We start from the raw sequence: 230686 nt of genomic DNA, 5'->3' as shown, positions 1-230686 counted from the left end.
ACCGACACTGCGGTTCAGGATCTGCCGGAAGTAAATGTGCTGCCGATGCTTGCCACTTATATTCTAAATGGTAACCCGGTTCAGGCTGGTCGAGTGCCGGAAACAGGTACGCTGGTGCGTATTACTGTGGGTGAGCAACGTGAATTTATCGGTGTGGGTGTTATCGATAGTGATGGCATGCTGGCACCAAAACGCGTGATGGCGAATAAGCAAGGTTAAAGTAGCGAAATATCAACTGACGCTGCGCTCCGAGATGCGGGCGCGGCACTTTGGCCGTGCGGTTCTGTAAAAAGAGCGGAGTGCTTAGCTTTAGCATTCCGCTTTTTTATTCCGCTCTGTGACCATAGAACCAGGCCTCTAGACTGTCCTTTCCCCGTGCGTAGAAACTGGTATCTCATCTCTCGATCTTTTTGTTCTTTTTAATCTCGCGACTTCTTGTAATCTTCACTTGTAGTTACAGCGGCCTGACAGTATAATCCGCGGCTCGGGTGTCGGCTGAATCAGAGATTGGCTGGCACAAATTAAAAATATCTTTGTATTAGGAATGAGTTATGTCTCTGAATGCAGAAACTAAAGCAGCAATCGTTGCTGAATACGCGCAAGGCGCAAACGACACTGGTTCTCCTGAAGTTCAGGTTGCACTGCTAACTGCACAAATCAACCACCTTCAAGGTCACTTTGCTAACCACAAACACGACCACCACAGCCGTCGCGGTCTGCTACGTATGGTTTCTCGTCGTCGTAAGCTTCTAGACTACCTAAAAGGTAAGAACCTAGATCGCTACCAAGACCTAATCAAGCGTCTGGGCCTACGTCGCTAAGATTGCTTTCTAGAAAGGAGCCTAACGGCTCCTTTCTTTTTTATCCGGCCCTTTAAATCAGTGAGATCACGAGTCGTTTTCGTCGACCCTCAGGTCGCGACTAATGACAGTTCTTATCCTGCCGAGAATTATCATTAGTCGCGATACGTGAAATCACCGTAAAGTGCCTTTCATCACATGACGCTTTTCTTTGTGTCAGATATACTTAACGACGCAAATAGAAAGCGGAATAAAAATTAAGGAAATTCACGTGAATCCTATCGTAAAGACTTTCCAGTACGGTAACCACACAGTTACCATCGAAACTGGTGTAATGGCACGTCAGGCGACTGCTGCTGTAATGGTAAGCATGGACGACACATCTGTGTTTGTTTCTGTTGTTGGTAAAAAAACAGCGGTAGAAGGCCAGGACTTCTTCCCTCTGACTGTTAACTACCAAGAGCGTACTTACGCGGCAGGTAAAATCCCAGGTGGTTTCTTCAAGCGTGAAGGCCGTCCATCTGAAGGCGAAACACTGACTGCTCGTCTGATTGACCGTCCAATCCGTCCGCTATTCCCAGATGATTTCAAAAACGAAGTTCAGGTTATTGCAACTGTGGTTTCCGTTAACCCAGATGTACAGCCAGATATCGTTACTATGATCGGTACCTCTGCAGCTCTTGCTATTTCTGGTATTCCGTTCAATGGCCCAATCGGTGCAGCTCGTGTAGGTTACATCAACGACCAGTTCGTTCTTAACCCAAGCAATACTGAGCTGGAAGAAAGCCGTCTTGACCTTGTAGTTGCCGGTACTGAAAGCGCAGTACTGATGGTTGAATCTGAAGCTGATCGTCTGTCTGAAGAGCAGATGCTACAAGCTGTTGTATTCGGTCACGACCAGCAGCAAGCTGTTATCAAAGCGATCAACGAATTCGCTGCTGAAGTAGCAACTCCTGCTTGGGATTGGGAAGCTCCTGCTGAAAACACAGAGCTTAAAGCACTGGTTGCAGAGAAAGCTGAAGCTCGCCTTGTTGAAGCTTACCAAATCACTGAAAAAATGGCTCGTTACGACCAAGTTGGCGAGATCAAGAATGACGTGGTAGAAGCACTGCTGGCAGAGAATGAAGAACTGGATGAGCGCGAAATTCGTGACATGCTGGGTTCTCTGGAGAAGAAAGTAGTACGTAGCCGCATCATCGCTGGTAACCCACGTATCGACGGCCGTGAGAAAGACATGGTTCGTGCTCTTGATGTACGTACAGGCGTTCTGCCACGTACTCACGGTTCTTCACTATTCACCCGTGGTGAAACTCAGGCACTGGTAACTGCAACACTGGGTACTCAGCGTGATGCACAGATCATCGATGAGCTAACAGGTGAGCGTAAAGATCACTTCCTGCTGCACTACAACTTCCCTCCATACTGTGTAGGTGAAACTGGTTTTGTTGGTTCTCCTAAGCGTCGTGAAATCGGCCACGGTAAACTGGCGAAGCGTGGTATTGCTGCTGTAATGCCTTCTGTTGATGAATTCCCATACACAGTACGTGTTGTTTCTGAAATCACAGAATCTAACGGTTCATCTTCAATGGCTTCTGTATGTGGTACATCTCTGGCGCTGATGGACGCTGGCGTGCCAATCAAGGCTTCTGTTGCGGGTATCGCAATGGGTCTTGTTAAAGAAGGCGATGACTTTGTTGTTCTTTCTGACATCCTGGGTGACGAAGACCACCTGGGTGATATGGACTTTAAAGTTGCTGGTACTGACGATGGCATCACTGCACTGCAGATGGATATCAAGATCGAAGGTATCACTAAAGAGATCATGCAGATTGCCCTGAACCAGGCGAAAGGTGCGCGTAAGCACATCCTGAGCGTAATGGACGATGCAATCAACGCTCCTCGTGAAGATATCTCTGAATTCGCTCCGCGTATTCACACAATGAAGATCAACCCAGAGAAGATCAAAGATGTGATCGGTAAGGGTGGTGCAGTTATCCGTGCTCTAACGGAAGAGACTGGCACAACGATCGAAATCGAAGACGACGGTACAGTGAAGATCGCTGCAACTGAAGGTACAGCTGCGAAAGAAGCTATCCGCCGTATCGAAGAAATCACTGCTGACGTTGAAGTTGGCCGCATCTACACCGGTAAGGTAATGCGTATTGTTGATTTCGGTGCTTTCGTTTCTGTGATTGGCGCGAAAGAAGGTCTGGTACACATTTCTCAAATCTCTCAGGAGCGCATTGAGAAAGTGGCAGATCACCTGGAAATGGGTCAGGAAGTTAAGGTTAAAGTCCTTGAGATTGACCGTCAGGGCCGTATTCGCCTGAGCATGAAAGAAGCGGTAGCAGAGCAAAATGAAGCTCCGGCAACTGAAGAGAAGCCAGAAGCTTAAGTCTTTTTGCTAAAAGCATGATATAAAAGGGGCTGAAAGGCCCCTTTTTTAGATCCTTTAATAACAAATGCCAAGCCAGAAAGTCTGCAACCCGGCCGTGGAGTCGTGAAAGTCGCAGGATAATTGTTCCGTTTGGTATTAGCCTTAACGATACGCGCCTTCTTGCGCTGATGGTATAAGCTAGTAAGAAGAGCTTGTCCGTTTGGTATGACCTCAGGGAGAATTGCATTGATTGCAAACAGGTTAAAAATCGCATGTATTGCGGTGATGATGTTAGCTGGCTGCAGCTCAGCACCTCAGTCTAAATGGGCTCATCCCCCGATGGCGGTCCCTTTCCAGCCGACAATTCAGCAACAGATCCAGCTGGCTCGCATTGATCAGCTGCTAAAGCGCAGTGATCTGGACAATAACACCCTGGCTCAGGTGTATTATGAGCGCGGTTTGCTTCATGACAGTATTGGCCTTCGGGACCTGGCTCGCCTTGATTTTAACCAGTCGCTGTCACTAAAACCTGACCAGCCGGATGTCTTTAATATCCTTGGTGTCTATTTCACCCAGAGCGCACATTTTGATGCGGCTTATGAAGCCTTCGATTCCACCCTGGAGCTGAACCTTCGTCACCCGTTTGCCCAGCGCAATCGTGGGATCGCCCTGTATTATGGCGGTCGTTACGACCTTGCTCATGAAGATTTGGTGGCTCACTATCAGCAGAATGTAAATGATCCGTACCGGGTGATTTGGCTCTACCTGGTTGATCTGGAACGCACACCGGATACAGCTCAGGACAGATTGAAACAGCGTTATGAAGTGGCTGAAAAGCAAGAATGGGGATGGGAAATTGTCCGTCTTTATTTGAGTGAGCTGAGTGAAAGTGAGTTACTGAACCGGATTGCCAACGAAAGCGAAGATAATGACATCCTGGCAGAACGTCTTACCGAGGCGTATTTCTACCTGGGTAAAATCTATCACCATAACAAGGATTACCAGTCAGCCCTGATGCTGTATAAGCTGGCGTTGTCCGGTAATGTTTATGAGTTTGTCGAGCACCGTTTTTCGCTGTTAGAGCTGAGTCGTCTGATGGCTGAAGCAAAGCGGGAGCAAGAAACAGAGCAAAGCGAAAGCTGATAGTATCGTACGCGATAATCTGAAAAGAATAAAAAAAGCCGCGAATTCGCGGCTTTTTTGTATTTCAGGCTGGCTAATCAGTCCGATCAGACAATTTCGAGACCGGCCAGATTATGCCAGTAGCCGTTACACTGATGGCCGCCTTCGAGCTGGTGACGGGTTGCGCCTTGTTCGTTAGCGCGGAAATCATCAACCAGCGACAGGGTTTCAGTACCTAGTGGGCTAAGGCGAACCACATCCACCAGGCCTTCCATTCCTTTCAGATCATTGATTAGGTTATAGCAGTAACCGGACTGGGTCTGAATACCGTTCAGGGTAAAGACTTTCTGTGATTCCTGGCTGTTTACCGTGATCCCGTTTGGATACTTGATACAGCAGGTTTCGCAGTCATCTTTGGCGCGGTTTTCGGCACGGGCGGTGAAGCAGCGGGCAGAATAGGCCAGCGGCAGGTAACCGTAGCTGAAGACTTCGGTTTCGAATTTGTCACGAATACCCATCGTCTCACACTGCTGAACGACATTTTGCAGCCATTCGCGTGACAGCTCGACTGGCATACACCAGCGTACCATGCCTTTTTTCAGGAAAAGGTTCAGCGTTTGGGCGTTGTAGCAGTTCACCGCTGGGCCGACCGCAAATGGGATACCTTTTTCGTGAGCCATTTGAATCGCAGATACATCGTTGGCTTCGATGATGAAGTCACCGTTGTCGATGTATTTCTTCATCACATTGACTTCACTCGGTGCTTCAAGCAGTGCCATGGTCGACAGTACCACTTGTTTGCCGGTGGAAGCGATGTCTTTGGCAATTTCAAACCAATGCGCCGGTTTCATTTCACGGCGCTTCGAGCATACGGTTTCACCCAGGTAGATGATATCGGTATTGGCTTCTTTCGCCTGCCGGTAAAAAGCTTCAACATCATCTTTTGGCCAGAAATAAAGGAGTGGGCCAAGCGAGTATTTCATAGTGTTCTCCTTTATTGCCATTTACGATGGTACGCGCCAAGGGTGGTCTGGCTGCCTTCTGAGACATTGCCCAGGCAAGCATTCCACGCCGGATCTACGTGGTAGCCTTCAGGGTTTGCCAGGTAGCGGTCGATTGCAGCGCGCCAGGTGCGGGTAACTTGCTCGACATAAGCCGGGCTGCGCTGACGGCCTTCGATTTTCACCGAAGCGATGTTGGCTTTAAACAGCTCAGGCAGAATTTCCAGCGTATTCAGGCTGGTTGGTTCTTCAAGGGCATGGTAGCGCTTGCCGTCAACTTCGAAGCGACCTTTACACAGGGTAGGGTAACCCGCGTTTTCTCCGGCTTCGTAACGGTCAATCAGGACGTTGTTCAGGCGTGACTCCAGACCCTGCGGGGTTTCCTGCCAGCGAACATATTTAGCCGGAGAACAGGCACCGACAGTGTTTGGTGATTCACCGGTCATGTAGGAAGACAGGTAGCAGCGACCTTCGGACATGATACACAGGCTGCCGAACGCAAAAACTTCCAGTTCCATATCTGTATTGCGTGCCAGCTGTTTAACCTGATGGATAGACAGTACGCGAGGCAGTACCACACGCTTAACATTGAAGTTCTGTTTGTAGAAATCAATGGCAGCGGTGTTAGTGGCTGACGCCTGTACCGACAGGTGAAGTTCCAGATCCGGGTATTTGGTTGCCGCATAGTCAAGTACCGCAATGTCAGCCACGATCAGGGCATCGACGCCCATGGCTGCAGCATTGTCGACCGCTTTGGCCCAGCGATCGAAACCGTCAGGGTGAGCGAAGGTGTTCAGGGCAACATGTAACTTCCTGTCATGATCTTTCACGTATTGGACAGCTTTCTCCAGCTTGCGACCAGTAAAGTTTAAACCTGCAAAATGACGGGCATTGGTGTCATCTTTAAAGCCGATGTACACCGCGTCCGCACCGTTATCAATGGCAGTTTTCAGCGCCGGAAGGTTACCGGCGGGGCAGAGTAGCTCCATAATTATTATATCTACCAGTGGTGGAATGAAAGTTATGGAGGAATAGTAGGGGGCTAGGTGCCCCCTTGTCTTGATATCAGGCAGGTTTTATTGATTTAGGACAATTTTTTCGGGTTTGGTGGCCGTTTTGTAATCAATCGGGCAAAAATTTGTGAATTTTTAGTCCTGCCGACGGCTGTGCTTGAGTAGGATCGCCTCGAGCTCATTTTTCGGTAACGGACGGAAGAAATGGAAGCCCTGGATATAGTCGCAGTTAAGGTTTGACAGCAAGGTTGCCTGCTGGCGGGTTTCTACCCCTTCGGCCACAATGCTCATGCTCAGTGATTTACCCAGATTGATGATGTTTTCGATCAGGGTTACCTGCTTGGGCACAGTTTCGATATCTTTGATAAAGGCCCGGTCGATTTTCAGCTCATCAAGCGGGAAGCGGGCAAGGTAAGACAGGGACGAATAACCGGTACCGAAATCATCAATAGACAGGGCAAAGCCCTGCTTTTTGATCGCGTTCAGCATCTGGATGGCATGCTCGCCGTCACTCATTACCGCGCTTTCGGTCAGCTCGAAAGTAATATCATTCGGATTGACGCCAGTGGCTTTCTTTAACTGTTCAACGTAAGAAATCAGATTCGGGTTACCGAACTGCTGTGGCGATAGGTTGATGGCAACCCGTCCGGCCATCAGGCCTTGTTGTTTCCATTTACGGACGGTGGTGAACACTTCCTTCATTACCACTTGGCCAAGCTGTTCAATCATCCCGGAGCGCTCGGCAACCGGAATAAACTGGGCTGGGCTGATGTAGCCTTCTACCGGGTGTTTCCAGCGAACAAGTGCCTCGGCACCGTCAATGACAAAATCACGCGCATGGACCTTAGGCTGATACCAGACTTCCAGCCCGTTGTGTTGCAGGGCTTTTTGCAATTCGATTTCCAGCCACAGCTGCATCCGTGCTTCTTTGTTCATCTCATCGCTGAACTTCACCAGGCGATTTCGGCCACGGTTTTTGGCTTCATACATGGCGGTATCGGCATTTTGTAGCAGGATACGGGCATCGTTGCCATCACCAGGGTAATTGACCATGCCAATTGAACAGGCCAGGTGCTTACTGAAGTGGTGAAGGTCAAACGGCTGGTTAATAAGGGCGATGATTTGCTGCGAGATCAGTTCGCCGGCGCGGTCGTGTTCCGGTTCGGGCAGGATAATGGCAAACTCATCACCGCTCAGGTGGCCGATAATGGCTGATTCTGGCAACAGACGCTGCAGGCGCTGGGAAATTTCCTGAAGTACCCGGTCACCGATATGGTGGCCGAGCGAATCATTGATGTTTTTGAAGTTATCAAGGTCAAGGTAGAGCATCACCAGTGGTGTACTCTGGCTGATCAGCTGGCTTAATCGACGGCTGAAGCCGTGGCGGTTGTACAGGCCGGTCAGGGGATCGGTATGAACCAGTTGCTCGACTTGGCCTTGTTGAACGGCTTGTTCCGAATTGTCTTTTATCAGTACCAGCTTGGCGGGCGAACCGAGCAGGGTGATATCAGAGGCGGTCACCTGCAGCATACGTTCGGTGTTACATCTAGGACTGGTTTGGCACTGTCGTGGAGGTGTCTTGCCTAACTGGCTGACATGGTTGCCGAGGATACGCTGGCTATGGCTGTCGATCAGGAGCCGGCCAAGCTCTTCACCAATTAGTTCTCGTGGAGATTCGAAACCCAGCAAATCGGCGGCGGCCATGTTGGCGGAAATAATAATATCGCCTTCGACAATACAGCTGCCGTCTGTAAGTAGTTCATTGAGCTGGTTGAGTTGGTTTTCCAGTTCCTGAAGCGAGTTGGCCAGTACCTGGCGCTCGGAGGTGTCGGCGGAATGCAGGACAATATAAGGAATATCGCCGGATTTGTCCGGCAACGGTGCCAGGCTGAAGTGCATACTGGTGTCGTGGCGATTATCGTTCAGTACCACTTCACCTTCGACGGATTCACCTTTGAATGCTCGTTCATAGTAAGGACGCAGTGAATCGTAAAATGCCTGGCCGAGAATCGTTTTGTCATTCTGGCCGACCAGCTCTTCACGTTTCAGACCGCTTATTTCGCAGTAGCGGTTATTGACGACCAGATAGTTATGCTCTTTGTCCAAAACAGCAAACAAAAAAGGGCTGTTATCGGTCAGCAGTGGGAACCAGTAATTAAGTTGCTCTGTCGGCATTGATGAATCGTACGTCCGTATGCGTTAGACTTCGGCCTTAGCCGGTCAAATATCAGTGCCGGATACTATAACCTGTGATGAAGGCGCAATTCCAAACTTTGCGAGTATAGAAACGTTTTTTTTGACCCAAGGCATAAAAAGCCCCACCTTCATTACCCTACAATCGATGAATAAATGTGAAACAGGCAGGATAATAAACAGTGATTGCTCAACTACGAAAGCATATGGTACAGCATGGCCCGGCATTGATCCGTGTGCCGGCAAAGTTGACTCCTTTTGCGGTCCAGAAGAAAGTGATGCTGGATGGTCTGGCTATGGTATTCAAAGAAGCGCTGGAAGACGGCGACTTTGAGTTTCTGGAAGATCGCTGGCTGAAAGTGGAAGTCAGGGATCTGGGCCTGCGCTGGTACATCAGTTACCAGGGTGAAAAGCTGGTTGTATCTGAGCACGTTGAGCAGGAAGATGTCAGCTTCAGCGGCGACTGTAATGATCTGGTTTTGATCGCAGCCCGCAAAGAAGACCCGGATACCCTTTTCTTCCAGCGCCGTCTGCGCATTGAAGGTGACACCGAATTAGGTCTGGAAGTGAAGAACCTGATGGACAGTATCGATCTGGATTCACTGCCGGCACCGGTTAAATTTGTACTGGAGCAGTCTGCGGACTTCATCCAGAAAGGCATGCAGGATATTGCTGCAGAACACGAGGTAATTAATGCTCATTAGAACTGAAGCTCCGGCAGATATTCTGCCTATCGACAGGTTACTGAAAGCCGCTTTTGAAACGGAAGCTGAAGCCAACCTGGTAATGAAACTGCGCGAAAACGGCCGCTGCACATTGTCGCTGGTGGCCTGCAGTGATGAAGGTGAGGTTATCGGTCATCTGTTTTTCAGCCCAGTGACTGTCGATGGTCAGGATGATAACTGGCAGGGGCTGGCTCCGTTGGCAGTGAAGCCGGAGTTTCAGCGTCAGGGCATTGGCCTGGCACTGATGGAAGAAGCGAAAGAAACGCTGGCTGAGTTTGGCTACCCGGTTACCGTTGTGCTGGGCCACAGTGATTATTACCCGAAGGTCGGTTTTGTGAAGGCTTCAGATCATGGCCTGAGCTGCAGCTGGCCGGTGCCTGATGAGGCATTCATGGTGCTGGAGTTGATCCCGGGTACTCTGGCTGGCAGAAATGGGTTGGTGGAGTACAGCGCTGAATTTTCAGACGTTTAACTTTGCTTTGCTCATGAACTGCAAAAATGCCACCTTCGGGTGGTATTTTTATGGATAATAATTCAGTTTGGCGGGGCGGTTCTGGTAGGATCGCACGCCGGAGTGATACCACCACACAGAGAATGGTAAGAGGATGAAACAGCGAGATATACAGGTTTTGCAGGAAATGGGCCTGACTTACTGGCAGGTAAGAAAGCCCTCTTTTTTTCCTGAGATGCAGGTGCCTGTGATTGATCTTCCCGAGACATGCAAATTGCTGTTTGTCTGCGAAGATGAACTGGACGAACATGACCGCTGGTTATTTGGCCGGATCTTGCAGAGCATGAAGCTGACGCCGGAGCAGGCGCTGCTGGTGCCGCCGCAGGCGCTGGAGCAGATTCGTGAACATCATCTGACCTGGTGCTGGTTGGCTGGCTGTCAGGGGGGAAATCCTGCGGGTAGCCGACTGTTGACCTCGGTATCACTGAAACAAATGCATACCAATCCAGCAGGCAAAAAAGCCCTATGGCAACAAATTTGTTCATATGACTCATAAAATTGTATCACTTGAGCCACATCACCTGGACGATGTCTGGCGTATTGAGCAGGCTGCTCACGCATTTCCCTGGTCTGAATCGCTGATCCGTAAAGAGCCGGGTAAGTTTGCCGTTAATTTAGTTTTGCAGGCTGGCGACCAGGTTGCCGGTTATTGTTTTGGCCAGAATATCGTTGGCGAGGCAACGTTGCTGAATATTGCCGTTGATCCGGCTTTTCAGGGTAAGGGTTACGGCAAGGTTTTGCTGGAAGGCTTTATTGATTGTCTGGCACAGGGCAATGCTGAGGAAATCTGGCTTGAAGTTCGGGCCAGCAACACCCGTGCATTTCAGTTATATGAAGCCCTTGGTTTTAATGAAATCAACCGCCGTGAGGATTACTATCCGACAGCGACAGGACGGGAAGACGCTCTGATCATGACTTATATGTTCATGTAGCGACTTAACCTTTTATAAGCGGTAAACCGGATAGGTTTACCGCTGTGACTTTCCGCGGAGTTTGCGTATAATTCCGCCATCTTTTGGCTCCAGTGGCTCGCTGGCCGGCACTTGTGCCGGTGAGTAACCGAATAGCGGTGCCGAACCAGGAGCCCGACAGCCTTTCGCTGAAATATCAGCAGGGCTGCGACTCGATTATTGAAATCTCTCACAGGATTATCAGCGCTTATGTCTTTTCTATCTGAAGTGAACAAACGTCGTACGTTTGCGATCATTTCTCACCCGGATGCGGGTAAAACAACGATTACCGAAAAAGTTCTGTTATTCGGAAACGCGATCCAGAAAGCCGGTACGGTAAAAGGCCGTGGCTCCAACCAGCATGCTAAGTCTGACTGGATGGAAATGGAAAAAGAGCGTGGTATCTCGGTAACAACATCGGTAATGCAGTTCCCATACAACGACAGCCTGGTGAACCTGCTGGATACCCCGGGACATGAAGACTTCTCGGAAGATACTTACCGTACCCTGACTGCTGTTGACTCCTGTCTGATGGTTATCGACGCAGCGAAAGGTGTAGAGGATCGAACCCGTAAGCTGATGGAAGTTACCCGTCTGCGTGATACGCCAATTATCACCTTCATGAACAAACTTGACCGTGATATCCGTGATCCGATGGAGCTGCTTGACGAAGTTGAGAGCGAGCTGAACATCGCTTGTGCACCGGTTTCATGGCCTATCGGTTGCGGTAAAGAGTTCAAGGGGGTGTACCACATCCACCGTGACGAGACTATTCTTTACACCACAGGTCAGGGTCACACAATCCAGGACGTTCGCATCATTAAAGGTCTGGACAATCCTGAACTTGATACCGAAATTGGTGAAGAGCTGGCAGAGCAATTGCGTGAAGAGCTTGAGCTGGTACTGGGTGCATCACACGAATTTGACCGTGAGCTGTTCTTGCAAGGTGAACTGACACCGGTATTTTTCGGTACTGCACTGGGTAACTTCGGTGTTGACCACATGCTGGACGGTCTGACTGAGTGGGCGCCTGCGCCACAGACTCGCCAGACAAACGAGCGTGTTGTTGAAGCAACGGAAGAGAAATTCTCCGGTTTCGTGTTCAAGATCCAGGCAAATATGGATCCTAAGCACCGTGACCGTATTGCTTTCATGCGTATTGTATCGGGTACTTACACCCAGGGCATGAAGATGAACCACGTACGTACCGGTAAGAACGTCAGCATTTCTGATGCGGTAACCTTCATGGCCGGTGATCGTGCACGTGCTGAGAACGCATACGCGGGTGATATTATCGGTCTGCACAACCACGGTACTATCCAGATCGGTGATACCTTCACTCAGGGTGAATCACTGAAGTTCTCTGGTATTCCTAACTTTGCACCGGAACTGTTCCGCCGTATCCGCCTGAAAGATCCTCTGAAACAGAAGCAGCTGCTGAAAGGCCTGGTACAGCTGTCTGAAGAAGGTGCGGTACAGGTATTCCGTCCGCTGCAGAACAACGACCTGATCGTAGGTGCGGTTGGTGTGCTTCAGTTTGACGTGGTTGTCGCCCGTCTGAAGGCTGAATACAACGTAGAAGCAATCTACGAGAGCGTTAACGTAGCGACAGCACGTTGGGTTGAATGCGAAGATGCCAAGAAGCTGGAAGAATTCAAACGTAAGAACCAGTCTAACCTGGCACTGGACGGCGGCGATAACCTGAGTTACATCGCTCCGACTATGGTTAACCTGAACCTGGCAAAAGAGCGCTTCCCGGACATTGATTTCCGTGCAACCCGTGAGCACTAAGCAATTTTGTTACAGGCCTTAGCCTACCGATCGACAAAGCCGTCACAATCGTGGCGGCTTTTTTTATGACATTTCTGCGGATCGGCCCTGGCTCTCTTTCCTTCTGACGGTTACAGCTTAATATTCCATTAGTTGCATCAGATAAAGGAGGGCGTAATGGAATTTTTCGCCGAGAACGAAATCAGAGCCTTGCAGGGAGAGCCCTATCCGCTGGGCGCAACAATGAAAGATCAGGGCGTAAACTTCAGCCTTTATTCCAAAGATGCCACCCGGGTGACGTTACTGTTGTTTGATAACCCGGATGCCAGTCAGCCGTTTCGGTCGATTGAATTAAACCCCGTAGACCACAAGCGCGGTCATTATTGGTTTATGTTCGTGACCGGTATCGGTCATGGCCAGGTTTACGGTTTTCAGGTGGCCGGGCCGTGGAAACCCCGTACCGGTCTGCGTTTTGACCGGGATAAAGTGTTGATCGACCCTTACAGCCAGGCGATTTGCTTCGGGCAGAATTACAGTCGCGACAGGGCCATCGGTCCCGGTTCGAACATGGGATCCAGTATGCTCAGTATGGTCGTAGATCAGCACGGGTTTGACTGGCAGGGGGCTACATCACCCAATCATTCGCTTACCGATACCATGATTTATGAGATGCATGTCGGAGGGTTTACCCGGCATCCGTCATCCGGTATCGAAGAGACCCGACAGGGCACATTCGCCGGGATTATCGAGAAAATTCCGTACCTGAAGTCGCTTGGGGTGACGGCGGTAGAGCTGATGCCGATACAGCAGTTTGATGTTCAGGATGCACCGGAAGGACGGCAAAACTATTGGGGATACAGCCCGATAAACTTCTTTGCGATTCATGCCGATTACAGCGTTGAAAAAGAACCACTGGCGGCGATAAATGAATTTAAAACTATGGTCCGGGAGCTTCACAAAGCCGGGATTGAAGTCATTCTGGATGTGGTGTTCAACCATACCGCCGAAGGCGATGAGAGCGGCCCGACATTTTGCTTTAAGGGCTTGCAGAACGGGGCCTACTACTTGCTGGATAAAAGTAATGGCAAATACGCTAACTACAGTGGTTGTGGCAATACCTGCAATGCCAATAACAGTGTGTTGCGGCGGATGATTATTGATGCCTTGCATTATTGGGTAACTGAAATGCATGTCGACGGTTTTCGTTTTGACCTGGCCTCGGTGTTGGCCAGAGACAGTCAAGGGCATCCGATGAAAGAGCCGCCGTTACTGTGGTCGATAGATTCGGATCCAATCCTTAGCAGTACCAAGATCATTGCTGAAGCCTGGGATGCCGCAGGCTTGTACCAGGTCGGTTCGTTTATCGGCGACCGCTGGAATGAATGGAACGGCAAATATCGCGATGATGTCCGGGCATTCTGGCGCGGTGATAACGGTTATGTCGGGCGCTTTGCATCTCGTATTTTAGGCTCTCCGGATATTTACTGTAGCCACCGTCACTCACCGCACAGGTCGGTGAATTTTATCTGTGCCCATGACGGCTTTACCCTCAATGATCTGGTCAGTTACAGCAAAAAACATAACCATGCCAATGGCGAAAACAACTGTGACGGCGATAACCATAATGTGTCGAGTAACTACGGAATCGAAGGCCCGACCGCGATAGCTGAAATTGATAATATTCGGAACCGTCAGTGCAAAAACATGCTGGCAACTCTGTTTCTCTCCTTGGGGACGCCGATGATCTGCATGGGCGATGAAGTACGGCGGACTCAGCAGGGCAATAACAACGCGTATTGCCAGGATAATGAAATCAGCTGGTTCGACTGGCGGTTAGCTGACAAGCATGCTGATATTCATCGTTTTGTCACTCAACTTAGCCAGATCCGCAGTGCTGAGCCGACGATCGACTGGAATATGCATATGTCGCTCAGCTCGGTGCTGGAAAATGTCGGGATTAGTTGGCATGGCACGGAGCCGAACAAGCCGGATTGGTCTGAACATTCCCACTCGCTGGCACTAACGGTTAACCATCCGATCACCAAAGATGAGCTGTATGTAATTTGCAATGCTTACTGGGATCCGCTGGAGTTCACTATCCCGGATCGAAACAGTAGTGATTGGCACATACTGATCAATACTGCCGAGCCAAGTCCCGGAGATATTTATACGATTGAGCAGGCGCCGAAATATCAGGGTAATACCATTCTGGCGACCGGGCGTAGTATGATCGTTATGGTTGCTAAGAAGAGTTAGCGCCAAAGCAACCCGGTGTCCCGGCGAGAGCTGGTGACATCGGGCCGAGTCAATCGCCAGCGTTTTTCTGAGAGCCAGATTATTATTCAGTTTGGTATAACCCAGAGAGTAAGATTTACTATGCTCATCGACAGCCATTGTCACTTCGATTTTGAACCTTTCGACTCCGATCCCAAGCACTATCTGGCTCTGGCCCATAGTGCCGGAGTCGGAAAAATCATTATTCCTTCTGTCGGGCAACGAAATTGGCAGCGAGTGCAGAGTCTCTGCTCGCAATTTGATGAGCTGTTCTATGCCCTTGGCCTGCATCCGTTTTTCAGTGAGGAGCACGGGAGTGGTGCGCTGGAAGGGCTGAAACAGCAGTTGGCAAAAGCTGTCGCAGACACGGGACAAAATGCGTCTAAATGCGTTGCTGTCGGTGAATGTGGACTAGACTTTGCCATTGTCGGCGCTGATCGGGAACAGCAAATTGAGTTGCTCAGGGCGCAACTGAAGCTGGCTAATCAGTATGCATTGCCAGTTATCCTCCATTGCCGAAAAGCCTTTCCGGAGCTGTTAAGACTGTTGAAACAACATCCGCTGTCAGCGGGTGGTGTGTATCACGGTTTCAGCGGAAGTTTGCCGCAGGCACAACAGCTTATTGAGCTGGGGATCAAAATTGGCGTAGGGGGAACGATAACGTATCAGCGGGCGAATAAAACCCGCAATACAATCGCAGCTTTGCCACTGGCAACACTGATGCTGGAAACCGATGCGCCGGATATGCCCGTTGCTGGCTTTCAGGGACAACCGAACCGTCCCGACAGGCTATGCAACATCATTGAGGCGTTAGCCGATATCAGGCCTGAGTCCCAGTCGGAAATCGAGTTGGCCACCAGTTTAACTACGGCTGAATTGTTTCGAATTTCGATGTGATCTCGATCGCTAAAGCAAACGAAAATGCCAAACGGTTGCTTTGGTTAATAAGTAGTTTGTGAGTAGCGTCACAATTGTGGTTTTGCTTTCACTTTCTTTCCTAGGAAAGTGTGATATCCGCATTAGTTTTATCGGTCACGGCATGAGTATAATGCGCCGGACTCTTAATGAGCCGAATTGTCGAGACGCCAAACTTAACTAAAGGGATGCCATAAACTATGAGCCTGTTTATGAGCCTGGTTGGGATGGCAGTACTGCTAGGTCTAGCTGTACTACTATCAGATAACCGCAAAGCTATTAATTTACGTACTGTTGGTGGTGCATTTGCCATCCAATTCTGCTTGGGTGCCTTTGTACTGTATGTGCCTGTAGGTCGTGACGTGCTGTACGGCATGTCTACTGCTGTTGCCAATGTTATCAACTACGGTAACGACGGTATCAACTTCCTATTCGGTGGCCTGACTTCACCTAAGATGTTTGAAGTGTTCGGTGGTGGCGGTTTCGTATTCGCCCTACGTGTACTTCCTGTAATTGTATTCTTCTCAGCACTGATTAGCGTACTTTACTACCTAGGCATCATGCAGGTTGTTATCAACATCCTTGGTGGTGGTCTGCAGAAAGCACTGGGTACTTCTCGTGCCGAATCTATGTCTGCTACAGCTAACATTTTCGTAGGTCAAACCGAAGCACCTCTGGTTATTCGTCCGTTTGTACCTAAGATGACTCAATCTGAGCTGTTTGCGGTTATGTGTGGTGGTCTGGCGTCTGTTGCTGGTGGTGTACTTGCTGGTTACGCTTCAATGGGTGTACCTCTGGAATACCTAATCGCGGCATCTTTCATGGCTGCACCAGGTGGTCTGCTATTTGCTAAGATCATCAAGCCTGAAACTGAAGAGCCAATCGAGCAGATGGCTGGCGATGCAGTATCTGAAGACGAGAAACCAGCGAACGTTATCGACGCAGCAGCAGCTGGTGCATCTTCTGGTATGCAGCTTGCTCTGAACGTTGGTGCGATGCTTCTTGCATTCATCGGTCTGATTGCACTGATCAACGGCCTGTTGGGTGGTATCGGTGGTTGGTTCGGCATGCCTGAGCTGACTCTGGAACTGATCCTTGGTTACGTATTCTCTCCACTGGCATTCCTAATCGGTGTTCCATGGGAAGAAGCAACTATCGCTGGTTCTTTCATCGGTCAGAAACTGGTAGTGAACGAATTCGTTGCTTACCTGAACTTTGCTCCTTACCTAGCTGAAGGTGCAGAAGTTGTTCTTACTGACAAGACTTCAGCAATCATTTCTTTCGCATTGTGTGGTTTTGCTAACCTATCTTCTGTAGCAATCCTACTTGGTGGTCTGGGTGGTCTGGCTCCAAGCCGTCGCCACGACATTGCTCGCTTCGGTATGAAGGCAGTAGCAGCAGGTACTCTATCTAACCTGATGTCTGCAACTATCGCTGGCCTATTTGTAAGCCTGAACGCAATGTAATCACTGATTTAATTCAGTAAGTATATTAAACGCCACAGCCATGCTGTGGCGTTTTTGTATGTGTAACTCCTCGTCCTTTTCCTGCTGCATCTCTTCACTTATGTCTATTCAACAGATTTGGTAAAAACCTTGTAACGTGTGAAACTTTGTTCTGTTTAATCGATTGCGCTCCGATTTTGGTGAACTCCCTTTGTTACTATCAATCTTGTCGTTACAACGGCACCCCCAGTGACCGCGGGCTACACTTTTCTTGTGCTGTATAACACAGAGAGAAAAGTTATGAGCGAAACCATACTGGCGCTGGCGGCAGGTTTTATTGTCGGGGTCTTGTTTTCAGCAATAAAACTGCCCATTCCTGCGCCGCCGGTTCTGCCCGGTGTCATGGGTATTTTCGGGGTGTATGCCGGTGGTATTTTTTACCAGTGGCTTGTGGAGCGTTTCTTTACTTGATGAGTGATTTATCAAGTAATAACAATTGTTTACTCTAATCTATAGTCGTAAACACATTGTGCACGGATGGAAACACGACTTTGATGGTGGGGCGTAAAAGAGCTTGGTATTATTAGCGAGCACCATCAAGAATTGACGATTGCTGTTTCAGCGTTTCCCCGTCGTGATGGGAGTACCGTCACGGTTTGCTGAACGGCACTTATTGCAAGATGCGTTGGTTACCCTGGTGTCTTGCGCGGTGAAATGGATATCAATCAGGTTGGTAATCTCGCATTGCTTTCCTGAGTCTTCAAGGAACCAAGTCCGCTCATCTAACTGTTCGCTGTAGGCGGGCCGTTTGGCGGTATAGGAATAGATTGCCGTCAAGCGTATGGAACAGTTTCTATAAGCTTGGTAGAAAATAACTGGACTGGAGATAGTCATGAGCGATTTAAAAGCTGCTGCACTACGTGCACTTAAACTAATGGATCTTACAACTCTGAACGATGACGACACTGACGCCAAAGTGATCGAGCTATGTAAGAACGCGAAAACCCCTGTAGGCAACACAGCAGCTATCTGTATCTACCCACGTTTTATCCCTGTTGCTAAGAAGCAGCTGCGTGAGCAAGGTACACCTGAAGTCCGTATTGCAACTGTAACTAACTTCCCACACGGTAACGACGACATCGAAATCGCAGTAGCTGAAACGAAAGCTGCTGTTGCATACGGTGCTGACGAAGTTGACGTAGTATTCCCTTACCGCGCTCTGATGGCTGGTAATGAGGAAGTTGGCTTCGAACTGGTTAAGCAGTGTAAAGAAGCATGTGGCGACATCCTTCTGAAAGTAATCATCGAAACTGGTGAGCTGAAGACAGAAGAACTGATCAAGAAAGCATCTGAAATCTCTATCAAAGCAGGCGCTGACTTCATCAAGACTTCAACTGGTAAAGTGCCAGTGAACGCGACACCGGAATCTGCTGAAATCATGCTGAACGTAATCAAAGAGATGGGCGTAGAGAAGACTGTTGGCTTCAAGCCTGCTGGCGGCGTTCGTACTGCTGAAGATGCGAAGACTTACCTGGAAATGGCGGATCGCATCCACGGTGCTGACTGGGCTGACAACATGCACTACCGCTTCGGTGCATCTAGCCTGCTAGCTAACCTGCTACATACGCTAGGCGAAGGCGAAAAAGCGGCTGAAGGCGGCTACTAATCTTATCTCGTAAGGTGGCAATGAATGCCACCTTATTTATTTCCGTGACTGTTTACTGTGTGGTTCTTGCCGGGTTTTAGGCACGAGCAGCATTCTTGCGGCCGAGAATCATGCCGTAAAGCGATTTAGGATGTACAAATCGGCTTTACGAGGTAAATCGTCATATGCCCTACACAAATTATCAGAATTGGGGAATACCATGTATTTACCACAAGAAATCATCAGAAAAAAACGCGACAACATCGAACTAACGGCTGACGAAATCAACTTCTTCATTCAGGGTGTGGCTAAAGACACAGTTTCTGAAGGTCAGATTGCAGCATTCGCAATGGCAATCTACTTCAATGACATGACCATGAATGAACGTGTTGCCCTGACTTGTGCCATGCGTGACTCCGGCATGGTTATTAACTGGGATCACATGAACTTCGGCGGCCCAATCGTCGACAAGCACTCTACCGGTGGTGTAGGTGACGTAACTTCACTGATGCTTGGCCCTATGGTTGCAGCATGTGGCGGTTTCGTACCTATGATTTCTGGCCGTGGTCTGGGCCATACCGGTGGTACGCTGGACAAACTGGAAGCAATTCCAGGCTACAACATTACCCCTTCTAATGAAGTATTCGGTCAGGTGACCAAAGACGCAGGTGTGGCAATTATCGGTCAGACTGGCGATCTGGCACCTGCAGATAAGCGTGTTTACGCTACTCGTGACGTGACAGCAACGGTTGATAACATCTCCCTGATCACGGCTTCTATCCTGTCTAAGAAACTGGCTGCTGGTCTTGGTTCGCTGGTAATGGACGTGAAAGTCGGTTCAGGTGCCTTCATGCCAACTTACGAAGCGTCTGAAGAGCTGGCTAAATCTATTGTTGCGGTAGCAAACGGTGCCGGTACTAAGACAACGGCTCTGCTGACTGACATGAACCAGGTACTGGCTTCAACAGCTGGTAACGCACTGGAAGTTCGCGAAGCGGTGCAATTCCTGACCGGTGAATACCGTAACCCTCGCTTATTCGAAGTAACCATGGCACTGTGTGCCGAAATGCTTGTAAACAGCGGCCTGGCGGCTGATCTGGAAGAAGCTCGTACTAAGCTGCAGGCTGTACTGGACAACGGTAAAGCGGCAGAGTGCTTCGGCAAGATGGTTGCTGGCCTGGGCGGCCCTGCGGACTTCATGCAGAACTACGACAACTACCTGGAAAAAGCAGACATCGTTAAGCCGGTATTTGCTGAAACTACAGGTTACGCATATTCAATGGATACTCGCGGCCTGGGTATGGCAGTTGTTGGCATGGGTGGCGGTCGCCGCGTTGCGACTGACAAGATCGACTATGCAGTAGGTCTGAGTGACATGATCCGTCTGGGCGATGAAGTTAATGCGGAAACTCCGCTGGCTGTCATCCACGCCCGCACAGAAGCTCAATGGGAAGAAGCGGCTAAAGCGGTTCGCGAAAGCATCGTGGTTTCTGATCAGAAACCTGAACCGACCCCAGAGGTATACCGCCGCATTCGTCCTGAAGATGTTTAATGGAGTCAAAATGAAACGTTCAATTATCCTTGTACTAGATTCTTTCGGTATTGGTGCAACAGAAGATGCCGCTGATTTCGGCGATACTGGTGCCAACACACTGGGTCATATTGCAGCAGCATGTGCCCGCGGTGAAGCTGACAACGGCGAGCGCAGCGGCCCGCTACACCTGCCTAATATGACGAAACTGGGTCTGGCCAAGGCATGCGAAGAATCTTCAGGTGAATACCCTGCAGGTCTGGATGCGAATGCTGAAATCACTGGCGCTTTCGCTCACGCAAAAGAAATTTCTTCAGGTAAAGACACTCCGTCTGGCCACTGGGAAATTGCTGGTGTACCTGTACTGTTTGAATGGGGTTACTTCACTGAACACTCCAACAGCTTCCCTAAAGAGCTTTTGGATCGCATCGTTGAACGCGCTCAGCTGCCTGGTTACCTGGGTGACTGCCACGCATCCGGTACTCAAATCCTGGATGACCTGGGCGAAGAGCATATGAAGACTGGCAAGCCAATCTTCTACACTTCTGCTGACTCTGTATTCCAGATTGCCTGCCATGAAGAAACTTACGGCCTGGACAAGCTGATGGAGCTTTGCCAGATCGTTCGTGAAGAGCTTGAAGACTACAACATCGGTCGTGTTATCGCGCGTCCATTCATCGGCGCTGGCAAAGGCCAGTTCGAGCGTACCGGTAACCGTCGTGACCTGTCTATCGAGCCACCTTCAGCCACAGTTCTGCAGAAGCTGGTTGACGAGAAAGGCGGTAACGTTGTTTCTATCGGTAAGATCTCTGATATCTACGCAGGCTGCGGTATCACTAAGAAAGTGAAAGCAACCGGTATTCCTGCGCTGTTCGAAGCTACACTTGAGCAAATCAAGGAAGCGGGTGACAACACTATCGTGTTCACTAACTTTGTAGACTTTGACTCAGCTTACGGCCACCGCCGTGACGTAGCTGGCTATGCTGCGGCACTGGAATACTTCGATAAGCGCCTGCCGGAAATTACTGAACTGCTTCAGGAAGATGACGTGTTAATCCTGACTGCAGACCACGGTTGTGACCCTACGTGGGAAGGTACTGACCATACTCGTGAGCACATCCCTGTACTCGTATCAGGCCCTAAAGTGAAGCCTGGCTCACGCGGTCGCCGTGAAACGTTTGCCGATATTGGCCAGTCACTGGCAGAATACTTCGGTACAACCGATATGGAATACGGTAAGTCATTCCTGTAATCACGGAAACCTATCCCTGTCGCTGTTTCGTTCTATAGTTTTATAGTTCGAAACAGCACTTCAAAAATAGCAAATTGATGTTGGACAGAAGCATCCAACGGAAAACGGATAAATCAAGGAAATAAAAGATGGCTACTCCTCACATTAATGCAGAAATGGGTGATTTTGCAGATGTTGTTCTGATGCCGGGTGACCCGCTACGTGCTAAGTACATTGCAGAAACTTTCCTGGAAGACGTAAAGGAAGTTTGTAATGTTCGTAACATGTTCGGTTACACAGGTACTTACAAAGGCCGTCAGATCTCTGTAATGGGTCACGGTATGGGTATCCCTTCTTGCTCAATCTACGCGACTGAACTGATCAAAGACTTCGGCGTTAAGAAAATCATCCGTGTAGGTAGCTGTGGTGCAGTTCGTGACGATGTAAACCTACGTGACGTAGTTATCGGCATGGGCGCATCTACTGATTCTAAGGTTAACCGTATCCGTTTTGGTGACCATGACTTCGCAGCTCTGGCTGACTACGGTATGGTTCAGAATGCTGTTGAAGCGGCAAAAGCGAAAGGTGTTGACGTTAAAGTAGGTAACATCTTCTCTGCTGACCTGTTCTACAACCCAGATTTCGATTTCTTCCAGACTATGAAGAAGTACGGCATCGTTGGTGTTGAAATGGAAGCTGCGGGTATCTACGGTCTTGCAGCAGAGTTCGGTGCTAAGGCACTGACTATCTGTACTGTTTCTGACCACATCTTGCGTGGTGAAGCGACTACTTCTGAAGAGCGCCAGCTGACTTTCAACGAAATGATTGAAATCGCACTGGAATCTGTTCTTCTGGGTGACGCTGAGTAAGCAGACCTGAAAGAAGTATCTGGACATTAAAAAGGGCTTGCCGATGGCAAGCCCTTTTTCTATGTGCGTTGTGTGTCGGGGGGCTGTTTGCTCAGTTATTAACTGAGCGTATCCAATACAGATCAGTCTTTCGCGTTTGAAGTAAGCAGGAACGGGAAGTGCCAGATATCCTTGCGGCGGCCGAAAGTGAATGCCAGCAAGAAACCGATGATTAGTGCGGCAATAACCATACCGCGGATGGTATTGGTCATGTACTCAACCTGACCGGCTGCATGTTCAAGCAGTCGACCATGCTCCAGGGTGATGCGGACAAAGCCCACCACCTGGCCTTCAGCCATGATCGGTTCAATCAGCTGCAGGCGGCCGAAACTGGCAACCGACAGCGGGGTAGATATCCCGGTAACCTGTTCAAGCGGCATAGATTCTTCGGTTTTGGCGACGGTGACCCCTTCCAGATCGTAAATAGTCGCATCAAGGATCAGCGGTTCCTGTGAGAGCTGCTGTACCAGTGTCTGCAGTTTGTCCTGTTTCTTGTCGATCATATCGTTGGCGGCTGTTTCGGCTGCCTGGCGCACAACCATGCGAGCCAGTGACTGAGTCTGGTCACTGAGGGCCTGGTAGTTACGGATGGTGATATCCGAGCCAAATTCCAGCATCGCAACCAGTCCGCCTAAGCAGATGATCAGCACCAGGATTTGCCATGCGCGATGTAGTCGCTTTGTTCTTAGTTTCATAATCTTAACGTCGCCAACAATATGGTCGAAATGTTCGAATGCCATATTGGGGCTTGCCCAAATAAATTGCAATAGGGTACTTTGGTAGCTGTTGAATATTATGACCAAACCATAAACATGGATGTAGCTAGCGTGCTGAAAATTGAAAAACACACTTCGTTGCAACAGCATTATCCCGCTATCGGTGATGCTTCAAATTTAGACCGAAAACAGGCCGGTGTATTGGTTTTTGGCCGTGGGATCACCCCTGGGTTGTTATCCGAGCTGAGTGAAAAGGCCGGGGAAGCACTGAATATTACTTCGGCATGGGCTGTCGGTAGCTATGATGCCTTGTTGCTTGGCAATGCCTTCTCTGATGCGCTGGAGCAGGCTGTGATTGCGGCTAAGCTTGACTGTACCCGAGTCAGTGATTTACCGGATTTATCGCAGCCGGGACTGGTAGTGATGGATATGGATTCCACTGCCATCGAAATTGAATGCATTGATGAGCTGGCAGTGTTGGCCGGTGTCGGCGAGCAGGTGGCGGAAGTGACCGAGAGGGCCATGCAGGGCGAACTGGATTTTGAACAGAGCCTGCGCCAACGGGTATCGAAGCTGGCCGGAGCCGATGAAGGCATTTTGGAAAGCGTGCGCTCAACTCTGCCGATGATGCCGGAGCTGCGCGAACTGGTGGCGACTCTTCATTACCATGGCTGGAAGGCGGCGATTGCTTCCGGTGGTTTTACCTATTTCTCTGATTACTTGAAGCAGGAGCTGGATCTGGCCCATGCGCAGTCAAATACGCTGGAAATTATCGACGGCAAACTGACGGGACATGTGTTAGGCAAAGTGGTTGATGCCAGGGTGAAGGCTGATATTTTGCTGAACCTGGCTGAGCAGTACGGCATTTCGCAGGCTAATACAGTTGCAGTTGGTGATGGTGCCAATGATCTTCTCATGCTGAAAACGGCAGGGTTGGGGATTGCCTACCATGCTAAACCGAAAGTAGAAGCAGAGGCTCCTGCGGTGATCCGTTATGCAGACCTTGGCGGGGTGATGTGCATTCTGTCTGCTTCGTTGATCATGTCTTGAAAGCAGGCGGTCTGAAATAAAAAGCGAGAGTCGGTGGCTCTCGCTTTTGTGTTTAGTTACTGACTACTTGTTCTTGGCTTTGCTTTAGCTCCCGGTCCCCGGGATTGATTTGTTTGCGTCATCCGACTTCAAGTCGAACCATTACCTCATCGGTGATATCGTACATCTCACCGCATCCCGCCAATGACGTGAACTCCATCTCCAGAGCTCTGGCCCGGTGAAGAATTTTTTTCGCCAGTGCACCCAGTTCCAGTCCCGTCAGGGCGGTCATCGGGTTGAGCACCGGTACTGCGGTGATCCTCAGTGCCATAAAACCGCCTTGTTTTTTCGCCTCTCTGATAAATTTTATCCGTTGCTCGGTGTTATCAAATTCATCACGCAGTTTGCTGTCGATGCGTTGTATCCGTCCGCCATTGATATGTAGTTTCAGGTACATCTCATGGATATAAGGTTGGTGGATTTCAACCGGTCGCATGGTTTCCGCCAGCATTCGTTTCACCCGGTTACGGAAAATCGGTTCCAGCGAATAGCCATTGCCACCAGCGGCTTGGTTGAAAATTTTTGGCAGGGCCGGAAGCGGGAAATTACTGCAGATTGCCCGGATTTTCATCTTATGATCCACTTTCTCTGTGAAGTAAGGGATCATATTCAGGTGTGTCAGCAGCATCCGGTGCATTGCCAGCAGCAGATCACCAGTTGGCAGCGGTTCTTCGGTCTGGGTCAGCTTACTTTCATTATGCTGGATCAGGCGGCGCAGGAACTGCTCTCCCCGCCAGGCACTTTCCCCGCTGCCGGTGGTCAGCTGGATATTCTGGTGATCAGGGCTCACCCTGATCACACGATACGGGATATGGGTCAGCGGTGCTCTTTTATCCTGTTTTTGTAGTTCGGTGAAGCTAATACTCACCTCCTGACCTCGCCTTAGCGGCAATGGTTGATGCAGATTCAGGTTCAGGCCGCTAATAGAAAAGTCGACGGTTGCTCCGGTCACGGTCGGTAAATCCGAGGAACTGAGTTCGATAGGAGTTTCGAACATAAACCGCGACTCACAACGTTGTGGTTTGGGATCAAAGAATATGGCTTTGGCTTCTGACACCGGATTACGCGGGTGGCGGAATGGCTGCAAAGCCTTACCTGACAGCTGGGGCTTCATTGCCAGCCGGTAGTCCTGCTGTGCTTCTTCGTTAGTCAGATCTTGCAGGATGCCGATGTGAGTAAGGACGCTCAGTTTATCAACCATCTCGGGGGCGATTTCCTGCAGTTCGTCCAGGCAATCCTGTTCAATCGGGTAAACCGTCAGGCGGCTTACCCGCCAGCTGTCGCGCACTGCGCCGACATGCCAGAACAGCTGGCGCTCTTCCATGGTCATTTCCGGCAGAGCCGCTGAATAGAAAAAGCTTTTCTGGCTGTGCTCATGGCAGAAACTGTAGATCAGTGTGCTGCACTGCTTCAGTCCTGCTTTACCCAGAGTTGCCATCCGCTCAGTTGAAAGCAGGTGGTTTATTACCGGCTGATTGCGTTCGTCATGCCAGTAATCCCAGATATGGCGGTTGTGCTCGGTCAGCAGGCAGTATTCCAGCTTACCGTCGGCAAAGAACATCGGCATGCTGGAGGTATGTTTAAGGAAGCAGTGCTCATAGCCTTTGGTGCGGGCTTTGATCACTTCATCTTCATGATTCTTTTTGGTGCGATGGTGCGACTGCCTCAGACTTTGTTCGATGGCTTGCTTGATGGCGGTATTGTCGCTGACAATTTTGAGGCGTAACCACTTAAAGCTGTCGTTATCTTTATTGTCGTCAATGCCCAGGATACGGTATTCCACGCCTTTGGCGAGGCGGGGATCACAGAACTTTTCTGCCATTTGGGGAAAAGAGGCCTTTACCGACATGCCCAGGTTGTACTTAAACGCCGAAGGCACCTTAAATTTTGCTCCCGAACAGGACAAATCCGAGGTGACACCATGCACAGTTTGTTTAAGCGGCAGTGCAAGCTCAACCGGGGTGGTGATTTGCAGACGGTTTTCTTCCCGAGTAAGGTAGTGGCCGAAACGGATCAGGCTGGCATCAAACTGGGTATCACGTTGTGGTGTTGCTTCCTTATGGACTTCCTGCTTTTGTTGCTGGTGGAGGATTCGAAAATTATTGCGGGTATTCATCAGCGCTTCGTAAAGGCCGACGCGAAACTTGCCACCGTAATGCTTAATGCGCTTGTGATAGGTATTGATGGCAACGTCATCTAGCCAGTGGCGTAGTCCGTCAAGCTCATAGGGGCGACACTCACCGTTTACCCGACCGCGAAGATCTACCACCAGGCGGCAGGGTGCCATGATGCGGTTAAGTTCCATCTTTATTTGAAGACGAGCAGGGCCGCTGGCTTCACTGGTCATCAGCTGAAACACGTCTTCAAAGTCATCGCTGTCGTAAACAGGTATCAGTTTTTCGATCAGTCCTTTATAGTCGTCCGGCAACATAGATTTTTTGATACATTGATCCAAAGTTTAATATTTGTATTTTGCAGCAAAAGATTTTTTTGTCATTAGGATTCATACGGGAATTACCAGTTTCAGAATCCTGCGATGGAATACTGTGCTGTTGATCAAGTTAATTAAGGTGAAACATGGCCAAGACCAAGCGCGCTTATGTGTGCAGTGAATGTGGTGCAGACTTTCCTCGCTGGCAGGGCCAGTGTAGTGCCTGTGCCGCGTGGAACACAATTACGGAATTTACCATTCCGAAAACCCGCTCGGCGGTCGGGGCCACGGCATCGTCAGCGGCCAGCAGTTATGCCGGTGCTGCAACCAAAGTTCAGAAGCTTTCGGAAGTCGAGAGTAAAGATTTGCCGCGCTATAGCTCGGGTATTTCAGAGCTGGACCGGGTGTTCGGTGGCGGTATTGTACCTGGATCAGTTTTACTGCTGTGTGGTGATCCGGGCGCGGGTAAATCAACCTTGCTGTTGCAGAGTATCGGTTCGGTAGCAGCAGGCAAGCAGGCGCTCTATGTGTCCGGTGAGGAATCGATTCACCAGATCTCGCAGCGAGCCAAGCGACTGGGAACGCCTAATATCGATAAGATCAGCGTTGTAGCGGAAACCTCGGTTGAGCAGATCATCAATCATATTACGGCACAAAAAGCCGAATTCGTGATTATCGACTCGATCCAGACCATGACTGTCGCTCACAATGAGTCTGCTGCCGGTAGCCCGAGCCAGGTGAAAGAGTCGGCAGCGGCGTTGACCCGTTTTGCTAAAACTGAAGGGGTGACCTTCATGATTGTCGGTCACATTAATAAAGATTCCAATGTGGCCGGCCCGATGCAGTTGATCCACATTGTTGATGGCCTGTTCTCGCTGTCATCCACTTCCGATGAGAAGTTCCGGGTACTACGTACCTCCAAAAACCGTTTCGGTGCTGATTCCGAGTCCTGTTTCTTTGCGATGACAGAAACAGGGATGAAGCAGGTGAAGAACCCGTCGGCCATATTCCTCAGTCGCTCGGATAAGAACCACGCCGGTTCGGTATGTACCACGCTTTGGGAAGGTACGCGTCCGCTGCTGGTGGAAGTGCAGGCGTTGTGTAATAACTCGGTCACCGAGAATCCGCGTCGCCTGACTGTTGGTTATGATTCTAACCGTCTGGCTATGTCGATTGCCGTACTGGCTCGCCATGGCGGAGTGATGTTGTCGGACATGGATATCTTCGTCAACTGTGTCGGTGGTATCAAGGTGGAAGAAACTTCAGCTGACCTGGCGGTATTGCTAGCGATTTTTTCCAGCTTTAAGAATGCGCCGATCCCGCAGGATGTGCTGGTGTTCGGGGAAATCGGCCTTAATGCGGATATCCGTCCGGCTGCCAATGGTGTGGAGCGTATTCGTGAAGCTGCTAAACAAGGCTTTACCCGTGCGATTGTGCCGAGAGCCAATGCCAGCCGTCAGGTTAATGGTATTGAGATCATTGCCGTTGAAGATTTGCAGGAAGCGCTGACGGCTTTTGAACGAGTGGCGCTATAGTCCGGTTTATTCGGCTGACAACAAGCAATAAAAAACGAGAGCACGGCTCTCGTTTTTTATATCTGGTCTTTGTGTTCTCAACTCAGAGCTTGCGTTGATCCGGTGCCACTTCCTGGTTGCTGGCTGTTTTGATCGGCGCGATCGATTCCGGTACATGGTGAGTCAGTTGAACCTGCATCGATACAATGTTATTGAACATTTCCAGCAAGTGGGCCCACTGTACAGTTTTTTCCTTTTCAAACAGCGAGTCAAAGTTCTCCGGTGTCCACTCCACAAATGGACGAGGATTTAGTGCACGCCCTAGAAAACGAATTTCGTAGTGCAGGTGTGGGCCGGTTGACAGGCCGGTATTGCCGGTCCAGCCAATCAAATCGCCTTTACGGACAAACTGGCCGCGTTTGACGTGGAATTTCTGCATGTGCGAGTAAGTGGTGGCAAAACCCATTGAATGGCTCAGCTTGAGGAAATTGCCAGAGCCTTTTTTCTTGCTCGGGCGGACTACCTCAACCACCGCATCTGCCGGAGCATAAATGGGTGTGCCGATATTCGCAGCGAAATCCAGACCGCGGTGGTATTTACGGCGTCCGGTGACCGGGTGGATGCGGACTCCGTATTGGGATGACATCCTGATCCCCGGCGTCGGGCTGCCGTTAGGCAGAACGCGGAACAGGGTGCCGCGCACGGCAGAGCTAACTGCCGCACTGTCGATACGCTGCTCAAGAGGTAGAACCTCACCGTCGTTGGACTGAAGGCCTAGGATGGTTTCCACATCATCAATACGCTGGGTCAGCAGGGACAATGCTGCTTTTTTGTCGGCCAGTTCCTGTGACAGGGCCTGATTGGTGGCGTTTTCCTCATACAGCGAAGCGGTCAACAGCTCTGTCTGTTCGTTAAGCTCATTAAGCTGCTGATCTGATTCAATAGTTTGCTGATACAGGCTGTAAATGCTGTAACCGGCGGATGAGATCATAGAAACCAGGATAATGAATCCGAGGAAAAAATAGCGCTTCTTAAAGCGGTTGATCAAATAATGAGAAGTCCCTCGGTGATCAGAAACCGAGATACAAATACTGTCCGACATGTGATAACTACTACTCGTTAAGGTGCTTTTCTAAATCTGCCAGTTGTTCGAGTTCTCGATGTAATAGCTCGTCCGTGCCGACGTTAAGTTCGACCAGGCGTTTCAAGTGGCTGGCACTCTCGATGTCAATATGATGGATCTGCATGCGCAGGTAATCGTCGTCCTGGCTGACCAGTTGGGTCTCCATATTCAGTTCGACGTCACAGTCATGCAAACAGAAGCTGACGGCGTAGTATTTGTCATGGCCGGGATTCCAGCCGGGAGGGCAGGTGAGCAGGATCCCTTGTAGCGAGAGGTCACAAACTTCCGCAGACCACTCCTCCTGAGCCTGCTTTATTTTGGCGGGAGTACGGTAAAGAATACGGATAAAGTGACGTCTTTCTGCCATAGCAATACTTTTATTTTTTGTTTTAATGATTTAAGTGTAATTAGAAATGAGATATTTCTCCAGCAATTCGATCACAAAAATGTGTTAGGTCGCACAGAGACTTGTTGACTGAGGCCGTTTATGGCAGGAGATATGAAAAAGGGCTGCTAGTGCAGCCCTTTGGAACAGCTTTTAATCCGCTGAGTCAGGATCAGCGTTATTAATGCTGATGATATTACTTGGCGATACGCTTGTACTTGATGCGGTGTGGCTCGGCAGCCTGTGCACCCAGCGTCTTCTTCAGCCAGTCTGTGTACTCGGTGTAGTTACCTTCGAAGAAGTTCACCTGACCTTCATCACGGTAATCCAGGATGTGAGTCGCGATACGGTCAAGGAACCAGCGGTCGTGCGAGATAACCATGGCACAGCCAGGGAATTCAAGCAGTGCTTCTTCCAGTGCACGCAGTGTTTCTACGTCCAGGTCGTTGGTCGGTTCATCGAGCAGCAGTACGTTACCGCCAGCTTTAAGCAGCTTCGCAAGGTGAACTCGGTTACGCTCACCACCGGACAGTTCGCCGATACGTTTCTGCTGATCGCTGCCCTTGAAGTTGAAGCGGGAAACGTAAGCACGGGCCTGAAGCTCGAAGTTGTTGATACGGATGATATCCGCACCTTCAGAGATCTCCTGGTAAACCGTGTTGTTGTCGTCCATGCTGTCACGGAACTGCTCAACAGATGCCAGCTTAACCGTATCACCCAGCTCAACAGTACCTGAATCCGGCTGCTCAGAGCCGCTCAACATCTTGAACAGGGTTGATTTACCAGCACCGTTAGGACCGATGATACCCACGATAGCACCCTTAGGAATGCTGAAAGACAGGTCATCGATCAGAACGCGGTCACCGAATGACTTAGTCAGGTTATTTACTTCAACAACCTTGTCACCCAGGCGCTCACCCGGCGGGATGAATAGTTCGTTGGTTTCGTTACGCTTCTGGTGTTCAGAGTTGTTCAGCTCTTCGAAACGGGCCATACGAGCTTTAGACTTCGCCTGACGGCCTTTAGGATTCTGGCGAACCCACTCAAGTTCTTTCTCGATGGTCTTCTGGCGAGCTTTTTCTTGTGATGCTTCCTGTTTCAGACGGGCATCTTTCTGCTCAAGCCATGATGTGTAGTTACCTTCCCATGGAATACCTTCACCACGGTCAAGTTCCAGGATCCAGCCAGCCGCGTTATCAAGGAAGTAACGGTCGTGGGTAATCGCAACAACGGTACCTGTGTAATCAACCAGGAAGTGCTCAAGCCATGCAACAGATTCGGCATCCAGGTGGTTGGTTGGTTCGTCCAGCAGCAGCATGTCCGGTTTTTCAAGCAGAAGGCGGCAGATAGCAACACGGCGGCGTTCACCACCTGATAGGTGCTTGATCTGTGCATCCCACTCAGGAAGGCGCAGGGCATCAGCAGCACGCTCAAGCTGGTTTTCCAGGTTGTGGCCGTCTTTTGCTGCGATCAGACCTTCCAGCTCGCCTTGCTCTTTCGCCAGGGCGTCGAAGTCCGCATCTGGTTCAGCGTAAGCGGCGTAAACAGCGTCAAGACGGGTCAGGGCGTGTTTTACATCGCCAACCGCTTCTTCAACAACTTCACGTACAGTTTTCTCTTCATCAAGAACAGGTTCCTGCGGCAGGTAGCCGATGTTCAGACCTTGCTGCGGGCGAGCTTCGCCTTCGATATCAGTATCGATGCCGGCCATGATGCGTAGCAGGGTAGATTTACCTGCACCGTTCAGACCCAGGACACCGATTTTTGCACCAGGGAAGAAACTCAGGGAAATATCTTTCAGAATTTGGCGCTTAGGCGGGACGATCTTGCCCACGCGCGACATGGTATAGACGTATTCAGCCATATCCGTTTGTAATCTCTAATTAAAGGGAAAGGGGTATTTTACCTGTTCTGGACATAAGTTTAACAGCATTGTTCATAATTAGCGTTTAAGATGAATAAATACCAGTCTGCTTCCGGTTCCAGCTCCGGCAGTGCCGGGAGAGAAGAAACAGCACTAGGAATTAAATGCAGATGGGTGCATATTGTTTCAAGGTGAGAGTTTTGCGGTATTTCTGAAGGATCGGAATTGACTGGAGTAGGATTAAAACAGTGATTTGTGATTATATCCGTAAGGCATTAGGGGTTGCTCTGACAGCACTGTGCCTGCTGGGCGGAGCGCCTGGTATGGCTGTAACGCTTGATGAGCAGCGCCAGTGGTATGAGGATGCCAAGGAAGCGCTGAGTGATAACGACGTAGAAACTTTTCGTCAGCTGCGTGAAAAGCTGGACGATTATCCCTTGGTGCCCTACCTGGACTACCGTGAATTTGCTCGCAATTTGACACAGAAGAAGCCCTCCGAAGTCGAGGCTTTTATTCAGGAATTCGACAGCCTGCCATTTAGCGAAACCATTCGTGAACGTTATCTTCAGCACCTTGCTGATGCTGAGCGTTGGCAGAACTTTGTGTTTGTTCAGCCTATGCCTCCCCGAGACGAAGTGATGCGTTGCCATTATTACTACGCTCAGAGCAAGCTGGGTAACACCGAGCTGGCTTGGCAGGGAGCTGAGTCTTTGTGGATGACAGGAAAATCCATCAGTGACGCCTGTGATCCGCTGTTGGGTAAATGGCAAAAAGCCGGCCAGCGTACCAACAATGTGATCCTCGATCGTATGCTGCTGGTTTATGCGGAGAAAAACCGTAATCGTCTCAAATACCTATACAAGCAGTTGTCGAAAAAAGGCCAGACCCGTGGTAAAGCGGTGCTGGATCTTTATGACAACCCCGAAAATGTCGGTGATTTTGCCAAGCGCAGCAAAGTTACGCCTTTTAACCAGAACCTGACCATTATTGCTTATAAGCGGCTGGTGCGCAGTGATGTGCGCGAAGCGGTTGAACAGTACGATAGGGTTATGGCTGGTCAGCATTTTCCCACGGCTAAGCGCCAGCGTATGGCCGACTATACTGCCAGTGCGCTGTTTGCCACTGATGATGAAGAGCTGATCCGCTGGCGTGACAGCAAGCTCGAAGGCACCCGCAGCAAATCCTTGCTGGAACGTCGATTCCGGTTGGCAATTCGGCAGGCTAAATGGCAGGAAGCCCAAAACTGGATGGATCGCCTGCCAGAAAAAGAGAAGACCTCAATACGCTGGACATTCTGGCGGGCTCATTTGCTTGTCAAAGCAGGTAAAAAAGAACAAGCCGACAAGCTCTATAATTCCATCTTAGGCAAACGTAACTACTACAGTGCGGCAGCCGCGACCATCCTCGGAAAGCCGATTGTTTACCCGGTGAAAACGGCGCAAGCGACGGTTGACCACAGCAATGAGCATGCCGCAGCCCTGCGTCGGATCAAAGAGCTGATCGCATTGGAAAAACTTTTTTCCGCCTACCGTGAATGGGAATACCTGCTGGATCGGCTGGATGATGATGAACTGGTTACCTTGGCCACTTATGCCGCCGCCAATAAATGGCACCACATGGCAGTGCAGGCGACCATATCCGGTGAGTTGTGGGATTATATCGAGCTGCGATTCCCGATCGCCCATAAATGGTGGTTTGATTTCTTCAGTAAAAAACGGGGATTATCGCCGACCACTATGATGGCATTGGCGCGACAGGAAAGTGCGCTGAATGTTGAAGCCTTATCGCCGGTCGGGGCGAGGGGATTGATGCAACTGATGCCGACGACTGCCAAAGAGACAGCAAAAAAACTGGGGCGTAACTATCAGGGTAAACAGAGCCTGTTTGATCCCGGTGTGAATATTCGCCTTGGCAGTGGTTATTTAAAAATGATGCTGGAGCGTTATGACGATAACCGGATCTTCGCCTTTGCCGCCTATAACGCCGGGCCGACAAGAGTAGCCCGCTGGCGGGAGGAAACAGACGGCAAGCTCAATGTTTACGAGTTTATTGAAGCGATTCCTTTTGCGGAAACCCGGCGTTATGTCGAGAATATCCTGATGTTTGAGGTGTACTATGGCGATTTGATCGGCAAGAAAACCCCGCTGCTGAAGCCTAATGAGTTAGAGGCAAAGTATTGATTGTTGGTTGTAAGCCAAGAACAGGATAGAATCCGGTGCGAGAAAGGTACTCATTGATGAGGTTTAAATGACTTCCACCCCAGAAACTCCAGACTTCACTGAATGGCAGCAAGTGATTGATATTTTGCGTCATGCTGCATCAGAGCAAAAAGAAGATGTGTTGCTGAAACTGCTACTAACACCGGATGAGCGATCTGTACTGCTGTCCCGGGTCAATATCTTTAATGAATTGTTGAATGGTGAGCGGAGCCAGCGAAAGATCAGTGAGTTGTTAGGCGTTGGTGTGGCAACTATCACCCGTGGCTCGAATGAGCTTAAGCATCATGATGAGGCCACCAAAAACTGGTTGGCACAGTTGCTGCGAGAAGAAAGCGCTAAATAACCTATGTTATACAGACCCTGCCCCGAAAGCGGCAGGGTTTTTTATTGCCGTTTTTATCCCCGAAAAGTCAGGCCGGGAACAGTTCCTGGTTCATGAACGGGATCAGAGCCAGAATAAGAGCCTGCTGGTAAACCGTGCTGCGGCTTAGCTTATGGTTGGTCAGCATGGCAATCGCTCCGCCTTTTTGCTTAATGTTATTCTGGTTGAACATCTCGTCCATCACATCACCGAGCTCAATTCCCTGATGCACTTTCTCCAGCGCCTTCGGCGGTAGTGGCAGTGAGGCAGAACGGGCTTCACCGCGCTGGTTATGGTTTTCGATAACCATCCAGGCAAAAGTAAATTCGCCGTCGATACCGGCTTCAATGCTCACGTAGTAGTCGGCACCTGGAACTTTTTTGCGGGCGTTGGCGATCCGGTTACGGGCACCGTCCAGGGTTTCGTCGGCGCACATCGGCTGGTCACGGACCTCGCTGGCGACACTGATCCCCTCGAAAGAAAAAGTCTGGTTTGGAAATGCTGTTGCAAAAGCGTCAGCTACTGCAGATATTTTGGCAGGATTAGCTGAGGCGACGATAACTGATGACATACTATTACCTCCACCCCAGCTATTTTACGGTTTGCCGACATGATGTCACGCAAACATTCAAACCGTTGCTTAACGGTCGTAAGCCCAGTCTGACTGGATGATATAACCGTGGATCTGGAACTCACCATTGTTCACGAACAGGTTCGGGAAGTCAGGTTGGGAGGTTGAAAATACCACGCCGTCTGCCAGCTGGGTCATGTGGTAGAAGTCCGGCTCACTACCGCGAACGGAGGCAAACACCGGCTGCTTAGGACGGTAAGCGGCCTTGCGAGTCGCCAGCGCATAGCTGCCAACAGGTGCACATTGCGCGATGTTTTCGTTATCTACCAGCAGGCCCAGGCACTCTTCACGGTCAAGGTGATGCGGGATCGCACGCTTGCTTACTACATTCACACTGCTGCCCTGGCTATAAGCAGTGAAATCCTTGCGATGAATAATCGGGATATAGGTGCTCGTTGTACCTTGTGCTGTTTCATCGCTGATAGCTGTAGTTGCACGGGTACCCGTATCAATCTGCCCGGTCAGCAGGTAGCTGATCGAAGTATTCAGGGTTGCTGCAATCTTTTCAAGCTCGCGAACTTCAATGCCGTATTTACCGGAAAGCTTACGGCTCATTGTGCCTTGCTGTAGGTCCAGTGCTTCGCCCAGTTGCTTCTGGCTGATGCCCTGGATTTTGGCTAAACGCTTAATTCTCTCTAGATATTCCATAGTCTCTGGCTTCCTGCTCACAGTGGGTGAATGCCAAAAACGGGGCATTCGTAAAAGTCATAGCGCATTTTACTGAGATCAATTGCAAAGGAATCCATGAAGCATAAAAAGTGCGATTGATTTCGTTAAAGGAATATCCTTAATTGGCATGATGGGTAAAAAAGGGAACAAAATTTTGACGGTAAAATAAGGATGGCGCTAAAAAACAAATCTGCGAGTTGCGTCAACTTTTGTGGTTTGACCACTAAATTAACATCAGTTAGATAGCAAATATCGGTAATTTTTCTATCAATAGAGCTTCGTTTGTGAATGTCTTTATTTTGCGTTGAAAAATATATTAACGGTGTCGTTCTGTCGATACTTTGACCTTTTAATATAATCAGCTGCGCATAACTGATTGCCAGTATTTATTACCCGGCTCACATTTTACTGAGAGTTCGGCATTTTTTTGACGTTTACTACTGGCTAAAAACCTTTCACATCAATGGCTTGGAATGCTTTGTGGGTATGAAGGCGTAACCAAGTATGAATGTAGTGCAACAAACAGACTGAAATGAGAAGAAAATTTGAGTCACTTTGAGAGACTTTAACCACCTGAGATGCCGCGATTTGCTGGTGGGTATGTGGTGGGGGAATGGGGCTGGTTAGGTCTGCGGTTGGATATATTAATTTAAAGCGCTGGCGTAAGTTGAATTGGAGATTTAATTTATTGTTTTAATAGTATTTTATCGTTTTGAATCTCATTTCTGGAATACCATATGGAATACAAATATTCTTTGATCTTAAAGGCTTTTATTGGACTTAACTGGTCACTCATGAAGAACTATTGAGTAATTAGCTAATTATAAACAGGAATTATAATATCGATTGTATTCAAGTTGAGTGGGTATGTGTGTGGTTGATTAGTGTGCTTGTCTGTACCATAGTGGTCTAACTTATTATGGAAGATAGAAATGAAGCAAAAGAATACCTTACCTTTACAGCCCCTCACCCGTGAATACTTTTCTGTTAAACGCGCAGCGGCGTTACTTGATCTTGAGGTCGAAGACTTTATTCATTGGGCTGCGGTTGGCTCTATTCGTGCCTGTGTAAAGATTTCAGCAGCAAATACTAGTGAGGCAAAGCTTAGTTTTGTTCCTGGGGGCTTCAATAAAGAGTCGTTTTTCAAACGTGTTGAGGAGTTTTCAGCATCATCTAAATTGATCACTTTTGGTGCGGGTATAGCAAGGTTTTTCTCAACACCAGACGGCTACTTGGAAGAGGATAACATGCCTTTCTTCAATGGTGTTCCTCAAGGCATCTGGCAAATAAGTATCGCGAGTGCTGATAATATAGAAAGTGTCGGAAGTGCTGATATTGATTTTTTAAAGCCACTTGGCTTGATAAGGGAAGAAGGTATTGCAGAGCTTGATTCGATTGAGTTTATAGAACCAATTACAGTGACAGTTGATGATTTAGTTGTTATAGCTGAAGATGTTGACAAAATAAGAACAGTAATTAGTCAAAACAAACCGATCCCTAATCTTTATAATTGTGATAAAGATGGATTGTTTATGTATTCAGATGATGATTTTAAAACTGAGTCCGATAAGGAGAGTTTAAAAAAAGATTACATCATTGCAATGCTGCTTAATGAAATTGCTCGTGGTTCAAATAAGTTTGATAAAAATCACAGTGCTAATAAAGGATTAGGCCAGGATGCTATTATTGAGCCAAATGTTGAGCAGATATTTGAACATAAGATCTTGCATCGAAATTTGAAAGGGATACGCGGTTTAGGAAAGACAAATTTTAGCACTATTGCACGAAATGCATTAAATAATTTTAATGGTCATTCCTAAAACACCCCACCGCCTATGGAGGTGGTGATTGCTTCTAGGGGACATTACTTGTAGAAGTGCCCATGTTAGAAGAAAAACTCTTATTCACCACAAGTAAGAGGGGGCAACTAACATGGGCGATTATCGAAGTTCATTACATGTTTATTGGCGTTGTAAATATCATATTACTTGGACACCAAAATACCGATTTAAGAATCTGAAACGGAATTTAGGAAAAGAGCTTTATCGTTCAATCTACATCCTCTGCAACATGAAGGATTGTGCGGTCTTGGAGATTAATATTCAGCTGGACCATGTTCATATTGTTGCGTTAATCCCTCCAAAGGTATTGATTTTAACTCTGATGGGTGTACTGAAAGGGCTAATACCAATATGGCTGTTTTATAAATTTCTGCATATCAGAAAGAAGTTATGGGAAATAATTTTGGGGCGAGAGGGTACTTTGTTGGCACTGTTATGGTTAATAAAGAAATCCTTATAAGGTATGTGAGACAGCAAGACAAAAAAGAGCTTGAGCATGAGCAACCGTTGGTATTGTTGAAATTGAATAGCGTCGTCGCCTCTTTTTAAGCGGCTTTTCATATAGAAGTGTTAGTAAGCTCTTGTTTCAATTGAAACTGAATTTTTTCAATTGAAACGCTGTAATCGCTTTTTATGCCACTATGCCTTCCGTGTTCTACAGAAGCCCCAGGAGGCCTTATTATGACCAAGTTAATCCGCATGAAAGAGCTGCTTACGGTAGTGCCTTTTTCCAAATCCCACATCTACAGCCTGATCTCAAAGGGGGAATTTCCTAAACCTGTATCGATTGGCGAACGTGCAGTCGCTTGGCGAGAAGAAGATGTTCAAGCTTGGCTAGAACGTAAGTTTTAACCTTTTCAATAATTATTAATAAACAATAGAAGCCCTTCTGCATTGATTGGGTTACGGGCTTCTATTGCCAAAAATTGAGTATTAAATATGAATTACTTCTCAAGTTCCAATATGGCGGCGGCATTATTAAATGGTAAGGATGCAATTAAATTTAAGCCATTAAAGCAACGATATGATGCAGAAAAGCCAATTACTACTCTTCGCGTGAAATCCGCTGGTGGAATGATGGCAGAACTGTTGATTAAGGGTAAATGTTTATCTGACTGTCTTGTTCCTTTAGTTGATATTAGTTCAAGTCGATTCTCTGTAGAGGCTATTTGTCGATATAACGTGGAAAAAATGCAGTTGATTGGTAGCTGGATATGTATAAAAGGTAAGTGCTATGGTCTTGGCCTTGATAAGCTTCGAGACACGAATACTATTTATCTATGTGTGTCGTTGGATGAAGCAATAACCTTGTATCGCCAATATAAAGCTCCTGTATTTGTTGCATTGAACACAAATAATCTACGAGCTGTAGGCCATAAAATACGACATTTTTATACCAATAAAAAGTTGGTGGTTTCTTGTTATAAAAAGAACGAAACCTGTGGCGAAATACGAGTGCGTAATACTCGTGATTGGTTGGGTTTTCCTAATAAAGATAAGACTGATACTCAGCGTAAATATTATGAGTATTGCCTACGTGTGGCTGAGTTTCTAAATGTGGATTTTCTTCAATTGGATGAAGTTATCAGTTTGGTGAGCATTTCGAAACCTGAGTGTCAGGACATTCAATCAATGGGAGCGGAGTATTATCTGCGAGGTGATAATGCAAAATGTTTTTAATTACTTTGACTCTTCCCCCTCATTGGTAGGCGGAAAACCACAGCCTTTCAAATGGAAGACTGGTTATGAAGGTTACGATAATGAGCTTAGCTACATCATTGATGGTGTTTTGCCAAGTCAGTCTTTTGGTGTTGTTTACGGGCCTAGTGGTTCATATAAATCATTTTTGACGATTGATTGGGCGTTAAGTGTTGCAACAGGTAAAGGGTGGAATGGACAGCAAGTAGAGCAAACAGGTGTTTTGTATGTAGTCGCTGAAGGTGGTTCTGGTGTCATGCGGAGAATTAAAGGCTGGTGTAACAAGTACAATGGTGGCAATCAACCTGAAGCGTTCTTCACGATAACTCAACCAGTGCATGTTGTGAATGAGAGGGAGTTGTTTAGTTTAATACTGACAATCCGTGAAATTGAAGAAAAGAAAGGTATAAAAGTTGGTTTAGTTGTTTTTGATACCTTGGCTCGTTGTTTTAATGGTGCTGATGAAAACAGCACAAAAGATATGAATGATTTCATTGCAGCTTGTGATCGGATCAAGTTCACTTTTGGTGTGACTGTTATCGTTGTTCATCACAGTGGTAAAAGTGACAATGGGGCAAGGGGGAGCTCGGCTCTCAGAGCCGCGTGTGACTTTGAGTATAAAGTCACGCGGCCAGAGCAAAGTGAAAATGAGCTTGCTCTTAGCTGTGAAAAAATGAAAGACGATGAACCAATGCGTAGCCAGATATTTAAGCTGGAATCTGTTCCTGTCTTTGTTGATCAGTCTGGTAAGCAAAAATCAACCTTAGTTCTTCTACCCGGAAGTGCAGACTTTGTGGATGTGAAGAAGGAAATGAAACAAGCTGGAGCTATTCGTATGGGAGAATATCAAACGGCTATCTGGCAGGCGATTCGTACTCGGCGAGCGAACGGTGAAACCGCGACTTATCTGGTGATTAAAGATGATGTAGTTGCGCAAGGGCATAAAGCTGGGAACTATAGCCGAACGATAACTCAAATGGTTGAAAAAGGATTGATAAAAAAGGATGGCGATGAGCTATTTTGTTTTTCCAATAGCCAATGACTTTTCTCTATGAACGACTGTTCTTTTTGCGCCTCATCATTTACACCGCCTAGGCAACCTAAATGATGAGGCGGAGGTTATGGTGGTTTTTAACCTTATAAAACAATGCACTAACTCTAGAGTTGTTTGTGAGAAGACTTCAGTCAATGTGTTGTTGATGACTATGAATATCAACTACTTTAATCTGAAATGAGGCTATCCATTTTTAACGAGTAGGTAATGTGATTTGAAAAACGGAACGGTAAGTACTTTAATTTTCTAGAATATGGATGTTTTCAAGTCATAAGGTGTTTGATTGTTTTATATTAAATTATTTTTAATGACATGCAGGGATGTAGGATGTTGAAAAAGGTTATTTCGTTTTTCTTACCTTGGTCGCCAAGCCAGCCATCATCTAGAAGAGAAGAAGTTAAAGATGTTCTCAACCTTAAACAACCTGTAGAAGATTACTTAAGTTGTTTGCAGCCGTGTTCTGAGCGTATTGTAATTGCTTCTCCTCATTATCATCAGAATAAAATACTCAGGCAAACATTGTGGAATAACTCGAACGGTTCTTATTTAGAGAATGTTATTAGATGCGAGATTGTTGTTACAAGGAAAAATCTAATTTACTGTTTTGAGCAGATGAAAGAGTGGGCTGTAATTTACCCTAATGATCGCCTTGAAGTAGCTAGCAGGGCTGCTCCAATTTGGTTGAATGAATATTGTGATAATAATGTATCATTCACCTATCTTAATGAAGATTTTAGGAAGTTAAATGTTTTTGATGAAAATATCGTTCTTCAATATGTTGATGTTGAGATTGTGTGTGATGCTTGTGGTGGCTTTTTTTCATATAACCAGATAAAGAAAGAGGAATGCAATAGAGTTGAAATGGGATGTGAAGTGGCATGGAAAAGTAAGTGGTTTTGCCCTTGTGGATACGAAATACGCTCTGTAGAACATGAGATTAGATTCTTTAGGTGAAGAATTGTTTTAAGGGGGGGCTTAGAAAGTTAGTATTCAAATTGTTTATTTGCAATAGATTTCATTTTTTTGTGAACTTAAATCACTATTAATAATAGAAATGAGATGCTATCTAATCGATGATTATATTGTTGAGTGTAAGATTTGGGTGTTTTTATTAGTGTAATATATCGTATTCTGCTTCCGTGTTTTTTTTTCGTTTATATTTTTGCTGATTCACGCGATTTCGTGGGTATTTTTTAAAGTTAGCTTTTACCAACTGCAATGGTGTGCACTCTGTTTTATACTCGGGGTGTGTTTGGTGATGTTGGTTCATTGTCATGAATGCAATAAGTCGTTTTTTTTCATGTAAAAGCATTAGATATATGAAGATGAGCCTTCTCGTGAGTGTATCTATGCTTGGTTGTAGCACGAAAGAGTATTTCACCAGCGAGAGTGTGAAGGTCTTGGATGGCAATCAAGATGTTGGACTTAATTTGAAAGATATGGGACCTGAGTTAAAAGCTAAAGAAAGTTCAACTGCTTCAAAGTCACCTGAACAGCCTAAACCTCAAACAACATCTCCTAGTTTAGTATTGCAAGAAACGAAAAGCATTAAAGAAATTGAGTTTGATGATAAACAGAATGAGCAGTCGGCATCTTTGATACCTAATAAAGGAAAAGCTAGTAATCAAAATAGTACGAAAAAGGATGATGAAGTAACTAATAAAAATCAATCAAAGATGAGTGTTCTTAACGTTCCACTTTTCCCGAGTTACTCATTTGATGTAAGAGCACCAGAGCAGTTCAAACACCCACTACAATTTTCTAATAAACTTAATTTTATGCTAGGAGAAGATGAACAAGGTTTTTACTTATATGGCGAAGGACCAATTACTAAAGACGCTTATAGAAAGTTCTTAGCTTATGTTAAACACTATAAGAATAAAAATATTGATTTAGACCGGTTAATGCTTCATAGCCCTGGAGGTTTTGTTAATGAAGGTCTGAAAATAGGTCAGTACATCCATAATCATAATTGGTCTACTGATGCTGATAAGTATATGAAGTGTTACTCATCGTGTGGTTTTATATATGCAGCAGGAGTAAGTAAAAAAATCCAGAAAGGGGCGGAGGTTGGCTTTCATAGGCCATATATTCCAAATAAACCTGATACTGATGATTTCATTAGGAGAGTGTATTCAGATTACCAACCATATTGGAATTTAGTCGAAGGTGATATGGGGTTATATAACAAGTTTATGAGTGACTATGGTAGGGAAGAAATGTATATATTAAATTCGGAAAACATTAACAAATATATGAAGTCAGAAGTTTACTAATGTTTAAGTCAATACAAAAAAGTATACCTGAATACCTTTTATTGAAAGTGATGTTATTAATAATGGGCTTCATGGTTGTTACATTTAATGTTATGGGATACGACGTTCTGTTCCATGCTGAACCTTGGTTTTCATTTGTTCCTATTTCTCCATTTGGAATATTGCTTGGTTGTTCGGAAATTGCTGTTTTGCTATGGACATCAGCAGTTATAAGTGAGTGGTGCACTACAAGTCGTATTTTGAAAGTTGTTATATGGTTTCTAGTTCCGGCTTTTTCATTTCTTTGTTATTCAGGAATAAATAGCTATTTGAGTACACTGGCAACGACAGAAATTAGAAAGGTTGAGGAAGTTAAAGTCCGCACATCAAACAATACTGATTTTTTAACGACATTAGAAAGTGAGGCCGCTTCATTAGAGCAGCAACTGTTACAATTGAGAAAAGGTCAGATATTTATTAATAGACAAATTAATGAGAAAAACAGTCAGATAAAAGAGTTATCCGAGCAAGCTAGTTCCCGCCGCCTAAAAGCAATAGATTGTGCTTCAGTACCAGATTGTGCTTCCTCCGTGAACGCTTTTGAAGACCAAGCTGCACTTTTAGAATTAGACGTAAAAAGCTTGAATCGAAGTCGAGATAAAAAAGAACTTCGAATTGAAAAGCTTGAGGCTAATTTAGATAAACTTCAGTCTGATATTAGAAGTCAGAAAATATCAGATCGTAATAATAAAAATGAATTTGCAGGGATTGAATCTAGTTTTGAAATGAAAAAAGCAGCTTATGAACGAATTGTGTTAGCTGTGACAGGAATGTTTGGCTTCAAGCCTAAAGACCCCTTTGGGGTTTTTGTTAGTTTTGTGTCTTTTTTGATTTATCCTGTTTATTTTATTTTGAATTTATATTTAGCTCTGAATTCTGAAGGTAATAAAAGTTTACGTGAATCGAGACGGAAAAATATTAGGCAGCGTAAATCAATTAGAAATGCTTTGTTGAAGAAGGTTGCTGGTTACTTAAAGTTGATGGTTCTTCGTAAGAAGCGAGCGATAATTGCTAACCTTTCAGATAGCTTTAAACAAAGAAGAAAGCGTAAGTCTAAAAGAGAGGTTGTTTATAAAAAAATGATTCGATATTTCCGTGTGTGGGCTTATAGGAGAAAGAAGATAAAAGAAATAGAAGTAGAGCGTATCGTCGAACAGGAAGTTTTAGTGGAAAAAGAAGTTGAAAAGGTTGTTGAGGTAGAGGTTGAAGTTGAGAAAGTTGTTGAAAAGATTAAAGAGGTTCCAGTAGAGGTACGTGTTGAAGTACCAGTTGAGGTGGACAAGATTGTTGAAGTACCTACAGAGGTTCCTATTTATATAGAAAAAATAAAAAAGGTACCTGAGCCTGTTTTTGTCAAAGACCCACAGGTGATAATTCACGAGAGAATAATTCCTGTGCCAGAGGATGTCACTGCAGAAGAACTGGAGAGGATACTTGATGCGCAGCCTAGACTTAACACAGATGCACGCAATTCGGAGAGCTCAGTTGTTATCTGAGACGAAGAAAAAAGACGAAGTGAAAAAGAAAGTTAATGCTAAATATGAAAATAATGAGAAGAAGAAAGAGCAGGAGTTAGAGCGGGTTTCTCGTTTGAAGCAAGAAGAGTCTGACTTTCAAATTAGATTAGAGAGACAGAGAAAAGAATTAGATTTTGAAAGAAAGCGCATTGCTGAAGAGATTGAAATAGGTGCTCAGAAGCTGAAGAAACAGGAAATAGAACAGGAGATTGCATTAAATTTAAATGAGGCTTATGTCAAAGATGAAGAAGAAAAAAATAATATAAACATACTAAAGATTGAAGAGGATAAATTGAGAAGGGAGGAAGCTGATTTACGTTCACGATCTCGAAGAAACCGCATTCTGGGTTGGATGAAAGTGACATTAATGTTGTTTTTTGCGCTTGTTATTATTGTTACTTTTGCCATCGGTCTATACCGATTATATCGTTGGGCGACAGAGGAGCCTTTAATTAAAGTTGTCGAGAAGCCGATCGAAGTAGAAAAAGTTGTGGAAAAGGAAGTTGAAGTTGAAAAAATTGTTGAGAAGGAAGTGATACCAGAAGAGTGTACACAGATTCGTCGTAACGGAAAGGTTTATATAAGCTGCGATGGTGTATCAGTAGATGGTGCTCCAACTATTGGTGATAGTGGCGTTAATGAAGTACCCGATCTAGTCACCGAATAATGAAAATTAAGTGCTCAAAGATTAAAGCAGATTAGTCGGGATTTGATACTCGACCAATTTCAACCTGGACGATATTGGTGGAGCAAGACGACTTTTTCACGGTATAAGGAGGTAAGCTTATTTGTTTCCCCTACCTTCATGTCAACAGTAGTGGCTCCGTGCTTCCTCTAAATCCTCTTGAGCTTGACGCATTTCTTCTATTGCTTCTATTAACTCTTCATCGGAGATTGCTCCGTCGCGGTGCAAGTCCGCCATTTGGGCATGATGGTCACAAGCATCATCATAATTCTTTCGGGCTTCTGTTAATTCTTCTTCAAACATACTTACCTTCCTGAAATATTGAGACTTAGCTACTATGAGTTAAGCAGTATGAATGGTACATGAATGAGTTTTAATCAATCGTAGTTGTGTGATGTATCTTCTTACTTAAACGCTTTCTTCTAACCTACATGTTTACCTTTGTTTCAAGCTTTCATTGTATGCTCGTTGCGTCATAAAAATCATTTAAGTAAGGCAGGAATCAATGAAAACACCCTAGTTACTGATAGAATACGGGCAATTTTTCGAATCAAAGAAAACCGAAATGAACCAACAAGAACAACTATTCCTGAAAGAGCTTGAAAGCAAGCTCTGGACTGCGGCAGACAAGCTGCGCTCAACGTTAGATGCAGCACAATACAAACACGCTGTACTTGGCTTAATCTTCGTTAAATACGTTTCTGATGCGTTTAAGCTGCGTCAGGACGAGATTAAAGCAGACCTCGCTAACCCAGAACACGAATACTACCTAGACCCTGCTGACTTCTCCGAAGAAGAATTGGCAGCCGAGATTGCGGTTGAACTTGAACAACGCGACTTCTACACCGAGAAGAACGTATTCTGGCTACCAACCGAATCTCGCTGGCAGTTCCTACAAGACAACGGCCCTCGTGTGATTGGTGGTGCCGATCTTGAGATTGATGGAAAGGTTAAAAAGATCACCTCTGTTGGTCACCTGATTGACAACGCACTGGAGGGTATCGAGCGCGACAACTCGAAACTGAAAGGCGTACTCAACAAGTCTTACTCTGGTCTGAAGATTGACCAAGCGAAATTGAATGAGCTAATCAACTTGATTGCCACCATTCCTTTTGACCATAAGTCGCTAAATAGTAAAGATATCCTCGGTCACGTATACGAATACATGCTTGGTCAGTTTGCGCTTGCTGAGGGTAAAAAAGGTGGTCAGTTTTACACGCCAGCGTCAATCGTATCGCTGATTGTTGAAATGATTGAACCGTTTGAAGGTCGTGTGTATGACCCTGCAATGGGTTCAGGCGGCTTCTTTGTGCAATCAGAGAAGTTCATTGAGCGTAGAGCTAACCAAAAAGAAATCGACCCACTGACGCAAAAGCAGAAGATCTCTATTTATGGTCAAGAATACAACTACACTACATGGCAGCTAGCGGCGATGAACATGGCGATCCGTGGTTTGGATTATGATTTCGGTAAAGAGCCAGCGAGTACCTACACCAACGACCAACATCCTGACCTACGTGCTGATTTCATTATGGCGAACCCACCATTCAACATGAAGGAATGGAATACAGGTGTTGATGATAACGACCCACGCTTTAAATACGGCCAACCACCATCGGGTAACGCAAACTTTGCGTGGATGCAGCATATGCTTCATCACCTTGCACCAGAAGGCTCTCAAGCCCTATTGCTGGCTAACGGCTCGATGAGTTCAACAACCAATAATGAAGGCGAAATTCGCAAAGCGCTTATCGAGAATGATTTAGTGGAGTGTATGGTCGCACTTCCGGGGCAACTCTTTACCAACACTCAGATCCCTGCGTGTATTTGGTTCCTAACTAAGAACAAGGATGCTCGTACCGATAAGGCAGGACGTAAATTGCGTAGCCGTAAAGGTGAAGTGCTGTTTATCGATGCACGTAACCTCGGATACATGAAAGACCGTGTTCTGCGTGACTTTACTCGTGAAGATATCCTGAAAGTTGCTGATCTGTACCACGCTTGGAAAACAGGCGAAGAAATTAATGGTGTTAGCTACGAAGACCAAGCAGGCTTCTGTAAGTTAGCAACGCTGGATGAAATCACTAAGCATGACTTTGTTCTAACTCCGGGGCGTTACGTAGGTGCGGCTGAGGAAGAGGATGATGGTGTTCCTTTTGCTGAGAAGATGGCAACACTAACCGCTAAGTTAAGCGAACAGTTTGTAGAGTCAGCAACGTTAGAAGCGGAGATTAAGAAGAATCTAGCGGGGTTGGGTTATGAGTTCTGAATGGCCTGTTGTCGCTTTAAATGATGTTCTTTCAACCATCATTGATTATCGAGGAAAAACACCACCAAAGTCAGAAACAGGTATAGCTGTTCTTACTGCTGCCAGTGTGAAAGATGGTCGCGTATTGAAGGATAAAGTTTCTTATATTTCACAAGAAACGTATGAAAAAGTCACAACTAGAGGTTTTCCTCAAGAAGGTGATGTACTAATTACGACTGAAGCTCCAGTTGGTGAGGTCGCCCCTTTTCCTACCGATAAGACGTATCATATAACCCGTCGTATCATGGCATTGAGGGGAAATGGCGATATCATTGACTCAGATTTTCTTCTCTATGCTCTTTTAGGCCCGCATAATCAGTCTCAGCTAGAAGCATGTACACGAGGCTCTACTGTCCCAAGAGTGTTAAAGACAGATATTACGGGTTTGGAGTTTTCGCTTCCACCGTTGCCAGTTCAACAACAAATAGGCGGTTTTTTAGCAGCAATTGATGCCAAAATTGGTTTGAATTCCAGAACCAACCAGACCCTAGAAGAAATGGCACAAGCGATCTTCAAGTCGTGGTTTGTTGATTTCGATCCCGTTAAAGCCAAAATGAACGGCGAGCAACCGGAAGGGATGGATGCCGCTACTGCCTCGCTTTTCCCAGAAAAGCTCGTTGAGTCTGAGTTGGGTTTGATTCCAGATGGGTGGTCAGTTAAGGAAGCAAAGAGTCAGCTCGATGTTCTACGTGGCTTCAGCTACAAAGGAAAAGGTTTGGTAGGTTCTCTTGATGAAGGCGTCCCTATGCACAACCTTAACTCTGTTTTGGAAGGCGGTGGCTACAAGTATGCAGGACTTAAGTTCTACAGCGAGGAGTTCAAAGAAAAGTTTGCAATTCAAGAAGGCGATGTTCTTGTGGCAAATACCGAGCAGGGCCATAACCATCTTCTAATCGGTTATGGCGCAATGGTTCCTAAACATTTAGCTCATGGTTTCTTTAGCCATCACACTTACAGAGTAAGACCTAAAAAGAATTCAAATATGACGCCAGAGTTCATAGAGCGTTTATTCGGTAAGGGGCGATTCGTGAGGCAGGTACAAGGCTTTACTAACGGCACTACGGTAAACATGCTTCCTACTGCGGGTATGGAAATGCCTAAGTTTGTTGTTCCACCAAAAGCTTTGGCTCAAAAGTTCAGTGAACTAGTTAAGCCAATGAAGGCGATGATTGAAGAGAATCATAAGTCCAATATTGAGCTAGCAAAGCTACGCGACACACTTCTTCCTAAATTGCTTTCCGGCGAAATCGAGTTAGGTCAAACCGAGCAAATGGTAGAGGCAAGCTAATGGCAACCCGAGTAGAAATGATTATCGAAACACTCAAGGCCAATCCTGAGAGTAAGTTTACTGCTCGGGATTTAGCCAAAGAGTTTATGGTTCGCTATCCAGACGAGATCGCAGAAAAGCAAACCAATCCACGCTATGACACTGAAGAAAAGCTGATTGCCCAGCTTGCTGCTGAGGTGGGTGGTCAGCGCACTAAAGCAGCCCAAAGAGCGTGTGCCAATGTGGCAACCCGCGATAAACCGCGACCAAGGATCTACTATTGGGAAGCGAATCCTGACTTCTCAGCCCTTGATGTTAGTCACGAAGAGCTTGATGAACCTGAAGTGGATACGCCGTTGGTGTCGCAGAGTCTTAGTGAGCATGATCTCTATCCAATGCTGATTGAATATCTAAGCAAAGATTTGGGATTGTCTTGTCTGCGTATTGATGAGCGAAAGTCGAAAAACAGCCATGGTAATGGTGGCAACCACTGGCTTCACCCTGACATTGTGGCATTAGAGCCACTGGATCAGGGGTGGGATGAGATTGTCCGGAGCTGTGTTCGTAGCGGCAACCACAGCTCGGTTCGGCTATGGTCATTTGAGGTCAAAAAGCACCTCACGAAAGGTAATGTCCGCAAGTACTTCTTCCAAGCTGTGTCCAATTCGAGCTGGGCTAACTTCGGCTATCTGGTTGCCACAGGGCTGAATAGTGATGTCGAAGGTGAGCTTCAGATGCTCGCCAGCCTTCATGGTATTGGTGTGCTGCTACTTGACACTGACTCACTGTTCGACAGTCAAATTTTGATCCCTGCAAAGGAGCGCACTAGTGTGGATTGGCAATCGGCTAACCGTATCGTGGCGGAGAACAGTGATTTTCATCATTACATAGAGCAAGTTGGTATCTATAACCAAACCGGACGACTGATTAAAAGTGCATGGAATAAATAAGGATTAGGCACATGATGATCACCGAAGATCAATTAGAACTACAATGCCTAGACTGGTTTAAAACGCTAGGATACCAGTATCAAAATGGCTATGACATCGCCCCAGAGGGTGATTCGCCGGAACGCGATGACTACCATCAAGTTGCTCTTAAGTCACGCCTTATCGCTTCACTAGAGCGATTAAACCCTACCATTCCTCACGATACCTTGGTTGAAGTCGCTAATACCGTTACTACACCAGAAACGCCTGTACTGATCAAAAACAATAAAGCGTTTCACAAACATCTGATTGAAGGTGTTCCTGTTGATTACTCAGTGGTTGAAGACGGACAGCTAGTAGCGAAAAGCACCCATATCCGGTTGATGGATTTTGAGAACACAGACAACAACGAGTTTTTGGTGGTGAATCAGTTCACCATTACCGGAAGCAAAGGTAATCGCCGTCCCGATGTAGTGGTCTTTATTAATGGGTTACCTATTGCCGTTATAGAGCTGAAAAACCCGGCGGATGACCATGCAGATATCTGGAATGCCTATAATCAGCTTCAAACCTACAAAGAAGAAATATCCGACCTGTTTGCCTTTAATGAAGCGTTGGTGATCTCCGATGGTTGGACTGCGAGGGTAGGTTCGCTCACAGCTAACAAAGAGCGCTTTCTTCCGTGGAAAACCATTGAAAGTGAAGACGACAAGCCCCTGTTAGAGTTTCAACTTGAGACGATGGTGCGTGGCTTCTTTAAACCAGAACTGCTACTCGATTATATCCGTTATTTTGTACTGTTCGAGAGCGACGGTGACAAGCTCATTAAGAAAATCGCGGGTTATCATCAATTCCATGCAGTGAGAGCAGCGGTTAAGGCAACGGTAATGGCGGCCACAACGGATAGCCTAGGTGAGTCGAAGGGGAATTACGCCAATACCATTGTTTCCGGCAGTAAAAAAGCGGGTGTAGTCTGGCATACTCAAGGTAGTGGTAAGAGCATCTCAATGGTTTGTTATGCAAGCAAACTCCTGCAACAGCCAGAGATGAACAACCCAACGCTGGTGGTGGTGACAGACAGAAATGATCTGGATGGTCAGCTCTTTAACACGTTTACGATGGCACAGGAAACGCTGAAGCAGATTCCTCAGCAGGCAGATGATCGTGATATGTTGCGCGAGTTGCTATTCAATCGCCAGTCAGGTGGGATCATCTTCACCACCGTTCAAAAATTCTCTCTCCTTGATGGTGAGGATGAGCACCCTAAGCTTTCTGAACGCTCCAATATAGTGGTGGTTTCCGATGAGGCACACCGCAGTCAATATGGGAATAAAGCACGGTTAGTTGATGTCAAAGACGCAGAAGGCAACGTGACCGGACAGCGGTATGTCTACGGCTATTCGAAGTATATGCGAGACGCCCTGCCCAATGCTGCGTTTATCGGCTTTACAGGTACGCCTATCGCTATGGACGATAAGGACACCCGTGGTGTATTTGGTGACTATGTCTCAATCTATGACATTCAGGATGCGGTAGATGATGGTGCGACGGTGCCAATCTATTACGAGTCACGTCTTGCAAAGCTTGATATCAACCAAGAAGAAATAGAGCAGCTTAATGACCAAGTCGAAGACGAGATCGGTGAAGACGAAGAGACAGAAGCGAGAGAAAAGATAAAATCTCAGTGGTCAGCGCTAGAAAAATTGGTGGGTGCAGAGCCAAGAATTGAGCAGGTTGCCAAAGACTTGGTTGAACACTTCGCCACTCGCACAGAAACCTTCCCCGGTAAAGCTATGATAGTGGCGATGAGCCGCGAGATCTGCGTGGATTTGTATAACGCCATTGTTACTATCAAACCGGAATGGCACCATGACGATCCTAATAAAGGGGCTATCAAGATAGTCATGACGGGCAGTGCTTCTGACAAAGAGAAATTGCAACCACACATTTACGACAAGAAAACCAAAAAGCTGTTTGAAAAACGCTATAAAGACACGGCAGATGAACTGCAACTCGTGATTGTACGTGATATGTGGCTTACTGGGTTTGATGCCCCATGTTGTCATACCATGTACGTCGACAAGCCGATGCGTGGACATAACCTGATGCAGGCTATCGCTCGTGTAAACCGGGTGTTTAAAGATAAACCCGGCGGTTTAGTGGTTGACTACATCGGCATTGCTAATGAGTTAAAAAACGCCCTCAAAACCTATACCAACAGTCAAGGCAAGGGGCAGCCAACAGTTGATACCGCAGAGGCTTTCTCCATTTTGATGGAAAAAATGGATGTGGTGCGCGGTATGTTTGCGACTCCTGTTGATGGACAGGTATACGATTACCGACCTGATTTTGAATCTAAGCCTTTGCAGTTACTTCCGGGAGCAGTAAACCATATATCCGGATTGAGTCATAAGAACAGCAAAGGTGAGGAGGTGAGGGATGGGAAACGTCGCTTTCTCGATACCATGGCTGCATTAATGAAGGCATTCTCGCTATGTAACACCTTAGATGAGGTTGATGGTTATAAAAGCGAGATAGCGTTTTACGGCGCGATTAAAACCGCTTTCCTGAAGCATTCGACGGTGGACAAGAAACGCAGTGACGAGCAGAGAAACTCTGCCCTTCGGCAAATCTTAAACAATGCCATTGTTGCGGACGGCGTTGACGATATCTTCAAAACAGTTGGGTTAGACAAGCCAAATATCGGTCTGTTATCTGAAGAGTTTCTCGAAGATGTGAAGCATATGAAGGAGAAGAACCTTGCTGTGGAGTTGCTCGAAAAGCTGCTTCGTGATGAGGTTAAGGCCAGAATGAAAAATGATGTGGTACAGGAGAAGAAATACTCTGATCGCATCATGGCGACTCTTCAGAAGTATCATAACCGCAATATCGAAACAGCACAGGTGATTGAAGAGTTGATTCGTTGGGCCAAAGAAATGCAGGCTGATGCGGAGATGATGGATGAGCTCAATCTTTCTGTTGATGAAATCGCCTTCTATCGAGCTTTGGTGACTAATGAAGCCTCTGTTCGTGAACTTGGAGATAACAATCTACGGATGCTGGCAATCGAGTTGACCAATCAACTACGCAAGTCTGCCACGGTAGACTGGCAGAAACGAGAAAGTGTGCGTGCTCGTATGCGTAATCTCGTACGCCGACTACTGCGTCGCTGGAAGTACCCGCCTGATGCGGCAGAAGAGGCAATTAAGCTTGTATTGGAGCAGGCTGAAGTGTTGGCTGATGGTTGGTATGCGTAATAAGAAATGGCAAGGTGAAAAACCTTGCCATTTTTGTATAGGTATGCGGAAGGAGTGTCTTGCACAGTGTTAAACATATTACCTGTACTTACTTATGCCTAGTGGCTCAATTTGGCGAAAGGGCTAAATGATTTTTGCCCCATTCCTGCTTAAAGTAAATGCTTATTCATAGTTTGTTCATCTGATTTTGCCTTAAATTTTCTTATCGTGCTCAACCGGTCTAAGCTTCACAGCTCATTAACGAGTAACCCGAAAAGGCCTGTGCTTATATACAGTTATAAGTTAAAGCCTCTTATTTCTGCAAATCTTGGGGTATTAACGAGACAAAAATTGCTCTCTTTGCTGAGGACAAAACCAGCTTATGCTGCTGAAAATATGAGTATTATTTTCTATTGGTGAGTACATATGAGGTCTCGTTATACGTGCATGCTTGCTTTTACCGAACGTAAAACCGTACATAAATATCAATTTAGGGCTTAAGTGATTGATAATCATAGCAAAGTGGTTAGAATGCATTCGAGATGGTGTGCGTGTGCGTGTTATTGAGCATGCTGCCTAATATGCTGTTAGGTTTCCTTTTTACGCCGCACAGTTACCTAATTGATTTATGACAATTTATTGTTCTGTTGTATAGTTCATGAATTATGTGTCTAAATTTATTAAAAAAGTTATGTTGCAAAGAGCTATTGCTGTTTTTTTATTGGCGTTAATTGTGGGTTGTAGCCCGTCTAAGACTACAAATGTTAAAGAAGATACAAGACAGGAGAAGCAAGCTGCTGCTTTATTGAAGTATGCAGAAAGGACTTGCTTGTCGGATACTTCTCTATCAGGCAAAGATAAAGCTGGTGTTAGTGGGGCAATTGAAGATAAATCAATTGTAATTGGGGCTGAAGTGAATCAGGACGAAAGCAAAGCTTTTTTCAAATACATGGAAAGTGATGCAGCTAACCTGAAAGAGCGTGAATCAATTCGTGAGTGTATGGCTCCATTTCAGAAGAAAATCATTGAGATTTTTAGTGGAAGTTTGAGCCCTGAAGCTTTATCAAATGATATCAATGAGTTCAATATACGTGTTGCAGATGCCAGGGCCTATCAAAATACTATTTATTTTACAGTCTTGTTTGACAATGAAAAATCTACTAAATCACTAAATATTAGTAAATTTTACGTACTTACAGGCTCAAAAGTAGGCTCTTTAAGTTTTGGTCATTCTATGTATGAAGTGGGCTCCAACTCTTCAGAATTTGAACCAATAACCGTTAGACCTGGCGAAAGCATCGTCAAAAAATACAAAGTTGATTACAAAAACTATTTTGAACAGCCTTATGCTCAATTTACTTACTTAACATTTGATATATATAACGCCGATCGTCTAAGGCTAGATTATGCAGATGTAGATTTTACTCGTAAGGGTATAAAGATAGTTCGCGTCGAAAATGACGTTGCTTATGGTGTGTTAGCTAAGTAAACCTACAAAGCATTTAAGAGTGATTCCCAACGCTTGGCATTTTTGTCTTCGCGTTGGGTTTTGTGTTTATGGTGGTATGGTTTAGGTTTGGTGGTAGCGTTGCTCACACCTTAATGCGGCGTTACCAATACTTTTGCTAATCTATTTTTTCCTATATCGAGCAATGAGTCTAACTCAGAAATGTCCAAAAATGAGTTATAACATCATTGTTTGAACTTTTGTTAAAAGTGCGCATGTGCGCAATTGAGTGAGATTATTGCGCATCATTTATTATTAATTCGTATCACTATGCGCAATTTTATGTCTCATATAGTCCGAATTGCTATTTTTTACACATTTTTCGATACCAAGCAGACTTGCGAAGCCACAACGTAGATGTTAAGTGCATAGCTATTTGATATTGTGGGGATTTACAGTGTTCATACTGCCTAAAAATCTCATTAGGCAATATTTAAGCTGATTGAACTAAATTAAATCACAGCCTTTAAATTTTTGAGCCCTGAAACAGATAGAGAGCCTTGTGATGCTTGTTCAATATGTCCACTCCACCAGACCATCATAGGTATCCGACGCTCCATATAATCGGTGCGGTTGTAGGCACTGCGTACTTGGTTTGCATCGACATGGGCAAGAGCTGCTTCAATCAGGTCGGGTTCAAAGCCTTGCTCATTTAAAGTTGTACTTGCGATAGAACGAAGGCCATGACTCACTAAACGCCCAGCAAATCCCATTCGCTTAAGAGCCATATTCGCTGTCTGGCTATTGCATGGTTTCATTGGATCGCGATCTGAAGGGAAGATGTATTCTCGGTTCTTACTGATAGGCATCATTGCTTCAAGAATGGTCAATGCCTGCTCTGTTAGCGGAATACGATGCTCTCGACGTTTTTTCATACGTTCAGCAGGGATTGTCCAAATCTTATTGTCAAAATCAATTTCTTCCCATTGAGCTCCAGCTGCTTCTGCTGGGCGTGTCATCGTGTGTAGTTGGAATTCAATCAAACAGCGCGTAGTACGTTTAATGCTTGCATTCGCTATGGCTGCCATTAGTTCTGGTAACTCTTCAGGTTTGAGTGTTGCCATATTCTCTTTTTTGGGATTTTTGAATGCTGCTTTAATGCCTGTTAGGGGATTTGCGTGTATGAGGCCACAGTTAACGGCATAGTTCATCACTTCATTTAAGCGTTGTGTAAGGCGTTTAACAGTTTCAAGACTACCTTTCGCTTCTATTGGGCGAAGTACATCAATCACTACCGGAGCGGTAATCTGTGAAATTGGGAGTTGCCCAATTGTTGGAAAAATATCTTTATCCAAAGATCGCCAAATATCCTTGGCATAGTCTTCTGTAATACTGTGTTTTTTAATTTCAAACCAGTCAGCAGTAACCTTCACAAGGATATGCTCTGTTACAGCTTGTTCTTGACGCTTCTGCTGCTCACGATGAACTTTTGGGTCAATGCCGTTAGCAACAAGTTCTCTCGCATCCATAGTGCGCTTGCGAGCATTGGCCAGTGAGAGCTCTGGGTATGGACCTAATCCCATGTTGATACGTTTTTTGGTCACGGGGTGGCGATAGTTGAAATTCCACAGTTTCGAGCCATTAGTACGAATACGTAGTTGAAGTCCATCACCATCAGAGAGAACGTAGTCTTTTACTTTTGGTTTGGCGTGCTCAATTTCTTTCTGTGTTAATCGTGTCGTTGTTCTACCCATGAACAGCCGCCTCCATTGCGATTGGTATTCCATGAGTGTAATCCAGTTGACTTGGAATACCAGCTGGAATACCAAAAATTGTGGACGCTGGTGGACGTCTTAGGGGGTTACAGATACAAAAAAGCCCGCTAGGTTAATACCTTAGCGGGCTTTCTGGACGTTAATGAACGTCAACATACGTATGTTTGGTGGAGCTGGCGGGAGTTGAACCCGCGTCCAAAACCAGTCTAACTAATGGCGCTACATGCTTAGTCTATCTATATTCTCGTAAGAGCACTGCGGGTAGACACGCCATGCTAGTACATACCAGAATTCTATTTCGCGGTTCAGCTCTCCGGTCAAAGCTTCCCTCGCTATCTTGTTTGGGTTTGAACTCCTGTGATTCCCCGTCTTACAAGCGGAAGCTAGGGCAGAAGTGCTCTCAGCAGGTTATTAAGCTGCTAGTGCGTAGTTTTCGTCGTTTGCGACTATTTTTTTGCGGCTTTTTTACGAGGCCAACCGCACCTCGGCATGCTCCATGAGCCTTCGTGATCCTGTCGAATCCTAAATCAGCCCCAGAGAACAACAGATGTTATCAGGTAAATCTGTTGTGTCAATATTATTGTCTGCACACTTGGCCCGGATGCTTATAAAACAATCGCTTGGGCCAAGGCGACTTAGCGCATGCTGTGCTTCATGATGCGCTGCTTGTCGCGCTGCCAGTCGCGATCTTTCTTGTCGGCGCGCTTGTCGTGCAACTTCTTACCTTTCGCTGTACCTATTTTCAGTTTAACCCATGAACCTTTCCAGTACATGTTAAGGGCTACGATGGTTTCACCGTCGCGGTTTACCGCACCGGTCAGCCTGTCGATTTCGCGGCGGTTCAGAAGTAGTTTACGGGTACGTGTTGGATCGGCGACAACGTGGGTAGAAGCGGCATTCAGTGGGGTGATGGTAACACCGGAAATAAAGGCTTCACCGTTACGCAGGAATACGTAGCTTTCAGAGATGTTCACTTTGCCGGAACGGATCGCTTTTACTTCCCAGCCCTGAAGCTCAAGGCCTGCTTCGTATTCATCCTGAATAGAAAATTCATGACGGGCGGTTTTGTTTTTTGCAATGGTATTGCTGCCCGGTTTGCTTGGTTTTTTCTTTGCCATAATACTCGTCTATTTTTAATGCTGTCCCGGGCCAGAGGAGGTCGGCCCGGTCGAAGTGCATAAGCGGCGGGGTTACGTTGCGCCCCGTACTGTGAGCTTTGCACGGATTTTGGCTGATTGCTGAGTAATGGTATCATTGAGCTACCTCTTCTTCCTAGGTTTTGCGGTGTTTTGGCGAAATACTTGTGGGATGAGGCACTTATGATGGGTAAAGGAGAAACTATGCCTCAGATTAGTCGCTCTGCACTGGTTCCTTTTAGTGCGAAGCAAATGTTTGAACTTGTTAATGATGTCGAGTCTTACCCTGCGTTTTTGCCAGGGTGTTCAGGGACGAAAATCTTAGAGAGTTCTGATCAACATATGATGGCATCGGTCGATGTTTCCAAAGCCGGTATAAAAAAGACATTCGTCACCCGTAACCAGCTTGTCCACGGTAATAAGATCGACATGCAGTTGGTTGAAGGCCCGTTCCAGCGCTTGGCTGGTGGCTGGCATTTTATTGAGCTGGATGCCGAGGCCTGTAAAGTGGAACTGAAGCTGGATTTTGAATTTACCAATGGCATTGTTGAAGCGGCGTTCGGTAAGGTGTTCCGCGAGCTGACTAACAATATGGTGAACGCGTTTACCCAACGAGCCCGAGAAGTTTATGAGTTCTGAAGAAAAACTGATTCATGTTGAGGTGGTGTATGCGCTGCCTCACGTCCAGCGGGTGATTAAGCTGGCGATCACGCCGGATACTAAAGTACAGGAAATCATTGAGCAGTCCGGTGTACTGGAGATGTATCCTGAGATCGATCTGAAGAAGAACAAAGTCGGCGTGTATAGCCGTAATGTCAGGTTGGATGCTATGGTTCACGACGGTGACCGGATTGAGATTTACCGCCCGTTAATTGCAGATCCAAGAGAGATCCGCCGTAAGCGTGCTGAGCAGGCAAAGCAAGAGGCGCAAGCTGCCAAAGCAGCAAAATAAGCTCGGATTACTGTCTGGTATCAGATAGCGTGTCTAGTCCTAAAATAAAATAGGTTGACAGCGGCAATAAAAAAGCTCGCCAAGGTGATTGGCGAGCTTTTTTGTGTCTGTTGTATTTGTCAGTTAATCGGGTCCATGAATTTCGGACCGGCTTCAAAATCACCTGACAGAGCAACAAGCTGATTCTGGGCGTTGAACTTCAGTACCAGATTCTTCTGGACTGGCTCGTTGTGGCCCGGCTTGTGGTAGTAGACGTAATACCAGGTGTTCGGGTATTCCGGTTCAACCAGCATCGGTGAACCCAGTACGTAACGTACTTGTTCTTTATTCATTCCGTACCTCAGGGTATCGACATCCTGTTGCTCCAGGAAGTTACCCTGATTGATATCGATTCGGTACACCAGTCGTTCAACGACTGAACAGCCACCTAACAGGCTTGCAGCCAGTGTTAGTGCAGCAAGGCTTTTCCAACTCATAGCATCCCGGCAAATTCGTTTTTACTGCTGCGATGATAAACAAGCTCCATGCAGAAGTAAAAAAGCGGTCTAAGAAAAAAACTGTAATTGAGACTGCTGTACAGCCAATTAGTTGCATCAGCCTTTAAGTTTATTCGATTTACGCTGCAAACAGCAGTTCTTTTGCATTTGCCAGGGTGCGGTCGGTGATTTCGCTACCGCCAAGCAGCCTTGCTAGCTCAGATACTCGCTCGTCGTTGGTCAGCGGGTACATGTTGGTTTCAGTTTGTCCCTTGGTGCTCTTCTTGGCAACGAACATTTGCTGATGACCGCAACCGGCAACCTGAGGCAGGTGGGTTACACACATTACCTGAGTGGACTCGCCCAAGGTACGTAGCATTTTTCCGACAATGGCAGCCGTCGGGCCACTGATACCGACATCGACTTCATCGAAAATCAGGCTTGGAGTTTCAATTTTCTGCGCTGTGATCACCTGGATGGCCAGGGAAATACGCGACAGCTCACCGCCTGAGGCCACTTTGCCCAGCGGTTGCAATGGCTGCCCCGGGTTGGTTGAAACCAGGAAGGTGATGGTGTCAAAACCCAGCGGGCTGAGCATACGTTCGGCATCGCTCTGGATATCGATTTTGAAAATACCGTTTTCCATGCTTAGTTGGTGCATGCTTTCTGAGATTTTCTTGTCCAGTTCTTTGGCATACCGCTGGCGGCTCTTGCTTAGTTTTTCGGCATTGGTCAGGCAGAGCTGGCGTTTGGCTTCAACCTGCTCGGCCATTTCTTCCAGTCGCTCATCGCTGCAGTCTAGATCGTCCAGCTCTTTCAGTAGATCTTGGTGCTTCTGGTACAGCTCGTCCGGCATCACATAGTGCTTGCGTGCCAGTGACATGATTTTCGCCAGGCGTTCTTCCAAGTAGATCAGGCGCTGCGGATCCATATCCAGGTTATCAAGGTAACAGCGCAGTTCCTGGCTGGCTTCCTGAACCTGAATTATGGCGTCTTCCAGCATTTCCGGGATCACTTTCAGGTTGGCATCCATTTCACCTAAGTTGATTACTTGTTGGCTTGCCATCTGTAATAGTTGCAGGGCATTGCCTTCGTCGCTGTCGTACAGCATCGACAGGGCAGTCTGGCTTGAAACCGCTAGCTCACCGCTGTTAGACAGGCGTTTGTGCTCTTCTTCGATTTCGGCATATTCGTGCTCGCCTAGCGCCAGTTCGTCCAGCTCTTTTACCTGGTATTGCAGCAGCTGTTTTTGCGCTTCATTTTCGTCACGGCTCTGGGTCAGGCGTTTGAGTTCATTATGGGCCTGACGCCAGATCTGATACGACTGGCGGGTTTTATCCATTAGCAGGTGGTGGCCGGCATACTGATCCAGCATCTGCTGTTGGTAGTCTGCCCGCATTAACTGCTGGTGGGCGTGCTGGCCGTGGATGTTGATCAGCAACTGGCCCAGGGCTTTTTGTTGTGAAGCCGGTACCGGGCTGCCGTTAATAAAGGCGCGGGAACGGCCTTCTTTGGTGATCACGCGGCGAAGAATACACTCATCACCGTCGCTGAGTTCATTGTCTTCCAGCCAGCGTCGTGCCGACTGGTTATTAAGTAGAGAAAACGCCGCCGAGATTTCGGCTTTGTCTTGGTTTGGCCGCACCATGCTCGCTTCTGCGCGATCGCCTAAGCATAAACCGAGAGCATCAATAGATATGGATTTACCGGCACCGGTTTCACCTGTAATGGTGGTCATGCCCGGCTTCAGTTCGAATTCAAGGCTTTTAACAATAGCAAAGTTAGAGATGGTCATATGGGCAAGCATGTGTTCACCTGTTTAAATCAACACCTGTTTTTTCATACAGTATATACTGTATCTATACACAGTAAAGTGCTGGTCATGAAATTTTGCTGTGTAATTTTGATTTTGGATAACTTTCTGAAAATTAGAATTAATTATGGGCAGGAATAAAAAAGCCAGCATAGGGCTGGCTTAGGAGAATTGGTGATTTTTACCGCTGATCAGAACAGTTTGCTCGACCAGCCAAGTTTGCCGCGAAGCACGCTGTAGTAGCTGTAGTTTTTGGGATGGATCAGTTGGAGGTGATCCGGGCTCCGGTAGATGTAAATTTCATCGCCCGGGCTGACTGGCAGGGAAACCTGGCCGTCGCAGCTGACTTCCAGAGTGCTGCCGTTGGTAGGGGATACCAGCAGTTTGATTTTGCTGTTGCCGTCTACAACCAACGGGCGGCACGATAGGGTGTGCGGGAACATCGGCACCAGGGAAATCGCATTCAAGCTCGGTGACAGGATCGGACCGCCGCCGGAAAGCGAATAAGCCGTAGAGCCGGTCGGAGTCGAGATGATCAGGCCGTCAGAACGTTGCGAGAAGGCGAAGTTATCGTCAATGTAAACTTCGAACTCAATCATATGGGCGATCTTGTCCGGATGCAGCACCGCTTCGTTCAGGGCGGCATTGCGGCTTTTTATCTGGCCGTGGCGATGGACCTCGGCCTCCAGCAGGAAACGCTTTTCGGTGATATATTCGCCTTGTAAGACCTTTTCCAGCTCGGAATCAAACGCATCGGGGTCCAGATCTGTCAGGAAGCCCAGGTTCCCGCGGTTTACTCCGATCACGGCGACATCAAAGCGCGACAGCACACGGGCTGCACCCAGCATATTTCCGTCACCCCCGACAACAATAGCCAGATCGGCTTTGTCACCGATCGTCAGAAGATCGCACAACGCCCGCTGCGGTACATCGAGATCGTTAGCCAACCGGTGGTCGACTAGTACGTCATGCCCTTTGGTGGTAAGCCAGTCATACAGCGCTTTATGAGTTTGCAAAGCGTCGGGATTTCTCGGTTTACCGATGATCGCGATTGTCTGGAAATGTCGCTTCATGTCTTTGATCCGAAAATAATAGTGCAGCCAGTATAGCGTCAGGTTTAGATTCTTGTCGCGCTTTGTGAGTGATCTCGGCTTGAATCATTGAACTTCATCCCCATAATATGCGCATATACGTTTTTTCTTGGTAGGACCATTCTCTTTTTTCCTACCAGCCGACAAACAAAATATCTTGGCGGAGAAGCTAAAGCATGAGCAACGAAGATAAGAAAGTACAGGACGAACAGCTGAAGCAAGACACTGTTGAAGCAGAAGCGGTTGAAGCTGAATCTGCTGAGGAAGTAGTAGAAATGACAGAGCAGGAACTTCAGGCTGCACGTATTGCTGAGCTTGAAGCTGCGCTGCTGACTAGCGAAGCGAAAGTAAAAGAGCAGCAGGAAAGTGTATTGCGTGCTCGTGCCGATGTTGAAAACATGCGTCGTCGTACCGAACAGGAAATCGACAAGGCACGTAAATATGCACTTGAAAAGTTTGCCGGAGAGCTGTTGCCTGTTATCGATAACATGGAGCGTGCTATCGAAATGGCAGATAAGAATGATGATGCAATCAAGTCAATGATTGAAGGTGTTGAACTGACACTGAAAACAATGACTGACACTGTTGCTAAGTTCGGTCTGAACCAGATCAACCCGGAAGGTCAGCCATTCAACCCTGAATTCCACCAAGCGATGTCTATTCAGGAAAGCGCTGAGCATGAGCCAAACACCGTAATGCTGGTAATGCAGAAAGGTTACGAGCTGAACGGCCGAGTTATCCGCCCTGCGATGGTTATGGTATCGAAAGCCGCTTCAGGCAACGTTGATACTCAAGCGTAAGCGGGTAAGAATTGTACGAAACCCGCAGCAATTGCGGGTTTTTTTATTTTTTTTGATTTTTTTTCGGTGTCGGCCTTGAAAACAAATTGGCTGCCCTTATTTAGTAGTCATACGACATCGTAAAACAATTTCCGCGGCTCAGCCGCATTGTCAGTCAAATTACTAAGTGGCTGGCAAATAGAGCTAAACGAATTTCGGAGAAAGCCTGATGGGTAAAATCATTGGTATTGACTTGGGTACAACTAACTCTTGTGTAGCAGTACTTGATGGTGAGAAACCACGTGTAATTGAGAACGCAGAAGGTGAGCGTACAACTGCATCAGTTATCGCTTACACTCAAGATGGTGAAACACTGGTTGGCCAGCCGGCTAAACGTCAGGCGGTAACAAACCCTGAAAACACACTATTTGCGATCAAGCGTCTGATCGGTCGTCGCTTTGAAGATGAAGAAGTTCAGCGCGACATCGAAATCATGCCTTTCAAAATTGTTAAGGCTGACAACGGCGATGCATGGGTAGAAGCGAAAGGCCAGAAGATGGCTGCTCCTCAGGTATCAGCTGAAGTTCTTAAGAAGATGAAGAAAACTGCAGAAGACTTCCTGGGTGAGGAAGTAACTGGCGCAGTTATCACAGTACCAGCGTACTTCAACGACTCTCAGCGTCAGGCAACTAAAGATGCCGGCCGTATCGCAGGTCTTGAAGTTAAGCGTATCATCAACGAACCAACAGCTGCTGCACTGGCTTACGGTCTTGATAAGCAAGGCGGTGACCGTACTATCGCTGTTTACGACCTTGGTGGTGGTACTTTCGATATCTCTATCATCGAAATCGATGAAGTTGAAGGCGAGAAGACTTTCGAAGTTCTTTCAACCAACGGTGACACTCACTTGGGTGGTGAAGACTTCGATAACCGCATGATCAACTACCTGGTTGATGAGTTCAAGAAAGAGCAGTCTATCGACCTGCGTAACGACCCTCTTGCAATGCAGCGTCTGAAAGAAGCTGCAGAAAAAGCGAAGATTGAGCTGTCTTCTGCTCAGCAGACTGATGTAAACCTACCTTACATCACTGCAGATGCAACTGGTCCTAAGCACATGAACATCAAAGTGACTCGTGCGAAGCTTGAGTCTCTGGTTGAAGACCTGGTACAGCGTTCTCTTGAGCCAATGAAAGTTGCTCTGGCTGACGCAGACCTGTCTGTAGGCGACATCACTGACGTTATCCTGGTTGGTGGTCAGACTCGTATGCCAATGGTTCAGGCTAAAGTTGCTGAGTTCTTCGGTAAGGAAGCTCGTAAAGACGTTAACCCGGATGAAGCAGTAGCTGTAGGTGCTGCAGTTCAGGGCGGTGTACTTGCTGGTGACGTTAAAGACGTTCTTCTGCTAGACGTTACTCCATTGTCTCTTGGTATCGAAACCATGGGCGGCGTGATGACTAAGCTTATCGAGAAGAATACAACTATCCCGACTAAAGCGAACCAGGTGTTCTCAACTGCTGAAGACAACCAGAGCGCGGTAACTATCCACGTGCTTCAGGGTGAGCGTAAGCAAGCGAACTACAACAAGTCTCTTGGTCAGTTCAACCTTGAAGGTATCAACCCGGCTCCTCGCGGTATGCCTCAGATCGAAGTTACTTTCGACCTGGATGCGGACGGTATCCTGCATGTTTCTGCGAAAGACAAGGCAACTGGTAAAGAGCAGAACATTACTATCCAGGCTTCTGGTGGTCTGAGCGACGACGAAATCGAGAAGATGGTTCAGGAAGCAGAAGCTAACAAAGAAGCGGACAAGAAGTTCGAAGAGTTAGTAACTGCACGTAACCAGGCTGATCAGTTGGTACACGGTACTCGCAAGCAGATTGAAGAAGCTGGCGAAGCACTTCCTGCAGACGAGAAAGAGAAGATTGAAGCTGCTGTAAGCGAGCTTGAAGAAGCACGTAAAGGCGAAGACAAAGAAGCGATCGACGCTAAAGTTCAGGCGCTAATCGCTGCTTCTCAGAAGCTGATGGAAATTGCTCAGCAGCAGGCTCAAGCTCAACAGGCGCAAGCTGGTGAAGGCGAGCAGCAGGCACAACAGCAAGACGACAATGTTGTAGACGCTGAGTTCGAAGAAGTTAAAGACGACAAGAAATAAGAATAAGTAACTCTTAATCTTATTTGAGCGCGGGCGTTGGAGGAATACTCTTGCGCCCGTAGCTGTATTAAGGCAGGTGACAGATAAGTATGTCAAAACGTGACTTATATGAAGTTCTCGGCGTAGCGCGTGATGCGTCTGAGCGCGAGATCAAAAAGGCTTATAAGCGCCTTGCAATGAAGTTTCACCCTGACCGTAACCAGGGGGACGAGCAGGCTGCTGAAAAATTCAAGGAAGTTAAGAACGCCTACGAGATCCTGACCGATCCGCAGAAGAAAGCGGCATACGATCAGTACGGCCATGCAGCCTTCGAACAAGGTGGTATGGGTGGCGGCGGCTTCGGCGGTGGTGGCTTTGGTGGCGGCGCTGACTTCGGCGACATCTTTGGTGATGTGTTCGGTGATATCTTCGGTGGTGGTGGCCGTCGTGGCGGTCAGCAGCGTGCTCAGCGCGGTGCAGATCTGCGCTACAACATGGAGCTGACACTGGAAGAAGCTGTTCGCGGTTGCAGTAAAGAAATCCGTGTACCGACTATGGTTCACTGTGACTCTTGTGACGGCAGCGGTGCGAAGAAAGGCACATCGGCCACAACCTGTTCGACCTGTCACGGTCAGGGCCAAGTTCAGATGCGTCAGGGCTTCTTTGCTGTTCAGCAGACGTGTCCGCATTGTCATGGTCGCGGCAAGATCATCAAAGACCCTTGTAATGTTTGTCACGGTCAGGGCCGTAAAGAAGAAACTAAGACCCTGTCTGTGAAGATCCCTGCCGGTGTTGATACGGGTGACCGTATTCGCCTGTCCGGTGAAGGTGAAGCTGGGGAATTCGGTGCTCCGGCTGGTGACTTGTACGTACAGGTGCATGTGGCTCAGCACAGCATCTTCGAGCGTGACGGCAACAACCTGTACTGTGAAGTTCCTGTTAGCTTTACCATGGCTGCGTTGGGTGGTGAGGTTGAAGTTCCTACCCTGGATGGTCGTGTAAACCTGAAAGTACCTTCAGAAACACAAACTGGCCGTATGTTCCGTATGCGTGGCAAAGGTGTGAAATCTGTTCGCGGTGGTGCTATGGGCGATCTGATCTGTAAGCTGGTGGTAGAAACACCGGTTAACCTGAGCGCTCGCCAGAAAGAGCTGCTGCAGGAGCTGGAAGAGACTTTGGGCGGTTCTGCTGCAAAGAAGCACAAGCCTAAGTCAGAAGGCTTCTTCGATGGTGTGAAGAAGTTTTTTGACGATTTGACAGGTTAATTGATTGTTCAATCCTCAATCATAGAAAAAGCCGGCATCTGCCGGCTTTTTTATGTCTTTTCATCTACACTTTTGTTGCTACATTTTTTGTGGTGGTTGTATTGGTGTGTAGGCGGTTTCAATGATTCAATTACTAGCGATATTTAACCAAAGTAAGGGAGCTACCAACATTGTCCTGAACCTGATGCAGTTCCTATTCCTCCGGCATTTAGAGTCAGGATTTTGCAGCTGTCCTGAGCCTGCCCGCTACTTGCCTGTGGTGTGGCAATGATTTTATAAGTATCCATCCCCATTCCTGACGAATCAATTTCCAGCTTGTACCTGTTCGTATCCGTTTCGCAGAAACTGCACGTGCCCTCTGTGACTATTGAGTCATCGTAACTTCCTGTTTGAGAGTAACTTTCCTCTAGATTGAGTTGAATCTTGATCATATCTGCCATAACTTGAGAGCGATGTCCTTTTAATACATGTGCTTGGTAAGAAGGGTAGGCTAATGCTGTTAATACTCCGATAACGGCGACAGCTATCAGTAATTCGATCAGTGTCACGCCATTTTGTTTTTCCATTTCTCTGAATCTCTGATTTATTAGAGTTAACTCGACAAGTCTTTTTTATTAAATCTGGCCTATTTTGCTGCGGTGGTAACATGTGAATCAAGTTGACTATTTGTTGTCAGCACGGATTGATTGGGTTCTTGGAAAATAGGTCGCGTTATTGTGCCAGCTATACATTTCATACATTCGGGTAGTCGAGTAAAGCGAGGTTTCACTTTACTAGAGCTGATCACTACGCTTTCGGTAATGATGATTCTTGTCGGTGCTGCAGCACCTTCTTTTTCCAAAATTATCGAAGAAAATAAGATTAAACGGCTGGCAACCGAAATTGAGTGGTTGTTGGTTCAGGCAAAGTCTGAAGCGGTAATGCGAAATGAAAAGCTAAAAGTACATTTCGTTCGGGATGATTCAGCGGAGTTAACTTATCAAGATGATGGTAAGTGGATACTTGCTGTGACACCAAAAGCGGCTTCGGTAACGAATCGAGCATCAGCCAAAAGTGCCGCGATTGTGATGATTGATGGTAAGGAGCACAAAAAAGTTTCGATTAAAGTAACAGAGACTTATCTAAATTATTCTATTGATCCTGTTAGAGCGACCTCTAGTAAGAAAGGTAGTTATTGTTTTTTCCAAGATTCCACTAAAAAGTTAAAGGTAATAATGAGCCAAATATCTGGTCGAATCAGAACATGTGGTATTACTGGGAGCTACTATAGCTATGAAAAATGTAACTAGGAGCTTGATTAAACAAAGTGGTATTTCTTTAATTGAACTTTTGGTTTCTTCAAGTATTGGTTTAATTGCACTTGGTGTAGTCGGTTCCGTTTTTATAAGTGGGAATAAATTAGCTTCTGAGCGAACAAAGGAATTGATGCTTGCTCAGGATATTAATGATGCTATAAACCTGATCAAAACTGATGCACAAAGAGCGGGATACAATTCAGATAATACTGGGTCATTGGTATTGTCTGGTTCAACTTCAACAATCGTTGTCGCACCAGCGAATGATGCATTAAGTTATATTTATGAAGATGAGGATAATAAATGGAGAGTTGTACGTTTTTTCTTAAAAAAAGGTAACCCTGATTCTCTACAAATGTGCTTAGATATTGTATCTAAAGGGACCGTGGTTACGAAAAATGATGCTAGCTGTAGTAAAGGAACAGTAGCAAAACTTTTAGACCCCTCATACATTACAACGACTAATTTTTCAGTAATTCCGACTAAACTAGCTACATCAGCAGCTAACTCAACTTTACTGAATATCAGCATAACAGCAAAATTAAAAAAAAGCAGTTATTCAAAAAAAGTATCAACGACAATAAAAGCAAGGAATTGGAATTGATGAAAAGTCAAAATGGAATGATGACTTTATTTATAACCGTCACTCTGTTGGTTGCCTCTCTAATTTTATCTTTAGCATCGTATAAAAATGTATTTTATCAGATAAAGCGTACACAAAATGAAGTATTAGCTCGGCAGGCTCACTGGCTTGCAGAAGGGGGAGTGGAGTGTGCGTTTGCAGAAATGAAAGGATCAGGCAGGGTTCCTAGTGATCCCACTTATTTAAACACTTGTAGTCATGACCTTGTAGGAACGACCGTTAGTTTTTTATTTCCCTCAAGCAATTGGATTAAAGTTGTGTCAGAAGCCTCTTCAGCTCTCACTGCAGAATCAGTCGTTTCCAAGGTTGTTATGTTTGGTGGAGGAATAAATAGTACGATCAAGATGAATGCTTCGGTACTTGAGCTTACGGGGTCTCAGCATTTTGTCCCAAATCCAACAGAAACTGTTACTAATGAAGGCCACTTCGCTTGTAAGTCAGTTGTGACAAGTGGAATTGTTAATTATATCAGTAGCCCTAGTGGTAATGATGAACATTTTTTAACGACGGATAGCACAGTTAGTCACCATGGTGGAGGTCCGAAAGGTGAAGTCACGTTTACTTGTGATAGCAGGTATCGTTCTAACTTGTTTGATACAACGAACATCCCTGCAGGCTTTGTTATAGGAGATTTAGTTAAGGGGTTGGATATAAACGAAAATATTCAGGTAGATGTATTTAAGGATATATTTGGTGTCGACCATGCTGAATGGCAAACAGTTAGAAGTGATATTGCGGAAGATCCAGAAGGAGACATTATCGGTCCATATGCAATCAATGGAAAGGGCGGTGATAAAGTTACGATACAAGGGTGGGTTTCAGAATGCTCGAAATTAGTGGAGGCTTCTTTTCTTGCTGGAAATAAGAAAATTTGGGTAGATGGCTCATGTGCATTAGGTGCTAATATCTTTGGTGGGGTTGTCTCAGATAAATCAATAATGCTGGTGATCCATGACGGTTTTGTTGAGTTTAATGCTTCAGGGGCATTTAACGGGTTGTTGTATCAGTATGTGTCGGCAGCTTTAGATGCAAAATCAATGTGGGAAGACCGAGTTGATAATATTAGCTTTCCGGTTAAAGCATTCAATGAATCAGATATCGATCCTAATTTTTTAAATGTGAGCTTTTTTGTCAATGGTTCAACCTATATTGATGGCGCAATTGGAATTGATGCACCTGGACGAACTGTTAGGATTAATGGTTCTGTCATCCCTTCATATAATGCTGATAAGACAGGTGAGTATATTAATGGGAAATTGACTTGGGTTGAGGGTTCCTGGCATGACTTCTAATCAGAGTGGCTTCAGTTTAATTGAGGTGCTCATTTCATTGTTAGTCCTTTCTGTTGGAGTGTTGGGTTTAGTGAAGTTGCAAACCTATATGGAAGTAAAGTCTGAGAATGCGCTGCATAGCATTGATGCATTGTATCTGGCGGAAGAAAAACTTGAACAGTTTCGTACGCGGGCACAGAGTGCCGCGACAGGTACGATTTTGTATAATGAAATAAAGGATGAAATGAAGTCAATATCAATGGCAGGGATGTCAGTACATCGAGAAGTCACTGTAATACCTGATGCCCCTGTAACTGGAGCCAAACAGGTTACTGTTACAGTTAGTTGGGAAGATCGGTGGGATAATCCTCAATCAGTGACCTTAGATACTGTTATTTCTAAATACAGCGAGTTTGATTAGGCTTTTGAGAGTTCTTTTCCTTTTTTTTCTACTACTTTTTAAAAGCAATAAATGGTATAGGTGCTTAAAATGTGTGCGTTTAATCTTTTTTTTATAAAAAGTGGTTGCCAACGCTGAATATCTCCCTATAATTCGCTTCCGTTGTCACGAAAAATGTTCATTGCGAACAGGTTGATAACCAAGTTCTTTAACAATTTGACCATGCAATCTGTGTGGGCACTCGTGAAATGATTAGTCAAAAAGATTTATCAATGAACTGAGTGGCCAAAGATACTTTAAGTATCCACAGTCAATTTATCAGTATTCATTGAGCCAAAACTTGAATTGAAGAGTTTGATCATGGCTCAGATTGAACGCTGGCGGCAGGCCTAACACATGCAAGTCGAGCGGCAGCGACATAATAGAAGCTTCGGTGGAAATTATGGGCGGCGAGCGGCGGACGGGTGAGTAATGCCTGGGAATATGCCCTGATGTGGGGGATAACTATTGGAAACGATAGCTAATACCGCATAATCTCTTCGGAGCAAAGAGGGGGACCTTCGGGCCTCTCGCGTCAGGATTAGCCCAGGTGGGATTAGCTAGTTGGTGGGGTAACGGCTCACCAAGGCGACGATCCCTAGCTGGTCTGAGAGGATGATCAGCCACACTGGAACTGAGACACGGTCCAGACTCCTACGGGAGGCAGCAGTGGGGAATATTGCACAATGGGGGAAACCCTGATGCAGCCATGCCGCGTGTATGAAGAAGGCCTTCGGGTTGTAAAGTACTTTCAGCAGTGAGGAAGGGGTGTACGTTAATAGCGTGCATCTTTGACGTTAGCTGCAGAAGAAGCACCGGCTAACTCCGTGCCAGCAGCCGCGGTAATACGGAGGGTGCGAGCGTTAATCGGAATTACTGGGCGTAAAGCGCATGCAGGCGGTCTGTTAAGCAAGATGTGAAAGCCCGGGGCTTAACCTCGGAACAGCATTTTGAACTGGCAGGCTAGAGTCTTGTAGAGGGGGGTAGAATTTCAGGTGTAGCGGTGAAATGCGTAGAGATCTGAAGGAATACCGGTGGCGAAGGCGGCCCCCTGGACAAAGACTGACGCTCAGATGCGAAAGCGTGGGGAGCAAACAGGATTAGATACCCTGGTAGTCCACGCCGTAAACGATGTCTACTTGGAGGTTGGGACCTTGAGTTCTGGCTTTCGGAGCTAACGCGTTAAGTAGACCGCCTGGGGAGTACGGTCGCAAGATTAAAACTCAAATGAATTGACGGGGGCCCGCACAAGCGGTGGAGCATGTGGTTTAATTCGATGCAACGCGAAGAACCTTACCTACTCTTGACATCCACGGAATCCTTTAGAGATAGAGGAGTGCCTTCGGGAACCGTGAGACAGGTGCTGCATGGCTGTCGTCAGCTCGTGTTGTGAAATGTTGGGTTAAGTCCCGCAACGAGCGCAACCCTTATCCTTGTTTGCCAGCACTTCGGGTGGGAACTCCAGGGAGACTGCCGGTGATAAACCGGAGGAAGGTGGGGACGACGTCAAGTCATCATGGCCCTTACGAGTAGGGCTACACACGTGCTACAATGGCATATACAGAGGGCGGCCAACCAGCGATGGTGAGCGAATCCCAGAAAGTATGTCGTAGTCCGGATTGGAGTCTGCAACTCGACTCCATGAAGTCGGAATCGCTAGTAATCGTGGATCAGAATGCCACGGTGAATACGTTCCCGGGCCTTGTACACACCGCCCGTCACACCATGGGAGTGGGCTGCACCAGAAGTAGATAGCTTAACCTTCGGGAGGGCGTTTACCACGGTGTGGTTCATGACTGGGGTGAAGTCGTAACAAGGTAGCCCTAGGGGAACCTGGGGCTGGATCACCTCCTTAACGATAGATTGCATCATTTGATGCAGTGTCCACACAGATTGCCTGGTTAAAATGTAGAGAGCATTCAAGTTGCCCAACAACTTGGATAAGTACTTAGTCCCATTCGTCTAGAGGCCTAGGACACCGCCCTTTCACGGCGGTAACAGGGGTTCGACTCCCCTATGGGACGCCACGGGTCGTTAGCTCAGTTGGTAGAGCAGTTGACTTTTAATCAATTGGTCGCAGGTTCGAATCCTGCACGACCCACCATCTTCTCTTCGGAAGATGTAAAACATCGGAGGGCGATTAGCTCAGTTGGGAGAGCACCTCCCTTACAAGGAGGGGGTCACTGGTTCGAGCCCGGTATCGCCCACCAATTTTCTTTTTGAAAGATACCCATGATGGGGCTATAGCTCAGCTGGGAGAGCGCTTCGCTGGCAGCGAAGAGGTCTGCGGTTCGATCCCGCATAGCTCCACCACTCTCTAATTATTTTCTGCACGGATTCGCAGATTCAATGAAGATTATCTTTATTGAGTCCGCTTTTTGTCGCCTGTACGATTATGTAGAAAGTCATTAGAAAGTGGTTTGAATCTTAAAAGATTACGAAACACATGCTCTTTAACAATCTGGAAAGCTGACTAGTAATTCATAATTGAATTATTGTTTGTCGAAAGACAAACGAGTTCTCAAGCAATACACATTCAAGTGTCTTGTGTAAGAGTCCGGCAAAACTATTCCATCATTTACTCAGATGGAAAACCTTGGTTGTTTGCCATACGAAACCTCTTGGGGTTGTATGGTTAAGTGACTAAGCGTACACGGTGGATGCCTTGGCAGTCAGAGGCGATGAAGGACGTGCTAACCTGCGATAAGCCGAGAGGAGATGGTAAGAATCACTATACTCTCGGATTTCCGAATGGGGAAACCCACTTGCATAAGCAAGTATCACTAGGTGAATACATAGCCTAGTGAGGCGAACCGGGGGAACTGAAACATCTAAGTACCCCGAGGAACAGAAATCAACCGAGATTCCGGCAGTAGCGGCGAGCGAAACCGGATTAGCCCTTAAGCTAGTCTTGCGTTAGGTGAACAAGCTGGAAAGCTTGGCGATACAGGGTGACAGCCCCGTAGCCGACGGCGCATAACGAGTGAAATCGAGTAGGACGGGACACGTGATATCCTGTCTGAACATGGGGGGACCATCCTCCAAGGCTAAATACTCCTGACTGACCGATAGTGAACCAGTACCGTGAGGGAAAGGCGAAAAGAACCCCTGTGAGGGGAGTGAAATAGAACCTGAAACCGTGTACGTACAAGCAGTAGGAGCCCTTCGGGGTGACTGCGTACCTTTTGTATAATGGGTCAGCGACTTAATTTCAGTAGCAAGGTTAACCGAATAGGGGAGCCGTAGGGAAACCGAGTCTTAACTGGGCGTACAGTTGCTGGGATTAGACCCGAAACCAGGTGATCTAGCCATGGGCAGGTTGAAGGTGAGGTAACACTTACTGGAGGACCGAACCGACTAATGTTGAAAAATTAGCGGATGACTTGTGGCTAGGGGTGAAAGGCCAATCAAACCTGGAGATAGCTGGTTCTCCCCGAAAGCTATTTAGGTAGCGCCTCGGACGAATACTACTGGGGGTAGAGCACTGTTAAGGCTAGGGGGTCATCCCGACTTACCAACCCTTTGCAAACTCCGAATACCAGTAAGTACTATCCGGGAGACACACGGCGGGTGCTAACGTCCGTCGTGGAGAGGGAAACAACCCAGACCGCCAGCTAAGGTCCCAAAGTTATAGCTAAGTGGGAAACGATGTGGGAAGGCTCAGACAGCCAGGATGTTGGCTTAGAAGCAGCCATCATTTAAAGAAAGCGTAATAGCTCACTGGTCGAGTCGGCCTGCGCGGAAGATTTAACGGGGCTAAGCTATACACCGAAGCTGCGGCAATGCGCATTAGCGTATTGGGTAGGGGAGCGTTCTGTAAGCGGTTGAAGGTGAGTCGTAAGGCTTGCTGGACGTATCAGAAGTGCGAATGCTGACATGAGTAACGATAAAGGGGGTGAAAAACCTCCTCGCCGGAAGATCAAGGGTTCCTGTCCAACGTTAATCGGGGCAGGGTGAGTCGACCCCTAAGGCGAGGCCGAAAGGCGTAGTCGATGGGAAACGGGTTAATATTCCCGTACTTCTTACTATTGCGATGGGGGGACGGAGAAGGCTAGGTGGGCCAGGCGACGGTTGTCCTGGTTCAAGGGTGTAGGCTGTATTCTTAGGCAAATCCGGGAATACGTTAGGCTGAGACCCGATGTCGAGCTGCTACGGCAGTGAAGTCATTGATGCCATGCTTCCGGGAAAAGCCTCTAAGCTTCAGATAGTAAGGAATCGTACCCCAAACCGACACAGGTGATCAGGTAGAGAATACCAAGGCGCTTGAGAGAACTCGGGTGAAGGAACTAGGCAAAATGGTACCGTAACTTCGGGAGAAGGTACGCTGCTGGCGGTGAAGAGACTCGCTCTTGGAGCTGCCGGCAGTCGCAGATACCAGGTGGCTGCAACTGTTTATTAAAAACACAGCACTGTGCAAAATCGAAAGATGACGTATACGGTGTGACGCCTGCCCGGTGCCGGAAGGTTAATTGATGGGGTTAGACTTAGGTCGAAGCTCTTGATCGAAGCCCCGGTAAACGGCGGCCGTAACTATAACGGTCCTAAGGTAGCGAAATTCCTTGTCGGGTAAGTTCCGACCTGCACGAATGGCGTAATGATGGCCACGCTGTCTCCACCCGAGACTCAGTGAAATTGAAATCGCAGTGAAGATGCTGCGTCCCCGCGGCTAGACGGAAAGACCCCGTGAACCTTTACTACAGCTTGGCACTGAACATTGACCCTACATGTGTAGGATAGGTGGGAGGCTTCGAAGCAGGTACGCCAGTATCTGTGGAGCCGTCCTTGAAATACCACCCTTGTAGTGTTGATGTTCTAACTTGGCCCCGTTATCCGGGGTGAGGACAGTGCCTGGTGGGTAGTTTGACTGGGGCGGTCTCCTCCCAAAGCGTAACGGAGGAGCACGAAGGTGGGCTAATCACGGTCGGACATCGTGAGGTTAGTGCAATGGCATAAGCCCGCTTGACTGCGAGAATGACGGTTCGAGCAGGTGCGAAAGCAGGTCATAGTGATCCGGTGGTTCTGAATGGAAGGGCCATCGCTCAACGGATAAAAGGTACTCCGGGGATAACAGGCTGATACCGCCCAAGAGTTCATATCGACGGCGGTGTTTGGCACCTCGATGTCGGCTCATCACATCCTGGGGCTGAAGTCGGTCCCAAGGGTATGGCTGTTCGCCATTTAAAGTGGTACGCGAGCTGGGTTTAGAACGTCGTGAGACAGTTCGGTCCCTATCTGCCGTGGGCGCTGGATGATTGAGAGGGGCTGCTCCTAGTACGAGAGGACCGGAGTGGACGAACCGCTGGTGTTCGGGTTGTGTCGCCAGACGCATTGCCCGGTAGCTAAGTTCGGAATCGATAACCGCTGAAAGCATCTAAGCGGGAAGCGAGCCTCAAGATGAGTCATCCCTGATACTTCAAGTATCCTGAAGGGCTGTTCAAGACTAGAACGTTGATAGGCAGGGTGTGTAAGCGCTGTGAGGCGTTGAGCTAACCTGTACTAATTGCCCGTGAGGCTTAACCATACAACACCCAAGGGGTTTTATAGGACTCCATGAGCACTTGAATGTAGTGCGAGAACATAGTCAGATTTTCCGAGATTGTAAGAATTTTGCTTGGCGACCATAGCATTATGGACCCACCTGATCCCATGCCGAACTCAGCAGTGAAACGTAATAGCGCCGATGGTAGTGTGGGGTCTCCCCATGTGAGAGTAGGACATCGCCAGGCTTGCTTAAGGTTTTCATCTTTTTGAGAAAAAGATGAAGGCAAAAACAAATAAAGCAGCGAGCAGTAAGACTTTATTTGCTACTCAGAATTGAGTGGAGCGGTAGTTCAGTTGGTTAGAATACCGGCCTGTCACGCCGGGGGTCGCGGGTTCGAGTCCCGTCCGCTCCGCCACTTATACTAAGCCCAAGTCGAAAGACTTGGGCTTTTTTACGTTTGGACTTTTCTATGCTCGTCCTACGGACGAATGAACCCTGCTGGAGTCGCTTCGCCACTTATTAAGAAACCTCAGACTGCGAACGCAGGGCCTGCTACTCTAACCCTTTTTTATTTGTCCCCAGCTTCCCAGAAAGTCCTTTATTTTCTTGTCGTGCCCAAAAGGCCGACTCCGACTGTCGACTTGTCTCTCTTCGCATTTTTTTCTTATTTTTCATGTTCTTAAGTGGATTATTGTTAGCGTGATAAGTAGAAAAATGAAAGCATGTACAGCTCTTTTAGCTTTTAGAATATAGTGGGTAAAAAGCTGTGCAGAAATAAAATCATTAAAAATCAGATACTTATTGTGGTAAAAATAGAGGGAAAAGTAATAAATGAAAAAGCGTTCAGCTTTTAGCTCATCATGGGTAATAAAGTTGTACGTGATTGAGCTGATAATGAGGCTTCAAAGTGGTCGCTAAATCTGAGCTTATGGACTGTGTGTTTCCTGAGGAATGGTTCGAGCAGAATGGCCTAGCCTGGTAAGAGAAAGTGGAGGAAAAGTAACAAGCTGAATTCAAGTATAAAGACTGTTTTTTGCTTGAGTTACAGGCTCGTTTTATATTAATGCATGATAGGTTAATTGCCTGATTTATTTAATAAATAATTCGATTCTTTTATGAGGAAAGTATTGAAAAGAAGGCTGCTTGCACATAAAATATGTCACACAAATTAGACGGAAGAACGGCGTATCCGGTGATGCGTCCGGATTTCAAATCCGGGTAGGGCTGCCAGCAGTCCTGGGTAGGTTCGACTCCTATGTTCTTCCGCCACTTTCTCTTATTCTTTAAATAACCCCTCATCCCTTAGAAGACGATGGTTTTGATAGCGTCTGGTAAAGCCGATTTTGTCGAAGTATTCCAATAGCTGTACAGCAACTTTACGCCCAAGCCCGGTGAGGTTTCGAAAATCTGCGGTTTCTAACTTTTTCTCTTCAGCTATTTTTCGTCTGATGATATCGGCAATAGTGATCAGTGCGCGGTTCGTGCAGTAGCGGTCTTTGACTATGGCGGTGATGAAGCCGAGTTGAGCTAGTTTATAGCTGAACAGGCGCAGGGCTTTTTCTTCTCGGTTACAAGCTTTGGCGATGTCCCGAATCCATAATGGTGCTTTTGCTTTTTCAAATTCAGATTCGATTTGTTGCCATAAAATCTGTTCTTCAGCTGTTAGCTGTAATTGATGCTGCGGCAGATGCAGCCAGCCTCTGGTATTACACAGCTTGTTTTTATTCACCATTACTTGCAGTAGATGATCGACGATTGTTTTTGGATGGCTGAGTGTAGCCATTCGGTGCAGGCGATCCCTGCCTATTCCAAGATGATCACAGCAGTTTTGATGATAGAGGGTCAGGCTCTCTATTATGTGGTTTTCCAAATCTTCCAAGTAAGAGAAATGGCAAAGCCAGCTTTGAATTATTTGCTGCTTATCATTATCAACCTGCTTTGAGAGATCTTCTGGTGATAATTGATGTTGCCAGCAGAAATCGTCGATATGAACCGGCGCGTTTTGTAGTGACAGCTGCAATATATTCTGCGGTTGAGTGAGTGTGGCCCGCTGGTTCAGCCGGGTTAGGCGTTCAGGTTTGCGTTTGCCTCTGGTTGGTGGCGATAGTTCTATGGCTGTTGCTGAACCCAGGCTGATCTTGGCGGCCGGATCACGGATCAACAATTTGTCCTGTTCGGTAATGTGCAGTGGATTATCAAACACCAACTCAGCAAGCCCTGATTGCCCGGCATCAATATGTTGTTGTTCAAGTAGCGCCAAGCGGGCAGTTATGTGGGAAGCAACATGGAATACCTGTACTTGCTGCCAGTGTTTTATGGCCTGATCTGCTTTTAGAGTGACAGTGATCCGAGAACTGGGTGCTTGTGGCTCTATAGCAAACAACCAGTCCCCTCGTGACAGTTTGTCTTTATCAATATCACCGCTCAGATTGAGAGCGACACGTTGATCGGCATGTGCTTGTTCGGCTTTTTTTCCTTGGCAATGCAGGCTTCTTACTCTGATCTTAATAGGCTTTTGTAATTGTCGTGATGCCAGATACAGATGATCGCCTATTTTTACCCGGCCGCTCAGGGCGGTGCCGGTCACAACCAGTCCTGTGCCTTTGACGGTAAAGGCTCGGTCTATGGCAAGTCTGAAGCTATTGATAGTTTTGGGTTGCTGATTGCATTTATCTGTCAGGGCTTTGAGGTGTTGTTTCAATTCGGCGATGCCGTCACCGGTGTATGCAGAGCAAGCAAATAGCTTCCATGATGAAAAACCATATTGTGTGAGAACCCTTTCCAGTTCTGCTTCTCTGTTTTGTTGTTGTTCTTTGCTGACTTTATCTGACTTGGTTAACACGACCGTCAGGCTTTCGATTGCCAGAAGATGCAAAATTTTCAGGTGCTCGTAGCTTTGCGGCATGAGACCTTCATCACTGGCGACCACAAACATGGCATGCCGGGCGGTGCCGACACCAGCCAGCATGTTGCTGAGAAATTTCTCATGGCCGGGAACATCAATGAAGCCGAGGATGTTGTCCGGGGAAGCCTCTGGGTTATCTGATTGCTGATTATCCGATGACTGATGATACGAAGACAGTGGCATGAACGCGTAGCCCAGATCGATCGTAAGACCTCGCTTTTGTTCTTCCGGCAGGCGATCGGTATCAGTTCCGGTCAGTGCTTGTAGCAGGTGGGTTTTGCCGTGGTCGACGTGTCCGGCTGTCACAATAATCATGCGGGTATCTCTTGGTGCTGGTTGGCAATCAGGGTGTTGATTTGTTCAATGAAATCGGCTTCGTGACTGAGGCCGCGCATACATAACCAAAGTTTGTCGTGATGAATCCGGCCAATAATCGGGATGTTTCCGCCTGCCAGTTGCTCAGCCAGATGATGAAGGCTTTGGTTTGAGCCTGATTTAGGGTTGAAGGTGATAGCAATTGACATCAGCTGTTCTGTCGGTAGTGCTCCGCTACCGATTTGTCCCATACTTGGCTCAGCCTGAAGGTGGAAATGCGAGCCTGCCCATTGTCGAAGTACAGGGAGAAGCCGCTGCGCCTGAGTATTCAGCTCGCTTAGTGGACGGGTGAGTTTCGCCAGTGTTGGCAGTTCACAAGGTAGTCGTTCCGGGTGACGGTAGAGGTTAAGAGTCGCTTCAAGAGATGCCAGTGTCATCTTGTCACAACGTAGTGCCCGCTTGAGTGGGTGGTGCTGGATTTGTTCAATCAGTTCTTTGTCACCGGCAATGATCCCAGCCTGTGGGCCGCCAAGTAATTTATCCCCGGAAAAACTGACCAGGTTGATGCCATCAGCAATCATAGATTGTGGCATGGGTTCGGCTGGCAGGCCGTATTCGGCGAGGTTGATGAGTGAACCGCTGCCCAGATCGCTGACAACCGGGAGCTGTTGTTCTTTGCCAAGCTGGCACAGTTTGGATTCACTGACTGCACTGGTAAAGCCTTGAATCATGTAGTTGCTGGTGTGTACTTTCATCAGCAAGGCTGTTTGAGCCGTGATAGCTTGCTGATAGTCACGTAAATGGGTGCGGTTGGTGGCACCCACTTCAACCAGTTTGCAGCCAGCCTGTTTCATGACATCCGGAATTCGAAATGAACCGCCGATCTCCACAAGTTCACCGCGAGAGACAATCACCTCTTTACCGGCAGCCATTGTCGCCAGCATGATAAGCACGGCGGCGGCATTGTTATTGACGATACAGGCATCCTCGCATCCGATCAGTTCTTGCAGTAATTGGCTGATGGCCTGATCTCGATGGCCTCGTTGTGCGTTGGCAAGTGAGTATTCCAGTGTCGCCGGATGGCGCATGACCTGAGTAACTGCAGCAATCGCGGCTTCGGCTTGTTGGGCCCGGCCAAGGTTGGTATGGAGTATAGTGCCGGTCAGGTTGAACACCCGGCGCTGACCCGGCTGGGACTGCTTTTCCAGTCCGTCAGCCAACAGTCGGCAGAGTTGCGGTTCGTCAATGTCCCTGTTACCAATCCATGAGGGAAGTTGCTGTTGCTGGCGAATAACCTGGCGGGCTTCATCGAGAAGCTGGCGGATCCGGACAAGGGTATTGGTTCGGCCATGTCGTTCAGGCAGGTTGTGGTGCTCCGCAAGGTGCAGGAGCCTGTCGACGCTCGGAAGTCGGCCGTATAAGTTATTCGCAGTCATGATTTTTTCTGATCACTGTAAAACGGGAAGCAGGAACGGATTGAAGCCGCTGCGCAGCAGGGCGGTTTCGCTGAGTTTGACATCAAGGACCAGCGAGGCCAGATCGTCGGCAACAGCATCAAGCTGATGGTCTTTTTCAAGGAACATCAGCTTGAGGTAGCTCTGGCATTCATTGCATGTTTCGGCGCGAACCGGAGCGTCGTTTTCTTTCAGGCTGGCCAGTTTGATTTGGCGGCTGTCACCGCACTGGGTGCATTGGGCGCGGATACTGTTCCATTGTGCTTCGCACAGGCTACAGTGGAGATAGCGGTGCCCTGAATCGTTAACCATGCTGGCAACCGGCGCGCTGTGGCAAAGTGGGCAATGGTGCAGGTTTTCATTTCCTTCCTGCTGCCATTCAAAACGGCTGTTGGCTACAAGCAGGCTGAAGAAGGTATTGAGTGCCGCCCAGATGAAGATCGCTTGTTCGGCTGGCACCCGTTCGAAATTGCTCTGACGCAGTGCTTTGCCATAATTCACCAGCACATCGTTTGCTTGCTGATTCAGTTGCTCTAGTGTTGTTTTGATGTCGTCACTGACCAGCGGAGCCAATTGTTCGATCAGATCATTCAGGATATCTAACCAGATGTTTTCCGGCTCAAAGTGTTGAACACTCAGCGGCGTTTGCTTACTGATTTTAGCCTGAAGCTGAACTTTATCCTGGTAGGTTGCGGTGAGGTTTGCCTGTGCCTGGGTGATTTGGCCGACCAGCAGCAGGTAGTCAGCCATAAATGACTCTTTGGCCAGCTGGCGTAGTCGGGCGGCGCGGGATTCAAAAATGGTTTGCGGCTGACCGATGATCAGCGGTTTGAAACCATCGGCAGACTGCCGGGTGATGGTGTCTTTTTCAAGAATGCGAACACTCATGGGTTAACCTTTCTAAGAAAAATAAAGAAGCTGCAGGCATGTGCCTGCAGCTTCTGTTGAAGCCGCGAACGGCTTATTTATGTGTTTCTTTACTTTGGGTCTTTTTATTCGGTGCTTTTTTAGCAAATAACTCGCGATACCAGCGCGGGTGATGCTGTTTCGCCCAAGCTGGTGAGACTTTGCCGTCAAGCATGCCTTCGATAGAACCTTCAACCCAGTACGCCATGTAAGCGTGGATCAGCAGGCTGATGCCAAACAGCGCCGCAATGGCCGAGTGGGTTAGCAGGGCAAGGCGAACATACTCAATATCAAAGTAAGCGGAGAAATAGGCCCGCCACGCGACGATACCGGATACCAACAGCAGAACGGCTGATGCCAGGAACTGACGCAGGATCAGTTTCTGCCCCGGGTTGTACTGACCGACTTCCGGGATCCGCTCTTCGTTTTCCAGCAGCACATCTTTAATACGCAGCATCCATTTCAGATCACCCTGTTCAAAGTGATTGTGGTGCCAGTACCGGAAAGCCAGGAAGAACAGGCCGAGACACATCGCTACCCCAAAGAAAGGGTGAAGGATGCGTGCCAGCTGCGGCGTACCGAAGATAAAGCTCAGCCAGTGCAGCGGCGCAAACATGAATGACAGGCCTGAAAGCAGGCTCATCACCCCGGTGAAAGCCACTGTCCAGTGGGCAAGGCGATCTAACGGCTTATGACGTAAAATGGTTTTTTCCCCATTCATTACTTATCTCCTTCTGCCTTGCTGTCCTGGTGTGATTCGCTTTCTTCTTCGGCTCTGACCCGGTTACGACCGACAGTGATCCTGTGGATGGCCGCCAGCGCCAGGGTGCCGACAAAACCGGCTGCCGACAGCGGTTTGAGCGCGTCTTTCCACAAGGTTACCGAGGTGCCGATCTTCGGCTCTTTCGGCAGATCGTAGTGCTCCGGCTGAGTGATATCATGAAGAACATAAATCACATGGGTGCCGTTAACGCCTTGCGGGTTATAGATCCCGGCTTTGCTGTGCCCCTTGGCTTTCAGTTGAGCAACACGTTGCTCGGCATAGTGCAGGATTTCCTCCCTAGCACCGAAGCGCAGAGCCCCGGTCGGGCAGGTTTTTACGCACGATGGCGCCTGACCAGCTTGCAAGCGGTCGAGGCACAGGGTGCACTTGTACACCCTGTTATCGACCGGATTCAGGCGTGGGATATCAAACGGACAGCCGGCGATACAGTAGCCGCAGCCGACACATTTTTCAGAGTTGAAATCCACCACGCCGTTTTCGTACTGAACGATGGCACCGGGCTGTGGACAGGCTTTCAGGCAGCCCGGATCCGAGCAGTGCATACAGCTATGTTTGCTGAACAGCCACTTGAAGCGGTTGTCTTCTTCCACTTCCTTAAAGTGGATCGTGGTCCAGGCATGGGCGGTCGTATCTTCAGGGTTCTGGTAAGAGCCCTGGAAGCTGCCGACGTCTTCACGCAGATCGTTCCATTCCGAGCAGGCCACCATGCAGCCTTTACAACCGCTGCAGCAGGTTACGTCGATCAGTTTGGTCACTTCTACCTGATGGTGTCGTCCCTGAGCCGGTGGCGTAAGCGACGAAGTTGCAGAGCTGCGAATAATATTCTGAGATTGCATTGTCATGGCTTACTTCACCTTTTCCACATTAACCAGGAATGCCTTGTACTCGGACGTTTGCGAGTTGGCATCACCAACGCTCGGCGTCAGGGTATTAGCCAGGTAGCTTGGCTTGGTATGGCCTTCAAAGCCCCAGTGGATCGGGATCCCCACGGTATGTACGGTCTGGCCGTTAACATGCAGCGGAGCAATCCGTTTGGTCACATAGGCTTTCGCCTCGATAAAGCCACGCTTTGACGATACCCGGATCATGTCGGCATTCTTGATCCCTTTCTCGTTTGCCAGCTCAACACCGATTTCGATGAACTGCTCAGGCTGGACAATCGCATTAAGGCGCGAATGGCTGGTCCAGGTGTGGAAGTGCTCCGTCAGGCGGTATGTGGTACCGATGTACGGGAAAGCTTCCTTGTCACCAAGCTGAGCCAAATCATCTTTGAAGATCCGTGCTGCCGGATTCGAAACCACATTTTTATGCAGCGGGTTAGTGCCCAGCGGCGTTTCGAATGGTTCATAGTGTTCCGGGAACGGGCCTTCGGCCATTTTATCTAGCGCAAACAGACGGCCGACGCCTTCCGGCTGCATGATGAACGGACCGGCATTGCTCGATGGCGAAAGCTTGGCGTTGAAGTCAGGCACATCCGGGCCTGTCCAGCGGTTGTTTTTCCATTCAACCAGAGTACGGCGTTTATCCCACGGTGTACCGTCTGGCTTAGTAGAAGCGCGGTTATACAGTACGCGGCGGTTAGCCGGCCAAGACCATGCCCAGTTCGGTGTCAGACCCAAACCGGATGGATCGCTGTTGTCACGGCGTGCTGTTTGGTTACCCGCTTCAGTCCAGCTTCCGGCATAAAGCCAGCAGGACGAGCTGGTGGAACCGTCCGCTTTCAGTTCAGAGAAGCTCGACAGTTGTTTGCCCTGAGCGTTCTTACCGTTCAACTCTTTTGCCAGCTCAATGGTCTGCGGCTCTTCCGGATTAGCGTAATCCCAGTTAAGCGACAGGATTGGCTCGGCATAAGTACCACCTTCATGCTGATACATCTCGCGCATCTTCAGGAAGATACCGGCAAGGATTTCGGCATCGCCTTTGGCTTCGGCCGGTTTGTCTGCGGCTTTCCAGTGCCACTGCAGCCAGCGTGATGAGTTCACAATCGTACCGTCTTCTTCGGCAAAGCAGGCGGTCGGCAAACGGAATACTTCAGTTTCAATGCTCGTGGTATCTACCTCATTCACATTCGGCTTGTGTTGCCAGAAGGTTGAGGTTTCCGTTACTAGTGGATCGATCACAACCAGGTATTTCAGCTTCGACAGACTGTTGATGACCTTGTTCTTGTTCGACATGGATGCCAGCGGGTTGAAGCCTTGGCAGATATAGCCGTTGACTTCGCCTTTGTTCATCATCTCGAAGTACTTCATCATGTCGTACATCTGATCCCACTTCGGCATCATCTCAAAGCCCCAGTTGTTTTCAGCTGTTGCTTTGTCGCCCCAGAACGATTTCATCAGGGAGACGAAAAATGCCGGGTAGTGCTGCCAGTAGTTGGTTTGATCCGGGCGCAGTGGTACAGGTGTATGATTCTGAACATACGTTTCAAAGTTGACGTCTTTATCAGACGGCAGCTTCAGGTAGCCCGGCAGGCTTTGTGCCAGCAGACCAAGGTCGGTGATCCCCTGAATATTGGAGTGACCACGCAGGGCGTTCACACCGCCGCCAGCCATGCCCATGTTGCCAAGCAGCAACTGTACCATTGCCATCGAACGGATGTTTTCCGCTCCTTTGGAGTGCTGGGTCCAGCCTGTCGCATACAGGATCGTCGCCGTTTTATCATCGGCAGCTGTTGCGGCAAGGGCCTTACAAATTTTCTTGTAGTCGTCGATCGGCGTACCACAAATGTTGGTCACCACTTCCGGGGTATAACGGGCCACATGCTCTTTGAGCAGGTTCCACACACAACGCGGATGCTGTAGGGTTTCATCCGTCAGTGCATGGCCGTTGTCATCCAGTTGATAGAACCAGCTGCTGCGGTCGTATTGACGATTTTCCGCATCGTAGCCGGAGAACAGACCATCGTGGAACGCATAGTCGTCACGAACGATAAAGCTCGCATTGGTATACGCTTTTACGTATTCGTGATTCACCTGGTCGGTTTCTATCAGGTAGCGGATCACGCCTAGCAGGAAGGCGATATCACTACCTGAACGGATCGGCGAATAGTGATCTGCCAGCGCCGCTGTACGGGTAAAGCGGGGATCGACAACAATGAGTTCTGCGTTATTGTGTTTTTGTGCATCCACTACCCAGCGGAAACCGACAGGGTGAGCTTCAGCGGCGTTACCGCCCATAACCAGGATCAGGTTAGCGTTTTTAATATCTACCCAATGATTGGTCATCGCGCCGCGGCCAAATGTTGGAGCAAGACTTGCTACCGTAGGGCCGTGTCAAACGCGAGCTTGGGTGTCAACTGATACCAGTCCGATACCGCGGGCAAACTTCTGGGTTAACCAGCCGTTTTCATTGCTTTCTGCCGACGCACACAGCATGCCGGTTGAAAGCCAGCGGTTCACTGTGGTGCCTTCTTCGTTTGTTTGAATCAGGTTGGCATCGCGGTCTTGTTTCATTAGTTTGGCGATGCGGCTGAAGGCTTCTTCCCAGGAAATACGCTGCCATTTGTCTGAACCAGGTGCGCGGTATTCAGGGTATTTCAGGCGCTGCTCACTGTTGATGAAGTCGACAAGACCTGCGCCTTTAGGACAAAGAGCGCCGCGGCTTACCGGATGATCCGGATCCCCTTCAACATGGAAGGCTTTTTGTTTGATATCACCTGCACCGTCACCCAGGCTGTAAATCAGCAGACCACAACCGACAGAGCAGTATGAACAGGAATTTCGCGTTTCTTTCGCGGCAGTCAGCTTGAATTCCCGCGCCTGAGCCCAGGCTTTTTTCGGGATCGCTGCCAGCGATGCGATTGAAGTGCTCACAACACTTCCGGCGCATAATTTAAATAATTGACGTCTACTTATATTCAAAGTCAACTCGCTCACTTTATTAAATAATAATTGTATTACAAAGGAAGTCGGTTATTCTAACTGCAATTTTAATGTCGTCAATTATTAATATATTAAGTTCTATGCTTTGTAATTTATCGCGTGATGAATCTCATGATTACGTAGAGTATTCAGAGATGGAAATAATTAAATATGAGAATGGAATAAAAACAGAATGTGTCGATTTTATTGCTGAAGAAGTACCGGTAGCTCTTATTTATAATGGTGTTTCCCATGCAGTAATGATGGCGACACCCTCTGAAATAAAGAGCTTTGCGATAGGTTTTTCTTTATCAGAAAGAATCATAAATGATATTAAAGAAATAAAACATATTGAAATAATAAATAATAAAATTGGCGTTGAAGTTCATATTGAACTGCAAATGCGGCGCTTTATGGCGTTAAAGGAAAGGCGCCGTAATATGGTAGGAAGAACGGGATGTGGCTTATGTGGTGTTGAGCATCTTAAGCAGGCAATTAAGCCGGTATCGTCGGTTTTGGATACTGGTAAAATTAACTTGTCAGTGATAAATCAAGCGGTTAAATCGTTGTATGACAGCCAAATACTAGCTAGGACCACAGGATGCACCCATGCAGCTGTCTGGCTGAATACGGTCGGAGAGGTCAAGGCAGTTTATGAAGATGTGGGGCGGCATATTGCCATGGATAAGCTGATTGGTGCCCGGGCACAAAATAATGACTTACAGCAAGGCGCAATTCTTATCACCAGCCGGGCAAGTTACGAAATAGTCCAGAAAGCTACCTCTGTTGGTGTGGAGATATTATTGGCCGTATCAGCACCTACCGCTTTAGCTATAAAGCTGGCTGATGATTCAGGTTTAACATTGGTAGGTTTTTGTCGTGAAGGTCGTGCTGTTATTTATACCCATAAACACCGAATACTGACTTAAAATACAGACGGATTACTTTTAATTACCTGTAATGATGTCGATGCTTTATTTATCTCTGTATGATTGCTTTAATTATGCGGGAGAGGTTTTTTACATTCTATTTTTACTCGGCTTTATTTGTTTGTGTTGGTAATAAAATAAAGACTATAAGGAATGTAAATCCTGATAAATAACAATAAGACGGTAATTATTACCAATAGTTCCCTGGTATCAGTTTGTGGGTAATGACCAGTTTCCTCCGTTTCATGCCTTGGCCAGATCAGGTAACATGGCTCCCATTGTGATGTAAGCCGTACACAAAGATGCTAAGAGGAATAGGAAGGCAAAATGAGCCAGGTGATGAGTGACCCTCAACATGTAGACAGTGATCTGCTGACAGAAATCGCGATTGCGTATTATCAGGACGGGGCGACGCAGGAAGAGATTTCGAAAAAGTTCGGTATGTCACGAGCCAAAGTCGGTCGTATGCTGCGACGGGCCCGTGATGAGGGCGTCGTTGAGATCACCGTCAAGTATCACCCGGTGTTCAGTGAAAAGCTTGAGCAGCAACTGATAGAGCGGTTCAATTTGAAGCGGGCGCTGATTGCATTGGATCAACCGGACGATGAAACTCAGCGCCAGCAAGTGGCAAGTCTGGTTTCAAGCTATCTGGCATCGACGTTGACCGACGACATGGTGGTAACGGTCGGGCAGGGGCGGAATATTGCTTCTATTGCCGGCCATGTTGGCGTTGTACCTCAGCGTAAATGCCGTTTTGTGTGCGGGATTGGCGGTACGCACCGCTCCGGTAATGCGATTAATGCAGACCACATCTGCCGTCAGCTGGCAAAGAAATACGACGGGATCAGTGAGACCTTGTATGCGCCGGCCTATGTTGAAGACATTAAGGTAAAAGAAGCCTTCATGAAGAACGGGACGGTGAAAGAGACGCTGGATCGTGCCCGCCGCGCTGATGTTGCACTGGTTGGTGTCGGGGATATGGATGAAAACAGCCATATGGTGAAACTGGGCTGGTTTACCCCGCAGGAAATTGTTGAGGCCCGTATCCGTAAAGGTGTGGTCGGTGATATTGCCGGTTATGACTTTTTTGACAGTCAGGGCAAGAAAGCCGATACCCGAATGAGTGATCGGGTGATTGGCCTGAGTATGGATGAGCTGCGCCATATCCCGACTGTGGTAGTAATGGCAGCTGAAAACAGTAAGGCATTGGCATTACTGGGTGCACTACGTTCTGGTGTGGTTGATGTACTGGCAACCAGCGTGAGTAATGCGCTGACGATTCTTAATCTGGATCAGCAGATGAAATAAGCGCGATTGCTTTATTGGGTTTGGAAAGGGCTGCCGGTGAGCAGCCCTTTTTTGTGGTTGTGATTTGTCATCGCTTGCTATGCTTTTACGAGGGATATTTTTCAACGGGCAGGGAAGGGACAAAGTGTTAAGACGTTTATTGTTACCGCTGTTTGGATTGATGGTGGCATTGCCTGTTTGGGCAAGCCCCTGGGAGAAGGTGGAATCGCCAACTGAAGAGCAGCCGCAGTCGATTGGGACATACAACAATGGTTGTCTTGCCGGAGGCGAAAACCTGCCTTTGCAGGGCGAAGGTTATCAGGTGATGCGTTCTCACCGCGGGCGTTATTATGGTCATCCGGAAACCATCACATTTTTGCGAGATCTGTCGAAGCAAGTGCACAAGCTGGAGTTGGGGCAGTTGCTGGTGGGTGATATTGCCATGCCGCGTGGCGGGCGCTTTTCATCCGGTCATGCCAGTCATCAAACGGGGCTGGATGCAGATATTTGGCTTAAGCTGACCGATAAGCCGCTTTCAGAAGAAGAGCTGATTGATGTCCAGCCGCTGCCTATGGTTCACCTCAAGGATTACAAAATCAACAAGGATAACTGGGGGCAGGAGCAGGCGCAGTTGATCAGCCTGGCTGCCGTTGATGAGCGGGTTGCGCGGATTTTTGTCCACCCGGTAATCAAAGGACAACTGTGCCAGCAGGAATGGAAAGACAGGAGCTGGCTGCGCAAAGTCCGGCCCTGGTGGGGGCACTACTACCACTTCCATGTCAGACTCCATTGTCCGGATGGCGACAGTAACTGTAAGGCACAGAAAGCTCCGCCAGCCGGGGATGGTTGCGGTGCTGAGCTAGCTTCCTGGAAGCCTAAGTTGACACCGAAGAAAGAAAAGCCGAAGAAAGTGGCCAAGAAAGCGAAGAAGAAAGCCCCTGTGCCACCGGAGCAGTGTCTGGCGTTGTTACGAAACTAATACGGGTCACAGATATAAAAAAAGCGCCATCTGGCGCTTTTTTTAGTGAACCCGATATTATGCAAGACCTTGTAGGGTAACGAACTTCTCAAGTAGTTCGTCATCGGTCTCAACGTGATCCGGGTCGGTAATAATGCAGTTGGTGATCGGACAAACTGACTGACAGGTCGGCTTGTCGTAATGACCTTTACATTCTGTGCATTTATCCGGGTTGATCTCGTAGATCTCATCACCCATGGTGATCGCTTCGTTCGGACACTCAGGATCACACATGTCGCAGTTAATGCACTTTTTGGTAATTAGCAGTGCCATAGCGATTACTTGCTGTCTTTAGGTGCGTGAGGGTTACGAGTGTTCTCACCTGTATTCAGGTTACGCATCAGCAGGCCATATTCCAGATCCATATCCTGAGGAACCGGGATAAATACGAAGTGGCCGTTGCCTTTCGCATCGTCGATTGACTCTGACTTGCGGTTTTCCATCATCTCAAGGGTGAAGATCACGTTGCCTTGCGGCGTCATCATTTCAAGGCTGTCGCCGACAACGAATTTGTTCTTCACTTCAACTTCAGCCAGGTCGCCACGGCGCTTACCTGTGAATTCACCGACAAACTGCTGTGAGTCAGAAATAGAGTAACCGTAATCGTAGTTCTGGTATGAATCGTGAGTGTGACGTCGAAGGAAGCCTTCGGTATAGCCACGGTGTGCCAGGCTTTCCAGCGTACCCATCAGGCTTTCGTCAAACGGCTTGCCCGCTACTGCGTCATCAATTGCTTTACGGTAAACCTGAGCGGTACGTGCACAGTAGTAGAACGACTTAGTACGACCTTCGATCTTCAGCGAGTGAACGCCCATCTTAGTCAGGCGGTCAACGTGCTGGATAGCGCGCAGATCTTTTGAGTTCATGATGTAAGTGCCGTGCTCGTCTTCGAATGCCGCCATTTTCTCTTCAGGACGGTGGCTTTCGCTCAGCAGCATAACTTCATCAGTTGGCTTGCCTAGGCCGATAGTGTTGTCAGGGCGCTCTGCGTCCTGCATTTGTACCGCGTCCTGAACTTCAACGATCTGGCCAGCATCGTTCTGAGTCGCTTTTTCTACTTTGTATTCCCAGCGACAAGCGTTAGTGCAGGTACCCTGGTTCGGGTCACGCTTGTTGATGTAGCCGGAAAGCAGGCAGCGGCCAGAGTAAGCCATGCAAAGCGCACCGTGAACGAAAATTTCCAGTTCGGTGTTCGGACATTTTTCGCGGATTTCTTCGATCTCTTCCAGAGACAGCTCGCGTGACAGAATGACACGCTCAACGCCCTGGCTTTCCCAGAATTTAACGGTTGCCCAGTTAACTGCGTTCGCCTGTACAGACAGGTGAATCGGCATTTCAGGGAAGTTTTCGCGAACCAGCATGATAAGGCCAGGGTCAGACATGATCAGGGCATCAGGGCCCATGTCTACAACTGGCTTAAGGTCGCGGATGAAAGTTTTTAGCTTAGAGTTATGCGGCTGAATGTTACATACCACGTAAAGCTTCTTGCCCTGGGCGTGTGCTTCGTCGATACCGATTTTCAGGTTCTCGTGGTTGAACTCGTTGTTACGAACACGAAGGCTGTAACGTGGTTGGCCAGCGTAGACAGCATCTGCACCGTAGGCGAATGCGTAACGCATGTTTTTCAGACTGCCCGCAGGCGATAACAATTCAGGTTTAAACATAGCTCTTATATTCCAGTGTCTGATTGCAAATCAGGCCGTATCGCAGGGGGATACGGGTGTGAGGCGCGATTTTACTGTGATCCGTACCACAAAGGCAACGAAAACGGGGGAAAGAGGTGAGTTTTAAGTATTGAGAGGCAAGAAAAAGAGAGAAGAGTCAGTAGAGCAGAGGGTGGGAATAATAAAAGCGAAGTACAGAGACTCGAAATTCGCCCCTGATACTTCGCTTCTTAAATTGTTATTCCTTCGCTTCCAGGCCGCCCAGTACTTCGAACAGGTTAGGCAGGAAGGCAGAGAATTCGCCGCACATCAGTGACAGGTCAGCATCGATACGCTGAGCAACATCTTCACGGTCGATGTCGTCATTTTCGTCTTTCAGGTCATCAGAGAACTTCAGGCGCTTAACAGTCAGGTCTTCGCCCAGCACGAAGTCGATACGATCCTGCCAGTTAAGAGCCAGCTTGGTTACCAGCTTGTCAGCTTCGATGTGAGCCATGATTTCATCGCTGCTCAGATCCTGCTGCTTACAACGAACCACACCGCCGTCTTCCAGTACTGCTTTCAACTCAGCTTCTTCACCGACAGTAAAGCCGTTTGGTGAAGTGTTAGAACGTACCCACTCAGTCATGGTCAGCTCAGCTGGTTTCTCCGGCGTTACCGGTACAACCGGCAGGCTGCCGATAGATTTACGCAGCAGCGCCAGCAGATCTTCTGCTTTTTTGAAGCTGCCTGCATCAACTACGATAAAGCCCTGTTTCGGCATGATCAGCGCGTAAGTTTGCTGGTGGCGGCTGAAAGCACGAGGCAGCAGATCCATCACGATTTCATCTTTGATGGTGTCTTTTTCTGTCTTCTTCAGTTTACGGCCCAGGTCTTTTTCCTGCGCTTCAACCTTGGCTGCCATTGATTCTTTGATCACTGAAGACGGTAGCATTTTCTCTTCTTTACGGGCACAGATCAGAATATTGTCGCCACTTACATGGGTGAACATATCACCGTGCTTGCCCAAGGCGTGAACCCAGCCAAACTTTTGCATGTCCTGGCTACCACAAGGGGTAAAGCGAAACTCTTCAAGCTGTTTTTCCAGCTGATCCGGATTTAGCTCAATTTCACGGCTAAAGCGATATGTCAGTACGTTTTTAAACCACATCATGGCAGTTACAAATCCTAGGTTGTGCATCAGGCTGACAATCTTATTGCATTGCTCTGGTTTTGTCGCATTTTTCTCTGGATTTGCGGCTTGGGAAAATAAAATTGTGGGGTACAATCGGGTAAGTTTTCCTGACTGGCATATACATATCGTAATGAAAATCCTCCATACCTCCGACTGGCATTTAGGCCATCAGCTTCATGGTTATAACCGCGATTACGAACATCAGGCTTTTCTCGACTGGCTGGCAGAAACACTGGAAAAACAGCAGGTAGATGCCCTGCTGGTGTCCGGTGATATTTTTGATACTGCCAACCCGCCGGCCAGTGCCTGGCGGATGCTGTACCGTTTTATGGCACGCCTGGCGCAGACCATGCCGAAGTTGGATGTGGTGATGATTGGCGGTAACCATGATTCGCCGAGCAAATTGGATGCCCCGCATGAATTGCTGAAAGCGTTTGATTTGCACATGGTCGGCGGTATTCACCGTGATGAGAACGGTGAGCTGGATCACCAGCGAATGCTGGTGCCGTTGACCGATAAGTCCGGAGAGCAGGCGGCGTGGGTGCTGGCCGTTCCGTTTTTGCGCAGTGCCGACCTGCGTACCGAGGATTTGCAAGAAGACGATGACCGCCTGATTAAAGGCGTTGAAACTCTGTATGCCGAAATGACGGAAGTTGCCCGGAACCAGAAAACGCCGGAGCAGGCCCTGATTGGAATGGGCCACGCCTACATGGCGTCGGGCAAGTTGTCTGAAATGTCGGAGCGCCGGGTACTAGGCGGTAACCAGCATGCGCTGCCGGCTTCTATTTTTGCCGACGATATCAGCTATGTCGCACTGGGACACCTGCACCTGGCCCAGCGTGTTGCCAAACAGGAGCATATTCGTTACAGCGGTTCGCCGTTACCGTTGTCGATGTCGGAGCGAGGCTATAACCATCAGGTCATACTGGTGGATCTTGATGGCGACAAGGTGACAGAGATTGAATCTTTGCTGATCCCGCGTGCCGTTGACATGCTGAAAGTGCCGGGTTCGCCGGCTCCGCTGGAGCAGGTATTGGAAGAGTTGGAGGCGCTGGAGGTTGAAGAATGTCCCCGCGAGCAGCAGCCGTTTCTGGAAGTCCATATCCTGCTTGATAAGCCGCAGGCGTTGTTGCGGGAAAAAGTGTTGGGTGCGCTGGAAGGGAAAGCGGTCCGGCTGGCAAAAATCACCCCGCATTACCGACAGCAGGAGCAGCAGGACAGTCTGAATTACCGTCGCTTGTCGGAAGTGTCACCGCAGCAGGTATTCAGCCTCAGCTGGTCAAAAAAATATGACGGTGAGCCGGACGAAGCGATGGCAGCAGCATTTGAAACCCTGCTGACTCAGCTTGAAGAAAGTGAAGCATAAGTGGTGAGAAAAAAATAACGATGAAGATTTTAGCGCTACGTGGCGAGAACCTTGCCAGCTTACAAGATAAATTTGAGATTGATTTTGCCCACGGCCGATTAGGTGAAGCCGGCCTGTTTGCGATTACCGGTAAAACAGGCTCGGGTAAATCGACCATGCTTGATGCCATCTGTCTGGCGTTATATGACCGGATCCCACGCCTGCAATCGAACAAGAAAAATGATGCGGAAATCGGTCGTGACGGTGATGCTGCACGGATCAAAGCCAACGATGTCCGCAGTATTCTTTCCCGCGGTAAAGCAGAAGGTTTTGCCGAGGTCGATTTTGTCGCCAATGACGGTAGTCACTGGCGGGCACACTGGCATGTCCGTCGTGCCCGTGGTCGCGCCGAAGGCAGGATCCAGGCTGCTGAGCAGTGGCTGGAAAATATTGAGACCGGCCAGCGATTTTCCGGCAAAAAAGCAGAGTTACAGGCTGAAATCGAGCGCTTGATTGGCCTTTCTTTCGAGCAGTTCCGCCGGGCAGTGATGTTGCCGCAGGGGGAATTTGCCGCTTTCCTTAAAGCCGGTGCCGATGAGCGTGCCGCGTTGCTTGAACGTATGACCGGTGGTGAAATATACGGTCGCTTGTCGGTGGCAGCCTACGAGCGTGCCCGGGAAGAAAAACAGAAGCTGGCTCAGTTGCAGGACAAGCTGGGTGATATCGCGTTGCTCAGTGACGAAGAGAAACAGCAATTGACTGAGCAGGTTGAAGCCCTGAAACAGCAAGTGCAGCAGTTGGAAGGGCAGATCAATGATTTTGCCAAACATCAGCAGGCGTTGCAGTCAGAAAATACTTTGGCAGAGCGTGTGGCCGAAACGACTCAGGCTCTGGCTGATGCAAAATCACAGCAGGAAGAAGCCCTGCCTCGTTATGAGCAGTTGGATTTAATTGAAAAAGCTCAGCCTGCCAGCGGTGATTTTCTGATGTTGCAGCAAACCGAGCTGCAATTGTCGAAGCTGAAGAAAACCCTGTCTGATGCAGAAGCCGCGCTGCAGGGGGAAAAACAGAAACTCATTGATGCCGACCATCAGGCTCAGACTGCTAAACATGCTCTGAATCAGGCTCAACTGCAGTGGCAGGAGCTGGAGCCGAAGATAAAACAGGCCAGCGCGCTGGATCAGCAGTTGGATTCATTGAAACGCCAGCTTGGTGATATCGACAAAGATTACCAGCAACAGGTTCAGGTGTTTAACGAGCAACAGCAGCGCCAGCAGGAACTGTATCAGCAGCGTCATCAATTGCAGCAGCGCCATCATCAGCTGGCTGTCGTGTTGGATCAGAATCGCGAGCTGGCTGGTGTCGCCGAGCAGTATCAGCCGGTACTGGATAACCTGGATCAGTACCTGACGGCTCACCGGATGCTGGTTCGCCTGAACAAAGATAAACAGCAGATCCAGTTTGAGCAGCAGAACCATCAGCGTGATACCGCGATGCTTGAGCAACAGATGCAGGCGGTGATTGAGCAGAAAACGATGGTTGACGCTCAGCTCAAAGGAATGGATGTGGAAGCGCTTGAGCAGGCGCAAAGTGATGAGCAGAAACGGTTCAATGAGCAGCAACAGCAGCTCGATACCTTGCGTCAGGCTATGTCCGGCTCGAAAGAGTGGGTATCACTGCTGCAACAGAAAGACAAACTTAAAGCCGAGCAGCAGGAGTGGCAGAGCTATCAGGAGAAAGCAGAGCAGCGACTGAAAGAACTTCAGCCGCAGTTGGAAACGCTGGCAACTCAATATCAGGAAGCCGAACACGCCTTCCAGCAGAGTATGGCGGTGGTCAACCTGAGTGAATACCGCAGTCAGTTGAAACAGGATGAGCCTTGCCCATTGTGTGGTTCGACTGAGCACCCGTATGCCGAACAGCATCCGGCGGTTGAAGGGGTTCTGCACAGTATGCGCCAGCGTCTTCATGAGCTGCAGCATCAGATGCAGGCCGGAGAAGGTGAACGCCAGCACCTGCAACAGCAGCTGCCGCAATGCCAGCAGCGATTACAGCTGATTGCCGCTGAACTGCAGCGCTTAGAGCAATATATCGAGCAGGTGTTCAGCCAGATGATGGCATTGCTGAAACAGCTGGAGCTGACAGATTCCCTTGAGCAGGATGTAGCCAGTGAGCAACTGGATCAGCAAATCCGTCGGTGGCAGCAGGAAGCCGAGCAGACTTATGCTGAATTGCAGCAGCTTCAGCACAGCCTGGAGAAACGTCAGTACCACATCCACCAGGCACGCCAGTTGCAGCAGCAAATGCAGAGTATTCAGCAGGCGGAAAGCGAGCTGAAAGAGTTGCAACACAAGCTGGAGCAGAATACGACCCAGTGGCAGGAACGTTTGCAGTCTCTGGATGAACAGAGCCAGACTCAGCAGGACATTCTGTCTTCCCGTGCTGAAGCACTTAACGAGCAATACGGCAACGATCAGTGGCTGGATATGCTGCGTCAGCACGGTGCCGAGCAATATATTCAGCAGTTGAAATATCAGGTTGAGCAGTTCCTGGCGAACCAGCGTGAAGTGCAGGACATTGAAAAGCAGCTGTCCGAGTTGGCACCTAAGTTGGCGGAAATTGAAACCTCGCTGGTTGCCCTTGAGAAACAGCTGACTGACTGGCAGCAAAAAGCCGGTCAGCTACAGCATGAAACGGCTGAGATTTGGCAGTTGAGGTTGTCGTTGGTGGGTGAGCAGGATACAGAGCAACTGGAAGCTCTGCATAAAGCTACAATCAACACCCAGCAGGAAGCGTTGAGCCAGGCTGAAGTCATGCAGCGTCAGGCCGGTGAAGCGCAGGCTGCGGCAGAAGCGGCACTGAACAGCGCCCGTAAGCAGGAAGATGAAACGGCGGCTGAACATCGCAAAGTGGTACAAAGCTGGCTGGGATGGCAGAAAAAGCTGGGCCTTAATGAACATCAGCTGATGCAGTTGCTGAGTAAAGATGAAGCCTGGTTGAAAGAAGAGCGTCAGGCGCTGAAGGCCATTGATCAGGCGGTATCTTCCGCCCAGACTCTGTTGGTTGAGCGCGAGCAAGCCGTGATTGATCATAAACCGTTGGCAGACAGTGCCCGGGAGTGGTTTGAACAGCATGCTATCAGTGCAGATACTGAGCAGCAGGCACAGTTGTTTGAAGACTGGAACCAGCAGAAGCAGGCCTTGGATGAGCAGGTATTTCAGTCCCGTCAGCGTCAGGTTCTGGCTGAACAGGCCGAGCAGCAGGCCGGTGAGCTGACCGATAAATTGATGAGCCAGCAGCAACAAACCGAATTGTGGCTGCAGATGAGTGAGCTTATCGGTTCGGCGACCGGTAATAAGTTCCGTACCCTGGCACAGGGGCTGACCTTACAGCAGCTGGTGGTATTGGCTAACGAACATTTGCAGGATCTGGCACCGCGTTATGCGCTGCAGCCGGTACCGAACAGCCCGCTGGCGTTGCAGGTGATCGACCATGACATGGGGGATGAAGTTCGCAGCGTTGAGTCGTTGTCCGGCGGTGAAAGCTTCCTGGTTTCCCTGGCACTGGCACTGGCGCTGGCTTCTCTGGCGGCCGATACACGTCAACTGGGCTCCCTGTTTATTGATGAAGGTTTCGGTACGCTTGATCCGGATAGCCTGGAAATGGCTCTGGCCTGTCTGGATGCCCTGCAGGCTGATGGCCGTCAGATTGGGGTGATCTCCCACGTTGGTACCATGGTTGAGCGGATAGGAGTTCAGGTGGCGGTTGAGGCACAGGGTGGCGGTCGCAGTAAGGTGTCCGTCCGGGGCTAAACTTCCTATTTGACTTACAGCTAGGCTGGTAACTTGCAGGCTCGTTGTTCATGGCTGGCCTGAGGTGTTAAGACTGGATGATAACTGCCCGGTTTGGAACCGAACCGGGACAGTTCTGGGACAGTTCTGGGACAGTTCCTGAACAGTTCTTGGAACACTTTGGTAATGTAATCCAATACATACGGGCTGGCTTTTATCGCGCCGAGTCACAAAAGTGTCATAATAAAAACACATAATGACGCTCGACAGACAGCAACTACTACTGGGTAACTATTGCTATGGTAAAACGGATTCTTGTTGTAGAAGATGAAGCACCGATTCGTGAAATGTTGTGCTTTGTCCTCGAACAGAAAGGATATGAGGCGATTGAAGCTGAAGATTTTGACTCTGCATTGGAGAAAATCTGCGAGCCATATCCTGAACTGATTCTGCTGGACTGGATGCTTCCCGGCGGTTCGGGGATCAACCTGATGAAACATCTGAAGCGGGATGAAATGACCCGTAAGATCCCTGTGGTGATGCTGACTGCGCGCGGCGAAGAGGAAGACAAGGTTCGTGGCCTTGAAGCCGGTGCGGATGACTATATTACCAAGCCTTTTTCTCCGAAGGAGCTGATGGCTCGCCTGAAGGCGGTTATGCGCCGGGTGTCGCCGACATCGTTGGAAGATGTGATTGATGTTCAGGGGCTAAAGCTGGATCCGGTTTCACACCGTGTGACGTCGAATGACGAACCGCTGGATATGGGGCCGACAGAGTTCAAGATGCTGCACTTCTTCATGACTCACCAAGAGCGAGTCTACAGCCGTGAGCAGCTGCTGAATAATGTCTGGGGTACTAATGTTTACGTTGAAGACCGCACGGTTGATGTTCACATCCGACGCCTGCGTAAAGCATTGGAAGCTGGTGGTCATGACAAACTTGTTCAGACTGTACGCGGTGCCGGATACCGATTCTCTACCCGTACCTAGTTATTAGCGTTAAGTTAGTTTTTGATACCGGCGAATTTGAAACAAAAAACGAATAGACGCTTTCGTTTGGATGGAGTAATAAATGGTTGAACGGCTGTCGTGGAAAAAGCTGGTTTTTGAACTGGCCTTTTTCTACTTGCCCTGGATCGCACTGGGAATGATTTTTGGCTATATGCCATGGTTCCTGCTGATTGCCACTTGGATCCAGCTCATCTGGCATTTTCATAACCAACTGAAGATGTCTGATTGGTTGTGGAAAGATCGCAGCCTGACTCCACCATCGGGTTCCGGTAGCTGGGAGCCTTTGTTTAACGGCCTTTATCGCTTGCAGCAGCGTAACCGACGCCGCCGCAAAGAGCTGGCTACTTTAATCCGCCGTTTCCGCAATGGTGCGGAATCCCTTCCTGATGCCGTTGTTGTATTTAGAAGCGAAGGGAATATCGTCTGGTGTAACAAACTGGCTCAGCACCTGCTGGGTTTCCGCTGGCCGGATGATGCCGGTCAACCGATCAGCAACCTTCTCCGCAGTCCCGATTTTGTCCGCTATCTGGCTAAACAGTCCTTTGAGACGCCGTTGGAGATCACCTCGCCGTTTAACTATGACCGTACCCTTGAACTGCGGATCATGCACTATACCGAAGGTGAGTACCTGATGGTGGTGCGTGATGTGTCACAGCTTAAGCAGCTTGAAGGTATGCGACGTAACTTCTTTGCTAACGTATCTCACGAGCTGCGTACACCAATGACGGTTTTGCAGGGATATCTGGAAATGGCGAAAGATCCAGATATGCTGGTCGGGCCGATGTGGGATAAAGCTCATGGGGTAATGACTGAGCAACTGCTGCGAATGAATTCGCTGGTTGAGCAGTTACTGACTTTGTCCAAGATTGAAGCTGCGCCGAACATTGAGCTGGAAGAAACGGTGGATGTGCCGGCGATGCTGGATATTCTGGAAAAAGAAGCTATTTCACTCAGTGGCGGTGATAAGCACCTGTTTACCTTTGAAGTTGATAAGTCGCTTAAAGTGTTGGGCGATGAAGATCAGCTGCGCAGTGCGATTTCTAACCTGGTGTATAACGCGGTGAAACATACGCCGGAAAATGCTGAAGTATCGGTGCGCTGGTATCTGTCTGCGACGGGACCAAGGTTGGAAGTAAAAGACAGTGGTGAGGGGATCGAGCCGCAGCATATCCATCGTCTGACCGAGCGATTCTATCGGGTTGATAAAGCCCGCTCCAGGGAAACCGGAGGTAGTGGTCTTGGGTTGGCGATTGTGAAACATGCCCTGAGCCACCATGACTCGCACCTGGAAATTGAAAGCGAGGTAGGTGAAGGCAGTACTTTCTCTTTCACCTTGCCTGAAAGGTTGGTTGCCAAAGCTGCCTGATAAGGGGTTTAACACCAGCCAGACAATATAGATATGATACAAGCGGCTCTCGGGCCGCTTTTGCTGTTTACAAGGAACATATGACTGCAAGGTTCAGAAAACTAGGATACCTGCTGGCTCTGCTTGTCAGTTGGGGAGCATCGGCTGTTGATCAGGAGCTACCTGAATATTACAAAGTGAGCGGTATTTCCGGCAACCTGTCATCGGTTGGCTCAGATACCTTTGCCAACTTGATGACTTACTGGTCGGAAGAATTTAAGCGGATTTATCCGAGCGTTAATATTCAGGTTCAGGCAGCAGGTTCCTCAACCGCACCGACTGCTCTGATTGAAGCAACTGCGCAGCTCGGGCCGATGAGCCGGGCGATGAAATCGCGCGAAATTGAAGCTTTTGAGCAAGAGCATGGTTATCAGCCTACGGCGATCAGAGTTGCGATTGATGCGCTGGCCGTGTTCGTTCATGAGGATAACCCGCTTGAGGGGATCAACTTTGCTGAGCTTGATGCGATTTACTCCCGGACGCTGCGCTGTGGTGCTTCAGAGTCGATCACTCGTTGGGGGCAACTGGGGCTGGAAGGCAGCTGGAAAAAACGCAGTATTCAGTTGTTTGGCCGAAATTCTGTTTCCGGTACATACGGTTATTTCAAACAGCGCGCGCTGTGTAAAGGCGATTTTCGCAATAACGTCAATGAGCAGCCGGGCTCTGCATCAGTGGTACAGTCGGTTTCCAGTTCACTCAATTCCATTGGTTATTCTGGGATCGGCTATAAGACCACGGGGATCCGGGCGATTCCGGTTGCACGGGATGGAAACAATTTTGTCGAGGCGACGATTGAGAACTCTATCAATGGTAGCTACCCTCTGGCCCGATATTTATATATCTATGTAAATAAGCACCCGAACGAAGCCATGCCGCCGCTAGATGCTGAATTTATCCGTTTTATTCTTTCCCGTAACGGGCAGGATATTGTTGAGAAAGACGGTTATGTGCCTTTACCTGCCTCGATTGTGGCAGAGGATATGAAGACACTGGGTTTGAGCGCGAATTGATATACGCTCAATAATTTAAACCCATGGAATAAGAAAGCCCGGCTGATACTCGTCGGGCTTGTTTTTTCTACTCATATAACTCGCTCATCTTGCTCGCTTTTATTAAGCAGTATCAGGCTATTTTATGTTGAGTTGCCATCCTGCTTTAGCCCAGTATTCCTGCTCCTGGCGTAAATCGGCAGCCAACAGTTTGTTACTGGTTTCCCAGTCTTTTGGCAGGCTTAACAGCCAGTCTTCCTTGTCGGCTTTTACTTTGATTTGCGGTAGAGGCTCATCGGTTCTCTGGCCGTTGAGGGCGACCGCCAGGCGAAGGGTTCTGATCAGCGGATACAGGTGCTTGCGTTTGTAGATATTGAGTTCGGGCATTTCTTCCAGCTTGAGGCTTTTACGCTGGAAGCGAACAAGGGTAGCCAATACGGTTTGCTGTTCAAGGTTAAATCCCGGCATGGTGCTGTAGCGCAGCAGATAGGCAGAATGGCGATGGAATCCCGGATAGGTGATGCTCAAACCGACTTCATGCAGCAATGCGCCCCAGCCAAGCAGGGTAGAAAGTTCTGATTTTGCCAGTCCTGGTTGAGGTTCAATTTGGTTGTAGAGCATTTCGGCGGTATTTTTCACCCGGTTAGCCTGCTCCATATCAACATGGTATTGCGCTGCCATGGCATCGGCGGTGCGGGTTCGGATATCACTGTGACGGAAGCGATCTTCCATTTCATACAGCAAGCCTTCCCGTAAGGCACCGTCAGAGTAGGTCATTTGTTCAATTTTCAAGGAACTGAATACAGCGCTGAGGATTGCGACACCAGCCGCAAATACCGGTTTCCGGTCATCGCTTAGTCGCTGGAAGTTAAGGTCTTGTGCGTTCTTAAATTCCAGGATTTTGTCAGTTAATTGGCTTAGTCGTTTGCCGGTAATAATGCCATCTGCACAGCCCATCCCGATGAGTACTTCACGAATAGCTTTGATAGTGCCGGAAGAGCCGACTGCATATTGCCAGCCTTTCTTGCGGTACTTACTGGCGATACTTTCCAGCTTTTGTTCGGCGGCCAGCTTGGCGGCAGCCATGCTTTTTGCGCTGATTTTGTCTTTAGGGAAAAACTGTTGGTCATAGCTGACACAGCCCATGTGCTTGCTGTAGACGAGATGAGTGTCAAAGTCTTCGCCGATGATAAGCTCGGTACTACCACCACCGATATCAACTACCAGTTTACGACCGTTTTCCGGCTGGGTATGAGCGACTCCCAGATAAATCAGGCGGCCTTCTTCCGTACCCGGAATAATTTCTATCGGGTAGGGGATCAGGCTTTCGGCCCGTTTGAGAAAAACGTGGGCATTCTGAGCCTGACGCAGGGTATAAGTTGCGGCAATGCGGACATTTTCCGGTTCGAACCCTTGCAGGCGTTCTGCAAACATTGCCAGGCAGTTCAGGCCGCGCTGAATAGCGGCCTGATCAAGGTTTTGGTGGGCATCCAGGCCGGAAGCCAGATGTACACGCTGTTTGTGCCTGCTGATAATTTGCAGGCTCTGGCCGACGATTCTGGCAACGACCATATGAAAACTGTTCGAGCCAAGGTCAATTGCTGCAATTTCGCGTGGACGTTGATTTTCAATCATTGTTTTTCATCGCTTTTTCGGCTTTTTTTCGTAGCTGTTTTTCCGTGTTTTTCAGGTAATCATAGGTCGCTGTCTGGGAGCGGATCTTGCGACGATTACCTCGCGGCACATAATGATTGTTCATTTCTTTATCGATAATCCGTGCTTTGACGGTATCAGACATCTGGATATTCAGGATATCGATAATTTTTTTCTTCAGTACCGGATCCCGGATTGGACAGCCGACTTCGATACGGTTATCGATATTTCTGGTCATCCAGTCCGCTGACGAGATCATCACTTCCGGATCACCGTTATTCTCAAACACCATTACTCTAGGGTGTTCCAGGAAGCGGTCGACGATACTGATTGCGGTGATATTTTCGCTGATCTCTTTGATCCCCGGGATCAATGAGCACATACCACGGATGATCAATTTGATCTCAACGCCAGCGCTACTAGCCTGATAAAGCATGTTTATCAAACCCTTATCGACCAGATTATTCACCTTAAGTGTAATACCAGCAGGCAGGTTTTGCTTGGCATGGGCAATTTCCCTGTCAATCAGGTCATAAAGTCGGGCGCGGGAATTACGTGGTGACACGACTAAGTGGTTGAATTCCACCGGGCGGTACGGGTTTTCGATATAACCGAATACCTGTCGGACTTCATTGGTAATTTCTTCATCGCAGGTGAAAAACGCAAAATCGGTATAAATCCGGGCGGTTTTTTCATGGAAGTTACCGGTGCCGAGGTGGGCGTAGCGGACAAAACGGTCATCTTCTTTACGGGTGATCAGGCAAAGTTTGGAGTGGATTTTCAGACCCGGTACACCGAAAAGTACGTGTACACCAGCTTCGGTCAGGCGGCGGGCCCAGATGATATTGGCTTCTTCGTCAAAACGGGCCTGCAATTCAACCACTACCGTTACCCGTTTACCGTTATTGGCGGCTTCAATCATTGATTCAATAATCCGGGAGTCTTTGGCAACCCGGTAGATGTTGATTTTGATGCTGCGTACTTTCGGATCGTAGGCGGCCTGGCGCACAAGCTCCGTCATATGGTTGAAGGTGTGGTAGGGGTAATACAGCAGGATATCTTGTGCCTTGATCGCATCAAACGCATTTTGGGCGCAACTGAAATGGTAGCTCTCTATTGGTGGTAGCGGAGGATTTTCCAGGTACTTCCTGCCCACATTCGGAAAGCCGATGAAATCTTTGAAGTTATGGTAACGTCCGCCGGGAATAATACTGTCATAACTGGAGACCTTCAGCAGGCGGCAAAGCTCTTTGATCATGTCACTGGGCATGTCACGCTGGTACACAAAGCGGACTGGCATGGCATTAAGGCGCTGTTTGAGCCCTTCTGACATCTGTTCCAGCAGGCTGTGCTCGACTTCCAGCCCGAGATCATACTCGGCATCCCGGGTCATTTTCATAGAATAAGCGGTCAGCTTATCGTATTCGAAAAAGCCGCTGAAAATATCATCCAGACAGAAGCGAATAATATTGTCGAGCAGGATTAAAGTCTTTCTGCGTTTGCCTTTGGCTTCCGGTACTTGGACAAATCGTGGCAACTGATCGGTCGGGATCTCAATCAGGGCGTATTTTTTCTTTTTACCCTGCTGCATTTCGACTGTCAGGTAAGAGTATTCGTCTTTCAGGAACTCCAGCAGATCGATATCTTTGGTTAGCAGGATCGGGGTGATGTGCGGAAGGATGGCGTTACGAAAATACTTCTTCAGCCATATTTTCTGATTGTCATCGAGCTGTTGTTCGTTGATCAGGAAGATATGGCGGCGTGCCATTTCCAGCAGGATTTCGTTGTACAGGTTATCGAAGTCCTGATTCAGTTTTAGCACCCGGCTCTGGATTTTACTTAACAGTTGTTTGGCGCTGTCATCACCGCCTTGTTCCTGGCTGATCAGGATTTGGCGTTTCACATCAGCAAAACGTACCTGGTAAAACTCATCAGTGTTATTAGAAAAAATCCCTAAGAAACGCACTCGCTCAATCAGCGGGACAGATTTGTCTGCCGCTTCCTGCAGCACGCGTTCGTTAAAAGACAGCCAACTTAATTCTTTTTCAATATAGAGAGGTTCCGTGCTCATTGTCATCCTGCTAATAAGCTTATGGGCCAAAAGAAACGTGGTTAGTTGTTATCAGTTGTCATCCATATCAACGGTTAAATCATCAGCGATTTGCTCAAGAGAATCCTGAACTACATCCAGTTCTAATCCTTGTGGTAATTCGAGCTGGAAATGAGCGGTAAAAATCGGATAGCCCCAGTTAGGCGCGCTTTGGTTTTCGGTTTTGAGTTTGTTGATATTGATACCAAGTTGGTTCAAGCGAGCCGTTACGTCTTTGACTATGCCCGGACGGTCGTTGCCTGTGACGGTGAGGTTGTGAAGAGCAGTGGCGGGCGCATTACTGTTGTCATCCTCAACAATATGGATTTGCAGCTCATTGATTTGTGATAAAGCGTTTTTTAATAGCGGAATATATTGGGAGGCGACTTCGACTTGCAGGATCCCTGCAAACTGACCGGCAAGTTTACTCAGACTGCTGGAAAGCCAGTTACCATTATTTTGGTAAACCGTATCTGAAAGTAGCTCCACCAGTCCGGGGCGGTCTTTGCCGATGACAGTAATGATAAGGTGCTTCATAACGACTTCCTTTTTCGTTGTATGCCAATTCATTATGAGATTGTGTGCATTAGCTGTCCAGATGCCTGGATCGCATATCACTTAAATGAAGTTTAGTTCATAAAGCATTAAGATTAATGACATTTAGCTGCAAAACTAGGTCATCCATAATCAAAGCTTTGTCACCCATCAGCTATGGTTTGATAACTCTGATGCAGACATAGCCGGACGGGTTCGCGCTGTAATATAATTGTCACCTAAAAGAAATATTATTCGTAAACCTATAAAATTTTTGAGGTAATAATGGCAGACGCCAGTGCATTTTTGATGAGTGACAGCCCTGGCCGCCGGGTAAAAGACAGACTGGCGCGCTATGGGGTAACGGCTGGCGGGATTTTTGTACTTATTACCCTGGTTCTGATCTTTTTCTACCTGCTATTTGTCATCTTGCCGATATTTGAAACGGTAAAGGTGAAGCCGCAACAGGCCTTCTCTGTTTCTTTTTCTGATCATCCGGCCGCAATTCGTATCAATGAGCAAAATAATATCGCCTATCGCATGTCACTGCAGGGGCGACTGAGCTTTATTGACTTGAATTCATCACAGACTGGTGCGTTGTTAAATGAATATACAGTGACAGCATCCCCAGCCAGTTTTGCCCGGACATTGCCAAAGGAAGAGGTTTACGGTTATGGCGGCCAGTCCGGTGAGGTGGTGGTGTTCAAACCGACCTTTCGTACTGATTTTTCCGATGGTGATAAGAAAAACATCTCCGGAATTGATTATCCGTTAGGACAAAAAGTGCAGCTTGATCCCGAAGGACAGCCGATTGTGAAGCTGGCTGTATCAATGCGCGATGAGCAGGCCGTCATTGCCGGAGCAACTGCCGATCATCGGGTAAGAGTGATGGTGCTTCGCCATCAGGAGAGTTTGTTGGGAGACGATTCGTCCTGGATGTCGCGTTCATTTGCTGTTGATGGTTTACCCAAGGGCATTAAATCACTGGCGGTAACCCCAGATGGCCGCACTCTCTATGCCATTGCCGGTAGCAGCCTTTACGTAGTCGTGCTGGACGGTAAGCAGCCTGTGATACGGGAAGCGGTGGATGTCAGCACTGACGATGCTTTGCCAGAACAGCTGACACTATTATCCGGCGCAAATTCGTTGCTGATTACAACTAGTGACAACTTGGTTTCACAGTGGTTTGAAGTACTGCGTGACGGTAAGCGGCAAATGATTAAGGCGCGCCACTTTGAAATTGGCAACAGTCCGGTTGTTCAATTGGTTCCGGAATATTCCCGCAAAGGCTTTTTTGCTGTTCAGCAGGATGGTCAGCTGTCAGCTTTTTATACTTCGGTGAAAGAAGCCATTTACCGTGCACAACATTTTGATACGTTACCTGAACATGTGGCAATTTCCCCTCGGGCAGATCGGTTGATCACGGTAAACGGCGATCAGTGGCAGATCTATCGGGTTAAAAACCGCCATCCGGAAATTGCTTTTGCCTCACTGTGGCAGAAGATTTGGTATGAGGGCTACCCGGAACCGGATTATGTCTGGCAGTCGACATCGGCCAGTGATGAGTTTGAGCCTAAGCTGAGCTTGGTGCCGATTGTTTTCGGTACTCTGAAAGCCGCAGTTTATGCCATGTTCTTTGCGATCCCGATGGCATTGGCAGGAGCGATTTATACTGCTTATTTCATGTCATCGAAAATGCGCCGGGTCATTAAGCCGACAGTCGAAATTATGGAAGCGTTGCCGACGGTTATTTTGGGCTTTCTGGCCGGAATATGGCTGGCCCCTATCGTTGAGGAAAACTTGGCCGGTATTGCGTTATTGGTTCCTGTATTTCCGCTTGTATTGTTGCTAGTCGGCCTTTGTTGGTCGCTGTTGCCGGGACAGGTACGACACCGGATACCCGGCGGATTGCACATTATATTACTGATCCCGGTGATCGTGCTCTTGTTCTATGTTTGTTTTCAATTCGGCCCGTATTTTGAGCAGGCTTTTTTTGCCGGCGATCTGAAGATGTATCTCGCCAGTGAGTGGGGGGTTGGCTACGATCAGCGAAATGCGTTGGTGGTTGGTATCGCGATGGGATTTGCGGTGATCCCGACCATTTTTACCATTGCCGAAGATGCCATTTTCTCCGTTCCTGCTCACCTGACCAGCGGCTCTCTGGCGCTGGGAGCGACACACTGGCAGACACTGACCCGCGTGGTTTTACTGACAGCCAGCCCGGGGATTTTCTCTGCCATTATGATGGGGCTGGGCCGCGCCGTGGGTGAAACCATGATTGTGCTGATGGCAACAGGGAATACGCCGATTATGGACTGGAATGTGCTGGAAGGTTTGCGCACACTTTCTGCAACCATTGCCATTGAGATGCCGGAAAGTGAAGTGGGCAGCTCCCATTACCGGATCCTGTTCCTGGCAGCCTTTGTCTTGTTTGTATTCACCTTTGTATTCAATACCATCGCTGAACTTGTCCGTCAGCGTTTGAGAGAGAAATACAGCTCGCTGTAATGTTTGAGGCTATCAACAGAATGAATTTAACTAACTGATGGGTAACTGGTTTAAGTCAGGTGCTCCCTGGATATGGATGACTGCAGGTGCGGTGAGCCTGAGTTTGGCGGCTGTACTGGGTTTATTGTTATTGATTGGCTGGAAGGGGTTGAGTTACTTCTGGCCGGCACCTGTGTATCAGTTTGAGCTTGATATCAGCGGTAATAAACAAACTGTGATTGGTGAGCTTTATGAAAAGAAATCAATCTCGGTAAAACAACTGGCCGAAGCCGGTGTTGATGTTTCACAGATAGACGGTGATCGGGTTGAGCGTTACCTGATCAAAACCGGAAACCGTGAGCGTGTTGAGCTGGACTTTATCACTGTACTTGAGACACAGGTGGAAAGCCGTACCCTGGCGGATGGAATTGCCGTGATTGACCGGGTGAAGAACGGTAAGTTCTATGGCTATCCGATCAGTTTTATTGATGATGGTGTCAGCAAGTCAATGACCGATTTGCCGGACGGTTTATCGGCAGCAGATAAGGTGCGGGATGAAATCAGGCTACTGCAACAAACCGATATCGCCGAGATAAACCGTCAGCTGGAATTGCTGCGGTTGGAAGAGCGAAAGCAAGGGCAACAGCAACAGCTTGGGCTTGAACTCCGGCGTGAAAAACTGGAACAGGATTACAGTGCGTTGGAGCAACGGTTGTTTGCTTTGCGACAAAAGCTGGAACAAGACGCGGTTCTGGTTCGGGATATGGCTGGCGTCATGGTCAGATTGCCGTTGGGGCAGGTTCTCGATCTCTGGTATCCGAACAATCTGAGTTTTATTGAAAAGCTGGCTCACTGGGGACATCAGGTCGGCAAGTTTGTCAGTGAAGACCCGCGGGAAGCCAATACCGAAGGTGGGGTGTTTCCGGCGATATTCGGCACGGTATTTATGGTGCTGCTGATGAGCGTGGTGGTGACTCCGTTGGGTGTTATGGCAGCAGTCTACCTCCATGAATATGCAGGTAAAAATCGTTTCACTAACCTGATACGGGTTGCGGTCATTAACCTTGCCGGTGTGCCATCCATTGTGTACGGGGTGTTCGGGCTTGGTTTCTTTGTTTATATGGTTGGTGGCAGTGTCGATGAGATCTTTTTTGCCGATCAGCTTCCGGCACCGACATTCGGAACGCCGGGCATTTTATGGTCGGCACTGACACTGGCAATTCTGACTTTGCCAGTGGTAATTGTTTCTACCGAGGAAGGGCTGGCAAGGATCCCGAATTCGGTACGTCATGGTTCGTTGGCGCTCGGGGCCACTCAGGCTGAAACTTTGTGGCGAATTGTGTTGCCAATGGCCAGTCCGGCCATTATGACCGGTTTGATTCTGGCGGTAGCGCGGGCGGCTGGGGAAGTGGCCCCGCTAATGTTGGTCGGGGTGGTAAAAATGGCACCGACCCTGCCGGTTGATGGGCAGTTCCCGTACCTGCACCTTGATCGCAAGTTCATGCACCTTGGCTATCATATCTATGATGTCGGTTTTCAAAGCCCGAATGTAGAAGCGGCAAGGCCACTGGTATATGCTACATCGTTTTTACTGGTCACCGTGATTGTCGGTCTGAACCTGACGGCAATTGGGATCCGAAACCATTTGCGCGAAAAATACCGCTCTTTGGAATACTAATGAGACTCATGACCCCATGACTGATATGTTTTCAATTAACTCGCCCATCGGCCTGTTTCAGCCGGAAGATTTGACTTCGTTACCCGAAGACAAAACGGCGATGTCGATCGAAGGACTGGATCTCCATTACGGGAGTCATCAGGCCCTGTTTAATATCAATATGCGGATTGCCAAAGGGAAGGTGACGTCATTTATCGGCCCGTCAGGGTGTGGTAAATCAACCTTGCTGCGCTGTATCAACCGGATGAATGATCTGGTGGAAGGCTGTAAGGTCGAAGGCAAAATCATGCTGCATGGCCAGAACATTTACGACAGTAAAGTGGATGTCGCAGCTTTGCGCCGCCGTGTCGGAATGGTGTTTCAGCGGCCGAATCCGTTCCCGAAATCCATTTATGAAAATGTGATTTATGGGTTGCGTCTGCAGGGGATCAAAGAGCGGCGGGTACTGGATGATGCGGTCGAAAACTCATTGCGCGGTGCCGCGTTATGGGATGAGGTAAAAGATCGCCTGCATGAAAATGCTTTCGGTTTGTCCGGCGGTCAGCAGCAGCGACTGGTGATTGCCCGTGCCATTGCCATTGAGCCGGAAGTGTTACTACTTGATGAGCCGACGTCGGCACTGGATCCGATTTCGACATTGACCATTGAAGAGCTGATTAACGATCTGAAAACCAAATATACCGTTATCATTGTTACCCATAACATGCAGCAGGCAGCCAGGGTTTCAGATAACACAGCATTTATGCACATGGGGGAACTGGTGGAATACGCGAATACCAATGACATTTTCACCACTCCGACAGAGAAACGAACTGAAGATTACATTACTGGCCGATACGGTTAAGGAACAGGAGCATGTTGGATAATTTAAGTCTGGGTCGCCATATCTCCGGCCAGTTTCATGCCGAGTTAGAGAGCATCCGAACCCATGTATTAGCTATGGGAGGGTTGGTTGAACAGCAACTGGCGGACTCACTCAAAGCGATGCACAAGCAGGATGACGAGCTGGCCCGGCGGGTGATTAAAGACGATCACAAAGTAAATGCCATGGAAGTGGCGATTGATGAAGCTTGTACCCGTATTATTGCCAAGCGTCAGCCAACCGCGAGTGACTTACGTTTGGTGATTGCAATTATCAAGACGATTACCGATCTCGAACGCATTGGCGATGTGGCCGAAAGCATTGCCAAGGTGGCGCTGGAGAATTTTTCTAATAAGCAGTATAACCTGCTGGTTTCGCTAGAGGCGCTGGGCCTTCACGCTGTCAGAATGCTGCATGAAGTGCTGGATGCTTTTGCCCGGATGGATGTGAAGGCGGCCATTCGCGTCTATCAGGAAGATGATCGTATCGACCGTGAATATGAAGCGATTATTCGCCAATTGATGACTTACATGATGGAAGATCCGCGCTCGATTCCGAATGTGCTTCAGGTTATGTGGTCTGCCCGATCAATTGAGCGGGTTGGGGATCGTTGTCAGAATATTTGCGAGTACATTATCTATTTCGTTAAAGGTAAAGACATTCGCCATACCAGCCATGACGAATTGGAAGAGTTTTTGAAATAAGACTTTGGCTTGTTAATTCAATAAAAAAAATCCCGGCTAACACAGCTGGGATTTTTTATTTTTAGCACTATTAATCTTTATCAAACAGATCCGGGACAAAGGTTTGGGTATCCATTGGCGGTCGCATATAACCTTCTTTGCTGATCTCCGGAAGTTCGATGTGAGGATAATGGATTTCTTCGTAGGGAATATGCGACAGCAAATGTGAAATACAGTTGATGCGGGCTTTCTTTTTATCATCACTGTTCACCACCCACCACGGACAGTTCTTGGTATCTGTATAAGCAAACATTTTGTCTTTGGCTTCAGAATACTCAGCCCAGCGCTCACGGGATTCCAAGTCCATCGGGCTGAACTTCCAGCGTTTTACTGGGGTGTGAATTCGTTCAAGAAAGCGTTTTTCCTGTATTTCGTCGGAGACGGAGAACCAGTATTTCAGGATGATGATACCCGAACGTTGCAACATGCGTTCGAATTCAGGGCAGGAGCGGAGAAACTCATCGTATTCTTCATCAGTACAAAAACCCATGACTTTTTCCACTCCGGCCCGGTTGTACCAACTGCGATCGAACAGCACCATTTCGCCAGCAGACGGTAGATGAGCAACATAGCGCTGGAAATACCATTGTGTTTTTTCTTTTTCCGTTGGTTTTGACAGGGCTGTAATCCGGCATACCCGCGGGTTCAATTTTTCAATAATACGTTTGATCACTCCGCCTTTTCCTGCCGCATCTCGTCCTTCAAAGATGACGAGAACCTTCATGCCCGAGTGCTTTATCCATTCCTGAAGCTTGACCAACTCGACCTGCAATCGTTCAAGTTCTTTCTCGTAGTCTTTCTTTTTGAGTTTCTTACTGCCCATACATCACTCCATTTCCTTGGCTGTTTCGCAGCTTCGTATCTTTTTAATAGTAATGCGTTTGGAGGATATATGGAGGAAAAACACTGAATTGGGGGTACGAACGTTAAATTCTTGTCAGGAATGCAATATATGTGATGGGTATTATTGAGTGCTTGTTCATATGGTGATTGTATGCATCTGGTTTATCCGGCGCCCGTAATAGCCGTAAATATAACAATAATGTTTAAGGAAAAATAATGCATAAACTAATGTCAGGGTTAATCACATGTGTCTTACTCGTAGGTTGTAATGAAAGTGATAATAATCAGTTTGCCGCCAGTCGAGAAAGTATTATCGACAAAGCCTGCCCGCAAAATATGACATGTGACTTTATGAGTGCACCAAAAGACTACGCTAATCCAAATGGAGAGATGGTAGATATTTTTTATGGTGTTCATAAAGCGGAGGACCCAGCTAATCGAATTGGTGCATTAATTCTTAATTTTGGTGGGCCTAGTGCAGAAGCAGTACATGGTGCTGCGGGTATGGCTGCAGATAATTTACCGCAGGAAATACTGGATCGTTTTGACATTGTCGGAATCGATCCTCGAGGTACTGGGCAGAGTGCGTTTGCCCGGGAGCTAACGCAATGTGCAGTTGCTGAAAAGCAGGGGAGTGGTAATTGTGACGCAACTTATCAGCAAGTGGCACCTTACTTAGGGAGTAATTCGGTTGTTAAAGATATCGATAGGTTGCGCCAACGTCTTGGTGACGAGAAGCTGACTTTCTTAGGATATTCATACGGTACTCGTCTTGGTTCTCTATATGCGCATACATTTCCTGATCGAGTGCGTGCCATAGTTTTGGATGCGCCAATGTCACCAACAGCCGCAAATAATATTGAAATACGCACAGGTAATGCCGCCGGTTATGAAAAAATCGCTGATTATCGACTAGGGCATAATGAAATACGTAATAATCGTTATCAAAATATAGTTAATCAGTTGTTTGCTGCTCCTGAATATAATTATCAAGCATCTGATGGAGTTTTGACTTCAAAAGAAGGTGCATTGGCTATGAACCTGACTGTTGCAAGAGAGTCTTCTGGTGATTGGTCTTATGTGGAATCTGGTGTGACTAGTTTATTGGATTATGATCGTGTAAATAGCCTGAAGTGGCTTTTGAGTGTTTTGTCTAATGGCTACAGTTATAACTTCGACTCAAATTACGAGGATATGTTAAGGGGCAATGCATTATTTAAAGCTGTTGTTTGTACTGATGAAAGAACGCCGTTAAGTGATGCAGATATTGAAGCATCCCTTGATCGCTTTGTTCATGCTTCATCACTATATGGAACATTGACTTACTCTCAACACGGTAATTTGTGTAAGGGGTGGACTGCTCAACGTGATCCTGTTGCTTCTGTAGTAGATATGGATATATCCCTAAGAGGGAAGCAAATCTTAATTATTGGTGGTCAATATGATCCGGCGACACCTTACATCTGGGCTCAAGAAATGAAGAACAGTTTTGGTGATGTTGGTTCGTTGGTTACAATCAATAATCATGTTGATCATGCATTTAGTTATACCGGCATTGATTGTATTGATCAGAGTACCACTGCTTATTTATTGAATCCGGAAAAAAGAATAGCAGAGAAAACGTGTGATAAAGCAGCCTATCGTTTTGATTATGAACCTACCAAAGCGCAAAGGCTTCCACATCCAACAGATAATGTGATTGGTTGGTAATAATAGCCAGAACGGAAAGAGCCTGCATTTGCAGGCTCTTATTTTATGTGGTTATTGCGGAGCTTTTAAAACGGCCTTCACTTTCTCTGCTGAGGTAACAGGAACACTGAAATCATCAACATCGGCATTGCCCATATAAGCATGTTTGGAATAGTTAATCATCATGCTTGGGCGGGTGGTTTTACCTGAAAGATGAACTTCTTTCACTCCGGTTTTACTTATGATTTCCGCTACATTATTCGCTGTGACACCAGCTCCCGCCATAATGTTCAGGCGATCACCACAGAACTGAACCATTTCCGCAATGGTATCTGCACCGGACAATGCATTAGCCTGCAATCCAGAAGTAAGTACGCGCTCACATCCTGCGCTCATGATGTTCTCAAGGGCGGTAAAAGGGTCGACACACTGATCAATAGCGCGGTGGAAAGTCACACCTAAGCCCTGAGCTTCTTTCATTAGACTACGGAGAATATCGGTATCGACTTCTCCCTGTGCATTCAATACGCCAACTACAACGCCCTGCAAATCGACATTTTGGGCCGCGTGAATGTCGGCCAGCATAATTTCGACATCATCGTCGTTAAACAGAAAATCGCCCTGGCGCGGACGAATCATGGCATAGACAGGAATGTTCGCGGTGCGGGCTGCCTGCTTCATAAAGCCAAAGCTCGGGGTCAGCCCCCCAAGTGCCAAGGACGAGCATAGCTCAATACGGGTAGCACCACCTTGCTGCGCGTAGTGGAGAGATTCGATGTTATCAATACAAACTTCGAGGTGGTTAAGCATAGGAACGGATTATGGTTGGGAACGTACAGGCAGTGTAATGGATTGTTTTAGAGCTGGCGACAGGAGGGAGGATAATTGAGAGGCGAGATTAGTGCAGATATAAAAAGGGCCCGGTGTGTCCGGGCCTCATTATTTTTTTGCCAAGTTGGCTGACTTTGGCTTTACGCTATTGCGTTCTTTTACCTCAACACCGTGAGCATGGTGTTGTTAACTCTTCGTTGGCGAAGAATTACAGGTCTTCAGTGTGCTCAGACAGGTATGCAGCAACACCTTTTGGAGATGCATCCATACCAGCTTTACCTTCTTCCCACTGTGCAGGGCAAACTTCACCGTTCTTCTGGTGGAAGTTCAGGGCGTCAACCATGCGCAGCATCTCATCGATGTTACGGCCAAGAGGCAGGTCGTTAACTACCTGGTGACGTACAACACCGTCTTCGTCGATTAGGAAAGAACCGCGGAAAGCTACGCCTGCTTCTGGGTGCTCAACGTCGTAAGCTTTACAGATTTCGTGCTTAACGTCAGCAACTAGTGGGTACTTAACCTGACCGATACCGCCGTCTTCAACCGCAGTGTTACGCCATGCGTTGTGAGAGAACTGAGAATCGATAGAAACACCAATTACTTCAACACCTTTTGCCTGGAAATCTTCGAAGCGCTTGTCAAAAGCAATTAGCTCAGATGGGCATACGAAAGTGAAGTCTAGTGGGTAGAAGAAAACTACCGCTTTTTTACCTTTTGTAAATTCTGCGAAGTTGAAGTTTTCAACGATTTCGCCGTTACCTAGAACAGCTGCAGCAGTAAAATCTGGTGCTTGACGACCTACTAGTACCATTTGGTTGCTCCTGAAAAATTCGGTTACCTGCTAACTACTTGGTTAGCCTCCGTGTTTGGACGAGACAAACTATAGCTAAACTGATAAATTGGAAAAAGCGGAATAAATAGATTGATGTAATCGAAAAATACGATGAACAAGTTTCCCTCCCTTAAACAGCTGCATTATCTGGTGACTTTGTTTGAAACTCGGCACTTTGGTGAAGCGGCAAAGAAATGTTTTGTCAGCCAGTCGACGCTGAGTTCTGGTGTCCAGAATTTGGAAGAGTTGATTGGTTGTCAGCTAATAGAAAGAGATAACAAATCCCTGGTCTTTACCTCTACCGGTGAAGATGTCGTGGTGCGCAGTCGTGAACTGCTGGCTCGCAGCCAGGATTTGATGGAATTGTCCAACTGTACCGGAGATGGTATGGAAGGGCAGTTGCGGATCGGCTGTATCCCGACCATTGCCCCATTCCTTTTGTGCGATTTGGTTCAGGAGGTAAACCGCCTTCACCCGAACCTGCATTTGTTATTGCGTGAAGATACTACGGCAAACTTGCTGACGGCTTTGCGTAATGGCGAGATGGATGTACTGATTCTGGCTTTGCCGATGGAAGTGAACGGTATGCACAGTCAGGTAGTAGGCCGTGACGCATTTAAGATGGTGATCAGCAAGCTCCAAGCTGAAAGCGTCAGTGTCCCGCTGCGTTATGCTGATCTGCCGGATGAATCCGTTTTCCTTTTGGAGAAAGAGCACTGTCTGACTGAGCATGCTGTTTCTGCCTGTAAATTGACGACTAAAGAGAAGATCAACCCGTTTACGGCTACCAGTTTGCACACATTAGTTCAGATGGTTGCCAATGGTTTGGGGACGACTTTCATTCCACAGATGGCGATTGATCACGGCTTACTGGATAATCAGAACTTGGTTATCATTGATCCGCCGGGTCAGGAGTCATATCGCGAAATTGGTCTGGTATGGCGTCCGACATCCAGCCGGGTTCGTACATTTAATCGCTTGGCCGAGATTGTTCGGGAGCTTCTATAGCCCTTTTCTTATCGTGCTGACCGTTTCCCTGCGTTGTCAGCACTTTATTCCACTCTTTTTGTCTTTCCCGATATTTCCCAACCTTGCAGCACCAGTAAAAACCATACCGGTTTGTAGACTTTTTCTGTTTCGCTTTGCGAATAAATGAAATTGATTGAGTAACAAAATGCATCGTGTTTGTATAAATCAAATGCATATTCGATGCTTAAGTGATTGTTTTTTATTCTTCAATATTCATATTTACGGTTAGGGTTGTGTTTCAAACACTATTTAACCCCAATATTCACAAGGGTACTTTGTGTAATTAAATTACGTAAGTGGTTACATTTTTGGGCTGGTGGATAAAAATGGCTAAAAACCGAGCATTTTGCTGGAATTTGTTTTAATTCAGTGTTTTGAGTTATAGCTCTACTTTATTTAAGTGTTTGATTTAAAATGTTATTGCTGGTTTTTAACGTCAGGTGATTGAGGCGGCATATTTGCATTTATTTATTTGCTTCGGCAATGTAAGCAAAATGTTAAAGGAACCGTTTGCTAATATGGATGAATAATGACTACTAATAAAAGTGGTGATTAAGTTACAAACTGAAGGGAGCGTAGGAAATGGACAGAAATACTCCACCCGTTCAGCAAAGTGAATTGACTTTGCAGGCACAACTGACAGAGCAGCAGAAAGAGATCTTAAATGATGACGTGCTGCAGTTTGTTGGGCGACTGGTTCAACGATTTTCCTCGCGAGTCCCTGAGCTTCTTGCTGCTCGGGAAGAGCGCCAGAAAGCGATTGATGCCGGTGCACTGCCGGACTTTCTTCCTGAAACGGCGGACATCCGAGAAGGGAACTGGACGATCCGGAATATTCCTGAAGATCTTCAGGATCGCCGAGTGGAAATAACAGGTCCTGTCGATCGTAAGATGGTGATCAATGCCTTAAATGCCAATGTAAAAGTATTTATGGCGGACTTTGAAGATTCATTTGCTCCGGCTTGGGATGCTGTTCTGGACGGACAGCGAAATCTGCGTGACGCCGTTAACGGTACCATTTCTTACACCCACCCGGAATCCGGCAAGGAGTATCAGCTTAATGACAACCCCGCAGTATTGATCTGCCGTGTTCGTGGTCTTCACCTGCCTGAAAAACACCTGCTCTGGAACGGAGAACCTATCCCCGGATCTTTATTTGATTTTGCTTTGTACTTTTACCATAACTACAAACAGTTACTGGCAAAAGGAAGCGGCCCGTATTTTTATATCCCTAAGTTGCAGGCCCATCAGGAAGCTGCCTGGTGGAATGATGTCTTTAGTTTTACTGAAGATGAATTTGGCCTGCCGCGAGGCACTATCAAGGCAACGGTGTTGATTGAAACATTACCGGCGGTATTTGAGATGGATGAGATTCTGTATCACCTCAAAGATCATATCGTAGGCCTTAACTGTGGTCGCTGGGATTACATTTTCAGCTACATCAAGACACTGAAGAACCATCCGGACCGGATTTTGCCGGATCGTCAGGTCGTGACTATGGATAAACCCTTCCTCAATGCCTATTCGCGCTTATTGGTGAAAACATGCCACCGTCGCGGTGCATTTGCGATGGGGGGAATGGCGGCATTTATCCCGTCCAAAGAGCCAGAGCGTAATGCCTGGGTGCTGAATAAAATTCAGACCGATAAGTCGCTGGAAGCAAACAATGGTCATGACGGAACATGGGTTGCCCATCCGGGGTTGGCCGATACAGCCAAGGCCGTGTTTGACGATGCGCTGGGTGCACGTAATAACCAGCTGGATATAAGTCGGGGAGAAGATGCGCCGGTCACGGCAGCAGATCTGCTTGAGCCATGTGACGGTGAACGAACCGATGAAGGCATGCGCCATAACATTCGTGTTGCGGTTCAGTATATCGAAGCCTGGGTTTCCGGTAATGGGTGTGTGCCGATTTATGGATTGATGGAAGATGCGGCAACAGCCGAGATATCCAGAGCGTCAATCTGGCAGTGGATAAAACACGGTAAAGCGTTGAGTAACGGTGAGGTAGTGACGAAAACGCTGTTTGAGCAAATGCTGGAAGAAGAAATGATAGTGCTTGAGCAGGAGCTTGGCAGTGAGGTGTTCAGCCAGGGACGCTATCGGGAAGCCGCCACGCTGATGTCAAAGCTGACTACCAGTGATGAGTTGGTGAACTTCCTGACACTACCGGGATATGAGTACCTGCAGTAGCAGGAGAATTTAGAGAGAAGAGAAAGGCCTCTGCATGTCGGGGTTTTGGCAGGGCCTGGAAGCCTTAAGAAGAAGTTGACCGATAACGGAGACGTTAAGCGGACTATCGCCAAATGAAACGAGGGACATCATTATGACATTGACTCGCCAGCAACAAATCGAAGCGCTTGAAAAGGATTGGGCTGAGAATCCACGTTGGAAGAACGTTAAGCGTACTTACACTGCGGAAGAGGTGATTAACCTCCGAGGTTCGTTTGCTCCGGCTAACACCATCGCACAGCGTGGTGCGGATAAGCTTTGGGAACTGGTCAATGGTTCGGCGAAAAAAGGGTACGTGAACTGTCTGGGTGCGCTGACCGGCGGTCAGGCCGTTCAGCAGGCGAAAGCCGGTATTGAAGCGATTTATTTGTCTGGCTGGCAGGTGGCAGCGGATAACAACACGGCGTCAAGTATGTATCCAGACCAGTCTCTGTATCCGGTCGATTCTGTACCTGCGGTGGTTAAACGCATTAACAATTCTTTCCGTCGCGCGGATCAGATCCAGTGGTCTAATGGTGTTACACCGGAAGACGGTATCGACTACTTCCTGCCAATTGTTGCGGATGCAGAAGCGGGTTTCGGTGGTGTGCTTAATGCTTACGAGCTGATGCGTAACATGATTGATGCCGGTGCGGCGGGTGTTCACTTTGAAGATCAGCTGGCCTCGGTGAAAAAATGTGGTCATATGGGCGGTAAGGTACTGGTTCCTACCCAGGAAGCGGTGCAGAAACTGGTTGCCGCGCGTCTGGCTGCTGACGTTGCCGGAACAACTACGCTGGTTATTGCCCGTACCGATGCCAATGCGGCTGATCTGCTGACTTCAGACTGCGACCCGTATGATAAAGACTTCATTATGGGTGAGCGTACAGCAGAAGGTTTCTATCGTGTCCGTGCCGGTATCGACCAGGCGATTGCCCGTGGTTTGGCATATGCGCCTTATGCTGATTTGATTTGGTGTGAAACGGCGACGCCTTGTCTGGAAGAGGCTCGTAAGTTTGCAGAAGCGATTCATGCTCAGTATCCGGATCAGCTGCTGGCTTATAACTGCTCGCCTTCATTTAACTGGGAGAAAAACCTGGATGCTGAGACCATTGCCAAGTTCCAGCAGGAGCTGTCGGATATGGGCTATAAGTACCAGTTCATTACTCTGGCGGGTATCCACAATATGTGGTTCAACATGTTTGAGCTGGCTCATGCCTATGCCCAGGGTGAAGGTATGAAGCATTATGTGGATATGGTGCAGCGTCCTGAGTTTGCTGCGGCTGATAAGGGCTATACCTTTGTGGCTCACCAGCAGGAAGTCGGTACAGGTTACTTCGATAAGATGACCAATACCATTCAGGGCGGTCAGTCTTCAGTTACAGCGCTGACCGGCTCCACTGAGGAAGATCAGTTTTAAACGGAATCACCCTAGCTAATTGTTGTTATTTATTGGGTTAACTGTAGGTTGCTACAGGGTATGATGTGATACATAACTTCTGTTATGGTTCGGGAGCGCAATGCGCTCCCTTCTTTTATTTGGGGTGGCAGTAGTGGTTGTTTATATGCAAAGGATGATTTTATTGCTGTGAGCGAAAAGCTTCGGCTGCCTTAATAATTTGCGGGTAAAGGGCTGCAAACTGTTGTTCGAAGAAGTCGTAATGCTGTGCGATAAACGGCGGGCAGTTAGCCAGTTGGTACAGCTTCGGACGTCGTTGCGCCATTCGCTCCAGTGCCGTGGTGATAGTTGTGCGTTCTCTGTACTGTAATAGCCACTGGTACTGCCACATTCTTGCTATTGTCTGGCGGTAGTTGTCAGGCAGGTTGTCCTGAAATTGTTCTACCTGGTTTTGTGCCAGCTCGACAAAGACGGTTAATGGCTGGTGGTGGTAGTGCTCCCAGTGTTTAGCCAGAAAGTGATCCCAGGTGATATCAAGCGCAATGCCGCTAACCCTTCGTGTCTCCGGTGAAAACCGCTGCCGGCAGCAGAGGACTTCCGGCATGGCATCAATGTAGCTGTCAACAAAGCGATGTAGCTTGATTCCGTCAGCGACCGGACGCTCATAGCGCACATAAGGATCCCCCCGGACAAAATCAGCCAGTAAATTACCCGCCAGATGGCTTTGGCAGCGATCGGCAAGGTGCAGGTGTGCCAGAAAATTCATGAATTACTAATATAAACCTGTTTCATTGCTTTCTGTTTCTGTCGGCTCCACTTCTTCCTGAATTTCCAGCAAGTTAATTGCGATTGCGACAAAATCCGAATCGGTAATTATACCGACCAGTTTGTTGTGTAGTAGTACAGGCAAACAACCGATTTTATGCTTCTGCATGTAAAGGGCTGCTTCCTTCAGGCCTGCTTTGGGCTCAACACTGAACAGGCTGCGGTGCATGCATTGTTCCAGCGGAATATCCAAAGCGGAGATAAAGGTAGATTTATGTACCTGTTCCACGCTGGATTCCTGCGCGGAAAGGATATCTCGCTGGCTGACCAGGCCAACTAAGTGGTTGTCTTTATCTGTAACTGGAACGTGGTGTATTCCTTTGTCTTCCATGAGTTTCTTTGCGTCAGCCAAAGTTTGGGTTGAGGTTAGGGTATGCGGATGCGGTGTCATCATGTCAGCAACTGTAAACATATAAACCTCCGTAGCGACTGCTGAATTAATCCATTTATTGTTCACTCACTTATTTCATCTCACTGCATTTTGAATGTAGCTAATCTTACGCTGACTACATATGACCGGAATCAAAATTTTTACCAGTTGTTATTCTGTTTCATTTTTGTTTATTTCCGGTTAACACTGAGAATGTGTCATATAATCAATGTACAACATTCCCAGAAGGTATGACTTGATGTGTAAGTTACTGTTTCGGTTGTTGTTATCATTATCAATATGCACCTATTTCCTTGCTGCTCCGTTAGTGAGCGCAGAGGATACCCCCCTTGCAGACCAGCAAAATTTCTCCAATGAGGCGTTAAATAACAGTGTGACGGCGAAAATCGTTGGTGGTATTGATTCGGCTGTAAGTGAACTGCCCTGGCAGGCTTATCTGAATATGACGTTTATTGATGAAAATGGCAGTCGGAGTACCTTTGTTTGTGGTGGAGTGGTCATAAGTCAGGATGTTGTGTTAACTGCGGCACACTGTCTGCGTAATGGTTCAGAGACTGTGACGACGCAAAATATCAAAGTCTGGGCAGGAGACGTTAGCTTGTTCAGTTTTAATTCTCGTAATGTTGTGTCTGTCAGTGAGTTTGTTATCCACCCTTCTTACAATTCAGCCAGGTTTGCTAATGATATAGCGATTCTGAAACTGGCTGACTCTCTGCCTGATACGGCTGTACCGATAAAAATGTTGATAGAAGAAGCCGTGAACAGGAGTCGGGTTGATAATGAATTTGCAAACGGATGGGTTGCTAACGCTGAGCGGGTGCCGAACCTGCTGGTTTCAGGGTGGGGCGCGACGGATCCCAATGATTCAGGTTCAAACAGTACTCGATTAAAACAGACGCTGCTTTCTGGGGTGCCTGATACTACGTGTGATGCTCAGTGGGGATCCAATATCAGCCCTTCTGATTACCCGATTTTTCTCTGTGCTGGCTCTGTATCTCCTTCAATAGGAAGGGATAGTTGCTTTGGTGATTCCGGCGGACCATTAGTCTGGCAGGACCCACAGGCTTCTAGTGACAGTGACTTTGGTCTTCGTTTGGTTGGCATAGTCAGTTTTGGTCAGGGGTGTGCTGGAAGTCTGCCTGGCGTTTATACCGAAGTGGTGAATTACCAGGGCTGGATTGAGCAGGAAGTCGGTGCGGCTGTTAATACTCAGCCAACGCCGGTTTTTGTAACAAATCCTTTTACCCGTGATTACAGTAATGCCGGTATTGCTGTTGATTTTTCTTCTTCTTCCGGTGATGGCGGGGGGTATATTGGCGGAGGTGGTATGCTAGGGCTGATTATAGTTGGTTACTGGCGTCGGCGTATTTTATCGATAGTCTGATGCTTATCGCTTCATCACTAATCAGAAATCATCTTTGCTTGATATTGCAGTAAGGCAGCATATACTAGCTGCCTGCTGTAATTTAGGGCCCGAATGATGCAAGTTTCTGATTTCCACTTTGACCTTCCAGATGAGCTGATTGCTCGTTACCCGCAACCTGAGCGTACTGCCAGCCGTTTGCTTCAGCTGACCGGTGATACCGGTGAAGTTCAACATAAAGGTTTTAAAGATATCCTTGAGTTGGTTCAGCCTGGTGATCTGCTGGTGTTTAACAACACCCGTGTGATCCCGGCGCGTATTTTTGGTCGCAAGGCTTCGGGCGGTAAATTAGAAGTTCTTGTAGAGCGTATGCTGGATGACAAGAGCATTCTGGCTCACGTTCGGTGTTCAAAATCACCTAAGCCGGGCACAGAGCTGCTGTTGGGTGAAAATGATGAATATCAGGCAGAGATGGTAGCTCGTCATGATGCGCTGTTTGAAATTCGCTTCAACAGTGACAAAACCGTGCTGGAAATTCTGGAAGATGTTGGCCACATGCCGCTTCCTCCTTATATTGACCGTCCGGATGAAGATGCCGACAAAGAGCGCTACCAGACTGTCTACAATGCTAAGCCTGGCGCGGTTGCAGCTCCGACTGCCGGTCTGCACTTCGACGAAGAAATCCTGGCCGCGATTAAGGCTAAAGGCGCTTCGTTTGCGTTTGTTACCCTGCACGTTGGTGCCGGTACATTCCAGCCGGTTCGTGTCGACAGCATTGAAGAGCACCACATGCACGCCGAGTATGTTGAAGTACCTGAAGAAGTGGTTGCTGCGATTAATGAAACCAAGGCCAGCGGTGGCCGCATTATCGCAGTAGGTACGACGTCGGTGCGTTCGCTGGAAAGTGCGGCACAGGATGCCGTGAAAAAAGGCACTGAGCTGAAACCGTTTTTCGGTGATACCGATATCTTCATCTTCCCTGGTTATGAATTCCAGCTGGTGGATGTACTGGTAACTAACTTCCACCTACCGGAATCAACACTGATCATGCTGGTCAGTGCCTTTGCTGGTTACGAACACACTATGAATGCCTATCGTCAGGCGGTAGAGAATAAATACCGCTTCTTTAGCTATGGTGATTCGATGTTTGTTACCCGCAAAATGAAGTAAATTGAACTTAGATTGCTAAGTCAGTGTCTCTTAAGGCTGCTTTTGTTAAAATTGCAGCCTTTGTCGGCTCTATAGCACAGATAAAAAAGTGGTATGAACGAAATACGTTATGCCACAGTTTGAGTTTCTTCCGCTAGGCTTGTTAAGCGTGGCGAGAAAAGCGTACATCAGGCAACTGGCCTTTTGTACTGAGTGTAATGTCAGATTGTTTCTCTGGCTTTTGGAGGCTTTGTGAAATTTGAATTAGATAAAACTCAGGGACGCGCCCGTCGCGGTCGCCTGCAGTTTGAACGTGGAACTGTTGAAACGCCAGCATTCATGCCTGTTGGTACTTACGGTACCGTAAAGGGTATGACTCCGGAAGAAGTAAAAGATACCGGTGCTCAGATCCTGTTGGGTAATACTTTCCACCTGTGGCTACGCCCGGGTCAGGAAGTAATGAAAATGCACGGTGACCTGCATGACTTCATGCAGTGGCAGGGCCCTATCCTGACTGATTCAGGCGGCTTCCAGGTATTCAGCTTGGGTGATATCCGTAAGATCACCGAAGAAGGCGTACATTTCCGTAACCCGGTAAACGGTGACAAGATTTTCATGGACGCAGAAAAGTCGATGGAAATTCAGAAAGACCTGGGTTCTGACATCGTTATGATCTTCGACGAGTGTACGCCATACCCGGCGACACACGATGAAGCTAAGAAGTCGATGGAAATGTCACTGCGCTGGGCTCAGCGTAGCCGTAACCATTTTGATAAACTTGGTAACAAAAATGCACTGTTCGGCATCGTACAGGGTAGTGTATATGAAGACTTGCGCGATGTTTCTGTTGAAGGCCTGACTAATATTGGTTTCGACGGTTACGCGGTAGGCGGCCTGGCTGTAGGTGAGCCGAAGGAAGACATGCACCGTATCCTGGAGCACACTTGTCCGCAACTGCCTGAAGACAAGCCACGTTACCTGATGGGTGTTGGTAAGCCTGAGGATCTGGTGGAAGGTGTTCGTCGCGGTATCGATATGTTCGACTGCGTAATGCCTACCCGAAATGCCCGTAATGGCCACCTGTTTGTGACTGGCGGTGTGATCAAGATCCGTAATGCGAAACATAAAACAGATACAACCCCTCTTGATCCGCATTGTGACTGTTACACTTGTCGCAATTACACCAAGGCGTATCTGTATCACCTGGATAAGTGTAATGAAATCCTGGGTGCGCGTCTTAATACAATCCATAACTTACGTTACTATCAACGTTTGATGGCTAGTATCCGTAAGGCGATTGAAGAAGATCGTTTCGATGCATTTGTAGAAGAATTCTACGCGCGTCGTGACCGTGAAGTTCCACCACTGAATGACAACAAATAAACGAGGACGTTAGTAAATGAGTCTTATTTCTCAAGCACACGCAGCAGCTGAAGGCGCACCACAGGGTGGCAGCATGCAGCTTTTCATCATGCTTGGCCTGTTCGCTGTAATTTTTTACTTCATGATTTATCGTCCACAGGCAAAACGCGTTAAAGAGCACAAGAACCTGATGTCTTCGATGTCAAAAGGTGATGAAGTGCTAACTAACGGTGGTCTGGTTGGTAAAATCTCTAAGATTTCTGAAGATAACGACTACATTGTGATCGCTCTGAATGACACTAATGAAGTTACTATCAAGAAAGATTTCGTTTCTGCTGTTTTGCCTAAAGGCACAATGAAATCTCTGTAAAAATTTGCTCTGAAGGATCATAGCAGTGTTAAACCGTTATCCTTTGTGGAAGAACCTGATGGTGGTGTTTGCACTGATCATCGGTTTGCTTTACGCACTTCCCAATGTTTACGGTGAAGATCCGGCAATTCAAATCTCCGGGGCGCGTGGCGCCTCGGTAGATATGGCTGCGCTGGATGCTGTCACCGAAGATTTAAAACAAAATCACATCTCTTACAAATCTGTCGCTTTCGAAAACGGTACTGTACTGGTCCGCTTTAACGATACTGATACGCAAATCAGTGCCCGCGATATTCTTAATGAACAGCTTGGCGACGACTATGTTGTTGCTCTTAACCTGGCTGCTTCAACTCCTGACTGGCTGGAATCTATCGGCGCAACACCAATGAAACTGGGTCTTGACCTGCGTGGTGGTGTGCACTTCCTGATGGAAGTTGATATGGACGCCGCGATGGACAAGCTTCTGGGTCAGCAGGAAGAAACTTTCCGTACTGAATTGCGTGAGGCGAAAATCCGCTACCGTGCGATCAGCAAAACGGATTCTACCGTTGAAGTTCGCCTGCGTAATGCCGAGCAGTTGTCACAAGCTAAAGCTGCACTTGTTAAGCTTCACCCGGACATGCTGTTTACCGACAATGACAGCAACGGTCGCTTCATTCTGTCTGCACAGTTTACCGATGCTCGTCTGAAAGAAATTCGCAACTATGCGGTAGACCAGAACATTACCATCCTTCGTAACCGTGTTAACGAACTGGGTGTTGCCGAGCCATTGGTTCAGCGCCAGGGTGCCAACCGTATCGTGGTTGAGCTGCCGGGTGTTCAGGATACAGCTCGTGCGAAAGAAATTCTGGGTGCAACCGCAACATTGGAATTCCGTGAAGTAGACAGCGCTGCTGACTTGGCAGCAGCGGCTTCTGGTCGTGTACCACCGGGCAGCGAAGTGAAATTTACTCGTGACCAGCGTCCGGTTGTACTGAAGAAGCGTGTGATCCTGTCTGGTGCTCACATCACAGATGCAAGCTCAAGTGCCGATGAATACGGTCGTCCGCAGGTAAATATCTCGCTGGACAGCGAAGGCGGCAGCAAGATGACTGCCTTCTCACGTAACAACGTGGGTAAGTTGATGGCAACAGTCTTCACTGAATACAAAGACAGTGGCGAACGCGATCCTAACGGTAAAGTGCTTCTGGAAAAACACGAAGAAGTGATTAACCAGGCAACGATTCAGACAGCTCTGGGCCGTAACTTCCGTATTACCGGTATCGACTCTCAGGCAGAAGCTCACAACCTGGCGCTGTTACTGCGTGCTGGTGCGCTGATTGCACCGATTTCAATCGTTGAAGAACGTACCATTGGTCCTTCTATGGGTCAGCAGAATATCGACATGGGTATTCAGGCCTGTATCTGGGGCATGATCGCGGTAATGTTGTTTACCTTGGTTTACTACCGTAAGTTCGGCCTGATTGCCAATATGGCTCTGGGTATGAACCTGATTCTGATCATCGGTGTGATGTCTATGGTGCCTGGCGCAACCATGACCCTGCCGGGTATTGCCGGTATCGTATTGACGGTAGGTATGGCAGTCGATGCCAACGTATTGATCTTCGAGCGTATCCGTGAAGAGCTTCGTGAGGGCCGCAGTCCTCAGCATGCGATTCAGCAAGGTTACGCGAACGCATTTAGTACCATTGCCGATGCCAACATCACTACGCTGATCACTGCAATCATCCTGTTTGCGGTGGGCACGGGCGCAATCAAAGGTTTCGCGGTAACGCTGTCGATCGGTATCCTGACATCAATGTTTACTGCGATTGTCGGTACCCGTGCAGTTGTTAACTTTATCTACGGCGGTAAGCGCGTAGATAAACTGTCGATCTAAGGAGACGCTGAAATGTTTCAAATATTGAAAGCGGATAAAGTGATCGACTTTATGCGTTGGTCGAAAGGGGCTTTCTTGCTTTCGGCAATTATGATTGTTGCGGCTATCGCTACCGTGTCGACCCAGAAACTGAATTGGGGTCTGGACTTTACCGGTGGTACTTTGATCGAAGTGGGCTTTGAGCAGCCGGCAGATCTGAAACAAATCCGTGAGTCACTGGAAGTGGCCGGTTTTGGTGATGCGATTGTACAGAACTTCGGTACAGCACGTGACGTTATGGTTCGCCTGCAGCCACGTGAAGACATGAAGGGTGAGAAGCTGGGCAACCAGATCATCGATGCCCTGAAAGTCGGTACCGGCCAGAACGTTGAAATGCGTCGTATCGAGTTTGTTGGCCCGAATGTGGGTGACGAACTGGCTGAAGCTGGTGGTCTGGCAATTCTGGTATCGTTGATCTGTATCCTGATGTACGTATCGATCCGATTCGAGTGGCGTCTGGCTGCTGGTGCGGTTATGGCACTGGCGCACGACGTTATCATTACAATCGGTATCTTCTCGTTCACTCAGATCGAAATCGACCTGACGATTGTGGCAGCCCTGCTGACGGTTGTTGGTTACTCGCTCAACGATACCATCGTTGTATTCGACCGTATCCGTGAAAACTTCCGTAAGATGCGTAAGGGTGAGCCGGCTGAGATCATGAACAGCTCAATCACTCAGACTCTGAGTCGTACCCTGATCACGTCTGCAACCACATTGTTCGTGGTTATTGCCCTGTTCCTGAAGGGCGGTAGTATGATCCACGGCTTTGCTGCTGCATTGCTGATTGGTATCACTGTTGGTACTTACTCATCTATCTACGTGGCTTCTGCTCTGGCGCTGAAACTGGGTATTACCCGTGAGCACCTGATGCCGCCGCAGGTAGACAAAGAAGGTGAAGAGTTCGATGCAATGCCTTAAGTCGGCATCAGAACTTTAATAAAAAACGGAGCCACATGGCTCCGTTTTTTGTTCTGTTTTATGTGATTTAGCGAGATGACCACTCGCTGGCCGGGCGTTGTTTACCGCCGTTCATTTTATTGCCTTTCTCCTGAAGCATTGTCAGCCTTTTATTGTTTGAAAGATCCAGGCTTTCCAGTTGGTTTTTCATTACATTCAGTTCTGCCAGCTTAGGGTTTTTGGAGATATCCAGCTGAGTCAGCTCATTGTATGCAACGAACAGGCCTTTCAGATTTGGCAGTTCTGTGACATTCAGTTTTTCCAGATTGTTAGAGTTCAGATCCAGCTTTTCCAGCTTACTTTGTTCGCTAAGTACAATGCTTTCCAGCTCGTTGTTATTTAACTGTACTTCTCGAATGATTTCGTTTTCCGACAAATCCAGAGTGTGTAGTTCATTATTGCTAAGGTTCAGCACTCTAAGCTCCGGATTGTTAGACAGGTCCAGCTCTTCCAGATCGTTACTACTTAGTGTCAGTTCGCGCAGGTTTTCAAAGTACTGAACTTCATTGGCTGAGTGGATATTGCTGTCCCGGCAGTCCAACTCGACGATATCTTCCGGGTAGACTTCGCCAGTTTTTAATACACAGGCACGAAAGTTTTCATCGGCAAACGGGATTTCTTTTACGGTTTCATAGTGTTTGCTGCATCCGCCAACCAGCATGACTGAGAGTGTGAATAGTGCGTAAAAGGGAAAAACGCGCTTTTTTACAGAAAGCATTATTGTGGTACCTATTGATAATGTTGAGACATAGACGACGGTCTATTGAATAGACATACAGTATCATAGGGCGTCATGAAGGGGATATTGCTTAAGCAATATTAGAACGATAGATAACAAAAAGCCCCGCTGGCTGAGCCGGCAGGGCTTTGTTCTGGCAGAGTAATCAGCGATTACTTAGTCAGTGCTTCGCTACCGTTTTCACGGATTTTCGCCAGCATTGGTTTAACTACGCGAGCGTTACCAGCAACGATGTTGCCAGAAGCCATGTAGTTAGTGTTACCGGTAAAGTCAGTACAGATAGCACCAGCTTCACGAGCGATCAGTTCACCAGCTGCAATTTCCCAAGGCTTTTGACCTAGCTTGAATGCACCGTCTACACGGCCAGCAGCAACGTAGCAAAGATCCAGAGCAGTAGAGCCAGACTGGCGCATGTCGTCACACTCAACAAACAGTGCGTTCAGGATCTTAATATAGCTTTCAGAGTGCTGTTTAGCAGCAAATGGAAGAGCTGTAGCCAGAGTTGTACCTGTCAGGTCACGTGGCTGAGAAGCACGGATACGCTGGCTGTTTAGCTGAGCGCCTGAGCCGCGTGTTGCAGTGAACAGTTCGTTACGAGCCGGGTCGTAAACCGCAGCAATCTCAGTACGGCCGCGCATGCGCAGGGCTACAGAGATAGCGAAGTGAGGTAGACCGCGAACGAAGTTTTTGGTGCCATCCAGTGGGTCGATGATCCATTGACACTCTTTGTCTTTACCTTCTTTGTTACCGCTTTCAGCTGCAATAATGCAGTGATCAGGGTAAGACTTAAGGATAGTCTCGATAATGATAGCTTCTGCTTCATGATCGATGTTGGTAACAACATCATTACCTTTGTTAGCAACTTCAATTGCTTGAGGTTTTTCTAGAGATTTAATGACATGGTCACCAGCCTTTCGTACAGCACGAATGGCGATATTAAGCATCGGATGCATAGGATCTTCCCAACGGATGTTAAAGAACTAAAAAGCGGCGGCGAGTATATCAGAGCTAGGGCAAAAAGGAAGTGGTTATTTTTTCGGCGTGGTCGATTTTATAGTCATACATATAATGTTTTTACATGTTTCCTACCTTTTTGAGGAGGCTGTGATAAAATCCTAGCGCTTTAAGAATTCATCGGAAAATAGCTACTACATGTTAGATAAAATCAGTGTTGTTCTGGTAGGAACGTCTCATCCGGGCAATATCGGCTCGGCAGCTCGGGCTATGAAAGTAATGGGGCTGACAAATCTGGTATTGGTCGATCCAGCCTGTGAAATTGATGAGAAGTCCTATGCCTTAGCAGCAGGTGCTGCAGACATAGTTGAAAACGCTAAGATTGTCGCAACACTGGATGAAGCGATTGCTGATTGTGGCTTGGTTGTTGGTTCCAGTGCACGTTCTCGTACTCTGGAGTGGCCTCAACTTGATCCTCGTGAGTGTGGCATTAAGGCTATCGCAGAAGCGGGTAGTCACAATGTGGCTATTCTGTTTGGTCGGGAGCGTACCGGCCTGACCAATGAAGAGCTGCAAAAATGTCACTGCCATGTGTATATTCCTGCCAACCCAGAATACAGTTCATTGAACCTGGCTATGGCGGTTCAGACCGTCAGCTATGAGGTCCGCATGGCTTTCTTGGAGCAGCAAAAGCATGCCGGTGATAACAAGGTGGAAGAATACCCTCGCGTTAAAGAGCTGGAAATGTTCTATGAACACCTTGAAAAAGTAACTAGGCAGACCCGATTTATAAATAAGAATCACCCGGGAATGGTAATGGCGAAGCTTCGTCGACTATTTACCCGAGCCCGGCCTGAACAGCAAGAACTGAATATTCTGCGTGGTATCTTATCCTCAGTCGAAAAATCGCTAGAAAATCGCGATAAGTAGACACAAAGTCCACATGGTTAAAAGTCTGAGTAAAATAGTCAGGTAAATACTTGACCGTTTTAGTCGGGTATGCGACACTGCTTCCATACATTGTAAGTGGGTAGCGGTGTGTTATGAGATTGACATCAAAAGGAAGATACGCAGTAACGGCCATGTTGGACGTGGCACTGCATTCTCAAGATGGTCCTGTCCCTCTGGCTGATATTTCAGAGCGACAGGGTATTTCACTGTCTTATTTGGAACAGCTTTTCTCCCGCCTGCGTAAGGCTGGCTTGGTAGCCAGTGTTCGTGGCCCGGGCGGTGGTTACCGTTTGGGTGAAGATGCGAACGATATTGCGGTTGGGATGGTGATTGCGGCTGTTGATGAATCGGTTGATGCTACCAAGTGTCATGGAAAAGGTGACTGTCAGGGCGGCGTACGTTGTCTGACACACACACTGTGGCGTGATCTGAGCTCCCGTATCAGCGGCTTTTTAAACAACATCACTCTTGGTGAGTTGATGCAAGACAATGACGTACAAGAAATTTCTGATCGTCAGGATCAGACACTAAATAAAACGTCATTTGGAAATAAAACAACACACGACAACGCCACTATAGGTGTCGATGTTCGCTCCTAAAGTCCAGACGTCCGTGTTTCGGAGAAGAAGATGAAACTGCCAATATATTTTGATTATTCCGCTACTTGCCCAGTAGATCCCCGTGTTGCCGAAAAAATGATGCAATGCCTGACTATGGATGGCACTTTTGGTAACCCGGCATCGCGCTCTCACCGTTTTGGTTGGCAGGCAGAGGAAGCAGTCGATACGGCACGTGAACAAATCGCGGATCTGCTGAATGCAGACCCTCGTGAAATCGTCTTTACGTCAGGCGCAACGGAATCTGACAACCTGGCTATTAAAGGTGCTGCGCACTTCTACGGCAAAAAAGGTAAGCACGTTATTACCTGTAAGACAGAACACAAAGCGGTTCTTGACCCATGCCGTCAGCTAGAACGTGAAGGTTACGAAGTGACCTACATGGAGCCGGAAGCAAACGGTCTGATCGATCTGGCTAAGCTGCGCGATGCTATGCGTGAAGACACTGTTCTGGTTTCTATCATGCACGTGAACAACGAAATCGGTGTGATCCAGGACATCGCGGCTATCGGTGAAATGTGCCGCGAAAAGAAAGTGGTTTTCCATGTTGATGCTGCTCAGTCAGCGGGTAAGCTGCCAATTGATGTTCAGGAAATGAAGATTGATCTGATTTCTCTGTCAGCACACAAAATTTACGGTCCTAAAGGTATTGGTGCGCTTTACGTTCGTCGTAAGCCTCGTATTCGCCTGGAAGCTCAGATGCACGGTGGCGGCCATGAGCGTGGTTTCCGTTCTGGTACACTGGCTACTCACCAGATCGTCGGTATGGGTGAAGCGTTCCGCATTGCCAAAGAAGAAATGGACCAGGACTACCAGCATGCACTTTCACTACGTAACCGTATGCTGAAAGGCCTTGAGGGCATCGAAGCGATGACCATTAATGGCGATCTGGAACAGCGCCTGCCAAATAACCTGAACATCAGCTTTGCTTTCGTTGAAGGTGAATCACTGCTGATGGCTCTGAAAGATCTGGCTGTATCTTCCGGTTCTGCATGTACTTCTGCAAGCCTGGAGCCTTCGTACGTACTGCGTGCGCTGGGTCTGGACGATGAACTGGCACACAGCTCAATTCGCTTCTCTTTCGGTCGATTCACGACAGAAGAAGAAGTAGACTACGCTGTTTCTCAAATCCGCGGTGCGGTAGATAAATTGCGTGAAATGTCTCCATTGTGGGATATGTATAAAGAAGGTATTGACCTGAACACAGTCGAGTGGGCGCACCACTAATTCTTGCGGTCATAAGTATTCGAGGAAATTATCATGGCATACAGTGAAAAAGTAATCGATCACTATGAGAACCCGCGCAACGTGGGCTCATTTGATAAGAGTGACAAAAATGTCGGTAGCGGCATGGTGGGTGCACCGGCCTGCGGTGACGTAATGAAACTTCAGATCAAAGTAACTGAAGAAGGCATTATCGAAGACGCGAAGTTCAAAACCTATGGCTGTGGTTCAGCGATCGCATCAAGCTCGCTAATCACTGAATGGGTGAAGGGTAAGACTCTGGATGAGGCTGCTGCAATCAAGAACTCAGCAATTGCTGAAGAGCTTGAGCTACCACCTGTAAAAATTCACTGCTCAATTCTTGCAGAAGATGCAATTAAAGCGGCAGTGACTGATTACAAGAAGAAACACGAAGAAACTAATTAATTCCAGAGGGTTGTTGTATGGCCATTACTATTACTGAAGCGGCGGCAAGTCGCGTAGCTACTTTCCTTGAAAGCCGTGGCAAAGGCATTGGCCTGCGTTTAGGTGTTCGCACTTCAGGATGTTCAGGTATGGCATATGTCCTTGAGTTCGTTGATGAGCTCGATGAAGGGGATCAGGTATTCGAAGAGAAGGGCATCAAGATCATCGTAGATGCGAAAAGTATGCTTTATCTCGACGGTACAGAGCTGGATTTTGCCAAAGAAGGGCTGAATGAAGGCTTTAAGTTCAACAACCCGAACGTTTCAAGTGAATGCGGTTGCGGTGAAAGCTTCAACGTCTAATCGCTATTTCAATCGAACCTGATTGCTCCGGTCTTTGGTGTAGTCAGGTTCGGTCATTTTAGATTCTGTCTTTACAGATACTGATTGCGATATGAATCATTTCGAACTCTTCGGGCTACCTTTCCAATTCAAACTGGATGGTAGCCTTCTTTCGACTCAGTTCCGGGAACTGCAACGTCGTTTCCACCCAGATAATTTTGCGACCTCTTCTGAACGTGACCGCATGATGGCCATGCAGAAAGCGGCGCAGATTAATGATGCCTTCCAGACCCTGAAGAACCCGATTTCCCGTGCAGAATATATGTTGTCGGAAAACGGCTTTGATATTCGTGGCGAAAGTAAGACATTGCAGGACCCTGAGTTTTTAATGCAGCAGATGGAACTGCGGGAAGCACTGGAAGATATTCCAGATGCCAGTGATCCAGAAAGTGCGTTGTTTGACTTTGAACAGCAGGCATCAGCACTATACAAGTCACAGCTCGCGGGCCTTGAGCAATTGTTAAATCAAGAAAGCTGGGAACAGGCGACCGATGCCGTGCGTAAGCTAAAGTTTATTGATAAGCTGCGCGAAGAAGTTGAACGTCTGGAAGAGACTCTTCTCGACTAATTATTCCAGCATAAATTCCACAGGAACGATAATGGCACTGTTACAGATTGCTGAACCAGGTCTAAGTGCTGCACCGCACCAACATAAGCTGGCGGTGGGTATTGATCTGGGTACTACCAACTCTCTCGTGGCTGCAGTACGCAGCGGCGTTCCGGAAACGTTAAAAGATGAGCAGGGCCGTGCGATTCTGCCGTCGGTTGTGCATTTTGGCGAAGAGGCCGTGCTGACTGGTCATGATGCTAAGAACCTGTCTCAGCAGGATCCGGAGAACACCATTATTTCTGTTAAGCGCATGATGGGGCGTTCACTGGCTGATATTCAGCAGCGCTACCCGAAACTGCCTTACCAGTATCAGGCGACAGATAACGGCCTGCCGCAGCTGGTTACTCGCAGTGGTGCGGTAAACCCGGTACAGGTGTCAGCTGAAATCCTTAAATCTCTGACGGAACGCGCAGTAGATACTTTGGGCGGCGAGCTGGAAGGTGTTGTTATCACGGTTCCTGCTTATTTCGATGATGCCCAGCGTGCCGGTACTAAAGATGCGGCCAAGTTGGCGAACCTGAATGTGCTGCGTCTGTTGAATGAGCCGACTGCCGCTGCGATTGCTTATGGCCTGGATTCTGGTCAGGAAGGCGTAATTGCTGTTTACGACCTGGGTGGCGGTACGTTTGATATTTCGATCCTGCGTCTGTCAAAAGGTGTGTTCGAGGTACTGGCGACCGGTGGTGATTCAGCGCTTGGCGGTGATGACTTTGACCACCTGCTGGCTGAATGGATTGCTGAACAGGCTGGCATGGACAGTGAGCTGACTGCACAGCAGCGACGCACTCTGCAAGATGCTGCCACAGAAGCAAAAATTGCCCTGACAGACGCCAATGAAGCACAGATTGATGTGCTGGGTTGGCAAGGTGCGATTACTCGTGAGCAGTTTGAGGCTCTGATCCAGTCGCTGGTTAAGAAAACCCTGATGGCATGTCGTCGTGCTATTAAGGACGCCGGTATTGAGATCGACGAAGTGATCGAAACTGTGATGGTCGGTGGTTCTACCCGTGTTCCTCTGGTACGCGAAATGGTTGGTAATTACTTTGGCAAAGCGCCGCTGACTTCTATCGACCCGGATCAGGTAGTAGCAATCGGTGCCGCTATTCAGGCTGATATCCTGGCAGGTAACAAGCCTGATTCTGACATGCTGTTGCTGGATGTTATCCCGCTGTCATTGGGTATTGAAACCATGGGTGGCATGATTGAGAAAATCATTCCACGTAACACGACAATTCCTGTTGCCCGTGCTCAGGAGTTTACGACGTTCAAGGATGGCCAGACCGCAATGTCTGTCCATGTTGTGCAAGGTGAGCGTGAGATGGTGAGCGACTGTCGTTCGCTGGCCCGTTTCGCCCTGCATGGTATTCCGGCAATGGCTGCCGGTGCTGCCCACATTCGCGTAACCTATCAGGTTGATGCTGACGGCTTGCTGTCAGTGACCGCGATGGAAAAGAGCAGCGGAGTTCAGTCTTCGATCCAGGTGAAACCGTCATACGGTCTTACTGATGACGAAATCGCGACAATGATCCGGGATTCGATGACTTATGCGCAGGATGATAAAGATGCCCGAGCCCTGGCTGAGCAACAGGTTGAAGCGGATCGCGTCCTGGAAGGTTTGATTACAGCGCTGGCTCAGGATGGTGACACCCTGCTGAGTAAAGAAGAGCGCGACGAGCTGGAAGCCGTAATGATGGAACTTGTTCAACTGCGCCAAGGCACAGATCCGAATGCAATTGAACAAGGTATTAAGAAAACTGATAAGGCCAGTCAGGAATTTGCCGCACGCCGAATGGATAAGTCTATCCGTGAAGCTTTGGCTGGTCAGTCAATTGATGAGGTTTAGGCATGCCTAAAATTGTTGTATTACCCCACGAGGAACTATGCCCAGAGGGAGCAGTCCTGGAAGCAGAAACTGGTGAAACCGTCCTGGATGTCGCCCTGAAAAATGGCATCGGCATTGAACATGCTTGTGAAAAGTCGTGTGCTTGTACAACGTGTCATGTGATCATTCGTGAAGGCTTTGACTCAATGGATGAAAGCAGTGAGCTTGAAGACGATATGCTGGATAAAGCATGGGGTCTTGAGCCTGAGTCGCGCCTGGGTTGTCAGGCGAAAGTGGCGGATGAAGACTTGGTGGTGGAAATTCCAAAATACACCGTCAACCTGGCTTCTGAAAACCACTAATTGAATACGGCCTGCTGTTTGCCCTAAGGCTGCCAGCAGGTCGGCTACACTAGTAGCTGTCCCCTTGTTTCTTTGTTTTATGCTTGTGGGCTTTTTGTTTTTTTATAGCGACCGTAAGAGACAAGGGAATAGCTATTTTAAACCGAACTGAATATCCGGCCTGATAGTGAAACGGAAAGCTATAGGCTATTGTTCTGTCAGGTATTGTCCAACGCAGAAAAGGAGTAGTGCTATGGGACTGAAATGGATTGATTCTCGTGATTTGGCTATTGAGCTTTCTGAACAGTTTCCGGACGTTGACCCTAAGTCAGTCCTGTTTACTGATCTTCGTGAATGGATATTGGCGCTGGATGATTTTGATGATGATCCGAAGCACTGTGGTGAAAAGGTATTAGAAGCTGTCCAGCAATGCTGGATTGAAGAAATGGATTAATTCTTCGTTACACCGCTAACCTTATTTTTATTCCTCTACAGGGCCTTCTGGCCCTGTTTTATTTTCTCCGGTCCGATCTTGCTCTTAGTCTCGATGTAAACATCTTGTTTATTTGGCGCTATCAGTGCACATTAGTGAATATTGCTAAAAATTGAGTTTTTACTGAAAGTATTGACTCACCAATGGCAGCCTGACAGTTTGCTTTGTTGCTGATAAAGCAGCGCTTTTCCTTGTAACGCCCGATAATGCCCCCATAACGTCTTGTATGTGTGGTAACCATGATGTCATATCTTTGTTACCTGAGAGCGTTTGGGGTATCACTGAACAGGCTGACCCTCGTTATTTTCTCCATACTACCGCGAGCAGAGCCGGTTATGGAGCGCCGAACCCAAGGAGTAATTCATGTCTGCCAATATGTTTGTTTTTCAATCCCAGCAAGCAGCCGATGAGAAGTGGGGTAAAAATGCATTGCTGACCTTCAGTGCGGAAGGTGCCGTAATCCATCTGAATGATGATAATCCACTGACAGCGTTGCAGCGTGCCGGACGTAAACTGGACGGGCAGAGCATCAAGCAGGTGACACTGTCCGGTGAAGGTTGGGATCTGGAAGGTATCTGGGCCTTTATTCAGGGACACCGTAATGCCAAGCCTGGTAATGAGGTCAGCTGGAGTGGTCTGAATGAAGAAGATGAAGCCGAACTTCAGGCTCGACTGAAGGCGACTAATTGGGTGCGTGAAATTATTAACCAGCCTGCTGAGATTGTGCGTCCGTCACAGTTGGCCTCCCGTGCTGGTGAGTTCATCAAATCGCTGGCTCCGGATCATGTAACTTACAAGATTGTTAAAGGCACCAGTTTATTGGATGAAGGTTGGGCAGGTATCCATACCGTAGGTCGTGGTTCTGATCACTCTGCGGCTATGTTGCGCCTTGACTACAACCCGACCGGTGATGCTGATGCACCTGTGCATACATGCCTTGTAGGTAAAGGTATCACTTTTGATTCCGGTGGTTACAGCCTTAAGCCGTCTGCCGGCATGATTGCTATGAAAGCGGATATGGGCGGTGCTGCACTGGCTGCCGGTTCTCTTGCTCTGGCTATTGCCCGCGGAACCAAGAAACGCATTAAGCTGGTTCTGTGCTGTGCCGAGAATATGGTTTCAGGTCGTGCTGTCCGAGTTGGCGATATTATCACTTATAAGAACGGTAAAACTGTTGAGGTGCTGAATACCGATGCTGAAGGACGTCTTGTTTTGGCTGATGGTTTGATTTATGCGGCTGAGCAGAAAGCGCAAATGATCATTGACTGTGCAACTCTGACCGGATCAGCAAAAAATGCATTGGGTAATGATTACCATGCTCTGCTTAGTTTCGACCATGAATTAGCACAGAAAACTCTGATGGCGGCCAGTGAAGAACATGAAGGCTTCTGGCCATTGCCGCTGGCTGAGCAGCACCGCTCAATGACACCATCAAACTTTGCCGATTTGGCGAATATCTCGCAGGGCGAGTTTTTGCCCGGTGCCAGTACTGCTGCCGCCTTCCTGTCTTATTTTGTTGAAGATTACAAAAAAGGTTGGATGCACATTGATGCCAGCGGTACTTACCGTAAGTCTGCTACTGACAAGTGGGGGGCTGGTGCAACTGGCATGGGGGTTCGCACTCTCGCTAATATCCTGTGTAATGAAAAATAAGCGGTATTTTTACATAGGTACTACTTTTACACAGTTTGATTGAGATGTTTGCTCAAGAAAGCTTGATTGATAAGCCTAGCTGCCGTCGAGCCAGCGACAGCTAGGTGAAATAAAAACTGGATTTATTCAAAGAACAAGAGCCTTGAAATGTTCTTGAATACGTTCTGTTTGCTACAGCCAAAACAAAAAGGGTGTTCATGTTAAGGATTACACTATCAGCGGAGCCATGTGCCGGAGTATGGGGTGAGAAGGCCTTGCTTTCTTATCGGGAAGACGGTGCAGTGATTCACTATCACGGGGAATTCCCGTTGCGCCGGATCCAGCAGGCTGCACGTCGCTTGCAGTCACAGGGGGCTGAACAAATTAGCCTTGAAGGTAATGGCTGGAATTATGAACGTCAGTGGGCGTTTTACTGCGGTTTTGCCACACCAAATAAACCGGTGGAGCTCGAATGGGCACCGATTGATGAAGATGAAGTGGAATTGCTTAGTGCCCGTCGCCGCAGCATTGAGTGGGTTCGCCGTGTCGTTAATGCGACACCGGAAAATGTGTACCCGGAGAAACTGGCCGCTGAAGCGGTGGAGTTTCTGACCTCCATTGCAGGTGAGCATATCAGCCATGAGGTATTGGTTGGGGACCAGTTGCTGGAACATGGTTGGGTCGGCACTCACAGTGTCGGTCGTGCGAGCAGCCGAAAACCTGTTATGTTGACATTGGATTACAATCCGACCGGTGATAAAGATGCCCCGGTTGCGGCTTGTTTGGTCGGTAAGGGGATCACTTTTGATTCAGGTGGTTATAGCCTGAAGTCCAGCGCAGGCATGGTAACCATGAAGTGCGATATGGGCGGCGCGGCGACAGTTACTGCTGCTTTGGGCTATGCGATTGAGCAAGGTTTGCGCCAACGTGTGAGGTTGATCTTATGTTGCGCAGAAAATATGGTGGCAGGTAACGCCTATAAGCTCGGTGATGTGCTAACGTACAAGAATGGAATGACGGTCGAAGTCGTCAATACCGATGCAGAGGGGCGTCTGGTATTGGCTGATGGCCTGATTGCTGCCAGTGAGACTAAAGCGCCGTTAATCATCGATGCAGCAACGCTTACTGGCGCTGCAATGATGGCACTTGGAACAGAGTATAATGCTCTGTTCAGTATGGATAAGTCTCTGTTGCTCAAAGCACAGGAGCTGTCTGAGTTGGTTCATGAGCCAGCTTGGCCGCTTCCGCTGGAAAAATGGCATCAGGATAACTGTCCTTCATATTATGCGGAGACGGCTAACAGCCGGGCGCAGAAAGGCGGCGGAATGGGAGGGGCTTCCAATGCAGCTGCCTTCCTGTCACGTTTCGTCGATACCAATAACAGCAGCTGGATTCATTTTGATCTGGCGGCTTGTTTTCAGGATAGTGCCGACAGCCGCTGGGCGGCAGGGGCGACAGGTCAGGGGGTGGCCAATATCGCAGCCTTGTTGCTCTAGCGTGTGATAACCGGCCATTGCGGCCGGTTTTGTCCCACTGCTTAAATGAACTGATTCAAAGGGAAAATAATAATGACAATTGAAAAAACGCTCTCAATCATTAAGCCTGATGCTGTTGATCGCAACCTGATTGGTGCGATTTACCAGCGTTTTGAAAATGCCGGCCTGAAAATTGTGGCGGCGAAGATGATCCATATGAATGCCGAAAAAGCGCAAGGTTTTTATGCGGAGCACGAAGGGAAGCCGTTTTTTGCTGATTTAGTTGACTTTATGACATCCGGTCCGGTGATGGTGCAGGTGTTGGAAGGAGAAAGCGCGATCACCCGCTACCGTGAGCTGATGGGAAAAACCAACCCGGAAGATGCTGCATGCGGAACCATTCGTTCAGACTTTGCTCTGAGCCTTCGTCATAACTCAGTACATGGTTCTGACAGCCCTGAATCAGCGGCGCGTGAAGTGGCTTATTTCTTTGCCGACGATGAAATTTTCCCTCGCAGTTAAACTGCTGGTTGAATTTTAAACAAAACAGTTAATTGACGGGGAGCTTCGGCTCCCCGTTTCTTTTTCATGGTCTCAAATACCTTCCTGCTAATATATCCCTATGGGTTACAAGTGGAAACTCAGCGGTAAAGGCTGTACAATTTCGCGCCTTGAACTGTCCTGTTACATGCAACCACCCTACTAAAGGTTGCCAAGGCACAATCAGTCATTTTTTAGTGAGGCAACAACCGATGACAACAGTCAAAACAAATCTGCTGGATTTCGATCGCAAGGGTCTGCGTCAGTATTTTGCTGAAGAGCTTGGTGAAAAAGCATTCCGTGCCGATCAGATAATGAAGTGGATGTATCATTTCGGTTGTGATGATTTCGATCAAATGACCAATATCAACAAGAAGCTGCGTGAAAAGCTAAAGCAGGTTGCCGAAATTCGTGCTCCTTATGTATCTGAAGCTCAGCACTCTTCTGATGGCACTATCAAATGGGCGATGCGTGTTGGTGATCAGGATGTAGAAACGGTTTACATTCCGGAAGATGACCGCGCAACTTTGTGTGTATCTTCTCAGGTAGGTTGTGCGCTTGAGTGTAAGTTCTGCTCAACGGCACAGCAGGGCTTTAACCGTAACCTGCGTGTATCAGAAATTATCGGTCAGGTATGGCGTGCAGCCAAAGAGATCGGTGTTGAAAAAGAAACCGGTCGCCGCCCAATCACCAACGTAGTGATGATGGGTATGGGTGAGCCGCTGCTGAACATGAAGAACCTGATTCCAGCTCTGGAAATTATGCTGGATGATCTGGGCTTTGGCCTGTCTAAGCGCCGTGTAACGGTTTCTACTTCAGGTGTGGTATCCGGTCTTGATCAGATGACTGACAACATTGATGTTGCACTGGCGATTTCTTTGCATGCACCAACTGACGAACTGCGTTCACAGATTATGCCAATCAACGATCGCTGGAACATTGATGACTTCCTGGGTTCAGTACGTCGCTACATTGCTTCATCTAATGCAAACCGTGGCCGTGTAACCGTTGAGTACGTTCTGTTGGATCATGTGAATGACGATATGGAGCACGCGCGTCAGCTGGCTAAGACACTGAAAGACACGCCGGCTAAGATAAACCTGATCCCGTTCAACCCGTACCCGGGCTCGCCATACAAGAAACCGAGTAACTCACGTGTTGACCGTTTCATGAAGACTCTGATGGAGTACGATTTCACGGTTACTGTACGTAAGACCCGTGGTGATGACATTGATGCGGCTTGTGGCCAGTTAGTCGGTGATGTGATTGATCGCACGAAACGAACAAAAGCCAATGATGAAAATGCAGAACGAATTCCAGTAAAAGCTGTCTCATAACAGTGAGGTAAGCGGTTTGGGGTAACCTGTCGCCGGAATTGTATTCATCCATGGATATGGGGGAAGTATGCGACGGTGGACGGTTTACCCTTTATTGTGTAGCTTGTTAATGGGCTGTGTTACAGTCGATGAAGCTGGCAATAAGAAAGAATTCAATAAGATTGAAGCTTCAGAGGCCAGAATTTCTCTTGGCCTGAACTACCTTGAATCAGGACAATGGCAGCGTGCCCGTGATAATCTTGAGTTAGCGCTTAAGTACGCACCAGATTATTATCGTGCACAGAATGCTATGGCATATTATTATCAACGGGTAGATGAACCGGAAAAAGCAGAAGCTTTTTATAAGGAAGCTTTGCGTGATTCGCCGAAAAACGGTGATGTCCGGAATAACTATGGTGTCTTTCTTTGTAGCCAGGAGCGTTATGATGAAGCCATTGTTTTTTTTGAGAAAGCCATAGAACAACCCTATTATTATCTGACTTCGGCCAGTTATGAAAATGCTGGGCTGTGTAGCCTGAAAAGCGGGGATGGGGCAAAAGCAAAGGGATATTTTGAAAAAGCCCTGTCCTATGATCCTTACCGGCCGAAATCAATGTTACAGTTGGCGCAGCTGGAAATCGACTCTCAGAACTTGAAAGAAGCACGCGTCATGCTATTTAAGTTTAATAAGCGATACGGGTACAAAGCTGACAGCTTATGGTTGCTGATCCGACTTGAAAAGCAAGCCGGACGACTTACACAGGTTGATAAATATGCTGACCTGTTGAAGGTGCAGTATCCGGATTCGCAGCAATATCAAAAATATCTAGCCAATGAATATTGAACAGAACGAAGAGCGAACAGAAGAAGAAGTCATTCGTCCCGGGGATATGCTTCGCCAGGCTCGCGAAAAGCTTGGCTATTCACAAAAGGATATTGCCAATCGCCTGCGACTTCGCCTCCAGGTGATTAATGACATTGAAGACAATAAATTCGAAGAAGCACAATTGGCCACGTTTACACGTGGCTATGTGCGTTCATATGCCAAATTTGTCGGCCTGGATGCCGGAGAAGTATTGGCAAAGCTTGATCAGCTGGGACAGGCTCAGCCTCAGGACCAGGAAATGCAGAGCTTTTCGCGCCGAACAAAACGCGAGGCTCATGACAGCCGGATTATGCGCCTGACATGGGTGCTGGCAATAATTTTTGTTGGCCTGACCGGTGTCTGGTGGTGGCAGAGCCTGCAGATGGAGCAGGAAAAAGAGGTCATAACGGTTGAAGACCAGCAGGTCCAGCCGTTGGATGAATCACTGGCCGGGGGGAATGACAGTGAACTGACCCCGGCTGATATCAGTGCGGCAGCGGAAGGCTCTGCACAGATGACTGAAGATACTGCAGAAGACATCACGGTACCTGAGACTGCCGAACCGGTAGTAGGTTTTGAAGACAGCCTCAGCACAGCTCCTGTTGACGAAGAGCAAAAGCCTGTTGCAGAGATAACAGATGGTGCTGAAAGCCAGAATGTTGGAGCGACTGATAATACGCCGACTGCGGTTGTGACCTCAGAGCCGGTACTGAGTCTGACTTTTAGCGGCGATTGCTGGGTTGATATTCGTGATGCTAACGGCAAACGTCTGGAGTCTGGGATCAAGAAGTCCGGTGATGTACTGAATTTAGATGGCGCGGCACCGTTTAAAGTGGTGCTAGGTGCACCTGATGTTGTTAAACTGAGCTATAAAGGCAAACCGGTTGATCTCAGCGGGTATCCGGTTGGAAAAGTAGCACGATTGAAGCTGCCGCAGTAAACAGAGTAAGTGTAATGCATAACGAATCTCCAATTAAACGTCGCCAGTCTACCCGTATTTATGTTGGTAATGTACCGATTGGCGACGGCGCGCCGATTGCTGTTCAGTCGATGACTAATACACGTACGACTGATGTCGAAGCGACTGTTGCGCAGATCAAATCATTGGAAAATGTCGGCGCTGATATTGTTCGTGTATCAGTGCCAACCATGGATGCTGCAGAAGCATTCAAGCAAATCAAGCAGCAAGTGAGTGTACCGCTGGTGGCGGATATTCACTTTGACTACCGTATCGCGTTGAAAGTTGCAGAATACGGTGTTGATTGTTTGCGTATCAACCCGGGTAATATCGGCCGTGAAGATCGTATTCGTGCCGTGGTTGATTGTGCTCGTGACAAGAATATCCCTATCCGTATCGGTGTTAACGGTGGTTCGCTGGAGAAAGATATCCAGCAGAAATACGGTGAGCCGACGCCGGAAGCGCTGGTTGAATCAGCAATGCGTCATGTAGATATCCTGGATCGCCTGAACTTCGATCAGTTCAAGGTGAGTGTGAAGGCTTCTGATGTTTTCCTTGCAGTTGATTCTTACCGTAAGCTGGCTAAGCAAATTGATCAGCCTCTACACCTGGGTATCACGGAAGCTGGTGGTGCCCGTGCTGGCGCAGTTAAGTCTGCGGTAGGTTTGGGTATGTTGCTGGCAGAAGGTATCGGTGACACCCTGCGTGTATCACTGGCAGCTGATCCGATTGAAGAAATCAAAGTTGGCTTTGATATCCTGAAATCCCTGCGCATTCGTTCCCGTGGTATTAACTTCATTGCCTGTCCGACTTGTTCACGTCAGGAATTTGATGTGATCGGTACGGTAAATGAGCTGGAGCAGCGTCTGGAAGATATCACTGTCCCAATGGATGTGTCTGTTATCGGCTGTGTCGTAAACGGCCCGGGTGAGGCTGAAGTGTCTCATCTTGGTATTGCCGGCGGTAACCGCAAGAGTGCGTTCTATGAAGACGGTGTCCGTCAGAAAGAACGCTTTGACAACGACAACGTGATCGAGCAACTGGAAACCAAAATCCGTGCCAAAGCATCAATGCTGGATACCAAAAATCGCATTGATGTAACGGAAAAATAAAGAAATACCTCTGAACGACGCCCTGATGATCGGGGCGTGGTTCACTATTTCCGTCAGAACCTATATATTCGATTCAATTCCCCCATCGGTTAACGAGAAAAAACGTGGCGAAACAAATTCAAGCAATTCGAGGCATGAACGATTGCCTACCATCGCAGTCTCCGCTTTGGCAAAAAGTGGAAGGTACCATCAAACAAGTAGTAAGTGCTTACGGTTACAGTGAAGTCCGTATGCCAATCGTCGAGTCGACGCATTTGTTTTGTCGCGCGATTGGTGAAGTGACGGATGTGGTTGAAAAGGAAATGTACACCTTTGATGACCGCAACGGTGACAGCCTGACTCTGCGTCCTGAAGGCACAGCAGGTTGTGTACGCGCCGGTATCCAGAACGGCCTGCTTTATAACCAGGAACAGCGTCTGTGGTACACAGGTCCTATGTTCCGTCACGAACGCCCGCAAAAAGGTCGTTACCGTCAGTTCCACCAGTTCGGTGTAGAAGTATTTGGCCTGAATGGTCCGGATGTTGATGCTGAGCTGATCATGATGACTGCTCGCATGTGGCGTGAACTGGGTATTCACAAACACGTTCGCCTGGAGCTGAACTCAATTGGCTCACTGGAAGCGCGTGCTAACTACCGTGAAGCTCTGATTGCGTTCCTGGAGCAGCACATCGATATTTTGGATGAAGACTGCAAGCGCCGTATGCACACGAATCCACTGCGTGTACTAGATACGAAAAATGCGGCAATTCAGGAAATCCTGGTTGATGCGCCTAAGCTGTCTGAGTACCTGGATGAAGAATCCAAGCAACATTTTGCCGGATTATGTGAACTATTAGACGCTGCTGGTATCGAATATCAGGTAAATGAACGTCTTGTGCGTGGTTTGGATTATTATAACCGCACTGTTTTTGAGTGGATCACTGAAAGCCTGGGTGCTCAGGGCACTGTATGTGGCGGTGGTCGTTACGACGGTCTGGTAGAACAACTGGGTGGTAAGGCAACACCGGCAGTTGGTTTCGCAATGGGTCTTGAGCGTCTGGTTCTGATGATGGAAACCCTGGAACTGACTGAAGTTCGTCGCCCGGTTGATGTTTACATGGTAACAGCCGGTGAAGGCACCATGATGGCCGGTATGAAGCTGGCTGAAAAACTTCGTGAAGAAGTTTCTGGCCTGCGCGTAATGAATCACTTCGGTGGTGGTAGCTTCAAGAAGCAGTTTAAACGTGCTGATAACGTTGGTGCTGCAGTCGCTCTGGTTCTTGGTGAGAATGAAATCGCCGAAAACACCGTGGTTGTAAAAGATCTTCGTGGTGGTGAGCAAACTACCATGGCACAGGACGATGTAGCAGCGAAGCTGGCAGAATTGATTTAAGAGAGGACAGGACGTGGACATCAACATCACAGAAGAACAACAGGTTGAACAGATTAAGGCTTGGATTAAAGAAAACGGCAAGGCCGTTGTTCTGGGTGCTGTGATTGGTCTGGGCGGCCTGTATGGCTGGCGTTATTACCAGTCGGAAGTACAGGCAGCCAAGGAGCAGGCATCTGATGCCTACACTCAGGTTATTAATCGTCTGGAAAGCGGCAATGCTGATGCCATTGCTGATGTTCAGGCTTTCATCACGGCTAACGAAAGTAGCCAGTATTCTGTTTTGGCAGCCCTTCAGCTGGCAAAGGTGCAGGTACAGGCAGGTGAGCTTGATGCCGCTGCCGGACAGCTGAGCTGGGCTATCGGCAATACTCAGGATGTTGCGATTCTGCCAATTGCCCAGACGCGTCTGGCTCGTATCTATGCTGAGCAGGAAAAGTTTGATGAAGCACTGGCTGAACTGGATAAAGTGACGGCTGAAAGCTGGAAGGCCAAAGTGGCTGAACTGCGTGGTGATGTACTGTTGCAGAAAGGCGACACTGTTGCTGCTCGTGAAGCTTACGTTCAGGCACAACAGCTGGGCGGCTCGCCTGCGCTGAAGATCAAACTTGATGATCTGGCTCAGTAAAGGTTGATACGTATGCAGAAGGTGTTTAAGCAGGCCGTATCCGTAGTACTGGCAGTTGGCATTCTTGCCGGCTGTGCAGGAGAAGAAGATACAATCCAGATGGCACCACTGCCAAAAGTTGAGAGCGCTTTTGTTCCGGTGAAGACCTGGTCCCAGAGTATTGGTGACGGTGTCGGACATTATTTCTCCAAACTTTCTCCGGCTGTGGGTTATGGCAAAATTTTTGTTGCTGATCGTAATGGCCTTGTCAGGGCGTTGGATCCGGAAAACGGTAAGGCGCTTTGGGAGCAGGATCTTGAAGGTGATGTCACAGCGAAACTTGCTGGTGGTATTTCTTTGTCTTATGGCAAAGTTTTCATCGGCTCAGAAAATGCTGAAGTGATTGCCCTTGATGAAGAGACTGGTGCCGTTATCTGGCGTACGAAGGTTGAAGGCGAAGTTCTTTCAAAGCCATTGGTTGATGAAGGGATGGTCGTCGTTAACACTAGCCGTGGTATCTTGCAGGCGCTGGATGCTGACAGCGGTGAGTTGAAGTGGCAGTTGAGCAGTGAAGTACCGACGCTGACACTGCGCGGTGAAAGTTCACCGGTATCCATTTCCGGTGGTATTTTCTGGGGACAGGCTAACGGCCGTCTTGCCGGCGCTTTGATGAACAATGGTCAGATGTTGTGGCAACAGCCGATTGGTACGCCAAAAGGTGCGACTGAGATTGACCGTCTGGTTGATGTTGATGCGGCACCGGTTATTGCCGGTGAGCGTCTGTATGCTATTAGCTACAACGGTAATCTGGTTTCTATTGAACTGCGTACCGGCCAGGTAGCCTGGAAGCGAAGCTATTCTTCAGCAACGGATTTCGTTATTGATGGCAGCCAGTTGTACCTGGTTACAGATAAAGATCATGTAGTTGCTGTGGATATCCGCAGTGGTACTGAACTGTGGCAGAACCAGAACCTGGAATATCGCTTGCTGAGTGCTCCTTCTGTAGTGAACGGCTATGTTGTTGTCGGTGACAGTGAAGGTTACTTGCATTGGCTGGATCCGTACACAGGTGACTTTGTTGCTCAGCAGGAAACGGATGACAGTGGTATTGCTGTACCGCCGGTACTGCTGAACGACGGCGGCTATTTGGTCGTGACACGTGACGGACGTATTAACAAAATGCAAATGCCGTAAATTGTCGGTATAATGCCCGTCGCATTAAATATTGTCGGCTCCTGCTGTGTTGTGCAGTCAGGAGCCGTTATCGTTATGTCCGTTCGCTATATTATTGTCGGGTGAAGGGAGCCAAACAGGCTGCTGGAGGCAAGAATGAATGGAAAATATGTCATTAAGACTATGAAAAGTAAGAGGTAGTTATGATTCCTGTTGTTGCCCTTGTCGGGCGCCCTAATGTGGGTAAATCGACGCTGTTCAACCGTCTTACCCGTACAAGGGATGCGCTGGTTGCAGATTTTCCTGGCCTAACAAGGGATCGTAAGTACGGTAAAGCTGAGCTCGAAGAGCACGAATTTATTGTTATCGATACCGGTGGTATTGACGGCACTGAAGACGGCGTTGAAACCAAGATGGCCGAGCAGTCGCTGGCAGCTATCGAAGAAGCTGATGTAGTTCTGTTCCTGGTTGATGGTCGTGCTGGCCTGACAGCTGCAGACCAGGCGATTGCCAAGCACCTGCGTAGCCGTAACAAGCCGACTTTCCTTGTTGTAAACAAGATTGACGGTATTGATGCAGACAGTGCTTGTGCAGATTTCTGGCAGTTGGGTGTGGATGCGATGTACCAGATCGCAGCAGCACAGAACCGTGGCGTAACTGCACTGATGGAACGCGCGCTGGCTCCGTTTGCCGAAGAATTGAAAGAACAAGCCGGTGATGAAGACGAAGTAAGCATTGAAGATCTGAACTCTGTTGAAGATATTGAAAATGCTAACCTGTCTGAAGCGGATGCAGATGCTGCATATAAGCGTCTTCAGGAGCAGCCAATCAAGCTGGCGATTATCGGTCGTCCGAATGTGGGTAAATCGACCCTGACCAACCGTATTCTTGGTGAAGAGCGTGTTGTTGTTTACGATATGCCGGGTACAACTCGCGACTCTATCTATATTCCAATGGAGCGTGAAGGGCAGGAATATGTTCTGATTGATACGGCAGGTATTCGTCGCCGTAAGAACATGCACGAGGCGGTAGAGAAGTTCTCGGTAGTCCAGACGCTGAAAGCAATCGAAGATGCGAACGTGGTATTGCTGGTTATCGATGCCCGTGAAAATATTTCCGATCAGGATCTGAGCCTGCTGGGCTATGCCCTGAATGCTGGTCGCTCACTGGTGATTGCCGTTAACAAATGGGATGGTCTGGATAATGAAGTGAAAGAGCGCGTTAAGTCTGAGCTTGACCGTCGTCTTGGCTTTGTTGATTTTGCCCGTATCCACTTTATTTCAGCACTGCACGGTACTGGTGTTGGTCACCTTTATGAGTCAGTTCAGGAAGCGTACCAATCTGCAACTAAGCGTATCAGTACTTCAATGCTGACCCGTATCATGCAGATGGCGCAGGACGATCACCAGCCGCCGATGATCCGCGGCCGTCGTGTGAAACTGAAGTATGCGCACGCAGGTGGTTACAACCCGCCGATTATCGTGATCCACGGTAACCTGGTAAATGAACTTCCGGGTTCATATAAGCGTTACCTGATGAACTACTATCGTAAGTCGCTGGAAATGATGGGCACACCAATTCGTATCATGTTCCAGAGCAGCGAGAACCCGTTTGAAACCAAGAAGCAGAAGCTGACAGTTTCTCAGGAACGACAGCGCAAGCGTCTGGCAACAGCGCTGAAGAACCGTGAAAGCCGTGAGAAGTAATTCCTGGCTTTAAGGTTTATTTGTTTAAATTAGAACCCGGCTTCGGCCGGGTTTTTTTATGTTTGCCGACAGGTATACAATAATTGCGATTTAGTTAGGAATACATTCGAAGGAAAATGCATGTCTGTAGTAACCCCCACCGATGTTTTATTTACCGAGTCACAATGGCAGGCGATCGCTGAGATCCAGCTGTGTGTCTCTGCTTCAACCGGCGGAAGTTGGTTGGTAACCAATCAGACGCCATTTCATCCGGTAAGTCATATTTGGCCAGATCATCCGGCGGATCGTGGTGAGGTTGTGATTGATGGAACCAGCTATAAGGTGGCTGGTTGCTATACCGGTGCGGTTGAGTTGGCTACGCAGACACTGTATGTCGATGCAGATATTCCGGTTAAGCGCAATGAGCCTGGCTGGGTATTTGTTGTTGTTCACCATATTGAGCAGGAACAGGTACTGGCTGCCGGTACTGAAGTTGAACTTAAGGTTGATCAGGCATATCAACAGGCGTTGAGCCGTGCCCATAGTGGGGGGCATTTGTCGTCACTGGCGCTGAATAAAGTTTTGCACCATGATTTCTGGCGTAAAGATGCTTCACGTAAAGATGAAATGGGTCATTACGATTTTCACAGTTACGCCCAGACAGAAAGTCGGGTTAGTGAAGATTGCAGCACCGATACTTATCGCTTGGGTAAGACGTTGCGGAAGCGCGGGCTGAACAGTGCGGATCTGCTTGCTCAGCTTGATGTAGTGGCAGACAGGGTGAATCAGCAGCTGGAAATCTGGCGACAGCAGGGAGCCGCAGTGACCATGCATCGTGAAGGTAAAGCGCTGACTGACAGCCGCTACTGGCGTTGCCAGCTGGAAGAGGATTATCTGGTGGAGATCCCTTGTGGCGGTACACATATCTGTTCTTTAACTGAATACGGTAAGCTTGAAGTGGAATTTCAGCTGGAGAGTGCTCAGGAGCTCATTATGCTGACAAAAACCAGCGCCTGATAGCAATCAGAGATAAAAAATCGCCCGATGTGGCGATTTTTTTATATATTTCAATAAGCTGTTTTACTTATTCTTCCGTTATACGTTGTTGCCATTGGCATTTTATCAGTAATCAAGACTGGCTGAACCGATTGAAAACACCATTCTGCTTATTTTGTCTTGCACTTGATCTTTGGCTTTCTTACGGAAAGGTAAGGGTAATATCCTGTTTAAAATCCAAATACAGAATATGTAACTTATGCTTTCGGGAAGTGTATTGATAAATGTTCTTTTGGTACCTGATCGCTGATCACAATGGCTTTTGAAGTTGATCAACGGATTCACGAACGATCAAGTCTCCAGCAAACAAATCGACCGGACTGATCTTTTCATCTTTTACTAGAAGCAAAGCCTGTTCAATGGCGGCCTGAGCCATGGCTTCAACTGGCAGGGTGACTGTTGTCAGGCTCGGAATGAGAAATTCACCGGCCGGATCATTATCAAAACCCATAACCGAAATATCACCGGGCACTTGCCGTCCATGTTCGTGTAGGGCACGGATGGCCCCCATCGCCATATTATCATTGGCCGTGAACAGCGCAGTGAAAGGTTTTTGTTTATCTAGCAATGCCTGACAACCCAGATAACCGCTTTGGGTGAAATAGTTGCCATGATAGAACCCGGTGGCGGTAAGTTGGTGTTTATCCAGTGTGTCATGAAATCCTTTCAGGCGCAGGCGGGAGTTGACCGAATCTTCCGGGCCGGTAATACAGGCAATCTTACGGTGTCCGCTGTTAATCAAAAATTCGGTGGCTTCGCAGGCGGCTTTATATTGGTCAAAGCAAATGCATTGTGGCTCAAAACCTTCCACCATTTGGTTAATAACCACGAGAGGGACCGAAAGGGTTTGCATCATCTGCTTTAATTGCTCTGGTGGCATCTTGCGGGTATAGAGAATAATGGCATCAACCCTTTGCTCAACCAGACTGTTGATTGCCTGACATTCTGATTCCTGGCTGTGTCCACCATCCATGATCAATAGTTGTTTGCCTGATTTGGCGGTGGTTTCCGATGCTTGGCGCATCAGGCTGCTGAAATAGGCACCTTCAAATGCGGAAACGACCAGACCCAGCGTATTGGTTTTATTGGTTGCCAGTGCCCTTGCCAGGCTATTGGGTTTGTAGCCCAGCGTTTTCATTGCCTGGTAAACGGCTTCGGCAGTTGCCGGTTTGACCTGGCCGGTATTGTTCAATACCCGTGAAACTGTTGCCTTGGATACACCTGCCAGTTTGCAAACGTCGTTGATGGTTGCCATGAATGGTTTTTCCGCTGCTGATAAAAATGCCCGAGCATTGTCGGGCATGATCCCGTTGATGATCAACTAAAATGATCAGCGTTTTGTGCCATTTGAATTGATAACATTCTGATACCAGAAGAATGATTTCTTGCGTTTACGGGCAAGGTTATTTTCCCGGTCGACATACACAAAGCCGTATTGTTTCTGGTAGCCATTGAGCCAGCTGAGCAAGTCGATGAAAGACCAAGGGTAGTAACCGCGCACATCAATGCCTTGTTTTATGGCCGATTCAGCCGCAGCAATATGGTCGGAAAGGTATTTGATGCGTGGGTCATCAAGCACTTCACCTTCAATGATCGGGTCTTTGGCACCAAGGCCGTTTTCAGTGATATAAAACGGAATATTGCCGTAGCGATCTTTGAGTCGCTGCATACCGACGCACAATCCCTGCGGGTAGATCTCCCAGTCCCAGTCGCTATAGGTTGATTCAGGGTTGCGAACAAACTTAAACAAGCCTTTGAATCCGAATTCTTTTCCTGAGCCTTTTTTGCCGGTGGTGTTGATTTTGGTGTTGTCGACATCCGGGTTTGCCGCTATCCATTCACGTTTATAGTAGTTCACTCCAATGAAGTCGCAGATGTTGCTTTTCAGCAAAGCTTCATCACCGTTAGCAAATTCAGGAACTCCCCAGGTTCGTTGGGCGATTTCGAGAATTTGCGCCGGATATTCGCCTTTCAGCACAGGATCATACAGCCAGTGGGTCAGCAAATCGTCGGCCATTTTACAGGCAGCAATATCTTCCGGCTTGTCGGAAATCGGGTCGTGGGGCTGCATCACATTAACAAAACCGATCTGGCTTGTTTTGTTAATCAGCCCGCTGTCTTTATATTCACGAAAAGCTTTCACAGCCTTGGCATGGGCGATAAATACATGGTGACAGGCCTGAATACCACGCTTTGGATCGGTCAGGCCCGGTGGGTGAGCGCCGGTAAAATAGCCCATTCCGATGAAAATTAACGTTTCATTGAAGGTTGACCACAGCTCAACGCGATCGCCAAACGCTTCAAAACACAGGCGGGCATATTGCTCGAAAGCATCGACCGTTTCGCGAGATTCCCAGCCGCCAATATCCTGTAGCGCTTGTGGCAAATCCCAGTGGTACAGCGTGATCATTGGCTTGATACCATGTTTGATTAGCTCGTCAATCAGGTCACTGTAGAACTTCAGCCCGGCAGGGTTCATTTTGCCTCGGCCTTCAGGATACAGGCGAGGCCAGCTGATGGAAAACCGATAGCTTTGTAGTCCGGCTTCAGCCATCAGTGCAACATCTTCCCGGTAGCGATGATAATGATCGGCTGCAACATCACCGTTAGTCCCTTCGTGAGTGGTGCCCGGCTGATGGGAGAAGATATCCCAGATGGATGGGCCTTTGCCGTCGGCATCGTGACCGCCTTCAACCTGATAGGCAGCAGAAGCCGCTCCCCACAGGAAGTTATCGGGAAAAGCGGAAGCATGTTTTACATCGGTCATAGCAGCGTACCTTGTATTCGTTTGGAAGACATGAATACGTTAACGCATAAATGTAACCGGTTACAGAAACCGGTTACATTTTATGGCTCATTCCGTGATCATGGTCGCAATCATTAGAAACTGAGCCGGATCAAAGGATCTTGTAACGATCGGTTTTTTTCATTGCGTCAATGTCTGCAATCATCGATTATTCCTCGGGTGCCTATAGGTAAGCGTGTCGGGTTTTATACTTTTCCCTATAGGTATTAAATAAGTTTTGAGGGATAAACATGAGCGATAATATTTGCCCGGATTGTCAAAGCGATCTGGATTGGAAAGATGGTCAATATTACTGTGCGACTTGCCAGCACCCGGTGAAGAAGCGGGCGTTCTGCCCTGAGTGCGATAGTGAACTGGAAAAGCTGCAAGCTTGTGGTGCGGCGAGCTATTTTTGCAATAGCTGTAATGAGCTGAAGTCAAAATCTCGGGTTAAAATTACTTTTGAAGCAGTGAAGTAACTGTTTTTGAATTGTTTTGCGGAAAGCCCTGCTTTCCGCTTTTAATTGTCGAGTCTCTCTTCTGCCCTCTATTCTCGTTTTCTTTTCTGTTGTGTTCCCCCTCTGGCCTCTACCCCTGCTTTTATACTTAAAAGTGGTAAATCAAAAGTAATCACGTTATTTTGATAATAATTATCATTAACGCTGTGCGATTACTAATAGGGATATTGGCATGACATCAAAATCACCACTGTTGCAAGTAGATAACCTCTCCGTATCTTTCCGGATGGAAGATGAAACCGTTCAGGCAGTAAAAGGGATTTCGTTTCATTTAGAGAAGGGCAAGACTCTGGCTTTGGTTGGAGAGTCCGGCTCAGGTAAGTCGGTATCATCGAGCAGTATCATGGGATTGCTGCCCCCGAATGCGATAGTGGAGCCGGCAAGCTCAGTTCGGTTCGGGCAACAGCAGTTGCTCAACATGTCGGAGAAAGCACTCCGAAGTGTTCGGGGGGACAGGATTGCGATGATCTTTCAGGAGCCGATGACATCCCTCAACCCTTACATTCCGGTTGGGGAGCAGGTTGCCGAAGCCGTAGTGTGCCACCGAAAGGTAACTCGCAAAGCGGCAATGGAAGAAACGCTGGCACTGTTTCACAAGGTTAAGCTACCCGAGCCGGAAAAACGGCTTCGTCATTATCCTCATGAGTTTTCCGGCGGTCAGCTGCAGCGGATCATGATTGCAATGGCATTGGCGAACAAACCGGATATTTTGATTGCTGATGAGCCGACAACCGCACTGGATGTGACGGTACAGGCCGAAGTGCTGGACTTGCTGAAAGCTATTCAGGACGAAATGGGGATGGCGATTTTGTTTATCACCCATGATCTCGGAGTAGTTCGGCATTTTGCTGATGATGTGGCTGTTATGCGGCTCGGGGAGATTGTTGAGACTGGCAGTGTTGAAGATATTTTTACTTATCCTAGCCACAGCTATACCAAAATGTTGCTTGATGCTGAGCCAAAGCGGCATGACAAGAGTCTGGAAAGTACATCTCCCTATGTGCTTGAGGCCGAAGATATTCACGTCAAGTATGTACTGAAAACCAACTGGCTGGGTATGGAAACAGAATATCTGGAGGCCGTGAAAGGAATTAGTTTGGCCATTCGTCCGGGTCAGACAGTTGGTATTGTCGGAGAGTCAGGTTCTGGGAAATCAACGCTGGGCAGGGCGTTGATGCAGTTGTTGCCTTTAAGTGGCAATATCAAGTTTGAAGATCAGAGCTTTTATACGATGACTGCCCGGCAGCGTTATGACCTGAAACGCAATATGCAGATGGTTTTTCAGGATCCGTACGGTTCTTTGTCACCGAGAATGACCATCGGTGAAATCATCACAGAGCCGCTGACGGTTTTTTCTGAGCTGACTAAGCAGGAAAGAATGCAGCGTGCCCGTAAGGCGCTGGAAGAGGTACGCTTGGATCCGGGCTGTATCAATCGCTATCCCCATGAATTTTCCGGCGGTCAGCGCCAGCGGATTGCTATTGCAAGGGCGCTGATTTTAGAGCCTAAGTTTATTTTGCTGGATGAGCCGACATCTGCGCTCGACCGTTCAGTGCAGCAGACTGTGCTTGAGCTTCTGAAAGATATTCAACAGCGGCACAATATTGCCTACCTCTTTATCAGCCATGATCTCTCGGTTATCCGGGCTATTTCAGATGAAGTTATCGTGATGCAAAAAGGGGAAGTGGTGGAGCGGGGCACCGCAGAGCAGATTTTCGAAGCCCCACAGCAAGCATATACCCGCCGTTTGATTGATGCCTGTATGCTGGTGGATGAAGTCGCATGATAGTTGTTAATTTTTTAGCGTAGTAAAGACAAAAAAGGACCATAAAAAACGCCGCATTTAGATGCGGCGTTTTTTTATGTCTACAAGAATGTTTTGCTCCTGTTTCGGAAGCTTATTCTGAGCTTACTTTTGGACAACAGAACGAATCTCTCCGTCAGCAACTGTGGTATGCAGGGTATCGCCTGCCTGTACCTGTTCGGTTTTGCGGATCACCTTGCCTTTGGCGTCGCGGGTGATGGAGTAACCGCGCCCCAAGGTCGCCAGCGGGCTGACGGTTTCCAGCTTTTCTGCTGCCATTGCTAACTTATGGTTTGCATTTAGCAGGCGGCGATCCATGGCATCTAATAAGCGGTGCCTGGTCTGTTCTAAACGGTTACTCTGCTGTTTAAGCATGTGTGCAGGGGAGTGCAAAGCCAGCTTGTATTCGGCATGGCTGATGTGTTGCTGGTGGCCACTGATCAGCTGACGCATCGCCCGCTCCATACGGCTTGAAAGCTCATCCAGCAGTTGCTGTTGCTGGTTCAGTCGAACTTGCGGATGCTGGCGATCCAATCTGTGCTGGAGGTTGACGATTCTTGCCTGCTGTCCGGAAATATAATGACGGATTGCATGGCGAAGCTGCTGAGTCTTTTGGTTGATTTTCTGGGTCTGATGAGTCATATCGCGGCTGATCAGCTCTGCCGCCGCAGACGGTGTCGGTGCCCGGACATCAGCAACAAAATCGGCAATAGTAACATCTACTTCGTGGCCAACAGCACTGACAATCGGGATCTGGCTGGCGGCAATGGTACGCGCCACAATCTCTTCATTGAATGCCCATAAATCTTCCAGCGAACCACCGCCACGACCGACAATCAGAACATCACACTCTTGTCGGGAATTAGCCCGACCGATAGCCTGAGCAATCGAGATCGCAGCGCCTTCTCCCTGCACCGTAGTCGGATAGATAACGACAGGCAGGCCGGGATCTCGGCGTTGAAGTACATTCAGGATATCGTGCAGCGCAGCTCCGGTTTTTGAGGTAACAATACCGACACGTTTAGGTTGATCCGGCAAAGGTTTTTTCAGCGACTGGGCAAACAGCCCTTCGGCTGCCAGCGACATTTTCAGTTGTTCAAACTGCTGCTGGAGACGACCGTCACCTTCCGGCTGCATGCTCTCAATGATTAACTGATAGTCACCGCGCGGCTCATATAGCGACAGGCGAGCTTTGACCAGAACCTGAGTGCCGTTACTTGGTTTGAAGGTGACCCGGCGGTTATTACCACGGAACATGGCGCACTTAACCTGGGCTCGGGAATCTTTCAGGGTGAAATACCAGTGGCCGGATACCGGCATCGACAGGTTAGACAGTTCACCGACCAGCCAGACGACACCCATTTCGTTTTCAAGGATGAGACGAACCTGAGCATTAAGACTGGAAACTGTATAGATGCGATCGTTAGATTGAGTTTGTTGGGCAAACATGGTCACGAGGCTGGACACCTGCTGTAGAGAGGTTAAGTAGTGCACGGAAATGTAACGAAAAATCACCAGGCAGATCTATGGACAGATCTTGACCGTAATTGAAAGACCGCAGCACCGGAAACTTAACCGAAATATATTACAGATCAACAAAAAAATGTCAATAAAAAAATTTAAAAAATTACTAGCCAAACGATTGCACTATACGTATAATTCGTCCGCAATATTTTATCCTTCTTTAAAAACCTCTACTTGGTGTGAGATATTGCAATGTTACGAATCAAACAAGAAGCTTTGACTTTCGATGATGTCCTGCTGGTTCCAGCCCACTCAACTGTACTGCCTAACACTGCCGATCTGCGCACCCGTTTGACGAAAGAAATTTCGCTGAACATTCCTATGCTTTCAGCGTCTATGGATACCGTCACAGAAGGTCGCCTGGCTATCGCCCTTGCTCAGGAAGGCGGTATTGGCTTTATTCACAAGAATATGTCGATTGAGAAGCAGGCTAACGAAGTTCGTATGGTTAAGAAGTTCGAAGCCGGTGTGGTTTCTGAACCTGTTACGGTTAAGCCATACAACACAATTGAAGATGTGAAACGCCTGACTGCCGAAAATGGTTTTGCCGGCTATCCGGTTGTTTCTGACAACAACGAGTTGGTAGGTATTATTACCGGCCGTGATGTTCGCTTTGTTACTGACCTTTCCCTGAAAGTAGAAGAAGTGATGACACCGAAAGACAAGCTGGCTTCAGCGAAAGAAGGTGCATCACGTGAAGAAGTTGAAGCTATCATGCAAAAACACCGTGTAGAAAAGGTGTTGCTTGTTAATGATGAATTCCAGCTACGCGGCATGATCACTGCTAAAGATTTCCAGAAAGCAGAACGTAAACCTAATGCATGTAAAGACGAGTTCGGTCGTCTGCGTGTAGGTGCTGCAGTTGGTGCCGGTGCCGGTAACGAAGAGCGTGTTAAGGCGCTGGTTGAAGCGGGCGTAGACGTTCTGTTGATTGACTCTTCACACGGCCACTCCGAAGGTGTGCTGCAGCGCATCCGCGAAACTCGTGAAGCATACCCTGATCTGCAAATCGTTGGTGGTAACGTAGCGACAGCTGAAGGTGCCCGTGCACTGATTGAAGCTGGTGTAAGTGCAGTTAAAGTGGGTATCGGTCCTGGTTCTATCTGTACTACTCGTATCGTAACCGGTGTTGGTGTACCTCAGGTTACCGCTATCGCTGAAGCGGCATCAGTGGCTGACCAGTACGGTATTCCTGTTATTGCAGACGGTGGTATCCGTTTCTCTGGCGACATGTGTAAAGCGATTGCAGCCGGTGCATCATGTGTAATGGTTGGTTCTATGTTCGCAGGTACTGAAGAAGCACCGGGTGAAGTTGAACTTTACCAAGGCCGTGCTTACAAGTCATACCGTGGTATGGGTTCACTGGGCGCGATGTCAAAAGGTTCTTCTGACCGTTACTTCCAGTCTGATAACGCTGCTGACAAGCTGGTACCTGAAGGTATCGAAGGCCGTGTTGCTTATAAAGGCCACATGAAAGAAATCGTTCACCAGCAAATGGGCGGCCTGCGTTCAAGCATGGGTCTGACTGGCTCGGCGACAATTGAAGATATGCGTACTAAAGCAGAATTCGTTCGTATCTCCGGTGCAGGTATGAAAGAGTCGCATGTCCACGACGTAACCATCACTAAAGAAGCACCTAACTACCGTCTGGGCTAATTTTCACCAGCCGGATAAGTGATGGGCGAAAACGTTTGCCTAAATAAAAAAACTGTATAAGATCGGGGGCGATTTTAGCCCCCTCATTTCAATAAGTTTGAGACCGCTCGATAATGACCACGACCACAAATATTCATGACCAACGTATCCTGATCCTGGACTTTGGATCTCAGTACACGCAGTTAATCGCACGCCGTATTCGTGAAATTGGTGTTTACTGTGAGCTGTGGAGTTGGGATGTGGATGAAGCTGACATCCGCGATTTCAATCCAAACGGTATTATTCTTTCTGGTGGTCCGGAGAGCGTAACGGAAGAAGGTTCACCTCGTGCTCCACAATATGTGTTTGAAGCTGGTGTTCCTGTATTTGGTGTTTGCTACGGCATGCAGACTATGGCTGAGCAGCTGGGCGGTAAGGTAGCAGGTTCGACTGAACGTGAATTTGGCTACGCTCAGGTGAAAGTGGTTGAGCCAACTGATTTCTTTAAGAACATTGAAGATGCTGTGTCTGAAGACGGCACTGCATTGCTGGACGTATGGATGAGCCACGGTGATAAAGTGGTTGAGATCCCGTCTGATTTCGTCAAAGTTGCAGAAACGGAGACTTGTCCGTATGCAGCGATGGCAAACGAAGATAAGCACTTCTACGGTGTTCAGTTCCACCCGGAAGTAACGCACACTCGCCAGGGTATGCGTATCATCGAAAACTTCGTTCTGAATATCTGTGGCTGTGAGAAGCTATGGACGTCTGCAAATATCATCGAAGATGCTGTTGAGCGAATCAAAGAGCAAGTAGGTGATGACGAAGTTATCCTTGGCCTGTCTGGTGGTGTGGACTCATCGGTTGTTGCTATGCTGATCCACCGTGCTATCGGTGACAAACTGACCTGTGTATTCGTTGATAACGGTCTGTTGCGCCTGAACGAAGGTGAGCAGGTTATGGAAATGTTCGGTGATCACTTCGGCTTGAACATCGTTCACGTGAATGCAGAGCAGCGCTTCCTGTCTGCGCTGGAAGGTGAAGCGGATCCTGAAGCCAAGCGTAAGATCATCGGTCACGTATTCGTTGATGTTTTCGATGAAGAATCGAAGAAACTAAAGAATGCGAAATGGCTGGCACAGGGTACAATTTACCCGGATGTAATTGAATCTGCGGCTTCTAAAACCGGTAAAGCACACGTTATCAAGTCTCACCACAACGTAGGTGGCCTGCCTGAAGATATGGAAATGGGCCTGGTTGAGCCGCTGAAAGAGCTGTTCAAAGATGAAGTACGTAAGATTGGTCTTGAACTTGGCCTGCCTTATAACATGCTTTACCGCCACCCGTTCCCAGGGCCAGGTCTGGGTGTACGTGTACTGGGCGAAGTGAAGAAAGAGTACTGTGATCTGCTGCGCCGTGCAGACGCAATCTTCATTGAAGAGCTGCACAACGCTGATCTGTACAACAAAGTTTCTCAGGCATTTACTGTGTTCCTGCCAGTACGCTCTGTTGGCGTAATGGGTGACGGCCGTAAATATGACTGGGTTGTTTCTCTGCGTGCTGTTGAAACAATTGACTTTATGACTGCACACTGGGCACACCTGCCATACGACTTCCTGGGTAAGGTTTCTAACCGTATCATTAACGAAGTTGATGGTATTTCCCGCGTGGTTTACGACGTATCTGGTAAGCCGCCGGCAACTATCGAGTGGGAATAATATCCCATTAGATAACTGACTTTTGGTCATGATTATGAAAAAGGCACCTTCGGGTGCCTTTTTTGTTATCACTATTACTCTTATTTATCAGTAGGCTGCTTACATTCACCGCGCTTGCACTTATGTTGCGTAAATGATCTTGCTTTGTTGATCTTTTGTTTCTTATTAATATCTTCTTACAATATATCGTGGTGCTTTTTTGTTAATAAGTGGTTTGATATACGCTTTTTACTGAGTGGTTTATTACAATCTTCTGTAATCCCTTGCGGGAAATATGGATTGACTGGCGAAAGAATCATTAAACACACCGCCGCAAATTAACAACATCAACGAGCATGGAGTACCCATGAGCAATCAAGCAGTGAATAAAGCACCTGTTGCCTCGTCGGGGGCAATGGATAAGTTTTTAAACTTCATCGAACGAGCCGGTAATAAGATCCCCGATCCGGCACTTCTCTTTTTCTGGGGACTGGTTATCGTCTGGGGCCTGTCTGCACTACTTTCTCAGTTCGAATTCGGACTGATCCACCCTGTTACGGGGCAGGCTATCGAAATCAATAACCTTCTTACTGGCCAGTCACTGGCTGGCTTCCTGGCCGGGATGGTGAAAACCTTTACTGGTTTTGCACCTCTGGGTATCGTTCTGGTAGCGATGCTGGGTGTCGGTGTTGCTGAAGCATCCGGTTTCATTAACACTGGACTGAAGAAGATGCTGAACTTCACCCCGGCTAAGCTGCTGACACCTATGCTTATCCTGGTTGCGATCGTATCTCACACCGCAGCTGACGCAGGTTACGTATTGGTTATCCCGCTGGGTGGTATTATCTTTCATGCAGCAGGTCGTCATCCTTTGGCCGGTATTGCGGCAGCTTTTGCCGGTGTATCCGGTGGTTTCTCGGCTAACTTCATTCCTTCCGGTATTGATCCGCTATTGGCCGGTTTCACTCAGTCGGCGGCACAAATTCTGGATCCTGAGTATGTTGTAAACCCACTTTCGAACCTGATGTTCACCGGTTTGTCTTCCATTATTGTTGTTGCAATTGGCTGGTATGTGACTGAGAAGGTTATCGAGCCGCGCTTGCGTAATACTCCGATTGATGATGATGCTGAAGAAGCACCGGATTTGGGTTCATTCAGCGAAATTGAATCGAAAGCTTTTAACCGCGCTGGTTGGGCTATGGTATTGGGTATTGTCGCTCTGGTTGCGGCGGTCTATCCGGAAACATCACCACTGCGCTCTCCTGATGGTCAAATTACCGCATTCTCTGCGCCGTTGATGCAGTCAATCGTGCCGCTGATCTTCATCCTGTTTATTATTCCGGGTGTGGTTTACGGACGTGTTGCCGGTACTTTCAAATCCAGTGATGACATTATTAAAGCGATGTCGGCAACCATGGGAACCATGGGCGGCTATATCGTAATGGCCTTTTTCTGTGCGCAGTTCCTGGCAGCATTCAGCCAGTCTAACCTAGGTACGCTGTTGGCGCTGTCTGGTGCGGACTTGCTGAAAGCGATGAACCTGCCGGGTCAGATCACTATTGTTGGTATGATCCTGCTGACAGCTTTTGTTAACCTGCTGGTTGGCTCGGCGTCGGCGAAGTGGGCCCTGATTGGTCCAATCCTAGTGCCAATGCTGATGGCTGTCGGTATCTCTCCTGAGCTGACTCAGGCGGCTTACCGTGTTGGTGATTCTGTCTCTAACATCATTTCCCCACTGATGGTGTTCTTCCCTCTGGTGGTTGTTTACACCCAGCGTTATGTGAAGAGTTCAGGTATCGGCACACTGGCGTCGCTGATGATGCCTTACTCGATTGCGATGCTGATTGGCTGGACGCTGTTCCTGCTGGCTTACTGGGCGTTCGGTATTCCTCTGGGTATTCAGGCGCCGTATTCATACAGCATGTAATTTTGCCTGATAATTGTTTTCAGACTGAAGCCCCGCATTGCGGGGCTTTTTTATGAAGGCTGATTTTATTTTTTTGGCTTATTTAACGGGTTTTACTTCAGGTAGCCAGCATGAAAGCGTAGGTGATCTTCGATAAAGCTGGTAATAAAGTAATAGCTGTGGTCGTAGCCTTCTTGCATGCGCAGTTCGAGCGGGTAGTTATTTTTCTTCGCTGCGGCTTCAAGCAATTCAGGTTTAAGTTGCTCGGTCAGGAACTCATCTTCTGTCCCCTGATCAACAAGAGCTGGCAGTTTGCCCGTTGCCTGCTTCATTAGCTCACAGCTGTCATATTGCTTCCAGGTTTCAAGGTCAGAGCCCAGATAACCGGTGAATGCTTTTTTGCCCCAAGGGCAGGTTCTCGGATGACTGATTGGGCTGAATGCTGATACCGAGCGGTAACGTTCCGGATTACGAAGGGCAATCATTAGTGCGCCATGTCCGCCCATAGAGTGACCGCTGATAGCTCGTTGCTCAGTAACCGGAAAATGGCTTTCGATCAGCGTCGGCAGTTCATTTACCACGTAGTCATACATCTGGTAGTGGCGGTTCCATGGTTCCTGGGTGGCATTTACGTAGAAGCCGGCTCCCTTGCCGAAGTCGTAACTGCCTTGTGGATCGTCGGCAACATCTTCACCGCGTGGGCTGGTATCCGGTGCAACTATCGCAATACCCAGCTCGGCTGCAATGCGCTGTGCTCCGGCTTTTTGCATGAAGTTTTCGTCTGTGCAGGTCAGTCCGGACAGCCAGTAAAGAACAGGCACCTTGGTGCCGTCGGCAATTTGTGGCGGCAGGTAAACGGCGAAACGCATGTCACAGTTGAGCGTTGCTGAGTGATGGCTATATTGCTTATGCCAGCCGCCAAAGCTTTTATTGGTGCTGATATTTTCCAGAGTCATTATCTTTTTATCTCAACGGGTTATTTCAACAATAATAAGCGCTGCCGAAGCAGCGCTTATACTGTGACGCAGGGATTATTTGTCGTAGTGGATCACGCTACGGATGCTCTTGCCTTCATGCATCAGGTCAAAGGCGTTGTTGATCTCTTCCAGCCCCATGGTATGGGTAATGAAGTCATCAAGTTTGAACTCGCCAGCCATGTAACGTTCAACAATTTCCGGCAGCTCAGAGCGACCTTTCACACCACCGAAGGCAGAACCACGCCATACGCGGCCTGTCACCAGCTGGAACGGGCGGGTTGAGATTTCCTGGCCGGCACCGGCAACACCGATGATGACAGATTCGCCCCAGCCCTTATGGCAGCATTCCAGTGCGGAACGCATAACGTTGACGTTACCGATACATTCAAAGGAGAAGTCGACACCGCCGTCGGTCATTTCGACGATCACTTCCTGAATTGGTTTGTCATAATCATTCGGATTTATACATTCGGTAGCACCCAACTCTTTCGCCAGCTGGAATTTGCTCTCGTTGATATCAACACCGATGATACGGCTGGCACCGGCCATCGTCGCACCGATAATTGCTGACAGGCCGATACCGCCCAGGCCAAAGATAGCGACATTATCGCCTTTTTGTACTTTGGCTGTTTTCAATACCGCACCCATACCAGTGGTAACACCGCAGCCCAGCAGGCAGACTTCTTCCAGTGGCGCATCTTTGTTGACTTTCGCCAGTGAAATCTCAGGCAGTACTGTATATTCAGAAAAAGTCGAGCAGCCCATGTAGTGATAGATTGGCTGGCCGTCTTTGTAGAAACGGGTTGTGCCGTCCGGCATCAGGCCTTTGCCTTGGGTTTCACGGATTTTTTGGCACAGGTTGGTTTTACCTGATTTACAGAATTTACACTCGCCGCATTCCGGGGTGTAAAGTGGGATTACGTGGTCACCAACTTCGACACTGGTAACGCCTTCGCCCACCATCTCAACAATACCGCCGCCCTCATGACCTAGAATCGCCGGGAAAATGCCTTCCGGATCGTCGCCGGACAGGGTGAAGGCATCGGTATGACAAACACCGGTAGCAATAATACGTACTAGAACTTCACCGGCTTTCGGTAGCATAACATCGACTTCCTCAACCGACAGTGGCTGATTCGGACCCCAGGCAATGGCTGCTTTGGATTTGATAAATTGTTCAGACATTCTGTTCTCGCTTATTCTGTGATTGGATACTGTTCATTAAGGCTTATGTTCTTTCTTGTCAGCTTTGCGCTTATCTATTGACGCATAGCTATGATTACACTGTAGAAGATAAACCTCAGGTCGATGACGCCGGTTAATAGCAGCGTTCCTCGTTGTGATGGCTAGTATTATATTTTTTCAAAAAGAGATGATAATCACCTTGTTGTGCAAATTACTTTTACTGCCTGGTAACAATTGAGGGTGAAAGAGGGAGAGTGTTTTTGCGGCATTGTTTGACTGGGAATAAGTTGGTAAGGGCAGAGCAAGGCATTATAATGCGCCTCCCATGTTTGCAATGATTTGAGAAAGCCTGTGACCGATCAAAACCAAGATGAACTATATATGCGCCGAGCCATTGAGCTGGCAGCCAAAGCCGAGCAGGAAGGAGAGGTTCCTGTTGGGGCGGTTGTGGTTTATGACGGTCAGGTGATTGGAGAAGGCTGGAACCGCTCTATTGGTCAGCATGATGCTACAGCTCACGCAGAGATGATGGCTCTTCGTCAAGCAGGCAAGGTGATTCAGAACTATCGCCTGCTGGATGCAACTTTGTATGTCACTCTGGAGCCGTGCCCTATGTGTGCCGGTGCTATGGTACACAGCCGTATTGGTAAGGTGGTGTTTGGTGCCAGCGATCTGAAGACTGGTGCGGCAGGCAGTATTATGAACTTGTTGAGTTATGAGCAGGTCAATCATCATGTCGCCTGTGAATCCGGGGTGCTGGAAGAGGAATGCCGGGCTCAGTTACAGGCGTTTTTTAAACGTCGACGGGCCGAGAAAAAAGCCGAGAAAAAGGCCCGCCAGGCTGCACAGGCTGAGAGCCAGTGATCAAACAAAAAGCCCGACTCATTGAGTCGGGCTTTTTTCTGTTTCTTTGCGCTGACAATTGGTGTCGCTAGCTTTTGTTTATCGTTCTATTGTTAGCAAGGCTAACAAGCGGCTGTTGCTGCTACAACATAGCTGCGCTGGCGCCATAACACTTTCTTGCGGGTATTAGCATGCATGCGTTTTCGTCTTGTTGCGATTGATGTCATGCGTTTCTTCAGGCTTTTCACCGCTTTTTTCTGTTTTGAGAATCGCATAAGTTTCTCCCATAAAGCAAAGGCACAAGTGTGCCCACACTACAATCATTTTCCTGAATCTTGTTCAGGGTTATGAGTTGATTGTTACCAAATTTTCATCATTTGAGAATGAGCCCGATCGCAAAATTACGGCTTTCTTTGCAAAACCATCAATACTCAATGTGATATTTCTATCACTAATTTTATGTCGGTTGATATAAAGCACAGCCCTGTATTAACAGGGCTGCTTATAAAAAGAAGGGGATGGTTATTTACTGACAAGTTTGGTCGGTTTAGCGAGGCTGGTATCTATTTTTTCGCCTTCAAGTTTTGTCTGTTTGCTACCATCTTGCTGTAGTGGCGGGGTGATCGTTCTTAAGCTGTCGATGACCGCGATACCTTCCTCTTTGTCCTGATTCGGTGTTGTATTGTGCGCTTGCTCATAGCCGATAATACTCTGGTAATAGCGGCGAATATTTTCCACGTAGTTCAGCGCTTCATCACCACGGGCATAGCCATAACGGGTCTGCTTGTAGTATTTGCGCTGGCGCAGAAGTGGCAGGCGTTGTTTAACATCGCTCCAGGCATCCGGGTTACCACCTTGTTTTTTGGTCAGGCGGCGGGCATCCATCATATGGCCGAAACCTACGTTATAAGACGCCAGGGCAAACCAGACTTTTTCATGTTCTTCGATGCTGTCAGGCACACGGGCAATCATCTTGCGTAGGTAGACAACGCCGCCCCGGATACTTTCTTCCGGATCAAGACGATTCTTCACACCCACAGACTTTGCTGTTGGCAGGGTCAACATCATCATACCGCGCACTCCGGTCGGAGAAACTGCGCGCGGGTTCCAGTGGGATTCCTGATAAGAAAGTGCAGCAATCAGACGCCAGTCCAGCTCTTTCGAATACTTTTTGAACAGAGGTTCCCAGCGAGGAAGCTTTTTCTCGATAGCTCGCAGGAATGCTCGGGTGTCAACATAATCAAAGCTGTCGACATGGCCGAAATATTTCTCTTCCAGCTTGCCCAGTTCACCGCTTTGTTTCATTTCACCGAAGAACTCGATCAGCAGCGCATACAGGCTGTCATCGGTGGTTTTGTTGAGGAACCAAGCGATCGGCTCATCTTCGGTCAATTCGAGGGCAACGGCAATATCCGGATGGATTCGCTGGCTGAGGGCGACATCTACTGAGTCAGCAATGGTGTAATCCAGATCGCCTCTGGCAACCATGCGTAGCAACTCATCACTGTCGGTTTCCTCTATTGCTTCCCATTGAAGCTGCGGGTAAAGAACATTGAGAGTGTCCAGGCTTTTCTCGTGGCTGGAGCCTTTAACAACAACCAGTGAACCTTTATTTTTAGCCAGATCTTCTGTGTCACGCGGACGCCACTGGCCTTTCTTATAGACTACGATTTGGCTGGCGTAGTAATAGGCGGGGGCAGCCCGGAATCCAGACAGGCGGTCTTCGGTCATGGTCAGGCCCGCAGCAATGATATCGACATCTTTGCGTTCAAGGCTGGGGAAAAGTCCGGCCAGAGTAAACATTGGCTGCATTTCCAGTTTGACACCCAGCTTGGCGGCAAACCGTTGTGCAAGTTCATAATCAAGACCTGTCGGACCATCGTTGCCAATATAGTAAGAGAGCTGATTATTCAGCGTGCCGACACGCAGGACGCCACTTTCACGGATCTTCTCCAGATCACTGCGGGTGTCCTGTTGCAGCCAGTTGCAACCACTAAGCAATAGCATGCTTAGTAATAGTGCCAGGGTATACCGGAGGTTAGAAGTTAATCGAAGATTGCTCAACAAGATATGCTCATCATTATAATTTGATGTTCTTTATACCAAAGCTCGCCAATTCAGCAAAGCAACTCCCATCCTCCCAGTGATGATTCTCCCGTCAAATTACAATTTCCGGACATCAGGACAATGTATGTATGGGAGCTGCCCGGCATCTAAATACTAGTTCAATTTCAGCTCTGCTGAGCTGGCTCATCGTTTTTTCTTAATGTTTGGAACAGGAATGAAAAAAAATTACGCAAACGGTTGCGTCAGGTGTTACGTCACAAAAAATTTTCCCTTATACTATGCCTCGCAGAGCTTCCAGCACCTGCTTCGAAACTCCCGAAACTTATATAGTACGGGAATGAAGAACGCTGTTTAGTTGCTGCCCTGTCATGAGTGCATCGCCTCTGCTTGCTGTAAAAACAGCCGGGAAAGAGGTGACATTGACGTGATTTTTCCGGTGCTGAACCGGGATTAGGTCAATATCACCTTCATTCAACTGCTAATCGAGAGACGTACGCACATGGAAATTTTGCGTGGTTCACCCGCACTGTCTGAGTTTCGCGTTAACAAGCTACTGGAGCGTTGCCGCGAATTAGAGCTGCCTGTGTCAGGCATTTATGCTGAGTTCATGCATTTTGCTGAACTGTCAGCACCGCTGAATGCCGAGGAACAAAACAAGCTGGCCAGTTTGCTGACCTACGGCCCTACGATTGCAGAGCATGAGCCAACCGGTCTGTTGCTGCTGGTTACCCCTCGTCCGGGTACTATCTCCCCGTGGTCATCTAAATCGACCGACATCGCCCATAACTGTTCCCTGAATCAAATCAAACGCCTTGAGCGCGGTACTGCATATTACGTAGAAACCACCGCTGATCTGAGTGAAGCCCAGCTTACAACCCTGAAAGGATTACTTCATGACCGCATGATGGAAGTGGTGTTTACCGATATGGAAGCGGCAGCTGCGCTGTTCAGTCATGCGGAGCCTGCACCGGTGAAATGTGTTGATATCCTTGCCGGAGGCCGTAAGGCGCTTGAAGACGCAAACGTTACCCTCGGTCTGGCACTGGCTGAGGATGAAATTGATTACCTGGTGGAAAACTTCACCAGACTGGGCCGTAACCCGAATGATATCGAGCTGATGATGTTTGCTCAGGCGAACTCTGAGCACTGCCGTCATAAGATTTTTAATGCAGACTGGACTATCGACGGTGTTGAACAGGAAAAATCCCTGTTCAAGATGATTAAAAATACCTTTGAGCAGAACAATGATTATGTTCTGTCGGCCTACAAGGATAATGCGGCGGTAATGGAAGGCTCGAATGTCGGCCGTTTCTTCCCGGATCCAAATTCCCGCCAGTACAACTACCACCAGGAAGATGCCCATATCCTGATGAAAGTGGAGACCCATAACCACCCGACGGCGATTTCACCATGGCCGGGAGCATCGACCGGATCCGGCGGTGAAATCCGTGATGAAGGGGCTACCGGTATCGGCGGTAAACCGAAAGCCGGCCTGGTCGGTTTTACTGTTTCTAACCTGCGTATCCCTGACTTTGAACAGCCATGGGAAACCGACTTTGGTAAGCCGGGCCGAATTGTCAACGCGCTGGATATTATGCTGGAAGGCCCGCTGGGCGGTGCTGCATTTAATAATGAGTTTGGCCGCCCGAACCTGCTGGGTTATTTCCGTACTTATGAAGAAAAAGTCAGCTCCCATAACGGTGAAGAAATTCGTGGTTACCATAAGCCGATTATGATTGCCGGTGGTATGGGTAATATCCGTGCCGAGCATGTTCAGAAGAAAGAAATTCCGGTTGGTGCGAAGCTGATTGTGCTGGGTGGTCCGGCAATGAATATCGGTCTTGGTGGTGGTGCTGCGTCTTCTATGGCGTCTGGTCAGTCAGCCGAAGATCTGGATTTTGCATCGGTGCAGCGTGAAAACCCGGAAATGGAACGTCGCTGTCAGGAAGTGATCGATCGCTGCTGGCAGATGGGTGAAGCCAACCCGATTGCCTTTATTCACGATGTGGGTGCGGGTGGTATCTCTAACGCCTTGCCTGAGCTGGTGGATGACGGTGAACGTGGCGGTAAGTTCCAGCTGCGAGAGGTGCCGAATGACGAACCGGGTATGAGCCCGCTGGAAATCTGGTGTAACGAATCGCAGGAACGCTATGTGCTGGCTGTTGCCACAGAAAATATGGATACCTTTGACGCTATTTGTCAGCGTGAGCGTGCACCGTATGCCGTGGTTGGTGAGGCCACTGAAGAGCGTCATCTGACGCTGGAAGACAGCCACTTCGACAACACCCCAATTGATATGCCGATGGATATCCTGCTTGGTAAGCCGCCAAAGATGCACCGTGACGTGAAATCACAGAAGGCAGAAGGCAAAGCGATTGAACGTAGCGGTATTGAATTGGAAGAAGCGACTCACCGGGTGCTCCGTCTTCCGGCTGTTGCAGAGAAGACGTTCCTGATCACTATCGGTGACCGGACTGTGACCGGCCTGGTTGCCCGTGATCAGATGGTCGGTCCGTGGCAGGTTCCAGTTGCCAACTGTGCTGTTACTGCTGCCAGTTATGACAGCTACCATGGTGAGGCGATGGCAATGGGTGAGCGAACACCGATTGCATTGCTGGACTTTGCCGCTTCAGCCCGTATGGCTGTCGGTGAGTCGCTTACTAACATTGCCAGTGCAGATATCGGCGATCTTAGGCGCATCAAGCTTTCTGCAAATTGGATGTCTCCGGCGGGTCACCCGGGTGAAGATGCCGGTTTGTATGATGCGGTGAAAGCGGTCGGTGAAGAGCTGTGTCCTGCACTGGGCCTGACGATTCCTGTCGGTAAAGATTCCATGTCGATGAAAACCAAATGGGAAGATAACGGCAAACAGAAAGAGGTGACTTCGCCGCTGTCACTGATCATTACCGCATTTGGCCGTGTCGAAGACATTCGCAAGACAGTCACTCCTCAGCTTCGTACTGATAAAGGTGATTCAAGCCTGCTGCTGATAGACCTGGGTTGTGGTCAGAATCGCCTGGGGGCTACTGCTTTGTCACAGGTTTACAAGCAGTTGGGTGACAAACCGGCAGATGTCGATAGTCCGGAGCTACTGAAAGGTTTCTTTAATGCGATTCAGACATTGATCCGCGACGGTAAGCTAATGGCTTATCATGACCGTGGTGACGGTGGTTTGTATGTCACGTTGGCAGAAATGGCTTTTGCTGGCCATACCGGGGTGGAAGTCGATATTAATACATCAGACAACGATGAATGTGATGATGTGTTGGCGACGCTGTTCAACGAGGAATTGGGCGCGGTGATTCAGGTACGTACTGACGAACTTGATGCTGTGCAGTCGGTGCTTGCAGCCAACGGTCTTGAAGCATGCAGCCATGTTATCGGTACAGTTGTTGATGAAGATGTGGTTCGCATCTGGAATGGTAATGATCTTGTGCTGGAGCAGAGTCGTACTGAGTTGCGTGCAATCTGGGCTGAGACAACTTACCAGATGCAGGCAATGCGTGATAATCCGGCGGGCGCGCTACAGGAATTCGAGGCCAAGAAAGATGCAGCGGATCCTGGCTTGAATGTAAGCCTGAGCTTTGACATTAATCAGGATGTTGCCGCTCCGTTTATTGCTGCACCAGCTGTTAATAAAGGTGCCAAGCCGCAGATGGCTATTTTACGTGAGCAGGGTGTTAACTCGCATGTCGAGATGGCGGCAGCATTTGATCGTGCCGGCTTTGATGCTAAAGACGTGCATATGAGCGATATCCTGTCAGGTAGGGTGGCTCTGGACGGCTTCAATGGCCTGGTTGCTTGTGGTGGTTTCTCCTACGGTGACGTATTGGGGGCTGGTGAAGGCTGGGCGAAGTCAGTCCTGTTTAACAACATGGCTCGTGATCAGTTTGAAGCTTTCTTCCACCGCAATGACACTTTTGCTCTTGGTGTGTGTAACGGTTGTCAGATGATGTCGAACCTGCGCGATCTTATCCCAGGGGCGGAGTTATGGCCGCGTTTTGTTCGCAATGAGTCAGAGCGTTTTGAAGCCCGATTCAGCCTGGTTGAAGTGCAGCAAAGTGATTCACTGTTCTTCAATGGCATGGCGGGCTCTCGAATGCCGATTGCGGTATCACACGGTGAAGGTCGGGTTGAGGTTCGCAATGCGGAACATTTGGCGGCGATTGAACAGTCCGGCACCGTGGCACTGCGTTATCTGGATAACTATGGCAATGCGACAGAAAATTACCCGGCTAACCCGAATGGTTCACCAAATGGTATTACCGGTCTGACAACGCAAGATGGTCGCGTCACTATTATGATGCCGCACCCTGAACGTGTATTCCGAACTGTGGCTAACTCTTGGCATCCGGATGACTGGAATGAGAATAGCCCGTGGATGCGAATGTTCCGAAATGCACGGGTCAACATGGGTTGATTAACACTTTGATTTTGGGTCGCATTTGACTCATAAAAAACAGTCAAAAAAGGCGTTGAGCACACTTTTTGCTCAACGCCTTTTTATGTATGACCGACTGCTTTTTTATTCATCAATTCAATAAGCACATCCGACCTCTCAGCAAGGGCTGCTCTGTATAATCCCGCTCCTTTCGCAGGAAGTATATTTGTATGACCATTCAGTTTGGTCATATCAACTGGTTGAGTATTCAAGTCCTGAATTCAGTCAGTACCTTATTTTGCTTCTGAACGTCCATTACATAGTTCCACACCCAAATTCTGAAGTTTATTGTCGGCAGTATTTCTGCGGTTAATGATGATGTAATGAATTTGGCTGTGGCACTGTTTAGATTAATTGGTGTCTAGTGCTTTGTAATTCATCTCAATCTATCAAACGATCTCGCCGTCTTTCTTTGAAAGATAGTGTGGTAATTCTGGCTATGAGTGCGTCTGTAACAGGCTGTTTGGACGGCTCATCTTCAAATGCTAAAACCGATAATGCGTTATATAGTGCCGGAGAGCGGCCGCATGTAATTTTTGCGCCGCACAGTCAGCAAATGGATTTGGTGAATGACTTACGTTTTGGTGCTCGCTTTGCCGCAGGTGTGGACTACCACACAGCGGATGACGGTGTGGTAAGCATCAATGGCCGTCGTGGTCTGACGCTGGCCGACAATGATGGCTTTTCAACCAGCGCCCAGTTTGATGTTACTTTCAGCCAGCCGCTGGATCCTGATAGCGTGGTATTTTCCGGCTCGGATCAGAACGTGTTTGTGTTGCCGCTGAAATCAAACAGTGATGAGTATTTATCGCTGGCAAGTTATCAGGGTAATGCCAGCAAGTTGATTGATCGCGCGAAACTGGCACAGCAGCAGATCCGTGCCAATGTTGTAACTCTGGACGGTCAAGCCAATGTAATGCGTATCAGCCCGTTGGCACCGCTGGCATCTAAAACAAAATATCTGGTGATCCTGACCAGTACTCTGCGTGACATTAATGGCCAGTCAGTTGTTCCATCTGATGATTACCATGCTTTCAGCCATTCGCAGTCGACAGGTGAACCTGTCGCGAATGCTGTTTCTCGCTGGCACAGTATGGCAAGTGATGCCCTGGCTGCAATTGCCGGTGGTTTTGCTGAGAATGGGAAATCGACTTATCTGTCTGCTGATCCGAAGAAAGCGGGCGAGCAGGTTGCACATGCCTTTACCTTCACGACGACAACTGGTACTGAAAGCCTGGAAGCATTGGCAAGCCCGAAGGCGGCTCTGATCAACCAGGGACTGACTGAGCAGGAAGCAGATGAATTACTGGCTTCAACGGTTAATGGTAATGCTGTTCCTCAACCACGTAAGGTAGGGATTATCCGTCGCGATCTGTCTATTGGCGATATGCTGGATCCTTTCCTGCAGAAGCTGGGTACGGTTTTCAATTCATTAGACAGTGAATCACTGGCACAACAGTTCAGTATGTCAGTGGAGCAGATTGATCAGCTTAAGCTGCAATACAAAGACTTTAAGCTGGATGGCTCTATGCTGGATCAGCTGCTTTCCGACGGCTTTGTTATCAGTTCTGCTTCTTTTGGCTATCCGAAGGTGAAATTTGCTCAGGGGCACATTACTTTGCCTTATTACCTGGCTGCCCCAGAGCTGGATAACACCGGTCACATCAAAAAGGGTTCACTGGCATCATTTGGTAATGATGAATGGAAATACAGCGATCAGGGGATGGCAGCAACAAGCACTAATGCTAAAGCCGCTTTTCCTTATCCTGAACAGCAGGCTGAGTATAAAGTTCCTTTCTTGGTGACATTGCCTGAAGCTAAACATAAGCCGGCTCAGGGCTGGCCGGTTGTGATTTTTCAGCATGGCATTTTGGGTGACCGCAGTAACAGCTTCCCGGCGGGTATGGCTCTGGCATCACTGTGTGATAAAGAGCGTCCGGGAAATGACTGCTTTGCGACGATTGCAATGGATCTTCCGTTACATGGTATTTCGCCACAGTTACTGGTGGGTACAGCTGCGGTGCCTTCACCATTCATTGGTTTTGGTATGGACTCGCTACGTGCCGAAACCGTGAAAGAGTTGCAAACCTTGGAAAGCACAGCAACACCGTCTGACTCTGAGCTTGAGAAAAAAGCCGAGTTGTCTAATCGCCTGAAAGAAATGGACGGTATCGTTGAGCGCCACTTCAGCGCGACACGTACACCAACAGGTCAGATGAAGCCGATGAGTTGGGATCTTGCTTCGCTTGAAGGCAGCTCAGGTTCAACTTTTATGAACTTCAGTAATGTGCTGAGCCAGCGTGATCGTATGCGTCAGGCGATTTCAGATCTGCTGAACCTGAATGCCAGCCTGAAAGACATTGACCTTGATGGTGACGGTATCGGTGATTTTGATACCAGCCGTGTCTACTTTGTCGGCCATTCACTGGGTGGTGTATTGGGTATGCCGTTTGTGGCGGTGAACAATGATCCGATGGTGCATCAGTTCAACCCGAACTTGCCTAAAATCCAGGCAGCTGCTTTGCTGACAACTGGTGGTGGTGTGCCTAAATTGCTGGAGCACTCACCGGGTTTCCGTCCTGAAATTCTGGGGGCACTAAAGCACCTTAAAGCTGAGCACCCGTTAGAGTTGGGTACAAAGGCATTCGAGCACTACTTCTATACTTTGCAGAGTGTTATTGATGATATTGATCCGCTGAACTTTGCAGCCAAGCTGAAAACCAGTAATACCGGTATTTATATGGCTGAGGTTGTTGGTGGTGCACCGGTACTTGACGCTTATGGTTATCAGCAGTACACCGCAGACGGTAAACCAATGATTACGCTGCCGGACCAGACTATTCCGAACAGCGCAGACGGAAAGCCGACCGCACCATTTGAAGGTAGTATTGCCGCTCCATTGGCGGGTACTGAACCTATGATTAAGCTGATGGGACTGCAGTCGCTGAGGCATGTTGCTGATGACTCGGCAAATTACTCAGTAAACCGTGGTTTCTCTGTTAGTGCCGAACATGGCTATCCGCTTAAGGTAGTTGCACGATTTAATCGAGGTACTCATGTTTCTCCGGTTATGGCTCTGGAAAATGTTCAGCGCATGTTGGCGGACAACCAAAAGCTGGTGGAAGTAATCAAATCCGGTGAAATGGGCAAAGAGCATTTGTCTCTGATTTACCTTGCAGCAGATTCTTTAAAGCGTTCAGGTGGCCTGTTTGTTGAAATGACCGGTCAGGTCAGTGACTTCTTTACCAGTAATGGTCAGGAAGTTACGGTGAACGATGCTAACTTCCTGAGCTTGGACGATCCACATAAAGGTGATATTCCATTGCCGGCTGTAACTCTGGCCAGCAAGCTGCCAGTAACATGTGAAGTTGGTGAGGAATGTATCATCGATAATGATGATGCTGCATTTGAAACAGTGGGTACCTGGAGTGCTGAGAGTGATCGTGAAGGTGATACAGAAGGTAACACTTATGCGTACGCTTCTGGTAGTGGTGCAAATTACTTTGCAAGTGCGGCTTGGTGGTTCCGTGTAGCGAAACCGGGTACTTACCGCGTGTCTATGCGAACGCCATCAGATTTTGCAAAGGGGTCGCTATTGGCTCACGGAGCTACAACTGGTGCTCGTTATAATGTGTTCTCATCTGCAGGTGAATCGCATGACAAGATGTTTAATCTGGTTGAAGGTGTGAATAACGAGGCTCCATTTGACTATCCACTGGCACCGAACGGTGAGTATGTGGCGCTGGGAGAGTTTGTGTTTGATGCCAATCATGATTACAAGGTGACGGTACATAACCGCAGTGTTGAGATCATTACAGGCCCGTTGATTGCTGATGCTATCAAGATTGAATATGTGTCAGACAATACTAACCTGTCGGCAGCCGGTGAGCTGGAACGTTTGATTTCACAGACAGAGACATTGCTTGGCTCTGTGCAAGCTGGAGAATTGCCGGGTCAGTATTCAGGTGAAATGATCAATAAGCTTAAAGCTGTGTTGGAGGAGGTAAAGAAGGTTCCTTTTGACAGTGCGATGGCAACAGCAGATATGCTGGTGTTGAAGGCACAGCTTGATAAGGCAGTTAATGAACTTGAGCAGACGAAGGTTCCTGAGCCGACCATTGTAGGTACGGACCTGCAGGGAATGTTGATGGATCACCATACTGCGAACTTTACAGCTAACGTTAAAGGTGTGGTGAAATCTTCAGATGACTATGGTCAGGATGGCAAGGATTATCTGTTTTTTACAGACTCGTCAGCTCAGGCTGAGTGGACATTCTTGGTTGCAGAAGATGGTCAGTATAAGATTGATTTCAATACTCCCGGCGGCTTTTGGAAATCACATGGTTATGGTTCAGATACAACCAAATATCAACTATTGCTAGATGATCAGGTATTGGCAGAGACAATTGTCGATATATATGACAATGCTCATGATTTCGAGCAATTAGCAGTAGTGTCATTGGTTAAAGGTCGGGAGTATAAGGTTCGAGTAAGCGGAGCTTACAGCTCTTGGGGAACCTCTTACGGCATTGCCGCCGATGCCATCAAAGTAACTTACCAGCCATAATCCTAGCTTGTAAAAGTAATTAAAATGATTAAACCAAACCGCCCTCAGGGGCGTTTTTTTTGTGGACGAAAAAGCGGTTTTTATTGAGTACCTTATACAGTTAAAGAGCAGTTATAAAATCACCATCGAAGAGACAGAAGTTTATAGAGGTTAACTATTTCACGAAATTTTCTCGTCATTATGAATAAGATGAAATTAAGCTGAGAGTATGGTGTTGTGGGGCAGGGCCTATGATTTTTTTCGATCTTGATAATACCTTGCTGGATCACGATGGCGCGGAGCGAGATGCCATACGAAGTTTTTTCGCGCGTTATCGCGATAGCATTATTTCTTACCCGGACACACCGGAGCAGCTTTGGCGGGAAATTACAGACAGGCATCGCGCTCGATGGCGGTCCGGTGAGCTGAATTTTGAAGAACAACGCCGGGCGCGGATCAGTGAGTTGTTTGAACGGCCGCTAACCATTGCTGAGGCTGATGAGCTCTTTGCTGAGTATTATGGTATTTATCGTCGTCACTGGCGGTTATTTTCTGATGTTGAGCCGGCGCTGAAGCAGCTTCGCACACACTCCCCCCTTGCTGTTATTACTAACGGCTTTACCTCCCAACAAACAGCAAAGCTGCGAGAAACAGGAATATTGGATTATTTCAGCTTGGTTATGACCTCAGAACAAGCCGGGGTAGCCAAACCGGATCCTCGAATATTCCAAGCTGCGATAAATTCAGCCAAAGAAAGCCCGGAGGATTGTTGGTATATCGGTAATCACCCTGAAAATGATGCATTGGCGGCTCAACAAGTCGGGATGAAAGCTGTATGGCTCAATCGCTATGGAAGTGATACTCGATCCGAAATTCGGCCCGGAACTCGGGTTGTACGTTCATTAACGGGCTTTGCAGATTTAGTGAAAACCACAATGTGTATATAGGCAGGCATGCAAGTTGAACTAATAAGTTATCTGATGTCTATTAAGAAATTAATCAAAGAGTGTGATGTGAGTGAGGTATTTGTCATATTTTTAAGTTGAGTCATTGCTTAAACCCACATAGAATCTGTGGCTTATTTTTTGAGCAGATGGCTTGTTGACTAATCATTGTCACGGAAGAGAGATGGGTATGGAATATCCCAACAACAATGGAATGGTAAGTGCAGCTAAGGGCTTGGCTGTGCTGGTGGTTATCTGCCTGCTTCGTTATTTCGACACTTTTGCCGTTATTTTCAGCTTTAACCAGGTGGGAATTGTGCCAAGTATTGTCGCTATCCTTGTTCTGCTTTCTGGTGTGTTAGCTACGGTCGGCTTGATGCGAGGCCAGATGTGGGGGTTTATCCCGCTTTATTTTTTCATTCCTGCAGTCACTTTGTTTTTTAAATTCAGTCTTATCCCATTTTTACCTTCACTGGTGGAGCCGGAATATCGCCGGATAGCCATTGTCGCTCTCAACAGTATTGTCTTAGTCTATGCTGTGTTATTGCTGCTTAGAATGATGGACTCAGAAGTTATTGTTCATACCGAAAAACCGCATGCAAAAGGCTGGTGATCAGATTGAGCTTTCAGCCTCAGATCTGTGATAATACTACCAATATTAATCAGGCAGTTGGTGACGCCTGGCGCACCGGTGGATCTCTGCTCAGAAAAGGACGATGAAAGATGAAGAAAATTGAAGCTGTTATTAAGCCTTTTAAGCTTGATGATGTTCGGGAAGCTCTGGCAGAAGTAGGTATCACAGGCATGACTGTTTCCGAAGTTAAAGGTTTCGGCCGTCAGAAAGGTCATACCGAGTTATACCGCGGTGCAGAATACATGGTGGACTTCCTGCCAAAAGTGAAACTGGAAATTGTTGTAGCAGATGAAGTGGCTGATCAATGTGTCGACACCATCATCGAAACAGCGCAAACCGGTAAGATCGGTGACGGTAAGATTTTCATGTTCGATGTTGAGCGCGTTGTGCGCATCAGGACTGGTGAAGAGGATGAAGACGCCATCTAAAATTCTTTTTCTTTGCTGTTTCATCCTTTATCTGCATCGGAAGTGCTCATTTATGCTTATAAACTCCGCGCTTCCTCTTTGCTAAAGAATGATACAGCTTTGCAAAAGAAATTTTAGGATCCGGAGCGAAAAACGCGTTATCTAACAAACAGAAGTAAAAAAGGCTTGTCATACGACAGGCCTTTTTATTATTTATCGCTAATTTGCCAGCGTTGCATTAACTTGCGACAGCTGCTCCCTGGTAGCGGCCTGGTTTGTGGTTCATGGCCAGCACCAGGTTCAGTATGATCGCGCCGATTACTGAGCAGCCGAGGATAACCGGGCTGACCAGAAAGAAAGAGGCGATCAAAATACTGATATCAATTCCCATCTGAAGTTTGCCAGCCGACATACCAAACTTTTCCTGCAGATACAGCACCAGGACATTGAAGCCGCCTAGGCTGGTTTGGTGACGGAATAGGATCAGCATACCCAGTCCCATCAAAAGGCCACCGATCACTGCGCAGTACATTGGTTCAAGGCGGCTGATTTCAAGCACATGGTGAAGGTTATCTGTAATTACAGATACCATACCACCAGAGAGAATGCTGGTAATGGCAAAGCGTTTGCTCATCCGGAACCAGGCCATTAGGTAGAATGGTGTATTGAGCAGGAAATATAGCTGGCCGAAAGACAGGTCGATAAACTGACTTAGTAACAATGCCAGTCCGGTGGTACCGCCAGTTAACAGGTCTGCCTGCTGAAGAAAGAACACCCCTTGCGAAACGACAAAAGTACCGGTAAGGATCGCAATAATATTTTCTTTTCGGGAGTGATAATAACCGCTCAACTCAATTCTCCTTATTTTTGGGAGGCGCAATAATAAGTTGGAACTGTTATAAAAAAGAAGACAGAGCTGGAAAGAGCCTGCCGAGCTGTGTAAGGTGCTGTTTACGAAAATGTAAATGATAATCTTCCCTTTGCACTTGTATTCTGTCTAAATGGGTATTTATTGATATTGGTGAGGCATTCACCAAGATGAAAACAATTCATGCAATTGTTGAAAATTTAGAAACAGAAATGACAATAAAAAGCTAAATCAGGGCTATCTGATTTAGATCAAATTATGTAATATACAGCGTTAGATATTGGCGGAACGAAAACGTTTGCGTCCAGGCGGCGCCTAGCTTTGTGGTTTTGCCTTTTTGATAGAAAAATAGTGATTACCACCAGTTCACATAAGGTTTTGAAATATCCAGGTGATTATGTGAATTGTATGAGAACAATCTGAGTCAGGAGATACAGATGCTAAAACGCGACATGAATATTGCCGATTATGACGCAGAACTTTTTGCAGCCATTCAGGAAGAGACTGCGCGTCAGGAAGAGCACATCGAGTTGATTGCTTCTGAAAACTACACCAGCCCGCGTGTAATGGAAGCACAAGGTTCTCAGCTAACAAACAAATATGCCGAAGGTTACCCGGGCAAGCGCTACTACGGCGGTTGTGAGTATGTCGACAAGGCTGAGCAGCTGGCTATTGAGCGTGCTTGCCAACTGTTTGGTGCAGAGTATGCGAACGTTCAGCCACACTCCGGTTCGCAGGCGAACAACGCAGTTTACATGGCACTGCTGAATGCCGGTGATACTGTTCTGGGTATGAGCCTGGCACATGGCGGTCACCTGACTCACGGCTCACCGGTAAACTTCTCTGGTAAGCTTTATAACATCATCCCTTACGGTATCGATGAAAACGGCCAGATTGACTACGCCGAAGTGGAAGCGCTGGCACTAGAGCACAAACCGAAGATGATCATCGGTGGCTTCTCTGCTTATTCTCAGGTTGTTGACTGGAAGCGCATGCGTGAAATCGCCGATAAAGTTGGTGCGTACTTCTTTGTTGATATGGCGCACGTTGCCGGTCTGATTGCTGCTGGTGTTTACCCGAACCCGGTTCCTCATGCTCATGTAGTGACTACAACAACTCACAAAACGCTGGCGGGTCCGCGTGGTGGTCTGATTCTGTCAAGCGCAGGCGAAGACTTTTACAAGAAACTGAACTCAGCAGTATTTCCTGGCGGTCAGGGTGGCCCGCTGATGCATGTTATCGCAGCTAAAGCGGTGGCATTCAAAGAAGCAATGGAACCGGAATTTAAAGAATACCAGGCTCGCGTTGTAGAGAATGCTAAAGCAATGGTTGAGGTGTTCATGGATCGCGGTTACAAGATTGTTTCTGGCGGTACTGAAAACCACCTGTTCCTGGTTGATTTGATCGACAAAGGCATTACCGGTAAAGAAGCTGATGCGGCGCTGGGTTCTGCAAATATTACTGTGAACAAGAACAGTGTACCGAATGATCCTCGCAGCCCGTTTGTAACTTCGGGTATTCGCGTTGGTACACCAGCGATCACTCGTCGTGGCTTTACGGTTGATGATTCGAAAGCTCTGGCTGGTTGGATGTGTGATGTGATGGATAACACCGAGAATCCGGAAGTGATTGAAGCAACAAAAGCAAAAGTACTGGAAATATGTAAACGCCTTCCTGTTTATGCATGATTTTCCGGGCATTTTAATGCTTCGGACACAGCACTGAAAAAGGTGCATTAATCGCAACGAAAAGGGCATGCCACCAGGCAGGCCCTTTTTTATTACGCGATTTCCATTGGTTTTTGCCTTTTTGCAGCATAAATAGCCAGAAAAAACACCTGAATACTCTCTATATATGACTGAAATGGGTTACACTGAGTCGACGAATTTGAGGAGGCATGATGCATTGTCCTTTTTGTGGTGCAAATGACACCAAAGTAATCGATTCCCGTCTGGTTGCAGACGGCCATCAGGTCCGTCGTCGTCGCCAGTGTTTGGCCTGTAATGAACGTTATACAACGTTCGAAACTGCAGAACTTGTGATGCCGCGGGTAATTAAAACCAACGGCAACCGCGAACCGTTTAATGAAGATAAGCTTCGCGGTGGTATTCAGCGTGCACTGGAAAAGCGTCCGGTCAGCACGGATGACATTGAACGTTCAATTAATACGATTAAATCCCGTCTTCGTGCGACAGGTGAGCGCGAAGTGCCGTCAGAAATGATCGGTAATCTGGTGATGGAAGCGCTGAAAGAGCTGGATAAGGTTGCTTATATCCGGTTTGCTTCTGTTTACCGAAGCTTTGAAGATATTCGTGAATTTGGTGAAGAAATCGCCAAGTTGGAAAAGTAAGTGAGTTAACGTTGTTTCAAGCGATAACTCCGTGAAGTGAAACGAAGCCAGATGTTCTCATCTATTGATCATGCCATGATGCTGCGTGCCATTAAGCTGGCAAAACGTGGCCGATTTACGACTGCTCCGAATCCGAATGTTGGCTGTGTTATCGCCCATGGCGAAGATATCGTGGGCGAAGGATATCACTACCAGGCCGGGCAGCCTCATGCCGAAGTGTTTGCCTTGCGTGCAGCCGGAGAAAAGGCTCGCGGGGCGACGGCGTATGTGACCCTTGAACCCTGTTCTCATTATGGCAGGACTCCGCCGTGTGCCGAGGCATTGGTAAAAGCCCAGGTTTCCCGTGTTGTCTGTGCCATGGTCGATCCCAATCCGCGCGTTGCCGGACGGGGAATTAAGATGCTCAGTGATGCCGGTATAGAGGTTCAGACCGGTTTGCTTGAAGCGGAATCCCATCAGCTAAATGTCGGTTTTATCAAACGTATGAAAACCGGTATGCCTTTTGTTCAGCTTAAACTGGCTGCCAGCCTTGATGGCCGTACAGCTCTGGCTAATGGTGAGAGCAAGTGGATCACAGGTCCTGACGCCCGTTCCGATGTGCAGCGTTTCCGAGCACAAGCCGGCGCTATTCTTTCTACCAGTGCGACCGTACTGGCTGATGATCCTTCATTGAATGTCCGTTGGAGTGAACTGGGCGAGACAGTTCAGAATTCATATCCAGAATCATCTCTTCGTCAACCCCATCGAGTGGTGATTGACAGTCAGAATCGTGTCACTCCTGAACATCGGCTTTTTGATTTACCGGGGAACATTTACCTTGCGCGTACAGGTCTGGGGGATGAAGCCTGGCCAGAGGCTGTCGAACAGCTGGTAGTTCCAGCTGTGGGTGACGATAATCAACAGGTTGATCTTGAGGCTCTGCTTCGGGAGTTGGCTGGTAAGGATATCAATCATATCTGGGTTGAAGCCGGTGCCGGTTTAGGCGGGGCTCTGTTGTCGGCCGGACTGGTTGATGAGCTGATTTTGTATCAGGCGCCTAAACTGATGGGGAGCGACAGTCGCGGCTTGGTTGATCTGAACGGGCTAACTGCGATGACTCAAGTTCCAGAGCTGGATATTACCGACGTTCGCATGGTTGGCCCGGACATCCGGATCACCGCCCGAATCAAACAAGTTTAACGATCAAGGAATTTTAATTCATGTTTACAGGCATTATTGAAGCAGTTGGCACTATTACAGCACTGACACCAAAAGGTGCCGACATTTCTGTGACTGTTGATTCAGGCAAGCTTGATTTGTCCGATGTAAAATTGGGTGACAGTATTGCGACCAACGGTGTATGCCTGACGGTAGTAGAGCTGACAGGTAAAGGTTATATTGCCGACTTGTCGCTGGAAACCCTGAAGCGTACGGCCTTTGTTGATTACAAAGCCGGCCAGAAGGTGAATCTGGAAAAAGCCATGTTACCGACGACCCGTTTCGGTGGTCATATGGTGTCCGGCCACGTTGATGATGTTGCGGAAATTATTGAGCGCACTCATATCGGCCGCGCGATTGAGTTTTGGGTAAAAGCGCCTGCTCATTTGGCCAAATATATTTCGGAAAAAGGCTCGGTGTCTGTAGATGGCATCAGCCTGACCGTTAACGCGATTCGCGGTGATGAATTTATGCTGACAATCGTACCGCATACCGCCGCTGAAACGACGATGGAATCATTCCAGGTTGGGCGTAAGGTGAACCTGGAAGTCGATGTGATTGCCCGTTACCTGGAGCGCCTGATGCTGGGCGAAAAGGCGGCGGATAAAAAGTCAGAAGTAACGATGGATCTGTTGGCTAAAACCGGTTTCTTAGGTTAAGACTCAGGATACAAGGTTTATAAAGGGGATTGTTATGGCACTAAGCAGCGCAAAAGAAATCATTGAAGATATCCGACAGGGTAAAATGGTGATCCTGATGGATGATGAGGATCGCGAGAATGAAGGCGATCTGATCATTGCTGCCGAGAAAATCACCCCGGATGCGGTTAACTTTATGGCGACCTATGGCCGCGGCCTGATTTGCCTGACTCTGACTCAGTCACGCTGCCGTCAGCTGAACCTGCCGTTGATGGTGCAGGATAACAGCGAACAGTTCAGCACTAACTTCACCATTTCAATTGAAGCGGCAGAAGGGGTGACGACCGGTATTTCTGCGGCTGACCGTGCCCGTACCGTTCAGGCGGCAGTGGCATCGGATGCGACATCGGCTGATATCGTGATGCCGGGGCATGTTTTCCCGCTGATGGCCCAGGAAGGCGGGGTACTGACCCGCGCAGGCCATACTGAAGCCGGTTGTGATGTTGCCCGCCTCGCTGGTCTGGAACCGTCAAGTGTAATTGTTGAAATCCTCAATGAAGACGGCACCATGGCCCGTCGCCCGGATCTGGAAGTGTTTGCTGAAAAGCATGGCCTTAAATTAGGTACCATCGCGGATCTGATTGAGTACCGTAACAATAACGAAACTACCATCGAGCGTATTGCTGAGTGTAATTTGCCGACTGAGTTCGGTGAGTTTGAGATGATCACCTACCGCGATACGATCGATAACCAAGTCCATTACGCATTGCGTAAAGGCAAGGTGTCTAAAGATAAACCCGCGATTGTGCGAGTTCATCTTCAAGATACGTTTAAAGACATTCTCCACTCTGGAGCAACCCAGTGGACACTGCCGACTGCGATGAAACGTATCGCCGATGAAGGCGGGGTGCTGGTGGTGCTGAGTCGACACGAAAGCCAGGAAGCGGTGATCACAAAAGTGAAAAATCTTGCTGCACAGTCGAGCGGCCATTCTATGGTGAAACTGAATCCGAAAGATCAGTCGCGTCAGGTCGGCGTCGGTTCTCAAATCCTGGCGGATATGGGAGTGGCGAAAATGCGCTTGCTTTCATCCAGCTCTCAGCGTTATCACTCGCTGTCAGGTTTTGGTCTCGAAGTGGTCGAATATATTTGCGAATAATGCAGCAGGCAATATTGCAGGCTTGCAAAAATAATCAGGTGCCCGTTTCTTAACGGGTGATAACAATTAATCGGTTAGGACAGTGGTTAACCATCGGCTTTGGGGATTATGCCAGGCAAGGCAATATGTCAATTGGTATAAGTATCAAAGTGTGATAGACTCCCGCGGTTTCTCAAACCGGAAAAGACATAGTCACAGGAAGGCCCATGAAGGTAATTGAAGGCGCCATCGCGGCACCAAACGCTAAAGTTGCTATCGTAATTGCACGTTTCAACAGCTTTATCAATGAAAGCTTGCTTTCAGGTGCGTTGGACGCGCTGAAACGTCAAGGTCAGGTAAGCGATGACAATATCACTGTTGTTCGTTGCCCTGGTGCATACGAGCTTCCGCTGGTAACTCAGCAGGTTGCCAAGAGCGATCGCTATGACGCGATTGTTGCACTGGGTTCTGTGATTCGTGGTGGTACTCCACACTTCGATTATGTTGCCGGTGAGTGTACAAAAGGTCTGTCGCAAATCGCACTTGAGTACAATACTCCAGTTGCGTTTGGCGTACTGACTGTTGATTCTATCGAACAAGCCATTGAGCGTGCCGGTACCAAGGCTGGTAACAAAGGGGCAGAGGCTGCACTAAGCGCGCTTGAAATGGTTAATGTCCTGTCCCAAATTGAATCCTAATGGGGGTTACTGTGAAACCAGCCGCACGTCGTAATGCACGTCAGTTTGCCGTTCAGGCAATTTACTCTTGGCAGATCACTAAAGGTAATGTTGCAGATATCGAGCAGCACTTCCTATCTGGCGATAATTTTGAAGAAGAAGAGCACCAGGCAGACGCGCCTGTGCTAGCAGTACCACAAACAGACGTTGCATACTTCCGTGACCTGTTAACTGGTGTAGTACTGAACCATCAGGAACTGGATAGCAAGATGCGTCCATATCTGTCTCGTCCGCTTCAGGATCTGGATCAGATGGAATTGGCTCTGCTTCGTCTTGCTATGTACGAAATGGTGAAGCGTGATGATGTTCCTTACAAAGTGGTAATCAACGAAGCAATCGAACTGGCGAAAGCGTTCGGTGCTGAAGACAGCCACAAGTTTGTGAACGGTGTACTTGATAAAGCTGCACCATCACTTCGCAAGAAGTAATCGAATACGATTCCAGAGGCCAGCTAAGCTGGCCTTTTTTTTGTCTGAAGAATTCAATATGGCTAGTAACGAATTTGATCTTATTGCCCGCTATTTCGAGCAACAGAAAGTAAGTCGCCGTGATGTTGCTCTGTCTATCGGGGATGATTGTGCTTTGCTTGAAGTCCCTGCGGGTAGCCAATTGGCTGTCAGTACCGATTCTCTGGTGGGAGGCACTCATTTTCTTCCTGATGCTGATCCAGCCTTAGTTGCCCATAAAGCTCTGGCTTCCAATTTAAGTGACTTGGCCGCAATGGGTGCAACCCCTGCTTGGGTATCGCTGGCGCTGACCATGCCGGGTCCTGATGAACTATGGTTGAAAGCTTTCTGTGAGGGCTTCTTTGCCCTGGCGGAGTATTACAATGTTCAGCTGGTTGGTGGTGATACAACTAAGGGGCCGCTGAGTATCACGATTACCGTGCACGGTTTTGTCCCGCAGGGGCAGGCGTTGACTCGAAGCGGTGCAGAAGCCGGTGATTGGGTGTATGTGACCGGTAACCTGGGTGACAGCGCTGCAGGATTGTCTTTACTGCTGGGAGAGAATAGCACGGATGATGAAAGCCTGAAGGCCACATTGCTGGAGCGTCACTATAAAGCCCAGCCTCGAATTCTGGCCGGACAGGCATTGCGCGGTATTGCATCGGCGGCACTGGACATCTCTGATGGTCTGATTTCCGATCTCGGCCATATTCTTGAGCGTTCCGGGCTTGGCGCTGACATTGAGGTTGATAAAATACCGCTTTCACCTGAATTATGTCAGTTTGAATCCGATGAAATAAAAGCTTGCCAGATGGCACTTAGCAGCGGTGAAGAATATGAGTTGTGCTTTACGGTGCCGGAGCAGAATCGCGGTGCACTGGACACAGCGCTCGTTCATTCCGGTGTGAAGGCGACCTGTATAGGCCAGCTGCGTTCAGGATCGGGGATCCGACTTGTCCGGGACGGGCAGGAACTTGACTGGCATCTTCATGGCTATGACCACTTTGCGGAGTAAGATGTGGGAAATCCAAAAGATAAAATTAATTTAAAAAATCCTTGGCACTTATTAGCAACAGGATTCGGCAGTGGTTTGTTTCCGGTCGTGCCGGGCACAATGGGCACCCTGGCTGCGATTCCGTTTTATTTACTGCTTGCTCAGTTGCCGTTTGCTGCTTATTTGATGATTATTCTGGTTGCTTCTCTGATTGGTATCACCATATGCCAGAAGACATCAGATGATATGGGCGTTCATGATCACGGTAGTATCGTCTGGGATGAGTTCGTCGGTTTCTGGATCACTATGGCGGTAGCTCCGGTCATTACCTGGCAATGGGTGTTGGCCGGTTTTGTGCTGTTCCGTTTTTTCGATATGGTGAAGCCATGGCCTATCAGCTGGCTTGATAAGCATATTCATGGCGGGCTGGGGATCATGGTTGATGATATCCTGGCTGGTTTTATGGCCATGATTGCCTTGTGGGGTGTCGGATACGCCATGGGGTGGTAAGCCTTCCCAATATTTATAAATTCAAAGCCGTGCAAGATGCACGGCTTTTTTATTTGCTCATAAAATCAACATGCTAACCATTCATCGTCTAGGCTTATCGTTATATCAGATTTGATTTGGTTGGAGCGGTTCGTAGTGCTCGGCCTCATTTTTGTAATTCTATGATTAAGCGGGGTTCTATGTTGGCGCATTGGGCGAAAGGGTTAATGTGGGGGCTGGTTGCCTTACCAGTGTTTGCTGATGTTTATCCGTCAACAGGGACTGCCTGGGTATTGCCGGGAGGATGGGCAGATCCTTTAGCAACGTCTTACTTTGATACGGCTGATGAAGTTAAAGAGTGGGAGGCTACTCATGCAGATATTGTTTTTGGAAGCATGAAGGATGTTGATACCAACCTTGAAATGATCGCCATGGGGTATATGTATACCCAGAAGCTTGATTGCCGCCCCGGTCGTCGTTCTGCCTGGCTCAGTAAACATACTGCTGAAGAAGGTATCGATATGGAAGATGGTTTTCTACATTTTTCTGAAGATACTGTTTTGTCGGTCAATACCCCCAGCTCAGGCTTAGATTATTTACTTGAAGGTAAGCCCTATCATTTATTGTTGATTCGTAATGATCAGTTTTCGACTGCCCGTTTACCTCTGACTTTGCAGCCAGAAGATGAAATAGTAGTTTTTTCTTCTTATCCTTTTGATGCCCTTGATGTCCAGGCCACTGCGACGCCGCTGGTAAAGCGAAATTTGAGCGATGATGAAGGTAACATTGCTGGTTGGAAAAAGCTGAAAGTGGATTGGGAGCTGAACATCGGGGCGGATAAAAAAGGAATCAGCCAGAGTATTAGCGGCAAGTTGGTACTTACCAAATCATGGTTGAGTGCATGGCCGTATTATCGCCAGCGTAAGCTAAACAGTGGTAAGGCAGGTTTGGATGAAGGGCTAAAAACCTGGATGGTTAAATTGTCATGGGCTCAGGAAACGACGTTGAATTCATTGGCTATTAAGCCATGGCTTTTACTGGATAATCAGCAGATGACGATTCCTGGTTGGGATGCCACGAATGATGCAAACGGCGACGGTTATGTGAATGATCGTGAGTTTTCCAAGCGTGCAAACACTCGTGCCAGTGCCCGTTTTCGTCATCAGGCCCGTTTGATCCCGACTGTGAATATGTGGCCGGGAACATGCTGGCATCGAGTTAATTTTGCTAACGAGAAATTCAACGACCTGCATGCCAATTGGTACCGGGAAGATTGGCAGCAGCAGGGCTTAAGCGGTGCTTATAATGATGATATGGCAAAACTGCTGGGTGCCAATCAGTTTGAGGTTACCTCTGGCGGTGGGATCATCGAAATACCTCATAAAGCAGGAACTGAAGCTGCGGAAAGTGCTTACGCAATTAAGCTCGCGGCATTTTTGCAGCAGATAAAGAAGAAAACCCAGACGCAGTGGCTGGCGGCGAATATTTCTGAACTTAATTTGTGGCATTACTCAGCCTGGCCGCCCGAGTTACAGAATGTCGTTGATGTCTGGTTAAGAGAACACTATCTGACACCGGCAATGGGGCTGGAGCGTTTGCAACAATCCTGGGATAGTTTCGCTTTATCAAAAGCCGGTGATAAGAGCCTGATCATGGCATCAATGAAAGGGGGTATGAGTGAACTTAAACCTTCTGAACCAGATGCCTGGCACAGAGATATTGAAACTGGGCTTGCCCTTTATTATCTGTTTAATTTACCTGGCTATACCTATTACCATAGCTGGAATCAAACTTATGTTTATGGCAGTGGCAACACTTCCCTGAAGAATTGGTATCGGGCAGGTATACCCAAAAACTGGGCTTATCAGCCGTCAGCAATGTTGGAAGTGGATATCGGCCACCCAGAAGTCGCACCTAAAGGATATAAAACGGTTTTTTGGGATAACAAAAATGCCAAAGTGAAATCAACTGCCTACCTGATTACCGATATTCCGATCAGGCCGGCTGATTGGTTCTGGTTGTATCGTGCTGGCTGGTTTGGTGCTATTCCGAAAGAAGGGGTGATTGCTCGCAGTTATAGCGACGGTTTGGTGCTGTATCGTGGGGTCAGGGAGCGAAATGACAAAAGCTTTTTGATGGCAAAACCACTTCGGGTATCACTGCCTGGTGAATATCAACGTGTCAGTTATGACGGTTCATTGAGCGAACCTTTAAGTTACATTGAGATTGGCGGTTATGAAGGCGTTGTACTGAAAAAGGTGAACAATTGATTGAGATGGAAGCCTAGTACCGAGAGACCTCGGTACTAGGATCTTGTTCTTAATCCATATATTCGCGGATCTGTTTTTCGATCCCTGGACCGTCAATTTCCAGCATTGCATGCAGTTCAGCCTGAGTGCCCTGCTCAATGAAGCGATCAGGAAGGCCGATATTCAGCACTGGCTTCAGTACTTTCTGCTTCATCAGGAATTCATTGACACCGCTGCCAGCACCGCCGGCAATGGCATTTTCTTCCACTGTAACCAATACGTCGTGTTTAGCTGCCAGTTCCAGGATCAGTGCTTTATCTAACGGTTTGACAAAGCGCATGTCGGCAACGGTTGCATTGAGGTTTTCAGCCGCTTCCAGTGCATAGCTCAGGGTTGTACCGAAGTTCAGGATCGCAATACGTTCACCTTCACGGCGTACAATACCTTTACCGATTTCCAATGCTGTCATTTCACGCTCAGGTGTTACGCCAGTTCCGCTGCCGCGAGGGTAGCGAACGGCGCTTGGGCCTTTATGGATATGGCCGGTGTACAGCATCTGGCGACATTCATTTTCATCGCTTGGTGTCATGATTACCATATTCGGAATGCAGCGCATGAAGCTCAGATCGAAAGAGCCCTGGTGAGTCTGGCCGTCGGCGCCAACTAATCCACCTCGGTCAATGGCAAACATTACAGGCAGATCCATAATGGCAACATCGTGGATCAGCTGATCGTAACCGCGTTGCAGGAACGTTGAGTAAATCGCGACAACAGGATTATAGCCACCGATGGCCATACCTGTTGCCAGCGTAACTGCATGTTGTTCTGCAATCGCGACGTCGAAGTATTGCTCCGGGTACTTTTTCGAGAAACCAACCATACCAGAACCTTCGCGCATCGCAGGAGTGATAGCCATCAGCTTTTTGTCCTGCTCTGCCATATCACACAGCCAGTCGCCGAAGACATTGGAAAAGGTCGGCTTGCTTGGTGCTTTAGGGATCGGATTCTGGCTCAGATCGAATTTAGGAACCGCATGGTAATTGATAGGATCGGCTTCTGCCGGGGCATAGCCTTTACCTTTTTTGGTCATAATGTGAAGGAACTGCGGTCCTTTCAGGTTACGCATGTTCTTCAGTGTTTTGACCAGCTCTTCAACATCATGGCCATCAACCGGGCCGATGTAATTAAAGCCAAGCTCTTCGAACATGGTGCCTGGAACAACCATACCTTTCAGGTGCTCTTCTGCACGCTTAACCAGTTCTTTAATTGGTGGAGCGCCGGACAGTACTTTTTTACCACCTTCGCGGATGGTGGTGTAAAGGCTGCCGGAAAGCAGCTGAGCAAGGTGATTGTTGAGTGCACCGACATTTTCTGAAATCGACATTTCATTGTCGTTCAGGATCACCAGCATATCTGAGTGGATATCACCAGCGTGGTTCATTGCTTCAAAAGCCATACCGGCAGTGATAGCACCGTCTCCGATGACACTGACGACTTTACGGCCAAGGCCTTCTTTTTCAGCGGCAATTGCCATACCCAAGCCAGCGCTGATAGAAGTTGATGAGTGACCGACGGACAGAACGTCGTATTCACTTTCTCCACGCCATGGGAACGGGTGAAGCCCGTCTTTTTGGCGGATAGTTGACATCTGCTCACGGCGACCGGTCAGAATTTTATGCGGGTATGCCTGATGGCCAACATCCCAGATCAGGTGATCAAACGGGGTATTGTAAACATAATGCAGGGCTACAGTCAGCTCGACAGCTCCCAGGCCAGAGGCAAAGTGGCCGCTGGTCTGGCTTACTGATTTCAGCAAGTAGGTGCGTAGCTCATCACATACTGCCGGCAGGCTTTCAGCTGGCAGAAGTCGAAGTTCATCTGGGGTATTTGCTAAAGCCAGATGAGGGTATTTTGAAATATCCAGTGTCATAACAGTACGGCGCTTTTACTGATTTTAGTTATTGCGCTCGATGACGTATCGGGCAAAAACTTCTAATTGGTCTGTATTGTAGGGTATTGCATCCAATGCTTGTAGCGCTTCTTTATATAACTGCTGCGCTTTTACCCTGGCTCCTTCTAATCCCAGTAGTGCCGGATAGGTGCTTTTTTCCAGTTCTAGATCAGAACCCTGCGGTTTACCGAGGGTTTCGGTATCACTGGTTACATCAAGAATATCATCCTGAACCTGGAACGCCAGGCCGATAGCATCAGCATACTGGTTGAGTTGCGGTAATACTGTGACCCCTTTATCACCTGCAGCCAGGGCCCCAAGGCGAATAGCGCAGCGGATCAGGGCTCCAGTTTTGTGCTTATGGATATTTTCCAGCTGTTCCAGCGACACTTGTTTGCCTTCAGCTTCGAGATCCAGTGCCTGGCCCATACACATACCGGCGGCACCGGATGCCTGTGCCAGTTCGGCTATCATTTTTACCCGGTATTTCTCACCGTGTTCGCTGAGTGGACCGGAAGCAAGGATTTCAAAAGCCAGGGTTTGCAGAGAATCACCGGCCAGAATGGCGGTCGCTTCATCAAAGGCAATATGGCAGGTTGGCTGACCGCGACGCAGGTTGTCATTATCCATAGCCGGCAGATCATCATGGATCAGGGAATAGGCATGAATACACTCGATTGCTGCCGCCGGAGTATCCAACTCTTCACTGCTGACTCCCAGCATATCTCCTGTGGCATAAGTCAGGAACGGGCGGGCGCGTTTGCCGCCAAGCAGGGTGCCGTGTTTCATTGCCTTTATCAGAGATTGATCTGCAAAAGGCTGGGCGGCAAGCCACTCGGCAAGTCGCTGGTTATTACGCTCTGCGTAATATTGCAAAGACTGTGACAGAGTCGAAGAGTTATTCATTATTTGCATCAAATTCAGTCAGAGGGGATTCATCATCTGCCTGAAGCAGAATTTCTACACGCTGCTCGGCTTGGGTCAGCTTTTGTTGACTGCAACGGGCAAGTGCAATACCACGTTCAAACTTTTTCAGCGCATCTTCCAGCGCAATCTCACCGGATTCCAGCTCATTTACGATGCTGTCCAGTTCATCCAGTGCGGCTTCAAACGCCATGTTTTCTGGTTTTTTAGCTGCCATAAGGGGTTCACTTTGAGTTAAGTGCAGGAAAAATAACGTAGAGACTATTCAGGGTCAAATTATGTCACAGGATTCTGTGTAACCGACAGTTATTTTCGTTTTTTGCTGAGAGAATACTAAACCAAATTGGCCTTGTGCCGATAAAGTCTTTGGACGATCATCGCTGAATCGCAAGATGGTTGTTCAAATTAATACCGAGTTCGATAGAATACTCGTTGATAAGTTAGTTGGCATCATGTCGTAAATTGGAGAATTGCTGGTGGATTTGGCTACCCTTATAGGTTTAATCGGGTCATTTGCCTTTGTCATCATGGCGATGGTACTGGGCGGCAGTATCAGTATGTTCATTGATACACAGTCGATCCTGATCGTGTGCTGTGGCTCAATGTTTGTTGTACTGATGCAATACAGTATTGGGCAGTTCCTTGGAGCGACAAAAATTGCGGCTAAGGCTTTCATGTTCAAAACGGATAATCCGGAAGATCTGATCGCTAAGGTTGTCGAAATGGCTGATGCCGCCCGTAAAGGTGGATTTCTTGCACTGGAAGAGATGGAAGTAGAAAACTCTTTTTTGCGTAAGGGGATCGACTTACTGGTTGATGGTCATGATGCCGATGTGGTTCGAGCCACACTGCAAAAAGATATCGCGCTGACTAATGAGCGACATGAGCAGGGCTCAGGGATTTTTAAGGCGATTGGTGACGTTGCCCCGGCGATGGGGATGATCGGTACACTGATCGGTCTGGTAGCTATGCTGTCAAACATGGACGATCCGAAGTCGATCGGTCCGGCAATGGCGGTTGCACTTTTGACGACCCTGTATGGTGCGGTTATGGCGAACATGGTGATGTTGCCAATCGCGGCCAAACTGGAGTTGCGTAAAGATGAGGAAAAACTGAACCGTCGTCTGATCTTGGATGGCGTACTGGCGATTCAGGATGGTCAAAACCCGCGGGTTATTGATGGTTACCTGAAAAACTACCTCAACGAGAAGAAACGAACTATTGACGGTGACGAGTAACGGGAGGGGATGATGGAAGATGAATGTAAATGCCCCCCTCCGGGGTTACCTCCATGGATGGGTACGTTTGCCGATCTAATGTCACTGCTGATGTGCTTCTTCGTACTGCTGCTTTCATTCTCTGAAATGGACGTATTGAAGTTCAAGCAGATCGCAGGATCGATGAAATTCGCCTTCGGTGTTCAAAATATGCTGGAAGTTAAAGATATTCCGAAAGGAACCAGCGTGATTGCCCAGGAGTTCCGTCCGGGACGACCGGAACCGACACCGATTGAAGTTATCATGCAGCAGACTATTGATATGACCCAGCGGACGCTGGACTTCCATGAAGGTGAGTCCGAGCGAGCGGGGGGCACCCAGCGTGATGCCGGCCAGTTGACCGGTGGTCAGAGCCCACAGACGTCAACCGAGCTAAATGAAAGTAGTGAGTCTGAGATGTCAGAGTCTCAGAAGCAGTTGCTGGAAGTGTTGCAAAAAGCCCTTGATCGTGAAATTGAAGAAGGGGCAATTGAAGTGGAAAGCTTTGGTCAGCAGGTGGTGATCCGAATTAAGGAGAAAGGCTCTTTCCCGGCAGGATCTGCATTCTTGCAGCCTAAGTTCCGCCCGTTGGTTAGGCAGGTTGCTGATTTGGTTAAAGATGTGCCGGGAGTTATTCGGGTGTCTGGCCATACCGATAATCAGAAGCTGGACTCAGAGTTATATCGCTCTAACTGGGATCTGTCAGCGCAGCGTGCTGTGTCGGTGGCCCAGGAGATGGAAAAAGTCGAAGGTTTTGATCATAAGCGCCTGCGGGTTGTTGGCCTAGCAGATACTGCGCCGTTGAATAACAACAAGACCGAAGAGCAACGTAAAGAGAATCGCCGGGTGGAAATCTCGATAATGCAGGGGAAACCGCATTACTCCGAGGAAATGTCTAGCCATCAAAATTAAGCCTACACTAAACCTAACCGAGCATTATCTTCAGGGCGGGGCAACTCGCTCTGAAGGTATCTGAGTATAATCTTTGTTTCAGCAACAGCTTGCTTGCTGTATAATCCGCGCCTTTAATTCCTTATGGTATTGTTTGGCCCTGTGTAGCGAAGCGTGTTATGAAATTTATCGTTAAACCCCATCCAGAGATTTTTGTAAAGAGTGAGTCAGTTCGAAAACGCTTTACCAAAATCCTGGAATGTAATATCCGCATTATCCTTCAGCGTTTGTCTGATTCTATCGCGGTACACAACCGTCGTAGTCATATCGAAGTCTCTTCCAAAGATGGCAGCATTCGTGATGAGGTTTTGGCGGTATTAACGCAAACGCCTGGTATTCACCACGTTCTGGAAGTAAAGCAAACCGAATTTACAGATCTGCATGATATTTACGAGCAGACACTGGAACATGTACGTGATCAGCTTGAAGGTAAAACTTTCTGTGTACGTGCAAAGCGTACCGGTAAGCACGACTTTACTTCGATTGAACTGGAGCGCTACGTAGGTGGTGGCCTGAATCAGGCTGTTGAGTCGGCGTCAGTTAAACTGAAAAATCCGGACATTACAGTTCGTGTTGAAGTGGCTAACGAAAAGCTGAATCAGATCCTTGCTCGTCACAAAGGCCTGGGCGGTTTCCCTCTGGGTACTCAGGAGGATGTGCTGAGTCTGATTTCCGGCGGTTTTGATTCTGGTGTTTCAAGCTACCTGCACATCAAACGCGGCAGTAAGGTTCATTATTGTTTCTTCAACCTTGGCGGCCCGGCACACGAAATCGGCGTTAAGCAGGTTTCTCACTTCCTGTGGAAGAAATACGGTTCATCAGCCAAAGTTAAATTCATCGCTGTGGATTTCGAGCCGGTAGTTGCTGAGATTCTTGAGAATATCGATGACGGTCAGATGGGCGTGGTGCTGAAGCGTATGTTCATGCGTGCAGCAGGCAAAGTGGCTGAGCGCTTCGGTATTCAGGCGCTGGTTACCGGTGAGGCTCTGGGCCAGGTATCAAGCCAGACTCTGACTAACCTTCGCCACATTGATAATGTAACGGATACTCTGATCCTGCGTCCGCTGATCAACTGGGATAAAGAAGACATCATTGATGTTGCTCGTCAGATCGGTACAGAAGACTTCGCTAAGACGATGCCTGAATTCTGTGGTGTGATTTCTAAGAGCCCGACAGTCAAAGCGGTTAAAGAGAAGCTGGAAGTTGAAGAAGCCAAGTTCGACTTTACGGTTCTGGATCGTGTTGTTCAGGAAGCTCGTGTGATTGATATTCGTGCTATTGAGAAAGAAAGCCAGGAGCAGGCGCCGGAAATCGAACTGGTTGATCAGATCGATGCTGGTGCAATTGTTCTTGATATCCGTAGCCCGGACGAAGAAGACGAGAACCCGCTTGAAATTGATAACGTTGAGGTGAAGCACCTGCCGTTTTACAAGCTGGCGACTCAGTTTGGTGATCTGCCACAGGACAAAACTTACTTGCTGTATTGTGACCGTGGTGTTATGAGCCGTCTGCAGGCGTTGTACCTGAAAGAAAACGGCTTCGATAACGTGAAGGTTTACCGTCCGTAATCCGAGCTTAACCCGGATAAGAAAAACGAGAGCTTCGGCTCTCGTTTTTTATTACCTGAGGGTAGGGTAGTTTGAGTTTGTGTCTCGAAGCTTCCCTCTCGAACTTTTTTGATCTTACTTTCTCGGTAGCACGTTATAGTGCATGTTCGGCCATACCACCATAGGTTCAGCAACTTCTGCCGTTTTGTCTTTGCCTGCCAGGCGGTTAATGATTTCGAAAGCAAATTCCATTGATGTACCTGGTCCCTGACTGGTTAACAGGTTGTGGTTAACATCATAGACAACACGTTTGGTGCGGCGGCGCTCTTCCGGGATTTGCTCAAGGAAAGCCGGGTGAGCAGTCATGATTGCTTCCGGGAACATCTTATGGTGCTCTAGTACAACAGCCGGTGCAGCACAGATGGCTGCAATCAGCTTGCCGTCATATTTATGTTGCATCACAAATTCAACCAGCAACGGACTGTCACGGAAACATTCAGCGCCACCAAGGCCGCCCGGAAGAACGACACAGTCGAATTGCTCATCGGCAATGTTAACTAATGCAACATCAGCGACCAGCTTGATGCCACGTGAGCCTTCAACAATCAGAGCACCGTCTGAGGCCGTGCTGGCTGCTGTTACTTCAAAACCGGCACGAACAAGGATATCCATGGTATTGACGGCTTCCATTTCTTCGCTGCCCGGTGCGATACAAACCGCAACTTTAATCAGGCGCTGTAGCTGAGCGTCATTGGTCATTATATTTCTGCTCCAATTGTTTAATTTGTTGCCATAGCCGGGTGTTGGCCGGAACCTCTATTCGGTGTGCTTCAGCCCGTGCTATCAGATAGCCAGTAATATAGTCGATTTCGGTCGTTCTTTTCTGGCAAATGTCCTGATTCATTGAAGAAAAGTTATTGGACGTTGCTTTGATAACCTTGTCAGCCAGTGCTTTGAGTTCATTGCCGCTGGTCGGATAGCCTTCGGCACTCATAACCTGAGCGACTTCATTGCAGATGGTTGCCAGTTCTTCTGAATATTTATCATGAGCCAGTTCGCCATTACGACACTGATGTATGGCGGTAAGCGGATTGATTGCGCAATTAATAGCTAGCTTTTGCCATAACGGATTGTAGATGTCAGCGTGCCACTGGCATGGTGCCAGAGCTTGATCAAAAAGCTCAGCCAGGTGTTCATGATGAGTTCCGGCATCATTTAATGCTCCCATCCAGGTTTGACCGAGACCGGTATGTTTTAGTTCTTGCTCTGTTGGTCGAAATGCAGCCTGAGCGGTGGTGGCATAGATAACCGGATTATCAGGCAACACCGCTAGCGCTGAGTCTTGGCTGCCCATTCCGTTATGCATGATCACGATAGGTGTACCGGGAGTCAGGAAAGGGCGAATATCATGGATAGCTTGTTGAACCTGAAATGCTTTTACTGTGATAAGTACACAGTCAGAGTGCTGTAATAATTCTTGTTGGTTGGCCGGAAAGCGGGTGGTGTTTGAAGGGCTTTCCGCTTCCAAAGGCTGAAAAGAGATGCTTAGTTCCTGAACCTGGTTTCGGGTCCAGAAATGCACCTGATGTTGCTGAACCAGTTTGTATCCCCATAAACGTCCGATGGCACCGGCTCCGACCACGGTAAATCTCACCAGAACTCTCCCTTTGATGATCATTGCATTGAAAAACAGTCAGCATACCATGGGAGTTAAATCGAATTAATCTATAAAGAGAGAGCACATCAGAATGATGTGCTCTCTGGATTTTTTCTTTTGGATGCCAGATCAGAACTTGTAGTTGACTGATAGGTAATGACCGAAGCCTGTGGTATCTCCAGCAAAACCACCATCTTTAAACAGTGCCATGTTGTGATAGTATTTCAGGCCGTATCCAAAGGCCCATTGTGGCATATGATAATAAATGCCATTAAACCATTCGACAGCAGTGGTTGTTCGATTTATGCCATCTGAGATTTTTGATGCGCCAAATTTGTAATCAAGATAACCCTGATAAGTAACAAAGTGGCCGGAATCCAAGGTATACCAAGGTTTAAACCAGTTGGTAGAAACCATGTAGCCGTCCCATTCACCTTCATTCTCTGCACCGAAGTTTTCTCGGACATAACGGGCATATGTATTCAGGCCCATTTTGCCAAACCAGGGAACCTGAATATCAGAACCAATACCGATGTAATGTTCGAACAGGGCTTGGTCACCGACGTTAGTGACGGTCGAAATATAAAGCTCTTGGACCGGACCGAAAGAGAGATCTTTGCCGGTCATGCCGTCAATCGATAGCCTTGGGGCAAACTTGAAGAAGAAGTTATCAGCGAAGTCTTCCGGTCCACCGCCTTCTGGTTTATTTCGGTCAGAATTACTTGAATTAAATAAATCAAAGACATCAAGGTAACCATAGACATCTAACCAACCTGAGCGGCCACCGAACTCCATTTCAAAATAGGTATCATCTTGGAAACCAAAGGGAATTTTGTTGTCGATACTCTGCATTACATTAAAAGTCATCCATTTATAGTCATTTTTTCGGATGTCGTCAGAGTAATCGACCGCGAAGCTCGCGCCGGATAAGGCAAGAGCTGTACTGATGCTAAGAGCTGCCAGAGTTCTATACATGATGAGTTCTCGCTAACCATTTGCCATTGCTTGGGATGCTTCTTCCGTCGCCTCTGCTTTTTGATGTCCGGGAGACATCAGCGGCCAATGTAGCGGCAAGAAGCGGTTGTGAGCGTGTTATGGGGGTAAATTTACGTTGCGCTCATACAGCAAAGGCTAGCGTAATCTCTCAGCCTTGTAGCAGTGTCTTAAAGCTAAGGCGGTAATCTCAGGTTTTGCTTCGGATTGCGGTGAAAAATATAGAAGAAAAAGAAACAGAAAGCGGGTATGTCTCGGAAATAATTTCAATCTTATTTCTGAGAAGAGAATAACAGTAAAAAATAAAAAGGCGCCATGAGGCGCCTTTTTCATGCTAAAAGCTGAAGCAATTAGAACTTGTAAGTTACGCTTACGTAGTGGCCAAAACCAGTAGACTTGAGAGCATCGCTGTCTTTGATACCGTAGATATCTTTGTAGGCTTTCAGGCCGTAACCCACTGCGTAGCGGTCAGAGTGCCAGTACAGGCCGTTGAACATTGCGCCACCGCTGCTTGCATCACCGTCTAGACCAAATTCGTAATCAATGTAGCCCTGGTAAGACAGGAAGCTGCCATTTTCGAAGAAGTGGAATGGTTTAAACCAGTTAGTAGCTAGGTGGTAACCGTTCCACTCGTGGTCGTTTCCGCGGTATGAAGCATATAGGTTCAGGCCAATTTTGCCCAACCATGGCACTTCTACATCAGAACCTAGACCGATTTTTTGGTTGTTAACACCTTTGTCACCGCCGCCCCACTCCATAAGAGTTGCTAGGTAAACCTCTTTAACTGGACCGAAAGATAGGTCTTTGCCAGTTACTGCATCAAGAGACATACGAGGTGCGAACTTCATGAACATCTTATCTGCACCAGCTTTGTCGCTGTCTTTATCGCTGGTCAGGTTGAATACGTCAACATAACCGTACAGATCGAAGATACCAGAGCGGCCGCCGAATTCCATTTCAAGGTAGTCGTGGTTTGATTCACCTGGTAGCTCGTCAAAAGCATACATTAGGTTAAATTGTGACCAGCTGTAGTCGTTCTTGTGGATGTCGTCAGAGTAGTCTGCTGCATTTACTGCTGCTGGAAGAGCTGTTGCTGCTAGGACGCTCAGTGCTACTAGTGATTTACGCATGGTTAACTCTCGCTAATTGTTTTTTAAGAATCGGGCTTTTTTTGGGGAGCCCGTATTTATGGCGAAGATTTTATGGTTTTGAGTCACTTTTTGGAATGTAACGATTGCGCAATCCTTTTCCAAACGTGATCGTGATCTTCTGTAATCCATTACATTTCGGGTTATTGGTGATCTCGATCGTTATTTTTTATGTTTTTTCTGAATATTTTCTGAACTAAGTGATAAAGAGCTCATCTAATGGCGGCTTTTTAACGGGATTTAGGGGAGAAAAGTTTGGGGTATGGAAAGCGGAAGAAAAATGCTTCAACAAAATACTTCCGCTTTTTGATGTCGGGAGCCCTGATATGCTCCCGACGGTAAGATTCAGTTACTCTCGGATTGAGTTTCTGAGCTTGATTTTGAATTTTTACTCACGGTAAAAATCAGCAGCAGAACCGGGATGCCAATCAAAGCTGTGCTGAGGAAGAAGATGTTATAGCCGAAAGTGTCGACATATAGGCCGGAGAATCCGGCAAGGAATTTCGGGAACAGCAACATGATTGAGCTGAACAGCGCGTACTGGGTCGCAGAGAAGGCCACATTGGTCAAGCTGGACATATAGGTAATGAAGGCGGCAGTGGCAATACCAGCACTGAGGTTATCAATCGAGATCACCAGGGTCAGCATAGACAGGCTGTTACCCATATAGGTAAAGACCATAAACAGCAGGTTGGTACAGGCTGCGAGTACAGCACCCAAAGCCAGGATTTTTAGGGTATTGAAGCGGCTGACAAGTATGCCACCTAGCCCTGCGCCCAGCAGGGTCATTATCACACCATAGACTTTAGACACTGAAGCTACTTCGGTTTTGGTAAAGCCCATATCGACATAGAATGCATTCGCCATTACCCCCATTACCACATCTGAAATACGGTAGCAGCCAATCAACGCCAGAATGAACATTGCGTCTTTGCCATAGCGGGTAAAGAAATCTTTGAATGGCATGACTGCGGCGGTATAGAACCATGCCAGAAGTTTGGCCGTTTTCATTGGTAAGCCTTTATCCAGCAGTTTCTGGCAATAGTCATGCTCAAGATTGTCTATTTCCGAGCTGTCGATATTTGGCTCTTTGATGCAAAGTGCGGTAAACAGGCCGACTAACATCAGGGAGGCCATGATGAGATAAGCGTATTTCCAACCGTTCACATCATAGCCGGTATCAGAACCGAACCAGGCGGCAAAAGCCAGTGCGCCTGCGCCGGCCATAATCATCGCCAATCGGTAACCTGTCATATAGGCCGCGGCGAGCGCAGCTTGTAAACGCTCACAGGCGAGTTCGATTCTGTAGGCATCAATTACAATATCCTGTGACGCGGAAGAGAAGGCGACAATCAGGGCAAAGATTGCCAGCTGCATTAAATCGACTTGCGGATTACTGATGGCCATGCCTACCAGAGAGGCAATGATCATCAGTTGCGAAAACACCATCCAGCCCCGGCGACGGCCTAACAAGTGGGATAAAACCGGGATAGGAAAGCGGTCAATCAGTGGTGACCAGGCCCATTTAAAACCGTAAGCCAGTGCTACCCAGCTGAAAAAGCCGATATCAGTCCGGCTAACTTCGGCTTCTCGGAGCCAGAAAGAGAGTGTACCGAAGACCAGCAGTAGCGGTAGCCCTGAAGAGAAACCCAGAGCAAGCATGATCAGGACTTTTTTCTCTAAATAGACTCGCCAGCCGAGTTTGTTGTTATCAATCGTTTTTTCCATGAACCCCTAATCCCGGTGTTACGTTTTTTTCGATTATAAAGCGAACAGAGTAAGAACTTCAGCAAAAAGGGGCAAGATGTCCGGATTAAGGTATGGAGAGGCGAGTAAACTGACATGGTAGCTATGGGGATAAGACATTAAACATAATGGTAAGCGAGGATATTATGTTCGCCACCTGTCTTTTGATATTTGTTTCTTCTCTATATTTGTTTGATTTCTAAGGCCTGGTTCCCTGCATTTTGTTTTGATATTCAGTTATGCCAAGCAGGTACTGTGCTGTTGTGGAGACCTTAAACTGAATAAAGGTGTTTCCGAGCAGCTCATGTTCTTCAAGTGACTCAAGCAGGTGAAGAAGATACCAATAGCCTGATTCATAATGGTTTGAAGGAGAAGAACCTGAGGGTACTGACAGTTTCCACCAGTCACTGAGGTGTTCGGTGCAGGTTTTTTTAAGGGAGTCGTAGCTGACTTCCCCGCTGAGAGTGGCGAGGGTACTCAGGGCCAGAGCAGGCGCATAATCAGCAATATGCTGATCAATTAATTCTGAGCTGGTATCTGGCCTTGATGAAATCAATGTAAGCATGGTTGTCACCTGGTCGCAGACTAACGGCCAGGTGACGTTAGCCTACTCTTTGATAATATTTATTGCTTTAATAACTATAGGCTGCTGTGGAACATCTTTCATACCCATAGAGCGTACTGTAGTGGTAGGAATTTCAGCCATTTTTTCAATAACTGAGAACCCCTTCACAACTTTACCGAAAACAGCATAACCCGGACGGTTGCCGCGGGCATCAAGGAAGGCGTTGTTCTGGTAGTTGATATAGAACTGACGGGTTGCCGAATCCGGATCTGAAGTACGCGCCATTGCAACAGTAGCCCGCTCATTACTCAGGCCGTTAGTGGATTCATTTTTGATCGGCGCATAGCTCGGGCGACGTTTCAGATCTTTATCAAAGCCGCCCCCCTGAGCCATGAAGCCCGGGATCACGCGGTGAAAGATGGTGCCTTCATAGCTACCATCTTCAACATAACGAATAAAGTTCTGGCTGGAAATCGGTGCACTTTTCTCATCCAGCTGAATGGTAAAATCACCCAGATTTGTTGTAACCAGCACTTGTGTGGCAGCACTGACAGGCAGCGCGAAACACATCAGCAATGTAACCAGAAAACGGCGCATTACAGGTTCTCCTGCATGTAAGTATTCAGGTCAGAATCGGCATAGATATCTTTCAGTACCGCACTGATCAGGCTGTTCATTGCTTCTTCCATATCTTCAACAGATGCGCTCATCGCACCGTTGCGGGCAGACTTGCCTGAGTAGCGCTTAACGAATTTACCTTTCGGAGACTCAACAACCAGCTGAAGCTGAAGTTTGGTTGTCATTTCATGGCTCATCACGCTGTGTTTGACATTCACAATCGCTTCCAGGATATCAAGGCGAAGTGTTCCCTGACTGTCTTCTGTCAAAGTATAGCCTTGTGATTTCAGCTGGCGGGATAGGGCATCTTCCAGAGTCACGCGCAGGTTTTGAGTTGCATGTAGTGGCTGAACATTCTGTCGACCGCTGTCAACTACAGCAATAAATTGCGCAGTACGCAGGTCGCGGCTTTCGACGCTCAAGGCCTGTCCTTTAGCTGTTGGTTGAGCTGAAATAACAGGTTGAGGGTTGATGGTTAGCTGAGGTTCAGATGGTGCTGAACAGGCAGTCAGTGCCAGAACTGAGGCAGCAATAAGAAGCTTCTTCATATTTATCTATCCTTAACAAAAGTTGCTGCGCGCATACAGCAACTTAATAGCAAATGTAACTAGGTTACTTAACTGTTTTATAAACGACAAACTTATTATTTTGTGCGAGCACCGAAACGTTGCCGAACAGTCGCTTCAGTTTCCCATCGTATCCCAGGTGACGGTTACCAATCACGATTAACTGGCCTTTGGATCTGAGAACATGCTTTGAATCACAAAACATTTGCCAGGCAATATGATCCGTGATGGCCGTTTGCTGGTGGAATGGTGGGTTACACAGAACAAGATCGGCACTTTTTGCCGGAAACTGATCCAGGCAATTATTTACCTTAGCTGTAATTTGCTCCGGTGTTTCCAGGTTAAGTTCTGCATTGGCCTTGCACGACGAAATAGCCATATAGCTTTCATCAACGCAGGTGATCTTCGCCTGTGGGTTTAGTCTTGCGGCCTTCAGGCCGATAACGCCGTTACCGCAACCCAGGTCAATAATGTCCTTCAGGTGCTCATTTTGCGGAATGTGCTCCAGCAGCAGGCGGGCACCGATATCCAGGCTGTCACTTGAGAAGACGTTAGCGTGGTTAGTGATTGTCATGTTGTGTTCCGGCACGTCCCATTGTTGGGGAGCCGGCATTGGAGCCGCCAGTTTCGGATTCGGTTGACAGAAAATAAGGCGGGCTTTTTTTACGGCCAGCGATGTTTTAGTTTCACCCAGATGCTTTTCAAACAGCTTCAGGGTTGATGTATGGATTTCCTTGGCTTTTGCCGCACCAATAACTACGCAGTCTTCTGGCAGCAAATTGCAAAGTTGCTTAAGTTGCCATATCAGTAAACGGTTATTTTTCGGTAGTTTGATCAGAACCAGTTGCGGGTTTTCCGGCAGCGACGCAAGGCAATCGGTAATCTTAATATGTGGTAGCTGATTGGTTTTCAGATTGGCAATACAGCCTTGTTTGGCAATATAAGAATCGGTAATGCTGGTGACTTTACCTTTTTCTGCGAACCAGCAGCCCAGCGCACCGAAACTGTCATTCATGATCAGGATAGGGCGCTGTGGATCTAACTCCATCTCTTGTACATGGTTGATAATGTACTCATCTGCCGCATCCCATGCTTGCAGGGTTTCATTATTACGTGCAGGGTAACGCTGGAGTGTCAGCGTACGCTCATGCAGGGTCAGCTCTGGTTTCATTAAAGATTACTTTGGGGTATGTTAACGATTTGGTATCTATTTTCGCAGAACAAGCCTGCGCTGAAAACAAAAACACAGCCTTTGTAGCTGATAAATGTGGGATTGCCAACGCGCATCCGGAATAGATGACCGCCAGAAAGTAAGGAGTGTTCGCGAAGTGTCCACTGAGTGTTCACTAAGTTTCCATATACCTGAGCATCATGAGGTCACTTGGGTATGTAGCCTCGTCGAGGATGACAAATATGATTCAGGACCGCATTAAAGAAAAGTTACTGCAGGCATTTGAACCGCTCCACCTTGAAGTCGTTAATGAAAGTTATATGCATAATGTCCCAGCAGGTTCCGAGAGCCACTTTAAGGTGGTGATTGTCAGTGAGCAATTTGAAGGTCAGCGCCTGATTGGCCGCCATCGAGCTGTGAATGCTGTGTTAGCGGATGAGTTGGCAAAAGATATCCATGCGCTTGCTATGCATACTTACACTGAGAGTGAATGGCAGAATTTGTTTGATTGTGCGCCGTCAACACCGTCTTGCCGTGGAGGCTCTAAGCTTGGCTAAAAGTCTCACATTGCAGAATTGATTGAAAAACCGCATATTTTTGCGGTTTTTTTTGGTCTGAAATTTGAGTCAGCTGACATCATTAGACTTAATTCTGACTTATTATTGAACAGGTTTTGCTTATCTGACGGGCTGGGTATCCGCTGGGAGAGCGGTTGGCCGGGCCCGAGTATAAGTCAGAAGGCTGGCTATACTTGGTTAAACGTAAAGCTCTGCTATGGCTGGCAGGGCTTTGTTCGGCAGAAGGACATGGAATGATAAGACTAAGTCGTAGCATAGTTTTTTGGGTGTTGGTGTTGTTCGGTTTGTTTGCCTGCGGTCAGCAGGGGAGCGAAGCCGATAATAAGCAAGTCAAGCCGATTGAATGGAAGCTGGTGACATCATGGCCTAAAGGCTTTCCGGGCTTAGGGCTGGCACCGGAAAGACTGGCAGAAAAAATAAATAAGTTGAGCCAGGGAAGATTGGTGATCCGGGTTTATGGTGCCGGCGAACTGGTGCCGAGTTTTGAAGTGTTTAATGCCGTTTCTAAGGGGACGGCTCAGATGGGACACTCGGCTGCCTATTATTGGCAGGATAGGATTCCGGCTGCGTCTTTTTTTGCGGCTGTCCCTTTTGGGATGACAAGCCTGGAAATGAGTGCCTGGATTAATAATGGCGGAGGGCTGGAGCTCTGGCAGGAACTGTATGAGCCCTATGGTGTTCTACCTGTTCCCGGAGGAAGCACCGGCGCACAGATGGGCGGTTGGTTTAACCGAGAAATAAATACAATTGAAGATTTTCAGGGGCTTAAAATTCGTCTTGCTGGCTATGCCGCACATGTACTGAAACGTCTCGGTAGTATTCCTGTCAGTTTGTCTGGCGGCGAGTTGTTCACTGCGTTGGAAACCGGGGCAATTGACGCCGCTGAATGGGTCGGACCGTATAATGATCTCGCCTTTGGGTTACATAATGCAGCCAAATATTATTATTACCCCGGATGGAATGAGCCCGGTGCATTAATGGAGTTTCTTATAAATAAGGACGCTTTTCAGTCTTTACCTGATGATTTGCAGTTGATTGTGACCACTGCTGCCCAGGCAGTGAATCAGGATATGCTGGATGAGTATACGGTGAAGAATATCCAGGCCCTAAATGTCATGTTGAGGGAGCACGAGGTAGATTTGCGGCCTTTTCCGCCGGAGGTGCTTTCTGAGTTAAAAGTGTTAACACAGCAGTTATTGGAAGAAAAAAGTAAGACAGATCCGGCGTTTGAACGTATTTATTCATCCTATAAGCTGTTCCTGTCAGAGGTTCGCAAGTACGGTAAAGTAACAGAAAATGCGGATGTGAATACGGATTAACAAAAAGTGACAAATAAAAAACAAATAAGACAGTCTGATGCTGTTGGTTTGTTGTGGTTGTTTTTGATTTATTTGTAAGTTGTTAATTTGTTGCTTTTGATGAAAATGTTTTGATAAATCATCTTGCTTATCATATTTGTGCGTTAGCTCAAATTTATAACCCAACAAATGTATTGCGTTTGAATTGTTTACTGATTTTCACCTCGTTTAGCTCGGTTTAGCATAGTAAAATTACGTGAATTAATGCTAGAATCGCGGCCTTAAAAATATTCGTCATGAGAAGTGTGATGGATAAGTAAATAGGATGTTGCGGTGTCGGTGGTGGAGTTGAACCGGCTTCGGACGAAGGAAAGTCGTGTCTAAATTACGCAATAGAAAGTTCTTTTTCCCTTTAATGTAGTGCAAGTGCGTATGATTACAATAAAAAAGGGTCTGGATATCCCTATTTCAGGGACTCCTACCCAGGCGATAAATGATGGTAAAGCCATCACTCGAGTCGCCTTGCTTGGCGAAGAATATGTTGGTATGCGTCCTACTATGCATACCCGCGTAGGGGATGTAGTGAAAAAAGGTCAGGTTCTTTTTGAAGATAAGAAGAATCCAGGCGTTAAATTCACTGCGCCAGCCAGCGGCAAGGTTGCTGAAATCAACCGTGGTGCGAAGCGTGTTCTGCAATCAGTTGTGATTGATGTAGAAGGCGACGAGCAGGTAACATTCAACAGTTACGATGCAGCTCAGCTTGCTCAACTTGAGCGTTCAGTTATCGTGGAACAGCTTGTTGAGTCTGGTATGTGGACTGCGCTTCGTACGCGTCCTTTCAGCAAGATCCCGGCTATCGACGCTGAAACACAGGCTATCTTTGTTACTGCCATCGACACCAATCCTCTGGCTGCTAACCCAGAAGTCATCATTAATGAGCAAAGCGACGCTTTCGTTGCCGGTCTGACGCTTCTTTCTCGTCTGACTAGCGGTAAAGTGATGGTTTGTAAATCTGGTGCAAGCCTTCCTCGTTCAAACGAATCCAATATTGAAGAGCACGTATTCAACGGTCCGCACCCTGCTGGTCTGGTTGGTACGCACATTCATACTCTGTTTGGCGCGAGCATTGAGCACGTGGCATGGCACATCAACTATCAGGACGTGATTGCATTCGGTAAGCTGTTCCTGACTGGTGAGCTGTACACTGATCGTGTTGTTTCTCTGGCTGGTCCTGTAGTTAACAACCCTCGTCTAGTTCGTACCCGTCTTGGTGCTTCTATCGAGCAGCTGACTGATTCTGAAATGATGCCTGGTGAGCTACGTGTGCTTTCCGGTTCTGTCCTGAATGGCGTTCACGCTGCAGGTCCTCACGCATACCTTGGCCGTTACCACGTTCAGGTTTCTGCTCTGCGTGAAGGTCGTGAGAAAGAGTTCCTTGGCTGGATCGCGCCTGGTAAGAACAAGTTCTCTGTTACTCGTTCATTCCTAAGCCAGTTCTTCCCTGGTCAGCTGTTTAACATGACTACAAGCACGAACGGCTCTGAGCGTGCAATGGTGCCAATCGGTAACTACGAGCGCATTATGCCGCTTGATATCGAGCCGACACTACTGCTTCGTGACCTGTGTGCAGGTGACATTGACAGTGCACAGCAGCTGGGTGCGCTTGAGCTTGATGAAGAAGATCTGGCTCTGTGTACATTTGTATGCCCGGGTAAGTATGAGTTTGGTCCACTTCTGCGTGAGTGCCTGGACACAATTGAGAAGGAAGGGTAATTCATGAGCCTCAAGAATTTCCTAGAGCAAATTGAACACCACTTTGAGCCGGGTGGTAAGCATGAGAAGTGGTTTGCGCTTTACGAAGCGTTTGCAACTCTGATGTATACACCGGGCCAGGTTACACGTTCTAGCTCACACGTTCGTGATAGCATCGACCTGAAGCGTATCATGATCATGGTGTGGTTCGCCGTATTCCCAGCAATGTTCTGGGGTATGTACAACGCCGGTCATCAGGCGATTGTTGCGCTGAACCACATGTATGCTGGTGAGCAGCTGGCTGCGGTTATCGCAGGCGACTGGCACTACTGGCTGACTCAAATGCTGGGCGGCACAATGTCAGCAGACGCTGGCTGGGGTAGCAAGATGCTACTTGGTGCTACCTACTTCCTGCCAATCTACGCAGTTGTATTTGCTGTAGGTGGTTTCTGGGAAGTGCTTTTCTGTATGGTGCGTAAGCACGAAGTTAACGAAGGTTTCTTTGTTACTTCTATCCTGTTCGCACTGATCGTACCGCCAACACTACCACTTTGGCAGGCTGCACTGGGTATTACCTTCGGTGTTGTTGTTGCGAAAGAAATCTTCGGTGGTACAGGTCGTAACTTCCTGAACCCTGCGCTTGCAGGCCGTGCATTCCTGTTCTTTGCTTACCCGGCTCAGATCTCTGGTGACCTGGTATGGACAGCTGCTGACGGTTTCTCAGGTGCTACTGCACTTAGCCAGTGGGCACAGGGCGGTCAGTCTGCCCTGCTTAACACTGTAACAGGCGAGACAATCAGCTGGATGGACGCGTTTATCGGTAACATCCCTGGTTCAATCGGTGAAGTTTCTACTCTTGCTATCATCCTAGGTGGCGCAATGATCGTGTTCATGGGCATCGCTTCATGGCGCATCATCGCGGGTACTATGCTGGGTATGATTGCGACAGCGACTCTGTTCAACATCATCGGTTCAGACACTAACGCAATGTTCAGCATGCCATGGCACTGGCACCTGGTTCTGGGTGGTTTTGCATTCGGTATGATGTTCATGGCAACAGACCCGGTATCTGCTGCATTCACTAACAAAGGTAAATGGTGGTATGGCGCACTAATCGGCGCTATGGCAGTTATGGTTCGTGTAGTTAACCCTGCGTACCCAGAGGGTATGATGCTGGCAATCCTATTCGCTAACCTGTTTGCACCTCTATTTGACAACCTGGTGGTTCAAGGCAACATCAAACGGAGACTGGCTCGTCATGTCAAGTAATAACGATAGCATTAAAAAAACGCTGATTGTTGTTATCGCACTGAGCCTGGTGTGCTCTATCGTGGTTTCAACAGCAGCTGTTAGCCTGCGTCCGCTGCAGCAGCAGAACGCTGTGCTTGATGTTCAGCGCAACATTCTTTCTGTTGCCGGTCTTCTTTCTGAAGACGCGGATATTAAAGAAACTTACGCTCAGTTCATCGAACCTAAGCTGGTTGACCTGAAAACCGGTGAGTTTGTTGAAGCAACTGAAGCCGGTCAGACTGCCGAGCAGTACAAGCAGCGTGTAGCTGCTAAAGATCCGGCTCAGTCAATCAAACTGACTGCTGATCAGGACGTAGCAAAAATCATCCGTCGTGCTGATGTTGCAACGATTTACCTGGTTAAAGATGCTGGTGACAACATTGAAAAACTGATCCTGCCAATTCACGGTAACGGTCTGTGGTCAATGATGTACGCTTTCGTTGCAGTTGAAACAGACGGCAACACAGTTTCTGGTATCACTTACTACGAGCAGGGTGAAACTCCTGGACTTGGTGGTGAAGTTGAGAACCCGAGCTGGCGTGCTCAGTTTGTTGGCAAGAAACTGTTTGACGACAACTTCAAGCCAGCTATCCGTATTGTTAAAGGTGGCGCTCCGGCTGGTGACACTCACGGTGTTGACGGTCTGTCTGGTGCAACTTTGACAAGTAATGGTGTACAGCAAACTTTCGACTTCTGGCTAGGCGACATGGGCTTCGGTCCGTTCCTGGCGAAAGTTCGTGAGGGAGGCCTGAACAATGGCTGATACTAAAGAAATGAAGAAGATTCTGTTTGGGCCGTTTATTGATAACAACCCAATCGCCCTGCAGATTCTTGGTGTATGTTCTGCTCTGGCAGTAACAACAAAACTTGAAACAGCGTTTGTAATGACGCTGGCGGTAACTTTCGTTACTGCATTTTCAAACTTTTTCGTATCGCTGATCCGTAACCACATTCCAAACAGCGTGCGTATCATTGCTCAGATGGCAATTATCGCATCACTGGTAATCGTGGTTGACCAGGTACTGAAAGCATTTGTTTACGATATCTCTAAACAGCTTTCTGTATTCGTTGGTCTGATCATTACTAACTGTATCGTAATGGGTCGTGCAGAAGCGTACGCAATGAAGTCAGAGCCACTACCATCACTTATCGATGGTATCGGTAATGGTCTTGGTTACGGTTTCGTACTGATCACTGTTGGCTTCTTCCGTGAGCTACTGGGTTCAGGCAAGCTGTTCGGTATGCAGGTTCTGCCTCTGATCTCTGAAGGTGGCTGGTACCAGCCTAACGGCATTATGCTGTTGGCTCCGTCTGCTTTCTTCCTGATCGGTTTCCTGATCTGGACAATCCGTACTTTCCGTCCAGAACAAGTAGAAGCGAAGGAGTAAGGGGAACATGGAACATTATCTAAGCCTGCTGGTTCGCTCGATCTTCATCGAGAACATGGCGCTGTCTTTCTTCCTGGGTATGTGTACCTTCCTGGCGGTATCTAAGAAAGTTAAGACATCTTTCGGTCTGGGTGTTGCGGTAATCGTTGTACTGACGATTGCGGTACCGGTGAACAACCTGGTTTACAACCTGTTGCTGAAAGATGGTGCGTTGGTTGAAGGCGTTGACCTGAGCTTCCTGAACTTCATTACCTTTATCGGTGTTATTGCAGCACTGGTACAGATTCTGGAAATGGTTCTGGACCGCTTCTTCCCGCCGCTATACAACGCACTGGGTATCTTCCTGCCGCTGATCACAGTTAACTGTGCAATCTTCGGTGGTGTATCTTTCATGGTACAGCGTGATTACAACTTCGTTGAATCTGTAGTTTACGGTTTCGGTTCTGGTGTTGGTTGGATGCTGGCAATCGTTGCTCTTGCGGGTATCCGCGAGAAGATGAAGTACTCTGACGTACCTGCTGGTCTGCGTGGCCTGGGTATTACTTTCATCACCGTTGGTCTAATGGCGTTGGGCTTCATGTCCTTCTCCGGTGTTCAGCTGTAATCAGGATAATAAGGAATAATCAATGGATATTATTCTTGGCGTAGTTATGTTCACCCTGATTATCCTGGCTCTGGTTTTAGTGATCCTGTTCGCTAAATCCAAGCTGGTACCATCAGGTGACATTACTATCTCAGTAAACAACGATCCGGAAAAAGCGATTACAACCGCTGCCGGTGGCAAACTGCTAGGTGCTCTTGCAGCTAACGGTATCTTCGTTTCATCTGCTTGTGGTGGCGGTGGCTCTTGTGGTCAGTGCCGTGTGAAAGTGAAATCTGGCGGTGGTGATATCTTGCCGACAGAACTTGACCACATCACTAAAGGTGAAGCTCGTGAAGGCGAACGTCTGGCGTGTCAGGTAAACGTAAAATCTGACATGAACATCGAGCTGCCGGAAGAAATCTTCGGCGTGAAGAAGTGGGAATGTACTGTTATCTCTAACGATAACAAAGCAACCTTCATCAAAGAGCTTAAGCTTCAGATCCCAGATGGTGAATCAGTACCTTTCCGTGCTGGTGGTTACATCCAGATCGAAGCACCTGCTCACCACGTTAAGTACTCTGACTTCGATGTACCTGAAGAGTACCGTGAAGACTGGGACAAGTTTAACCTGTTCCGCTACGAGTCTAAGGTTGATGAAGATATCATCCGTGCATACTCAATGGCGAACTACCCAGAAGAACACGGCATTATTATGCTGAACGTGCGTATTGCAACGCCGCCGCCTAATAATCCTGACGTTCCACCGGGTCAGATGTCATCTTACATCTGGTCTCTGAAAGAAGGTGACAGTTGTACTATTTCTGGTCCATTTGGTGAGTTCTTCGCGAAAGAGACTGATAACGAGATGGTATTCATCGGTGGTGGTGCAGGTATGGCGCCTATGCGTTCTCATATCTTCGACCAGCTTAAGCGTCTTCACTCTAAGCGTAAGATGTCTTACTGGTACGGTGCCCGTTCTAAGCGTGAAATGTTCTACGTAGAAGATTTCGACCAACTGGCAGCAGAAAACAGCAACTTCGTATGGCATGTAGCTCTGTCTGATCCACTACCAGAAGATAACTGGGATGGTTACACAGGCTTCATCCACAACGTGATTTACGAGAACTACTTGAAAGATCACGAAGCTCCAGAAGATTGTGAATACTACATGTGTGGTCCACCGATGATGAACGCAGCTGTTATCGGCATGCTGAAAGATCTAGGTGTTGAAGACGAAAACATCCTGCTGGATGATTTCGGTGGCTAATTAGCCACACCCACAGAAAAGAAACTGGCTGGTCCTGTTCGGGCCAGCCTTTTTTCGTCCTGAATGTTTATATACCCAAGTGACTTTGCCTCTCAGTTTCTATGTTGAGGTTACTTGAGTATATTCTGGTTCTCGTTTCGGCTATCCGATGGCGACAACCACAACAAAAATTGATGTCTTTCCTTTTGGGAGTTGTTGAATGAAAACGTTCCTGAGCAAAGCAATTTGGTTGCTTGTTTTTGCTTTTATCATGTCCGGCTGTAGTGATCAGCGAGAGATGGTTCACTTGAGTGGCTCGACTATGGGCACCTATTACTCGATTAAGGTGATTAATCAGGAAGGATTGCCGTCGGCTGAAGAGATGCAGGCTGAAATTGATCGTCGCCTTGAGCTGGTTAATGACCAGATGTCAACTTATCGCAAGCACTCTGAACTGAGCCGCTTTAATCAGCACAAGAGTGATGCCCCGTTTGAAGTGTCTGCCGATACCGCTAAAGTGGTGAGAGAAGCGATTCGCCTGGCAAAGCTGACCGACGGTGCACTGGATGTGACTGTTGGCCCTGTTGTGAACCTGTGGAGCTTTGGTCCTGAAGCCCGCCCGGAACATACCCCGACGGCAGATGAAATCGCTGAGCGTAAAAAGATAGTGGGTATTCACCATCTTTCTGTTGAAGGTAATACACTAAAGAAAGATATTCCTGAGCTTTATGTTGACCTGTCTTCGATTGCCAAAGGCTTCGGTGTCGACGTGGTTGCTGATTACTTTGAGCAGCTGAATGCGGCTGATTATCTTGTAGAAATCGGTGGTGAACTGAGACTGAAAGGTAATAACCTGGAAGGTACACCATGGCGTATTGCGATTGAGAAGCCGACCGATGACGGTAGCCGTGCGGTGCAGGAAATTATTGAACCGGGCAACATGGCTGTGGCAACATCGGGAGATTACCGAAACTATTTCGAGGAAGATGGGGTTCGTTATTCGCACCTGATCAATCCGAAAACCTGTAAGCCGATTTCAAACCATGTCGTATCTGTTACGGTCCTGCATCCGTCGAGTATGACGGCAGATGCAATGGCAACCGCCTTTTCTGTAATGGGCGAAGAGAAGACGCTGGAGTTGGCGAAGAAAGAGAAACTGCCGGTTCTGCTGGTGGTGAAAACCGAGCAAGGTTACACAGAGTATAAATCTGATGCCTTTGTTCCCTATTTGCAGAAGAAGTAGAGAAATATCATGGTTGTATATCTAACCACTTTTGCCGTCTTTTTGCTGGTGATCGTTGCAATGGCCGTTGGCTATATTTTTCAGCGTAAGACAGTTAGCGGCAGTTGCGGTGGCCTAGACGGTATCGGCATTGCCAAAGAGTGTGATTGCCCGGAACCATGTGATGCACGTAAAAAGCGTGAAGCACGAGCGGCAAAACAAGCTGAGTGGAAAAAGAACCAGATTATTTGATTTTGGTTGTCATACCTAAACCACCGTTTATGGTGGTGGTGATTGCTTCCATGTCAGATCTGAAGATAAAGAATACTAAAGCCCGGGTTTGTGCCCGGGCTTTTTGTATTCATTGCTTGTCTGGTTCTGAGAAAAGGATTCGCTTTAGATGGAAAGGGACTAGGCGGCTGCCAGCTTTAGCTGGTTTCGACCGTTTTGCTTGGCGTCATAGAGCGCGTCATCGGCGACTTTCAGCAGCTCACCCAAGGATTTGGCGCCACTGGCAACGCCAATACTGATGGTCACCTTTATAGGGGCGTTCTGATACTCAATAACCAGCTCTTCAATACAGATGCGCAGTTTTTCCAGCTGGCTGATAAATGCTTCTTTACCGAGACAGCTCTGGATGCAGAACTCTTCGCCACCAAAGCGGGCAACGGTGGCATCGGTATCCGGAAAATGGTGTTGCAGTTGCTTACTGACATGCACCAGCACGGCATCACCGGCATCATGGCCGTAGGTATCATTGACCTTTTTGAAAAAGTCGATGTCCAGCATGGCAATGTTACGGCTTTTACAGCAACTGTCAGCGCAGCCCTGATCAAAGAAATAGCGTCGGTTCCATAATCCAGTCAGAGCATCCTGGTTCGCCATTCGGTAGAGTTTATCAGATGTATCTTTCATATTGAGCATATGGTGAATACGACAATAGAACTCTTCCTGGTTAAATGGTTTTCTCAGGAAGTCATTTGCGCCGGCTTTCAGAAACAAGGGGGTGACAGTGCTGTAGTTGCTGCCGGACAGGCCAAGTATCGCAATTTGGTTGCGGTTATATTGCTGGCGAATTTCCCTGATCAGGGTGAGGCCATCTTTTTCCGGCATATCATTGTCGGTGATGATCAGCGTGATGTCCGGATGTTGAGCCAGTAATTTCAGTGCGTCTTTCCCATTGTGTGCCGAAATAGTTTCCAGGTTTTGCTTTTGCAGCAGGTTAACCAGATAACGACGTACTGTTGCAGAGTCTTCAACCACCATCGCTTTGTGGCGGAAATTAGCTTCCAGTCGCTGTAACAGCGGGGTGAGGTAAGCGACCGAGGCTGGACTGTCTTTGAGCAGGTAATCAATCACTCCTTTTGACAGCACGGTATCGCGTATTTTCCGGCTGAATTGGGCGGTCAGAACGATGACCTTTATGTTCTGGCTGAGGATGAGATCAATGATTTCTCCGTCCTGACCGTCGGGCAGGCAGTAGTCAAGCACAGCGCAGAGAAAGTCTTGCTCGTTGCTCAGAATGGCTTTCGCTTGTTTGATGCTGTCGGCAAACACTGGCTGGAATCCGGCTTGATTCAGCTGGAAACATAGATAGTTTCTGAAGGCTCTGCTGTCTTCAACAACCAGTATTTTATACCGCGACATCTCGAATCCTTATCTGAAACTGGCAAATCACCAGTATTCTTATGGTTATAAATATAAACTAATAACATTGTTGTCAGAAGTGCGACAAGCTGGGCTGTCAGTTTTGGTAACAGACGTTGATTCCTTCTGAAAAAACTTCCTATAATAATTACTGTATATAAAAACAGTGATAAACTGTATCACCTTGTTTGAAACTTCATCACGGCCGGTAGCGATTTTAATCATGGTGCAGCAAACACCGACTTCCAACCTGCAACGGAAAATTATCCATATTGATATGGACTGCTTTTTTGCGGCCGTAGAGATGCGGGATAACCCTGAGCTACGTGATATTCCTATCGCTATCGGCGGCCGCTCAGAGCAAAGGGGCGTGATCAGTACCTGTAATTACCTGGCTCGTAAGTATGGGGTACGTTCGGCGATGCCGACAGCTCAGGCGATGAAGTTGTGCCCGCACCTGACGTTAGTTGCCGGCAGGATGTCTGTTTATAAAGAAGTCTCCCAGCAAATCAGGGCTATCTTTCAGCGTTATACCGACAAGATAGAGCCTCTGTCCCTTGATGAAGCCTACCTTGATGTCACCGATTGCGAGCTGCTGCATGGCTCGGCCACCTTGATTGCCGAGGATATCCGCCGGGCAATTCGGGAAGAGTTGGATTTGACAGCGTCTGCTGGTGTCGCACCGGTGAAGTTTATTGCCAAGGTGGCTTCTGACCTGAATAAGCCGGATGGGCAGTTTGTCGTCATCCCGGATGAGGTGCCGGATTTTGTTGCTGATTTGAAGCTGGAAAAGATTCCCGGGGTAGGGAAGGTCACGATCCAAAAGCTTCATGAACGTGGTTTGTATGTCGGGCGTGATGTGCAGAATTATGATCATCATTTGTTGTTGCAACAGTTCGGCAAGTTCGGCCAGTCGTTGTGGTCACGAGCGCATGGTCTCGACAATCGTGAAGTTGTTGTTGAGCGGGAGCGTAAATCAGTTGGTGTCGAGCGGACCTTTTCTAAGAATATCAGCAGCTATGACGAGTGCTGGCAGGTGGTGGAAAGTTTGTTTCCTGAGCTCGAAAAGCGCCTTCGCCGGGTTCGCCCTGATCTTAATATTGCTAAGCAGGGAATTAAGGTGAAGTTTGCGGACTTTCAGCAAACCACAGTTGAACATGGCCAGCCAAAGCTGGATAAGAGTCAGTTTGTCGCATTGTTGACAGAAGCCTTAACTCGCCAGAAAGGACGGGAGATCCGCCTGATAGGCCTGAGTGTAGGATTAGAGCTCGGGCTTAAGGCGCAGCAGCTTTCTTTCGAAGGGTTTTAATCACACTAGGTTTAACAGTAACCTTTCTAAAGTAGGGTTTTACTATCCAATTGGGTATAAAAAAGGCGAGTATCGAAACTCGCCTTTTATCACTTGCATCCGGTATTACCCGGGTTTGTATCCTGATACTTATGCCTTAACCGGAATGTTCTTCAGGATTGCAATCATCTGTTCCCAGAACAGGCCGACAGTTTCAATGTTCACTTTCTCATCAGGAGAGTGAGGGAACTTGATGGTCGGGCCGAAAGACAGCATATCCATGGTTGGATATGGTTTCTTGAACAGACCACATTCCAGACCTGCGTGGATCACCATGATGTTCGGTGTTCTGCCGTAGATACCTTTATATGTATCACGGAACAGGTGCATTACTTCAGAGTCTGCATCCGGTTTCCAGCCTGGGTAAGCGCCAGAGAATTCACATTCAGCACCAGCCAGCTCAGCGACTGCTTTCAGCATACCTTCCACATTACTGCGGCCAGTATCGATCAAAGAACGGATCAGACAAAGAATAGTGATTTTGTCTGCTTCTGTTGTGATCACACCAACGTTCAGTGATGTTTCAACTACACCTTCAACTTCATCACTCATACGCAGTACACCGTTAGGGCAAGCGTTTAGTGCAGCAAGAAGGCGTTTCTGAACTGCTTCAGTCATCACGTCAGCTGGTAGCTCAGCTGGTTCAACAAATAGGTTGATGTCTGTTTCTATTTTGCCCAGCTCCGCAGCCAGGATTGATTGGTAGTAAGTGAACAGCTCATTTAGCTTGTCGACATTTTTAGCTGGCAGGGTTGCCATTGCGAAAGCTTCACGAGGAATAGCGTTACGCAGGCTACCGCCGCTTAGTGAAGTCAGGCGAAGACCTAGTTCTTCAGCGTGGCCGAACAGGAAGCGACCCAGCAGTTTGTTCGCGTTGCCGCGACCGGTGTGAATGTCACAGCCAGAGTGACCGCCTTTCAGGCCTTTAATCACCAGTTTTACTGCAGCGTGTTCGGTTGGAACCGCTTCACGCTCTAAAGGCAGAGTGATAGAGCCGTCTACACCACCGGCACAGCCCATGTAAACTTCGCCTTCCTGCTCTGAATCAGTGTTTAGAAGGATGTCACCTTCCAGCCAACCCTGTTCAAGGCCGAACGCACCGGTCATGCCGGCTTCTTCATCAATAGTCAGCAGGACTTCAAGCGGACCGTGCTCAATATCTTTCGATGCCAATACGGCCAGGCAAGTCGCCATACCAATACCGTTGTCGGCACCCAGGGTTGTTCCTTTTGCTGTTACCCATTCACCGTCGACATACGGCTGGATTGGATCGGTCAGGAAGTCGTGGTCGGTGTCTTCGTTTTTCTGCGGCACCATATCAATGTGCGCTTGAAGTACTACACCTTTACGGTTTTCCATACCTGGCGTAGCTGGCTTCTTAATAAATACGTTACCAGTAGCGTCACGGCGAACTTCAAGACCTTCGCTTTCAGCAAATTTCACAATATGTTGAGCGAGCTGTTCTTCATGCTTTGATGGATGTGGAATAGAACAGATTTGATCGAAGAATTGCCACACAGGTTGTGGTGACAGTTGACTGATTTCAGACACAGCATTCTCCCTTATAAACTTTTGGGCTAAAGCGATCCATTAGCTGAAGATCAACCAATGGGCTGGTAATTGCAGCAGATTAATCTATCGCGATTGATTCAAGCATACCACCGGGTGATAAGCCTGTGATAGTGAAATCTTAAAAAGCCAAATACAGGGATTAAGTTTGTGATCACTGGCAAGAAGTGATGATTTTGAGGTTGAAAGATGTGCTATTGATTGCATTTAAATAAAACAGAGTATTCACTCTTTTATCATATCCTTGTGCTTATATCCCTTTGTTGCGTTTAGTTATTCAATATTCGTTTCGTAATTTTCAACCAGCTCATGTCATCTAATGAGACGTATTCTCGCTATTGATAATGTAATAAAATTACAGAAAAGCATGTTCAAGTGCACATAAATAAAAAAAGTGTGACGTAGTTAAAGAAAATGCTTGTAACTTAATTACGAGATGGGTATAGTTTACACATCTTCTGGTGAAGACAGAAATACACAGAAACTGCTTAGGACGAGCCCGAGGTATCGCCTCCAAGGAACTGAGATTAAGTCAAGCCACTATGGCTGAGCACGAAATGTATGTGTGTTTAGTAAACTTAATATTTAAAGGTGATAGAAATGAAAGTATTTGATTCAATTGCAAATTTTTGGAATAACCGTTCTGTGTACACAGCAAACTTCCAGTACCCAAGCTATTTCGGCTACTAATTCTTGATACTGTGCCGGGCTCTGGTAGTCAGGCATGGTGTTCGAGCAGTATTGTTCACCCCCTTTATGATTTGAGAATTCGGAATACCCTCGCTAATTGGTTATTCAACACATTCTTACGCCACTTCAGTTTGAAGTGGCGTTTTTTTTATTTCCTTCTTCTAAAAAAACGGCTTTATAAGCCTTCTCTCACCATCTGCATTAAATTTAGCCTTATAACTATGGCTATAGCTTCAAGCTGACAATAAAAAACTTAACCTGATGCATATTATCGTTTGCGTACTAGTGGAAAATGCTGAATGCTACGGTACCTACATATGTTAATTAAACGTTAAGTTTATGATTTTAAGGGGAATAAATTTAATGTGACTTTAGGTTGGATGTTTTTTTGCTCTGTTGGCCGAAATCTCTAATGATAATTACGTTAATCTCTGGAAATTGACAGGCAAGCCGCATATAATCGCCGCCTAAAATCGTTTGCGCAAACGTTTTACTTTTTAACTTGCGGCGAAATGTCTCCAAGGAACCGAGAGCAATGCTTGAGAAACTATTCAAACTGAAAGAACACGGCACTGATGTTCGTACTGAAATGTTGGCAGGTTTAACGACCTTTCTGACAATGGCCTATATCATTTTCGTTAACCCGACGATGCTGGCTACTACTGGTATGGATCAGGGAGCGGTGTTCGTCGCTACCTGTCTGGCAGCGATGGTTGGCTGTTTTATCATGGGCTTTGTGGCGAACTATCCGGTCGCTCAGGCTCCGGGTATGGGGTTGAATGCTTTCTTTACCTACAGTGTTGTTCTGGGTATGGGGCATACCTGGCAGGTAGCGCTTGCGGCGGTATTCCTGTCTGGTTTGTGCTTTATTGCGCTGAGTGTTCTGCGAGTGCGTGAATGGATTATAAATGCCATTCCGAACGCACTTCGCACCGGTATTTCAGCTGGTATAGGTCTGTTTTTGGCATTTATTGCCTTGCAGAGTGCTGGTATTGTGGTTGATAATCCTGCAACTTTGGTTCATGTCGGCGATCTAACCAGCTTTCCGGCGGTAATGGCTGCTCTGGGGTTTTTCCTGACAATTGCGCTGGTACACCGTGGTTATAAAGCTGCGGTACTGATTGCGATTCTGTCTGTTACTGTTCTCGGAATTCTGTTCGGCGATATCCAGTTTGCTGGTGTGATGTCTATGCCACCAAGCCTGGCTCCGACATTTATGCAGATGGATTTTGGCGGCGCACTTGAAGTCGGTTTGGTTTCTGTTGTGTTTGCCTTCTTGTTTGTTGATTTGTTCGATACTGCAGGAACGCTGGTGGGAGTCGCAACTAAAGCTGAGCTGATCGGCGAAGATGGTAAGCTGCCTCGCCTTAATCGTGCTCTGCTGGCGGATAGTACGGCAACTTCAATTGGTGCTGTGCTGGGTACTTCAAACACAACATCATTTGTTGAAAGTGTTTCTGGTGTTGCGGTTGGCGGACGTACCGGCCTGACGGCTGTTACCGTGGGCGTATTGTTCCTGCTGGCTCTGTTCTTTGCTCCGCTGGCAGGAATGGTTCCTGCTTATGCGACTGCAGGTGCATTGTTCTATGTGGCTATCCTTATGATGTCGGGTTTGGTCAGTGTAGACTGGCGTGACTTAACAGAAGCGGCACCTGTTGTTGTAGTTTGCCTTTTAATGCCATTAACATACTCCATCGCTGAAGGTATCGGCCTTGGCTTTATCACATATGCTGCTGTCAAAGTTATGAGTGGCAAGGGAAGAGATGTAAATATTAGCGTCTGGGTTATCGCAGCCTTGTTTGTTGCTAAAATTATCTTCTTATAACAGTTTTAAAAATATATTCAGCGGACGTTTCGCTGACTCAGAGGTTCATCGGATATGAGTAATAAATTCGTCATCACTTGGGACAACATGCAAATGTACACTCGCCAGCTGGCAGAGAAACTGCTTCCGGCTGAGCAATGGAAAGGCATCATTGCTGTTAGCCGCGGTGGTCTGGTTCCTTCTGCAATCCTGGCTCGTGAGCTTGGTATTCGCTATGTTGATACGGTTTGCATCTCAAGCTACGACCATGATCACCAGCGTGACATGAAAGTACTGAAGCAGGCTGAAGGTGACGGTGAAGGCTTCCTGGTTGTTGATGACCTGGTTGATACCGGTGGCACTGCTGAAATGATCCGTGCTATGTATCCTAAAGCGAAGTTCGTTACTGTATGTGCAAAACCAGCTGGTAAGCACTTGGTAGATGATTACGTTGTTGATATCGCTCAGGATACGTGGATCGAGCAGCCATGGGATATGGCTGTAACTTTTGTTGATCCAATCGCGAAGCGATAAGCGCTGATACTGATTAGTATTTAACATGCTGATTAAAAAAGGAGCCATCCGGCTCCTTTTTTATGCTCGTCTGTTACCTGTCTAACTGTTGCGCTTAGCACGAATATCAGACAGAGATTCACCATTAGGTTTGTTACGGTAAAAGTTGTTGTAGTTGATAAGATCGATCATGTCCCGACCGGTCAGTTCACATTGCCTGTTGAGTTTGGTTTGGTAAGACCCAGGGATTTGCTCTCCGGAAGCATTCAGGCAGACTGCGATTTTAGCGTTTACTGCGCCGGAAGCTTCGCCGGGATTTCCTCCTAATACCCCTCCGCTACCAAAAGCGAAGACTGAGCCTGAAAACAACATTAAACTACATATACCGAGTATTTTTTTCATACAATCATCACCGTATAAAATACTAACAGTAGTATCAGCATAGCTTAGGATAAGAAATCAGTGGGATTATTCCTGCTACCAGCTGTTGCCAGATTAAGATTTGCGACGTGTTTTTGTTTCGATGCGCACACTGCAACCTACTGTTGGATGGTATACTTTTGCTATAAATATCTTTACGTACATGGCTTCTGTCTTCTAATGCTGATATCTCTTATTCAGTAGGTTCATTCTCAGGGGCAATACGTTATAGATAGACTTGAAAATGGAGCGTACCGTGTCAGAACCATCCAAAACCAATTTATCTGAAAAGCTGTTTGCGCCGCGCCAAACATCAAAAGAAACTTCCAGCCTGGTCAAACTAGCCCATGCTAATGCTAAACCGATTCATAACGCGATCGATGGCGATAGTGAGAAAGGCTGGTACCGGATGCTAAGGCGTCCGCAATGGGCGTGGCAGGGAATCGATCCGATTGAACAAGAAGCGATCTTATCCCGCATGGCGAATTCAGAGGCTCCAAGAACCAGTGATGATTTGCTTGATACGGTAATTGGTTATAAGCCGGGTAACTGGGTTTATGAGTGGAGCCAAGCCGGGGCGATGTACCAGAAAACAGCCCGAGATTTGGTGAATGCCGGTGAATCAGAAAAAGCCGCGGAAATGCTGCTGACTGCCAGTATGTACTACAGTGTCGGAGCTTATCCGCACCTGAAAGGTGATACCCTTGCCGGACAGGCAGAACTGCAGGCTAACCAGACATACCGGGAAGCCATTTCTTACATGCCGCACAAGATGCGCACCATCGACGTGAAATATGAAGGTAAAACCTTTCAGGCCTTTATTCATATGCACCGCACAGACAAGTTGTTGCCGACCGTTATCGTTAGTGGTGGCCTGGATGCTTTGCAGTCTGACATGTGGCGTTTGTATCATGACTACCTGGCTCCGGCCGGTTTTGCCATGGTGACATTGGATATGCCTTCAGTCGGCCATAGTTCAGCCTGGGCTCTGACAGAAGACACCAGCCGCTTGCACCAGGCATTGCTCCAGCAGATCAAAGAAGTGCCTTGGGTCGATCATACCCGGGTCGCTATGCTTGGCTTCCGCTTTGGCGGTAATGCTGCGATTCGACTTGGTTTCCTGGAGCCGGGGCGACTTAAGACGTGTGTCAGCCTTGGCGGCGTGATCCACAGTATCCTTACCGATTCCAAACGATTGAATGCGATGCCTCGTATGTACCTCGATATGCTTGCTTCCCGAATGGGTAAGAACGGGGTATCACAGGCGAGCCTGACATCACATTTGTCGGCATGGTCGCTAAAACAGCAGGGACTGTTGGCACGACGTAAGGTGGATGTTCCTATGCTGGGTATTGGTCTGAAAAACGATCCTGTCTGTACCGAAATGGATAACCAATTGATCGCGATGTCGAGCTATGGCGGTAAAGCGGTGACCATAGCGGAGAAACCGCTGTACGATGGTTACCACCGGGCGTTGCTTGTTGTCGTTGACTGGCTAAAAGAAAAGCTGGCCTGATAAAGGTGATCTGGCTTTTGTGAATGTAAAGAAAATGTTGCTATTGTTTGGCTTTGTCGCTTAAATGGAATAACAACAATGACCTGCCCGCTGCTTCGAGAATAGGCTCGGGAAACGACGGGTACGGCATCATCACTTATTGTCTTGCTGTGATTGTGTTATTGACTATGGATGGAGATACGCTATGACGACAAACACGACGTTTCCGCCACATGGACGCCTGATCACTAAGCTAACGGCGCTGGGGCCTTACCTGCGTCAACAGCATTCTTCGGACGGTCGTTACTTCTTTGATTGCCTCGCCAGTTGTATCAGTGCCAAGAAAGCACCGGAAGAAAGGGAGTTCTGGGGCTGGTGGCTGGTGATGACAACAACCGGTACCGGATTTGAATACTGCTACTACTTTGGCCGCTTTGACAACAAAGGCGAATGGGTTCGGGAAAGTGTGCCAGCCAAACATGAGCAGGCAGTGTTACAGACTTTGGATGACTTTTACCCCAAGCTGACTGGCTTGCTTCAGGGGGAGTTTAATCTGGAGCTGACACCGTCCGGTGAGCTTGAGGAAGCAGAGCTTGGTAGTGTTGCCTGATTTGTCTCAAGCTTGGAATTGAAAGAATAATGCGCTTTTATAGCGCATTTTTCTTGTGATCTACCAAGGGGATTGATAAAACAATTGCACCTAAATTTATTCATCACAATTGTTTTATCCCAATGGCAGATACAAATAACTCAAATGCTATAACGCAGGACGCTGGGACGCACATTTCTCAACAGGATGGCGCCCAAACGGTTGGATATCCACACCAGTCTCCGCAGACGATCGTCATTAAGCTGGGGACCAGCGTGTTAACCGGCGGAACGTTGAAGCTGGATCGTGCACATATGGTGGAACTGGTTCGTCAGTGCGCATCGCTGCGCCGTCAGGGCCATAAAGTCATCATCGTCACATCCGGTGCAATTGCAGCGGGCCGCGAGCATTTAGGTTACCCCGAGCTGCCCAAAACCATGGCCAGCAAACAGCTGCTTGCCGCAGTAGGCCAGAGCCGCCTGATCCAGGAATGGGAACACCTGTTCGGAATTTATGGTTTGCATGTCGGCCAGATGTTGCTGACCCGTGCCGATTTGAATGACCGCGAGCGTTTTCTCAATGCCCGCGATATGGTTCTAGCGCTGCTGGATAACGGAATCATTCCGGTTGTGAACGAGAATGATGCGGTTGCGACAACGGAAATCAAAGTTGGTGATAACGATAACCTATCTGCGCTGGTAGGCATTTTGGTCAGTGCTGATAAATTGCTGTTGCTGACCGATCAGCCGGGCCTGTTTACAGCAGATCCGCGTAACAACCCCGATGCTGAATTGATCCGCGAAGTTCATACCATTGATGAAACCCTGCACAAACTGGCTGGCGGTAGTGTCGGCGGTTTGGGCACCGGCGGTATGGCGACCAAACTGCAGGCTGCCGATGTTGCCCGTCGTGCCGGTATTGAGGTGGTGATTGCCGCAGGCAGCCGACCGGATGTAATTAATGATCTGGTTAAAGGTACGGCAGTAGGCACCCGTTTCCTTCCGCTTGAATCACCACTGGAAAGTCGTAAACGCTGGATCTTGGCCGGGCCACCACCTGCCGGGGATATTGTGATTGATGATGGTGCTGTACTTGCTGTTCAACAGCGGGGCAGTAGCTTGCTGGCGAAAGGGATCTCCGAAGTTAAAGGCGATTTTGAGCGTGGTGAGGTCATTCGTCTATATAGCGCGAAAGGAACATTGCTAGCGCGTGGTATCTGTCGTTATTCAAGTAAAGATATGGCGAAAATTGCCGGAAAACACAGCCAGGATATTTACCAGATCCTGGGTTATGAATACGGACCGGTCGCAGTACACCGTGATGATCTGGTTGTCATCTGATTTAAAATAAATATACGGACATAAAGGGGAAGTATTGTGAATCTTGAAGTGATGGGTAAGGCAGCTCAGCAGGCTGCTTTTGAATTGGCTACTGCAGCGACGGCACAAAAGAATAAAGCGCTGGCGATTATCGCGGATGAACTGGAAGCGAATCGCGAGTTGATTCTGGCGGCGAACGCCAAAGATATTGAAGCAGCCAGGGAAGCCGGTATGACAGATGCCCTGATTGATCGCTTGCTGCTGAATGAAGACCGCCTTGCCGGAATTGCTAATGATGTCCGCAATGTGATCAGCTTGAATGATCCGGTCGGTGCGGAGCTGGATACACGAGTGTTGGAAAATGGCATGCGCCTTAGTCGCCGTCGTGTACCGCTGGGCGTTATCGGGGTGATTTATGAAGCGCGCCCGAATGTGACCATTGATATTGCAGCACTGTGCCTGAAAACGGGTAATGCCAGTATCCTTCGTGGTGGCCGCGAAACCTTCCACTCCAACATGGAGTTGGTGAAAGTTATTCAGGTGGCGCTTGAAAAAGCTGGTCTGCCGGCAGCATCAGTTCAGTATATTGAAAAGCCTGATCGTGAGTTGGTTTCTCAACTGCTCAAACTGGATCAATATGTAGATATGATCATCCCGCGTGGTGGTGCAGGCCTGCATAAGATGTGCAAAGAAAACAGCACGATTCCGGTGATCATCGGTGGTTTCGGTATCAGCCATGTGTATGTCGACAAGACGGCTGATCTGTCCCGTGCGTTGGATGTGGTTGAAAACTCAAAAGTTCAGCGTCCGTCAGCGTGTAATGCCCTTGATACCTTGTTGGTGAACGAAGATGTAGCCGAAGCCTTCCTGCCTCGTCTTGCAGAGCGCCTGAACAAAAGCAATGTAACTTTCGCTGCCGATGAAGCAGCTTACGGGGCGCTTGAAGGTAAAGCCGCAGAGCTGCGTCCGGTAGCAGACGGTGACTACGACACAGAGTGGCTGAGCTTCACGCTGGGTGTGAAAGTGGTGAAGGATGTGGATGAGGCCATTGCCCACATGCGCAAGCACAACGCCAGCCACTCCGATGCTATCTTGACGAACGATCTTCAGTCAGCGGAGCGCTTCGTGAATGCAGCCGGTTCAGCCGCGGTCTACGTAAATGCATCAACCCGTTTTACCGACGGTGCTCAGTTTGGCCTGGGAGCGGAAGTGGCGGTTTCAACTCAGAAGCTTCATGCCCGTGGCCCGATGGGACTGGAAGAGTTGACAAGTTATAAGTGGGTGGGGGTTGCAAATTACCTATCCCGCGCGTAACGATGCCTCTGTCGTCAAACACTCTATAACGCCATCACAAGTGATCATTTACGTTCGTAAACTCCGCGCTTGTTCTTTGTTCTAGAGTGTTTATCTTAGGTGGCATAGCTCCGCTTTAAGTTAGCGTTTGATGGCATGAATAAAAAACGGAAGCCTACAGCTTCCGTTTTTTGTTGAAATTCAGCAAGGCAAGCCTTTAGCTTGTTCGAACCTCGAACCTCGAACCTCGAACCTCGAACCTCGAACCTCGAACCTCGAACCTCGAACCTCGAACCTCGAACCTACTTCTTCTCTTTCTCTTCGGCTTCTTTTTGCAGTTGTTCGCGGTCGTACTTTTCCTGCAGGTACTTGATTTTATCTTTGTAGCCGAACTTCATATGCGCGGTGTACTTCAAGGCTGCAATGTTGCTGACAACCACGCTGACAATAATGATACTGATAACCCATGGGTTAAGTAGCCATTCCATTCAGACCTCGCAGATATTCCCGATGTATTTACTATAAAGATTATCAAGGTTTGCCAGGATCTGCGACTTTCCTGCTATTTCACATGCATTTAGTGTGTGGTAAAGCATCTCTGGCGTTAACTGCTGGAGCAAATGCTTACTGAGCGGGTAATAGCTGATATGCCAGGGTTCGACAGCAACACCGCCGCGATCTTCGGCGTAAGGCAGGTAGAAGCCGAACTGGGTCATGTGTTCGTTTAGCCAGGCGCTGAATTCGGCCTGGTGGCCGCCGGTTTCGTACTCCCAGGGTTCAAGTCGAAGTTTGACTCCCTCTGGCAGACAGTTCGCAGCGTAGATATCAACATCCGTTCCCCAGTGGTGGCGGCTGGCGCCGGGCAGGGCTGACCAGCGCAGGATGGCGTGGATTTTTTCCAGATCCGATAATTGGCTGGCATCCAGCGGCTGGCTGTGACTGTCCAGCAGTGGCCGGGTGCCGTTGAACTTGCTGTTCCAAATCAGCAATTGGCGATCGAAAGGGCGAAACGCACTGGCAAGGCGAAGCTCAAAGCCCGCGTTAGCGGCAGCTTGCTGTAGGTCGACAAAAGCCGGCTGCATCGATTTGTGCAGCAGGTGTTGCTGGTGGGGGACAAGGTGGGTGTCTTCTTGTCCGGTAAGCTGCCCGGCAGTCATGTGCCGGGCGGAGGTTAAGTCGGTCATTTAAGTGTTTTTTCTAATACCTTCTGGTACATGTCGGTGAGTTTTTCGAGATCCGCGACCTTCACGCACTCATTGACTTTATGGATGGTGGCATTCACCGGGCCCAGTTCAATCACCTCTGCACCTGTGCGGGCGATAAAGCGTCCGTCTGAAGTACCGCCGGTGGTCAGTAGTTCTGGTTTCTGGTGGTTTACTTCCTCGATAGCCTCGACTGTTGCTGCCAGTAATTTACCGTGGTCTGTCAGGAACGGATGACCGCTCAGGGTCCACTGCATCTCGTAATCCAGACCGTGGGCATCAAGAGTCGAATGAACCTTGCGTTTAATGTCATCAGCAGTCAGCTCGGTGCTGAAACGGAAGTTAAACTGAACCTGGAATTCTCCCGGAATGACATTAGAGGCACCAGTGCCGGCAGACAGGTTAGCTATCTGGAAACTGGTCGGGGGGAAATACGCATTGCCGTTGTCCCATGTCGTTGCCGCCAGTTCAGCCAGTGCTGGCATAGCCCGGTGAACTGGGTTGTCGGCCAAGTGTGGGTAAGCGACGTGGCCCTGAACGCCTTTGATTGTAACATCGCCGGTAATAGAGCCGCGGCGGCCGTTTTTCACTACATCACCGACGAAGTGAGTACTGGAAGGTTCACCGACAATGCACATATCGATTTTTTCGTTTCGTGCTTCCAGAGTATCAATAACCCGGGTTGTACCATTGATAAATGGTCCTTCTTCATCAGAGGTGATCAGCAAAGCAATCGAGCCCTTGTGATCCGGGTTGGCTTCCAGAAAACGTTCGATCGCCACAATGAAGCATGCAAGGGAGCCCTTCATATCTGCTGTCCCACGACCGTGCAGGTAACCGTCGATGATGGTCGGTTCAAACGGTGGGGTGTGCCAGAGATCAGATGGCCCGGCCGGGACAACATCCGTGTGTCCGGCAAAAACAAACAATGGAGCTTCGGTGCCACGGCGGGCCCAAAGGTTGGTAGTATCTTCAAAGATCATCGGTTCAATGGTGAAGCCGAGTTTCTCAAGACGCTGAATCATTACGTCCTGGCAGCCTGCGTCCTCCGGAGTTACCGAGATGCGGCTGATAAAGTCTTTCGCCAGGGCGATTACCGGGCTGTCTGACATCCTGTATCCTTACGAGTGGAAAATTTCTTGGTATTGGGCTGGCTTGAAGCCCAAGTGATAGGTGCCGTTATGAACCAGCAGCGGGCGCTTGATCATCGCCGGGTATTCCAGCATCAGAGCGATTGCTGTCTCGCGGTTCAGGCTGTCTTTCTGTTCGTCACTCAGTTGACGGTAAGTGGTACCGCGTTTGTTGACCATGGCTTCCCAGCCAAGCTCAGACTCAAAGCCTTCTAGCATCGCCTGATCCAAGCCGTCAACACGGTAGTCGTGGAAGCGGTATTCAATGCTTTCCGCTTCCAGCCATTTTTTCATTTTCTTGATGGTATCGCAGTTTTTAATACCGTAGGCAATTGTGCTCATAGTTTACTGACTTACTTTTTGTTATCGAATTAGACTTTCTTTATAACGAGAATGCAGGGGCTTAGCAATGGTAACAAAGGCTTCACGACAGAAATGAAAGACTGGTAGTGGCATCAGGGTGTTGAAATGACAGCCATTCGGATCAGCCAGGCGCAGGCCACAAGGCCGACGGCAAAGACAATGGTTCGCCAGGGGCTCAGTTTACAGGCATAGCACACCATGTAGAGCACTCTTGAGATAACAAAAAGGTAGGCGGGCAGGGCTGACTGTTCTGGCGGTACATCGGCGAAATGAGCGATAAAAACACAGCAGGCGAAGACGGGTGTTACTTCCCAGCCATTAGCTTGTGCGGCTTTAACTCTGGCAGCGGCACCGGTTAGCTCTCTTTCCTGGATGCGGGGCTGGTTGATATCAAATCGCCCGGTCTGGCGAACCGTCAGCCACCCGCCGATAGCGGCCAGCAGATAGTTGATCAGAAATGAAATGATGATGCACCAGAATGCCGATGTCATAGGTTGTACCTTATCAAATCGAATCTGGTATTTAGTGTAGAACGGATTATCCGGCAAGTGGTCAGGTAGTTGTGGCTGGTTAGTGATGATGGTAAATGGGCTACTTTAGGGTATGAAAGAGACAGAATTACTATATGGTTATGCAATAAAGTTGATTTATTTTTCGCCTTGTATGTGTAGTGTTTCAGCTCGTGTTTTTGCGTAATAAGTGACTCAAAACTCGCGTTGCTGGTTTTTTGTACTTCTTCAAGTCGTTGATAATATAGAGTTTGCTAGTTTTCTGTTGCTTTGGAAATGATGCTTGTTGCTTAATAAAAGTGAGACATGAATCACTTATTTATATTCAAGTAGCCCATAAATCCTTCCGCATCTTGATCAAACTCAACATCAATATTGGTAGAAGCGGAATAATGAAGCCTCAAATTTTGGAGGTCTCAATGGAATTGAATCCGGTTTTTGCCCGTCGTCTTTATCTCGCATTGCTTGTTGAAAAAGTGGAACGTCCGAACGTTCCGAAGCTTATCGAATTAACGGGTTGGCCGCGCCGTACTATTCAGGATGTATTAAAAGCCCTTCCTGGTTTTGGAATTGAGCTGTCATTTATCCAGGACGGCAAGCGCCATAATGATGGTTATTACCAGCTAAGTGACTGGGGACCGTTTGATTTGGAGTGGGTACAGTCCCGCGAAGAGGATATTGTTTCTTCTGTATCAAGTTAATGAAGTCGATTCACGGCTTTGTCTTGTGTATCAGAGAAGCGATGGGTTACCAGTAATTATGGGCAATGGTAGGCATTGCCCATTAATGTTACCGATGTGCTGAATGATTGCGGGCTGTACAGGTTGACAGTATTTGCCCCGCGCTCAGAAGCTTTGTTCTTCAGGTTGTTAATTGCCCCTTCCGTCAAATCCTCATTGCTGATGAACCAGAATGAGTACCAGCTGCCTTCCGAACCCGTCACTACCCCTTTTTCTTCACAGGTTTTAAATTGTTTTGCACTGTCCCAGCGTAGCCGGACATCTTCACTTTGTGGTTGAAGCCGTGTGGTTTCACACCCGCTAAGAAGTAAAAGACAAAAGAGGGTGAAGGTTCGTTTCTGCATTATTGCCCCAATGATTCCAGGTAAAGGACGGTTGCCGCCGTGCGTGATTTTACCTGCAGCTTTTTCAGCAGGCTCTTCATGTGCACTTTAACTGTAGATTCAGAGATAAACAGTGAGTCGGCAATTTGTTTGTTGCGATAGCCTTTGGCAACTTCTTTCAGGATCTGCATTTCCCGCTCGGTCAGGGTATTGAGCAGAGAGTCTTGCTCTGAGGCATCTTCCAGATATTCGCGCACCAAATCACTATAGGCTTTATCGCCCCGCAAAGCTTGCTTCAGCAATTCGATTAACTGATCCGGTTCGGTATCTTTCAACAGGTAACCATCGGCACCGGCGTTGATCAGTGCTTTGATATCTGAGCGGCTGTCAGAGACAGTCAGAACAACGATTCTTGACTGAATATCTTCAGCTCTCATCGCATTAAGGGTATCAAGCCCTGACATCCCTTTCATATTGAGGTCGAGTAAGATCAGATCGGGATCTTTTTCTGTCGCAAGAGTAACGGCATCTGCGCCATTGCTGGCTTCGGCAACAATTTCAAAATCAGGTTCAAAACTGAGTAGCTGGTTGATCCCCCGTCGCATCAGCGGGTGGTCATCCACAATCATAATTTTCCAACACGTCATATTGTTATCCTTAAGGTTCAAGGGAAAAGCTCAGGGCGACTTCGCAGCCTGAACCTTGCTTTGTATTAATTTTTAGCTCGCCGTTGAGGCGCGATGCCCGCTCAGTCATGATCGCCAGGCCGTAGTGGTTCAGTTTTTCACTCGTCGGGTCAAAACCCCGACCGTCATCACTGATTGCGATGTTGACCTGATCGCCGCTTTGGTGACAGGCAATGATGATTTCATCGGCCTCGGCATGTTTGATCGAATTTAAAACTGCTTCTCTGATCAGTTGTAGCAGATGAACCTGATGATGGGCATCTAAATTTAATGATGACAAATGGTTATCGATAATCAGCAAAGCATCACTCTGTTCTTCCAGCGGCTTGAGCATCTCAACCAGGGCTTCACCGAAGTTGGCTTCTTTGATGGTCAGGCGGAAGGTGCTGAGCAGCTCCCTCAGCTGGGTATAAGCGCCGGACAGCCCACTGTCGATATCCGTGATGATCTGCATGGAGTTATCAATTTCACTCTTGCCAAGTTGACGTTTGAGCAGGGTCATCTGAATTTTCAGGTAAGAGAGCGACTGGGCTAATGAGTCATGCAGCTCTCGGGCAATGGTGGCGCGTTCATCCATCAGCAATAACTGCTCTGCCTGTTTTTGTGCTCGGTTGTAGTAGATCCCCCGTGACAGGGTTCGGGCTATATTGTCGATCAGGTTTTTGTCCGGGCATGGCAGGGTGTATTGCCACCATAGCTGGCCGAGAACCTGGTTATCCAGCTCTAAATCCTGATATTGCCACTGCTGATCTGCAGGTTGTCCGGCAGTGATTTCGGTATTGCCGCCGCTGCTTTCTTCAATGATCAGCTTGGCTGCAGTCAGGCCTTCAATGTTTACCATGGTGTCGAGCATCGCGGCGAAATTTTTCGATGACAGGCGACTGACTGACAGTTCCTGTGAGCAGTGATAGAGGACTTC

General features: G+C 47.9%; 195 protein-coding genes, 6 tRNA genes, 3 rRNA genes, 1 other RNA gene and 1 pseudogene (2 of these 206 running past the window's edge). 138 read left to right on the top strand and 68 right to left on the bottom strand.

The window, feature by feature from the left end:
* The 4 genes from truB to nlpI all read left to right on the top strand — a co-directional run.
* A protein-coding gene (gene truB / locus AACQ93_RS14215) for a tRNA pseudouridine(55) synthase TruB (protein ID WP_064605800.1) crosses the window boundary here: on the top strand, positions 1-219 show its 3' portion. It extends 726 nt beyond the left edge of the window; only the last 219 of its 945 coding nucleotides appear in the window; its start codon lies off the left edge, out of view; its stop codon occupies positions 217-219.
* Between the two features lie 332 nt (positions 220-551).
* The gene (rpsO, locus tag AACQ93_RS14210) at positions 552-821 is read left to right on the top strand and encodes a 30S ribosomal protein S15 (protein WP_007464817.1); all 270 of its coding nucleotides are present in this window, start codon (positions 552-554) and stop codon (positions 819-821) included.
* Between the two features lie 250 nt (positions 822-1071).
* Positions 1072-3195, top strand: coding sequence for a polyribonucleotide nucleotidyltransferase (gene pnp, locus AACQ93_RS14205; RefSeq protein WP_007464815.1), 2124 nt, complete (start codon positions 1072-1074; stop codon positions 3193-3195).
* A gap of 228 nt (positions 3196-3423) precedes the next feature.
* Positions 3424-4320, top strand: coding sequence for a lipoprotein NlpI (nlpI, locus tag AACQ93_RS14200; protein ID WP_084419164.1), 897 nt, complete (start codon positions 3424-3426; stop codon positions 4318-4320).
* An 86-nt stretch (positions 4321-4406) separates the two neighbouring features.
* Here nlpI and AACQ93_RS14195 read toward each other — a convergent pair whose 3' ends face one another.
* The 3 genes from AACQ93_RS14195 to AACQ93_RS14185 all read right to left on the bottom strand — a co-directional run bounded on the left by AACQ93_RS14195 (position 4407) and on the right by AACQ93_RS14185 (position 8488).
* Positions 4407-5282, bottom strand: a complete 876-nt coding sequence (locus AACQ93_RS14195) for a U32 family peptidase (protein ID WP_064605794.1) — start codon at positions 5280-5282, stop codon at positions 4407-4409.
* A gap of 11 nt (positions 5283-5293) precedes the next feature.
* A complete protein-coding gene (ubiU, locus tag AACQ93_RS14190; protein ID WP_007464807.1) occupies positions 5294-6289 on the bottom strand; it encodes a ubiquinone anaerobic biosynthesis protein UbiU in 996 nt (331 codons plus the stop codon).
* Positions 6290-6448: 159 nt separating this feature from the next.
* Positions 6449-8488, bottom strand: a complete 2040-nt coding sequence (locus AACQ93_RS14185; RefSeq protein WP_064605792.1) for a sensor domain-containing protein — start codon at positions 8486-8488, stop codon at positions 6449-6451.
* Between the two features lie 200 nt (positions 8489-8688).
* Between AACQ93_RS14185 and ubiT the strand changes: the two genes are divergently transcribed.
* The 13 genes from ubiT (at position 8689) to deoD (ending at position 22372) form a co-directional block, all read left to right on the top strand.
* Positions 8689-9210, top strand: coding sequence for a ubiquinone anaerobic biosynthesis accessory factor UbiT (ubiT, locus tag AACQ93_RS14180; RefSeq protein WP_064605790.1), 522 nt, complete (start codon positions 8689-8691; stop codon positions 9208-9210).
* Positions 9200-9703 carry a GNAT family N-acetyltransferase gene (locus AACQ93_RS14175; protein WP_064605788.1) on the top strand — a complete coding sequence of 168 codons (504 nt, stop codon included), beginning with the start codon at positions 9200-9202 and terminating at the stop codon, positions 9701-9703. Before ubiT ends, AACQ93_RS14175 begins: the two co-directional genes overlap by 11 nt.
* Positions 9704-9836: 133 nt before the next feature.
* Positions 9837-10238 (top strand): DNA polymerase III subunit psi, encoded by a 402-nt coding sequence (locus tag AACQ93_RS14170; RefSeq protein WP_064605786.1) that lies wholly within the window; start codon positions 9837-9839, stop codon positions 10236-10238.
* A complete protein-coding gene (rimI, locus tag AACQ93_RS14165; protein ID WP_064605785.1) occupies positions 10228-10674 on the top strand; it encodes a ribosomal protein S18-alanine N-acetyltransferase in 447 nt (148 codons plus the stop codon). Before AACQ93_RS14170 ends, rimI begins: the two co-directional genes overlap by 11 nt.
* A gap of 228 nt (positions 10675-10902) precedes the next feature.
* Positions 10903-12483 carry a peptide chain release factor 3 gene (gene prfC / locus AACQ93_RS14160; RefSeq protein ID WP_064605783.1) on the top strand — a complete coding sequence of 527 codons (1581 nt, stop codon included), beginning with the start codon at positions 10903-10905 and terminating at the stop codon, positions 12481-12483.
* Between the two features lie 156 nt (positions 12484-12639).
* Positions 12640-14718, top strand: a complete 2079-nt coding sequence (gene glgX / locus AACQ93_RS14155) for a glycogen debranching protein GlgX (protein ID WP_064605781.1) — start codon at positions 12640-12642, stop codon at positions 14716-14718.
* A gap of 120 nt (positions 14719-14838) precedes the next feature.
* Positions 14839-15633, top strand: coding sequence for a TatD family hydrolase (locus tag AACQ93_RS14150; protein ID WP_064605779.1), 795 nt, complete (start codon positions 14839-14841; stop codon positions 15631-15633).
* A 218-nt stretch (positions 15634-15851) separates the two neighbouring features.
* Positions 15852-17117, top strand: a complete 1266-nt coding sequence (locus AACQ93_RS14145) for a NupC/NupG family nucleoside CNT transporter (protein WP_007464788.1) — start codon at positions 15852-15854, stop codon at positions 17115-17117.
* Positions 17118-17396: 279 nt separating this feature from the next.
* On the top strand, positions 17397-17567 hold the full coding sequence (locus AACQ93_RS14140; protein WP_007464786.1) for a XapX domain-containing protein: 171 nt from the start codon (positions 17397-17399) through the stop codon (positions 17565-17567).
* Positions 17568-17988: 421 nt separating this feature from the next.
* On the top strand, positions 17989-18762 hold the full coding sequence (deoC, locus tag AACQ93_RS14135; protein ID WP_007464785.1) for a deoxyribose-phosphate aldolase: 774 nt from the start codon (positions 17989-17991) through the stop codon (positions 18760-18762).
* 199 nt (positions 18763-18961) lie between these two features.
* Positions 18962-20293, top strand: a complete 1332-nt coding sequence (deoA, locus tag AACQ93_RS14130; protein WP_064605777.1) for a thymidine phosphorylase — start codon at positions 18962-18964, stop codon at positions 20291-20293.
* A gap of 10 nt (positions 20294-20303) precedes the next feature.
* On the top strand, positions 20304-21524 hold the full coding sequence (deoB, locus tag AACQ93_RS14125) for a phosphopentomutase (protein ID WP_064605775.1): 1221 nt from the start codon (positions 20304-20306) through the stop codon (positions 21522-21524).
* 128 nt (positions 21525-21652) lie between these two features.
* Positions 21653-22372, top strand: a complete 720-nt coding sequence (gene deoD, locus AACQ93_RS14120; RefSeq protein ID WP_064605773.1) for a purine-nucleoside phosphorylase — start codon at positions 21653-21655, stop codon at positions 22370-22372.
* A gap of 122 nt (positions 22373-22494) precedes the next feature.
* On the opposite strand, the gene AACQ93_RS14115 is transcribed toward deoD, so the two are convergent.
* Entirely contained in the window at positions 22495-23151 is a 657-nt protein-coding gene (locus tag AACQ93_RS14115) for a YtjB family periplasmic protein (RefSeq protein ID WP_232323319.1), read from the bottom strand.
* Between the two features lie 72 nt (positions 23152-23223).
* Here AACQ93_RS14115 and serB point away from each other — a divergent pair, with 72 nt between their 5' ends.
* Positions 23224-24177, top strand: coding sequence for a phosphoserine phosphatase (gene serB / locus AACQ93_RS14110; protein ID WP_064605771.1), 954 nt, complete (start codon positions 23224-23226; stop codon positions 24175-24177).
* Between the two features lie 118 nt (positions 24178-24295).
* Here the strand turns inward: serB and AACQ93_RS14105 are convergent, their stop codons facing one another.
* Positions 24296-26671, bottom strand: a complete 2376-nt coding sequence (locus tag AACQ93_RS14105; RefSeq protein ID WP_232323318.1) for a PilZ domain-containing protein — start codon at positions 26669-26671, stop codon at positions 24296-24298.
* Between the two features lie 122 nt (positions 26672-26793).
* Here AACQ93_RS14105 and radA point away from each other — a divergent pair, with 122 nt between their 5' ends.
* Positions 26794-28182, top strand: a complete 1389-nt coding sequence (gene radA, locus AACQ93_RS14100) for a DNA repair protein RadA (protein ID WP_064605767.1) — start codon at positions 26794-26796, stop codon at positions 28180-28182.
* Positions 28183-28264: 82 nt separating this feature from the next.
* Here radA and AACQ93_RS14095 read toward each other — a convergent pair whose 3' ends face one another.
* The 3 genes from AACQ93_RS14095 to ettA all read right to left on the bottom strand — a co-directional run bounded on the left by AACQ93_RS14095 (position 28265) and on the right by ettA (position 31533).
* Positions 28265-29263, bottom strand: coding sequence for a M23 family metallopeptidase (locus tag AACQ93_RS14095; RefSeq protein WP_064605765.1), 999 nt, complete (start codon positions 29261-29263; stop codon positions 28265-28267).
* 10 nt (positions 29264-29273) lie between these two features.
* Positions 29274-29651: a PilZ domain-containing protein gene (locus tag AACQ93_RS14090; RefSeq protein WP_064605762.1), complete on the bottom strand. Its 378-nt coding sequence runs from the start codon at positions 29649-29651 to the stop codon at positions 29274-29276.
* Positions 29652-29865: 214 nt separating this feature from the next.
* Positions 29866-31533 carry an energy-dependent translational throttle protein EttA gene (gene ettA, locus AACQ93_RS14085; protein ID WP_064605760.1) on the bottom strand — a complete coding sequence of 556 codons (1668 nt, stop codon included), beginning with the start codon at positions 31531-31533 and terminating at the stop codon, positions 29866-29868.
* A 248-nt stretch (positions 31534-31781) separates the two neighbouring features.
* On the opposite strand from ettA, the gene sltY reads away from it, so the two are divergent.
* Positions 31782-33713, top strand: a complete 1932-nt coding sequence (gene sltY / locus AACQ93_RS14080) for a murein transglycosylase (protein ID WP_064605758.1) — start codon at positions 31782-31784, stop codon at positions 33711-33713.
* A 67-nt stretch (positions 33714-33780) separates the two neighbouring features.
* Positions 33781-34095, top strand: coding sequence for a trp operon repressor (trpR, locus tag AACQ93_RS14075; protein WP_007464762.1), 315 nt, complete (start codon positions 33781-33783; stop codon positions 34093-34095).
* Between the two features lie 67 nt (positions 34096-34162).
* Here the strand turns inward: trpR and yjjX are convergent, their stop codons facing one another.
* Positions 34163-34684, bottom strand: coding sequence for an inosine/xanthosine triphosphatase (gene yjjX / locus AACQ93_RS14070; protein WP_064605756.1), 522 nt, complete (start codon positions 34682-34684; stop codon positions 34163-34165).
* Positions 34685-34753: 69 nt separating this feature from the next.
* A complete protein-coding gene (locus tag AACQ93_RS14065) occupies positions 34754-35392 on the bottom strand; it encodes a helix-turn-helix domain-containing protein (RefSeq protein WP_064605754.1) in 639 nt (212 codons plus the stop codon).
* Between the two features lie 953 nt (positions 35393-36345).
* Here AACQ93_RS14065 and AACQ93_RS14060 point away from each other — a divergent pair.
* From AACQ93_RS14060 to AACQ93_RS14020, 9 genes and pseudogenes are all read left to right on the top strand, one after another.
* Positions 36346-37233: a hypothetical protein gene (locus AACQ93_RS14060; RefSeq protein WP_064605752.1), complete on the top strand. Its 888-nt coding sequence runs from the start codon at positions 36346-36348 to the stop codon at positions 37231-37233.
* Positions 37234-37345: 112 nt separating this feature from the next.
* Positions 37346-37803, top strand: a pseudogene (gene tnpA, locus AACQ93_RS14055) (IS200/IS605 family transposase).
* 132 nt (positions 37804-37935) lie between these two features.
* Entirely contained in the window at positions 37936-38106 is a 171-nt protein-coding gene (locus tag AACQ93_RS14050) for a helix-turn-helix transcriptional regulator (RefSeq protein WP_064605750.1), read from the top strand.
* Between the two features lie 87 nt (positions 38107-38193).
* Complete coding sequence (locus AACQ93_RS14045; protein WP_064605748.1) at positions 38194-38934, top strand: hypothetical protein; 741 nt, start codon at positions 38194-38196, stop codon at positions 38932-38934.
* Positions 38918-39994, top strand: a complete 1077-nt coding sequence (locus tag AACQ93_RS14040; RefSeq protein WP_064605746.1) for a helicase RepA family protein — start codon at positions 38918-38920, stop codon at positions 39992-39994. Before AACQ93_RS14045 ends, AACQ93_RS14040 begins: the two co-directional genes overlap by 17 nt.
* A 339-nt stretch (positions 39995-40333) precedes the next feature.
* The gene (locus AACQ93_RS14035) at positions 40334-40960 is read left to right on the top strand and encodes a hypothetical protein (RefSeq protein WP_064605744.1); all 627 of its coding nucleotides are present in this window, start codon (positions 40334-40336) and stop codon (positions 40958-40960) included.
* A gap of 365 nt (positions 40961-41325) precedes the next feature.
* Positions 41326-42282, top strand: a complete 957-nt coding sequence (locus tag AACQ93_RS14030) for a hypothetical protein (RefSeq protein ID WP_064605742.1) — start codon at positions 41326-41328, stop codon at positions 42280-42282.
* The gene (locus tag AACQ93_RS14025) at positions 42282-43817 is read left to right on the top strand and encodes a hypothetical protein (protein WP_064605736.1); all 1536 of its coding nucleotides are present in this window, start codon (positions 42282-42284) and stop codon (positions 43815-43817) included. Before AACQ93_RS14030 ends, AACQ93_RS14025 begins: the two co-directional genes overlap by 1 nt.
* Positions 43759-44505, top strand: coding sequence for a hypothetical protein (locus tag AACQ93_RS14020; protein WP_157097570.1), 747 nt, complete (start codon positions 43759-43761; stop codon positions 44503-44505). The genes AACQ93_RS14025 and AACQ93_RS14020 overlap by 59 nt, the downstream gene beginning before the upstream one ends.
* 141 nt (positions 44506-44646) lie before the next feature.
* Here AACQ93_RS14020 and AACQ93_RS14015 read toward each other — a convergent pair whose 3' ends face one another.
* Positions 44647-44826: a hypothetical protein gene (locus AACQ93_RS14015; protein WP_064605732.1), complete on the bottom strand. Its 180-nt coding sequence runs from the start codon at positions 44824-44826 to the stop codon at positions 44647-44649.
* A 262-nt stretch (positions 44827-45088) separates the two neighbouring features.
* On the opposite strand from AACQ93_RS14015, the gene AACQ93_RS14010 reads away from it, so the two are divergent.
* From AACQ93_RS14010 to AACQ93_RS13990, 5 genes are all read left to right on the top strand, one after another.
* Entirely contained in the window at positions 45089-46792 is a 1704-nt protein-coding gene (locus AACQ93_RS14010) for a class I SAM-dependent DNA methyltransferase (RefSeq protein WP_064605730.1), read from the top strand.
* Positions 46782-48119, top strand: coding sequence for a restriction endonuclease subunit S (locus tag AACQ93_RS14005; protein ID WP_064605728.1), 1338 nt, complete (start codon positions 46782-46784; stop codon positions 48117-48119). Before AACQ93_RS14010 ends, AACQ93_RS14005 begins: the two co-directional genes overlap by 11 nt.
* Positions 48119-49048 carry a COG2958 family protein gene (locus AACQ93_RS14000; protein ID WP_064605726.1) on the top strand — a complete coding sequence of 310 codons (930 nt, stop codon included), beginning with the start codon at positions 48119-48121 and terminating at the stop codon, positions 49046-49048. Before AACQ93_RS14005 ends, AACQ93_RS14000 begins: the two co-directional genes overlap by 1 nt.
* Positions 49049-49062: 14 nt before the next feature.
* The gene (locus tag AACQ93_RS13995; RefSeq protein WP_064606725.1) at positions 49063-52284 is read left to right on the top strand and encodes a type I restriction endonuclease subunit R; all 3222 of its coding nucleotides are present in this window, start codon (positions 49063-49065) and stop codon (positions 52282-52284) included.
* 646 nt (positions 52285-52930) lie between these two features.
* Complete coding sequence (locus AACQ93_RS13990) at positions 52931-53752, top strand: hypothetical protein (protein ID WP_064605724.1); 822 nt, start codon at positions 52931-52933, stop codon at positions 53750-53752.
* Between the two features lie 470 nt (positions 53753-54222).
* Here AACQ93_RS13990 and AACQ93_RS13985 read toward each other — a convergent pair whose 3' ends face one another.
* The 3 genes from AACQ93_RS13985 to smpB form a co-directional block, all read right to left on the bottom strand.
* On the bottom strand, positions 54223-55464 hold the full coding sequence (locus AACQ93_RS13985) for an integrase domain-containing protein (protein WP_064605722.1): 1242 nt from the start codon (positions 55462-55464) through the stop codon (positions 54223-54225).
* 186 nt (positions 55465-55650) lie between these two features.
* Positions 55651-56020, bottom strand: a transfer-messenger RNA (tmRNA) gene (gene ssrA, locus AACQ93_RS13980).
* A gap of 100 nt (positions 56021-56120) precedes the next feature.
* On the bottom strand, positions 56121-56603 hold the full coding sequence (gene smpB, locus AACQ93_RS13975) for an SsrA-binding protein SmpB (RefSeq protein ID WP_007464721.1): 483 nt from the start codon (positions 56601-56603) through the stop codon (positions 56121-56123).
* 222 nt (positions 56604-56825) lie between these two features.
* Between smpB and AACQ93_RS13970 the strand changes: the two genes are divergently transcribed.
* Positions 56826-57260 (top strand): SRPBCC family protein, encoded by a 435-nt coding sequence (locus AACQ93_RS13970; protein WP_007464719.1) that lies wholly within the window; start codon positions 56826-56828, stop codon positions 57258-57260.
* Positions 57250-57573, top strand: coding sequence for an RnfH family protein (locus AACQ93_RS13965; protein ID WP_007464717.1), 324 nt, complete (start codon positions 57250-57252; stop codon positions 57571-57573). Before AACQ93_RS13970 ends, AACQ93_RS13965 begins: the two co-directional genes overlap by 11 nt.
* Positions 57574-57692: 119 nt before the next feature.
* Here the strand turns inward: AACQ93_RS13965 and bamE are convergent, their stop codons facing one another.
* The 3 genes from bamE to nadK all read right to left on the bottom strand — a co-directional run bounded on the left by bamE (position 57693) and on the right by nadK (position 60935).
* Entirely contained in the window at positions 57693-58049 is a 357-nt protein-coding gene (gene bamE / locus AACQ93_RS13960) for an outer membrane protein assembly factor BamE (RefSeq protein WP_064605720.1), read from the bottom strand.
* 139 nt (positions 58050-58188) lie between these two features.
* Complete coding sequence (gene recN, locus AACQ93_RS13955) at positions 58189-59856, bottom strand: DNA repair protein RecN (RefSeq protein WP_007464714.1); 1668 nt, start codon at positions 59854-59856, stop codon at positions 58189-58191.
* Positions 59857-60053: 197 nt separating this feature from the next.
* Complete coding sequence (gene nadK, locus AACQ93_RS13950; protein ID WP_007464712.1) at positions 60054-60935, bottom strand: NAD(+) kinase; 882 nt, start codon at positions 60933-60935, stop codon at positions 60054-60056.
* Positions 60936-61129: 194 nt separating this feature from the next.
* On the opposite strand from nadK, the gene grpE reads away from it, so the two are divergent.
* The 3 genes from grpE (at position 61130) to dnaJ (ending at position 65128) form a co-directional block, all read left to right on the top strand.
* Positions 61130-61753: a nucleotide exchange factor GrpE gene (gene grpE / locus AACQ93_RS13945; protein ID WP_064605718.1), complete on the top strand. Its 624-nt coding sequence runs from the start codon at positions 61130-61132 to the stop codon at positions 61751-61753.
* 208 nt (positions 61754-61961) lie between these two features.
* On the top strand, positions 61962-63884 hold the full coding sequence (gene dnaK, locus AACQ93_RS13940) for a molecular chaperone DnaK (RefSeq protein WP_064605716.1): 1923 nt from the start codon (positions 61962-61964) through the stop codon (positions 63882-63884).
* Positions 63885-63973: 89 nt separating this feature from the next.
* Positions 63974-65128 (top strand): molecular chaperone DnaJ, encoded by a 1155-nt coding sequence (gene dnaJ / locus AACQ93_RS13935; protein ID WP_007464705.1) that lies wholly within the window; start codon positions 63974-63976, stop codon positions 65126-65128.
* A gap of 161 nt (positions 65129-65289) precedes the next feature.
* Here dnaJ and AACQ93_RS13930 read toward each other — a convergent pair whose 3' ends face one another.
* The gene (locus tag AACQ93_RS13930) at positions 65290-65694 is read right to left on the bottom strand and encodes a type IV pilin protein (protein WP_064605714.1); all 405 of its coding nucleotides are present in this window, start codon (positions 65692-65694) and stop codon (positions 65290-65292) included.
* 150 nt (positions 65695-65844) lie between these two features.
* Here AACQ93_RS13930 and AACQ93_RS13925 point away from each other — a divergent pair, with 150 nt between their 5' ends.
* From AACQ93_RS13925 to AACQ93_RS13865, 13 genes are all read left to right on the top strand, one after another.
* Positions 65845-66417, top strand: coding sequence for a pilus assembly FimT family protein (locus tag AACQ93_RS13925; protein ID WP_369808745.1), 573 nt, complete (start codon positions 65845-65847; stop codon positions 66415-66417).
* Complete coding sequence (locus AACQ93_RS13920; protein WP_064605710.1) at positions 66401-67027, top strand: PilW family protein; 627 nt, start codon at positions 66401-66403, stop codon at positions 67025-67027. The genes AACQ93_RS13925 and AACQ93_RS13920 overlap by 17 nt, the downstream gene beginning before the upstream one ends.
* Complete coding sequence (locus AACQ93_RS13915; RefSeq protein ID WP_064605705.1) at positions 67027-68358, top strand: hypothetical protein; 1332 nt, start codon at positions 67027-67029, stop codon at positions 68356-68358. Before AACQ93_RS13920 ends, AACQ93_RS13915 begins: the two co-directional genes overlap by 1 nt.
* The gene (locus AACQ93_RS13910; protein ID WP_064605703.1) at positions 68348-68758 is read left to right on the top strand and encodes a type IV pilus modification PilV family protein; all 411 of its coding nucleotides are present in this window, start codon (positions 68348-68350) and stop codon (positions 68756-68758) included. The genes AACQ93_RS13915 and AACQ93_RS13910 overlap by 11 nt, the downstream gene beginning before the upstream one ends.
* 321 nt (positions 68759-69079) lie before the next feature.
* A 16S ribosomal RNA gene (locus AACQ93_RS13905) occupies positions 69080-70631 on the top strand.
* A 96-nt stretch (positions 70632-70727) separates the two neighbouring features.
* Positions 70728-70803: transfer RNA gene (locus AACQ93_RS13900), tRNA-Glu, on the top strand.
* A gap of 1 nt (position 70804) precedes the next feature.
* A tRNA-Lys gene (locus AACQ93_RS13895) sits at positions 70805-70880 on the top strand.
* Between the two features lie 30 nt (positions 70881-70910).
* Positions 70911-70986 (top strand) — tRNA-Val (locus AACQ93_RS13890).
* Positions 70987-71013: 27 nt separating this feature from the next.
* A tRNA-Ala gene (locus AACQ93_RS13885) sits at positions 71014-71089 on the top strand.
* Positions 71090-71409: 320 nt separating this feature from the next.
* Positions 71410-74297 (top strand): 23S ribosomal RNA (locus AACQ93_RS13880).
* 89 nt (positions 74298-74386) lie between these two features.
* A 5S ribosomal RNA gene (rrf, locus tag AACQ93_RS13875) occupies positions 74387-74502 on the top strand.
* The 16S, 23S and 5S rRNA genes sit together here with 5 tRNA genes alongside, the layout of an rRNA operon.
* 94 nt (positions 74503-74596) lie before the next feature.
* Positions 74597-74673: transfer RNA gene (locus AACQ93_RS13870), tRNA-Asp, on the top strand.
* Positions 74674-75432: 759 nt separating this feature from the next.
* Positions 75433-75527 (top strand) — tRNA-Sec (locus AACQ93_RS13865).
* Positions 75528-75534: 7 nt separating this feature from the next.
* On the opposite strand, the gene selB is transcribed toward AACQ93_RS13865, so the two are convergent.
* From selB to fdnG, 6 genes are all read right to left on the bottom strand, one after another.
* Positions 75535-77478 carry a selenocysteine-specific translation elongation factor gene (selB, locus tag AACQ93_RS13860; RefSeq protein ID WP_064605701.1) on the bottom strand — a complete coding sequence of 648 codons (1944 nt, stop codon included), beginning with the start codon at positions 77476-77478 and terminating at the stop codon, positions 75535-75537.
* Positions 77475-78914, bottom strand: a complete 1440-nt coding sequence (gene selA / locus AACQ93_RS13855) for an L-seryl-tRNA(Sec) selenium transferase (RefSeq protein WP_064605699.1) — start codon at positions 78912-78914, stop codon at positions 77475-77477. Before selA ends, selB begins: the two co-directional genes overlap by 4 nt.
* 12 nt (positions 78915-78926) lie before the next feature.
* A complete protein-coding gene (fdhE, locus tag AACQ93_RS13850) occupies positions 78927-79820 on the bottom strand; it encodes a formate dehydrogenase accessory protein FdhE (RefSeq protein WP_064605697.1) in 894 nt (297 codons plus the stop codon).
* 73 nt (positions 79821-79893) lie between these two features.
* Positions 79894-80559, bottom strand: a complete 666-nt coding sequence (locus AACQ93_RS13845; protein ID WP_064605695.1) for a formate dehydrogenase subunit gamma — start codon at positions 80557-80559, stop codon at positions 79894-79896.
* Complete coding sequence (gene fdxH, locus AACQ93_RS13840) at positions 80559-81464, bottom strand: formate dehydrogenase subunit beta (protein WP_064605693.1); 906 nt, start codon at positions 81462-81464, stop codon at positions 80559-80561. The genes AACQ93_RS13845 and fdxH overlap by 1 nt, the downstream gene beginning before the upstream one ends.
* Positions 81465-81467: 3 nt before the next feature.
* The gene (gene fdnG, locus AACQ93_RS13835; RefSeq protein ID WP_157097569.1) at positions 81468-84482 is read right to left on the bottom strand and encodes a formate dehydrogenase-N subunit alpha; all 3015 of its coding nucleotides are present in this window, start codon (positions 84480-84482) and stop codon (positions 81468-81470) included.
* 71 nt (positions 84483-84553) lie between these two features.
* Here fdnG and fdhD point away from each other — a divergent pair, with 71 nt between their 5' ends.
* The 3 genes from fdhD to mepA all read left to right on the top strand — a co-directional run bounded on the left by fdhD (position 84554) and on the right by mepA (position 87677).
* The gene (gene fdhD, locus AACQ93_RS13830) at positions 84554-85411 is read left to right on the top strand and encodes a formate dehydrogenase accessory sulfurtransferase FdhD (protein ID WP_232323317.1); all 858 of its coding nucleotides are present in this window, start codon (positions 84554-84556) and stop codon (positions 85409-85411) included.
* A 327-nt stretch (positions 85412-85738) separates the two neighbouring features.
* Positions 85739-86719, top strand: coding sequence for a sugar-binding transcriptional regulator (locus tag AACQ93_RS13825; RefSeq protein WP_007466777.1), 981 nt, complete (start codon positions 85739-85741; stop codon positions 86717-86719).
* Positions 86720-86843: 124 nt separating this feature from the next.
* Positions 86844-87677 carry a penicillin-insensitive murein endopeptidase gene (gene mepA / locus AACQ93_RS13820; protein ID WP_084419160.1) on the top strand — a complete coding sequence of 278 codons (834 nt, stop codon included), beginning with the start codon at positions 86844-86846 and terminating at the stop codon, positions 87675-87677.
* Between the two features lie 57 nt (positions 87678-87734).
* On the opposite strand, the gene AACQ93_RS13815 is transcribed toward mepA, so the two are convergent.
* The 3 genes from AACQ93_RS13815 to rdgC form a co-directional block, all read right to left on the bottom strand.
* Entirely contained in the window at positions 87735-87989 is a 255-nt protein-coding gene (locus AACQ93_RS13815) for a YfhL family 4Fe-4S dicluster ferredoxin (protein ID WP_007466773.1), read from the bottom strand.
* Between the two features lie 5 nt (positions 87990-87994).
* Positions 87995-89380, bottom strand: coding sequence for a prephenate-dependent tRNA uridine(34) hydroxylase TrhP (trhP, locus tag AACQ93_RS13810; RefSeq protein WP_007466771.1), 1386 nt, complete (start codon positions 89378-89380; stop codon positions 87995-87997).
* Between the two features lie 238 nt (positions 89381-89618).
* The gene (gene rdgC / locus AACQ93_RS13805) at positions 89619-90530 is read right to left on the bottom strand and encodes a recombination-associated protein RdgC (RefSeq protein WP_198160168.1); all 912 of its coding nucleotides are present in this window, start codon (positions 90528-90530) and stop codon (positions 89619-89621) included.
* Positions 90531-90684: 154 nt separating this feature from the next.
* Here rdgC and AACQ93_RS13800 point away from each other — a divergent pair, with 154 nt between their 5' ends.
* The 5 genes from AACQ93_RS13800 (at position 90685) to AACQ93_RS13780 (ending at position 99115) form a co-directional block, all read left to right on the top strand.
* Positions 90685-91920 carry an exonuclease SbcCD subunit D C-terminal domain-containing protein gene (locus AACQ93_RS13800; RefSeq protein ID WP_064605687.1) on the top strand — a complete coding sequence of 412 codons (1236 nt, stop codon included), beginning with the start codon at positions 90685-90687 and terminating at the stop codon, positions 91918-91920.
* 20 nt (positions 91921-91940) lie between these two features.
* Positions 91941-95711 (top strand): AAA family ATPase, encoded by a 3771-nt coding sequence (locus AACQ93_RS13795; RefSeq protein WP_064605685.1) that lies wholly within the window; start codon positions 91941-91943, stop codon positions 95709-95711.
* Positions 95712-95989: 278 nt separating this feature from the next.
* The gene (phoB, locus tag AACQ93_RS13790) at positions 95990-96679 is read left to right on the top strand and encodes a phosphate regulon transcriptional regulator PhoB (RefSeq protein WP_007466762.1); all 690 of its coding nucleotides are present in this window, start codon (positions 95990-95992) and stop codon (positions 96677-96679) included.
* An 82-nt stretch (positions 96680-96761) separates the two neighbouring features.
* Positions 96762-98066 (top strand): phosphate regulon sensor histidine kinase PhoR, encoded by a 1305-nt coding sequence (gene phoR, locus AACQ93_RS13785; RefSeq protein ID WP_064605683.1) that lies wholly within the window; start codon positions 96762-96764, stop codon positions 98064-98066.
* Positions 98067-98146: 80 nt separating this feature from the next.
* Positions 98147-99115: a PstS family phosphate ABC transporter substrate-binding protein gene (locus tag AACQ93_RS13780; protein WP_064605681.1), complete on the top strand. Its 969-nt coding sequence runs from the start codon at positions 98147-98149 to the stop codon at positions 99113-99115.
* Between the two features lie 117 nt (positions 99116-99232).
* Here the strand turns inward: AACQ93_RS13780 and ppx are convergent, their stop codons facing one another.
* Genes ppx through AACQ93_RS13765 form a run of 3 tightly spaced genes read right to left on the bottom strand, consistent with a single transcriptional unit; the run spans position 99233 to position 103373 of the window.
* Positions 99233-100729 carry an exopolyphosphatase gene (gene ppx, locus AACQ93_RS13775; protein ID WP_064605679.1) on the bottom strand — a complete coding sequence of 499 codons (1497 nt, stop codon included), beginning with the start codon at positions 100727-100729 and terminating at the stop codon, positions 99233-99235.
* Positions 100722-102818 carry a polyphosphate kinase 1 gene (gene ppk1 / locus AACQ93_RS13770; RefSeq protein ID WP_007466754.1) on the bottom strand — a complete coding sequence of 699 codons (2097 nt, stop codon included), beginning with the start codon at positions 102816-102818 and terminating at the stop codon, positions 100722-100724. The genes ppx and ppk1 overlap by 8 nt, the downstream gene beginning before the upstream one ends.
* A 51-nt stretch (positions 102819-102869) precedes the next feature.
* Positions 102870-103373, bottom strand: a complete 504-nt coding sequence (locus AACQ93_RS13765) for a glycine cleavage system protein R (RefSeq protein ID WP_007466752.1) — start codon at positions 103371-103373, stop codon at positions 102870-102872.
* A gap of 282 nt (positions 103374-103655) precedes the next feature.
* Between AACQ93_RS13765 and AACQ93_RS13760 the strand changes: the two genes are divergently transcribed.
* Genes AACQ93_RS13760 through phoU form a run of 4 tightly spaced genes read left to right on the top strand, consistent with a single transcriptional unit; the run spans position 103656 to position 109101 of the window.
* A complete protein-coding gene (locus AACQ93_RS13760) occupies positions 103656-105878 on the top strand; it encodes an ABC transporter permease subunit (RefSeq protein WP_064605677.1) in 2223 nt (740 codons plus the stop codon).
* 37 nt (positions 105879-105915) lie between these two features.
* The gene (gene pstA, locus AACQ93_RS13755; RefSeq protein ID WP_064605675.1) at positions 105916-107535 is read left to right on the top strand and encodes a phosphate ABC transporter permease PstA; all 1620 of its coding nucleotides are present in this window, start codon (positions 105916-105918) and stop codon (positions 107533-107535) included.
* 25 nt (positions 107536-107560) lie between these two features.
* Entirely contained in the window at positions 107561-108379 is an 819-nt protein-coding gene (gene pstB, locus AACQ93_RS13750) for a phosphate ABC transporter ATP-binding protein PstB (RefSeq protein ID WP_036800266.1), read from the top strand.
* Positions 108380-108390: 11 nt separating this feature from the next.
* Entirely contained in the window at positions 108391-109101 is a 711-nt protein-coding gene (gene phoU, locus AACQ93_RS13745; protein ID WP_007466740.1) for a phosphate signaling complex protein PhoU, read from the top strand.
* Between the two features lie 70 nt (positions 109102-109171).
* On the opposite strand, the gene ppk2 is transcribed toward phoU, so the two are convergent.
* A complete protein-coding gene (ppk2, locus tag AACQ93_RS13740; protein ID WP_007466737.1) occupies positions 109172-109963 on the bottom strand; it encodes a polyphosphate kinase 2 in 792 nt (263 codons plus the stop codon).
* A 236-nt stretch (positions 109964-110199) separates the two neighbouring features.
* On the opposite strand from ppk2, the gene AACQ93_RS13735 reads away from it, so the two are divergent.
* Positions 110200-111693, top strand: coding sequence for an alpha/beta fold hydrolase (locus AACQ93_RS13735; protein WP_064605673.1), 1494 nt, complete (start codon positions 110200-110202; stop codon positions 111691-111693).
* 51 nt (positions 111694-111744) lie between these two features.
* Here AACQ93_RS13735 and AACQ93_RS13730 read toward each other — a convergent pair whose 3' ends face one another.
* Positions 111745-112482 (bottom strand): copper homeostasis protein CutC, encoded by a 738-nt coding sequence (locus tag AACQ93_RS13730; protein ID WP_064605671.1) that lies wholly within the window; start codon positions 112480-112482, stop codon positions 111745-111747.
* A gap of 229 nt (positions 112483-112711) precedes the next feature.
* Positions 112712-113314 carry a peroxiredoxin C gene (locus AACQ93_RS13725; protein WP_007466733.1) on the bottom strand — a complete coding sequence of 201 codons (603 nt, stop codon included), beginning with the start codon at positions 113312-113314 and terminating at the stop codon, positions 112712-112714.
* A 132-nt stretch (positions 113315-113446) separates the two neighbouring features.
* Here AACQ93_RS13725 and AACQ93_RS13720 point away from each other — a divergent pair, with 132 nt between their 5' ends.
* The 3 genes from AACQ93_RS13720 (at position 113447) to aceA (ending at position 117995) form a co-directional block, all read left to right on the top strand.
* Positions 113447-114343, top strand: coding sequence for a hydrogen peroxide-inducible genes activator (locus AACQ93_RS13720; protein WP_007466731.1), 897 nt, complete (start codon positions 113447-113449; stop codon positions 114341-114343).
* 603 nt (positions 114344-114946) lie between these two features.
* The gene (aceB, locus tag AACQ93_RS13715) at positions 114947-116557 is read left to right on the top strand and encodes a malate synthase A (protein WP_064605669.1); all 1611 of its coding nucleotides are present in this window, start codon (positions 114947-114949) and stop codon (positions 116555-116557) included.
* Between the two features lie 133 nt (positions 116558-116690).
* The gene (gene aceA / locus AACQ93_RS13710) at positions 116691-117995 is read left to right on the top strand and encodes an isocitrate lyase (protein ID WP_064605667.1); all 1305 of its coding nucleotides are present in this window, start codon (positions 116691-116693) and stop codon (positions 117993-117995) included.
* Positions 117996-118155: 160 nt separating this feature from the next.
* Here the strand turns inward: aceA and AACQ93_RS13705 are convergent, their stop codons facing one another.
* Positions 118156-118740: an acyl carrier protein phosphodiesterase gene (locus AACQ93_RS13705; protein ID WP_064605665.1), complete on the bottom strand. Its 585-nt coding sequence runs from the start codon at positions 118738-118740 to the stop codon at positions 118156-118158.
* Between the two features lie 6 nt (positions 118741-118746).
* Positions 118747-119211, bottom strand: coding sequence for a CBS domain-containing protein (locus AACQ93_RS13700; protein WP_064605663.1), 465 nt, complete (start codon positions 119209-119211; stop codon positions 118747-118749).
* Between the two features lie 217 nt (positions 119212-119428).
* Between AACQ93_RS13700 and AACQ93_RS13695 the strand changes: the two genes are divergently transcribed.
* The 6 genes from AACQ93_RS13695 to secF all read left to right on the top strand — a co-directional run bounded on the left by AACQ93_RS13695 (position 119429) and on the right by secF (position 126273).
* On the top strand, positions 119429-120574 hold the full coding sequence (locus AACQ93_RS13695; RefSeq protein ID WP_064605661.1) for a S1 family serine peptidase: 1146 nt from the start codon (positions 119429-119431) through the stop codon (positions 120572-120574).
* Positions 120575-120670: 96 nt separating this feature from the next.
* A complete protein-coding gene (gene queA / locus AACQ93_RS13690) occupies positions 120671-121723 on the top strand; it encodes a tRNA preQ1(34) S-adenosylmethionine ribosyltransferase-isomerase QueA (protein ID WP_064606722.1) in 1053 nt (350 codons plus the stop codon).
* Between the two features lie 231 nt (positions 121724-121954).
* The gene (gene tgt, locus AACQ93_RS13685) at positions 121955-123085 is read left to right on the top strand and encodes a tRNA guanosine(34) transglycosylase Tgt (protein ID WP_064605660.1); all 1131 of its coding nucleotides are present in this window, start codon (positions 121955-121957) and stop codon (positions 123083-123085) included.
* A gap of 16 nt (positions 123086-123101) precedes the next feature.
* Positions 123102-123434, top strand: coding sequence for a preprotein translocase subunit YajC (gene yajC / locus AACQ93_RS13680; protein WP_007466714.1), 333 nt, complete (start codon positions 123102-123104; stop codon positions 123432-123434).
* A 25-nt stretch (positions 123435-123459) separates the two neighbouring features.
* Positions 123460-125313 carry a protein translocase subunit SecD gene (secD, locus tag AACQ93_RS13675; protein WP_007466712.1) on the top strand — a complete coding sequence of 618 codons (1854 nt, stop codon included), beginning with the start codon at positions 123460-123462 and terminating at the stop codon, positions 125311-125313.
* A 12-nt stretch (positions 125314-125325) separates the two neighbouring features.
* The gene (secF, locus tag AACQ93_RS13670) at positions 125326-126273 is read left to right on the top strand and encodes a protein translocase subunit SecF (protein ID WP_007466711.1); all 948 of its coding nucleotides are present in this window, start codon (positions 125326-125328) and stop codon (positions 126271-126273) included.
* A 67-nt stretch (positions 126274-126340) separates the two neighbouring features.
* Here secF and AACQ93_RS13665 read toward each other — a convergent pair whose 3' ends face one another.
* A complete protein-coding gene (locus tag AACQ93_RS13665) occupies positions 126341-127030 on the bottom strand; it encodes a leucine-rich repeat domain-containing protein (protein ID WP_064605658.1) in 690 nt (229 codons plus the stop codon).
* Positions 127031-127203: 173 nt separating this feature from the next.
* Entirely contained in the window at positions 127204-128004 is an 801-nt protein-coding gene (gene suhB / locus AACQ93_RS13660) for an inositol-1-monophosphatase (RefSeq protein ID WP_007466707.1), read from the bottom strand.
* A gap of 199 nt (positions 128005-128203) precedes the next feature.
* On the opposite strand from suhB, the gene trmJ reads away from it, so the two are divergent.
* The 21 genes from trmJ to AACQ93_RS13555 all read left to right on the top strand — a co-directional run bounded on the left by trmJ (position 128204) and on the right by AACQ93_RS13555 (position 148619).
* Positions 128204-128935 carry a tRNA (cytosine(32)/uridine(32)-2'-O)-methyltransferase TrmJ gene (trmJ, locus tag AACQ93_RS13655; RefSeq protein WP_007466705.1) on the top strand — a complete coding sequence of 244 codons (732 nt, stop codon included), beginning with the start codon at positions 128204-128206 and terminating at the stop codon, positions 128933-128935.
* A 113-nt stretch (positions 128936-129048) separates the two neighbouring features.
* A complete protein-coding gene (iscR, locus tag AACQ93_RS13650) occupies positions 129049-129555 on the top strand; it encodes a Fe-S cluster assembly transcriptional regulator IscR (protein WP_007466704.1) in 507 nt (168 codons plus the stop codon).
* Positions 129556-129585: 30 nt separating this feature from the next.
* Positions 129586-130800 carry an IscS subfamily cysteine desulfurase gene (locus AACQ93_RS13645; protein ID WP_007466703.1) on the top strand — a complete coding sequence of 405 codons (1215 nt, stop codon included), beginning with the start codon at positions 129586-129588 and terminating at the stop codon, positions 130798-130800.
* A 33-nt stretch (positions 130801-130833) separates the two neighbouring features.
* Positions 130834-131223, top strand: a complete 390-nt coding sequence (iscU, locus tag AACQ93_RS13640) for a Fe-S cluster assembly scaffold IscU (RefSeq protein WP_007466702.1) — start codon at positions 130834-130836, stop codon at positions 131221-131223.
* A gap of 17 nt (positions 131224-131240) precedes the next feature.
* Positions 131241-131564, top strand: a complete 324-nt coding sequence (gene iscA / locus AACQ93_RS13635; RefSeq protein ID WP_064605656.1) for an iron-sulfur cluster assembly protein IscA — start codon at positions 131241-131243, stop codon at positions 131562-131564.
* A gap of 91 nt (positions 131565-131655) precedes the next feature.
* Positions 131656-132171, top strand: a complete 516-nt coding sequence (gene hscB / locus AACQ93_RS13630; protein WP_064605654.1) for a co-chaperone HscB — start codon at positions 131656-131658, stop codon at positions 132169-132171.
* A 31-nt stretch (positions 132172-132202) separates the two neighbouring features.
* Positions 132203-134056: a Fe-S protein assembly chaperone HscA gene (gene hscA, locus AACQ93_RS13625; RefSeq protein WP_064605652.1), complete on the top strand. Its 1854-nt coding sequence runs from the start codon at positions 132203-132205 to the stop codon at positions 134054-134056.
* A 2-nt stretch (positions 134057-134058) separates the two neighbouring features.
* On the top strand, positions 134059-134397 hold the full coding sequence (fdx, locus tag AACQ93_RS13620) for an ISC system 2Fe-2S type ferredoxin (protein WP_007466697.1): 339 nt from the start codon (positions 134059-134061) through the stop codon (positions 134395-134397).
* A gap of 232 nt (positions 134398-134629) precedes the next feature.
* Positions 134630-134830 (top strand): Fe-S cluster assembly protein IscX, encoded by a 201-nt coding sequence (gene iscX / locus AACQ93_RS13615; protein ID WP_064605650.1) that lies wholly within the window; start codon positions 134630-134632, stop codon positions 134828-134830.
* A gap of 402 nt (positions 134831-135232) precedes the next feature.
* Entirely contained in the window at positions 135233-136522 is a 1290-nt protein-coding gene (gene pepB, locus AACQ93_RS13610; protein ID WP_064605648.1) for an aminopeptidase PepB, read from the top strand.
* A 197-nt stretch (positions 136523-136719) separates the two neighbouring features.
* Positions 136720-137997, top strand: a complete 1278-nt coding sequence (pepB, locus tag AACQ93_RS13605) for an aminopeptidase PepB (RefSeq protein ID WP_064605646.1) — start codon at positions 136720-136722, stop codon at positions 137995-137997.
* Between the two features lie 72 nt (positions 137998-138069).
* A complete protein-coding gene (gene ndk / locus AACQ93_RS13600; protein WP_064605644.1) occupies positions 138070-138498 on the top strand; it encodes a nucleoside-diphosphate kinase in 429 nt (142 codons plus the stop codon).
* Between the two features lie 230 nt (positions 138499-138728).
* Complete coding sequence (locus AACQ93_RS13595) at positions 138729-139853, top strand: bifunctional tRNA (adenosine(37)-C2)-methyltransferase TrmG/ribosomal RNA large subunit methyltransferase RlmN (protein ID WP_007466688.1); 1125 nt, start codon at positions 138729-138731, stop codon at positions 139851-139853.
* Between the two features lie 67 nt (positions 139854-139920).
* Entirely contained in the window at positions 139921-140676 is a 756-nt protein-coding gene (gene pilW / locus AACQ93_RS13590) for a type IV pilus biogenesis/stability protein PilW (protein ID WP_064605642.1), read from the top strand.
* On the top strand, positions 140666-141637 hold the full coding sequence (gene rodZ, locus AACQ93_RS13585) for a cytoskeleton protein RodZ (RefSeq protein WP_064605640.1): 972 nt from the start codon (positions 140666-140668) through the stop codon (positions 141635-141637). Before pilW ends, rodZ begins: the two co-directional genes overlap by 11 nt.
* Positions 141638-141651: 14 nt before the next feature.
* Positions 141652-142767, top strand: a complete 1116-nt coding sequence (gene ispG, locus AACQ93_RS13580; protein WP_064605638.1) for a flavodoxin-dependent (E)-4-hydroxy-3-methylbut-2-enyl-diphosphate synthase — start codon at positions 141652-141654, stop codon at positions 142765-142767.
* A 104-nt stretch (positions 142768-142871) separates the two neighbouring features.
* Positions 142872-144140: a histidine--tRNA ligase gene (hisS, locus tag AACQ93_RS13575; RefSeq protein WP_064605636.1), complete on the top strand. Its 1269-nt coding sequence runs from the start codon at positions 142872-142874 to the stop codon at positions 144138-144140.
* A 13-nt stretch (positions 144141-144153) separates the two neighbouring features.
* Positions 144154-144765: a YfgM family protein gene (locus tag AACQ93_RS13570; protein WP_064605634.1), complete on the top strand. Its 612-nt coding sequence runs from the start codon at positions 144154-144156 to the stop codon at positions 144763-144765.
* 12 nt (positions 144766-144777) lie between these two features.
* Positions 144778-145938 (top strand): outer membrane protein assembly factor BamB, encoded by a 1161-nt coding sequence (bamB, locus tag AACQ93_RS13565; RefSeq protein ID WP_064605632.1) that lies wholly within the window; start codon positions 144778-144780, stop codon positions 145936-145938.
* Positions 145939-146120: 182 nt separating this feature from the next.
* Positions 146121-147623, top strand: coding sequence for a ribosome biogenesis GTPase Der (gene der, locus AACQ93_RS13560; protein ID WP_064605628.1), 1503 nt, complete (start codon positions 146121-146123; stop codon positions 147621-147623).
* Positions 147624-147743: 120 nt separating this feature from the next.
* Entirely contained in the window at positions 147744-148619 is an 876-nt protein-coding gene (locus AACQ93_RS13555; RefSeq protein WP_064605626.1) for a hypothetical protein, read from the top strand.
* Between the two features lie 289 nt (positions 148620-148908).
* Here the strand turns inward: AACQ93_RS13555 and AACQ93_RS13550 are convergent, their stop codons facing one another.
* A complete protein-coding gene (locus AACQ93_RS13550; protein ID WP_064606720.1) occupies positions 148909-149913 on the bottom strand; it encodes a LacI family DNA-binding transcriptional regulator in 1005 nt (334 codons plus the stop codon).
* A 75-nt stretch (positions 149914-149988) separates the two neighbouring features.
* Positions 149989-151425, bottom strand: coding sequence for a GH1 family beta-glucosidase (locus AACQ93_RS13545; RefSeq protein ID WP_064605624.1), 1437 nt, complete (start codon positions 151423-151425; stop codon positions 149989-149991).
* A gap of 269 nt (positions 151426-151694) precedes the next feature.
* Between AACQ93_RS13545 and AACQ93_RS13540 the strand changes: the two genes are divergently transcribed.
* On the top strand, positions 151695-151922 hold the full coding sequence (locus AACQ93_RS13540) for a zinc ribbon domain-containing protein (protein WP_064605622.1): 228 nt from the start codon (positions 151695-151697) through the stop codon (positions 151920-151922).
* A 211-nt stretch (positions 151923-152133) separates the two neighbouring features.
* Positions 152134-153747, top strand: a complete 1614-nt coding sequence (locus AACQ93_RS13535; RefSeq protein ID WP_064605620.1) for an ABC transporter ATP-binding protein — start codon at positions 152134-152136, stop codon at positions 153745-153747.
* Between the two features lie 123 nt (positions 153748-153870).
* On the opposite strand, the gene xseA is transcribed toward AACQ93_RS13535, so the two are convergent.
* Positions 153871-155220 (bottom strand): exodeoxyribonuclease VII large subunit, encoded by a 1350-nt coding sequence (gene xseA / locus AACQ93_RS13530; RefSeq protein ID WP_064605619.1) that lies wholly within the window; start codon positions 155218-155220, stop codon positions 153871-153873.
* Positions 155221-155481: 261 nt separating this feature from the next.
* Here xseA and guaB point away from each other — a divergent pair, with 261 nt between their 5' ends.
* From guaB to AACQ93_RS13515, 3 genes are all read left to right on the top strand, one after another.
* On the top strand, positions 155482-156945 hold the full coding sequence (gene guaB, locus AACQ93_RS13525) for an IMP dehydrogenase (RefSeq protein WP_007466667.1): 1464 nt from the start codon (positions 155482-155484) through the stop codon (positions 156943-156945).
* Positions 156946-157058: 113 nt separating this feature from the next.
* On the top strand, positions 157059-158642 hold the full coding sequence (gene guaA, locus AACQ93_RS13520; protein WP_064605617.1) for a glutamine-hydrolyzing GMP synthase: 1584 nt from the start codon (positions 157059-157061) through the stop codon (positions 158640-158642).
* Between the two features lie 346 nt (positions 158643-158988).
* A complete protein-coding gene (locus tag AACQ93_RS13515; protein ID WP_007466663.1) occupies positions 158989-160548 on the top strand; it encodes an AbgT family transporter in 1560 nt (519 codons plus the stop codon).
* A 92-nt stretch (positions 160549-160640) separates the two neighbouring features.
* Here AACQ93_RS13515 and fghA read toward each other — a convergent pair whose 3' ends face one another.
* Both fghA and AACQ93_RS13505 read right to left on the bottom strand, forming a co-directional pair.
* A complete protein-coding gene (fghA, locus tag AACQ93_RS13510; RefSeq protein ID WP_064605615.1) occupies positions 160641-161483 on the bottom strand; it encodes an S-formylglutathione hydrolase in 843 nt (280 codons plus the stop codon).
* Positions 161484-161558: 75 nt separating this feature from the next.
* Positions 161559-162689 carry an S-(hydroxymethyl)glutathione dehydrogenase/class III alcohol dehydrogenase gene (locus AACQ93_RS13505; protein WP_064605614.1) on the bottom strand — a complete coding sequence of 377 codons (1131 nt, stop codon included), beginning with the start codon at positions 162687-162689 and terminating at the stop codon, positions 161559-161561.
* 351 nt (positions 162690-163040) lie between these two features.
* Between AACQ93_RS13505 and tadA the strand changes: the two genes are divergently transcribed.
* On the top strand, positions 163041-163553 hold the full coding sequence (gene tadA, locus AACQ93_RS13500) for a tRNA adenosine(34) deaminase TadA (protein WP_084419158.1): 513 nt from the start codon (positions 163041-163043) through the stop codon (positions 163551-163553).
* Positions 163554-163654: 101 nt separating this feature from the next.
* Here tadA and AACQ93_RS13495 read toward each other — a convergent pair whose 3' ends face one another.
* Positions 163655-163807 carry a hypothetical protein gene (locus AACQ93_RS13495; protein ID WP_007466654.1) on the bottom strand — a complete coding sequence of 51 codons (153 nt, stop codon included), beginning with the start codon at positions 163805-163807 and terminating at the stop codon, positions 163655-163657.
* Positions 163808-164054: 247 nt separating this feature from the next.
* Positions 164055-165539 carry a membrane-bound lytic murein transglycosylase MltF gene (mltF, locus tag AACQ93_RS13490; RefSeq protein WP_064605609.1) on the bottom strand — a complete coding sequence of 495 codons (1485 nt, stop codon included), beginning with the start codon at positions 165537-165539 and terminating at the stop codon, positions 164055-164057.
* Between the two features lie 559 nt (positions 165540-166098).
* Between mltF and purL the strand changes: the two genes are divergently transcribed.
* The 5 genes from purL (at position 166099) to glnB (ending at position 176592) form a co-directional block, all read left to right on the top strand.
* Positions 166099-170019 (top strand): phosphoribosylformylglycinamidine synthase, encoded by a 3921-nt coding sequence (purL, locus tag AACQ93_RS13485; protein ID WP_064605608.1) that lies wholly within the window; start codon positions 166099-166101, stop codon positions 170017-170019.
* A 460-nt stretch (positions 170020-170479) separates the two neighbouring features.
* Positions 170480-174607 carry a golvesin C-terminal-like domain-containing protein gene (locus tag AACQ93_RS13480; protein WP_064605606.1) on the top strand — a complete coding sequence of 1376 codons (4128 nt, stop codon included), beginning with the start codon at positions 170480-170482 and terminating at the stop codon, positions 174605-174607.
* Between the two features lie 230 nt (positions 174608-174837).
* Positions 174838-175533, top strand: coding sequence for an HAD family hydrolase (locus AACQ93_RS13475; protein ID WP_064605604.1), 696 nt, complete (start codon positions 174838-174840; stop codon positions 175531-175533).
* Positions 175534-175720: 187 nt separating this feature from the next.
* Positions 175721-176143 (top strand): hypothetical protein, encoded by a 423-nt coding sequence (locus AACQ93_RS13470; RefSeq protein ID WP_339367451.1) that lies wholly within the window; start codon positions 175721-175723, stop codon positions 176141-176143.
* A gap of 110 nt (positions 176144-176253) precedes the next feature.
* Positions 176254-176592, top strand: a complete 339-nt coding sequence (gene glnB, locus AACQ93_RS13465; RefSeq protein WP_007466642.1) for a nitrogen regulatory protein P-II — start codon at positions 176254-176256, stop codon at positions 176590-176592.
* A 217-nt stretch (positions 176593-176809) separates the two neighbouring features.
* Here glnB and AACQ93_RS13460 read toward each other — a convergent pair whose 3' ends face one another.
* Positions 176810-177421 carry a YitT family protein gene (locus AACQ93_RS13460; RefSeq protein ID WP_007466641.1) on the bottom strand — a complete coding sequence of 204 codons (612 nt, stop codon included), beginning with the start codon at positions 177419-177421 and terminating at the stop codon, positions 176810-176812.
* Positions 177422-177876: 455 nt separating this feature from the next.
* Here AACQ93_RS13460 and glyA point away from each other — a divergent pair, with 455 nt between their 5' ends.
* The 10 genes from glyA to AACQ93_RS13410 all read left to right on the top strand — a co-directional run bounded on the left by glyA (position 177877) and on the right by AACQ93_RS13410 (position 187698).
* On the top strand, positions 177877-179127 hold the full coding sequence (gene glyA / locus AACQ93_RS13455; protein WP_064605600.1) for a serine hydroxymethyltransferase: 1251 nt from the start codon (positions 177877-177879) through the stop codon (positions 179125-179127).
* 212 nt (positions 179128-179339) lie between these two features.
* Positions 179340-179789, top strand: a complete 450-nt coding sequence (gene nrdR, locus AACQ93_RS13450; RefSeq protein ID WP_007466638.1) for a transcriptional regulator NrdR — start codon at positions 179340-179342, stop codon at positions 179787-179789.
* A gap of 51 nt (positions 179790-179840) precedes the next feature.
* A complete protein-coding gene (ribD, locus tag AACQ93_RS13445) occupies positions 179841-180968 on the top strand; it encodes a bifunctional diaminohydroxyphosphoribosylaminopyrimidine deaminase/5-amino-6-(5-phosphoribosylamino)uracil reductase RibD (protein WP_064605598.1) in 1128 nt (375 codons plus the stop codon).
* Positions 180969-180988: 20 nt separating this feature from the next.
* Positions 180989-181645 carry a riboflavin synthase gene (locus AACQ93_RS13440; RefSeq protein ID WP_064605595.1) on the top strand — a complete coding sequence of 219 codons (657 nt, stop codon included), beginning with the start codon at positions 180989-180991 and terminating at the stop codon, positions 181643-181645.
* Between the two features lie 34 nt (positions 181646-181679).
* The gene (gene ribBA / locus AACQ93_RS13435) at positions 181680-182783 is read left to right on the top strand and encodes a bifunctional 3,4-dihydroxy-2-butanone-4-phosphate synthase/GTP cyclohydrolase II (RefSeq protein ID WP_064605594.1); all 1104 of its coding nucleotides are present in this window, start codon (positions 181680-181682) and stop codon (positions 182781-182783) included.
* Between the two features lie 206 nt (positions 182784-182989).
* Positions 182990-183460, top strand: coding sequence for a 6,7-dimethyl-8-ribityllumazine synthase (ribH, locus tag AACQ93_RS13430; protein WP_007466630.1), 471 nt, complete (start codon positions 182990-182992; stop codon positions 183458-183460).
* The gene (gene nusB / locus AACQ93_RS13425; protein WP_007466628.1) at positions 183460-183927 is read left to right on the top strand and encodes a transcription antitermination factor NusB; all 468 of its coding nucleotides are present in this window, start codon (positions 183460-183462) and stop codon (positions 183925-183927) included. The genes ribH and nusB overlap by 1 nt, the downstream gene beginning before the upstream one ends.
* Before the next feature lie 58 nt (positions 183928-183985).
* Positions 183986-184960: a thiamine-phosphate kinase gene (gene thiL, locus AACQ93_RS13420; protein ID WP_064605592.1), complete on the top strand. Its 975-nt coding sequence runs from the start codon at positions 183986-183988 to the stop codon at positions 184958-184960.
* A 3-nt stretch (positions 184961-184963) separates the two neighbouring features.
* Positions 184964-185449, top strand: a complete 486-nt coding sequence (gene pgpA / locus AACQ93_RS13415) for a phosphatidylglycerophosphatase A (protein ID WP_064605590.1) — start codon at positions 184964-184966, stop codon at positions 185447-185449.
* A gap of 179 nt (positions 185450-185628) precedes the next feature.
* Positions 185629-187698, top strand: a complete 2070-nt coding sequence (locus AACQ93_RS13410; RefSeq protein WP_064605588.1) for a hypothetical protein — start codon at positions 185629-185631, stop codon at positions 187696-187698.
* 49 nt (positions 187699-187747) lie between these two features.
* Here AACQ93_RS13410 and dxs read toward each other — a convergent pair whose 3' ends face one another.
* Genes dxs through xseB form a run of 3 tightly spaced genes read right to left on the bottom strand, consistent with a single transcriptional unit; the run spans position 187748 to position 190769 of the window.
* Positions 187748-189607: a 1-deoxy-D-xylulose-5-phosphate synthase gene (dxs, locus tag AACQ93_RS13405; RefSeq protein WP_064605586.1), complete on the bottom strand. Its 1860-nt coding sequence runs from the start codon at positions 189605-189607 to the stop codon at positions 187748-187750.
* A gap of 24 nt (positions 189608-189631) precedes the next feature.
* On the bottom strand, positions 189632-190534 hold the full coding sequence (gene ispA / locus AACQ93_RS13400; protein WP_064605584.1) for a (2E,6E)-farnesyl diphosphate synthase: 903 nt from the start codon (positions 190532-190534) through the stop codon (positions 189632-189634).
* Positions 190527-190769, bottom strand: a complete 243-nt coding sequence (xseB, locus tag AACQ93_RS13395) for an exodeoxyribonuclease VII small subunit (protein WP_007466616.1) — start codon at positions 190767-190769, stop codon at positions 190527-190529. The genes ispA and xseB overlap by 8 nt, the downstream gene beginning before the upstream one ends.
* A gap of 259 nt (positions 190770-191028) precedes the next feature.
* Between xseB and pomA the strand changes: the two genes are divergently transcribed.
* The 3 genes from pomA (at position 191029) to thiI (ending at position 194327) form a co-directional block, all read left to right on the top strand.
* Positions 191029-191790, top strand: a complete 762-nt coding sequence (pomA, locus tag AACQ93_RS13390; RefSeq protein ID WP_064605582.1) for a flagellar motor protein PomA — start codon at positions 191029-191031, stop codon at positions 191788-191790.
* Between the two features lie 9 nt (positions 191791-191799).
* Positions 191800-192720 carry a flagellar motor protein MotB gene (locus tag AACQ93_RS13385; RefSeq protein ID WP_064605580.1) on the top strand — a complete coding sequence of 307 codons (921 nt, stop codon included), beginning with the start codon at positions 191800-191802 and terminating at the stop codon, positions 192718-192720.
* Positions 192721-192878: 158 nt separating this feature from the next.
* Entirely contained in the window at positions 192879-194327 is a 1449-nt protein-coding gene (gene thiI / locus AACQ93_RS13380) for a tRNA uracil 4-sulfurtransferase ThiI (RefSeq protein WP_007466609.1), read from the top strand.
* A gap of 114 nt (positions 194328-194441) precedes the next feature.
* On the opposite strand, the gene yajL is transcribed toward thiI, so the two are convergent.
* The 9 genes from yajL to AACQ93_RS13335 all read right to left on the bottom strand — a co-directional run bounded on the left by yajL (position 194442) and on the right by AACQ93_RS13335 (position 202770).
* Positions 194442-195065 (bottom strand): protein deglycase YajL, encoded by a 624-nt coding sequence (gene yajL / locus AACQ93_RS13375; RefSeq protein ID WP_064605578.1) that lies wholly within the window; start codon positions 195063-195065, stop codon positions 194442-194444.
* Positions 195055-195960, bottom strand: coding sequence for a 2-dehydropantoate 2-reductase (gene panE, locus AACQ93_RS13370; protein ID WP_064605576.1), 906 nt, complete (start codon positions 195958-195960; stop codon positions 195055-195057). Before panE ends, yajL begins: the two co-directional genes overlap by 11 nt.
* Positions 195961-196092: 132 nt before the next feature.
* Positions 196093-196938, bottom strand: coding sequence for a nucleoside-specific channel-forming Tsx family protein (locus tag AACQ93_RS13365; RefSeq protein WP_064605574.1), 846 nt, complete (start codon positions 196936-196938; stop codon positions 196093-196095).
* Between the two features lie 368 nt (positions 196939-197306).
* Positions 197307-198086 (bottom strand): nucleoside-specific channel-forming Tsx family protein, encoded by a 780-nt coding sequence (locus AACQ93_RS13360; protein ID WP_064605569.1) that lies wholly within the window; start codon positions 198084-198086, stop codon positions 197307-197309.
* A 363-nt stretch (positions 198087-198449) separates the two neighbouring features.
* On the bottom strand, positions 198450-199832 hold the full coding sequence (locus AACQ93_RS13355) for an AmpG family muropeptide MFS transporter (protein WP_064605568.1): 1383 nt from the start codon (positions 199830-199832) through the stop codon (positions 198450-198452).
* A gap of 217 nt (positions 199833-200049) precedes the next feature.
* Positions 200050-200415 (bottom strand): hypothetical protein, encoded by a 366-nt coding sequence (locus AACQ93_RS13350; RefSeq protein ID WP_007466600.1) that lies wholly within the window; start codon positions 200413-200415, stop codon positions 200050-200052.
* A gap of 42 nt (positions 200416-200457) precedes the next feature.
* Positions 200458-201012, bottom strand: a complete 555-nt coding sequence (locus AACQ93_RS13345; RefSeq protein ID WP_064605566.1) for a peptidylprolyl isomerase — start codon at positions 201010-201012, stop codon at positions 200458-200460.
* Positions 201012-201581 (bottom strand): YajG family lipoprotein, encoded by a 570-nt coding sequence (locus AACQ93_RS13340; protein WP_064605564.1) that lies wholly within the window; start codon positions 201579-201581, stop codon positions 201012-201014. Before AACQ93_RS13340 ends, AACQ93_RS13345 begins: the two co-directional genes overlap by 1 nt.
* Positions 201582-201645: 64 nt before the next feature.
* The gene (locus AACQ93_RS13335; protein ID WP_064605562.1) at positions 201646-202770 is read right to left on the bottom strand and encodes a methyltransferase; all 1125 of its coding nucleotides are present in this window, start codon (positions 202768-202770) and stop codon (positions 201646-201648) included.
* A gap of 242 nt (positions 202771-203012) precedes the next feature.
* Here AACQ93_RS13335 and bolA point away from each other — a divergent pair, with 242 nt between their 5' ends.
* The 10 genes from bolA to nqrM all read left to right on the top strand — a co-directional run bounded on the left by bolA (position 203013) and on the right by nqrM (position 212379).
* Complete coding sequence (bolA, locus tag AACQ93_RS13330; protein ID WP_064605560.1) at positions 203013-203327, top strand: transcriptional regulator BolA; 315 nt, start codon at positions 203013-203015, stop codon at positions 203325-203327.
* Positions 203328-203581: 254 nt separating this feature from the next.
* The gene (locus tag AACQ93_RS13325) at positions 203582-204667 is read left to right on the top strand and encodes a TRAP transporter substrate-binding protein (RefSeq protein ID WP_064606717.1); all 1086 of its coding nucleotides are present in this window, start codon (positions 203582-203584) and stop codon (positions 204665-204667) included.
* A 411-nt stretch (positions 204668-205078) separates the two neighbouring features.
* Positions 205079-206419, top strand: coding sequence for a Na(+)-translocating NADH-quinone reductase subunit A (locus AACQ93_RS13320; protein WP_064605558.1), 1341 nt, complete (start codon positions 205079-205081; stop codon positions 206417-206419).
* 3 nt (positions 206420-206422) lie between these two features.
* On the top strand, positions 206423-207667 hold the full coding sequence (locus AACQ93_RS13315; RefSeq protein WP_064605556.1) for an NADH:ubiquinone reductase (Na(+)-transporting) subunit B: 1245 nt from the start codon (positions 206423-206425) through the stop codon (positions 207665-207667).
* Entirely contained in the window at positions 207657-208451 is a 795-nt protein-coding gene (locus AACQ93_RS13310) for a Na(+)-translocating NADH-quinone reductase subunit C (protein WP_064605554.1), read from the top strand. Before AACQ93_RS13315 ends, AACQ93_RS13310 begins: the two co-directional genes overlap by 11 nt.
* Entirely contained in the window at positions 208444-209076 is a 633-nt protein-coding gene (locus AACQ93_RS13305) for an NADH:ubiquinone reductase (Na(+)-transporting) subunit D (protein WP_064605552.1), read from the top strand. Before AACQ93_RS13310 ends, AACQ93_RS13305 begins: the two co-directional genes overlap by 8 nt.
* A 7-nt stretch (positions 209077-209083) precedes the next feature.
* Positions 209084-209680, top strand: coding sequence for an NADH:ubiquinone reductase (Na(+)-transporting) subunit E (gene nqrE, locus AACQ93_RS13300; protein ID WP_064605550.1), 597 nt, complete (start codon positions 209084-209086; stop codon positions 209678-209680).
* Between the two features lie 22 nt (positions 209681-209702).
* The gene (gene nqrF, locus AACQ93_RS13295; RefSeq protein WP_064605549.1) at positions 209703-210926 is read left to right on the top strand and encodes an NADH:ubiquinone reductase (Na(+)-transporting) subunit F; all 1224 of its coding nucleotides are present in this window, start codon (positions 209703-209705) and stop codon (positions 210924-210926) included.
* Between the two features lie 199 nt (positions 210927-211125).
* Positions 211126-212148 (top strand): FAD:protein FMN transferase, encoded by a 1023-nt coding sequence (locus AACQ93_RS13290; RefSeq protein WP_064605547.1) that lies wholly within the window; start codon positions 211126-211128, stop codon positions 212146-212148.
* A 9-nt stretch (positions 212149-212157) separates the two neighbouring features.
* Entirely contained in the window at positions 212158-212379 is a 222-nt protein-coding gene (gene nqrM, locus AACQ93_RS13285; RefSeq protein ID WP_007466579.1) for a (Na+)-NQR maturation NqrM, read from the top strand.
* Positions 212380-212538: 159 nt separating this feature from the next.
* On the opposite strand, the gene AACQ93_RS13280 is transcribed toward nqrM, so the two are convergent.
* Positions 212539-213774, bottom strand: a complete 1236-nt coding sequence (locus tag AACQ93_RS13280; protein ID WP_064605546.1) for a GGDEF domain-containing response regulator — start codon at positions 213772-213774, stop codon at positions 212539-212541.
* Positions 213775-213997: 223 nt separating this feature from the next.
* Here AACQ93_RS13280 and dinB point away from each other — a divergent pair, with 223 nt between their 5' ends.
* Positions 213998-215083, top strand: a complete 1086-nt coding sequence (gene dinB, locus AACQ93_RS13275) for a DNA polymerase IV (protein WP_007466574.1) — start codon at positions 213998-214000, stop codon at positions 215081-215083.
* 129 nt (positions 215084-215212) lie between these two features.
* Here dinB and AACQ93_RS13270 read toward each other — a convergent pair whose 3' ends face one another.
* Positions 215213-216673, bottom strand: a complete 1461-nt coding sequence (locus tag AACQ93_RS13270) for an aminoacyl-histidine dipeptidase (protein ID WP_064605544.1) — start codon at positions 216671-216673, stop codon at positions 215213-215215.
* 1243 nt (positions 216674-217916) lie between these two features.
* Here AACQ93_RS13270 and AACQ93_RS13265 point away from each other — a divergent pair.
* Complete coding sequence (locus AACQ93_RS13265; protein ID WP_007466570.1) at positions 217917-219206, top strand: NCS2 family permease; 1290 nt, start codon at positions 217917-217919, stop codon at positions 219204-219206.
* A 54-nt stretch (positions 219207-219260) separates the two neighbouring features.
* Positions 219261-219719, top strand: coding sequence for a xanthine phosphoribosyltransferase (gpt, locus tag AACQ93_RS13260; protein ID WP_007466568.1), 459 nt, complete (start codon positions 219261-219263; stop codon positions 219717-219719).
* 81 nt (positions 219720-219800) lie between these two features.
* Here gpt and AACQ93_RS13255 read toward each other — a convergent pair whose 3' ends face one another.
* Entirely contained in the window at positions 219801-220100 is a 300-nt protein-coding gene (locus tag AACQ93_RS13255) for a hypothetical protein (RefSeq protein WP_064605542.1), read from the bottom strand.
* A 274-nt stretch (positions 220101-220374) separates the two neighbouring features.
* On the opposite strand from AACQ93_RS13255, the gene frsA reads away from it, so the two are divergent.
* The 4 genes from frsA to AACQ93_RS13235 all read left to right on the top strand — a co-directional run bounded on the left by frsA (position 220375) and on the right by AACQ93_RS13235 (position 224835).
* Positions 220375-221634 carry an esterase FrsA gene (gene frsA, locus AACQ93_RS13250; RefSeq protein ID WP_084419244.1) on the top strand — a complete coding sequence of 420 codons (1260 nt, stop codon included), beginning with the start codon at positions 220375-220377 and terminating at the stop codon, positions 221632-221634.
* A gap of 184 nt (positions 221635-221818) precedes the next feature.
* A complete protein-coding gene (crl, locus tag AACQ93_RS13245) occupies positions 221819-222223 on the top strand; it encodes a sigma factor-binding protein Crl (protein WP_064605534.1) in 405 nt (134 codons plus the stop codon).
* Between the two features lie 122 nt (positions 222224-222345).
* Complete coding sequence (gene proB, locus AACQ93_RS13240; RefSeq protein WP_232323315.1) at positions 222346-223542, top strand: glutamate 5-kinase; 1197 nt, start codon at positions 222346-222348, stop codon at positions 223540-223542.
* Positions 223543-223593: 51 nt separating this feature from the next.
* Positions 223594-224835: a glutamate-5-semialdehyde dehydrogenase gene (locus tag AACQ93_RS13235; protein ID WP_369808744.1), complete on the top strand. Its 1242-nt coding sequence runs from the start codon at positions 223594-223596 to the stop codon at positions 224833-224835.
* Positions 224836-225116: 281 nt separating this feature from the next.
* Here AACQ93_RS13235 and AACQ93_RS13230 read toward each other — a convergent pair whose 3' ends face one another.
* From AACQ93_RS13230 to AACQ93_RS13210, 5 genes are all read right to left on the bottom strand, one after another.
* Entirely contained in the window at positions 225117-225302 is a 186-nt protein-coding gene (locus AACQ93_RS13230) for a DUF2897 family protein (RefSeq protein WP_064605530.1), read from the bottom strand.
* A complete protein-coding gene (locus AACQ93_RS13225) occupies positions 225303-225971 on the bottom strand; it encodes a M15 family metallopeptidase (protein ID WP_064606713.1) in 669 nt (222 codons plus the stop codon).
* Between the two features lie 23 nt (positions 225972-225994).
* A complete protein-coding gene (gene dapE, locus AACQ93_RS13220; RefSeq protein WP_064605528.1) occupies positions 225995-227128 on the bottom strand; it encodes a succinyl-diaminopimelate desuccinylase in 1134 nt (377 codons plus the stop codon).
* A gap of 9 nt (positions 227129-227137) precedes the next feature.
* Positions 227138-227488, bottom strand: a complete 351-nt coding sequence (locus AACQ93_RS13215) for an ArsC family reductase (protein ID WP_064605526.1) — start codon at positions 227486-227488, stop codon at positions 227138-227140.
* A gap of 113 nt (positions 227489-227601) precedes the next feature.
* Positions 227602-228000, bottom strand: coding sequence for an MAPEG family protein (locus AACQ93_RS13210; protein ID WP_064605524.1), 399 nt, complete (start codon positions 227998-228000; stop codon positions 227602-227604).
* A 437-nt stretch (positions 228001-228437) separates the two neighbouring features.
* Between AACQ93_RS13210 and AACQ93_RS13205 the strand changes: the two genes are divergently transcribed.
* Positions 228438-228719 (top strand): winged helix-turn-helix domain-containing protein, encoded by a 282-nt coding sequence (locus tag AACQ93_RS13205; RefSeq protein ID WP_007466552.1) that lies wholly within the window; start codon positions 228438-228440, stop codon positions 228717-228719.
* 56 nt (positions 228720-228775) lie between these two features.
* Here the strand turns inward: AACQ93_RS13205 and AACQ93_RS13200 are convergent, their stop codons facing one another.
* The 3 genes in view from AACQ93_RS13200 to narQ are tightly spaced (at most 10 nt apart) and all read right to left on the bottom strand, a layout consistent with a single transcriptional unit that may run on beyond the window.
* The gene (locus AACQ93_RS13200) at positions 228776-229102 is read right to left on the bottom strand and encodes a DUF4156 domain-containing protein (RefSeq protein ID WP_064605522.1); all 327 of its coding nucleotides are present in this window, start codon (positions 229100-229102) and stop codon (positions 228776-228778) included.
* Complete coding sequence (locus tag AACQ93_RS13195; RefSeq protein ID WP_036800170.1) at positions 229102-229728, bottom strand: response regulator; 627 nt, start codon at positions 229726-229728, stop codon at positions 229102-229104. Before AACQ93_RS13195 ends, AACQ93_RS13200 begins: the two co-directional genes overlap by 1 nt.
* Positions 229729-229738: 10 nt before the next feature.
* Positions 229739-230686, bottom strand: partial view of a nitrate/nitrite two-component system sensor histidine kinase NarQ gene (gene narQ / locus AACQ93_RS13190; protein WP_064605520.1) — the 3' portion only. It continues 744 nt past the right edge of the window; the window shows 948 of its 1692 coding nt (coding positions 745-1692); its start codon lies off the right edge, out of view; its stop codon occupies positions 229739-229741.

Source organism: Photobacterium sp. J15 (assembly GCF_963870815.1).
Classification (GTDB): Bacteria; Pseudomonadota; Gammaproteobacteria; order Enterobacterales; family Vibrionaceae; genus Photobacterium; species Photobacterium marinum.
Note: the sequence above shows the minus strand (reverse complement) of the source record. Positions and strands in the feature narration are given on the sequence as shown.

Coding starts and splice junctions, on each gene's coding strand:
- rpsO (WP_007464817.1), top strand. CDS start 552: ATGTCTCTGAATGCAGAAACTAAAGCAGCAATCGTTGCTGAATACGCG.
- AACQ93_RS14195 (WP_064605794.1), bottom strand. CDS start 5,282: ATGAAATACTCGCTTGGCCCACTCCTTTATTTCTGGCCAAAAGATGAT.
- ubiU (WP_007464807.1), bottom strand. CDS start 6,289: ATGGAGCTACTCTGCCCCGCCGGTAACCTTCCGGCGCTGAAAACTGCC.
- AACQ93_RS14185 (WP_064605792.1), bottom strand. CDS start 8,488: ATGCCGACAGAGCAACTTAATTACTGGTTCCCACTGCTGACCGATAAC.
- AACQ93_RS14175 (WP_064605788.1), top strand. CDS start 9,200: ATGCTCATTAGAACTGAAGCTCCGGCAGATATTCTGCCTATCGACAGG.
- AACQ93_RS14170 (WP_064605786.1), top strand. CDS start 9,837: ATGAAACAGCGAGATATACAGGTTTTGCAGGAAATGGGCCTGACTTAC.
- rimI (WP_064605785.1), top strand. CDS start 10,228: ATGACTCATAAAATTGTATCACTTGAGCCACATCACCTGGACGATGTC.
- prfC (WP_064605783.1), top strand. CDS start 10,903: ATGTCTTTTCTATCTGAAGTGAACAAACGTCGTACGTTTGCGATCATT.
- glgX (WP_064605781.1), top strand. CDS start 12,640: ATGGAATTTTTCGCCGAGAACGAAATCAGAGCCTTGCAGGGAGAGCCC.
- AACQ93_RS14150 (WP_064605779.1), top strand. CDS start 14,839: ATGCTCATCGACAGCCATTGTCACTTCGATTTTGAACCTTTCGACTCC.
- AACQ93_RS14145 (WP_007464788.1), top strand. CDS start 15,852: ATGAGCCTGTTTATGAGCCTGGTTGGGATGGCAGTACTGCTAGGTCTA.
- AACQ93_RS14140 (WP_007464786.1), top strand. CDS start 17,397: ATGAGCGAAACCATACTGGCGCTGGCGGCAGGTTTTATTGTCGGGGTC.
- deoC (WP_007464785.1), top strand. CDS start 17,989: ATGAGCGATTTAAAAGCTGCTGCACTACGTGCACTTAAACTAATGGAT.
- deoA (WP_064605777.1), top strand. CDS start 18,962: ATGTATTTACCACAAGAAATCATCAGAAAAAAACGCGACAACATCGAA.
- deoB (WP_064605775.1), top strand. CDS start 20,304: ATGAAACGTTCAATTATCCTTGTACTAGATTCTTTCGGTATTGGTGCA.
- deoD (WP_064605773.1), top strand. CDS start 21,653: ATGGCTACTCCTCACATTAATGCAGAAATGGGTGATTTTGCAGATGTT.
- AACQ93_RS14115 (WP_232323319.1), bottom strand. CDS start 23,151: ATGGCATTCGAACATTTCGACCATATTGTTGGCGACGTTAAGATTATG.
- serB (WP_064605771.1), top strand. CDS start 23,224: ATGGATGTAGCTAGCGTGCTGAAAATTGAAAAACACACTTCGTTGCAA.
- radA (WP_064605767.1), top strand. CDS start 26,794: ATGGCCAAGACCAAGCGCGCTTATGTGTGCAGTGAATGTGGTGCAGAC.
- AACQ93_RS14095 (WP_064605765.1), bottom strand. CDS start 29,263: ATGTCGGACAGTATTTGTATCTCGGTTTCTGATCACCGAGGGACTTCT.
- AACQ93_RS14090 (WP_064605762.1), bottom strand. CDS start 29,651: ATGGCAGAAAGACGTCACTTTATCCGTATTCTTTACCGTACTCCCGCC.
- ettA (WP_064605760.1), bottom strand. CDS start 31,533: ATGGCTGAATACGTCTATACCATGTCGCGCGTGGGCAAGATCGTCCCG.
- trpR (WP_007464762.1), top strand. CDS start 33,781: ATGACTTCCACCCCAGAAACTCCAGACTTCACTGAATGGCAGCAAGTG.
- yjjX (WP_064605756.1), bottom strand. CDS start 34,684: ATGTCATCAGTTATCGTCGCCTCAGCTAATCCTGCCAAAATATCTGCA.
- AACQ93_RS14065 (WP_064605754.1), bottom strand. CDS start 35,392: ATGGAATATCTAGAGAGAATTAAGCGTTTAGCCAAAATCCAGGGCATC.
- AACQ93_RS14060 (WP_064605752.1), top strand. CDS start 36,346: ATGAAGCAAAAGAATACCTTACCTTTACAGCCCCTCACCCGTGAATAC.
- AACQ93_RS14050 (WP_064605750.1), top strand. CDS start 37,936: ATGACCAAGTTAATCCGCATGAAAGAGCTGCTTACGGTAGTGCCTTTT.
- AACQ93_RS14045 (WP_064605748.1), top strand. CDS start 38,194: ATGAATTACTTCTCAAGTTCCAATATGGCGGCGGCATTATTAAATGGT.
- AACQ93_RS14040 (WP_064605746.1), top strand. CDS start 38,918: ATGCAAAATGTTTTTAATTACTTTGACTCTTCCCCCTCATTGGTAGGC.
- AACQ93_RS14035 (WP_064605744.1), top strand. CDS start 40,334: ATGTTGAAAAAGGTTATTTCGTTTTTCTTACCTTGGTCGCCAAGCCAG.
- AACQ93_RS14030 (WP_064605742.1), top strand. CDS start 41,326: ATGAAGATGAGCCTTCTCGTGAGTGTATCTATGCTTGGTTGTAGCACG.
- AACQ93_RS14025 (WP_064605736.1), top strand. CDS start 42,282: ATGTTTAAGTCAATACAAAAAAGTATACCTGAATACCTTTTATTGAAA.
- AACQ93_RS14020 (WP_157097570.1), top strand. CDS start 43,759: ATGCGCAGCCTAGACTTAACACAGATGCACGCAATTCGGAGAGCTCAG.
- AACQ93_RS14015 (WP_064605732.1), bottom strand. CDS start 44,826: ATGTTTGAAGAAGAATTAACAGAAGCCCGAAAGAATTATGATGATGCT.
- AACQ93_RS14010 (WP_064605730.1), top strand. CDS start 45,089: ATGAACCAACAAGAACAACTATTCCTGAAAGAGCTTGAAAGCAAGCTC.
- AACQ93_RS14005 (WP_064605728.1), top strand. CDS start 46,782: ATGAGTTCTGAATGGCCTGTTGTCGCTTTAAATGATGTTCTTTCAACC.
- AACQ93_RS14000 (WP_064605726.1), top strand. CDS start 48,119: ATGGCAACCCGAGTAGAAATGATTATCGAAACACTCAAGGCCAATCCT.
- AACQ93_RS13995 (WP_064606725.1), top strand. CDS start 49,063: ATGATCACCGAAGATCAATTAGAACTACAATGCCTAGACTGGTTTAAA.
- AACQ93_RS13985 (WP_064605722.1), bottom strand. CDS start 55,464: ATGGGTAGAACAACGACACGATTAACACAGAAAGAAATTGAGCACGCC.
- smpB (WP_007464721.1), bottom strand. CDS start 56,603: ATGGCAAAGAAAAAACCAAGCAAACCGGGCAGCAATACCATTGCAAAA.
- AACQ93_RS13970 (WP_007464719.1), top strand. CDS start 56,826: ATGCCTCAGATTAGTCGCTCTGCACTGGTTCCTTTTAGTGCGAAGCAA.
- AACQ93_RS13965 (WP_007464717.1), top strand. CDS start 57,250: ATGAGTTCTGAAGAAAAACTGATTCATGTTGAGGTGGTGTATGCGCTG.
- bamE (WP_064605720.1), bottom strand. CDS start 58,049: ATGAGTTGGAAAAGCCTTGCTGCACTAACACTGGCTGCAAGCCTGTTA.
- recN (WP_007464714.1), bottom strand. CDS start 59,856: ATGCTTGCCCATATGACCATCTCTAACTTTGCTATTGTTAAAAGCCTT.
- nadK (WP_007464712.1), bottom strand. CDS start 60,935: ATGAAGCGACATTTCCAGACAATCGCGATCATCGGTAAACCGAGAAAT.
- grpE (WP_064605718.1), top strand. CDS start 61,130: ATGAGCAACGAAGATAAGAAAGTACAGGACGAACAGCTGAAGCAAGAC.
- dnaK (WP_064605716.1), top strand. CDS start 61,962: ATGGGTAAAATCATTGGTATTGACTTGGGTACAACTAACTCTTGTGTA.
- dnaJ (WP_007464705.1), top strand. CDS start 63,974: ATGTCAAAACGTGACTTATATGAAGTTCTCGGCGTAGCGCGTGATGCG.
- AACQ93_RS13930 (WP_064605714.1), bottom strand. CDS start 65,694: ATGGAAAAACAAAATGGCGTGACACTGATCGAATTACTGATAGCTGTC.
- AACQ93_RS13920 (WP_064605710.1), top strand. CDS start 66,401: ATGAAAAATGTAACTAGGAGCTTGATTAAACAAAGTGGTATTTCTTTA.
- AACQ93_RS13915 (WP_064605705.1), top strand. CDS start 67,027: ATGAAAAGTCAAAATGGAATGATGACTTTATTTATAACCGTCACTCTG.
- AACQ93_RS13910 (WP_064605703.1), top strand. CDS start 68,348: ATGACTTCTAATCAGAGTGGCTTCAGTTTAATTGAGGTGCTCATTTCA.
- selB (WP_064605701.1), bottom strand. CDS start 77,478: ATGATTATTGTGACAGCCGGACACGTCGACCACGGCAAAACCCACCTG.
- selA (WP_064605699.1), bottom strand. CDS start 78,914: ATGACTGCGAATAACTTATACGGCCGACTTCCGAGCGTCGACAGGCTC.
- fdhE (WP_064605697.1), bottom strand. CDS start 79,820: ATGAGTGTTCGCATTCTTGAAAAAGACACCATCACCCGGCAGTCTGCC.
- AACQ93_RS13845 (WP_064605695.1), bottom strand. CDS start 80,559: ATGAATGGGGAAAAAACCATTTTACGTCATAAGCCGTTAGATCGCCTT.
- fdxH (WP_064605693.1), bottom strand. CDS start 81,464: ATGACAATGCAATCTCAGAATATTATTCGCAGCTCTGCAACTTCGTCG.
- fdhD (WP_232323317.1), top strand. CDS start 84,554: ATGTCGTCAATTATTAATATATTAAGTTCTATGCTTTGTAATTTATCG.
- AACQ93_RS13825 (WP_007466777.1), top strand. CDS start 85,739: ATGAGCCAGGTGATGAGTGACCCTCAACATGTAGACAGTGATCTGCTG.
- AACQ93_RS13815 (WP_007466773.1), bottom strand. CDS start 87,989: ATGGCACTGCTAATTACCAAAAAGTGCATTAACTGCGACATGTGTGAT.
- trhP (WP_007466771.1), bottom strand. CDS start 89,380: ATGTTTAAACCTGAATTGTTATCGCCTGCGGGCAGTCTGAAAAACATG.
- rdgC (WP_198160168.1), bottom strand. CDS start 90,530: ATGTGGTTTAAAAACGTACTGACATATCGCTTTAGCCGTGAAATTGAG.
- AACQ93_RS13800 (WP_064605687.1), top strand. CDS start 90,685: ATGAAAATCCTCCATACCTCCGACTGGCATTTAGGCCATCAGCTTCAT.
- AACQ93_RS13795 (WP_064605685.1), top strand. CDS start 91,941: ATGAAGATTTTAGCGCTACGTGGCGAGAACCTTGCCAGCTTACAAGAT.
- phoB (WP_007466762.1), top strand. CDS start 95,990: ATGGTAAAACGGATTCTTGTTGTAGAAGATGAAGCACCGATTCGTGAA.
- phoR (WP_064605683.1), top strand. CDS start 96,762: ATGGTTGAACGGCTGTCGTGGAAAAAGCTGGTTTTTGAACTGGCCTTT.
- AACQ93_RS13780 (WP_064605681.1), top strand. CDS start 98,147: ATGACTGCAAGGTTCAGAAAACTAGGATACCTGCTGGCTCTGCTTGTC.
- ppx (WP_064605679.1), bottom strand. CDS start 100,729: ATGATTGAAAATCAACGTCCACGCGAAATTGCAGCAATTGACCTTGGC.
- ppk1 (WP_007466754.1), bottom strand. CDS start 102,818: ATGAGCACGGAACCTCTCTATATTGAAAAAGAATTAAGTTGGCTGTCT.
- AACQ93_RS13765 (WP_007466752.1), bottom strand. CDS start 103,373: ATGAAGCACCTTATCATTACTGTCATCGGCAAAGACCGCCCCGGACTG.
- AACQ93_RS13760 (WP_064605677.1), top strand. CDS start 103,656: ATGGCAGACGCCAGTGCATTTTTGATGAGTGACAGCCCTGGCCGCCGG.
- pstA (WP_064605675.1), top strand. CDS start 105,916: ATGGGTAACTGGTTTAAGTCAGGTGCTCCCTGGATATGGATGACTGCA.
- pstB (WP_036800266.1), top strand. CDS start 107,561: ATGTTTTCAATTAACTCGCCCATCGGCCTGTTTCAGCCGGAAGATTTG.
- phoU (WP_007466740.1), top strand. CDS start 108,391: ATGTTGGATAATTTAAGTCTGGGTCGCCATATCTCCGGCCAGTTTCAT.
- ppk2 (WP_007466737.1), bottom strand. CDS start 109,963: ATGGGCAGTAAGAAACTCAAAAAGAAAGACTACGAGAAAGAACTTGAA.
- AACQ93_RS13735 (WP_064605673.1), top strand. CDS start 110,200: ATGCATAAACTAATGTCAGGGTTAATCACATGTGTCTTACTCGTAGGT.
- AACQ93_RS13730 (WP_064605671.1), bottom strand. CDS start 112,482: ATGCTTAACCACCTCGAAGTTTGTATTGATAACATCGAATCTCTCCAC.
- AACQ93_RS13725 (WP_007466733.1), bottom strand. CDS start 113,314: ATGGTACTAGTAGGTCGTCAAGCACCAGATTTTACTGCTGCAGCTGTT.
- AACQ93_RS13720 (WP_007466731.1), top strand. CDS start 113,447: ATGAACAAGTTTCCCTCCCTTAAACAGCTGCATTATCTGGTGACTTTG.
- aceB (WP_064605669.1), top strand. CDS start 114,947: ATGGACAGAAATACTCCACCCGTTCAGCAAAGTGAATTGACTTTGCAG.
- aceA (WP_064605667.1), top strand. CDS start 116,691: ATGACATTGACTCGCCAGCAACAAATCGAAGCGCTTGAAAAGGATTGG.
- AACQ93_RS13705 (WP_064605665.1), bottom strand. CDS start 118,740: ATGAATTTTCTGGCACACCTGCACCTTGCCGATCGCTGCCAAAGCCAT.
- AACQ93_RS13700 (WP_064605663.1), bottom strand. CDS start 119,211: ATGTTTACAGTTGCTGACATGATGACACCGCATCCGCATACCCTAACC.
- AACQ93_RS13695 (WP_064605661.1), top strand. CDS start 119,429: ATGTGTAAGTTACTGTTTCGGTTGTTGTTATCATTATCAATATGCACC.
- queA (WP_064606722.1), top strand. CDS start 120,671: ATGCAAGTTTCTGATTTCCACTTTGACCTTCCAGATGAGCTGATTGCT.
- yajC (WP_007466714.1), top strand. CDS start 123,102: ATGAGTCTTATTTCTCAAGCACACGCAGCAGCTGAAGGCGCACCACAG.
- secF (WP_007466711.1), top strand. CDS start 125,326: ATGTTTCAAATATTGAAAGCGGATAAAGTGATCGACTTTATGCGTTGG.
- AACQ93_RS13665 (WP_064605658.1), bottom strand. CDS start 127,030: ATGCTTTCTGTAAAAAAGCGCGTTTTTCCCTTTTACGCACTATTCACA.
- suhB (WP_007466707.1), bottom strand. CDS start 128,004: ATGCATCCGATGCTTAATATCGCCATTCGTGCTGTACGAAAGGCTGGT.
- trmJ (WP_007466705.1), top strand. CDS start 128,204: ATGTTAGATAAAATCAGTGTTGTTCTGGTAGGAACGTCTCATCCGGGC.
- iscR (WP_007466704.1), top strand. CDS start 129,049: ATGAGATTGACATCAAAAGGAAGATACGCAGTAACGGCCATGTTGGAC.
- AACQ93_RS13645 (WP_007466703.1), top strand. CDS start 129,586: ATGAAACTGCCAATATATTTTGATTATTCCGCTACTTGCCCAGTAGAT.
- iscU (WP_007466702.1), top strand. CDS start 130,834: ATGGCATACAGTGAAAAAGTAATCGATCACTATGAGAACCCGCGCAAC.
- iscA (WP_064605656.1), top strand. CDS start 131,241: ATGGCCATTACTATTACTGAAGCGGCGGCAAGTCGCGTAGCTACTTTC.
- hscB (WP_064605654.1), top strand. CDS start 131,656: ATGAATCATTTCGAACTCTTCGGGCTACCTTTCCAATTCAAACTGGAT.
- hscA (WP_064605652.1), top strand. CDS start 132,203: ATGGCACTGTTACAGATTGCTGAACCAGGTCTAAGTGCTGCACCGCAC.
- fdx (WP_007466697.1), top strand. CDS start 134,059: ATGCCTAAAATTGTTGTATTACCCCACGAGGAACTATGCCCAGAGGGA.
- iscX (WP_064605650.1), top strand. CDS start 134,630: ATGGGACTGAAATGGATTGATTCTCGTGATTTGGCTATTGAGCTTTCT.
- pepB (WP_064605648.1), top strand. CDS start 135,233: ATGTCTGCCAATATGTTTGTTTTTCAATCCCAGCAAGCAGCCGATGAG.
- pepB (WP_064605646.1), top strand. CDS start 136,720: ATGTTAAGGATTACACTATCAGCGGAGCCATGTGCCGGAGTATGGGGT.
- ndk (WP_064605644.1), top strand. CDS start 138,070: ATGACAATTGAAAAAACGCTCTCAATCATTAAGCCTGATGCTGTTGAT.
- AACQ93_RS13595 (WP_007466688.1), top strand. CDS start 138,729: ATGACAACAGTCAAAACAAATCTGCTGGATTTCGATCGCAAGGGTCTG.
- pilW (WP_064605642.1), top strand. CDS start 139,921: ATGCGACGGTGGACGGTTTACCCTTTATTGTGTAGCTTGTTAATGGGC.
- rodZ (WP_064605640.1), top strand. CDS start 140,666: ATGAATATTGAACAGAACGAAGAGCGAACAGAAGAAGAAGTCATTCGT.
- ispG (WP_064605638.1), top strand. CDS start 141,652: ATGCATAACGAATCTCCAATTAAACGTCGCCAGTCTACCCGTATTTAT.
- bamB (WP_064605632.1), top strand. CDS start 144,778: ATGCAGAAGGTGTTTAAGCAGGCCGTATCCGTAGTACTGGCAGTTGGC.
- der (WP_064605628.1), top strand. CDS start 146,121: ATGATTCCTGTTGTTGCCCTTGTCGGGCGCCCTAATGTGGGTAAATCG.
- AACQ93_RS13555 (WP_064605626.1), top strand. CDS start 147,744: ATGTCTGTAGTAACCCCCACCGATGTTTTATTTACCGAGTCACAATGG.
- AACQ93_RS13550 (WP_064606720.1), bottom strand. CDS start 149,913: ATGGCAACCATCAACGACGTTTGCAAACTGGCAGGTGTATCCAAGGCA.
- AACQ93_RS13545 (WP_064605624.1), bottom strand. CDS start 151,425: ATGACCGATGTAAAACATGCTTCCGCTTTTCCCGATAACTTCCTGTGG.
- AACQ93_RS13540 (WP_064605622.1), top strand. CDS start 151,695: ATGAGCGATAATATTTGCCCGGATTGTCAAAGCGATCTGGATTGGAAA.
- AACQ93_RS13535 (WP_064605620.1), top strand. CDS start 152,134: ATGACATCAAAATCACCACTGTTGCAAGTAGATAACCTCTCCGTATCT.
- guaB (WP_007466667.1), top strand. CDS start 155,482: ATGTTACGAATCAAACAAGAAGCTTTGACTTTCGATGATGTCCTGCTG.
- guaA (WP_064605617.1), top strand. CDS start 157,059: ATGACCACGACCACAAATATTCATGACCAACGTATCCTGATCCTGGAC.
- AACQ93_RS13515 (WP_007466663.1), top strand. CDS start 158,989: ATGAGCAATCAAGCAGTGAATAAAGCACCTGTTGCCTCGTCGGGGGCA.
- fghA (WP_064605615.1), bottom strand. CDS start 161,483: ATGACTCTGGAAAATATCAGCACCAATAAAAGCTTTGGCGGCTGGCAT.
- AACQ93_RS13505 (WP_064605614.1), bottom strand. CDS start 162,689: ATGTCTGAACAATTTATCAAATCCAAAGCAGCCATTGCCTGGGGTCCG.
- AACQ93_RS13495 (WP_007466654.1), bottom strand. CDS start 163,807: ATGCGATTCTCAAAACAGAAAAAAGCGGTGAAAAGCCTGAAGAAACGC.
- mltF (WP_064605609.1), bottom strand. CDS start 165,539: ATGCTATTGCTTAGTGGTTGCAACTGGCTGCAACAGGACACCCGCAGT.
- purL (WP_064605608.1), top strand. CDS start 166,099: ATGGAAATTTTGCGTGGTTCACCCGCACTGTCTGAGTTTCGCGTTAAC.
- AACQ93_RS13480 (WP_064605606.1), top strand. CDS start 170,480: ATGAGTGCGTCTGTAACAGGCTGTTTGGACGGCTCATCTTCAAATGCT.
- AACQ93_RS13475 (WP_064605604.1), top strand. CDS start 174,838: ATGATTTTTTTCGATCTTGATAATACCTTGCTGGATCACGATGGCGCG.
- AACQ93_RS13470 (WP_339367451.1), top strand. CDS start 175,721: ATGGAATATCCCAACAACAATGGAATGGTAAGTGCAGCTAAGGGCTTG.
- glnB (WP_007466642.1), top strand. CDS start 176,254: ATGAAGAAAATTGAAGCTGTTATTAAGCCTTTTAAGCTTGATGATGTT.
- glyA (WP_064605600.1), top strand. CDS start 177,877: ATGCTAAAACGCGACATGAATATTGCCGATTATGACGCAGAACTTTTT.
- nrdR (WP_007466638.1), top strand. CDS start 179,340: ATGCATTGTCCTTTTTGTGGTGCAAATGACACCAAAGTAATCGATTCC.
- ribD (WP_064605598.1), top strand. CDS start 179,841: ATGTTCTCATCTATTGATCATGCCATGATGCTGCGTGCCATTAAGCTG.
- AACQ93_RS13440 (WP_064605595.1), top strand. CDS start 180,989: ATGTTTACAGGCATTATTGAAGCAGTTGGCACTATTACAGCACTGACA.
- ribBA (WP_064605594.1), top strand. CDS start 181,680: ATGGCACTAAGCAGCGCAAAAGAAATCATTGAAGATATCCGACAGGGT.
- ribH (WP_007466630.1), top strand. CDS start 182,990: ATGAAGGTAATTGAAGGCGCCATCGCGGCACCAAACGCTAAAGTTGCT.
- nusB (WP_007466628.1), top strand. CDS start 183,460: ATGGGGGTTACTGTGAAACCAGCCGCACGTCGTAATGCACGTCAGTTT.
- thiL (WP_064605592.1), top strand. CDS start 183,986: ATGGCTAGTAACGAATTTGATCTTATTGCCCGCTATTTCGAGCAACAG.
- AACQ93_RS13410 (WP_064605588.1), top strand. CDS start 185,629: ATGTTGGCGCATTGGGCGAAAGGGTTAATGTGGGGGCTGGTTGCCTTA.
- dxs (WP_064605586.1), bottom strand. CDS start 189,607: ATGACACTGGATATTTCAAAATACCCTCATCTGGCTTTAGCAAATACC.
- ispA (WP_064605584.1), bottom strand. CDS start 190,534: ATGAATAACTCTTCGACTCTGTCACAGTCTTTGCAATATTACGCAGAG.
- xseB (WP_007466616.1), bottom strand. CDS start 190,769: ATGGCAGCTAAAAAACCAGAAAACATGGCGTTTGAAGCCGCACTGGAT.
- AACQ93_RS13385 (WP_064605580.1), top strand. CDS start 191,800: ATGATGGAAGATGAATGTAAATGCCCCCCTCCGGGGTTACCTCCATGG.
- thiI (WP_007466609.1), top strand. CDS start 192,879: ATGAAATTTATCGTTAAACCCCATCCAGAGATTTTTGTAAAGAGTGAG.
- yajL (WP_064605578.1), bottom strand. CDS start 195,065: ATGACCAATGACGCTCAGCTACAGCGCCTGATTAAAGTTGCGGTTTGT.
- AACQ93_RS13365 (WP_064605574.1), bottom strand. CDS start 196,938: ATGTATAGAACTCTGGCAGCTCTTAGCATCAGTACAGCTCTTGCCTTA.
- AACQ93_RS13360 (WP_064605569.1), bottom strand. CDS start 198,086: ATGCGTAAATCACTAGTAGCACTGAGCGTCCTAGCAGCAACAGCTCTT.
- AACQ93_RS13355 (WP_064605568.1), bottom strand. CDS start 199,832: ATGGAAAAAACGATTGATAACAACAAACTCGGCTGGCGAGTCTATTTA.
- AACQ93_RS13350 (WP_007466600.1), bottom strand. CDS start 200,415: ATGCTTACATTGATTTCATCAAGGCCAGATACCAGCTCAGAATTAATT.
- AACQ93_RS13345 (WP_064605566.1), bottom strand. CDS start 201,012: ATGCGCCGTTTTCTGGTTACATTGCTGATGTGTTTCGCGCTGCCTGTC.
- AACQ93_RS13340 (WP_064605564.1), bottom strand. CDS start 201,581: ATGAAGAAGCTTCTTATTGCTGCCTCAGTTCTGGCACTGACTGCCTGT.
- AACQ93_RS13335 (WP_064605562.1), bottom strand. CDS start 202,770: ATGAAACCAGAGCTGACCCTGCATGAGCGTACGCTGACACTCCAGCGT.
- bolA (WP_064605560.1), top strand. CDS start 203,013: ATGATTCAGGACCGCATTAAAGAAAAGTTACTGCAGGCATTTGAACCG.
- AACQ93_RS13325 (WP_064606717.1), top strand. CDS start 203,582: ATGATAAGACTAAGTCGTAGCATAGTTTTTTGGGTGTTGGTGTTGTTC.
- AACQ93_RS13320 (WP_064605558.1), top strand. CDS start 205,079: ATGATTACAATAAAAAAGGGTCTGGATATCCCTATTTCAGGGACTCCT.
- AACQ93_RS13315 (WP_064605556.1), top strand. CDS start 206,423: ATGAGCCTCAAGAATTTCCTAGAGCAAATTGAACACCACTTTGAGCCG.
- AACQ93_RS13310 (WP_064605554.1), top strand. CDS start 207,657: ATGTCAAGTAATAACGATAGCATTAAAAAAACGCTGATTGTTGTTATC.
- AACQ93_RS13305 (WP_064605552.1), top strand. CDS start 208,444: ATGGCTGATACTAAAGAAATGAAGAAGATTCTGTTTGGGCCGTTTATT.
- nqrE (WP_064605550.1), top strand. CDS start 209,084: ATGGAACATTATCTAAGCCTGCTGGTTCGCTCGATCTTCATCGAGAAC.
- nqrF (WP_064605549.1), top strand. CDS start 209,703: ATGGATATTATTCTTGGCGTAGTTATGTTCACCCTGATTATCCTGGCT.
- AACQ93_RS13290 (WP_064605547.1), top strand. CDS start 211,126: ATGAAAACGTTCCTGAGCAAAGCAATTTGGTTGCTTGTTTTTGCTTTT.
- nqrM (WP_007466579.1), top strand. CDS start 212,158: ATGGTTGTATATCTAACCACTTTTGCCGTCTTTTTGCTGGTGATCGTT.
- AACQ93_RS13280 (WP_064605546.1), bottom strand. CDS start 213,774: ATGTCGCGGTATAAAATACTGGTTGTTGAAGACAGCAGAGCCTTCAGA.
- dinB (WP_007466574.1), top strand. CDS start 213,998: ATGGTGCAGCAAACACCGACTTCCAACCTGCAACGGAAAATTATCCAT.
- AACQ93_RS13265 (WP_007466570.1), top strand. CDS start 217,917: ATGCTTGAGAAACTATTCAAACTGAAAGAACACGGCACTGATGTTCGT.
- gpt (WP_007466568.1), top strand. CDS start 219,261: ATGAGTAATAAATTCGTCATCACTTGGGACAACATGCAAATGTACACT.
- AACQ93_RS13255 (WP_064605542.1), bottom strand. CDS start 220,100: ATGAAAAAAATACTCGGTATATGTAGTTTAATGTTGTTTTCAGGCTCA.
- crl (WP_064605534.1), top strand. CDS start 221,819: ATGACGACAAACACGACGTTTCCGCCACATGGACGCCTGATCACTAAG.
- proB (WP_232323315.1), top strand. CDS start 222,346: ATGGCAGATACAAATAACTCAAATGCTATAACGCAGGACGCTGGGACG.
- AACQ93_RS13235 (WP_369808744.1), top strand. CDS start 223,594: ATGGGTAAGGCAGCTCAGCAGGCTGCTTTTGAATTGGCTACTGCAGCG.
- AACQ93_RS13230 (WP_064605530.1), bottom strand. CDS start 225,302: ATGGAATGGCTACTTAACCCATGGGTTATCAGTATCATTATTGTCAGC.
- AACQ93_RS13225 (WP_064606713.1), bottom strand. CDS start 225,971: ATGACTGCCGGGCAGCTTACCGGACAAGAAGACACCCACCTTGTCCCC.
- dapE (WP_064605528.1), bottom strand. CDS start 227,128: ATGTCAGACAGCCCGGTAATCGCCCTGGCGAAAGACTTTATCAGCCGC.
- AACQ93_RS13215 (WP_064605526.1), bottom strand. CDS start 227,488: ATGAGCACAATTGCCTACGGTATTAAAAACTGCGATACCATCAAGAAA.
- AACQ93_RS13210 (WP_064605524.1), bottom strand. CDS start 228,000: ATGACATCGGCATTCTGGTGCATCATCATTTCATTTCTGATCAACTAT.
- AACQ93_RS13205 (WP_007466552.1), top strand. CDS start 228,438: ATGGAATTGAATCCGGTTTTTGCCCGTCGTCTTTATCTCGCATTGCTT.
- AACQ93_RS13200 (WP_064605522.1), bottom strand. CDS start 229,102: ATGCAGAAACGAACCTTCACCCTCTTTTGTCTTTTACTTCTTAGCGGG.
- AACQ93_RS13195 (WP_036800170.1), bottom strand. CDS start 229,728: ATGACGTGTTGGAAAATTATGATTGTGGATGACCACCCGCTGATGCGA.